Source organism: Luteimonas sp. BLCC-B24 (assembly GCF_028550595.1).
Taxonomy (GTDB): Bacteria; Pseudomonadota; Gammaproteobacteria; order Xanthomonadales; family Xanthomonadaceae; genus Luteimonas.
Map to the genome: position 1 here is coordinate 1 of NZ_JAQQGN010000002.1, position 230,686 is coordinate 230,686.

General features: G+C 69.4%; 193 protein-coding genes, 2 tRNA genes, 3 pseudogenes and 1 riboswitch (1 of these 199 cut by a window edge). Of the genes and pseudogenes, 118 read left to right on the forward strand and 80 right to left on the reverse strand.

Translation table 11 applies throughout. The annotated features are described in order from the left end of the window. Nucleotides 1–814 precede the first annotated feature (814 nt). Both PQS31_RS04360 and PQS31_RS04365 read right to left on the reverse strand, forming a co-directional pair. The gene (locus PQS31_RS04360; protein ID WP_272761455.1) at nt 815–1,687 is read right to left on the reverse strand and encodes a methylglyoxal synthase; all 873 of its coding nucleotides are present in this window, start codon (nt 1,685–1,687) and stop codon (nt 815–817) included. Next, nucleotides 1,687–3,120: a sugar porter family MFS transporter gene (locus tag PQS31_RS04365; RefSeq protein WP_272761456.1), complete on the reverse strand. Its 1,434-nt coding sequence runs from the start codon at nt 3,118–3,120 to the stop codon at nt 1,687–1,689. Before PQS31_RS04365 ends, PQS31_RS04360 begins: the two co-directional genes overlap by 1 nt. A 363-nt stretch (nt 3,121–3,483) precedes the next feature. On the opposite strand from PQS31_RS04365, the gene PQS31_RS04370 reads away from it, so the two are divergent. The 7 genes from PQS31_RS04370 to PQS31_RS04400 all read left to right on the forward strand — a co-directional run bounded on the left by PQS31_RS04370 (nt 3,484) and on the right by PQS31_RS04400 (nt 12,332). Then, the gene (locus tag PQS31_RS04370; protein ID WP_272761457.1) at nt 3,484–5,091 is read left to right on the forward strand and encodes a family 43 glycosylhydrolase; all 1,608 of its coding nucleotides are present in this window, start codon (nt 3,484–3,486) and stop codon (nt 5,089–5,091) included. 83 nt (nt 5,092–5,174) lie between these two features. Further along, entirely contained in the window at nt 5,175–6,218 is a 1,044-nt protein-coding gene (locus PQS31_RS04375; protein ID WP_272761458.1) for a LacI family DNA-binding transcriptional regulator, read from the forward strand. A 300-nt stretch (nt 6,219–6,518) separates the two neighbouring features. Continuing rightward, a complete protein-coding gene (gene kduI / locus PQS31_RS04380) occupies nt 6,519–7,367 on the forward strand; it encodes a 5-dehydro-4-deoxy-D-glucuronate isomerase (protein WP_272761459.1) in 849 nt (282 codons plus the stop codon). A 43-nt stretch (nt 7,368–7,410) separates the two neighbouring features. Next, nucleotides 7,411–8,166 (forward strand): 2-dehydro-3-deoxy-D-gluconate 5-dehydrogenase KduD, encoded by a 756-nt coding sequence (gene kduD / locus PQS31_RS04385; protein ID WP_272761460.1) that lies wholly within the window; start codon nt 7,411–7,413, stop codon nt 8,164–8,166. 111 nt (nt 8,167–8,277) lie between these two features. Further along, a complete protein-coding gene (locus tag PQS31_RS04390) occupies nt 8,278–8,916 on the forward strand; it encodes an RpiB/LacA/LacB family sugar-phosphate isomerase (RefSeq protein ID WP_272761461.1) in 639 nt (212 codons plus the stop codon). Nucleotides 8,917–9,001: 85 nt separating this feature from the next. After that, nucleotides 9,002–10,111, forward strand: coding sequence for a GDSL-type esterase/lipase family protein (locus PQS31_RS04395; protein ID WP_272761462.1), 1,110 nt, complete (start codon nt 9,002–9,004; stop codon nt 10,109–10,111). Between the two features lie 649 nt (nt 10,112–10,760). Then, a complete protein-coding gene (locus PQS31_RS04400; protein WP_272761463.1) occupies nt 10,761–12,332 on the forward strand; it encodes an SDR family oxidoreductase in 1,572 nt (523 codons plus the stop codon). 19 nt (nt 12,333–12,351) lie between these two features. Here the strand turns inward: PQS31_RS04400 and PQS31_RS04405 are convergent, their stop codons facing one another. Further along, nucleotides 12,352–12,594: a hypothetical protein gene (locus PQS31_RS04405; protein ID WP_272761464.1), complete on the reverse strand. Its 243-nt coding sequence runs from the start codon at nt 12,592–12,594 to the stop codon at nt 12,352–12,354. Nucleotides 12,595–12,655: 61 nt separating this feature from the next. On the opposite strand from PQS31_RS04405, the gene PQS31_RS04410 reads away from it, so the two are divergent. Both PQS31_RS04410 and PQS31_RS04415 read left to right on the forward strand, forming a co-directional pair. Continuing rightward, nucleotides 12,656–13,432: an SDR family oxidoreductase gene (locus PQS31_RS04410; RefSeq protein ID WP_272761465.1), complete on the forward strand. Its 777-nt coding sequence runs from the start codon at nt 12,656–12,658 to the stop codon at nt 13,430–13,432. Next, nucleotides 13,422–13,916, forward strand: a complete 495-nt coding sequence (locus PQS31_RS04415) for an isoprenylcysteine carboxylmethyltransferase family protein (RefSeq protein ID WP_272761466.1) — start codon at nt 13,422–13,424, stop codon at nt 13,914–13,916. The genes PQS31_RS04410 and PQS31_RS04415 overlap by 11 nt, the downstream gene beginning before the upstream one ends. A gap of 7 nt (nt 13,917–13,923) precedes the next feature. Here the strand turns inward: PQS31_RS04415 and PQS31_RS04420 are convergent, their stop codons facing one another. The 11 genes from PQS31_RS04420 to PQS31_RS04470 form a co-directional block, all read right to left on the reverse strand. Then, nucleotides 13,924–14,568 carry a hypothetical protein gene (locus PQS31_RS04420; RefSeq protein WP_272761467.1) on the reverse strand — a complete coding sequence of 215 codons (645 nt, stop codon included), beginning with the start codon at nt 14,566–14,568 and terminating at the stop codon, nt 13,924–13,926. Then, nucleotides 14,565–15,209 carry a hypothetical protein gene (locus PQS31_RS04425; protein ID WP_272761468.1) on the reverse strand — a complete coding sequence of 215 codons (645 nt, stop codon included), beginning with the start codon at nt 15,207–15,209 and terminating at the stop codon, nt 14,565–14,567. The genes PQS31_RS04420 and PQS31_RS04425 overlap by 4 nt, the downstream gene beginning before the upstream one ends. Before the next feature lie 77 nt (nt 15,210–15,286). Next, entirely contained in the window at nt 15,287–16,771 is a 1,485-nt protein-coding gene (locus tag PQS31_RS04430; RefSeq protein WP_272761469.1) for an FAD-dependent oxidoreductase, read from the reverse strand. A 181-nt stretch (nt 16,772–16,952) separates the two neighbouring features. Further along, on the reverse strand, nt 16,953–21,413 hold the full coding sequence (gene gltB, locus PQS31_RS04435) for a glutamate synthase large subunit (RefSeq protein ID WP_272762105.1): 4,461 nt from the start codon (nt 21,411–21,413) through the stop codon (nt 16,953–16,955). A gap of 275 nt (nt 21,414–21,688) precedes the next feature. Next, the gene (locus tag PQS31_RS04440; RefSeq protein WP_272761470.1) at nt 21,689–22,255 is read right to left on the reverse strand and encodes a Sua5/YciO/YrdC/YwlC family protein; all 567 of its coding nucleotides are present in this window, start codon (nt 22,253–22,255) and stop codon (nt 21,689–21,691) included. A 10-nt stretch (nt 22,256–22,265) separates the two neighbouring features. Then, nucleotides 22,266–24,833: a DNA topoisomerase I gene (locus PQS31_RS04445; protein WP_272761471.1), complete on the reverse strand. Its 2,568-nt coding sequence runs from the start codon at nt 24,831–24,833 to the stop codon at nt 22,266–22,268. A 151-nt stretch (nt 24,834–24,984) separates the two neighbouring features. Next, nucleotides 24,985–25,959 (reverse strand): RDD family protein, encoded by a 975-nt coding sequence (locus PQS31_RS04450; RefSeq protein ID WP_272761472.1) that lies wholly within the window; start codon nt 25,957–25,959, stop codon nt 24,985–24,987. Between the two features lie 41 nt (nt 25,960–26,000). Then, nucleotides 26,001–26,705 carry a GYF domain-containing protein gene (locus PQS31_RS04455; protein ID WP_272761473.1) on the reverse strand — a complete coding sequence of 235 codons (705 nt, stop codon included), beginning with the start codon at nt 26,703–26,705 and terminating at the stop codon, nt 26,001–26,003. A gap of 162 nt (nt 26,706–26,867) precedes the next feature. Then, entirely contained in the window at nt 26,868–27,341 is a 474-nt protein-coding gene (locus tag PQS31_RS04460) for a DUF494 family protein (RefSeq protein WP_272761474.1), read from the reverse strand. A 32-nt stretch (nt 27,342–27,373) separates the two neighbouring features. Then, nucleotides 27,374–28,519: a DNA-processing protein DprA gene (gene dprA / locus PQS31_RS04465; RefSeq protein ID WP_272761475.1), complete on the reverse strand. Its 1,146-nt coding sequence runs from the start codon at nt 28,517–28,519 to the stop codon at nt 27,374–27,376. A gap of 160 nt (nt 28,520–28,679) precedes the next feature. Next, nucleotides 28,680–29,837 carry a LysM domain-containing protein gene (locus tag PQS31_RS04470; RefSeq protein WP_272761476.1) on the reverse strand — a complete coding sequence of 386 codons (1,158 nt, stop codon included), beginning with the start codon at nt 29,835–29,837 and terminating at the stop codon, nt 28,680–28,682. A gap of 134 nt (nt 29,838–29,971) precedes the next feature. Here PQS31_RS04470 and def point away from each other — a divergent pair, with 134 nt between their 5' ends. The 4 genes from def to PQS31_RS04490 all read left to right on the forward strand — a co-directional run bounded on the left by def (nt 29,972) and on the right by PQS31_RS04490 (nt 33,716). Continuing rightward, nucleotides 29,972–30,487: a peptide deformylase gene (gene def / locus PQS31_RS04475; protein WP_272761477.1), complete on the forward strand. Its 516-nt coding sequence runs from the start codon at nt 29,972–29,974 to the stop codon at nt 30,485–30,487. A 138-nt stretch (nt 30,488–30,625) separates the two neighbouring features. Further along, a complete protein-coding gene (gene fmt / locus PQS31_RS04480) occupies nt 30,626–31,552 on the forward strand; it encodes a methionyl-tRNA formyltransferase (RefSeq protein WP_272761478.1) in 927 nt (308 codons plus the stop codon). A 1-nt stretch (nt 31,553) separates the two neighbouring features. Next, nucleotides 31,554–32,849, forward strand: coding sequence for a 16S rRNA (cytosine(967)-C(5))-methyltransferase RsmB (gene rsmB, locus PQS31_RS04485; protein WP_272761479.1), 1,296 nt, complete (start codon nt 31,554–31,556; stop codon nt 32,847–32,849). Between the two features lie 33 nt (nt 32,850–32,882). Further along, complete coding sequence (locus PQS31_RS04490; RefSeq protein ID WP_272761480.1) at nt 32,883–33,716, forward strand: glycosyltransferase family 2 protein; 834 nt, start codon at nt 32,883–32,885, stop codon at nt 33,714–33,716. A 207-nt stretch (nt 33,717–33,923) separates the two neighbouring features. On the opposite strand, the gene PQS31_RS04495 is transcribed toward PQS31_RS04490, so the two are convergent. Beyond that, the gene (locus tag PQS31_RS04495; protein WP_272761481.1) at nt 33,924–34,688 is read right to left on the reverse strand and encodes a glycosyltransferase family 2 protein; all 765 of its coding nucleotides are present in this window, start codon (nt 34,686–34,688) and stop codon (nt 33,924–33,926) included. Between the two features lie 96 nt (nt 34,689–34,784). Between PQS31_RS04495 and PQS31_RS04500 the strand changes: the two genes are divergently transcribed. Then, the gene (locus tag PQS31_RS04500) at nt 34,785–35,717 is read left to right on the forward strand and encodes a glycosyltransferase family 2 protein (RefSeq protein ID WP_272761482.1); all 933 of its coding nucleotides are present in this window, start codon (nt 34,785–34,787) and stop codon (nt 35,715–35,717) included. Here PQS31_RS04500 and PQS31_RS04505 read toward each other — a convergent pair. The 6 genes from PQS31_RS04505 to PQS31_RS04530 form a co-directional block, all read right to left on the reverse strand. Beyond that, nucleotides 35,714–36,961 (reverse strand): PepSY-associated TM helix domain-containing protein, encoded by a 1,248-nt coding sequence (locus PQS31_RS04505; protein WP_272761483.1) that lies wholly within the window; start codon nt 36,959–36,961, stop codon nt 35,714–35,716. The genes PQS31_RS04500 and PQS31_RS04505 overlap by 4 nt on opposite strands. Nucleotides 36,962–36,969: 8 nt before the next feature. After that, nucleotides 36,970–39,099 (reverse strand): TonB-dependent receptor, encoded by a 2,130-nt coding sequence (locus PQS31_RS04510; protein WP_272761484.1) that lies wholly within the window; start codon nt 39,097–39,099, stop codon nt 36,970–36,972. 71 nt (nt 39,100–39,170) lie between these two features. Then, a complete protein-coding gene (locus PQS31_RS04515; RefSeq protein ID WP_272761485.1) occupies nt 39,171–40,712 on the reverse strand; it encodes a PH domain-containing protein in 1,542 nt (513 codons plus the stop codon). Further along, nucleotides 40,699–41,280 carry a PH domain-containing protein gene (locus tag PQS31_RS04520; protein WP_272761486.1) on the reverse strand — a complete coding sequence of 194 codons (582 nt, stop codon included), beginning with the start codon at nt 41,278–41,280 and terminating at the stop codon, nt 40,699–40,701. Before PQS31_RS04520 ends, PQS31_RS04515 begins: the two co-directional genes overlap by 14 nt. Before the next feature lie 10 nt (nt 41,281–41,290). Beyond that, nucleotides 41,291–42,211 carry a lauroyl acyltransferase gene (locus tag PQS31_RS04525; RefSeq protein WP_272761487.1) on the reverse strand — a complete coding sequence of 307 codons (921 nt, stop codon included), beginning with the start codon at nt 42,209–42,211 and terminating at the stop codon, nt 41,291–41,293. Nucleotides 42,212–43,148: 937 nt separating this feature from the next. Continuing rightward, nucleotides 43,149–44,015: an outer membrane protein assembly factor BamD gene (locus PQS31_RS04530; RefSeq protein ID WP_272761488.1), complete on the reverse strand. Its 867-nt coding sequence runs from the start codon at nt 44,013–44,015 to the stop codon at nt 43,149–43,151. Nucleotides 44,016–44,103: 88 nt separating this feature from the next. Here PQS31_RS04530 and rluD point away from each other — a divergent pair, with 88 nt between their 5' ends. Both rluD and pgeF read left to right on the forward strand, forming a co-directional pair. Next, on the forward strand, nt 44,104–45,093 hold the full coding sequence (gene rluD / locus PQS31_RS04535; RefSeq protein ID WP_272761489.1) for a 23S rRNA pseudouridine(1911/1915/1917) synthase RluD: 990 nt from the start codon (nt 44,104–44,106) through the stop codon (nt 45,091–45,093). After that, the gene (gene pgeF / locus PQS31_RS04540) at nt 45,090–45,869 is read left to right on the forward strand and encodes a peptidoglycan editing factor PgeF (RefSeq protein ID WP_272761490.1); all 780 of its coding nucleotides are present in this window, start codon (nt 45,090–45,092) and stop codon (nt 45,867–45,869) included. The genes rluD and pgeF overlap by 4 nt, the downstream gene beginning before the upstream one ends. 28 nt (nt 45,870–45,897) lie before the next feature. Here the strand turns inward: pgeF and PQS31_RS04545 are convergent, their stop codons facing one another. After that, complete coding sequence (locus PQS31_RS04545) at nt 45,898–48,339, reverse strand: TonB-dependent receptor (protein WP_272761492.1); 2,442 nt, start codon at nt 48,337–48,339, stop codon at nt 45,898–45,900. A gap of 206 nt (nt 48,340–48,545) precedes the next feature. Here PQS31_RS04545 and PQS31_RS04550 point away from each other — a divergent pair, with 206 nt between their 5' ends. The 5 genes from PQS31_RS04550 to gloA all read left to right on the forward strand — a co-directional run bounded on the left by PQS31_RS04550 (nt 48,546) and on the right by gloA (nt 54,217). After that, nucleotides 48,546–49,022: a DUF3574 domain-containing protein gene (locus tag PQS31_RS04550; RefSeq protein ID WP_272761493.1), complete on the forward strand. Its 477-nt coding sequence runs from the start codon at nt 48,546–48,548 to the stop codon at nt 49,020–49,022. Between the two features lie 36 nt (nt 49,023–49,058). Next, nucleotides 49,059–51,329, forward strand: a complete 2,271-nt coding sequence (locus PQS31_RS04555; RefSeq protein WP_272761494.1) for a TonB-dependent receptor — start codon at nt 49,059–49,061, stop codon at nt 51,327–51,329. An 86-nt stretch (nt 51,330–51,415) separates the two neighbouring features. Then, entirely contained in the window at nt 51,416–53,017 is a 1,602-nt protein-coding gene (locus tag PQS31_RS04560) for a hypothetical protein (protein WP_272761495.1), read from the forward strand. 54 nt (nt 53,018–53,071) lie between these two features. Further along, nucleotides 53,072–53,629, forward strand: a complete 558-nt coding sequence (locus PQS31_RS04565) for a DUF4166 domain-containing protein (RefSeq protein ID WP_272761496.1) — start codon at nt 53,072–53,074, stop codon at nt 53,627–53,629. Between the two features lie 57 nt (nt 53,630–53,686). Beyond that, nucleotides 53,687–54,217: a lactoylglutathione lyase gene (gene gloA / locus PQS31_RS04570; protein WP_272761497.1), complete on the forward strand. Its 531-nt coding sequence runs from the start codon at nt 53,687–53,689 to the stop codon at nt 54,215–54,217. A 45-nt stretch (nt 54,218–54,262) separates the two neighbouring features. Here the strand turns inward: gloA and otsA are convergent, their stop codons facing one another. From otsA to otsB, 3 genes are read right to left on the reverse strand one after another with little or no spacing between them, the layout of a single operon-like run. Then, nucleotides 54,263–55,636, reverse strand: coding sequence for an alpha,alpha-trehalose-phosphate synthase (UDP-forming) (gene otsA, locus PQS31_RS04575; protein WP_272761498.1), 1,374 nt, complete (start codon nt 55,634–55,636; stop codon nt 54,263–54,265). Beyond that, nucleotides 55,633–57,423 (reverse strand): glycoside hydrolase family 15 protein, encoded by a 1,791-nt coding sequence (locus PQS31_RS04580; protein WP_272761499.1) that lies wholly within the window; start codon nt 57,421–57,423, stop codon nt 55,633–55,635. The genes otsA and PQS31_RS04580 overlap by 4 nt, the downstream gene beginning before the upstream one ends. Continuing rightward, on the reverse strand, nt 57,420–58,205 hold the full coding sequence (otsB, locus tag PQS31_RS04585; protein ID WP_272762106.1) for a trehalose-phosphatase: 786 nt from the start codon (nt 58,203–58,205) through the stop codon (nt 57,420–57,422). Before otsB ends, PQS31_RS04580 begins: the two co-directional genes overlap by 4 nt. A gap of 67 nt (nt 58,206–58,272) precedes the next feature. Between otsB and PQS31_RS04590 the strand changes: the two genes are divergently transcribed. Beyond that, on the forward strand, nt 58,273–58,704 hold the full coding sequence (locus PQS31_RS04590) for a thiol-disulfide oxidoreductase DCC family protein (RefSeq protein WP_272761500.1): 432 nt from the start codon (nt 58,273–58,275) through the stop codon (nt 58,702–58,704). Nucleotides 58,705–58,782: 78 nt separating this feature from the next. Beyond that, complete coding sequence (locus PQS31_RS04595) at nt 58,783–61,566, forward strand: PAS domain-containing protein (RefSeq protein ID WP_272761501.1); 2,784 nt, start codon at nt 58,783–58,785, stop codon at nt 61,564–61,566. A gap of 28 nt (nt 61,567–61,594) precedes the next feature. Here the strand turns inward: PQS31_RS04595 and PQS31_RS04600 are convergent, their stop codons facing one another. Next, nucleotides 61,595–62,308: a glutathione S-transferase gene (locus PQS31_RS04600; protein ID WP_272761502.1), complete on the reverse strand. Its 714-nt coding sequence runs from the start codon at nt 62,306–62,308 to the stop codon at nt 61,595–61,597. A 176-nt stretch (nt 62,309–62,484) separates the two neighbouring features. On the opposite strand from PQS31_RS04600, the gene clpB reads away from it, so the two are divergent. The 3 genes from clpB (at nt 62,485) to PQS31_RS04615 (ending at nt 67,169) form a co-directional block, all read left to right on the forward strand. Further along, nucleotides 62,485–65,082 (forward strand): ATP-dependent chaperone ClpB, encoded by a 2,598-nt coding sequence (gene clpB / locus PQS31_RS04605; protein WP_272761503.1) that lies wholly within the window; start codon nt 62,485–62,487, stop codon nt 65,080–65,082. A gap of 236 nt (nt 65,083–65,318) precedes the next feature. Then, on the forward strand, nt 65,319–66,218 hold the full coding sequence (locus PQS31_RS04610; RefSeq protein WP_272761504.1) for a TIGR01777 family oxidoreductase: 900 nt from the start codon (nt 65,319–65,321) through the stop codon (nt 66,216–66,218). Between the two features lie 81 nt (nt 66,219–66,299). Further along, the gene (locus PQS31_RS04615) at nt 66,300–67,169 is read left to right on the forward strand and encodes a GyrI-like domain-containing protein (RefSeq protein WP_272761505.1); all 870 of its coding nucleotides are present in this window, start codon (nt 66,300–66,302) and stop codon (nt 67,167–67,169) included. Between the two features lie 10 nt (nt 67,170–67,179). Here the strand turns inward: PQS31_RS04615 and PQS31_RS04620 are convergent, their stop codons facing one another. The 4 genes from PQS31_RS04620 to PQS31_RS04635 all read right to left on the reverse strand — a co-directional run bounded on the left by PQS31_RS04620 (nt 67,180) and on the right by PQS31_RS04635 (nt 75,116). Further along, on the reverse strand, nt 67,180–67,935 hold the full coding sequence (locus PQS31_RS04620; protein WP_272761506.1) for an NAD-dependent protein deacylase: 756 nt from the start codon (nt 67,933–67,935) through the stop codon (nt 67,180–67,182). 2 nt (nt 67,936–67,937) lie between these two features. After that, nucleotides 67,938–69,668, reverse strand: a complete 1,731-nt coding sequence (ybaL, locus tag PQS31_RS04625; RefSeq protein ID WP_272762107.1) for a YbaL family putative K(+) efflux transporter — start codon at nt 69,666–69,668, stop codon at nt 67,938–67,940. A gap of 470 nt (nt 69,669–70,138) precedes the next feature. Continuing rightward, nucleotides 70,139–72,541: a TonB-dependent receptor gene (locus PQS31_RS04630; protein ID WP_272761507.1), complete on the reverse strand. Its 2,403-nt coding sequence runs from the start codon at nt 72,539–72,541 to the stop codon at nt 70,139–70,141. A 175-nt stretch (nt 72,542–72,716) separates the two neighbouring features. Beyond that, nucleotides 72,717–75,116 carry a TonB-dependent receptor gene (locus PQS31_RS04635; RefSeq protein ID WP_272761508.1) on the reverse strand — a complete coding sequence of 800 codons (2,400 nt, stop codon included), beginning with the start codon at nt 75,114–75,116 and terminating at the stop codon, nt 72,717–72,719. A gap of 185 nt (nt 75,117–75,301) precedes the next feature. On the opposite strand from PQS31_RS04635, the gene PQS31_RS04640 reads away from it, so the two are divergent. Next, nucleotides 75,302–77,248, forward strand: a complete 1,947-nt coding sequence (locus PQS31_RS04640) for an ABC-F family ATP-binding cassette domain-containing protein (protein WP_272761509.1) — start codon at nt 75,302–75,304, stop codon at nt 77,246–77,248. 185 nt (nt 77,249–77,433) lie between these two features. Continuing rightward, the gene (locus PQS31_RS04645) at nt 77,434–78,126 is read left to right on the forward strand and encodes a hypothetical protein (protein ID WP_272761510.1); all 693 of its coding nucleotides are present in this window, start codon (nt 77,434–77,436) and stop codon (nt 78,124–78,126) included. A gap of 21 nt (nt 78,127–78,147) precedes the next feature. On the opposite strand, the gene PQS31_RS04650 is transcribed toward PQS31_RS04645, so the two are convergent. Next, complete coding sequence (locus PQS31_RS04650) at nt 78,148–79,029, reverse strand: LysR substrate-binding domain-containing protein (RefSeq protein WP_272761511.1); 882 nt, start codon at nt 79,027–79,029, stop codon at nt 78,148–78,150. Nucleotides 79,030–79,040: 11 nt separating this feature from the next. On the opposite strand from PQS31_RS04650, the gene bla reads away from it, so the two are divergent. The 4 genes from bla to PQS31_RS04670 all read left to right on the forward strand — a co-directional run bounded on the left by bla (nt 79,041) and on the right by PQS31_RS04670 (nt 83,461). Continuing rightward, a complete protein-coding gene (bla, locus tag PQS31_RS04655; protein ID WP_272761512.1) occupies nt 79,041–80,069 on the forward strand; it encodes a class A beta-lactamase in 1,029 nt (342 codons plus the stop codon). Nucleotides 80,070–80,571: 502 nt separating this feature from the next. After that, a complete protein-coding gene (locus tag PQS31_RS04660) occupies nt 80,572–80,910 on the forward strand; it encodes a zinc ribbon domain-containing protein (RefSeq protein ID WP_272761513.1) in 339 nt (112 codons plus the stop codon). A gap of 109 nt (nt 80,911–81,019) precedes the next feature. Then, nucleotides 81,020–82,795 (forward strand): aspartate--tRNA ligase, encoded by a 1,776-nt coding sequence (gene aspS / locus PQS31_RS04665; RefSeq protein WP_272761514.1) that lies wholly within the window; start codon nt 81,020–81,022, stop codon nt 82,793–82,795. 117 nt (nt 82,796–82,912) lie between these two features. Further along, the gene (locus PQS31_RS04670; protein WP_272761515.1) at nt 82,913–83,461 is read left to right on the forward strand and encodes a GNAT family N-acetyltransferase; all 549 of its coding nucleotides are present in this window, start codon (nt 82,913–82,915) and stop codon (nt 83,459–83,461) included. Between the two features lie 66 nt (nt 83,462–83,527). Here the strand turns inward: PQS31_RS04670 and PQS31_RS04675 are convergent, their stop codons facing one another. Then, nucleotides 83,528–84,469, reverse strand: coding sequence for an alpha/beta hydrolase (locus tag PQS31_RS04675; protein ID WP_272761516.1), 942 nt, complete (start codon nt 84,467–84,469; stop codon nt 83,528–83,530). A 43-nt stretch (nt 84,470–84,512) separates the two neighbouring features. Then, nucleotides 84,513–84,941, reverse strand: coding sequence for an organic hydroperoxide resistance protein (locus PQS31_RS04680; protein ID WP_272761517.1), 429 nt, complete (start codon nt 84,939–84,941; stop codon nt 84,513–84,515). A 104-nt stretch (nt 84,942–85,045) separates the two neighbouring features. On the opposite strand from PQS31_RS04680, the gene PQS31_RS04685 reads away from it, so the two are divergent. The 13 genes from PQS31_RS04685 to PQS31_RS04745 all read left to right on the forward strand — a co-directional run bounded on the left by PQS31_RS04685 (nt 85,046) and on the right by PQS31_RS04745 (nt 99,922). Beyond that, entirely contained in the window at nt 85,046–85,885 is an 840-nt protein-coding gene (locus PQS31_RS04685) for an AraC family transcriptional regulator (RefSeq protein ID WP_272761518.1), read from the forward strand. Beyond that, nucleotides 85,882–86,538 (forward strand): alpha/beta fold hydrolase, encoded by a 657-nt coding sequence (locus PQS31_RS04690; RefSeq protein ID WP_272761519.1) that lies wholly within the window; start codon nt 85,882–85,884, stop codon nt 86,536–86,538. The genes PQS31_RS04685 and PQS31_RS04690 overlap by 4 nt, the downstream gene beginning before the upstream one ends. A gap of 34 nt (nt 86,539–86,572) precedes the next feature. Continuing rightward, entirely contained in the window at nt 86,573–87,289 is a 717-nt protein-coding gene (locus PQS31_RS04695; protein WP_272761520.1) for a YebC/PmpR family DNA-binding transcriptional regulator, read from the forward strand. Between the two features lie 19 nt (nt 87,290–87,308). Beyond that, nucleotides 87,309–87,644 carry a hypothetical protein gene (locus tag PQS31_RS04700; RefSeq protein ID WP_272761521.1) on the forward strand — a complete coding sequence of 112 codons (336 nt, stop codon included), beginning with the start codon at nt 87,309–87,311 and terminating at the stop codon, nt 87,642–87,644. Further along, nucleotides 87,641–88,162, forward strand: a complete 522-nt coding sequence (ruvC, locus tag PQS31_RS04705; RefSeq protein ID WP_272761522.1) for a crossover junction endodeoxyribonuclease RuvC — start codon at nt 87,641–87,643, stop codon at nt 88,160–88,162. The genes PQS31_RS04700 and ruvC overlap by 4 nt, the downstream gene beginning before the upstream one ends. Before the next feature lie 118 nt (nt 88,163–88,280). Further along, nucleotides 88,281–88,871, forward strand: coding sequence for a Holliday junction branch migration protein RuvA (gene ruvA / locus PQS31_RS04710; protein WP_272761523.1), 591 nt, complete (start codon nt 88,281–88,283; stop codon nt 88,869–88,871). A gap of 111 nt (nt 88,872–88,982) precedes the next feature. Then, nucleotides 88,983–90,821 carry a potassium transporter Kup gene (locus tag PQS31_RS04715; protein WP_272762108.1) on the forward strand — a complete coding sequence of 613 codons (1,839 nt, stop codon included), beginning with the start codon at nt 88,983–88,985 and terminating at the stop codon, nt 90,819–90,821. A gap of 405 nt (nt 90,822–91,226) precedes the next feature. Continuing rightward, nucleotides 91,227–91,925 (forward strand): TorF family putative porin, encoded by a 699-nt coding sequence (locus tag PQS31_RS04720; protein WP_272761524.1) that lies wholly within the window; start codon nt 91,227–91,229, stop codon nt 91,923–91,925. Between the two features lie 48 nt (nt 91,926–91,973). Next, complete coding sequence (kdpA, locus tag PQS31_RS04725) at nt 91,974–93,683, forward strand: potassium-transporting ATPase subunit KdpA (protein ID WP_272761525.1); 1,710 nt, start codon at nt 91,974–91,976, stop codon at nt 93,681–93,683. A 13-nt stretch (nt 93,684–93,696) separates the two neighbouring features. Continuing rightward, entirely contained in the window at nt 93,697–95,730 is a 2,034-nt protein-coding gene (gene kdpB / locus PQS31_RS04730) for a potassium-transporting ATPase subunit KdpB (RefSeq protein ID WP_272761526.1), read from the forward strand. A gap of 10 nt (nt 95,731–95,740) precedes the next feature. Further along, complete coding sequence (kdpC, locus tag PQS31_RS04735) at nt 95,741–96,382, forward strand: potassium-transporting ATPase subunit KdpC (RefSeq protein ID WP_272761527.1); 642 nt, start codon at nt 95,741–95,743, stop codon at nt 96,380–96,382. Between the two features lie 151 nt (nt 96,383–96,533). Continuing rightward, entirely contained in the window at nt 96,534–99,227 is a 2,694-nt protein-coding gene (locus PQS31_RS04740) for a sensor histidine kinase KdpD (protein ID WP_272761528.1), read from the forward strand. Beyond that, nucleotides 99,224–99,922 (forward strand): response regulator, encoded by a 699-nt coding sequence (locus tag PQS31_RS04745; protein ID WP_272761529.1) that lies wholly within the window; start codon nt 99,224–99,226, stop codon nt 99,920–99,922. Before PQS31_RS04740 ends, PQS31_RS04745 begins: the two co-directional genes overlap by 4 nt. 19 nt (nt 99,923–99,941) lie before the next feature. Here PQS31_RS04745 and PQS31_RS04750 read toward each other — a convergent pair whose 3' ends face one another. Beyond that, entirely contained in the window at nt 99,942–100,607 is a 666-nt protein-coding gene (locus tag PQS31_RS04750; RefSeq protein ID WP_272761530.1) for a TrkA family potassium uptake protein, read from the reverse strand. Then, nucleotides 100,600–101,934, reverse strand: coding sequence for a potassium transporter TrkG (locus PQS31_RS04755; RefSeq protein WP_272761531.1), 1,335 nt, complete (start codon nt 101,932–101,934; stop codon nt 100,600–100,602). Before PQS31_RS04755 ends, PQS31_RS04750 begins: the two co-directional genes overlap by 8 nt. Before the next feature lie 154 nt (nt 101,935–102,088). On the opposite strand from PQS31_RS04755, the gene PQS31_RS04760 reads away from it, so the two are divergent. From PQS31_RS04760 to PQS31_RS04825, 14 genes are all read left to right on the forward strand, one after another. Continuing rightward, nucleotides 102,089–103,372: a diguanylate cyclase gene (locus PQS31_RS04760; RefSeq protein ID WP_272762109.1), complete on the forward strand. Its 1,284-nt coding sequence runs from the start codon at nt 102,089–102,091 to the stop codon at nt 103,370–103,372. A 125-nt stretch (nt 103,373–103,497) separates the two neighbouring features. After that, entirely contained in the window at nt 103,498–104,502 is a 1,005-nt protein-coding gene (locus tag PQS31_RS04765; RefSeq protein ID WP_272761532.1) for an LLM class flavin-dependent oxidoreductase, read from the forward strand. Between the two features lie 103 nt (nt 104,503–104,605). Then, nucleotides 104,606–105,640 (forward strand): Holliday junction branch migration DNA helicase RuvB, encoded by a 1,035-nt coding sequence (ruvB, locus tag PQS31_RS04770; protein WP_272761534.1) that lies wholly within the window; start codon nt 104,606–104,608, stop codon nt 105,638–105,640. Between the two features lie 45 nt (nt 105,641–105,685). Next, the gene (gene ybgC / locus PQS31_RS04775; RefSeq protein WP_272762110.1) at nt 105,686–106,135 is read left to right on the forward strand and encodes a tol-pal system-associated acyl-CoA thioesterase; all 450 of its coding nucleotides are present in this window, start codon (nt 105,686–105,688) and stop codon (nt 106,133–106,135) included. A gap of 6 nt (nt 106,136–106,141) precedes the next feature. After that, nucleotides 106,142–106,939: a protein TolQ gene (gene tolQ / locus PQS31_RS04780; RefSeq protein ID WP_272761535.1), complete on the forward strand. Its 798-nt coding sequence runs from the start codon at nt 106,142–106,144 to the stop codon at nt 106,937–106,939. A gap of 54 nt (nt 106,940–106,993) precedes the next feature. Then, nucleotides 106,994–107,431 carry a biopolymer transporter ExbD gene (locus tag PQS31_RS04785; protein ID WP_272761536.1) on the forward strand — a complete coding sequence of 146 codons (438 nt, stop codon included), beginning with the start codon at nt 106,994–106,996 and terminating at the stop codon, nt 107,429–107,431. Beyond that, on the forward strand, nt 107,432–108,418 hold the full coding sequence (locus tag PQS31_RS04790) for a cell envelope integrity protein TolA (protein WP_272761537.1): 987 nt from the start codon (nt 107,432–107,434) through the stop codon (nt 108,416–108,418). A gap of 327 nt (nt 108,419–108,745) precedes the next feature. Continuing rightward, entirely contained in the window at nt 108,746–110,068 is a 1,323-nt protein-coding gene (gene tolB, locus PQS31_RS04795) for a Tol-Pal system beta propeller repeat protein TolB (protein WP_272761538.1), read from the forward strand. 69 nt (nt 110,069–110,137) lie between these two features. Continuing rightward, nucleotides 110,138–110,650: a peptidoglycan-associated lipoprotein Pal gene (gene pal, locus PQS31_RS04800; protein ID WP_272761539.1), complete on the forward strand. Its 513-nt coding sequence runs from the start codon at nt 110,138–110,140 to the stop codon at nt 110,648–110,650. Between the two features lie 8 nt (nt 110,651–110,658). After that, complete coding sequence (gene ybgF / locus PQS31_RS04805; RefSeq protein ID WP_272762111.1) at nt 110,659–111,474, forward strand: tol-pal system protein YbgF; 816 nt, start codon at nt 110,659–110,661, stop codon at nt 111,472–111,474. Nucleotides 111,475–111,486: 12 nt separating this feature from the next. Next, complete coding sequence (gene queE / locus PQS31_RS04810) at nt 111,487–112,170, forward strand: 7-carboxy-7-deazaguanine synthase QueE (RefSeq protein WP_272761540.1); 684 nt, start codon at nt 111,487–111,489, stop codon at nt 112,168–112,170. A gap of 112 nt (nt 112,171–112,282) precedes the next feature. Further along, a complete protein-coding gene (gene queC / locus PQS31_RS04815; RefSeq protein ID WP_272761541.1) occupies nt 112,283–112,963 on the forward strand; it encodes a 7-cyano-7-deazaguanine synthase QueC in 681 nt (226 codons plus the stop codon). A gap of 128 nt (nt 112,964–113,091) precedes the next feature. Then, nucleotides 113,092–113,265, forward strand: a complete 174-nt coding sequence (locus tag PQS31_RS04820) for a hypothetical protein (RefSeq protein ID WP_272761542.1) — start codon at nt 113,092–113,094, stop codon at nt 113,263–113,265. Between the two features lie 258 nt (nt 113,266–113,523). Next, a tRNA-Lys gene (locus PQS31_RS04825) sits at nt 113,524–113,599 on the forward strand. Between the two features lie 184 nt (nt 113,600–113,783). Here the strand turns inward: PQS31_RS04825 and PQS31_RS04830 are convergent. Both PQS31_RS04830 and recQ read right to left on the reverse strand, forming a co-directional pair. After that, entirely contained in the window at nt 113,784–113,984 is a 201-nt protein-coding gene (locus tag PQS31_RS04830; protein WP_272761543.1) for a hypothetical protein, read from the reverse strand. A gap of 110 nt (nt 113,985–114,094) precedes the next feature. Continuing rightward, nucleotides 114,095–115,939: a DNA helicase RecQ gene (gene recQ, locus PQS31_RS04835; RefSeq protein ID WP_272761544.1), complete on the reverse strand. Its 1,845-nt coding sequence runs from the start codon at nt 115,937–115,939 to the stop codon at nt 114,095–114,097. Between the two features lie 103 nt (nt 115,940–116,042). Between recQ and PQS31_RS04840 the strand changes: the two genes are divergently transcribed. Together PQS31_RS04840 and tkt are read left to right on the forward strand one after the other, a co-directional pair. Continuing rightward, entirely contained in the window at nt 116,043–117,371 is a 1,329-nt protein-coding gene (locus PQS31_RS04840) for a dicarboxylate/amino acid:cation symporter (protein WP_272761545.1), read from the forward strand. Nucleotides 117,372–117,451: 80 nt separating this feature from the next. Further along, nucleotides 117,452–119,440, forward strand: a complete 1,989-nt coding sequence (tkt, locus tag PQS31_RS04845) for a transketolase (protein WP_272761546.1) — start codon at nt 117,452–117,454, stop codon at nt 119,438–119,440. A gap of 202 nt (nt 119,441–119,642) precedes the next feature. Here the strand turns inward: tkt and PQS31_RS04850 are convergent, their stop codons facing one another. From PQS31_RS04850 to PQS31_RS04915, 14 genes and pseudogenes are all read right to left on the reverse strand, one after another. Further along, nucleotides 119,643–119,960 (reverse strand): BolA family protein, encoded by a 318-nt coding sequence (locus PQS31_RS04850; RefSeq protein ID WP_272761547.1) that lies wholly within the window; start codon nt 119,958–119,960, stop codon nt 119,643–119,645. Between the two features lie 76 nt (nt 119,961–120,036). Then, a complete protein-coding gene (locus tag PQS31_RS04855) occupies nt 120,037–122,025 on the reverse strand; it encodes an acetyl-CoA hydrolase/transferase C-terminal domain-containing protein (RefSeq protein WP_272761548.1) in 1,989 nt (662 codons plus the stop codon). A gap of 9 nt (nt 122,026–122,034) precedes the next feature. Next, nucleotides 122,035–123,054, reverse strand: coding sequence for a cation transporter (locus tag PQS31_RS04860; RefSeq protein ID WP_272761549.1), 1,020 nt, complete (start codon nt 123,052–123,054; stop codon nt 122,035–122,037). After that, nucleotides 123,051–123,509 (reverse strand): ABC transporter substrate-binding protein, encoded by a 459-nt coding sequence (locus PQS31_RS04865; protein ID WP_272761550.1) that lies wholly within the window; start codon nt 123,507–123,509, stop codon nt 123,051–123,053. The genes PQS31_RS04860 and PQS31_RS04865 overlap by 4 nt, the downstream gene beginning before the upstream one ends. A 55-nt stretch (nt 123,510–123,564) precedes the next feature. Beyond that, nucleotides 123,565–124,113, reverse strand: coding sequence for a flavin reductase family protein (locus PQS31_RS04870; protein WP_272761551.1), 549 nt, complete (start codon nt 124,111–124,113; stop codon nt 123,565–123,567). Nucleotides 124,114–124,180: 67 nt separating this feature from the next. After that, nucleotides 124,181–124,801 (reverse strand): molybdenum ABC transporter ATP-binding protein, encoded by a 621-nt coding sequence (gene modC, locus PQS31_RS04875; protein WP_272761552.1) that lies wholly within the window; start codon nt 124,799–124,801, stop codon nt 124,181–124,183. Beyond that, nucleotides 124,798–125,493 (reverse strand): molybdate ABC transporter permease subunit, encoded by a 696-nt coding sequence (gene modB, locus PQS31_RS04880; protein WP_272762112.1) that lies wholly within the window; start codon nt 125,491–125,493, stop codon nt 124,798–124,800. Before modB ends, modC begins: the two co-directional genes overlap by 4 nt. Before the next feature lie 99 nt (nt 125,494–125,592). Then, nucleotides 125,593–126,342: pseudogene (modA, locus tag PQS31_RS04885) on the reverse strand (molybdate ABC transporter substrate-binding protein); the annotation flags it as partial. Nucleotides 126,343–126,385: 43 nt separating this feature from the next. Beyond that, nucleotides 126,386–126,892, reverse strand: a complete 507-nt coding sequence (locus PQS31_RS04890) for a hypothetical protein (protein WP_272761553.1) — start codon at nt 126,890–126,892, stop codon at nt 126,386–126,388. A gap of 227 nt (nt 126,893–127,119) precedes the next feature. Continuing rightward, nucleotides 127,120–127,923, reverse strand: coding sequence for a S1/P1 nuclease (locus PQS31_RS04895; protein WP_272761554.1), 804 nt, complete (start codon nt 127,921–127,923; stop codon nt 127,120–127,122). Nucleotides 127,924–128,510: 587 nt separating this feature from the next. Then, nucleotides 128,511–128,690, reverse strand: a pseudogene (locus PQS31_RS04900) (hypothetical protein); the annotation flags it as partial. Between the two features lie 3 nt (nt 128,691–128,693). Further along, a complete protein-coding gene (locus PQS31_RS04905) occupies nt 128,694–129,725 on the reverse strand; it encodes a hypothetical protein (protein ID WP_272761555.1) in 1,032 nt (343 codons plus the stop codon). A gap of 372 nt (nt 129,726–130,097) precedes the next feature. Continuing rightward, nucleotides 130,098–131,762: pseudogene (locus PQS31_RS04910) on the reverse strand (type IV secretory system conjugative DNA transfer family protein); the annotation flags it as partial. 61 nt (nt 131,763–131,823) lie between these two features. Beyond that, complete coding sequence (locus PQS31_RS04915) at nt 131,824–132,390, reverse strand: hypothetical protein (protein WP_272761556.1); 567 nt, start codon at nt 132,388–132,390, stop codon at nt 131,824–131,826. 714 nt (nt 132,391–133,104) lie between these two features. Between PQS31_RS04915 and PQS31_RS04920 the strand changes: the two genes are divergently transcribed. The 15 genes from PQS31_RS04920 (at nt 133,105) to PQS31_RS04990 (ending at nt 148,973) form a co-directional block, all read left to right on the forward strand. After that, nucleotides 133,105–133,449, forward strand: a complete 345-nt coding sequence (locus PQS31_RS04920) for a hypothetical protein (protein ID WP_272761557.1) — start codon at nt 133,105–133,107, stop codon at nt 133,447–133,449. A 12-nt stretch (nt 133,450–133,461) separates the two neighbouring features. Then, on the forward strand, nt 133,462–134,364 hold the full coding sequence (locus PQS31_RS04925; protein ID WP_272761558.1) for a type IV secretion system protein: 903 nt from the start codon (nt 133,462–133,464) through the stop codon (nt 134,362–134,364). A 23-nt stretch (nt 134,365–134,387) separates the two neighbouring features. Next, nucleotides 134,388–135,134, forward strand: coding sequence for a TrbG/VirB9 family P-type conjugative transfer protein (locus PQS31_RS04930; RefSeq protein WP_272761559.1), 747 nt, complete (start codon nt 134,388–134,390; stop codon nt 135,132–135,134). After that, complete coding sequence (locus PQS31_RS04935) at nt 135,131–136,342, forward strand: TrbI/VirB10 family protein (RefSeq protein ID WP_272761560.1); 1,212 nt, start codon at nt 135,131–135,133, stop codon at nt 136,340–136,342. Before PQS31_RS04930 ends, PQS31_RS04935 begins: the two co-directional genes overlap by 4 nt. A 14-nt stretch (nt 136,343–136,356) precedes the next feature. After that, nucleotides 136,357–137,391, forward strand: a complete 1,035-nt coding sequence (gene virB11 / locus PQS31_RS04940; RefSeq protein ID WP_272762113.1) for a P-type DNA transfer ATPase VirB11 — start codon at nt 136,357–136,359, stop codon at nt 137,389–137,391. Between the two features lie 88 nt (nt 137,392–137,479). Continuing rightward, nucleotides 137,480–138,307, forward strand: a complete 828-nt coding sequence (locus tag PQS31_RS04945; protein ID WP_272762114.1) for a lytic transglycosylase domain-containing protein — start codon at nt 137,480–137,482, stop codon at nt 138,305–138,307. Nucleotides 138,308–138,383: 76 nt separating this feature from the next. After that, nucleotides 138,384–138,755 carry a TrbC/VirB2 family protein gene (locus PQS31_RS04950; RefSeq protein WP_272761561.1) on the forward strand — a complete coding sequence of 124 codons (372 nt, stop codon included), beginning with the start codon at nt 138,384–138,386 and terminating at the stop codon, nt 138,753–138,755. Further along, the gene (locus PQS31_RS04955) at nt 138,748–139,062 is read left to right on the forward strand and encodes a VirB3 family type IV secretion system protein (RefSeq protein ID WP_272761562.1); all 315 of its coding nucleotides are present in this window, start codon (nt 138,748–138,750) and stop codon (nt 139,060–139,062) included. The genes PQS31_RS04950 and PQS31_RS04955 overlap by 8 nt, the downstream gene beginning before the upstream one ends. A 4-nt stretch (nt 139,063–139,066) precedes the next feature. Next, a complete protein-coding gene (locus PQS31_RS04960; protein ID WP_272761563.1) occupies nt 139,067–141,535 on the forward strand; it encodes a VirB4 family type IV secretion/conjugal transfer ATPase in 2,469 nt (822 codons plus the stop codon). Between the two features lie 50 nt (nt 141,536–141,585). Beyond that, entirely contained in the window at nt 141,586–142,311 is a 726-nt protein-coding gene (locus PQS31_RS04965; protein WP_272761564.1) for a hypothetical protein, read from the forward strand. A 14-nt stretch (nt 142,312–142,325) separates the two neighbouring features. Then, nucleotides 142,326–143,345 carry a type IV secretion system protein gene (locus PQS31_RS04970; RefSeq protein WP_272761565.1) on the forward strand — a complete coding sequence of 340 codons (1,020 nt, stop codon included), beginning with the start codon at nt 142,326–142,328 and terminating at the stop codon, nt 143,343–143,345. 586 nt (nt 143,346–143,931) lie between these two features. After that, nucleotides 143,932–144,633 carry a hypothetical protein gene (locus PQS31_RS04975; protein WP_272761566.1) on the forward strand — a complete coding sequence of 234 codons (702 nt, stop codon included), beginning with the start codon at nt 143,932–143,934 and terminating at the stop codon, nt 144,631–144,633. Continuing rightward, a complete protein-coding gene (locus PQS31_RS04980) occupies nt 144,630–145,862 on the forward strand; it encodes a lipase (RefSeq protein WP_272761567.1) in 1,233 nt (410 codons plus the stop codon). The genes PQS31_RS04975 and PQS31_RS04980 overlap by 4 nt, the downstream gene beginning before the upstream one ends. Nucleotides 145,863–145,916: 54 nt before the next feature. After that, nucleotides 145,917–146,804 carry a hypothetical protein gene (locus PQS31_RS04985; RefSeq protein ID WP_272761568.1) on the forward strand — a complete coding sequence of 296 codons (888 nt, stop codon included), beginning with the start codon at nt 145,917–145,919 and terminating at the stop codon, nt 146,802–146,804. 93 nt (nt 146,805–146,897) lie between these two features. Then, the gene (locus PQS31_RS04990) at nt 146,898–148,973 is read left to right on the forward strand and encodes a peptidoglycan-binding protein (protein WP_272761569.1); all 2,076 of its coding nucleotides are present in this window, start codon (nt 146,898–146,900) and stop codon (nt 148,971–148,973) included. A gap of 711 nt (nt 148,974–149,684) precedes the next feature. Here the strand turns inward: PQS31_RS04990 and PQS31_RS04995 are convergent. Continuing rightward, complete coding sequence (locus PQS31_RS04995; protein ID WP_272761570.1) at nt 149,685–150,302, reverse strand: OmpW family outer membrane protein; 618 nt, start codon at nt 150,300–150,302, stop codon at nt 149,685–149,687. A 219-nt stretch (nt 150,303–150,521) separates the two neighbouring features. Between PQS31_RS04995 and gap the strand changes: the two genes are divergently transcribed. After that, nucleotides 150,522–151,526, forward strand: coding sequence for a type I glyceraldehyde-3-phosphate dehydrogenase (gene gap / locus PQS31_RS05000; protein ID WP_272761571.1), 1,005 nt, complete (start codon nt 150,522–150,524; stop codon nt 151,524–151,526). A gap of 97 nt (nt 151,527–151,623) precedes the next feature. On the opposite strand, the gene PQS31_RS05005 is transcribed toward gap, so the two are convergent. Next, nucleotides 151,624–152,268 carry a hypothetical protein gene (locus tag PQS31_RS05005; RefSeq protein ID WP_272761572.1) on the reverse strand — a complete coding sequence of 215 codons (645 nt, stop codon included), beginning with the start codon at nt 152,266–152,268 and terminating at the stop codon, nt 151,624–151,626. Nucleotides 152,269–152,587: 319 nt separating this feature from the next. Here PQS31_RS05005 and PQS31_RS05010 point away from each other — a divergent pair, with 319 nt between their 5' ends. From PQS31_RS05010 to PQS31_RS05035, 6 genes are all read left to right on the forward strand, one after another. Further along, a complete protein-coding gene (locus PQS31_RS05010) occupies nt 152,588–155,308 on the forward strand; it encodes a DUF2339 domain-containing protein (protein ID WP_272761573.1) in 2,721 nt (906 codons plus the stop codon). Beyond that, a complete protein-coding gene (locus PQS31_RS05015) occupies nt 155,305–156,669 on the forward strand; it encodes a DUF3999 family protein (RefSeq protein ID WP_272761574.1) in 1,365 nt (454 codons plus the stop codon). Before PQS31_RS05010 ends, PQS31_RS05015 begins: the two co-directional genes overlap by 4 nt. Nucleotides 156,670–156,976: 307 nt before the next feature. Beyond that, entirely contained in the window at nt 156,977–158,152 is a 1,176-nt protein-coding gene (locus PQS31_RS05020; RefSeq protein ID WP_272761575.1) for a phosphoglycerate kinase, read from the forward strand. Then, the gene (locus PQS31_RS05025; protein WP_272761576.1) at nt 158,149–158,790 is read left to right on the forward strand and encodes an HAD hydrolase-like protein; all 642 of its coding nucleotides are present in this window, start codon (nt 158,149–158,151) and stop codon (nt 158,788–158,790) included. Before PQS31_RS05020 ends, PQS31_RS05025 begins: the two co-directional genes overlap by 4 nt. A gap of 308 nt (nt 158,791–159,098) precedes the next feature. Further along, a complete protein-coding gene (pyk, locus tag PQS31_RS05030) occupies nt 159,099–160,589 on the forward strand; it encodes a pyruvate kinase (RefSeq protein ID WP_272761577.1) in 1,491 nt (496 codons plus the stop codon). A gap of 665 nt (nt 160,590–161,254) precedes the next feature. Further along, on the forward strand, nt 161,255–162,259 hold the full coding sequence (locus PQS31_RS05035; RefSeq protein ID WP_272761578.1) for a class I fructose-bisphosphate aldolase: 1,005 nt from the start codon (nt 161,255–161,257) through the stop codon (nt 162,257–162,259). Nucleotides 162,260–162,355: 96 nt separating this feature from the next. Here the strand turns inward: PQS31_RS05035 and PQS31_RS05040 are convergent, their stop codons facing one another. Beyond that, the gene (locus tag PQS31_RS05040; RefSeq protein WP_272761579.1) at nt 162,356–162,868 is read right to left on the reverse strand and encodes an O-acetyl-ADP-ribose deacetylase; all 513 of its coding nucleotides are present in this window, start codon (nt 162,866–162,868) and stop codon (nt 162,356–162,358) included. 106 nt (nt 162,869–162,974) lie between these two features. Between PQS31_RS05040 and PQS31_RS05045 the strand changes: the two genes are divergently transcribed. Continuing rightward, nucleotides 162,975–163,457 (forward strand): hypothetical protein, encoded by a 483-nt coding sequence (locus tag PQS31_RS05045; RefSeq protein ID WP_272761580.1) that lies wholly within the window; start codon nt 162,975–162,977, stop codon nt 163,455–163,457. 102 nt (nt 163,458–163,559) lie between these two features. Here the strand turns inward: PQS31_RS05045 and cysK are convergent, their stop codons facing one another. Next, nucleotides 163,560–164,519, reverse strand: a complete 960-nt coding sequence (cysK, locus tag PQS31_RS05050) for a cysteine synthase A (RefSeq protein ID WP_272761581.1) — start codon at nt 164,517–164,519, stop codon at nt 163,560–163,562. Nucleotides 164,520–164,692: 173 nt separating this feature from the next. On the opposite strand from cysK, the gene PQS31_RS05055 reads away from it, so the two are divergent. From PQS31_RS05055 to PQS31_RS05080, 6 genes are all read left to right on the forward strand, one after another. Further along, entirely contained in the window at nt 164,693–165,814 is a 1,122-nt protein-coding gene (locus PQS31_RS05055) for an efflux RND transporter periplasmic adaptor subunit (RefSeq protein ID WP_272761582.1), read from the forward strand. Beyond that, nucleotides 165,811–168,945, forward strand: coding sequence for an efflux RND transporter permease subunit (locus PQS31_RS05060; RefSeq protein WP_272761583.1), 3,135 nt, complete (start codon nt 165,811–165,813; stop codon nt 168,943–168,945). The genes PQS31_RS05055 and PQS31_RS05060 overlap by 4 nt, the downstream gene beginning before the upstream one ends. After that, complete coding sequence (locus PQS31_RS05065; protein ID WP_272761584.1) at nt 168,938–169,480, forward strand: GNAT family protein; 543 nt, start codon at nt 168,938–168,940, stop codon at nt 169,478–169,480. The genes PQS31_RS05060 and PQS31_RS05065 overlap by 8 nt, the downstream gene beginning before the upstream one ends. A gap of 80 nt (nt 169,481–169,560) precedes the next feature. Then, nucleotides 169,561–170,997, forward strand: a complete 1,437-nt coding sequence (locus PQS31_RS05070) for an alanine/glycine:cation symporter family protein (RefSeq protein WP_272761585.1) — start codon at nt 169,561–169,563, stop codon at nt 170,995–170,997. Beyond that, on the forward strand, nt 170,994–171,857 hold the full coding sequence (locus PQS31_RS05075; RefSeq protein WP_272761586.1) for a TrmH family RNA methyltransferase: 864 nt from the start codon (nt 170,994–170,996) through the stop codon (nt 171,855–171,857). The genes PQS31_RS05070 and PQS31_RS05075 overlap by 4 nt, the downstream gene beginning before the upstream one ends. Beyond that, nucleotides 171,845–172,663, forward strand: coding sequence for a class I SAM-dependent methyltransferase (locus tag PQS31_RS05080; protein ID WP_272761587.1), 819 nt, complete (start codon nt 171,845–171,847; stop codon nt 172,661–172,663). Before PQS31_RS05075 ends, PQS31_RS05080 begins: the two co-directional genes overlap by 13 nt. 132 nt (nt 172,664–172,795) lie before the next feature. On the opposite strand, the gene PQS31_RS05085 is transcribed toward PQS31_RS05080, so the two are convergent. From PQS31_RS05085 to PQS31_RS05100, 4 genes are all read right to left on the reverse strand, one after another. After that, on the reverse strand, nt 172,796–174,226 hold the full coding sequence (locus tag PQS31_RS05085) for a M28 family peptidase (protein ID WP_272761588.1): 1,431 nt from the start codon (nt 174,224–174,226) through the stop codon (nt 172,796–172,798). A 91-nt stretch (nt 174,227–174,317) separates the two neighbouring features. Continuing rightward, entirely contained in the window at nt 174,318–174,758 is a 441-nt protein-coding gene (gene mscL, locus PQS31_RS05090; protein ID WP_272761589.1) for a large-conductance mechanosensitive channel protein MscL, read from the reverse strand. Nucleotides 174,759–174,792: 34 nt separating this feature from the next. Next, nucleotides 174,793–175,518 (reverse strand): fumarylacetoacetate hydrolase family protein, encoded by a 726-nt coding sequence (locus tag PQS31_RS05095; protein WP_272761590.1) that lies wholly within the window; start codon nt 175,516–175,518, stop codon nt 174,793–174,795. 78 nt (nt 175,519–175,596) lie between these two features. After that, nucleotides 175,597–175,896, reverse strand: coding sequence for a hypothetical protein (locus PQS31_RS05100; RefSeq protein ID WP_272761591.1), 300 nt, complete (start codon nt 175,894–175,896; stop codon nt 175,597–175,599). 76 nt (nt 175,897–175,972) lie between these two features. Between PQS31_RS05100 and PQS31_RS05105 the strand changes: the two genes are divergently transcribed. Beyond that, on the forward strand, nt 175,973–176,365 hold the full coding sequence (locus PQS31_RS05105; protein ID WP_272761592.1) for a Rieske (2Fe-2S) protein: 393 nt from the start codon (nt 175,973–175,975) through the stop codon (nt 176,363–176,365). Here PQS31_RS05105 and PQS31_RS05110 read toward each other — a convergent pair. From PQS31_RS05110 to thiS, 4 genes are all read right to left on the reverse strand, one after another. Beyond that, nucleotides 176,349–178,196: an SLC13 family permease gene (locus PQS31_RS05110; RefSeq protein WP_272761593.1), complete on the reverse strand. Its 1,848-nt coding sequence runs from the start codon at nt 178,194–178,196 to the stop codon at nt 176,349–176,351. The genes PQS31_RS05105 and PQS31_RS05110 overlap by 17 nt on opposite strands. A gap of 130 nt (nt 178,197–178,326) precedes the next feature. Next, a complete protein-coding gene (gene trmB, locus PQS31_RS05115) occupies nt 178,327–179,067 on the reverse strand; it encodes a tRNA (guanosine(46)-N7)-methyltransferase TrmB (protein ID WP_272761594.1) in 741 nt (246 codons plus the stop codon). Nucleotides 179,068–179,077: 10 nt separating this feature from the next. Next, a complete protein-coding gene (locus tag PQS31_RS05120; RefSeq protein ID WP_272761595.1) occupies nt 179,078–179,875 on the reverse strand; it encodes a thiazole synthase in 798 nt (265 codons plus the stop codon). A gap of 218 nt (nt 179,876–180,093) precedes the next feature. Beyond that, nucleotides 180,094–180,294 (reverse strand): sulfur carrier protein ThiS, encoded by a 201-nt coding sequence (gene thiS / locus PQS31_RS05125; protein WP_272761596.1) that lies wholly within the window; start codon nt 180,292–180,294, stop codon nt 180,094–180,096. Between the two features lie 165 nt (nt 180,295–180,459). On the opposite strand from thiS, the gene PQS31_RS05130 reads away from it, so the two are divergent. The 5 genes from PQS31_RS05130 (at nt 180,460) to PQS31_RS05150 (ending at nt 185,736) form a co-directional block, all read left to right on the forward strand. Further along, nucleotides 180,460–182,313 carry an autotransporter domain-containing protein gene (locus PQS31_RS05130; protein WP_272761597.1) on the forward strand — a complete coding sequence of 618 codons (1,854 nt, stop codon included), beginning with the start codon at nt 180,460–180,462 and terminating at the stop codon, nt 182,311–182,313. A gap of 75 nt (nt 182,314–182,388) precedes the next feature. After that, a tRNA-Gly gene (locus tag PQS31_RS05135) sits at nt 182,389–182,462 on the forward strand. Between the two features lie 89 nt (nt 182,463–182,551). Further along, the gene (rimK, locus tag PQS31_RS05140; RefSeq protein ID WP_272761598.1) at nt 182,552–183,472 is read left to right on the forward strand and encodes a 30S ribosomal protein S6--L-glutamate ligase; all 921 of its coding nucleotides are present in this window, start codon (nt 182,552–182,554) and stop codon (nt 183,470–183,472) included. A 253-nt stretch (nt 183,473–183,725) separates the two neighbouring features. After that, the gene (locus PQS31_RS05145; protein ID WP_096208369.1) at nt 183,726–184,409 is read left to right on the forward strand and encodes a response regulator transcription factor; all 684 of its coding nucleotides are present in this window, start codon (nt 183,726–183,728) and stop codon (nt 184,407–184,409) included. Next, nucleotides 184,396–185,736: a HAMP domain-containing sensor histidine kinase gene (locus PQS31_RS05150; RefSeq protein WP_272761599.1), complete on the forward strand. Its 1,341-nt coding sequence runs from the start codon at nt 184,396–184,398 to the stop codon at nt 185,734–185,736. Before PQS31_RS05145 ends, PQS31_RS05150 begins: the two co-directional genes overlap by 14 nt. 240 nt (nt 185,737–185,976) lie before the next feature. Here the strand turns inward: PQS31_RS05150 and PQS31_RS05155 are convergent, their stop codons facing one another. Together PQS31_RS05155 and metF are read right to left on the reverse strand one after the other, a co-directional pair. Further along, nucleotides 185,977–186,555, reverse strand: coding sequence for a hypothetical protein (locus PQS31_RS05155; RefSeq protein ID WP_272761600.1), 579 nt, complete (start codon nt 186,553–186,555; stop codon nt 185,977–185,979). A 53-nt stretch (nt 186,556–186,608) separates the two neighbouring features. Continuing rightward, nucleotides 186,609–187,433, reverse strand: a complete 825-nt coding sequence (gene metF / locus PQS31_RS05160; protein WP_272761601.1) for a methylenetetrahydrofolate reductase [NAD(P)H] — start codon at nt 187,431–187,433, stop codon at nt 186,609–186,611. Between the two features lie 565 nt (nt 187,434–187,998). Between metF and PQS31_RS05165 the strand changes: the two genes are divergently transcribed. Beyond that, nucleotides 187,999–188,556: a DUF3228 family protein gene (locus tag PQS31_RS05165; RefSeq protein WP_272761602.1), complete on the forward strand. Its 558-nt coding sequence runs from the start codon at nt 187,999–188,001 to the stop codon at nt 188,554–188,556. Nucleotides 188,557–188,630: 74 nt separating this feature from the next. On the opposite strand, the gene PQS31_RS05170 is transcribed toward PQS31_RS05165, so the two are convergent. Both PQS31_RS05170 and PQS31_RS05175 read right to left on the reverse strand, forming a co-directional pair. Further along, a complete protein-coding gene (locus PQS31_RS05170) occupies nt 188,631–189,200 on the reverse strand; it encodes a hypothetical protein (RefSeq protein ID WP_272761603.1) in 570 nt (189 codons plus the stop codon). Further along, a complete protein-coding gene (locus PQS31_RS05175; RefSeq protein ID WP_272761604.1) occupies nt 189,197–189,694 on the reverse strand; it encodes an RNA polymerase sigma factor in 498 nt (165 codons plus the stop codon). Before PQS31_RS05175 ends, PQS31_RS05170 begins: the two co-directional genes overlap by 4 nt. Before the next feature lie 141 nt (nt 189,695–189,835). Between PQS31_RS05175 and PQS31_RS05180 the strand changes: the two genes are divergently transcribed. Together PQS31_RS05180 and PQS31_RS05185 are read left to right on the forward strand one after the other, a co-directional pair. Beyond that, nucleotides 189,836–191,275: an amidohydrolase family protein gene (locus PQS31_RS05180; protein WP_272761605.1), complete on the forward strand. Its 1,440-nt coding sequence runs from the start codon at nt 189,836–189,838 to the stop codon at nt 191,273–191,275. Next, a complete protein-coding gene (locus PQS31_RS05185) occupies nt 191,272–191,529 on the forward strand; it encodes a hypothetical protein (RefSeq protein ID WP_272761606.1) in 258 nt (85 codons plus the stop codon). The genes PQS31_RS05180 and PQS31_RS05185 overlap by 4 nt, the downstream gene beginning before the upstream one ends. 59 nt (nt 191,530–191,588) lie before the next feature. On the opposite strand, the gene ahcY is transcribed toward PQS31_RS05185, so the two are convergent. Continuing rightward, complete coding sequence (gene ahcY, locus PQS31_RS05190; protein ID WP_272761607.1) at nt 191,589–193,037, reverse strand: adenosylhomocysteinase; 1,449 nt, start codon at nt 193,035–193,037, stop codon at nt 191,589–191,591. 35 nt (nt 193,038–193,072) lie between these two features. Next, nucleotides 193,073–193,173, reverse strand: a riboswitch (S-adenosyl-L-homocysteine riboswitch). 232 nt (nt 193,174–193,405) lie between these two features. On the opposite strand from ahcY, the gene PQS31_RS05195 reads away from it, so the two are divergent. Further along, nucleotides 193,406–195,904, forward strand: coding sequence for a prolyl oligopeptidase family serine peptidase (locus PQS31_RS05195; protein ID WP_272761608.1), 2,499 nt, complete (start codon nt 193,406–193,408; stop codon nt 195,902–195,904). Between the two features lie 297 nt (nt 195,905–196,201). Here PQS31_RS05195 and PQS31_RS05200 read toward each other — a convergent pair whose 3' ends face one another. From PQS31_RS05200 to metK, 4 genes are all read right to left on the reverse strand, one after another. Next, entirely contained in the window at nt 196,202–196,933 is a 732-nt protein-coding gene (locus tag PQS31_RS05200) for a peptidase (protein ID WP_272761609.1), read from the reverse strand. 70 nt (nt 196,934–197,003) lie between these two features. Next, nucleotides 197,004–198,011, reverse strand: coding sequence for an alpha-E domain-containing protein (locus PQS31_RS05205; RefSeq protein WP_272761610.1), 1,008 nt, complete (start codon nt 198,009–198,011; stop codon nt 197,004–197,006). 3 nt (nt 198,012–198,014) lie between these two features. After that, entirely contained in the window at nt 198,015–199,427 is a 1,413-nt protein-coding gene (locus PQS31_RS05210; protein ID WP_272761611.1) for a circularly permuted type 2 ATP-grasp protein, read from the reverse strand. 190 nt (nt 199,428–199,617) lie between these two features. Further along, nucleotides 199,618–200,829, reverse strand: a complete 1,212-nt coding sequence (gene metK, locus PQS31_RS05215; RefSeq protein ID WP_272761612.1) for a methionine adenosyltransferase — start codon at nt 200,827–200,829, stop codon at nt 199,618–199,620. Nucleotides 200,830–200,980: 151 nt separating this feature from the next. Between metK and PQS31_RS05220 the strand changes: the two genes are divergently transcribed. Together PQS31_RS05220 and PQS31_RS05225 are read left to right on the forward strand one after the other, a co-directional pair. Beyond that, a complete protein-coding gene (locus tag PQS31_RS05220) occupies nt 200,981–201,670 on the forward strand; it encodes a YecA family protein (protein WP_272761613.1) in 690 nt (229 codons plus the stop codon). A gap of 171 nt (nt 201,671–201,841) precedes the next feature. Beyond that, complete coding sequence (locus tag PQS31_RS05225) at nt 201,842–202,891, forward strand: metal-dependent hydrolase (protein WP_272761614.1); 1,050 nt, start codon at nt 201,842–201,844, stop codon at nt 202,889–202,891. An 18-nt stretch (nt 202,892–202,909) separates the two neighbouring features. Here PQS31_RS05225 and dusB read toward each other — a convergent pair whose 3' ends face one another. The 3 genes from dusB to PQS31_RS05240 are packed head-to-tail and all read right to left on the reverse strand — an operon-like array spanning nt 202,910 to nt 206,274. After that, nucleotides 202,910–203,905, reverse strand: coding sequence for a tRNA dihydrouridine synthase DusB (gene dusB / locus PQS31_RS05230; protein ID WP_272762115.1), 996 nt, complete (start codon nt 203,903–203,905; stop codon nt 202,910–202,912). Between the two features lie 54 nt (nt 203,906–203,959). Further along, a complete protein-coding gene (locus tag PQS31_RS05235; RefSeq protein WP_272761615.1) occupies nt 203,960–204,922 on the reverse strand; it encodes a ribokinase in 963 nt (320 codons plus the stop codon). A gap of 53 nt (nt 204,923–204,975) precedes the next feature. Beyond that, on the reverse strand, nt 204,976–206,274 hold the full coding sequence (locus tag PQS31_RS05240) for a nucleoside transporter C-terminal domain-containing protein (protein ID WP_272761616.1): 1,299 nt from the start codon (nt 206,272–206,274) through the stop codon (nt 204,976–204,978). A 190-nt stretch (nt 206,275–206,464) separates the two neighbouring features. Here PQS31_RS05240 and PQS31_RS05245 point away from each other — a divergent pair, with 190 nt between their 5' ends. From PQS31_RS05245 to PQS31_RS05285, 9 genes are all read left to right on the forward strand, one after another. After that, on the forward strand, nt 206,465–207,445 hold the full coding sequence (locus tag PQS31_RS05245) for an aldo/keto reductase (RefSeq protein WP_272761617.1): 981 nt from the start codon (nt 206,465–206,467) through the stop codon (nt 207,443–207,445). 154 nt (nt 207,446–207,599) lie between these two features. After that, nucleotides 207,600–207,728, forward strand: coding sequence for a hemin uptake protein HemP (locus tag PQS31_RS05250; protein WP_272762116.1), 129 nt, complete (start codon nt 207,600–207,602; stop codon nt 207,726–207,728). 140 nt (nt 207,729–207,868) lie between these two features. Continuing rightward, nucleotides 207,869–210,100, forward strand: coding sequence for a TonB-dependent hemoglobin/transferrin/lactoferrin family receptor (locus tag PQS31_RS05255; RefSeq protein WP_272761618.1), 2,232 nt, complete (start codon nt 207,869–207,871; stop codon nt 210,098–210,100). A gap of 194 nt (nt 210,101–210,294) precedes the next feature. After that, complete coding sequence (locus PQS31_RS05260) at nt 210,295–211,236, forward strand: DUF6607 family protein (protein WP_272761619.1); 942 nt, start codon at nt 210,295–210,297, stop codon at nt 211,234–211,236. Between the two features lie 88 nt (nt 211,237–211,324). Next, nucleotides 211,325–212,293 carry an SPFH domain-containing protein gene (locus PQS31_RS05265; RefSeq protein WP_272761620.1) on the forward strand — a complete coding sequence of 323 codons (969 nt, stop codon included), beginning with the start codon at nt 211,325–211,327 and terminating at the stop codon, nt 212,291–212,293. A gap of 10 nt (nt 212,294–212,303) precedes the next feature. Next, nucleotides 212,304–212,735, forward strand: a complete 432-nt coding sequence (locus tag PQS31_RS05270) for an NfeD family protein (RefSeq protein ID WP_272762118.1) — start codon at nt 212,304–212,306, stop codon at nt 212,733–212,735. Nucleotides 212,736–212,820: 85 nt separating this feature from the next. Next, nucleotides 212,821–213,918 (forward strand): glycine cleavage system aminomethyltransferase GcvT, encoded by a 1,098-nt coding sequence (gcvT, locus tag PQS31_RS05275; RefSeq protein ID WP_272761621.1) that lies wholly within the window; start codon nt 212,821–212,823, stop codon nt 213,916–213,918. A 70-nt stretch (nt 213,919–213,988) separates the two neighbouring features. Continuing rightward, nucleotides 213,989–214,384: a glycine cleavage system protein GcvH gene (gene gcvH, locus PQS31_RS05280; RefSeq protein ID WP_272761622.1), complete on the forward strand. Its 396-nt coding sequence runs from the start codon at nt 213,989–213,991 to the stop codon at nt 214,382–214,384. A gap of 858 nt (nt 214,385–215,242) precedes the next feature. Next, entirely contained in the window at nt 215,243–215,734 is a 492-nt protein-coding gene (locus PQS31_RS05285; RefSeq protein ID WP_272761623.1) for a hypothetical protein, read from the forward strand. Between the two features lie 109 nt (nt 215,735–215,843). Here the strand turns inward: PQS31_RS05285 and PQS31_RS05290 are convergent, their stop codons facing one another. Further along, nucleotides 215,844–217,283, reverse strand: coding sequence for a serine hydrolase domain-containing protein (locus tag PQS31_RS05290; protein ID WP_336314325.1), 1,440 nt, complete (start codon nt 217,281–217,283; stop codon nt 215,844–215,846). An 84-nt stretch (nt 217,284–217,367) separates the two neighbouring features. Between PQS31_RS05290 and PQS31_RS05295 the strand changes: the two genes are divergently transcribed. Continuing rightward, nucleotides 217,368–217,970: a LemA family protein gene (locus PQS31_RS05295; protein WP_272761624.1), complete on the forward strand. Its 603-nt coding sequence runs from the start codon at nt 217,368–217,370 to the stop codon at nt 217,968–217,970. A 115-nt stretch (nt 217,971–218,085) separates the two neighbouring features. After that, nucleotides 218,086–219,978, forward strand: coding sequence for a M48 family metallopeptidase (locus tag PQS31_RS05300; RefSeq protein ID WP_272761625.1), 1,893 nt, complete (start codon nt 218,086–218,088; stop codon nt 219,976–219,978). Nucleotides 219,979–220,001: 23 nt separating this feature from the next. Here the strand turns inward: PQS31_RS05300 and PQS31_RS05305 are convergent, their stop codons facing one another. Continuing rightward, on the reverse strand, nt 220,002–221,609 hold the full coding sequence (locus PQS31_RS05305) for a choline dehydrogenase (RefSeq protein WP_272761626.1): 1,608 nt from the start codon (nt 221,607–221,609) through the stop codon (nt 220,002–220,004). Nucleotides 221,610–221,717: 108 nt separating this feature from the next. Here PQS31_RS05305 and PQS31_RS05310 point away from each other — a divergent pair, with 108 nt between their 5' ends. Further along, nucleotides 221,718–223,091 carry an MFS transporter gene (locus PQS31_RS05310; protein ID WP_272761627.1) on the forward strand — a complete coding sequence of 458 codons (1,374 nt, stop codon included), beginning with the start codon at nt 221,718–221,720 and terminating at the stop codon, nt 223,089–223,091. Nucleotides 223,092–223,097: 6 nt separating this feature from the next. Here PQS31_RS05310 and PQS31_RS05315 read toward each other — a convergent pair whose 3' ends face one another. From PQS31_RS05315 to PQS31_RS05325, 3 genes are all read right to left on the reverse strand, one after another. Further along, entirely contained in the window at nt 223,098–223,496 is a 399-nt protein-coding gene (locus tag PQS31_RS05315; RefSeq protein ID WP_272762119.1) for a hypothetical protein, read from the reverse strand. Nucleotides 223,497–223,506: 10 nt separating this feature from the next. Further along, nucleotides 223,507–223,986, reverse strand: coding sequence for a hotdog fold domain-containing protein (locus PQS31_RS05320; protein WP_272761628.1), 480 nt, complete (start codon nt 223,984–223,986; stop codon nt 223,507–223,509). Between the two features lie 87 nt (nt 223,987–224,073). Further along, entirely contained in the window at nt 224,074–226,551 is a 2,478-nt protein-coding gene (locus PQS31_RS05325; protein ID WP_272761629.1) for an acyl-CoA dehydrogenase, read from the reverse strand. A 224-nt stretch (nt 226,552–226,775) separates the two neighbouring features. Between PQS31_RS05325 and PQS31_RS05330 the strand changes: the two genes are divergently transcribed. From PQS31_RS05330 to PQS31_RS05345, 4 genes are all read left to right on the forward strand, one after another. Continuing rightward, nucleotides 226,776–227,363 carry a TetR/AcrR family transcriptional regulator gene (locus tag PQS31_RS05330; protein WP_272762120.1) on the forward strand — a complete coding sequence of 196 codons (588 nt, stop codon included), beginning with the start codon at nt 226,776–226,778 and terminating at the stop codon, nt 227,361–227,363. Nucleotides 227,364–227,522: 159 nt separating this feature from the next. After that, nucleotides 227,523–228,260, forward strand: coding sequence for a helix-turn-helix transcriptional regulator (locus PQS31_RS05335; RefSeq protein WP_272761630.1), 738 nt, complete (start codon nt 227,523–227,525; stop codon nt 228,258–228,260). 83 nt (nt 228,261–228,343) lie between these two features. After that, a complete protein-coding gene (locus PQS31_RS05340) occupies nt 228,344–230,125 on the forward strand; it encodes a phosphoenolpyruvate carboxykinase (GTP) (RefSeq protein ID WP_272761631.1) in 1,782 nt (593 codons plus the stop codon). 117 nt (nt 230,126–230,242) lie between these two features. Then, nucleotides 230,243–230,686 carry the 5' end (the start) of an aspartyl/asparaginyl beta-hydroxylase domain-containing protein gene (locus PQS31_RS05345; RefSeq protein ID WP_272761632.1) on the forward strand. It continues 831 nt past the right edge of the window, so only the first 444 of its 1,275 coding nucleotides appear in the window; its start codon is at nt 230,243–230,245; its stop codon lies off the right edge, out of view.

Consider the following 230,686-nt stretch of genomic DNA (forward strand, 5'->3'; position numbering starts at 1 on the left):
CGCCAGCGCATCGGCGCTGTCGTGCTTACTTTTGACAAGACAAAAGTAAGCCGCGCGAACAGCGCGGAAGCTCTGTTGTTCGCGAATCATTGGAATCGGGCGCCAGTGGGTGAACGAAGCGAAGCAAGGCCAGTGCGCGGCTTTCGCCCGCTTGCGCGTGCGAGTTTCTTTTTGAGGGACCAAAAAGGAACCAAAAAGTCCCTTCGCCGGGCGCGGGCCGACGCGGCTGCGCCGCGCCGGTCCCCTCCGCTCCTCGCCTGACGCGGCACGGCGCCCAAACTCGCTTCGCTCAGACATGGGCGCCTCTACGGCCGCGTCAGACTCCGGTGCTCGGCTCGCTAAACGGCTCGAAATGTCAAACGCTGAAAGCCAAAGCCAAAGCCAAAGCCAAAGCCAAAGCCAAAGCCAAAGCCAGAGCCAGAGCGGAAGCCGCAGGCGAGAGGAAAGCACAGCCAGCGTCGGCCTGGAGCAGAACACTGGAGCGGGTCCGAATCCGGCGCCATGGAAACAGTCTGAAAAGATGGGGTGCAGGCTGCCTGCTCGCTCGCGTTAAGCGTGATCCTGGCCGGAGCTGTTCGCGCGCGAGCGCGCTCCTACGGGAATTCCGGTGGGGCTGGATGCGTAGGAGCGCGCTTGCGCGCGAGGGCGTTCCCGTGTGCGCCGACGCCTGCAGAGCGATGTCGCCGGACGTCCATCGCGCGCGCGCGCGTGCCTATACGGGGTATCGGGATGACCGGATGCGGGAGCGGGCGTGCGCGCGGAGGCCGGCCGGACGCAGCGCCCGTGACCCGCGGCCTCCGCGCCCCGTGCAGGTTCAGGGCATCGCCGCGCGGCGCGCGGCCGCCTGCGCCCACCGCTCCGCCACCGCGGGCGAGGTCAGGCAGGCCACGGTGTCGGTCACGGTGGTGACCGCGCGCTCCAGCAGCTGGATGTCGGCCTCGTGCTGCCGCGCGACGTGCGGATCCTCGAAAAACACCGCGCGCTGGCAGCGGCCGTCGAGCACGCGGTCGGCGATCTGCGCGTCGCCGCCGAGCGGGCCGCTCTGGAAGCGCTGCGCCCAGGGCTGGTCCTGCGGCCAGCCGCGGCGCCAGGCGAGTTCGTTGAGGCGCTGGCCGGTGGTGCCGGTGGCGATGCGTGCGCCGAAGCGCGAGAGCAGCTCGAAGTGGCGGTCGGCGAATTCGAGCATCTGTGGCTTCATCGCGTCGTGCGCGATCAGTGCCAGCGTCTGCGCTTCGAAGGCGTGCAACGCGTCGGCGCCGGCATCGGGCGCGAACCCGGCGTGGATGCGCTCGCTTTCCACCCAGTCGCGGGCCGAGGCCACCGTGGACAGGAACGGCTTGCCCTGGATCACGCACTGGCGCTTCAGCGCCACCGCCTCGGGAAAGATCGACGACGGGTCGACCGGGTCGATCAGATAGACCGCACCGTCGAGCGTGCGGCCCTCGCCGAGCCCGACGACCTCGGCGACGAGCTTCATCAGGCCGCCCTCGCGCCCGTAGGGATAGCGCACCAGGCCGGGATAGCCGTCGAACGCGCGGTGACGGACGATCGCGTCATACGTGCGCCCGACCGCATGCAGGCCGATGCCGAGCTCGCGCAGGCCCGCGCCGCTGGCGCGCAGCCAGCGGAACAGGGCCGCATCGGCGCTCGCGTGGTGCCGGCGGTTGGCCGCGAGCCCGAGGCGCATCAGCCTTCCATCTGCTCGAGTTCGCGGCCGCGCGTTTCGTGCACGTAGCGCAGCACGAACACCACCGACAGCGCGGCGGCGGCCGCATACAGCCCGTAGGCGCCGGCGAGGCCGATGCCGGCCAGCAGCATGGGGAAGGTCCACGTGATCAGGAAGTTCGCGCCCCACTGGAACAGACCGGCGACCGCGAGGCCCGAGCCGCGGATCTGGTTGGGGAACATCTCGCCGAGCATCACCCACATCACCGGGCCCCAGGACGCGTTGAAGAAGATCACGTAGAGATTGGCCGCCACCAGCGCCAGCACGCCCATCGAATCCGACAGCAGCAGGCGGCCGTCGTCGCCGAGCGTGCCGGTAGCGAACGCCGCGGTCACCGCCGCCAGCGTGACCGCCATGCCGGCCGAGCCGATCCACAGCAGCGGCTTGCGGCCGATGCGGTCCACCAGCAGCAGCGACACGATGCAGGCGCCGATGCTCAGCGCACCCGACAGCACGTTGATCAGCAGCGCGTCGTTCTCCGAGAAGCCGACCGCCTGCCACAGCACCGCGCCGTAGTAGAACACCACATTGATGCCGACCAGTTGCTGGAACACCGCCAGGCCGATGCCGACCCAGACGATCGGGCGCACGCGTCCGGTGACCTTGGACACCAGGTCCGAGAACTTCGGCCGGTGCTGGTCGGCGGCCAGCGAATCGCGGATCTCGTCCAGCTTGCGGCGTCCGGCGACATCGCCGTACAGGCGCACCAGCACGCGCTCGGCCTGGGCCAGGCGACCGCGTGCCACCAGAAAGCGCGGGCTCTCGGGAATCGCGAACAGCGCGACGAGGAACAGCGCCGCCGGCGCGATCTCGATCCAGAACATCCAGCGCCAGGCCTGGTAACCGCCCCAGAATTCCGCGGTCGAGCCACCCGCCACGCGGGCCAGCAGGTAATTGCTGAGAAACGCCGCGAACAGGCCGCCGATGATCGCGATCTGCTGCACCGTCGCCAGCCGGCCACGGTAGCGCGCCGAGGAGACCTCGCTGATGTAGGCCGGCGACATCACGCTGGCCGCGCCGACGGCCAGGCCGCCGACGATGCGGTAGAGCACGAACTCCAGCGAACCGTTCGCCACGCCCGACCCCCAGGCCGAGACCAGGAACAGCACGGCCGCCACGATCAACAGGCTGCGCCGGCCGAACACGTCGGCCAGCCGGCCGGCGAAGAATGCGCCCACGGCGCAGCCCAGCAGCATCGAGGCGACGTTGAACCCGGTGCCGACCGAGTCCGAATTGAAGGCGCGTTGCAGGCCGTCGACGGTCCCGTTGATGACGCCCGAATCGAAGCCGAACAGGAAGCCGCCGATCGTCGCCACGCAACTGATGAGGATGATCAAGCCGGTGTTTTCGCCGCGCGGCGCGCCCGCCGCGCCTTCGCTGGTGCTGTTGCCCATGTGCTGTGGTTCCCGATGCGTTCGCGGCGAAGCGCCGCCCTCCCATGCCGTTCCGCGACTGCGGTCACGACCCCGTGCCCGTGCGCTGTACACCGGTGGACGGACGCATCGTGCCTCGCGTCGCCGTTGCTGCGCAGGAGCACCGAGCGTAGCGCAGCGCTGCGCCGCGTGCTTGCTGCATCTGCGATGCGTTCGGCGTCGGACCCGGCGATGCCGCGGGCTGCGATCCTGCGCGCTGCCCGTGCGCCGACCGCGACTGCTGCGTTGCAGAATGCCCGCGCGCCCGGGCTTTGCTACGGTCCATGACCAGCGGTGTCATCGGCATCAGCCAGCCGCCTGTCTGTGTCCCCATCGGAGTTCCGTATGACGTCTGCCCGTCCGACGCTCGCCGCCGCGCTGTGCGCGGCGCTTCTGGCCACGGCCGCCTTCGCCGCTGCGGCGCAGACCCCGAGCGCGGCCTCCGAAGCCTGGGCGCGCGGCATCGAGCATCAGCGCAAGGCCGATCTGGGTGACGGCACGTTCCTCAATCCGGTCTTCGCCGGTGACCGTCCGGATCCGTCGGTGCTCAAGGACGGGGACGACTATTACCTCACCCAGTCCTCGTTCGATGCCTATCCGGGCCTTCCGGTCTGGCATTCGCGCGATCTGGTGAACTGGCAGCCGCTGGGTCATGCGATCACGAAGAACGTGGGTTCGATCTGGGCGCCGGACATCGTCAAGCACGAAGGCCGTTACTACATCTATTTCCCCGCCCGCCAGGGCGGCACCGAAGGCAGCACCCGCAGCAACTTCGTCGTCTGGGCCGACGACATCCGCGGCCCCTGGAGCGAGCCGATCGACATCGGGCTGCCGGGCCACATCGATCCGGGTCACGCGGTGGGCGAGGACGGCAAGCGGTACCTGTTCCTCAGCGCCGGTGACTACGTGCAACTGGCCGACGACGGCCTGAGCGTGGTCGGTGAGATCCGGCACGTCTACGACGGCTGGCGCTACCCGGAAGACTGGGATGTCGAGGCCTACGCCCAGGAAGGGCCCAAGATCAATTTCCGCGACGGCTGGTATTACATGACCACCGCCGTGGGCGGCACCGCCGGTCCGCCGACCGGCCACATGGTGATCACCGCGCGCTCGCGTTCCATCCACGGCCCGTGGGAGAACTCGCCGCACAACCCGATCGTGCGGACGGTCAGCCGCGACGAGCCGTGGTGGTCGCGCGGCCACGCCACGATCGTCGAAGGCGTCGACGACCGCTGGTGGATGATCTACCACGGCTACGAGAACGGGTACTGGACGCTCGGGCGGCAGGCGCTGCTCGAGCCGATCGAGTGGACCGACGACGGCTGGTACGTCGCCAGGGGCGGGGACCTGGGACAGCCCCTGGCGATGCCGGCGGGCGAGTCGGTCGGCGAGCACGGCATGGCGCTGTCGGACAGCTTCGACGGCGACGCGCTGGGCCACCAGTGGTCATTCTTCAACCCGGCCCAGGACGAATACGCGCGGCTGTCCTTCGGCGGCGGTGCGATGACCCTGCGCGGCAAGGGCACGTCACCGCGCGACAGCTCGCCGCTCACCGCGATCGCGGGCGACAAGGCCTACCAGTTCGAGGTCGAGATGGAGATCGCGCCCGGCGCGCAGGGCGGGGCGCTGCTGTTCTACAGCGACCGGCTCTATGCGGGCGTCGGCAGCAACGGCGACCGGTTCGTGATGCACCGCTACGGACTGGAACGGCCGACCACCCTGCCGCCCGGGCCGGGCGGACGCCTGTGGCTGCGGGTCACCAACAACCGCCACATCGTCACCCTCCATACCAGCCGCGACGGCCGGGCCTGGGAAAAGTACCCGGTGCAGATGGAAGTCTCGGGCTACCACCACAACGTGGCCGGCGGCTTTCTGGCGCTGAAACCCGCGATCTACGCCGCGGGCGAGGGCGACGTGCGCTTCCACAATTTCCGCTACCGCGCACTGGACTGAGCGCGGCACGCAGGCCGGCCGTCCGGTGCGGTGCCGGTCTTCGCCTATCATGGACACCGCACGACAACGGTCCGGGGACCCGAATGCCCGCAAAGAGCAAGATTCCGAAGCCGGGCGAACCCGCGCGCGCGGCCACGATCAACGACATCGCGCGTCTGGCCGGCGTGTCGAAGAAGACCGTGTCGCGGATCATCAACAATTCGCCGCTGGTGCGTCAGGACACGCGCGAGAAGGTCGAGACCCTGATGCGCGAGGTGGGCTACGTGCCCGATCCGCTGGCGCGTGGACTGGCGTTCCGCCGCTCCTTCCTGATCGGCATGGTCTACGACAATCCGACCGCGCAGTTCATCGTCAACATGCAGTACGGCGCGCTCGACACGCTGCGCGGCTCCGGTTTCGAGCTGGTGGTGCATCCCTGCGACAGCCGCAGCCCGAACTACATCGACGGCGTGCGCCGCTTCGTGCAGCAGCAGAAGCTGCACGGCGTGATGCTGGTGCCGCGCGTGTCCGAGGACCAGGCCCTGGCCGACATGCTGGCCGAGATCGACGTGCGCTACCTGCGCATCGCGGCCGTGTCCATGGACACGCCCGAGCGCATGGTCGTCACCCACGACCACGACGGCGCGGCCGAAGTGGCCGATTACCTGCAGTCCCTCGGACATACCGACATCGCGATGATCACCGGCCCCAGCGACTACCGCTCGTCGATCGAGCGTTCGCAGGGCTTCATCGGCGCGCTCGAGCGCCGCGGCATCGAATTGCCGAAGGCGCGCGTGGTCGAGGCCGGCTACACCTTCGAATCCGGCGTGGCCGCGGCCGAGACCCTGCTCGGCGCGAAGAAGCGCCCGACGGCGATCTTCTGCGGCAACGACGAGATGGCGGCCGGCGTCTATCGCGTGGCGATGCGTGCCGGTATCAGCATTCCACGCCAGCTCTCGGTGGTGGGCTACGACGACAGTCCCCTGGCGTCGCGGCTCTGGCCGCCGTTGACTTCGGTGCGCCGCGACACCCGCGACACCGGGCGCATTTCGGCCGCGATGCTGCTGCAGCCCGAGGGGACGCCGCGCCCGCTCGCCAGCGTGCGCCCGCATCTGATCGTGCGCGATTCCTGCCAGCCTCCCGGCTGACCGGGGCGGCGGCGCGTGGAGCGCCGCCGGGCGTACCGTCCCGAGGCGCAGGCGGAGGGCGTGCACCGACCAGGGCCCGCGCGTGTTCCGCCGCATCGCACAACACCGTGCCGGCCGACGCATGCCCGGTTCGCGTTGCCCCGCGTGCGGACGCGTGCCCGGGACTCGAACGCGCCCATGACCGCATGGCGCCGTCGCGCGGACATCGCCGCATTTGCGGCGGCGCGGTATGACACCGGTTACCGAAAGGCCTAGAATCACGCTTCCGCCTGGAGCAGCGCGTCCGCCTCGGAGTCCGCCATGTACCAGAAGACCTACTACGCCACCCACCCCGGGGTGATGCAGGGCATCTCCAACGACGCCCTGCGCGATCTGTATCTGCTCGACGGCCTGTTCGTCGACGATGCGCTGCGCCTGAGCTATACGCATTACGAGCGCCTGGTTGTCGGCGGCGCCGCGCCGGTGGCCAGTGCGGTGTCGCTTCCGGTGCAGGCTGAACCCGCGTCCGCGGCCGGACGCCCGTTTCTCGAGCGGCGCGAGCTGGGCATCGTCAACGTCGGCACCGGTGCCGGCACGGTGACCGTCGACGGCACCGTCCATGCGCTCGCGCCGAAGGACGGCCTGTACGTGGCGATGGGCAGCGCCGAGGTCGTGTTCGCCTCCGACGACGCGGCCGCGCCGGCGACGTTCTATCTGGTCTCGACGCCGGCGCACGCGCGCTTCGAGACCACGAAGATCTCGATCGCCGACGCGGTGCCGCTCGAACGCGGCGCGCTCGAAACCAGCAACGCCCGCGCCATCTACCAGTACATCGTGCCGGCGACCTGCCGCTCCTCGCAGTTGCTGCTGGGGCTGACCGTCCTCGAACCGGGTAGCGTCTGGAACACGATGCCGCCGCACCTGCACGACCGCCGCAGCGAGGTCTATTTCTACTTCGGCCTCGGCGATGCGGACCGCGTGTACCACTTCATGGGCGAGCCCGATGCGCAGCGCCACATCGTGGTGCGGAACAACGAAGCCGTCGTCTCGCCGCCCTGGTCGATCCACATGGGCGCCGGCACGTCCCACTACGCCTTCATCTGGGCAATGGGCGGCGAGAACCTCGATTACACCGACATGCAGGTGCTGGACATCTGCCAGCTCAAGTAACGGCCGCACCGGCCACCCCACGCATCGCAACAGGAGCAATGCAATGACGAATCCGTTCAGCCTCAAGGGCAAGGTCGCGCTGGTGACCGGTGCCAACACCGGCCTGGGGCAGGGCATCGCGCTGGCGCTGGCGGAAGCCGGCGCCGACATCGCCGCCGCCGGCATCCAGGCCCCCACCGACACCCAGGCCAAGGTGGAAGCGCTGGGCCGCCGTTTCGTCGCGATCGAGGCCAACCTGATCAGCGTCGAGCCGATCGAGCGCGTGGTGAAGGAGACGCTCGACGGTCTCGGCGGTTTCGACATCCTGGTCAACAACGCCGGGCTGATCCGCCGCGCGGATGCGGTGGATTTCAGCGAGAAGGACTGGGACGACGTGATGAACGTCAACATCAAGTCCGCGTTCTTCATGTCGCAGGCGGCCGGCCGGCATTTCATCGCCCAGGGCGGCGGCAAGATCATCAACATCGCCTCGATGCTCTCGTTCCAGGGCGGCATCCGTGTGCCGTCGTACACCGCCAGCAAGTCCGGCATCGCCGGCATCACCCGCCTGCTGGCCAACGAATGGGCCAGCAAGGGCGTCAACATCAACGCCATCGCGCCGGGCTACATGGCCACCGACAACACCGCGCAGCTGCGTGCCGATGCGGACCGCAACAAGGCCATTCTCGACCGCATTCCGGCCGCGCGCTGGGGCGAGCCGTCGGATCTGGGCGGCACCGCGGTGTTCCTCGCCAGCCGCGCGTCGGACTACGTCAACGGCGCGGTGATCCCGGTCGACGGCGGCTGGCTGGCGCGTTGATCGCCCGTCGTTCCATCGCCTGAAGCGCCTCCGGGCGCGACCACGCGCGCAGGCACGCACCCCATGCCCGCGGGCGCATCCATCGTTTCCAATCGAACCAAGAGAGTCGTCATGAAAATCGCACTGATGCAGGAATTCAGCCAGGCCGCCAAGAACCCGGTGGTGCTGGAGCAGCTCGAGACCGTCGCCGCCGAGCGCGGCCATACCGTCTACAACGTCGGCATGGACGGCGACAACGACCATCGCCTGACCTACATCCACCTCGGCATCTGCGCTGCGCTGCTGCTCAACTCGAAGGCGGTCGATTTCGTCGTCGCCGGTTGTGGCACGGGCCAGGGCGCGATGATGTCGCTCAACGCCTGGCCGGGCGTGTACTGCGGCTACTGCATCGAGCCGACCGACGCCTTCCTGTTCGCGCAGGTCAACAACGGCAACGCGCTGGCCCTGCCGTTCGCCAAGGGCTACGGCTGGGGCGCGGAAATCAACATCCGCTACATCTTCGAGAAAGCGTTCGACGGCGAGCGCGGCCAGGGCTACCCGGCCGAGCGCAAGGAATCGCAGATGACCAACGCCGGCATCCTGGCCGACGTCAAGAAGGGCGCATCGAAGGACTTCGTCGAAGGCCTCAAGGCGATCGACCAGGAGCTGGTGAAGCAGGCCGTCGGCGGCGAGCGCTTCCAGAAGGCGTTCTTCGACAACGCCCAGGACGAGGCCATCGTCGCCTACGTCAAGCGCGTGCTGGGCAAGTAAGCCCGGCGCGAACCGTTGCACGACGCAGGTCGCCGCCGGGTGCGGCGACCTGCGGTGTCCACCCGGATTCCGGCGGAGCGCCCGCATGAAGCACCATCTGTTGTCGCTGCTGCTCCTGGGTGTCGCGGGTATTGCATCCGCGGCGTCGTCGGCGCCGCATCGCATCTTCATCGCCGGCGATTCCACCGCCGCGACCTACGGCGCCGAGCGCGCACCACAGGCCGGCTGGGGCCAGAAGTTTCCGGACTGGACCGCCGAGGGCTGGGAGGTCCGCAACCACGCCGCGGGCGGGCGCAGCACGCGCAGCTTCATCGACGAAGGCCGGCTCGACGCGATCGCCCGCGAGATCCGCGCGGGCGACGTGCTGCTGATCCAGTTCGGCCACAACGACGCCAAGCGCGAGGACGCCACGCGCTATGCCGATCCGGCCACCGACTATCCGCGCTTTCTCCAGCGCTACATCGAAGTCGCGCGCGCAAGCGGCGCCACGCCGATCCTGATCACCCCGGTCGCCCGGCTGCTCTACGACTTCCGTTCACTGGTCGACACGCACGGGCGCTACACGCTGGCGATGCAGGACCTGGCGACACGCGAGGGCGTCGCGCTGATCGATCTCGACGCGCTGTCCAGCGACTGGATCCGCGCGCATGGCGAAGACGGAGCCAAGGCCTATTTCATGTTCACCCAGGGCAAGGCCGACGGCACCCATTTCAGCGACGCCGGCGCCAACGCCGTGGCCTGCCTGGTCGCGGCCGGCTGGCGCGAGATCGATGCCGCGGCGCCTGTGGCACCCGTGACGGCGGGCGAATGCAATGCCCTGCCTGCGCCGGCGGCAGCCCCCGTGTCGCCGTCGGTGGTCGTGCAGGAGCGCGACATCGCGATCGAACAGCCGGGCCCGCACGCGGGTCTGGGCACGACGACGGCCTATCCGTTCTTCGCCGACGCCACCGGCTTCGACCTGGTCTTCCGCAAGCGCGCGTTCCACCGCGGCGCGACCATCGGTGACCACGTCAACGACAAGGACGAGATCTATTACGTGCTCTCCGGCCGCGGCCGGCTGACCCTGAACGACACCGTGCGCGAGGTCGGCCCGGGCGACGCCATCCTCACCCGCAGCGGCGACCGCCATGCGCTGGCGCAGATCGGCGACGAGGACTTGGTGATCTTCATCGTGTATCGGCCGGTGGCGCGCTAGGGCCACTTCCGGCGAACCGCGTTTTGCGTTCTGCCGAAGCCTTAGGCTTCCAGACGCACGCCGGATCTTCGAAGTCGTCGTTGCCGCGGAGGCGGCGCTTGTGCCGGACGAACCTCCGGTCATCCCGGGACGCTGCTCCCGGCGCAGCCGAGGTCCGTGGACCCCGGCTACGCAGGGATGACGGCGGTGGCCCGGCGCGTCCTGAAAGCGCCCTTCGTTTTCGACGCGTTCCACGCCTGCGTCCGGCTGCACCGCGCGCTGGATCGCGGCGAGCGCCGGGATGAGGAGCGGCGTCCTCGCCATCGGCGCTTCTCGAAATCTTCCAGGCATCCGTCGTCTCCGCGCGATTCAACAGCCGGGGGGGGCGCGCCGAGCGGCCCATCCCGCCCATCGGGGGCCTGCAACCCGTGGGCGTCGGTGTGCCCGGCCGTTGTCCACAAGCCCCCCGATGGCACGGCCCCCGCCGATCGGCGAAAATGCCCCGGTCGCGGATTCCTCCGATCCCGGCATGGTCACGCACCGGGCGCCCCCGCGCCGGTATCGCGACCGCCCCACGCCCGCGACGGCCGACCCGCCGATGCACCGCACGCTTCCCGCACGACACCGGCGCCCCGCGTCCGAGGTGTCGCGCACGCCCACGGACACGCTCTTGAATTCGACCTCCGCACCGCCCCCGGCCTCCGACGCCGACGACGCCCTGCTGCAGCGCGCACGCATCGCGCTCGAACTGCTCGAGGCGATCCGCGACGACCGCAGCGTGCTCGACGGCCTGCCGGAGGACGAGCGCATCCGCCTGCTGCAGGCCGTCGCTCTCGTCCACCATCCCGAGCCGCGCGCGCGCCGCAAGCAGGCCAAGCAGGCGCTGCGCGAGGCCAACCGCGAGAAGGCGCGGCGCACCGAGGCCCTGCTCGACCAGACCGGTATCCGCGTACTGCGCAGCAAACCGGTGTTCACCACGCCGAACTACTTCCCGCCGCAGCCGCCCGGCCAGCACGATCCGCGCAATGCCGCCCCCGAGGCGCCGCGCTTCGCGGAATCACCGGAGCTGCTGCACTGCTACGTCTGCAAGCAGAAGTACACGCAGATCCATCACTTCTACGACCAGCTGTGCCCGACATGCGCGGACTTCAATTTCCGCAAGCGCACCGAGACCGCCGATCTCAGCGGCCGCGTCGCGCTGCTGACCGGCGGCCGGGTCAAGATCGGCTACCAGGCCGGTCTGAAGCTGCTGCGCGCGGGGTGCGCGCTGATCGTCACCACGCGCTTCCCGCGCGATTCCGCGCAGCGCTACGCGCAGGAGCCGGACTTCGCCGACTGGGGCCACCGGCTGGAGGTCTTCGGCCTCGATCTGCGTCACACGCCGAGCGTCGAAGCGTTCTGCGCCGAGCTCGTCGCCACGCGCGACCGGCTCGACTTCATCGTCAACAACGCCTGCCAGACCGTGCGTCGGCCGCCCGCGTTCTACGCGCACATGATGGCCGGTGAAACCGCCGCCCTGCACACGCTGCCCGAGCACGTGCGCAAGCTCGTCGGCGGCTACGAGGGCCTGCGCGCGGCCGATCTGCTGCCCGGCGGCAGCCAGTCGCTGGTCGAGCGCAGCGCGGGCCGCGCCGGTCTGGCGCGCGCCGCGGAACTGTCGCAGGTGCCGTTGCTCGCCGATGAACTGGTCGGCCAGGCGCATCTGTTTCCCGAAGGCCGGGTCGACAAGGACCTGCAGCAGGTGGATCTGCGCGGCCGCAACTCGTGGCGCCTGCAGATGGACGAGGTGCCGGCGGTCGAACTGCTGGAGACGCAGCTGGTCAACGCGGTGGCCCCGTTCATCATCAATGCGCGCCTGAAGACGCTGATGACGCGGACGTCGGAGCGCGACAAGCACATCGTCAACGTCTCTGCGGTCGAGGGGCAGTTCTACCGCAACTTCAAGACCACCAAACACCCGCACACCAACATGGCCAAGGCCGCGCTGAACATGATGACGCGCACCTCCGCCGCCGATTACCACGGCGACGGCATCCACATGAACGCGGTCGACACCGGCTGGGTGACCGACGAGGATCCGGTGGAGATCGCCGCGCGCAAGATCGTCGAGGAGCGCTTCCATCCGCCGCTCGACATCGTCGACGGCGCGGCGCGCATCGTCGATCCGATCATCGACGGCATCAACACCGGCACCCATGTCTGGGGCCAGTTCCTCAAGGACTACGCACCGACGGACTGGTGAGCCGCCGCGCCGGCGCGTCTCAGCCGCCGGCGTCCTCGATCGCCCGGCGCTGGCGCGCGGCGTTGTCGTCCAGCGTGCGCTGGGCGTCGCGCGCGGTGTCGAGCGGTTCGCGGATCGCGTCGCGCAGCTGCGTCGATTGCGGCTCCACGGGTTTTTCGGTCGGTGCATCCGGCGGCGGCGTGCACGCGGCGCCGGCGAACAGCACGAACGCGGCCGCCGCACACGCGCGGCGGACACGCGGCAACAGGCGGGGCAGGGGCATGAGGCACTCCAGCGGACAGGCTCGGCGCTATCCTAACGCCGACGTAATCCGGGGAAATTCGATGGATCCGAACCGCTGGCGCCTGGACGGGCAACTGGCACTGGTGACCGGCGGCAGTGCCGGGATCGGTCGCGCGATCGCGCGTGAGCTGCTGGGTTTCGGCGCCACCGTGCTGATCGTCGGCCGCAATGGCGATGCGCTCGAGGCGACCCGCGACGAACTGCTCGACGAGCGCCCGGACGGCGACGTGCGCGCGCTGATCGCCGACGTCGTCGACGAGGACCAGCGCCGGGAGATCCTCGACTGGGTCGAGGACCAGGGCGACGGATTGAACATCCTGGTCAACAACGCCGGCGGCAACGCCCAGCGCGCCGCGACCGACTACACCGAGGACGAGTGGCGCGAGATCTTCGAGGTCAACGTCTTCAGCGCGTTCGAACTCACCCGGTACGCACATCCGCTGCTGGCCCAGCATGCGACCTCCAGCGTGGTCAACGTCGGCAGCGTCTCGGGCCTGACCCACGTGCGCACCGGGGCCGCCTACGGCATGAGCAAGGCCGCGCTGCACCAGATGACCCGCAATCTCGCGGTCGAGTGGGCCGAGGACGGCGTGCGCGTCAACGCGGTCGCGCCCTGGTACATCCGCACCCGCCGCACGTCCGAGCCGCTGGCCGATCCCGACTATCTCGACGAGGTGCTGCTGCGCACGCCGATGGGGCGGATCGGCGAGCCTGAAGACGTCGCAGCCGCGGTCGCGTTCCTGTGCCTGCCCGCGGCGGCCTACATCACCGGCGAATGCATCGCCGTCGACGGCGGGTTCCTGCGCCATGGTTTCTGACGCCGCCTCGGCCGCGCCGCGCGCGCCGTTCCTGGTCCGCAGCACGTCGCCGGTGCAGTGCGTGCTCGCCTTTCTCGTCGGCGCCGGCCTGCAGCACGCGCTCGGCCTGCCGTTGCCGGCCGAGACGGTGCGCCCGGCCCTGCAGCTCGTGGGCACGGTGCTGGCCAATACGTCGCTGGTGCTGGCGCTGTGCTCGTTCGCGCTGTTCGTGCGCCGGCGCACCACGATCATCCCTGCGCACACGCCGGCGCGGCTGATCCTCGCCGGTCCGTTCCGGCTGACCCGCAATCCGATCTACGTCAGCCAGGTGATGGCGTACGTAGGGCTGGCGCTGATGCTCGATCTGCCGTGGGCGCTGGTGCTGTTGCCGCTGCCGGTGCTGGCGCTGCAGTACGCGATCATCCCGTTCGAGGAAGCGCGGCTGCAGGCACGCTTCGGCGCCGAGTACACCGCCTACATGCGCGCGGTGCGGCGCTGGCTCTGAGCGGCAGTCAGGGCGCGCAGGCGCTGTCCTGCAACTGCGTGAACAGGCGTTCGTACTCGATGCGCGCGGATTCGCGTGCGCCGTCGTCGCCGAAGCGCCAGCGGAATTCGGCCTCGCGCACGCGCGCGTCCCAGCTGCGGCACAGGTCCCCGTCCGGCACCGGCGTGCAGACATCCTCGTGGCGCTCGCAGGCCTGGCCCGCGCCCAGGCCCGGCACGCCGCCGATGCCGACGGTCTGCAGCGGACGGCAGCGCGCCGGCGGCGTGTCGTCCTCGCGCCAGTAGGTGCTGTTGTCGTACACCCGGCAGCTGTAGAGCGCGGGCGGCGGCGGTTTGGGCCCAGCGTCGCGCTGGGTGTCCGCCTTCGCGACGGTCGCCGCGGGCAGGCTCGAGATCAGGGGCACGGCCGGCGCGCGCGCGGGCGCGGCGGGCGCCGGCACGAAGGCCGGCAGCGGCGCGGCGATGTCGATGACCCGGCGCTGCTGCTGGTGGCCGGCGGCGCACGGCGTGCCGTTCTGGAACGTCACCTCGCCGTCGGGCGCGGTGCAGCGGTAGATCACCGTTGGCTCCGTGCGCGCCGGCAGCGGCGCGGCGAGCAGGGCCGTCAGGGTGAGTGCAAGCCCGAGCGCCGTCGGGGGCCATGCCCGGATCATCGCCGGCAGTCCTGGGCCAGGCGCGCATCGATCGCGCGCTCCTCGCGGCTCAGTTCGGCGCGCTCGGTGGGCTGCGCGTTGAAGAACCGCTGGCGGATCGCCTCCCGGCGCTCGGTGATCAGGCGGCAGACCTCGGCCTGCGGCATCGGCCGGCACTCGTCCCGCACCCAGGTGCCCGCTCCGCCATAGCCGACCGCGGCCCGTGGAGGCCGGCCCCCACCGCCGTAGTCGGGCGGGCGACCGGTGTGCGGCGGGCGCCCGCGGGGCGGGCCGTAGCCCAGCGTCCACAACGGGACCCAGCGCGGATTGCCTTCCGAGGAATCGCTGGTGTAGCTGCTGCCGTCCGGCCGGATGCAGCGGTACATCGGTTGTGGCGCATTGACCACGATGATCTGCGGGGCGGGCGGAGGGACAGCCGCCGGCGGTGGCGGCGCCGGACGCTCGATCGGGGTGCCGTCGACGGGGCGCAGCATGGTGCGCACTTCCTGGCGCTGGCCACCGTCGCAGGGCGAATCCCGCAGCGCGACCCGGCCGCGCTCGTCGGTGCAACGGTAGACACGGACATCGTCCTGGGCCTGCGCGCCGGCCGCGAGTGCCGGTACGAGCATCAGGGCGAGGGCGGAAATCGTGAGCAGGCGCATGCCGCCATCATGCAATGGCTGGCCGGCCGAGGGAAATCCGGCCCGCGCCCGCGAACGGTCGGTTCAGGCGGTGCGGTTCAGGCCGCGTCGAGCGCGGAGCCGCGTGTCGCGTCGGCGCGGCGCAGCATCCGCGCGATGCTGGCCGCCGCGTCGCGGCCTTCCTGCACCGCGGTCACCACCAGGTCCGCGCCGCGCACCGCATCCCCGCCGGCGAACACCTTCGGATGCGCGGTCTGGTAGGGCAGGCGGCGTTCCCCGCCGACCCGGATGCGCCCGTTGCCCTGCTCGGCGACGTCGTGCGCGGCCAGCCAGTCCGGCAGCACCGGCGAAAAGCCGAAGGCGATGATCACCACGTCCGCGTCGATCCGCGATTCGCTGCCCTCGACGGGCTCGGCGCGCTGGCGGCCGTTCGCGTCGGGCGGGCCGAGCCGCGTCTGCGCGACGCGCACGCCCGCGACACGGCCCGTCGCATCGGACTCGATCGCCAGCGGCTGGCGGTTGAACAGGAAGCGCACGCCTTCCTCGCGTGCATTGCCGACCTCACGTGCCGAGCCCGGCATGTTGGCCTCGTCGCGGCGGTAGGCGCACGTCACGCTGGCCGCGCCCAGGCGCACGGCCGAGCGGACGCAGTCCATGCCGGTGTCGCCGCCGCCGAGCACGACGACGTGCCGCCCCTCGAGCGCCGGCAACGCCAGTGTGGTTTCCCAGCCGGCGATCGGCCGGCCCCAGGTGTCGCCGCCGGTGACGATGCGGCCGTTGTGCACGAGGAACGGCAGGGCGGGCAGCACACCCGGCAGGTCCTGGCCGGGCAGGCCGCCGTCGGTGTAGCGATAGGCGCCGGTGCCGACGAACACGGCGTCGAACTCGGCCAGCAGCGCGGCGAGTTCGACGTCGCGGCCGACCTCGACGCCGAGCCGGAACTCCACACCCATGCCTTCGAGCACCGCGCGGCGCGTGGCGATCACCGACTTGTCGAGCTTGAAGCTGGGAATGCCGAACTGCAGCAGCCCGCCGATCTGTTCGTAGCGGTCGAACACCACGGCGCCGATCCCGGCGCGCACCAGGCGGTCCGCGCACGCGAGACCGGCCGGTCCGGCGCCGATCACCGCCACGCGCTGCCCCGTCGGCACGACCTTGGACAGGTCGGGCCGCCAGCCCTGGGCGAAGGCGGTGTCGACGATGTACTTCTCGACCGCACCGATGGTCACCGCACCGAAGCCGTCGTCGAGCGTGCACGCGCCTTCGCACAGCCGGTCCTGCGGGCACACGCGGCCGCACATCTCGGGCAGCGGGTTGGTCTCGTGACACAGGGCCGCGGCCTCGAGCAGGCGGCCCTCCTGCACCAGCTTCAGCCAGTTCGGAATGTAGTTGTGCACCGGGCACTTGGCTTCGCAATACGGATTGCCGCAGTCGAGACAGCGGTCCGCCTGGCGCGCCGCCTCGCGGTCCTCGAAGCGGCCGTAGAGTTCGTTCCAGTCGCCGTTGGTGCGCAGCGCGAGCGGCACCTTGCCCGGCATCGCGCGTGGCTCGTTGAGGAAGCGGAAGACGTCGCGTTTGGTCATGAGCCGTGATTCGTGATCAGGGAGCGGTGATTCGTAATTGGTGATTCGTGATTCGAAAACGCAGTTGTGCCTCCACTGGCCGCGTGTTGCGCGGCGCGAATCGGCGAACACCGGGAGATCGGAAAGCCTGCGACAGACCGCTGTTCCGAATCACCAGTCACGAATCCACCAATCACCGCTTTCACGCCGCCCGCCTCAGATCCTCGGCCAGCGCTTCCAGGCTCGCGGCCTTGGGCTTGACCAGCCAGAACTTGCCGACGAAATCGCGGAACTCGTCGAGCAGGCGGGCGCTCCAGGCGCTGCCGGTGAGACGGGCATGGGTCTCGATCAGATCGCGCAGGTGCGAGCGGTAGTTGTCGAAGGCCTCGGGCGTGACGCGCAGGATGTCGATGAGCTCGTGGTTGTAGCGGTCGACGAAATCACGGTCGAGATCGAGCACGTAGGCGATGCCGCCGGTGAAGCCGGCGCCGAAATTCAGGCCGATGCGGCCCAGCACCGCGACCGCGCCGCCGGTCATGTACTCGCAGCAGTGATCGCCCGCGCCTTCGACGACCGCGACCGCGCCCGAGTTGCGCACGCCGAAGCGCTCGCCCGCGCGGCCGGCGGCGTAGAGCTCGCCGCCGGTGGCGCCGTAGAGACAGGTGTTGCCGAGGATCGGCGTCTCGCGCGATTCGAACACGCTGCCGGCGGGTGGACGCAGCACGATGCGGCCTCCGGCCATGCCCTTGCCGACATAATCGTTGGCGTCGCCTTCGAGATCGATGTGCAGGCCGCCGGCGTTGAATGCGCCGAGGCTCTGGCCGGCGGTGCCGCGCAGGTTCAGGGTGACCGGCCGGTCACTCATGCCGGTATTGCCGTGCTGCCGTGCGATCAGGCCCGACAGGCGCGTGCCGATGCTGCGGTCGGTGTTGCGGATGTCGAAGTCGAACGTGCCGCCTTCGCCGCGTTCGATCGCCTTCGACACGCGCGCCTCCAGTGCCGCGGCCAGGCCATCGGGCGGCGCCTGCAGCGCCGGCGCACCGCACCAGGCCAGCGGCTTGTCCGGGTCGCGGCGCAGCAGCATGGCCAGATCGACGTCGACCGCGTCGCGGGTGTGGCGCAGGTGCTGTTCGAGCAGATCGGTGCGGCCGGTGATCTCGCCGAGCGAACGCACGCCGAGCGCGGCCAGATGTTCGCGCACGTCCTCGGCGACGTTGCGGAAGAAGGTCTCCACGCGCTCGGGCAGACCCGTGTAGTGGTTCGCGCGCAGGCGCTCGTCCTGCGTGGCCACGCCGGTGGCGCAGTTGTTGAGATGGCAGATGCGCAGGTACTTGCAGCCCAGCGCGATCATCGGCGCGGTGCCGAAGCCGAAGGTGTCGGCGCCGAGCATCGCCGCCTTGATGACGTCCAGGCCGGTCTTCAGGCCGCCGTCGGTCTGCAGCAGCACCTGACCGCGCATGTCGTTGTACTGCAGCGCCTGGCGCGCTTCCGACAGGCCGAGTTCCCACGGCGCACCGGCGTAGCGGATCGACCCGAGCGGGCTGGCGCCGGTGCCGCCGTCGTGGCCCGAGATCGTGATCAGGTCGGCGCCGGCCTTGACCACGCCGGCGGCGATCGTGCCGACGCCCGCATGGCTGACCAGCTTCACCGAGATCAACGCCTCGGGATTGACCTGGCGCAGGTCGAAGATCAGCTGCGCCAGATCCTCGATCGAATAGATGTCGTGGTGCGGCGGCGGCGAGATCAGGCCGATGCCGGGCTTGGCATAGCGCAGGCGCGCGATCAGCGGATTGACCTTGCTGCCGGGCAGCTGGCCGCCTTCGCCGGGCTTGGCGCCCTGCGCGATCTTGATCTGCAGGACTTCGGCGTTGATCAGGTACTCGGGCGTCACGCCGAAACGACCCGAGGCGATCTGCTTGATCTTGCTGCGGCGCTCGCTGCCGTAGCGCTCGGGATCCTCGCCGCCTTCGCCGGAATTGCTGCGGCCGCCCAGACGGTTCATCGCGATCGCCAGCGCCTCGTGCGCCTCGGGCGACAGCGCGCCGAGGCTCATCGCGGCGGAGTCGAAACGGCGCACGATCGCCGCCACCGGTTCCACCTCGTCGAGTGGAACCGGCACCGCGGCGGCCTTCGGACGCAGCAGATCACGCAGCGCGGCCGGCGGGCGGGCATCGACGAACTCCGAGTAGCGCTTCCAGTCGCTGCGCTCGCCGGTCAGCACCGCGCGCTGCAGCGAGGTCACCACGTCCGGATTGAACTGGTGGTACTCGCCGCCGTGCACGTAGTGCAGCAGGCCGCCGGGCTCGGGCAGGGCGGTGTCGTCCCAGCCCTGCTCGGCGAGATGGCGGGCGTCGGCCTCGAGCCGCGCGAAGCCGGCGCCGCCGATGCGCGACGGCGTCGCTTCGAAGCACAGGTCGACGACTTCCGGCGCGAGACCGACGATCTCGAACAGCTGCGCGCCGCGATAGCTGGCGATGCTGCCGATGCCCATCTTGGACATGATCTTCAGCAGCCCCTTGCGGATGCCGCGGCGGTAGCTGCGGCCGAGCTGCAGATGCTCGTTGCCGACCTTGGTCGCGAGCACGCCGCGGCGCCCCAGCGCGTGCAGGGTCTGGAATGCGAGATACGGATACACGGCGGTGGCGCCGAAGCCGATCAGGCACGCGAAGTGATGCGGATCGCGCGCGGTGCCGGTTTCGATCAGCAGGTTCACGTCGCAGCGCAGGCCCGCGCGCACCAGATGCAGGTGGATCGCGCCGGTCGCCAGCAGCGCGTGCACGGGCACCATGCCGCGCTTGGGGTAGCGGTCGCTGAGCAGCAGGATTTCGACGCCCGCACGCGTCGCCGCCTCGGCCTCGGCGCAGAGGCGGCGCAGCGCACCTTCGAGGGTTTCGGTCTCGGCGTCGAAGTACAGATGCAGCAGGCGGTTGGCATCGGCGAAGCGCGGCAGCGCCAGCAACTGCCGCAGCTTGCGCTGCGAGAGCACCGGCGAGTTCAGCAGCACGTGGTGCACGTTGTCCGCGCAGTCGAGAAAGATGTTGCCCTCGCGGCCGATCTGCGTGGACAGCGTCATGACCGCGCCTTCGCGCAGCGGATCGATCGGCGGATTGGTGACCTGGGCGAAGGCCTGGCGGAAGCAGTCGTAGAGCGGCCGCACGCGCTGGCTGATCGCCGCCATCGGCACATCGTCGCCCATCGAACCGATGCCCTCCTGCTCGGTCTCGGCCAGTGGCCGCAGCACCGATTCCTGTTCCTCGCGGGTGAGCTGGAACAGCTTCTGGAACGCGAGCAGGGTATCGGGCGCGAAGGGCTCGGCAGCGAGCGCGGGATCGATCAGTTCGGTGTGCAGATAGCTCATGCCGCGCTTGAGCCACTGCTTGTACGGCGCGCGCGCGCGGTTGACCGCATCGATCGCGTCGTTGTCGAGCAGGGTGCCTGTGGTCAGATCGATCGCGATCATCTCGCCGGGGCCGAGCTTGCCCTTGGCCTGGACGCGCTCGGGCGCGATGTCCCAGATGCCCGTCTCCGAGGCGATGACGAACACGCCGTCGCGCGACAGCGTCCAGCGCGCCGGGCGCAGGCCGTTGCGGTCGAGCGTGCACGCGGCATGGCGGCCGTCGCACATCACCACGCCGGCCGGCCCGTCCCACGGCTCGGAATTGATCGCGTAGTACTCGTAGAACGCGGCGAGGTCGGCGTCCTTGTATTCCAGCGACTGCGTGGCCGGCGGCATCAGGATGCGCATCGCCTGCAGCAGGTCCATGCCACCGAGCAGCATCCACTCGAGCATGTTGTCGAGCGTCTGCGAGTCCGAGCCGTGCATGGTCACGGTTTCGTCGAACTCGGAGATGTCCAGCTTGGGCGACGCCCACACGCCGCGGCGTGCCTGGGCCCAGCGCCGGTTGCCCTCGATGCTGTTGATCTCGCCGTTGTGCGCCAGGCGCCGGAACGGATGCGCCAGTGTCCAGCGCGGCAGCGTGTTGGTCGAGAACCGCTGGTGGAAGACCACGGTCTTGGCCGCGAGATCGTCGCGGGCGAGGTCAGGGAACAGCTGGGTCAGGTGCCCCGGCAGCACCATGCCCTTGTAGCCGAGCAGGCCGGGGGTGAGGCCGACGACGTAGAACGCCGCGTGTGCGCGCAGATCGACCTCGGCGCGGCGCCGGGCCAGGTACAGCGCGCGTTCGAACGCCGGGACGTCGTCGCCGTCGGCGGTGACGAAGACCTGTTCGATGCGGGGCATCGAGCTGCGCGCCAGCGCGCCCAGCGCCGCATCGTCGGTCGGCACCTCGCGCCAGCCGGCGACATGGACGTCGACGTCCCGCAGCCGCGCGGAGAGGGCCGCGCGGCACTGCGCTGCGGCCTCGGCGTCGTGCGGCAGGAACACCATGCCCGCCGCGCGTCGCGCGCCGACGAACTCGAATCCGGCCTCGGCGGCCAGGGTGTCGACGAAGGCATCGGCCGCGTACAGCAGCACGCCGCAGCCGTCGCCCGAGAGGCCGTCGGCCGCGATGCCACCACGATGCGCCATGCGCGACAGCGCCTGCAACGCGCCGTCGACGATGCGGCGCGAGGCGTCGCCGCCGATCGTCGAAATGAGCCCGAAGCCGCAGGCGTCGCGTTCATCAGCGGGGTCGTAGAGGCCCCGATCCGGGTGTTCCCGCATCGTCGTCATCGCAATCCGTCGAGAGCTGCATGGCTGGCGCGGGGATCGGAGCGCCAAGGTCCTTGCATCGCGACAACGCATCCACGCCGGCCTTCGACTAGAGCATAGTTTGTGCAGTGCGACAACCCGGTTTTTGAAGGGATTTCAGTTGCGTCTGCAACCGCATGCGGCGAGCGCGGAGCGCCGGCCGGTCGCACGCATGCACGCGCCGGCACCGGGCACGGGATGGCCTGGAAACCGCGCGCCCGCCGGGCAGACAGTCGACGCCGGACGGCCTACGCCCGCAACAGCGCGCCGCTCAGCGCATCGCGGATCGTCGACGGTCCCGTGCGGCCGCCGGTCCGGCCGTCGAGGACACCGTCGACGCGCGCAAGCAGGCGCGGGTCGAGTGCATCGCGCTCGGCGACCGCAGGTTCTCCGGTGAGGTTCGCGCTGGTCGAGACCAGTGCGCCGCCGAACGCCGCACACAGCGCCACGACGTCGGCATGCGCACTCAGCCGCACCGCGACGCGGGTGTGCGCGCCCGTGATCCACGCCGGTACGTCCGCGCGTGCGGGGACGATCCAGGTGTTGGGACCCGGCCAGCTGCCGGTCACGCGCGCACGCGCAGGCGCGGGCAGACACGCCCAGTCGATGATCGGATCGAGCTGCGCGAGCGTGCCGGCGATCAGGATCACGCCCTTGTCGACCGGGCGTTGCTTGATGTCGAGCAGGCGGAGCACCGCGTCGCGGTCGAAGGGATCGCAACCCAGACCCCACACGCCCTCGGTGGGATAGGCGATCACGCCGCCGCGCCCGAGCAGCGCGGCGGCGGTGATCGCGTCGAGCACCGGTGCGCTCAAGGCCGGCGCCTCAGAACGGTGCGTCGTCCGTGGCGGACGCATCGCGGCCTGCCTTGACCACGCGCTTCTTGCCCGGCGTGACTTTGGCGGCGGTCAACAGCGGCTTCGCCGGCTCGGCGGCGGGCGCGACGGCGTTCTTGGCGACCTTCTTCGTCGCCTTCTTCGCGGTCTTCTTGGCCGCCTTCTTGGCCGGGGCCTTCTTGGCGGCCACCTTCTTCGCGGCGGGTTCCTTCTTCGCCGCGACCTTCTTGGCCGCCGCCTTCTTCGCGCCGAAGCCCTTGCGCACCGGCTTGCCGGTTTCCTCGAGCAGCTTGGTCACCTCCTCGAACGTCAGCGACGCCGGCTCGCGATCCTTCGGGATCTTGCCGTTGAGCTTGCCGTCGCTGATGTACGGGCCGAAACGCCCGTTGAGCACCTGGATGTCGCTGTCCGGGAATTCCTTGATGATCCGGTTGCGCGCGATCTCTTCCTTCTCCTCGATCAGGAATACCGCGCGCGCGAGATCGATCGTGTACGGATCGTCCTCCTTCTTCAGCGAGGCGTACGTGCTGCCGCGCTTGGCGAACGGGCCGAAGCGGCCGATGCCGACGCTGACGTCCTCGCCCTTGTCGGTGCCGAGCGCGCGCGGCATCAGGAACAGTTCCAGCGCCTGCTCCAGGGTGATCGTGTGCATGCTCTGGCCCGGCCGCAGCGAGGCGAACTTGGGCTTGTCCTCGGCGTCCTCGGCGGTGCTGCCGATTGCCGCGTACGGTCCGAACCGGCCGAGGCGCACGCTGACCGGCTTGCCGGTCTTGGGGTCGGTGCCGAGCTCGCGCGCACCGGTGGCCTCGTTGCGGTCCACCGACTCGGACTTGTCGTCGACGAGTTCCTTGAACGGACCCCAGAACTTCTCCATCAGCGGAATCCAGTCCTCCTCGCCGCGGCTGACCGCATCGAGGTCGTCCTCGAGCTTGGCGGTGAAGTCGTAATCGACGTACCGCGTGAAGTGGCTGGAGAGGAACTTCGACACCGCGCGGCCGACGTCGCTCGGGCGGAAGCTGCGGCCTTCCATCTCGACGTACTTGCGGAACAGCAGGGTCTGGATGATCGAGGCGTAGGTCGACGGGCGGCCGATGCCGTATTCCTCGAGCGCCTTCACCAGCGCCGCTTCGGTGAAGCGCGGCGGCGGCTGGGTGAAGTGCTGCTCGGCGATGATGCGGTCCAGCGGCACGCGGTCGCCGGGCTTCATCTGCGGCAGCTTGCGGCCCTCGTCCTCGTCGTCCTTGCCCTTGCTGTCCTTGCCTTCCTCGTACACGGCCAGAAAGCCCGGCACGACGACGGTGGTACCGCTGGCGCGGAAGCTGTGCTCGCTGCCGGCGGCCAGATCCACGGAGACCGTATTGAGCGTGGCCGGGATCATCTGCGAGGCGACGGCGCGCTTCCAGATCAGCTCGTACAGGCGGCGCTCGTCGTCGCTGAGGAAGCGCGCGACCTGCGCGGGCGTGCGCAGCGCGGAGGTGGGGCGCACGGCTTCGTGCGCTTCCTGCGCGTTCTTGGACTTGGTGGTATAGACGTTGGGCTGGTCCGGCAGCGAGGACGTGCCGTAGTCGCGCGCGATGACGTCGCGGATCTCGCCCAGCGCATCCTGCGACAGGCTCACCGAGTCGGTACGCATGTAGGTGATCAGGCCGACCGTGCCTTCGTCGCCGATCGCCACGCCCTCGTAGAGCTTCTGCGCGACCTGCATGGTCTTGCGCGTGGTGAAGCCGAGCTTGCGCGCGCCTTCCTGCTGCAGCGTGGACGTGGTGAACGGCGCGGCCGGGCGGCGCTTGCGCTCCTTGGCGCCGACGTCGGTGACGTGCAGCGCGCCCTGGGCGGCGGCCTGGATGCGCGCACGCGCGGCCTCGGCGGTATCGCCGTCGGTGACGGTGAACTGTTCGAACTTCTGCCCGTCGAGCTTGGTCAGGCGGGCGCTGAACGGCTGCGAGGGATGGGCGAGGGCGGCCTCGATCGACCAGTACTCGCGCGCGACGAAGGCTTCGATCTCTTCCTCGCGCTCGACGATCATGCGCAGCGCCGGCGACTGCACGCGACCGGCCGACAGGCCGCGCTGCACCTTGCGCCAGAGCACCGGCGAGAGGTTGAAGCCGACCAGGTAGTCCAGTGCGCGGCGCGCCTGCTGGGCGTCGACCAGATCGCCGGCGATCGAACGCGGCTTCTGCATCGCCTCCTTGATCGCCCGCGGGGTGATCTCGGTGAACACCACGCGCTGCAGGTCACGGCCTTCGAGCAGGCCGCGTTCCTTGAGGATTTCGGCGATGTGCCAGCTGATCGCCTCGCCTTCGCGGTCCGGGTCGGTCGCCAGATAGATGCCGGAGGCGGCCTTGGCGGCCTTGGCGATCGCTTCGACGTGTTTCTCGTTCTTCTCGATCAGGTCGTAGCGCATCGCGAAGCCGTGCGCAGGATCCACCGCGCCCTCCTTCGGAATCAGGTCGCGGACGTGGCCGTAGGACGCGAGCACCTGAAAATCGGCACCGAGGTACTTGTTGATCGTCTTCGCCTTGGCGGGCGACTCGACGATGAGGAGGTTCTTGGCCATGGCGGGCGAGGTCCCGGGGTGCGCCGAGGACCGGCGCGCCCGTCAATAAGGTGAAGATGACGACGCCCGGGGACAGGCCCCGGGCGGTCGGTTGCTTTTATAGTGGAATCACGGGCGGCGCAACGTGTCAAGCAACACCCGCGGCCGCGGTTCAGCGCGAGACCGCCCAGCCGACGAGCGCCAGCACGAACAGCACGCCGAGCGCCAGCAGTACGCCGGTGATCGCCAGCACCACCACGGTCACCGTGCCCAGCTCGCGGCGCTGCAGCTCCGGCGTGGCGGTGAAGGCCCATTTGTCGACCACGAGCGTGTCGCAGATCATGTCGTGCAAGGCCTGCTTGCGATCGGTGAACGCGGCCATCAGGAAGCCGATACCGAGGATCAGGCCGCTGAGGATCGTCGCGACATAGCGGCCGATCGCACGCGCCAGCGAAATGCGCTCGCCGTTCAGGCGGACCACCTTGATGCCCACGGCCATCTTGCCCGGCGTGGCCATCGAGTGCGAGGCGTGGAACCAGGCGTAGTAGGCGGCCGTGAGCACGATCGACAGCAGGTTCGCCGCCAGCTGGATGACCACCAGGGTCATCTCGCTGAAGGCCCCGCTCACCGCCAGCAGGCCGCCGATCACGCCGCCCACCAGGCCGACGACCAGCGTGCCCGCCACGCCGACGATCAGGCTGTCGATGACGTAGGCCGCCACGCGCTTCAGAAACCCGGCGTAGACGACGTCGCCGCCGTGGACCACGCGATCGGGACGCTCGACCGGCGCGACCGGCGGCGCATAGGGCGAGCTCGCCGCGTGGCCGAAGACCGGCGCGGGGGCGGCGTCGCGTTCGGTCAGCGGGCGCCAGGAATCGGCGCCCTCGGACGCTGGGGCGGCCTCGTCGACCGGCGGGACGGCGGGTTCGGCCGGTTCCAGCGACCACGCCTCCGGGGGCGGCACGGCCGGGCCGGCGGCCTCCAGCTCGTGGGCGAGCTCACGCAAGGGACGCCAGTCGACCAGGCCATCGCGCCATACCAGGGAGGTGTCCTGGATCTGCCCGGCGCGGTACAGGCGCAGCAGCGTGTCGGACGGGACGGGCCCCTGTCGGGCGTTGAAGGCGTCGGCGTAGTACCAGTCGGTCATCGGGAGGATCCGGTTGCGGAAATCGGTCGGGGCGCGGCGTGTCAGTGCCGGCAGTACGCGGGGATCAGGCGTTCGGGCGCGTCGCCCCGGCAGCGCCAACCGCCCTGGTCGATGATCGACAGGGCCAGACGGGTGCCGTCGATGCGCGCATCGCCGAGGTCGCCGAAACGCAGATGGACGACGCAGTCGCCGGCCACGGGATCGCGGGCCACGCGGGCCGAAGCGATCGCGGGGTCGGCACGGAGTGCGGCGAGGGCCGCGGCGACGTCGCCGGCAGACCTGCCGCCAACATCGTGCGGCGCATCGTCGGGCGTGGGGCAGTGGCCCTCCGCCACCGACTGCGCCACCGCGGCCTTCAGCGGCTCGGCCGCCGCCAGCGCCACGGCGATCCGGCTGCGCAGGGTGTAGTCGTTGTAGGCCGGGATGGCGATCGCCGCCAGGACCGCGAGCAGCGGCACCGCCACGACCGCCAGACCGGCGAGGACGATCACCGCAACCCAGGCGCCGTGCAGGCCGCGGCGCGCGGGAGGCAGGGCCGGGCTGCCGGGCAACGGCGGCGGCGCGCCTGCGACTGCGATGCCGAGTCCGGCGGCCACCGCGGCGAACGGGCGCCAGTCGCCCAGGCCCTCGCGCCACACGGGCGTGTCGGCGCGGACCACACCCTGCTGATGCGCACGCACCAGCGCATCGCGCGAAAGCGGGCCGTGCCGATGCGGCCCGGCGGCGTAGTACCACGACTGTGTCATCGGATGTCCTGTCCTGCCGATCCGTCCTCGGCCGTGCATGCGGTTGAGCGGATGCGCGGCGGCCCCTGCCATTCATCCTAGCGGTTCGGAGGGGAAACGACGCACGCCGCGCAACAAAAAGGCGCCGTCGAGGCGCCTGTTCGTTCGCGGTGTCCGGGCGGCTCAGTGCACCGGCTCGGGCTCGTCGATGAACATCTGGGTTTCCATCCACGCATAGGCCGCCTCGCTGCCGGGCTGGTTGAACAGCACCATCAGCACCACCCATTTCAGGTCGTCGAGGTCCAGCTCGTCCTGGTCGAGCGCCATCGCGCGGTCGAGCACCAGCTCGCGCTGGTCGCCGTCCAGCACGCCGTGCTGCTCGAGAAACAGCAGGAACCCCCGGCATTCGACATCCAGACGGTCGAGTTCCGGGCCGGCGTAGATCCGGGTCGGGCCGTCGGCGCGCACGGCGGGCAGGGCGGGACGCTGGTCGGCCAGTGCATCCAGCCAGTCGAACGCCTTGCTGACCTCGGCGGGGCTGAAACCGGCCTGGAGCAGGCCGCTCTGGAGCGAATCCCGGTCGCGCGCGAGATCCGCATCCTCGGTGAAATAGTGTTCGAACAGGTAGAGCAGGACATCCAGGATGCTTTCTTTCATTTCCCCCGGCCTGCGCCCTCGGGCGCGGTGTGTCAGGACTTGCGGCAATACCGACCGTGTGCGGTTTCGACACGTCCATCCAGCTCCATGACCAGCAGCATGGCCGACACACGGGCCACCGTCAATCCGCTACGGGCCACGAGGTCGTCCATACTGCTTGGGTCGAAAGCCAGGGCGTTCCACAACCGGTTGTAGTCGGGGTCGGGGGCTGCGGCGGGCTGGGGGCTGGGGGAATCGGGCGTGCCGGCGTCCTGGATGGGGGCGCCGAGGCGGGTGCGCAAGGCGCCGGCCAGCGATGCCGCGAGCGGGCCCAGGGCGGCGGTCACCTCCTCGGGCGCCTCCACCAGCTGGGCGCCCTCGCGCAGCAGCCGGTGGCAGCCCCGGGCCATCGGGTTGTGGATGGATCCCGGGATGGCGAAGACCTCGCGGCCCGATTCGGCAGCCAGGCGTGCGGTGATCAGCGCGCCCGAGCGATACGCGGCCTCGACCACGAGGGTGCCCAGCGTCAGGCCGGCGACGATGCGATTCCGGCTGGGAAACTGCTCGCGCCGGGCCGGCGTGCCGGGCGGGTACTCGCTGACCACGGCGCCCTCGGCCGCCAGCCGGCCGTGCAGGCGGGTGTTGCTGCGCGGGTAGGGGATGTCGATGCCGCTGCCCAGGACCGCGACCGTGGCGCCGCCGATGCCGAGCGTGGCCTCGTGTGCGGCCGCATCGATGCCGCTGGCCAGGCCGCTGACGACGGCCAGGCCGTTCGAGGCGAAGTGCCGGGCGAACTGGGATGCGTTGTCGCGGCCGCCGGCCGTCGGCGCCCGGCTGCCGACGATGGCGATGCCGGGCTGCCAGAGCAGCAGCGGATCGCCCTCGACGAACAGCGCCAGCGGCGGACTGGGCGCGCGACGCAGCAGGTCGGGATAGTCCGGGTCGTGCCAGCCGATCAGGTGACGCCGCGGCCCGGCTTCGAGCCAGTGCCGGCTGCGGTCGACGGCCGCGTCCGGTGCGCGCAGGGCGGCGCACTGGGCGTCGTCGAGGCCGGCGGCGCGCCAGGTCGCAGGACCCGCGTCCAGGGCCGCCTGCGGGCTGCGGGTGGTCTCCAGCAGGCCGCGGCGCGGGCCGGCGGCACCGCCGGCGTGGATCAAAGTCAGCAGGGCGCGGTGGGTGGCATCGGATCGGTCGGGCATCCGGCGAGGCTAGGGAGCGCGCACGCGGCCGGACAGTCGGCGTCGCGACTCCGGCCGCGTAGGAATAGCCCGGCGACCGGCGCGGGCCGCAGACGAAAACGGCGCCCGAGGGCGCCGTTGTGTTCGAAGGTCCCGCGTGCGCGACGTCGCCGCGCGTCCCTCAGTACGGGGCGTCCGGATGCTTGAGGCGGTAGCCGGTCTGCACCGGCTTGGTGCCTTCCATGACCAGCGCGTAGCTGACGAAGTCGAAGGTCAGGAACACCATCGCGTGCGCGGCGTACTCGTCGGGCATGCGCTCGCGGCGGCTGCCGGCGTTCGGCGCATCGGTGATCCGCGAGGTGTTCGGATGACGCACGCGGTCGACGACGTGCGGGCCTTCGCGCCACACCGAGAACACCGTGCCGTTGTCGACACCGTTCTGGTGACCGGCCGAGATCGCGATGACGTCGCGCGGACCGCCGGTGATCAGGGCGTCGGCCACCGCCAGCACCTGCGGGTCGGCCGCGATCGCGTCGGCGCTCGGCGGATGCGGGAAGAACTGCAGGTCGTAGGGCTGCGGGTTCACCGGCACCAGGCGGTCGCCCGGACGGGCTTCGAAGCCGTCGTTGTCGAGCGTCAGCGTGGTCATCGCGCTGTCCGGCGTCGGGCCGCGCACCACCGTGGCCACGCCCATCTGCACCATTTCGTAGCCGAGGAACGCGTCCTGGCCCCGCAGGCGCGGCGTCACCTGGCCCCAGAGGTGGCTTTCACCGGGAATGCGCTTGCCGCGGAAATCGAGGTCACGCGAGCGACGGGCGCCGTAGAACTCGGTCGCCGCGCGCTGCACCGCATAGCGCTCGCCCGGCTGGGCGGCCTCGAGGCCGGTGACGTAGATGTCGCGGTCGACACTGCCGCGCAGGCGCGTGTCCTCGGCCGACACCACGTACGGCAGCTGCTCGAAATCGAACACCACGCGGCGGTTCTTCAGGAACGGCTCGATGTCCGACAGCGAGATCGCGTTGATCGGCGCCTCGGTCGGCGCGCGCGGGCCGGGCTGCATGGTCACACGATTGAGATAGGCCAGGCTGATGACGTCGCCCGGATAGATCAGATGCGGATTCGCGATCTGCGGATTGGCCTGCCAGATCTCGGGCCACAGCCAGGGCCGGTCGAGGAACCGCCCGGCGATCCCCCACAGCGTGTCCCCGCGGACGACGACGTAGGTCTCGGGATGGTCGCCGCGCATCTGTTGCGCGGCCGCGTATGTGGTGACGGTCAGCAGCGCGACGGCGCAAACCGTGCGAAGCGACCTTGAAAGGCGCTGAAGCCTGCCGGCCATCCTGTTGCTCCCCTTAGAGTTTTCCCCGTGCAGCGGCGCAATATAGCCTGAAACCCTCGCGCCGACGCAAGTACGCGGCACGCTACAATGCCGCCCCGCCTTCACGGCTGTGACCGCTTTCGCTGTTCGACGCCATGTCCCTGCTTCCGATTCTCGAATATCCCGACGCCGCCCTGCGCAGGACCGCGGCCCCGGTCGCCGCCGAACGCTTCGCCGATCCCGCGTTCCAGCGCCTGCTCGACGACATGTTCCAGACCATGTACGAGGCCCCCGGGATCGGCCTGGCGTCCACCCAGGTGGACGTGTTCGAGCGCTTCATGGTGATCGACGTCAGCGAGACCCGCGACCAGCCGCTGGTGTTCGTCAACCCGACGATCCGCGAGCGCTCGGCCGACCTGCGGGTGCACACCGAAGGCTGCCTGTCGATTCCGGGCGTCTTCGCCGATGTGACCCGCGCCGACGGCATCGTCGTCGAGGCCTTCGACCGGCACGGCGCCCGGTTCGAACTGAGCGTCGACGGCCTGCTGGCGACCTGCGTGCAGCACGAGCTGGACCACCTCGACGGCAAGCTGTTCATCGACTACCTCTCGCCGCTCAAGCGCGACCGCGCGCTGAAGAAGCTCGAGAAGTTGAGGAAGAACCGGGAGTAGGCGGCCGGGATTCGGGATTCGGGATTGGGGATTCGAAACGGCGGTGCTGGTGCCCGGATCCACGGCTCGCATCCGGACCCCTCCGCTCGCCTCGGCCCGCTCTCTCGAATCCCCAATCCCGAATCCCGAATCCCCACCATGAGAATCGTCTTCGCCGGCACGCCCGAGTTCGCCGTGCCCTCGCTGCTGGCTGCCGATGCGCGCAACGAGGTGGTCGCGGTCTACACCCAGCCCGATCGACCCGCCGGCCGCGGCCGCGCACTGACCGCCTCGCCGGTCAAGCAGGCCGCGCTGGAACGCGGCCTCGCGGTACGTCAGCCCGAAACGCTGAAAGGGGCCGACGTGCAGGATGCGTTGCGTGCGCTGGCGCCGGACCTGATGGTCGTCGTCGCCTACGGGCTGCTGTTGCCGCAGGCGGTGCTCGACATCCCGACGTTCGGCTGCTGGAACGTCCACGCCTCGCTGCTGCCGCGCTGGCGCGGCGCGGCGCCGATCCAGCGCGCCATCCAGGCCGGTGATACCCAGACCGGCGTCTGCCTGATGCAGATGGAGAAAGGGCTCGACACCGGTCCGGTGCTGCTGCGCGAGGCCACGCCGATCACGGCGACGGATACCGGCGGCACGCTGCACGACCGCCTCGCCGGCATGGGTGCACAGGTGCTGGCCGACGGTCTGGGCCTGCTGCGCGCCGGCATGCGTCCGCTGGCCGAGCCCCAGGACGAGGCCGGCGCCACCTATGCGCGCAAGCTGGAGAAGGCCGAAGCGCGTCTGGACTGGTCGCGGCCGGCGCGCGAACTGGCCGATACGGTGCGCGCGTTCGACCCCTGGCCCGTGGCCGAGGCCGAGGTCGCCGGCGAGCGGCTGCGCATCCATGCCGCGAGCCCCCTGGCGCTGGCGCACGGACAGGCCCCGGGCACGGTGCTGTTCGCCGGGCGCAACGGGATCGACGTCGCCTGTGGCGACGGCGCACTGCGGCTGCAGCGCGTGCAGCGCGCCGGCGGCCGGGCGATCGACGTCGCCGACTACCTCAACGCGCGCAGCGATCTGCGCAGCGCGGGCGCCTGACGTGGATCACGGCGCACAGGCCCGGCTGGTCGCCGCACGCGTCATCGACGCGGTGCTGCATCACGGGCGCTCGCTGAAGGCCGAACTCGCAGCCGCGCTGGCCGGCATCGGCGACGTGCGCGACCGCGCCCTGGTCGAGGCGATGGCGTTCGCCGCGATCCGGCACCACGGCCGCTATGCCGCCGCGCTGTCGCGCTGGATGCCGCGGCCGCCCGGCGCGCGCGATGCGCCGTTGCGCGCGCTGCTCTACGCCGGCTTCGCCCAGCTCGATCCGATGGGCCTGCCGGCGCACGCCGCGCTCAACGCCACCGTGGACGCGGCGCGTCTGCTCGGCCGCGCACACCAGGCCAATCTGGTGAACGCGCTGCTGCGGCGGGCGCAGAAGGACGGCCTGCCGTCCGGATCCGCCGAGGCCGCGTGGCCGGCGTGGCTGCTCGCCGAAGTGCGCGCCGACTGGCCCCGCGATGCCGACGCCATCCTCACCGCCAGCGCCGCCGCGGCGCCGCAGTGGCTGCGGGTCAACGCGCGGCGCGGCACACGCGATGCCTATTACACGCGACTGGTCCAGGCCGGCCTGCAGGCCGAGGTGCCGGACGCCATGCCCGAGGCCTTGCGCCTCGCCGCACCGGTGCCGGTGGATGCGCTGCCGGGCTTCGCCGACGGTGACGTGTCGATCCAGGACGGCGCCGCGCAACGCGTGGCCGACGCCCTGCGGCCCGCGTCCGGCGCGCGCGTGCTCGACGCCTGCGCCGCGCCGGGTGGCAAGAGCGCGCATCTGCTGGAACGCGATCCCGCGCGGCGCCTGCTGGCGATCGACATCGCCGCGCCGCGTGTCGCGCGCATCGAGCAGACCTTCGCGCGCCTGGGCATCGGCGCGCAGGCCCGGGTGCGCACCGCCGACGCGCTCGATCTCGCGCGCTGGTGGGACGGCGCGCCGTTCGATGCCGTGCTGCTGGACGCGCCGTGCTCGGCCACCGGGATCGTGCGCCGCCAGCCCGACGTGCTGCTGCACCGCCGGCCGAAGGATCTCGATGCGCTGGTCGCACTGCAGGCGCAGTTGCTCGATGCGCTGGCGACGGTGCTCGCACCCGGCGGCGTGCTGCTGTATGCCACGTGTTCGATCCTGCGGCGTGAGAACGCCGCGCAGGTGGAGGCCTTCCTCGCGCGCCATCCTGCGTTCGCGCTCGAACCGCTCGATGCCCGCTTCGGCCGTGACACCGGCGCCGGTCACCAGCGCCTGCCGGGCGAGGACGGCATGGACGGCTTTTTCTACGCCCGCCTGGTCCGCGCGCGATAGGGGCGCCCCGCGGGCGCGGGTAGAATCACGACCATGTCGACGCCCGCCGCCAGCCTGATCATCAGCGCCTACAACAACGCCGACTGGCTGCAGCGGTGCCTGTGGGGCTATGCGCATCAGGACCGCACCGACTTCGAGGTCATCGTGACCGATGACGGGTCGGGCCCGGCCCTGGCCGCACTGCTCGAGCGCATGGCGGCGTCGTTGCCGTTCCCGGTGCGCCACGTCTGGCACGAGGATGCGGGCTTCCGCAAATGCACCATCCTCAACCGGGGCATCGAACAGGCGCGCAGCGACTATCTGATTTTCTCCGACGGCGACTGCGTGCCGCGCGCGGATTTCGTCAGCCAGCATCTGCGCCTGCGCGAGCCCGGGCGGTATCTGGGGGGCGGCTATTGCAAGCTGCCGATGGACGTCAGCCTGAAGATCGACGAGGACGTCATCGCGCGCGGCCTGCACACCGATCTCGACTGGCTCAAGGCCCAGGGCCTGCCGCGCAAGAAGCGCTCATTGAAACTCTGGGCGCGCCCGGGCTGGCGCGAGCGCCTGCTCAATGCGACGACGCCGACACCGCCGCGCTGGGCCGGCAACAACGCCTCGGGCTGGAAGGCCGACCTCGTGCGTGTCAACGGCTTCGACGAGCGCATGAGTTACGGCGGCGAGGATCTCGAACTCGGCGAGCGGCTCGCCAATGCCGGCGTCACCGGCAAGCAGATCCGGTTCTCGGCGGTGTGCATCCATCTCGATCACGCGCGTGGCTATGTGAAGCCCGAGATGAAGGCCGCCAACCAGGCTATACGCGATGCGGTGAAGGCCGGACGCCTGACCTGGACCGAGTACGGACTGGTGCACGGGCCGAGGGCCTGAGGGCGAGCCAAGGGGCAGCGCGCGCGTGCGCATGATGTGGCGTCGGGGAGGCCCTTCGCGCGCACGCGCGCTCCTGCGGTGTGCGCGCGCAGATCGCGCAGGTCGTTCCGCGCGGCGTTTGCGTCGTCGGCCGGTCGACGGGGCGGGGCCAGCTGACGCACAGCGCGCGGTCTGGGCTCCTACGGATGCCTCGAGCAGGCTGATCGCTCAGGACATCGCGCGCAGGCGACGGTATTTTTCCAGCACGTAAACGGCCTGCGCCCTGTGGAAGCGCCAGCCGGGCGCGCCGTCGAGCAACGCGCCGCGCAGCAGGTACTGCTTGAGCAGATAGGCGGCCGCGTGCAGCGGGCCGTCGAGCGCGTTGGCACGTTTGCCCGCGTCGCGCCGCTGCTCGGCCCACAGCGCGGCGTACTTCGACAGCTTGGCCACGTGTTCGGCATGGCTGCGCGAGGTGTCGTGCTCGAAGTCGGCGTCGAGCGTCGCGATCGTTTTGCCTGCGAGATCCGGCCGTTCGTGCACCTGCGACGGCAGGTAGCGCCAGCCGGCGCGGACCAGCCGCTCCATCGGCTCGCCCCCGCGCAGGCGATGGCCGAGGAACCAGTTGCGGCGGGTCAGCAGCCAGGCGTCGGCGGTCTCGACGCGGCCCTGTGCGAACAGGGCGCGGATCTTGGTCTCGGTGCCCGGCGCCAGCCATTCGTCGGCGTCGAGCAGCAGCAGCCACGCGTGCGCAGCCAGCGTATTGGCGAAGGTCTTCTGCGCCGCGTAGCCCAGCCAGTCCTGGTGCACGACGCGCGCGCCGTGGGCGGTGGCGACCGCGACGGTGTCGTCGGTCGAGCCGGAATCCACGACGATGATCTCCGCGCACAGGCCGCGCATCGAATCGAGGCAGCGGCCGATGCGGTCACCCTCGTTCTTCGTGATGACGACGCCGGAGATCGGCAGCGGGGCGGTGGCGGGTGCGGGCGTCGACATGCCGCGATTGTCGCCGATCGCGCGCGTGGCGTCCGGGCACGGCGGGACGCGTTGTTATGATGCCGGCGCCGCATGCGCGGCGTCGCCCCGATGTCCATGACCGCGTCCGTCCGCCCCACCGTCAGCGTGCTCGTCTCGAGCTACAACTACGCCGCGTTCGTCGTCGAGGCGATCGAGTCGGTGCTCGCGCAGACCGAGCCGGCGCTGGAGATCATCATCGTCGACGACGGCTCGCGCGACGGCTCGCCCGAACTGCTGCGCCGCCACTACGGCGACCATCCGCGGATCACGCTGATCGAGCAGGCCAACGGCGGCCAGCTGCAGGCCTGGATCACCGGATTCGCGCAGGCGCGCGGCGATATCGTCGCGTTGCTCGATTCCGACGACCGCTGGAACCCCGACTACCTGCAGCGCATCGTCGACGTCTACGCCGCGCGGCCCGAGGTCGATTTCGTCTACACGAACATGCAGCTGTTCGGCGATCTCGACAAACCCATGTTCAAGCCCGGCCCGGATCGCGACCTGGGCCTGTCGATCCTGCTCAACGCCTACTACCACCGCTTCCAGGGCGCGGCGACCTCGGCGCTGAGCCTGCGCAGCGCGCTGATGGCGCGCCTGCTGGCCCTGCCGCCGGAGCGCGCCGCCGACTGGCTGTCGCGTCCGGACGACTGCATCGTCTACGGCGCCGACATCCTCGGTGCGCACAAGGTGTATCTGTCCGACCCCCTGGTCGGTCACCGCGAACACGGCAGCAACGCGCTCAAGTCCTTCGGGCCGTCGCCGCTGCGCGTGTACCGGCACGTCGTCGGCAGCGAACGCATGCTGGAGTTCTATCGCCGGCAGGCGGGCATCACGCCGCGCTGGCTGCGCATGGCCAAGGCCGAGTTCCGTACCAAGCCGGCACCCACGTTCTGGGAGCTGCGCGCCTACAGCTGGCTGCTGTTCCAGGCCCCGATGCCGCTCACCAAGCGCATCGAGCACTGGGTCGGCATGCTGTCGCACTACCTGAAGGCCGCGCGCGCGCGTTAGGCGGCCCGCAGCGCGGCGGCGAGCAGCCACGCCCATACGCCCAACAGCGCGATCCACACCCAGCGCCAGCGCGCCATGCCCGCCCACACCTGGCGCCAAGGGCGCTGCACAGGCGTGTGACCCTGGCGGCGCGCGAGCGAGCGCAGCGCATCGGAGACGCGCAGGCCGTAGAGATGGACGCCGGTGACGCACAGCGTGGTCAGCAGCACGCCCGATACGCACCACAGCCAGCGCACCGGCCAGCCGCCGAAGGTGCCGAAGTGCAGAGGATCGGCCATTTCGGAAATGCGCTGGTGCGGCCCCATGTCACGGCCGTCGCGCTGCCCGGTGAAGCCATCGCGGTCGAGGTCGACGCCGACCGCGTTGGCGCGGTCGCGCACCAGCCAGGCCTCGGCCTGGCCGTCGATCCGCAAGCTGCGTGCGCTGACCTCGTGCAGGCCACGGACCTGCAACCCGGGCCAGTGCCGTGCGAGCGCCGCCACCGCGCGATCGATCGCGGCCGCATCGGCGGGGGCGTCGGGTACGTCCGCCGCAGGCAGTTCGATCTTCGCCGCGGGCGCGGCATCGCCGCCCAGCGATTCCACCAGATACCAGCCGCCGGTCAGCGCGATCAGGGCGATGAACCACAGGCTCCAGACACCCGCCAGCCGGTGCACGTCGCCCCACAGCCGGCGCGGGCGGTCGGGGCGTGGCCAGGTCAGGAAGCCGCGCCACCAGCGCTTGTAGATGTACAGACTGCTGATCAGGCTGAGCAGCAACGGCAGCGCCAGTGCCGAGACGAGGGGCACGCCGATCTCGAGCGGCAGCATCAGATGGCGATGGGTATTGCGCAGGATGCGCTGGGCATTGAACCAGGTCGTGTCGCCGGTCACCCGGCCGCTGTAGGGGTCCACCCAGACGAAGCGGCGCGTGCCGTCAGGCAGGCGCATCACCGCACGCGCGGCGAAACGCGAGGCATGCGCGGCCGACACCGATTCCAGCCGCCACTGCGGATAGGCGCGCTGCACGGCCGCGATCATTTCGCCCCAGCTCGCGCGCTGCGCGGTGGGCGTCACCCGCGCTTCGGGAAACGCCAGCCAGTCGATCTCCTGCGACACCGTCGCCAGCGTGCCGGTCAGACAGACGAACGTCATGAAGAGCGACAGCTTCAGGCCGATCCAGCTGTGCAGGTCGAACCACAGGCGACGCCGAGCGCCGTCAGTCGAGGGCGCGCCGGGCGCGCGCGCGGGCAGGGCGGCGGACACGGCGGCGGTCAGAACGTGTACGCGGCCTGCAGGTACACCCGCCGCGGCTCGCCCGGGAAGTGCCCGTTACGCGCGATGAAGCCGCTGGCCGCATAGACCCGGTCGAAGACGTTCTTGACGTTGGCCTGGAATTTCCAGTGCCGCCAATGCGTCTGCCAGCTCAGGTCGAACACGGCGTAGGGCTTCACCCGCTGGCCGTCGAGGCTGACGCGCTCGCCGATGTAGTCGAGGCCGACACCGAGTGCCGAGGCCAGTGCCGGAATGTCGTGCCGCGACCACAGGCCCAGCGCGTGGCGCGGCGCGTTGGCGAAGCGGTCGCCGGACGCGTTGACGATGCCGTTGGTGCCGGCGTCGATCACCCGCGCGTCGTTCCAGGCGTAGGCGAGGTTGAGCACCCAGTGTTCGGTGACGTCGGCCAGCAGATCGATTTCCAGTCCATCGCTGCGCACCAGGCCCAGCGGCGCCAGCTGGTTGACCCCGTCCACCACCGCGCCGGTCGCCTGCACGATGTTGCTGCGTTCGATGCGATACAACGCGGTGCCGAGGCTCATGCGTCCGTCGGCGAGTTCGGTCTTCAGGCCGGCTTCCCACTGCCGGCTGCGCTCGGCGTCGAAGGGGCCGCCGGCGGCCGGGTCCTGGCTGGCCGTGGCCTGGGGGAGGAAGCCGCTGGCGACGTTGGCGTAGGCGTTGACGCCTTCGGCGAGCGCATAGGTGCTGCCCAGCCGCCAGCTGAGATCGTGCCCGTCGACCGTGCGGCCGGTCACGCGGTCCTCGTCCTCGAACGCGTCCCAGCGCAGGCCGGCGAGCACGCGCCAGCGCGGCGTCAGCACGAGCTCGTCCTGCACGTAGCCGCCGTAGCGCAGCCCGCGCGTGCGCGTGGTCCGCCACGGCAGCCCGTCGAGACCGTAGTCGAACCAGCCGCTGCGCCCGTAGACCGGCGCGACGAGATCGATGCCCGGCACCGGACCCGCCCCGCGGGCGAGGTCGGCGCTGTTGGCGGTCTGCGCGGCGAAGTCGGCATCCAGTCGATAGCCGTCGGCGCCGATCAGCAGCGTGTGTTCGACCGCGCCGGTGGCGAAGCGCCAGACCGCATTGCCCGCGACGGTCAGGCCGGTGTTGTCGCGGATCTGGTTGCGCAACTGCCGGGTCATCCATTCGGCGGTGCCGTCGCGATCGCGGTCGATCAGCCCCATCGGCTCGTGATAGACCTGATGCTCGCTGTTCTCGAACGCGCGCGCGGCGAGGTCGACGTCCAGGTGCGCGGAAGGCGAACTCCGGTACTGCACCAGCGCGACGCGGGCGTCCATGTCGAGGAAGTCGGTGGCCTCGTTGTGATTCCAGCGCCGGTCGGTGAGGAACGTGCCGGCGTCGTTCACCGGCACGCCGCGCAGGCGATTGCCGCCGAGGTTCTGGGTGATGTCGGTGACCTGCAGGATGAGTTCGCCGGTCTGTCCGACATCGAAGGCCAGCGAGGCATCGCCGATCCGGCTCTCGCTGTCGGCGTTCCAGCGCACGCCGGCATCGCCGTCGGCGTGCAGCCCGAGGCGGTAGTGCACGCCCGGGGCGAGCGGGCCGGTGGCCTCGAACGCGCCGGCCGCATGGTCGGCGTTACCGGTCGCCAGTTCGATCCGGCGCCGTGCCTGACGCTGCGGCTTGCGGGTGACGTAATTGATGATGCCGCCGGGTTCGCCGCCGCCGTACAGCGCGCCGGCCGGACCCTTGAGCACCTCGACCCGGTCGATGTTGAACAGCTGGGGCACCGAAAAGCCGGCATAGGGGTCGCCGCGCAACCCGTCGTAAAGCACGTTTTCCTGGCGAAAGCCACGCAACGTGACGCCGGCATAGCTGAAGACGCTGATGCCGCTGATGCTGCGGTAGAGGTCGGCGACGTCCTGGGCGGCCTGGTCGTCGATCAGCTCGCGCGGCAGCACCTGCACCGACTGCGGAACCTGCGACAGCGGCGTGTCGGTCCGCGTGCCCACTGCGGCGTCGTCGCGGCGGTACAGGCTCTGCGCGCGGCCGACCACGTGCAGGGTGTCGAGTTCGGTCGGCGCGGGCGCGTCCTGCGCGGCGGCGGTGAAGGCCGGCAGGCAGAGCGTGGCGGCGATGGCGAGACAGACGGCGGTGCGGACGGGCATTGCGGGCAACCGGGACAGGATGCCGCGCATGATAATCAATCTCATTCACGAGCGCAGCGCTCAGCCTCGCATCACCACCTCAGCGGCCGTCGCGCGATCGCGGCCGCCAACTGCGCATGGATCCGCGCGGCGTCGTCGACCGGCAGGTAACGCAGGCGCAGCGGCGGGGCCAGCGCGCCCGCGCCGGCGGTGTCCAGCCACACCGAGGCCATGCCGAAGCCGCGGTCCAGCGGCGAGCGGCGCAGTTCCACCGCCTGCAGCTTGCCGATCTCGGCCACCCGCCAGTGCCGGCTCCACCAGCCCTCGCGCACGGCCACCAGCGCGTCGTCCACCGCGTAGCCGGCGCGCGCGGCATGGCGGCGGGCGACGAATGCCGACCACGGCAGCCACAGCAGGCCCAGCGCCCCCCACCACTGGAAGAACCACGCCAGCACACCGCACAGCAGCGCGGTCAGCACCACATCGCCCAGGAGCAGCCGCAGCCAGGCACGCGCATGCAACGGGCGCCACTCGGCAGGCGGCCAGGCCGGCAGGGCAGCGACGTCGCGCAGGATCGCGTCGCAGGTCACGGGGGGCGCGATCGGGGCCAGCGCATCCAGGCCGCGCTGCCCGTTCGCATTGCCCTGGCCGTCGCCGGCGCGTGCGCTGGCGGTGTCGATCTCCAGCGTGCGCCGCGCGAACAGCCGATGCAGCAGGCTTTCGCGCAGCGTCCAGGCCTGGATGCGCCGTCGCGGCACGCTGCTGCGCGACCGGCTCAGCAGGCCGCGTTCCACGGTCAGCCGGCGGCCCTGCCGTTGCAGGCGGAAGCCGTGATAGCGGACCACCGCGAGCACGACGGAAAACGCGCGAATCAGGGCCAGCGCGACGGCGACGAAGGCCGCGAGCACCAGCCCCTTGGCGAGCCAGGTCGTGGCGAAGCCGCTCGCATAGCCGAAAGCCTCGCGGCCACCCTCGACCAGCCAGCGGCCCATCGTGCGCTCGGGCAGGACCTGGAACGACAGCGCCACGGCGCCGGCGACCACGATCATGCCGCGGTTGGAGATCAGCCCCAGCTTCACGACCTCGATCGTCGACAGCGCCAGCAACGTGGTGCCGGCCGGGGCCACGGGCGCCGCGCCGTCGGCGGCGGCCGGCGTCGGCTCGCTGCTGCGATCGCGGATCAACTGTTCCAGCGCCAGCGCCTCGGGCAGCCGGAGCACGCGCATCTCGGCTTCGGGCTTGGTGCCGCCGGCTGATTCCAACCGCACTTCGGCCACGCCGATCAGCCGGTGCAGCAGCGACTGGTGGATCGCCACGTTGTGGATGCGCGAGTACGGAATCTGCCGCACGCTGCGCTCGAGCAGGCCGCTGCGCACGACCAGGCGGTCGTCGGCGATGCGATAGCGGAACGTCAGGTACTGCCAGATCGACACCGCCACCAGCGCGCCGACGCCGAGCATCGGCAACCACCACGGATACCCATCGTCGCGCCGGCCCCCGGCGAACAGCAGCACCGCCAGCGGCACGATGAACTGGCGCAGGTTCTGCAGCAGCACGAACAGCCAGGAGCCTGGATGCAGCCGACGCTCGGCCTCCGCCGGCAGCAGCGCGGGCGTCGCGTCAGGCGTCGTCATGGGCGTCGTCGCGGGCGGCGCGCGCGGCCAGCGCATCACGCAGGCGTTCGGCCTCGGCGTGGTCGAGACCGCTGACCGACACCGCGCTGTTCCGCGTGCCTGCCGTGTGCACGATCAGCGTGGACAGACCGAAGGCGCGCTCGAGCGGGCCACGGCGGATGTCGAGATGCTGCACGCGCGACCCGGGCACGCGGGTGTCGCTGCGCCACATGTGGCCGCGACGGATGCCGAAACCGTCGTCGTCGAGCCGCCAGCGTGTACGCAGCCAGCGGCGGCGCGCGATCCACACCGTCCACGCCGGAATCAGCACCAGCGCGGTGCCGGCGGCCGCGAACGCCAGCGGCGTGCGCCCGCTGGCGAGCACGCCGATGCCGAGCGCGATCGTCAGCGGCACCAGGGTGCCGATCAGGGTCGACAGCGTGGCCGCCGTGCGTGCGCGCACCGGCAACGGTTGCCAGACGTCGGTTTCCACCTGCGGCGCGTCGGGCTGCAGCTCCGCTGCGGGCCGTGGCGGCAGCGGTGGAGGCAGGGGCGGCGTGCCCATGTCGGCGGCATCGGATCCGGTCATCGGCGCGAACTCATCGGCGGCGTTCCAGGTCGAGGTAGGGGTTGTCGTCGCCGGAGCCCGACGGCCGCGCCTTGTAGCGCTTGTAGGTCCACTGGTACTGCGCGGGATCGCGACGCGCGATGTGTTCGACGCCGGCGTTGAGCGCCGCGGCGGCGCGCTGCGGATCGGCGTCGGCGATGCCCGCGGGTGCGGCTTCGATGCGCAATGCGAAATCCGGCCCGTCGCCGATGCGCTCGCACCAGGCGAACAGCACCTCGGCGCCGGTGCGCTCGGCCAGGCGCGAAACCAGGGTCATCGTCAGCGCCGGCAGGCCGAAGAACGGCGCGAACACGCCGTCGCCGGCCTTGGGCTGCTGGTCGGGGAGGATGCCGACGACACCGCCGTCCTTGAGCGTCTTCCACAACTGGCGCACGGCCGGCCCTTCCGCCCGGACCTGGCGCACGCGGTCGGGGCCGCCGGCGCGGGCGAGGCGCAGAAAGGCCTCGCCGACCTTCGAATCGGGCGCCCGGTAGAGAATCGAGATCGGCGTGCGCGCAGCCAGCCACTGGTTGAGCAGTTCCCAGTTGCCGTGATGCGGCGCGACGACGATCAGCCCGCGACCCGAGGCCAGGGCCGCATCGAACAGGCCGACGCCGTGCTGCTCGCGGATCAGTCGCAGGTTGCGCGCATGCGGGCGCGTCCACAGGCGCAGCGTTTCCAGCGTCTGCAGCGCGGTCATGCGCAGGATCGCGCGCTGCAATGCGGCGCGTTCGTCGGGCGAGAGTTCGGGATAGGCGAGCTCGAGATTGCGCAGCGCGACGCGGCTTTCGCGACTGCCGGTGACGCGCCCGAGGGCGGCGACCGCCGAGGCGATCGCGCGCTGCACCGGGGCGGGCAATGCGCCGACGAGCGTTGCCAGCAGATAAAGGAGGCGAGCGACGAGGTCCTGCATGCGGGGAAGTCTATAGGGGCGTCGCGTGGGTGGGGATGCGGTCGGGATCACGATGGCGCTGCCCGGCGCCGGGACGGGTGCTCGGTTCTTGTTGCGCTGCAGTTGCCATTGCTCGGCTTCGGCTCGGCTCGGCTTGGCTTCGGCTTGGCTTCGGCTTGGCTTCGGCTTTGCCGTTGCGTTGCCTTTGCCTTTTGCTTTGGCTTTGGCTTTGGCTTTGGCTTCCAGCGTTTGACGTTCGAGCCGTAAAGCGAGCCGAGCATCGCAGGGCAGCGGGGTCGAAGAGCAGCCCATGTTTGAGCGCAGCGAGTTTGGGCTGCGGGCCCCGCTGCCCGAGAAGCGCAGGGGCCCGCCGCGGCTGTATCGCGGCGGATCGCGTCCGGCGAAGGGACTTTTTGGTTCCTTTTTGGTCCTTCAAAAAGGAACTCGCACGCGTCGCGGGCGAAAGCCGTGCACTTGCATTGCTTCGCTTCGTTCACCCGCTGGCGCCCGATTCCAGTGATTCGCGAACAACAGAGCTTCCGCGCTGTTCGCGCGGCTTACTTTTGTCTTGTCAAAAGTAAGCAAAACCGCCATCGCCGGACGCGAGCCGACGCGGCTGCGCCGCGCCGGTCCCCTGTGCTCCTCGCCTGACGCGGCACGCAGCCCAAACTCGCTTCGCTCAAACATGGGCTGCTCTTCGGCCACGTCAGGCTCCGGTGCTCGGCTCGCTTTACGGCTCGACACGTCAAACGCTGAAAGCCACAGCCACAGCCACAGCCACAGCCACAGCCACAGCCAGGGGCAGAGGCAAGGCCAAGCCAAAGTCAATCAACGGCCGGACACGCGGCTGGTAAAAGCTTCGACGCGCACGCGTGGCAGCCACGGCGCAAGCGGTCCAAACCCCATACAGCAGAACGCCGCCCGAAGGCGGCGTCCCGGAAGCTCGTCAACCAGACCCTCAGTCGCGCGCGGTGTCGATCGCGGTGCGCTCGGTGGCGAAGGGGTTCAGGCGGCGGATCTTCCACGGCTCGTTCGGCCAGTTGCCGCTGAGGAACGGGTGACCCGGCTCGTTCTGCTGCAACACCCGGCGTGCATCCGCGGCCAGCGCCTCGTTGCCGAGACCGTCGTAGGCCGCCGCGAGCAGGGCGACCGCGTCGTTCTGGTATTCGCTCTGCGGATAGGTCTCGAGCAGATAGGTCGCGCGCTGCGCGGCGGCGACGTTGGCACCGCGGCGCAGGTAGTACAGGCCGGTTTCGATCTCGTGGCGGGCGAAGGTGTTGCGCAGCGACACCATGCGCTGGCGCGCATCGGCGGCGTAGCGGCTGTTCGGATAGCGGTCGACGACCGTGTTGAAATCGGCGTAGGCCTGGTTCGGCGAGGCCAGGTCGCGGCGGCTGCTGTCCAAGCTCCACACCCGCTGCAGGAACACCGTGTCGCGGTTGGCGTTGGTCAACCCGCGCAGGTAATACATGTACGGGATGTGGCGGTGCGTCGGGTAGGTCCGGATGAAGCGGTCGATGGCCGAGACCGCTTCCTCGTTGTTGCCCATCTTGTACTGCGCGTACGCGGTCTCGATCAGGGCCTGCTCGGTGTACGGACCGTAGGGATACTGGGCGACGAGACGGCGGAAGGTGTTGGCGGCGTTGTTCCAGTTGCCGCGGCGCATCGACTGGTGCCCCCGGTCGTAGAGCTCGCTGACCGGCACGCCTTCATTCGCGTCGTCGCGGGTGTTGCCGCGCGAGCAGCCGGTCGCGACCAGCGCCGCCAGCACCACGAGAATCAGGCCACGGGCCAGGCGGAACGACGTTACGGAGCGTGGGGTCATGAGGACATTGGGCGTCTGGGCACGAAGGGCGGATAATACCAGTCCGGGCCCGCGGCCCGGCGCCCCACGCCTGAACCCGAGCCGTCCAATGCCCGATACACCGCTCCACACCGACGACGCCCGCACCGCCACGGTGCCGGACGCGTCCGCCGGCCGCCGGTTCGACGCCGTCCTCGCCGAGCTGTTTCCGCAGTTCTCGCGGTCCCGGCTCACCACGTGGATCAAGGCCGGCGAGGTGCTGCTGGATGGCGCCGTGCCGCGTCCGCGCGATCCGGTGATGGGCGGTGAGCGGGTCGAGCTGAACGTCGTGCTCGACACCCAGACCGAGGCCGAGCCGCAGGACATCCCGCTGTCGGTGCTGTACGAGGACGACCAGGTGATCGTCGTCGACAAGCCCGCCGGGCTGGTGGTGCATCCCGGCGCCGGCAATCCCGACGGCACCCTGGTCAACGCGCTGCTGTTCCGCGACGCGTCGCTGTCGACCCTGCCGCGCGCGGGCATCGTGCACCGGCTGGACAAGGACACGTCCGGCGTCATGGTCGTGGCGCGCACGCTCGAGGCACACAACGCGCTGGTCGAGCAGCTGTCCGCGCGCGATGTGCACAGGCAGTACCTCGCGGTCGTGGTCGGCGCGCTGGTCTCCGGCGGCACGGCCGATGCGCCGATCGACCGCCATCCGCGCGATCGTCTGCGCATGGCCGTGCGCGACGACGGCCGCGACGCGGTCACCCATTACCGCCTGCGCGAGCGCTTCCGCGCGCACACCGCGCTGGAGTGCCGGCTCGAGACCGGGCGCACGCACCAGATCCGCGTGCACATGGCGCACCTGCGCCATCCGATCCTCGGCGATCCGATGTACGGCGGCGCGCTCAAGCTGCCCAAGGGCGCATCCGAGGCGACCGCCGCCATGCTGCGTGGCTTCCGCCGCCAGGCCCTGCATGCCGAGACGCTGGAGTTCCGCCATCCCACCAGCGGCGAGGCGATCCGCTGCAGCGCCCCGCTGCCCGACGACATGCAGGCGCTGCTGAAGGTGCTGCGCGCCGACGTCGCCGAACACGCCGAGTCGGGGCGCCGGTGAACGCCCTGCTGCACGCCGGCTGGCCTGCGCCGCGCGGTGTGCACGCGCTGACCACGCTGCGTCACGGCGCCGGCGTGTCCGAGGCGCCGTTCGACCGCTTCAATCTCGGCAACCACAGGTCCGCGGCCGGGGACGACCCCGGCGCGGTCGCCCGCAACCGCGCGTTGCTGGTCACGCTGGCGGCCCTGCCCAGTCCGCCGGTGTGGCTGCGCCAGGTGCACGGTGTCGATGTCGCACGGGTCACTGCGCCCGCGCAGCCGGGCCCGGCGGCGTCGGTGGAGGGCGAGGCCGATGCCGCGGTCACTCGCGTGCCCGGGGTCGTGCTCGCGATCCAGACCGCCGACTGTCTGCCGGTGGTGTTCGCCGCGGCCGACGGCAGCGAGGTGGCCGGCGCGCATGCGGGGTGGCGTGGACTCGCGGCCGGCGTGCTCGAAGCGACGCTCGCGGCGATGCACAGCCCACCCGGGCGCCTCGTCGTCTGGCTGGGGCCGGCGGCCGGCCCCGGCGCCTACGAAGTCGGTGCCGAGGTCCGCGAGGCCTTCGTGGACCAGGACGCCGACACCGCCACCGCCTTCCTGCCCACGCGCCCGGAGCACTGGACCATGGATCTCTATGCGCTGGCGCGGCTGCGCCTGATCGCGGCCGGTGTGCCGGGCGACGCGATCCACGGCGGCGACCATTGCACGATCTCCGAGCCCGAGCTGTTCTTCTCGCACCGGCGCGACCAGCGCACGGGCCGCATGGCCACCCTGGTCTGGATGGACCCCGCGCCCTGAGCCCACGGCGGTCCGTGCACGCGTCGCGTCAGAAGCTGTAGCGCAGCCGGGTGTAGTAGTACGCGCCGCTGCTGCCGATGCCCGACAGCACGTCGTAGGGCAGATTGCCGAAGTAGAAGATGTCGTCGTTCGAGCGATCCGCGTACGCGTCGGTCAGGTTCTGCCCCCCGATCGCGAGCGCCCACCTCTCGCCGAGCCGCACCTCGGCTTCCGCGTCGAGCTGCCATTTGGCGCCGTAGACCTGCTCGGGTTCGAAGCCGCCGCCGAAGTTGAAGACGCGCCGGGTGCTGCCATGGCGCGTGACTCGCGCGAGCAGATTCCAACGGTCGTCGTTCCAGTGAGCGCTGAAGGCCGAACGCGTGCGCGGCGCGGCATCGGTCAGCGTGTTGCGCTCTTCGACACCGAACAGCACCGCATCCGGCACGACGGCGGTCAGCTGCGCGGGCGTGGCGACGACGCGTTTGATCTCGGTCTCGGCGTAGCTCCAGGTGCCGGTGAGCAGCAGTTGGCCGCCGGCCAGCGGATGACGCCAGTTGGCGACCGCTTCGGCGCCGCGCGTCTGCGTATCGGCGGCATTGGTGAAGACGCTCACGCTCTCCACGCCGGGCACGCCGAACGCGCTGTCGATGTAGGCGGTCAGCGCATCGCTGGTGATCGCTTCCGACAGCGCGACACGGTCGTCGATGTCGATCTGGAACAGGTCCAGCGAGACGTCGAACTTTTCGCCGATGCGGCTGGTGAAGCCGAGGCTCGCGTTGATCGACTGCTCGGGCGTGAGGTCGGTCGCGCCGAGCGCGCGGGCGATCGGGTTGTTGACCGAGAGCAGACGGCTCTGGATCAGCTGGCCGGCCGCGTTGTAGCCGGTGCCGGTGGACTCGAAGCCGATCTGGCCGAGCGACGGTGCACGGAAATTCTTCGACAGCGCGCCGCGCAGCGCGAACGCGGGCGCGAATGCGTAGCGCGCGGCGAGCTTGCCGGTGACTTCGCCGCCGAAGTCGCTGTAGCGCTCGTAACGCACGGCGGCGTCCGTGCTGAGCGCGTCGCCGAAACCGCTCGACACGCTGGCGTAGACGCTGGCGACATCGCGGTCGAGATCGGCCGCGTCCTGGGGCGTGAGGCCACCGCCGGCCTGCGAACCCGTCGGGCGACCGGTGAACGGGCCGGCCGCGTAGCTCGCCGGATCGCCGGCGCCGGTCTCGTACGTCTCGACGCGGAACTCCACGCCGGCGGCGACGGTGTGCAGGGTGTCGCCCTGGGCGAACAGGCGGCTGACGTCGACGTTGGCCAGCGTCTGGTCGAACGCGTAGTCGCCGGTCTTGAAGCGGGTCGGGCTCGACGGGCCGAGCGAGGCGTTGATCGAATCGCGCAGGCGATAGGTGAATGCATTGCGGCCGTGATTGAGGCTGGCATCGACATCCCAGTCGCCCCACTGCGTGCGCACACCGGCCACGCCGGCGACGTCGAGGTTTTCGCCGATCGACACCGGGCGGAAGCCGTCCGGATACACCTCCGGCCAGTTCGCCTCGCCATCGGGGTAGCGGAAGTAGTTCGCGCCTTCGGTGTCGCGCTGGGCGTAGGTACCGAAGGCGTAGAACGTCGTGGTGGTGCCGAGGGCGATCTCGGTATTGAGCCAGCCGTTGATGTCCCGGGCCGCGCCGTTGCCGAGCTGGTAGTTGCGCCGGCCCTGCAGTTCCAGATTGCGCGGCGTCCGGTCCCACGGCGGGATCTGGTCGAAACCGGCGCGGTTGGTCGGCGAGAGTGCCTTGTATTCCAGCCCCACGCGCAGGAAACCGGCGTCGCCGAGCGCGGTACCGACCTTCGCCGCGAACGACGCGCTCTGGCCGTCGGTCAGCGTGCGGTCGATGGGCTCGAGCTTCGTGTGATGCGCGCCGTAGCTCGCCTCGAACGCGCCGCCGTCGCCGGCATCGTCGAGGATGATGTTGATCACGCCGGCGACGGCATCGGCGCCGTACTGCGCGCCCGCGCCGTCGCGCAGCACTTCGATGCGCTTGATCGCGCTGAGCGGAATCGCGTTGAAGTCGACCGGCGTGTTGCCGCGGCCGACCTTGGACCCCGTGGTCACCAGCGCCGAGACGTGGCGGCGCTTGCCGTTGACCAGCACCAGCACCTGGTCGGGCGAGAGGCCACGCAGCTGCGCGGCGCGGATGTGGTCGGCGCCGCCCGAGTTCGACTGGCGCGGGATGTTGAACGAGGGCAGCAGCGCCTGCAGCGCACTGCCGAGTTCGCCGTTGACCGCGCCGGCGCGGCGCAGGTCCTCCGCGTCCAGCACGTCGACCGGCGAGGTCGATTCGAGCACCGTGCGATCGACCGCGCGGGTGCCGGTGACGATCACCGCATCCAGCCGCGTCGCGCCGTCGGTTTCGCGTGTCTGGGCCGCGGCCGGCAGCGCGACCACGCAGGCGATGGCGAAGGCGAGCGGATTGAGCGGACGGACGGCGGGGATGGGCATGCGGACTCCTGGAGCAGGGAAAGAGCGTCGCGCGCGGCACCCGAGATGGCCCGCGGCCCGGCAGCGGTGGCCGTGGCACGGGCGCGCCTCATTGGGCCGAAGTCGATTCGATGCGTCCATCCGCATAAAGCGATACAGTGTTGCGGCACCGCAACAATTTGCCGGCGCTGCCCGCCTACGATGGCGCGCCCGGTCGGAGATCGACGATGGCCCATCCGCATTCCCGTGCACGCCAGCGCGCCGGTGACCTGCTGCTGGTGGCGGCCCTGGCCGGCTGCACCACGACGCCGGCGCCGGCGCCGGTGACGGCCGCCTATCACGGCGATCCGGCGCGGCCCGCGCAGGGCGAGGGCTGGCTGCGCACCGAACTGTATTTCGCGACCGGCCGCTGGGAGGCCGGCGAGGCCGAGCGCGCTGCCGACGAGGCACGCTGGCTGGCCTTCCTCGACCGCGAGGTCACCCCGCGCTTTCCGCACGGGCTCAGCGTGATCGACGTCTACGGCCAGTGGCTGCCCGACGGCGCCGCCACGCCCACCCGTCTGCGCTCCAAGGAACTGGTGGTGCTGCACGCCGATACCGCCGAGGCCGCGGCGGCGATCGAGGCCATCCGCACGGCCTGGAAACGCGACACCGGGCACCTGTCGGTGCTGCGTTCGCAGTTGAGCACGCGCGTTTCGTTCTGACCGTCTTTCCGTCTTCCATTGCCCGAGGGGTTCGCCATGTCGCTTCCGTCCATCCGCCCGACGCCGTCCATCCGCCGCACGCGGCTCGCGGTCGCGCTTGCAGGTGCCTTGCCGCTGGCGGCCTTCGCGCAGGACGCCGGCACCCGTGGCGGCGACGCCTCGGCCGCGACGCTGGATGCGGTGCAGGTCACCGCGCAGCGCCGGGTGGAGAACATCCAGGACGTGCCGGTGTCGATCACCACGCTCGATGCCGAGAAGCTGGGCGTGCTCGGCAGCGGCGGCACCGACATCCGGTTTCTCAGCGGCCGCGTGCCCAGCCTCAACATCGAATCGAGCTACGGCCGCGCGTTTCCGCGCTTCTACATCCGTGGCCTCGGCAATACAGATTTCGATCTCAACGCCTCGCAGCCGGTCTCGCTGATCTACGACGACGTGGTGCTGGAGAACCCGCTGCTGAAGGGCTTTCCGGTGTTCGACATCGCCGGCGTCGAAGTGCTGCGCGGCCCGCAGGGCACGCTGTTCGGCCGCAACACGCCGGCCGGCGTGGTGAAGTTCGATTCGGTGCGCCCGAGCCAGGACTTCGAGGGCTACGGCAAGCTGGCCTACGGCAGCGACAACATGTGGAACTTCGAAGGCGCCGTCGGCGGCGCGCTGACCGAGCGCTGGTCGGCGCGCGTGTCGGCGCTGTACCAGCGCCGTGACGATTCGGTGCGCAACACCCTGGCCGGTGCACCCAACGACGGCTTCGAGGGCTATGACGAAGCCGCTGCGCGCGTGCAGTTCCTCTACGAGGGCGACGGCTTCGAAGGCCTGTTCAACCTGCACCGCCGCGATCTCAACGGCACGGCGCGCCTGTTCCGCGCCAACATCATCGAACCCGGCAGCAACCGCTTCGTGCCCGGCTTCGATCGGGATGCGGTCTCGCTCGACGGCGTCAATTTCTCGGATCTGGAGACCTGGGGTGGCAGTGCACGCCTGCGCTGGGATTTCGGCCCGTACAGCCTGTACTCGATCACCGGTTACGAGACGCTGGAATCCTTGAACCGCGGCGACATCGACGGTGGCTTCGGCGCGGCGTTCCTGCCGGTGTCGGGCCCGGGCTTCATCCCGTTCTCGGCCGAATCGGCCGACGGCATTCCCGACCACAAACAGATCACCCAGGAAGTGCGCCTCGAATCCAATCTCGACGGCCCCTTCGACTGGCAGGCCGGCGCGTTCTGGTTCCGCGAGGAACTTACCGTCGACAGCCTCAACTACGATTCGCTCGCGCCCGGCAATCCGCAGACCGGCCACGCCGTGCAGGAGCAGCGCAATACCGCCTGGGCCCTGTTCGCGTCCGGCGAGTACGCCGCGAGCGACCGTCTCAAGCTGCGCGGCGGCCTGCGCTACACGCAGGACAGGAAGGATTTTTCCGCCAGCGTGCTGCAGGCGGTGCCGTTCGGCACGCCGGTCGGCGGCCCGTTCTTCGAGACCACCGATGTCGACGACATCAGCTGGGATGCCAGCGCGGTCTACGAACTCGATGACGACGTCAACATCTACGGCCGCGTCGCCAAGGGCTTCCGTGCGCCGTCGATCCAGGGCCGGCTCGCCTTCGGCGGCATCTCGGTCGCCGATTCGGAAGAAGTGATCTCCTACGAGGTCGGGATCAAGGCCGACCTGTGGGACCGCCGTGGCCGCATCGGCTTCAACCTGTTCCGCTACAACGTCGACGGCCAGCAGCTGATCGCCGTCGGCGGCGCGACCAACCAGGCGATCCTGCTCAATGCCGACAGGTCGATCGGGCAGGGCGCCGAACTCGACCTGCAGGCCTGGCTGACCGACACGCTGCTGGTGACCTGGGGCACGAGCTACAACGACACCGAGATCCGCGACCCGAACCTCGCGGTCGCGGTCTGCGGGGGCGGGTGCACGGTCACCAATCCGACCGTCGACATCGACGGCGCGACGTTCGCCCGCGTCGACGGCAACCCGCTGCCGCAGGCGCCGAAGTGGATCCACAACCTCACCGCGCGCTGGGCCACGCCGGTCGGCGACGACGCCGAGCTCTACGTCTACACCGACTGGGCGTATCGCGGCCAGGTCAATTTCTTCCTGTACGAATCGCCGGAGTTCCGCGGCCGCTCCACGCTGGAAGGCGGCCTGCGCGTGGGCACGAACTGGAACCAGGGCAACTACGACCTCGCCGTGTTCGGGCGCAACATCACCGACAGCACGCGCATCGTCGGCGGCATCGACTTCAACAACCTCACCGGCTTCGTCAACGAGCCGCGGACCTGGGGGGTGGAGTTCACGGCGCGGTTCTGAGGTGCCGGACGCGCGCGCGCCAGTCCCGTCATTCCGGCGTGCGCCGGGATGACGGCATCGATGTTCGACCGTGATCTGGGAATCCGATGTCCACCGCCGCACCCCCTACGCATCGCCCCCGCTGGTTCGTCGCCGGCGACATCAACGGGTTCTTCGGCCTCGTCGTCGACAACCTGTCGATCCTCGGCTTCATCGCCGCGGCGCTGGTCGGGCTCTTCGGCGTGCCGGCCGACATCGTGTTCGGGCGCATGTTCCCGGGCACCGCCTTCGGTGTGCTGGTCGGCAACCTGATGTACACGTGGATGGCGCGCCGCCTCGCGCAGCGCACCGGCCGCGACGACGTCACCGCGATGCCGCTCGGGCTCGACGCGCCGACCAGCATCGGCATGGCGCTGCTGGTGCTGGGGCCTGCGTTCGTCGCGTTCCGCCAGCAGGGCCTGGACGCGAATGCAGCCGGCATCGCGACCTGGCAGCTCGGCATGGCCGCGCTGGTGGTGATGGGCGCGCTGAAGCTCGTGCTGTCCTTCGCCGGCGACTGGATCACCCGCGTCGTGCCGCGTGCGGCGCTGCTGGGTTCGATCGGCGGCGCGGCGCTGATGCTGCTCGGCTTTCTGCCGTTGATCGAGACGCTGCGCTCGCCGGTCGCCGGGTTCGCGACGCTCGGCCTGCTGCTGTACGTGCTGGTCGCGCGCGGTCCGGTGCCGTTCCGGCTGCCGGGTGTGCCGTTCGCCTTGCTCGTCGGCCTCGCGCTGTACTACGGGCTCGGTCTCGCCGGCCTGGCGCCGGGTTTCGCACTGCCGGAGGCGAACTGGCCCGCCCCCGCGTTGCCGTGGCCGAATCTCGGCTTCATCGGCGGCCTGCCGTCGACACTGCCGTATCTCTCACTGCTGCTGCCGTTCGGCCTGCTGATGGTGGTGGGCGGCATCAACGTCAGCGAGAGCGCACGCGCGGCCGGTGACGACTACCGCACGCGCGACGTGCTGCTGGTCGAGGCGGTATCGACCCTGGTCGCCGGCGTCTGTGGCGGCGTCGCGCAGACCACGCCCTACATCGGTCAGCCGGCCTACAAGCACATGGGCGCGCGCACCGGCTACACCCTGCTGACGGGCCTGTTCATCGGCATCGGCGGCATGCTCGGCCTCGTCTCGGGCCTGGTGCAGTGGCTACCGGTCGCGGTGCTGGCGCCGATCATCGTCTTCGTCGGCATCGACATCACCGTGCAGGCCTTCCACAGCACGAAGCGCGAACACGCGATCGCGGTGTCGCTGGCCTTCCTGCCGGCCATCGCCTACCTGCTCAACATCAAGTTCGGCAATCCGGCGTGGATCGATCCCGAGCGCATGGCCGCGTTGTATGCCCAGCTCGATGCCGGTCACGGCCTGCCGGAAATGGCGACGATCGTCGTGCTCGGCAATGGCTTCATCATCACCGCGATGCTGTGGGCGACCGCGCTGGTCGCACTGGTCGACCGGCGCCCCGGGATCGCGGTGGCGACGCTGCTGGCCGCCGCGGTGGCGACGCTGTTCGGCGTGATCCACTCGGTGCATCCGGCCGGCGCGCTGGTGCTGCCGTGGCAGCTCGAAGGCCTGCGCCAGGCGATCGCGTTCAGCTTCGCGGCCGCCTATGCCGTGCTCGCCGGTCTGGTGGCCCTGCTGGCCCTGCAACGCCGGCCGGCGCCGGCGGACTGATCGCACCGGGCGGACAGGCGCTATCCTGCGCCGCCCGATCCGACCTGCCGTGCGATGACGCCGACCCTCTACCAGACCCTGCTCGGCGCCGCGTTCTTCCGCCTGCCCGATGGGCTGCGTGCGCTGCACGGCGTACACGGCACCGCGCGCTATGCCGGCGAGGTCACCGTGGTGCGCGGCACGGGACTGCTGGCCCGGCTGTGCGCGCGCCTGGCCGGCATGCCGCGCGCGATGACCGGGGCGCCGATCACCGTCGATTTCGCCAGCGGGCCGAAAGGCGAGGTGTGGTCACGGGTGTTCGGCAGCCCGCCGAAGGCGTCGCGCCTGCGCTCGCGGCTGTCGCAGCGTGATGGCCAGCTGCGCGAACGCATCGGGCCGGTGCACTTCCGGTTCGTGCTGCACACCTGGGACGGCACGATCTTCTGGAACGTCGCCGGCGCGCGGCTGCTCGGCGTGCTGCCGCTGCCGGCCGCGCTGTTCCGCGACGTCCGCTGCAGTGAGCGCGAGGTCGACGGCCGCTACGTCTTCGACGTGGAGGCCGCGCTGCCGCTGGCGGGCCATGTGGTGCGCTATCACGGCTGGCTGCGGCCCGAGGGCGCCGACGCCGCGTGACCGCGGCCTTGCGCCGGCATCGCCGATAATGGTCGGCCCTTCCCATGGAGTCCCGCCATGACCGCACAGACCCGCGCCGACCTCGCCCGCGTGCCGGGCGTCGCCCCGCGCGATGCCGCGACCCGCGACTTCGTCTTCAATCACACGATGCTGCGGATCAAGGATCCGGTGGCCTCGCTGGATTTCTACACCCGCGTGCTCGGCTTCACCCTGGTGCGCAAGGTGGATTTCGAGCAGGCGAAGTTCTCGCTGTTCTTCCTGGTGCTGGTGGACGAGGCCGGCGACATTCCCGACGCCGACGAGGCCCGTCGCGAGTGGCTGGCCCGGCAGCGCGGCGTGCTGGAGCTGACCCACAACCACGGCACCGAGTCGCAGGATGGCCCGGTCTACCACGACGGCAATTCCGATCCGCGCGGCTTCGGGCACATCTGCGTCAGCGTGCCCGACGTGCAGGCGGCGTGCGCGCGCTTCGAAGCGCTGGGTGTGCCGTTCCAGAAGCGCCTCAGCGACGGCAGCATGAAATCGCTGGCCTTCATCAAGGACCCGGACGGCTACTGGGTAGAGATCATCCAGCCCACCGCGCTCTGATCGCGCGCCCGCGACGGCGTATCGCCGTCGTCGGGCGCCGGGGGCCTAGCGTTCCACGGCGCCGAGCGTCTGCAGGAAGTCCCGGCGCCAGGCATGGATGTCGTAGTCGCAGATGCGCGCCATCATCGACTGCCAGCGATCGCGGCGTTCCTCGACCGGCATCTTCACCGCGGTGGCGATCGCATCGGCGACCCCGTCGCTGTCGAACGGGTTGATCAGCAGGGCACCGTCGAGTTCGCGCGCGGCGCCGGCGAAGATCGACAGCACCAGCGCGCCCGGCTGCTCCGGGTCCTGCGCGGCGACGAACTCCTTGGCCACGAGGTTCATCCCGTCCCGCAGCGGGGTCACCAGGCCAATGCGGGACATCCGGTAGAAGCCGGTCAGCGTGGCGTGGGGATAGGTGCGATTGACGTAGCGCACCGGTGTCCACTCCGGGTCTGCGTGGCCGCCGTTGATGTGTCCGGCGTACTGCTCGAGTTCGCGGCGCAGCGCGCGGTAGCTCGCGACGCCGCCGCGCGAGACCGGCGCGATCTGCAGATAGGTGACGCGGCCGTGCTGGTCGTCGTGCCGCTCGAGGAAGCGCTCGAAGGCGCGGAAGCGTTCGGGCAGGCCTTTCGAATAGTCCAGCCGGTCGACGCCGATCGCCAGCGCGCGTCCGTTGAGACTTGCCTGCAGCCGCTTGACCGCGGGAATGCGCACCGCATTCTGCGCCAGTCTGGCGAGGCCGCCGGCGTCGATGCCGATCGGGAACGCGCTGGCCCGGAACCGTCGGCCGTCCTGCTCGCGCAGCTCGCCGCGTCCGGCCACCTGGCCGCCCCGGAACAGACGGATGTAGTCCTGGAACCGCTCCAGGTCACGCTCGGTCTGGAAGCCGACGAGGTCGTAGGCCGACAGGGCGCCGAAGGTTTTCTCGTGATGCGGCAGCCCGGCGATGATGTCGGCCGAGGGAAACGGCACGTGCAGGAAGAACCCCAGCCGCGCGCGCACGCCGCGCCGGCGCAGTTCCTGCGCCAGCGGCAGCAGGTGATAGTCGTGGATCCAGACGATGTCCTCGTCGCGGATCTCCTTGGCCAGCTTCTCGGCGAACAGCGCATTGACGCCGCGATAGGCGGCCTGGGTCATCGCGTTGTAGTCGACCAGGTCGAGCCGGAAATGCAGCAGCGGCCACAGCGTGCGGTTCGCGAAGCCGTTGTAGTAGCCCTCGTAATCCTCGCGCGAGAGGTCGATGGTGACGTAGTCGATGCCGTTGGACGTGGTGCGATGCAGTTCACCCGAATGCCCGCGCGCGACCTTGCCGCTCCAGCCGAACCACAGGCCACCGGACTCCTTGAGCGCGGCGTCGAGCGCCGTGGCCAGGCCGCCGTTCTGGTTCGAGTCCGGCAGCGCGACCCGGTTGGACACGACGACCAGGCGGCTCATGCGGCCTCCTGCCAGGAGCGCGAGAGCCGCATCGCGGCCATGATCAGGCCGACATGCGAATAGGTCTGCGGAAAGTTGCCCCAAGCCTCGCCGGTCTCGAACTCGAGGTCTTCCGACAGCAGGCCGAGATGGTTGCGGCGCGAGAGCAGGGTTTCGAACAGCGTCCGCGCCTCGTGCTCGCGGCCGATCGACGCCAGCGCATCGATGTACCAGAAGGTGCAGATCGTGAAGCTGGTCTCGGGAGCGCCGAAGTCGTCCGGAGTGACGTAGCGGAACAGGCCGTCGCCGTGGCGCAGCGTGCGCCCGATCGCCTCGACGGTGCCGACGAAGCGCGGATCATCCGGTGCGACGAAACCCAGATCGGCGAGCAGCAGCAGCGAGGCGTCGAGCCGGTCGCCGCCGAAGGCATCGGCGAATGTCCCCAGATCGGTGTTCCAGGCCTCCTCCATGATGCGGGCGCGCATGGCGCCGGCGCGTTCGCGCCAGAACGTCGCGCGGTCGTCCAGCCCGAGCTGCGCGGCGATCTTGCCCAGCCGGTCGCAGGCGGCCCAGCACATCACCGCGGAGTAGGTGTGCACATGGGCCTTGCCGCGGAACTCCCACAGGCCCGCGTCGGGCTGGTCGTAGAGTTTCCAGGCGAGCTCGCCGAGCGGCTCGAGCTTGCGGAACGTGGCCTCGTCGCCGCGATGCTCGAGCCGGCGGTCGAAGAACAGCTGGGTCGAGGCCAGCACCACGCTGCCGTAGGTGTCGTGCTGGCGCTGCACGTAGGCGAGATTGCCGCGGCGCACCGGGCCCATGCCGCGGTACCCGGCCAGCGCCGGCATCGTCTCCTCGGTGAGCTCGTGTTCGAACGCGATGCCGTAGAGCGGCTGCATGTCGCCGTCGTCGCTGACCGTGAGGTTGAAGATGTAGCGGATGTACTCCTCCATCGTGCGCGTGGCGCCGAGGCGGTTGAGCGCGCGTACGACGAAGGCCGAATCGCGCACCCAGCAGTAGCGGTAGTCCCAGTTGCGCTCGGTGTCGGCGGCTTCCGGGATCGATGTCGTCATCGCCGCGATGATGCCGCCGCTCTCCTCGTACTGGCAGAGTTTCAGCGTGATCGCGCTGCGGATCACCGCCTCCTGGAAATCCAGCGGAATCGAGAGATAGCGCACCCACTCGCGCCAGTAGCTGGTGGTGCGGTGCAGGCCGTCGCGGACGAACTCGGCCAGCGGCTGGGTCAGGGTTTCGTCGGGACCGAGGATGAAATGCAGGTCGCGGTCGACGACGAAGGGCAGGCCCTCGCGCAGCAGGCGGATCGGCATGTCGGTGGTCGCGCGGAGGGTGAAGTCCGGCAGCACGAAGCGGATGTGGTTGCTGCCCCAGGTGCTGTCGGGCGCGCGTGCGCCCCAGTCGGCCAGCGGGCGCAGCAGCACGCGGATGCGCGGGCTGCCCGAGAGGAGGCGGATGCGTCGCATCAGCATCACCGGGCGGTAGAAGCGGTCGTGCTGGCGCCAGCGCGGCGCGAAGTCGGTGATCTCGATCGATGCGCCGTGCCGATCGGCCAGCACGGTGCGCAGGATGGCGGTGTTCTCGATGTAACTCTGCTCGCTGCGTTCGAAGTCCTCGAGTTCGATCGACCAGTCGCCGTGCCCCTCGTGCGGGGACAGCAGCGCGCAGAAGGCCGGATCGCCGTCGAAGGCCGGCAGGCAGGACCACACCAGCCGGGCGCGCGCGTCGAACAGCGCACCGAAGGTGCCGTTGCCGACGAGGCCGAGATCGAGGCTGGGAGCGAGCGGTGGGGTCATCGGGCGGTCTCCGGAAGTGAGGGGTCGGCCGGCACGCCGAGCCAGCGGTGCACGGCGGCGGGCGAGTCGAGATGGAAGCGCGCGGCGCTGCCGGTGCGATCACCGACCAGGATGCTGATGCCGCCGTGCGCTTCGACGGCCGCGAAACCGGGCTCGTCGGTCAGATCGTCGCCGGCGAACACCGGCACCCGGCCGGCGAACGGCGCTTCCTCGAGAAAGGCCAGGATGGCGCTGCCCTTGTCGGCATGCCGCGGACGCAGCTCGATGACGTGGTCGCCGGGCTGCAACTGGTACTCCGGCAGGCCGGTCAGCGCACCCGCCGCAAAGGCGCGCAGCGCGGCGCCGGTCGCGGCCTTGCTCGCGTCCGGCGCCATGCGCCAGTGCAGGCCGAGTGCGAGGCCCTTGTCCTCGACCAGCGCGCCCGGGTGGTCCTGGGCCAGTCGCACCGCGGCATCGCGCACGCGCGCGAGACCGGGCGGAACGTCGCGCGTCCCCAAGGCCTGGCCGGCGCGTCGACGCTCGACGCCGTGCAGACCGGCCGCGGTGAAGATCGCCGGCGCGAACAACTGGTCGAGCGTCGCCACGCTGCGGCCACTGACCAGGGCCAGCGCACCGCCCAGCTGCGCCTGCAGCGCGAGCAGGCGTTCGACCAGCGCCGGCGGCACGTGGACGGCATCGGGACGCGGAGCGAACGGCAGCAGACAGCCGTCGACATCGAGGAACAGCGCGGCGTTGTCCGGCAGGGCCGGGGGCGGCGGAAGCGCGGCGACGGACGCGGGCAACGTGGGGTGGTCGGGTTCCGGTGTTTGGCGCATTGCAGCATGATGGTCGCGTACCGGGAAAACCCATGTGAATCCGACTGCGCCCGCTCCGCCCCGCGTGACTGCCGACGGCCCGATCGTCGTCTTCGACGGCGTGTGCGCGCTGTGCAACGGCTGGGTGCGGTTCCTGCTGCGCCGCGACCGGCGTGCCGGCTTCCGCTTCGCGGCGATGCAGGATGCGGTCGGACGCGAGCTGCTGCGCGCGCACGGCCTCGACCCCGACGATCCGGTGTCCTTCCTGCTGGTCGACGGCGCGGCGGCCTGGCACGACAGCGCGGCCGTGATCGAAGTGCTGCGCAGGCTCGGCGGCGGATGGCGGCTCGCGGCGGGCCTGCGGATCGTGCCCCGCCGGCTGCGCGACGCCGGCTATCGCGCGCTCGCGCGCTCGCGCTACCGCGTGTTCGGGCGACGGGCCACCTGCATGGTGCCGCCGCCCGGCACCGCCCACCGCTTTCTTTGATGGCGGGCACATACACATGCTGCTGCGGGGCGCAGTGTGAGAATGTGGGCCACGCGCCCGGGCCACTGCGAGATCTCCTTGAATCCATCGGACACCACTGCGCGCGCCCTCGAGCGCGACACCGAGCGCATGCAGCTGGCACGCGATGCCGGCGCCATCGTCGGCACCTGGTTCTGGGACGTCGCCCATGACCGCCTGACGGTGGACGAGGCGCTGGCGGTCGCGTTCGGCCTCGACCCGGCCGCGGCGCGCGATCCGCTTCCGCTCGAGCGGGTGCTGACGTCGGTGCACCCCGATGATGTCGCGGGATTGAAGGCGGCGATCACCGAGGCGATCGGCCGCGGCGGCCGCTACGCGCACGAGTACCGGACCCGGGGCATGGACGGTGCCTACCGCTGGATCGAGGCGATCGGCCGCGTCGACCTGGATGCGGACGGGCACGCACGGGACTTCTCGGGCGTGCTGATCGACGTCGACGAACGCCGCCAGCTGGCCCACGAGCGCGACCAGGCGCAGACGCTGCTGCGTTCCTTCGTCGACGCGGCGCCGGGCGTGGTCTACGCCAAGGACCGTCAGGGCCGGCTGCTGATCGGCAACCGGGCCACGAGCGAACTGATCGGCCGGCCGCCGGAGGCCTACATCGGCCGCACCGATGCCGAAGTCCTGGGCGATCCCGCCCAGGCGGCCGCGGTGATGGCGACGGACGCACGCATCATGGCCAGCGGCCGGGCCGAGCAGATCGAGGAGGTCGTGGATTTTCCGGATGGACGCCGGGCGTGGTGGCTGTCGACCAAGGCGCCGCTGCGCGACGCCGACGGTCGGGTGGTCGGTCTGGTCGGCACGTCGCTCGACATCACCGACCGCAAGCTGGCCGAGGCCCGCCATCTCGAATTCGAGGAGCGCTATCGTCTCGCCGCCCGCGCGACCAACGATGCGATCTGGGACTGGCGCATCGCCGACGGCCAGGTGATCTGGAGCGAGGCCGTGACCACGCTGTTCGGCCATGCCGTGACCGAGACCGATGCGCAATGGTGGCTGGATCGGGTCCATCCCGATGATCGCGCCCGTGTCGATGCGGGCATCCATGCGGTGATCAACAGCGCCGGGACGGCCTGGACCGCCGAGTACCGCTTCCGCCGTGCCGACGGCGACTATGCGGTCGTGCTCGATCGCGGCACCGTGCTGCGCGGCAGCGAGGGCGAGCCGGTGCGCATGATCGGCGCGATGCTCGACCTCACGGCCAGCAAGGCGGCCGAGGCCGCGCTGGCGCGGAGCGAGGAGCGCCTGCGTCTGGCGACCGACGCCGGCGACATGGGGTTCTGGGACGTCGACCCGGTGCACGACACCCTGATCTGGTCCTCGCGCACACGCGCGATGTTCGGCGTGTTCGGGGACGGGGACGTCACCCTGCGCGACTTCTACGACGGCCTCCATCCGCAGGACCGGGGCGCCACGGCCGCGGCCTTCGATGCCGCGATCGATCCCGACCGGCGCGCGTTCTACGATGTGGAATACCGCACCATCGGCAGGGACGACGGCGTCGTCCGCTGGGTGGCCGCCAAGGGCCGCGGCCTGTTCGAGGGCGAGCGCTGTGTGCGCGTGCTGGGCGTGACCATCGACGTCACCGAGCGCAAGCGCGACGACGCGCGTCTGAAGGAACTCAACGAACAGCTCGAGAGCCGGGTGCTGGCGGAAGTGGCCGAGCGCACGCGCGTCGAGGACGCGCTGCGCCAGAGCCAGAAGATGGAGGCGGTGGGCCAGCTGACCGGCGGCATCGCCCACGATTTCAACAACATGCTGGCCACGGTGATCGGCCCCCTGGACCTGCTGGCCAAGCGTCTGGGGGATGCCGATCCGCGCGCCAAGCGCTACGTCGACATGGCCATCGACGGCGCCACCCGGGCCGCGCGACTCACCCAGCGTCTGCTGGCGTTCTCGCGGCAGCAGCCGCTGCAGCCGGTCACGGTCGAGGCCAATCGCCTGGTCGAGGGCATGTCCGATCTGCTGGTGCACGCACTCGGCGCCAGCGTGCGGCTGGAGATCGTGCTGGCGGACGATGCCGGGTGGATCCACGTCGACGCCAACCAACTGGAGAACGTGATTCTCAACCTCGCCGTCAACGCGCGCGACGCGATGCCGGGCGGCGGCCGTCTGACGCTGCGCACGTCGCGCACCGGCCACGACCCGGCGGCCGAGACCGACGTGCCGCCGGGCGAGCACGTCCTGATCGCCGTGACCGATACCGGCAGCGGCATGTCGCCGGACGTGCTGGCCCGGGCGTTCGATCCGTTCTACACCACCAAGGGCGTCGGCAAGGGCACGGGGCTCGGCCTGTCGCAGGTCTACGGCTTCGTGCGCCAGTCGTCGGGCCACGTGCGGATGCGCTCCGAGCCCGGGCAGGGCACGGTCGTCTCGCTCTACCTGCCGGTGCACCCGGCACCGTCCGATCCGGCCGTGGCGACCGAGGCCGCGCCCGAGACGGCGCGGGGACAGGGCGAGTGCATTCTCGTCGTCGACGACGAACCCGGGGTGCGCCGCTTCTCCGTCGAGGCGCTGCGCGAACTGGGCTATACCGTACTCGACGCCGACGGCGCCGCCGGCGCGCTGGAGCGGCTCGATGCGCATCCCGAGATCGCGCTGCTGTTCACCGACGTGGTGATGCCCGAAGTCAACGGCCCCCAGCTCGCCGAGGCCGCACTGCGGCGCCGGCCGGATCTGAAAGTGCTCTTCGCCACCGGCAACAGCCGCAATACCCTGGTCCGCGACGGGGTGCTCGAACCCGGCGTCCAGCTGATCGGCAAGCCGTTCACCGTCGACGCGTTGGGCACACGCGTGCGCGCGGTGCTCGCCGCCGAGGCCTGAGCACCGCGGCGGCGGCCGACACCGGCCTTCAGTCGCCGGCGGGGCCGTCGAGTTCGGGGTAATGACGGAAGATGCCCTGGGTGTTGAACGCCAGCCGGCGATCGGAGTCCAGATAGGCCGCGATGCCGGGCCGGTCGGCCACACGGCGCTCCAGGGCACGGAGCCGGGCCAGTCGCGGCGCCAGCGCGGCCATCGCGCGCGGATAGGCGTAGTCCAGCCCGCGTATCAGCTGGAACAGGGACAGATCCACATACGAATGCCGGCCCAGCGCATGGCCGGCGCCGGTGGCGAGCACGTCCTCGAAATAGCCCAGGAACTTCGGCAGACGCTGCGCGCGCAGGTCGGCCGCGCGGCGCGCCGCCGCGTCCTGCTGGGCCTCGTAGTACTCGGCGCTGGCGATCGGATGGTGGCTGTCGTGGATCTCGGTCACCAGGTCGGCGATCGTGAGCTGCAGCTGCAGGGCCTGCAGGCGCGCCGCCTCGTCCGCGGGCACGAGATCGAGCTCCGGCCCCAGGGCGTGGAGGATGTTGGCGACCTGGGCGATCACCCGCGTGCCGGTCACCAGGAACGGCGGCGCGAACGGGCGCGGACCGTCGCGCTCGCCGTCGAGAAACGGCTGCAGGGCGGCGTCGCCTTCGACGCGCGCGACATCGACATAGGCGGCGCCGGCGTCCTCGAGCGCCAGCCGCACGAACTCGCCGCGTCCCTGGATGCCGGTCCAGTAGTAGAGCCGGTAGGTCATGGTGCACTCCGGGCGGAAGACGCCCGCAACGCTAGGCCCGTGACCGCGAGCCCGGGGTGAGGGCGGCGGCAGGATTCCGTCAAAACCGGGCCCGCACCGCTTGCAACACGCCGTCTCGACCGCATGTTGCGGACATTGCCGGCACCGCCGGCCCCAACGTTCCGAGGAGTTCCGCCATGCGGATGGACAAGCTCACTTCGCGCTTCCAGCAGGCCCTGAGCGACGCGCAGTCGCTGGCGGTCGGGCGCGACCACAACGTCATCGAGCCGGCGCACCTGCTGCTGGCGCTGCTCGACCAGCAGGGCGGCGGCACGCGGCCGCTGCTCGGCCAGGCCGGCGTCAACGTGCCGGTGCTGCGCGAGCGGCTGGCCGAGGCGCTCGAGCGCATGCCCAAGGTCACCGGCCAGGCCGGCCAGCTGTCGGTCGGCAACGATCTCTCGCGCCTGCTCAACGTCACCGACAAGCTCGCCCAGCAGCGCGGCGATGCCTTCATCGCTTCCGAGCTGTTCGTGCTCGCCGCGCTCGACGACACCGGAGACGCCGGCAAGGCGCTGAAGGCGGCCGGCGCCGACAAGGCGCGGCTGGAGGCCGCGATCGCCAAGGTGCGCGGCGGCGAGAGCGTGAAGGACGAGAACGCCGAGGACGCGCGCCAGGCGCTGGAGAAGTACACGATCGACCTCACCGCGCGCGCCGAAAGCGGCAAGCTCGATCCGGTGGTCGGCCGCGACGAGGAAATCCGGCGCACGGTGCAGGTGCTGCAGCGGCGCACGAAGAACAATCCGGTGCTGATCGGCGAGCCGGGCGTGGGCAAGACCGCCATCGTCGAAGGCCTGGCCCAGCGCATCGTGAACAACGAAGTGCCCGAGGGCCTGCGCGGTAAGCGCGTGCTGTCGCTCGACATGGGCGCGCTGATCGCCGGTGCGAAGTACCGCGGCGAGTTCGAGGAGCGCCTGAAGGGCGTGCTCAACGACCTGGCCAAGAACGAGGGCCAGATCATCCTCTTCATCGACGAGCTGCACACGATGGTCGGTGCCGGCAAGGCCGACGGCGCGATGGACGCGGGCAACATGCTCAAGCCCGCGCTCGCCCGCGGCGAGCTGCACTGCATCGGTGCGACCACGCTCGACGAGTACCGCAAGTACGTCGAGAAGGACGCTGCGCTGGAGCGTCGCTTCCAGAAGGTGTTCGTGGGCGAACCCAGCGTCGAGGACACCATCGCCATCCTGCGTGGCCTGAAGGAGCGCTACGCGGTGCACCACGGCGTGGAGATCACCGACCCGGCGATCGTCGCCGCGGCCACGCTGTCGAACCGCTACATCGCCGACCGCCAGCTGCCCGACAAGGCCATCGACCTGATGGACGAGGCGGCGTCGCGCATCCGCATGGAGATCGATTCCAAGCCGGAAGAACTGGACCGCAAGGAGCGCCGGCTGATCCAGCTCAAGATCCAGCGCGAGGCGCTCAAGAAGGAAAAGGACGCCGAGTCGAAGCAGCGCCTGGCCGATCTGGAAGCCGAGATCGGCACGCTGGAGCGCGAATACAACGATCTCGAGGAAGTGTGGAAGGCCGAGAAGGCCACCGTGCAGGGCGCGACGAAGATCAAGGAGCAGATCGAGGCGGCCAAGCTCGACCTCGAATCGGCCCAGCGTACGCAGGACTACGCGCGCATGAGCGAGATCCAGTACGGCCGCCTGCCGGAACTCGAGAAGCAGCTCAAGGCGGCGCAGGAAGCCGAGACCACCGGCTTCACCCTGCTGCAGGACAAGGTCACCGCCGAGGAGATCGCCCAGGTGGTCGCGCGCTGGACCGGCATTCCGGTCAGCAAGATGCTCGAGGGCGAGCGAGAGAAGCTGCTGGCGATGGAGTCGCAGCTGCACACGCGCGTGATCGGTCAGGACGAGGCGATCAAGGTCGTGTCCGATTCGGTGCGCCGCTCGCGCGCCGGCCTGTCCGATCCCGACCGGCCGACCGGCTCGTTCCTGTTCCTCGGCCCGACCGGCGTCGGCAAGACCGAACTGTGCAAGGCCCTGGCCGAGTTCCTGTTCGACAGCCAGGACGCGATGGTGCGCATCGACATGAGCGAGTTCATGGAGAAGCACTCGGTCGCGCGCCTGATCGGTGCGCCGCCGGGCTACGTCGGCTACGAGGAAGGCGGCTATCTGACCGAAGCCGTGCGCCGTCGTCCCTACAGCGTGATCCTGCTCGACGAGGTGGAGAAGGCGCATCCGGACGTCTTCAACATCCTGCTGCAGGTGCTCGACGACGGCCGCCTGACCGACGGCCAGGGCCGCACGGTCGACTTCCGCAACGTGGTCATCGTGATGACCTCCAACCTCGGCTCGCACCAGATCCAGGAGATGAGCGAGCGCGGCACCGATGCCGACAGCCCGGAGGGCTATACGCAGCTCAAGGCGGCGGTGATGGCGGTGGTGCAGTCGCATTTCCGGCCGGAGTTCATCAACCGGCTCGACGACATCGTGGTGTTCCACCCGCTGCAGAAGGCGCAGATCCGCGAGATCGCGAAGATCCAGATGCGCGGGCTGGAAAAGCGGCTGGCCGAACGCGGCCTGCGTATCGAAGTGTCCGAGAAGGCCTTCGACCTGCTCGGCAACGTCGGCTTCGACCCGGTCTACGGCGCACGCCCGCTCAAGCGCGCGATCCAGCAGCAGTTGGAGAACCCGCTGGCCTCGCGCATCCTCGCCGGCGAGTTCGCCAGCGGCGACACGATCGTCGTCGACGCGGCGGGCGGCGAGCTGGGATTCGCCAAGCGCTGATCGGGCGTCCTCCGCCGCGCCGGCCCGCCCGGCGCCGGCGGGGGGCGACGACGACGGGATGTGGCACGGCCTGCGGTGCCGGGTTCCTGAGGGGACGCGCGGGCCGCGTCGCCCGAGGGGACCACGGGTGCGACACCAAGCGCGCGGCGCGCGCCCGCTCGAAGCCGGCGTCGTGACGCGCTCGTACTGCGGTGTCTGAAAGCATGCAGGCTTCGGGTGGAACCCACGGGGGCGCGATGCACATCCTCATCACCGGCGGCAGTGGCTTTCTCGGCGGCGCGCTGACCGAACGTCTGCGCCGCGAGGGCGCCGACGTCACCTGGTTGTCGCGCCGCGGTTCGACGCCGGCGCCCGAGGGTGTGGAGGTCCGCACCTACAGCCAGTTGTGGGCCGACGACCGCTTCGACGCGGTGATCAATCTGGCCGGCGCCGGCATCGCCGACCGCCGCTGGAGCGACGCACGCCGGCAACAGCTGCGCGACAGCCGCCTGATACCGACCCGGGTGGTCACCGACTGGATCCGCTCCGCGCGGGTGCCGCCCAGGGTGCTGCTCAGCGGCTCGGCGATCGGCTGGTACGGCGCGCAGGGCGATGTGCCGCTGGACGAGACCAGCGCGCCGCGCGACGAATTCCAGCATCGCCTGTGCGCGGACTGGGAGCAGGCGGCGTGCGTGGTCGAGGACCGCGTGCCCGTGGTGCGGCTGCGCACCGGCGTGGTGCTGCACCCCGCCGGCGGCATGCTGCAGCGCCTGCGGCTGCCGTTCGCTCTCGGACTCGGCGCGCGCCTCGGCGACGGCCGCCAGGTGCTGAGCTGGATCGCGCGTGAGGACTGGGTCGCGGCCACACTGTCGCTGCTGCACGCGCATCTCGACGGCCATGCGAACGCGCCGACCGGCGCCTTCAACCTCACCGCCCCCGAGCCCGTCGACAACGCGCGCTTCACCCGGGCTCTGGCCGACGCGCTGCGCCGCCCGGCGCTGCTCGCCGCTCCCGCGCGCGTTCTGGCGCTGGGCCTGGGCGACATGGCCACGCTGCTGGTCGACGGCCAGCGCGTGCTGCCCGCGCGGCTGCAGGCGCGTGACTTCGCCTTCACCTGGCCGACGCTGGAGCCGTACCTGGACGACGTACTGCGCTGAGCGACGACTGCGCAGGATCGGGTACGACGGCCGCAGGGAGCGGCGGGATACTGCGCTCGACCCCGCCGAGCGCCGCCCGCCATGAAAGCCGACACCCGGACCCGCCTCGCCCCCCGTATCGCCGCCGTGGCCGGGCTGTTGCAGGACAGCGTTGCCGAGGGCGCCGCGCTGCCACCGCTCGAAACCCTGGCGCGCCGGGCCTGCCTGTCGCCGTTCCACTTCCATCGGGTCTGGCGTGCGATGACCGGTGAACCCCTGGGGCGGACGGTGACCCGGCTGAGGCTGTCGCGCGCGCTGCAGCTGCTCGCCGCGGGCGAGACCGTCACCCGCGCCGCGCTGGCCGTGGGCTACGCCAGTCCCCAGGCGCTGGCGCGCACGTTCCGGCAGACGCTCGACATCACGCCCGCGGCGTTACGTGGACAGTCCGCGCGCGCGACCGCGTTGCTGGACCGCCTGCAACCGCCGTCGCGTCCGGCATGCGAGCCGCTGCGGGTGGAGCGGGTCGAGGTCGCGCCGTTCGAGGTCGTGGCGCTGCGGGCGCGTGGGGCGTTCGACGATCTCGATGCGGCCTTCGGGCGCCTCGTCGGCTGGGCCGAAGCGGCGGGTGCGGGCGACGGCATCGAAGCGTTGATCGGTCTGCCGCTGGGGGATCACCGCGATCTGCCGCCGCATGCGCTGCGATTCGAGGCGGCGCTGCGCGTGCCGGTCCCTGGGGCCGTACCGCGCCCCTTGCGCCGGCTGACGATCGGCGGCGGCCGCTATGCCCGCGTACGCCACGTGGGCGCGTATTCGGGGCTGGAAGACACGACCGACCGCCTGCTGGCGCAGTGGTGGCCCGGCAGCGGCGAGCGCCTGCGCGACGCGCCGCTGCACTATCACTTCCTCGACGATCCCGAGCAGGTGGCCGACGCCGATCTGCGTGCCGACATCCTGTTGCCGCTGGACGACTGAAACAGCGTGCTCAGGGCGCGAGGAGGCTGCGCGGATCGCCCGGCGTCCGCCGCAGTCGCACCCGCAGGCGAGCCATGCCCGCGCTCGCGACGAGGGGCCAGTGCGCGGTGGCCTGCAGCGACAGCGGCGTCGGCTGCGGATTGATCTCCAGCACCGGAACGCCGGCGTCCAGTGCGCGCGCCGGCAGGCCGGCGGCCGGCCAGACCAGCGACGAGGTGCCGACGACGATCAGCAGATCGCAGGCGTCGATCGCGGTTTCGGCCGCGGTCCAGGCAGCGGTCGGCAGCGCTTCGCCGAACCAGACGACATCCGGACGGAACGCGGCGCCGCAGGCGGCGCAGACCGGCGGCGGTTCGCGTGTGCCCCCGTCCGGCGGCGCCGGCGCTGCGAGAATCGGATCCGGTGCCACGCGTGCGCCGCACGCGATGCAGCGCGAGGCCAGCAGACGGCCGTGCAGGTGGACGACGTCGCGCGCGCCGCCGCGCTCGTGCAGATCGTCGACGTTCTGGGTCACCACGGTCACCGCATGGCCGTCGTCGACGAGCGCGGCCACGTCGCGGTGCGCGGCATTGGGTGCGGCCGCGGCGACCATCGCCGCGCGCCAGCGGTACCAGCCCCAGACGAGCGCGGGTTCGGCGCGGAACGCCGCTTCGGTCGCCAGCCGCTCGGCATCGAAACGCGCCCAGAGCCCGGTCAGCGCGTCGCGGAACGTCGGGATGCCGCTTTCGGCCGAAATGCCGGCGCCGCTGAGTACGACGAGTCGCATCGTCAGGCGGGGCGCGCGGCCTCGAGCGGTGCGGATTCCGCGCGCACCGGGCGGAACGGCGGTGTCGACATCACCATCTCGGCCAGCGAATACGCCAGTTCGCGCTCGGCCAGCACCGTGCCGTCGGCGCCGTGCTCGAGCAGATGACGCACCTCGCCGTCGCTGTGCGCACGCGCGAGGACGGTCAGCGCCGGGTTGATCGCCTTCATGCGTTCGATCGCCTCGCCGGCTTCCAGCGCCTGCGGAATCGCGAAGATCGCCAGCGCCGCGCGCTCGGGCGCGGTGTCGAGCATCACCGGTTCGGACGCGATGTTGCCGCGCACGACCACCAGGCCGCGCTCGCGGCCGCGCCGCACCAGTTCGTTGTCGTCCTCCACCACCACCAGCGGCACGCCGCGCGCATGCAGCAGCTCGGCGAGCTGCCGGCCCACGCGGCCGTAGCCGACGAGAATCGCATGGTCGCGCATGGCCTCGGGCACCACGTGCTCGGGCGGCAGCGGCGCCGCGTGTTCCGCCGCGGCGGCGCGCGCGGCGAGTTCCTGACGGGCCTGCCAGCGGTCGAGCCAGGCGAACAGCAGCGGGTTGACGACGATCGACAGCAGCGCGCCGGCCAGCACCAGGTCACGGCCGGTTTCCGGCAGCAACTGCAGTGCGACGCCGAGGCCGACGAGAATGAAGGAGAACTCGCCGATCTGGGCCAGGCTCATCGAGATGGTCAGCGCGGTCGAGCGTGGATGCTTGAACAGCCGCACGATCCAGTACGCGGCGATCGACTTGCCGACGGTGATGATCAGGAACGTCGCCAGCACCTGCCACGGGTGCTCGACGACGATCATCGGGTTGAACAGCATGCCCACCGAGACGAAGAACAGCACCGCGAACGCATCGCGCAGGGGCAGCGAATCGTTCGCCGCCTCGTGACTGAACTCCGACTCGTTGAGCACCATGCCGGCGAAGAACGCGCCGAGCGCGAACGACACGCCGAACAGCGTCGATGCACCGAAGGCCACGCCCAGCGCGATCGCCAGCACCGACAGTGTGAACAGCTCGCGCTGCCCGGTGCCGGCGATGCGTTCGAGCACCCAGGGAATCACCCGCCGGCCGACCAGCAGCATCACCGCGACGAAGGCGGTGACCTTGATCAGCGTCCAGAGAATCATCAGCACGATCGCACCGCTGCCCGGACCGGCGTTCTCGCCGCGGCTGTCCTGGATGGCGGCGAGCACTGGCAGCAGCACCAGCGCCAGCACCATCACCAGGTCTTCGACGATCAGCCAGCCGACGGCGATCTTGCCGCGGCGGGTGTCCAGCAGCCGGCGTTCCTCCATCGCGCGCAGCAGCACCACGGTACTGGCGACCGACAGCGCGAGACCGAACACGAAGCCGCTGACCATCGGCCAGCCCATCAGCCAGGCCAGGATCCAGCCGAGCACCGTGGCCACGGCGATCTGCGCGAGCGCGCCGGGGATGGCGATGGACTTCACGTCCATCAGATCCTTGACCGAGAAGTGCAGGCCCACGCCGAACATCAGCAGCATCACGCCGATCTCGGCGAGCTGGTTGGCGAGATCCTGGTCGGCGACGAAGCCGGGCGTGAACGGGCCGACCAGGATGCCGGCGATCAGATAACCGACCAGCGGCGACATCCGCAGGCGGTTGGCGAGCGCGCCGAACACGAACGCCGTCACCAGGCCGACGGCGACGATATTGATCAGGTCGGTGTTGTGCGGCATCGGGGGCATGGCGCCGGAACTGGTCGTGCAGTGTCGCCGACGCGTCGCGACAGGGGCAAGCCGCAGGCGCGCGCGTTCTGCGTCGAACGGTCGCAATGGCGAGCGGAACGGACGGGAATGGTCGCGAATGTGCCGGTCGACGGTCCCGGTGTCGCATCGAAGCCGCGTGTCAGGGCGTCGCACATGTGCACGGCCTGGCATCCCGCGACTTCGCTCGCAATGTGTCCGGCCGCGCAGCGAACGTCGATCGATGGCCGCGCGCGGCCGGGCCGGCGAGGGCGGCCCGGCGCAGGTTCCGCCGCCCCGGCACGACGCCCCGCGCATGCGGGCGCACACCGGAACGGGCGCCGCTGCCCGCGCGGCATCGACGCGTTTGGATCCGTTGCCGCGCCGTGCTCCGAATGCGCCAGCGCCCGGGACGACGATGCCCCGGCAGGCCGGGGCATCGAAGCGCGGTCAGCGGGCGCCGATCACCAGGTGTAGGCGATCTTCGCGTAGGCGAACGCACCGCCGAAGCCGAACGGCGAGAGGTTGCTGTAGGGGAACTGGCCGTTGGTCGAGTTGCCGAAGATGTTCTCGTCCGGATACGCGTTGAGCACGTTGTCCGCGCCCAGCGTCAGCGCCCAATGGTCGCCCGGCTTGAACGTCGCCGACACGTCCACCAGCCACTTCGCGCCGTATTCCTGGTCGAGTGCCGCGTTGTTGGGCGTGGTGCGCACGCTGCCGTAACGCGTGGTCGCCAGCGCGAATGCCCAGTCGTCCACGTTCCAGGTGCCCGACAGCAGCAGCTTGTTGCGCGGGAAGCCGTCCTCGATGCGACCGATCTCGACGCGATCGATGCGTTCGAGGTTGAGCCCGTTCTGGGTCAGCGCGGCGGGGTTCGGCGCGATGCGGGTGATCTCGGTCCTGGTGTGGTTGTAGCCGGCGGTCAGATCCACGCTGCTGGCGGCGAGATCCCAGCGGTAGCTGCCGACGACGTCGATGCCGCGGGTGCGGGTGTCGATGGCGTTGGTGAAGTAGCGACCCCCGGTGATGCCGAAGATGCCCTGCGATTCGAGCAGGCGACGCACGGCGTCACCGGTGAGGTTGGACGACAGCGCGATACGGTCGTCGACGTCGATCTGGTAGGCGTCGACGGTGATGTAGAGCGCGTCGGCCGGCTGCAGCACCAGGCCCAGGCTGTAGGACAGCGATTCCTCGGGCCGCAGCGCCTCGGCGCCGAACGCCTGCGCGACCGGGCTGCTGGCGGGGAACGTGCGGATCTCGAACGGCGTGGTGATGCCGGGCAGGAACGTCGTGCTGACGGTCTGGAAATACTGCTGCGCCAGCGACGAGGCGCGGAACCCGCTCGACACCGTGCCGCGCAACGCGACCGCGTCGCTGAACGCGTAGCGTGCCGAGAGCTTGCCCGAGACCTGGCTGCCGAAGTCGTCGTAGTCCTCGTAGCGCGCGGCGGCGCCGGCCGAGAACGTTTCGGTGAGGTCCGCTTCCAGGCCGGCGTAGACGGCATAGCTGTCGCGGTCGTAGGCCCCGGCGACGTTGGGCGCGAAGCCGCCGAACCCCTGCGCGCCGGCCGCCGCGCCGGGCACGCCGAGGCCCGCATTGGCGTACGAGCCGAACTCGCCCGGCGACTGGTTCCACTTCTCGTTGCGCGCCTCCACGCCGAACGACAGCGTGGCCGGATACGCCAGGCCGAGTTCCAGCGGACGGCTGACGTCGAGATTGACGATGTTCTGCGTGGTCTCCAGCGCGCCGTCGTAGAACGAGGTCGGCGAGCTCGCGCCCAGGCTCGCGTTGAGCGTGTTGCGCGTATAGAACTCGAGGTGGTTGTAGCCGTAGTTGTAGCTCAGGTCCCAGTTCCAGTCGCCGGCGAAGCCCTTGAGGCCGGCGACCAGCGAGCGGTCCTTGGAGATGTTGTTGATCTCCGGCAGGAAGCCGTCGGGATAGAGGCTGCGGATGTTCTGCGTGGTGTTGCCCGGTGCGCGGAAGAACGCGAACGAGGTGATGTCGCGATTGCTCGCGGTACCGAAGCCGTAGAGGCGCAGGCGCTCGGTCAGGGCGAAGTCGGTGTTGAAGCCGACGGCGCCGAAGTCGACCTCCGGTTCGCCGATCACGAAGGCCTTCTGGCCGAGCGCGGGCTGGGTGGGGCCGGGCGTGCCGGCGAATGGACGCGCGCGGTTGGTCTCCGCCTGCTGGCCGAGCTGCGCCGACAGGTGCAGGAAGCCTCGGTCGTCGCCGAGCGACAGCCCGGTGTCGCCCGCGATCTGGGTCTGCTTGCCGTCGCCGGCCGAATACTGGCCCGCACTCAGCGACAGGCTGCCGCCCTGCGACGCGCCCTTGAGCACCACGTTGACCACGCCCGCGATGGCATCGGAGCCGTATTGCGCCGAGGCGCCGTCGCGCAGCACTTCGACGCGTTCGATCGCCGACACCGGGATCGTGTTGAGGTCCACGGGCGCCGAACCGCGGCCGATCGTGCCGTTGAGGTTGAGCAGCGAGGACGTATGGCGGCGCTTGCCGTTGACCAGCACCAGCACCTGGTCGGGTGCGAGCCCGCGCAGCTGCGCCGGGCGGATCGCCGAGGTGCCGTCGGTCAGGGCCGGACGCGGAAAGTTCAGCGAGGGCAGGGCGCGCGCGAGCGCCGTGGCCAGTTCGGTGGTGCCGGTGGCGGTCAGCGCCTCGGACGTGATGATGTCGATCGGCGATTGCGACTCCGCCACGGTGCGGTCCGCCACCCGCGTACCGGTGACGATCAGGGTGTCGAGCGTGGAGGTGCGCGCCTGCGCATCGCCGGGGGCCTGCTGGGCGACGGCGGCGGTCGGAACGGCCAGGGCCGCGACGACGGCGAGGCTGAGACGGTGGGAACGGAGCATCGGGGGCGACCTGTTGTTGGAAACGTAGGCCGCGGATTGGAGCGTGTTGTCCTGAAATCGTCAATGATCATAAAAACGCGATTCGATCGTTCCCGATTTGGAACAAACAAGCGGAGTACGGACACGACGACGCCCCGGCAGCCGGGGCGTCGACGTCCGCCGGACCGGCCGGCGCCTACCAGCGGTAGGCGACATTCGCGTAGACGAAGGCGCCGTTGAACCCGAACGGCGAACTGCCGCTCCACGGCAGCTGGCCGCCGGTCGAGTTGGCGAACAGCACCTCGTCCGGATACTGGTCGAGCACGTTGTCGCCGCCGACGGTGAACGTCCACTTCTCGAGCGAATACGAGAGCGCGAGATCGAGCGTCCAGGCCGCATCGAAGGTCTGGTCGAGCGCGGCGGTGCTGCCACGCACGGTGAACTCGCCGTAGCGTGTGGCATTGGCCGTCGCCTCGAACCCGCCGACGGTCCAGGTGCCGCCGATCAGCACCTTGTCCCGCGGCGCGCCGACCTCGAACCGGCCGCGTTCCACCCGGTCGAAACGCACGGCGGCCGGGTCGATCGCGGCCAGCGTGGCGGGATTGTCGGCCACCCGGTCGATCGTGGTCTTGTTGTAGTTGTAGCCCAGGGTCAGGTCGAGCTGGCTGTTCGCCAGCGCCCAGCCGTAAGTGCCGACGAGGTCCACGCCGCGGGTGGTGGTGTCGATGGCATTGGTGAAGTAGCGGCCGCCGCCGACACCGGCGAATCCGTTCGCCTGCAGATAGTTGCGCACCGGCGCCGAGGTCAGATTGGCCGACAGCGAAATGCGGTCGTCGACCTCGATGCGGTAGGCGTCGACGGTGACGTAGAGGTTCTCCACCGGCTGCAGCACCAGGCCCAGGCTGTAGTTGGTCGACTCCTCCGGGCGCAGCGGCTCGGCGCCGAGCGCGATCGCGGCCGGGTTGGTCACGCGGAAGGTCACGATGTCGAACGGCAGCGTGCCCTGGGGCGTGGCGATGAAGTTCGTCGCGGTCGACTGGAAGTACTGCTGCTGCAGCGAGGGCGCGCGGAAGCCGGTCGAGGCGGTCGCGCGCAGGGCGATGGCATCGGTGAATTCGTAGCGGCCGGAGATCTTGAAGTTGCTGGTGTCGCCGAAATCGCTGAAGTCTTCGTAGCGCCCGGCCACGCCCAGCGACAGCCGGTCGGTCAGATCGGCCTCCAGGCCCGCATAGAACGACAGCGCGTTGCGGTCGAAATCACCGCCGTCGCCGGGACGGAAGCCCGAAAACACCTGCGCGCCCGGCAGTGGCGTGGTCTGGCCCGGGGCCACCACGCCGCCATTGGCATACGACAGCGGCTCGCCGGCCGACTGGATGAAGCGGTCGCCGCGCCATTCGGCGCCGTAGGACCAGGTCACCGGATACGCGAGGCCCCAGTCCAGCGCCTTGCTGAAATCCAGGTTCAGCACGTGCTGCCGCACCTCCAGCGCACCGGCGTAGAACTGCGTCGGCGAGCTCGGCCCCAGGCTCCGGTTGAGCGTGTTGAGGATGTCGAACGTCATCTCGCTGTCGCCGTAGGTGTAGCTGAAATCCACCGCGGTGCCGCCTGCGGTCTCGGCCTTCAGGCCGGCGGTGACGTGATGGTCGGTGGTGACGTTGTTGATCTGCGGCAGGAAGCCGTCGGGATAGATCGACGGAATGTTGCGCGGATCGCCTGCGGGGCGGAAAAAGCCGTTGGAGAGCGAATCGCGTCGGGTGTAGAGGCCGGTGCTGTAGAACTGCAGGGCGTCGTTGACCGGCAACTCGGCGTTGAAGGTCACCGAGCCGTGGTCGACTTCGGGATCGCCCTGGCGCTGCACGACGCGGCCGAGCGGTGCGGTGGTCGGGCCCGGCGTGCCGATGAAGGGCCGCGCGCGGTTGGTCTGGTCCTGGTGCGCGCCCTGCGCCGACAGATGCACGAAGCCGTCGTTGCCGACGCCGAAGCCGGCATCGGCCAGCAGCTGGTATTGCGCGCCGTCGCCGGCGCTGTACTGGCCGTAGCGCGCGGACACCCCGCCGGTGCCGGCCCGCCCCTTGAGCACGATGTTGATCACGCCGGCGATCGCGTCCGAGCCGTACTGGGCCGACGCGCCGTCGCGCAGCACCTCGACGCGTTCGATTGCCGAGATCGGAATGGTGTTGAGATCCACCGGCGACGAGCTGCGGCCCTGCGAGCCGTTGACGTTGACCAGCGCGCCGGAGTGATAGCGCTTGCCGTTGACGAGCACCAGCACGTGGTCCGGTGACAGGCCGCGGATCTGCGCCGGGCGCACGGCGTCGGTGCCGTCGTTGATCGCCGGGCGCGGGAAGTTCAGCGACGGCAACGCGCGCGACAGCGCCGTCGCCAGTTCCGGCGTGCCGGTGGCGGTCAGTGTTTCGGGGGTGAGGATGTCGATCGGCGACTGCGATTCGGCCACGGTGCGGTCGGCGACCCGGGTGCCGGTGACGATCAGCGTGTCGAGCGTGGTGGCGCGGGCCGGTGCGGCGTCCTGGGCGAGGGTGACGCCGGCGGGTGCCAGAGCGACGAGAAGGGCGACGGCGAGGGGACTGCGGAACATGCACGGACCTCCGGAAGGTGGGAGCGGCGAACGCCGGGCGGCGTTTTACGATCCATTAACACCCGGTGTTGCGCTGCGCAAATGTTTCATTCGTCACCGTCGGGCGGCGCCGATCCCCCGCGTCCGCACGCGGTGGCCGGCGCGCCCACCGGCCCCGGCGGGCGGCCTCCGGTAGAATTGCGCCCATGATCTCTTTCAAGAATTTCGCCCTTCGGCGCGGCGAACGCCTGCTGCTGTCCGAGATGGACCTCGCCCTGCACGCCGGCTGGCGCACCGGCGTCGTCGGCCGCAACGGCACCGGCAAGTCCTCGCTGTTCGCGGCCGTGCGCGGCGAGGTGGAGGCCGACAAGGGCGATCTCGATCTGCCCAACCGCGTGCGCGTGGCCAGCATCGCCCAGGAGCTGCCGTCGCTGCCCGATCCGGCGATCGACTTCGTGCTCGGCGGCGATGCCGCCGTGGCCGCGGTGCTCAAGGCCGAGGCCGACGCGCTGGCCGCCGAAGACTGGGAGGCCGTCGCCGAGGTGCACCTGCGCATGGCCGAAGTCGGCGCCTACGACGCCGGTGCGCGCGCGGGCAAGCTGTTGCACGGCCTGGGCTTTCCCGCCGAGACCCACCAGCGCGCGGTCGCCACGTTTTCCGGCGGCTGGCGCGTGCGCCTGAACCTGGCGCGCGCGCTGATGACGCCGAGCGACCTGCTGCTGCTCGACGAGCCCACCAACCATCTCGATCTCGACGCGGTGCTGTGGCTTGAACAGTGGCTGCTGAAGTACCCCGGCACGCTGCTGCTGATCTCGCACGATCGCGAGTTCCTCGACAACGTCTGCACCCATACCCTGCACCTGCACGGCGGCAAGGCCAAGCTCTATACCGGCGACTACACCGCCTTCGAGCGCCAGCGCTCGGAACAGTTGCGGCTGCAGCAGATCACGCACGAGAAAACCCAGGCCGAACGCGCGCACCTGCAGAAGTTCATCGACCGCTTCAAGGCCAGCGCGGCCAAGGCCAAGCAGGCGCAGTCGCGGGTCAAGCGCCTGGCCAAGATGGCCGATACCGAGGCCGTGCGCGCAGAGCGCGAGGTGCGGATCGATTTCCCGCAGCCGGTCAAGCTGCCGCACGCGCTGCTGCGGATCAATCATGGGCGTTGCGGCTATGCCGCGACGGCCCGGGATTCGGGAGTCGGGAGTCGGGAGTCGGACGCGCACGGCGCGTCTTCGAATCCCCAATCCCCCATCCCCAATCACGAAATCACCATCCTCGACAACGTCGGCTTCGGCCTCGAGGCCGGCGACCGCATCGGCCTGCTCGGCCCCAACGGCGCCGGCAAGTCGACCCTGGTCAAGACCCTGGTGGGCGACCTGCCGCTGCTCGCCGGCGAACGCTACGCGCATCCGGACCTGCGCATCGGCTACTTCGCCCAGCACACGGTGGAATCGCTGGTCGCCGGCACGTCGCCGATCGACCATCTGCGCGAGCTCTCGCCGAACGTGGCTACCCAGGCCTTCCGCGACTTCCTCGGCAAGTGGAGCTTCCCGGGCGACCGCGCGTTCGAGAGCATCGACGGCTTCTCCGGCGGCGAACGTGCGCGCCTGGCGCTGGCCCTGATCGCCTGGCTGCAGCCCAACGTGCTGCTGCTCGACGAGCCGACCAACCATCTCGATCTCGAGATGCGCGAGGCGCTGGCCGAAGCGCTGAGCGACTTCCCCGGCGCGATCGTGCTGGTCTCGCACGACCGGCATCTGATCGGCCTGGTCAGCGACACCTTCTGGCGTGTCGCCGACGGCGCGGTGATCCCCTTCGACGGCGATCTCGACGAGTACGCCGCGTGGCTGCGCGCGCGCGGCAATGCCGGCGAACTGCGCACGCCGACCGCCACGCCGGCCGCGGCCGCGCCGCCGCCTGCGGCCGAGCCGGCCAGGCCGAAGGCCAAGGCCAATCCGCACAAGCTGCAGAAGGCCGAGGCGCGGGTGGCGGAACTCGAACAGTCGCTGTCGGACATCGAGGCGGCGCTGGCCGATCCCTCGACCTACAGCGATGCCGCCAAGGCCGCCGAACTGGGCCAGCGCCAGGCCGCGCTGCGCGCGGCGCTGGAGCAGGCCGAGGGCGATCTGCTGGCGCTCTACGACGCCGCCTGAAGCGGAGCGGCGCGCGCATCGCGGCGCATCGCCGGGTCCGGGTCCGGAGCGTGCCGCGTACCGGACCGCGCACCGCGCGCCGCGCGCGGATCTCCGTCGGCGCGGCGGCGCCCGGCACCGTGGAGTCACAGGGCGACGCGGTCCGCGGATTTGCGCCATCCGGCAACGCCCGGTACTTTGCGGGCATGACCATTCCACGCCTGATCCCTGTTCTCGCCGCCGCGCTCGCGCTCGCCGCCTGCGGCGCCGACGAGCCCGCCGCCCCTGCCGGCCCGGCCCCGGCCAACCCCACCGCCGATGCCGCCGCTGCGGCGGCCGCGGCCGATGCGGCGCGCGAACGCGTGCCCGCCGACGAATTCCTCGCCGCGATCGCACGCCATTGCGGCGAAGCGTTCGCCGGCCGCATCGTCGCCAACGAGCCGGCACCGGCCGCCGACGCGCCGCCCGATCCCTTCGAGGGCAAGGAACTGGTGATGCACGTGCGCGGCTGCAGCAACAAGGAAGAGGAGCTGCGCATTCCGTTCCATGTCGGCGACGACCATTCCCGCACCTGGATCCTCACCCGCACCGAATCCGGCCTGCGTCTGAAGCACGACCATCGCCTCCCCGACGGCAGCGACGATCCGGTGACGATGTACGGCGGCGACACCCAGAACGCCGGCACCGCCCAGCGCCAGGAATTCCCGGTCGATGCCGAGTCGATCGCGATGTTCGAGCGCGAGGGCCTGTCCGCGTCGGTCACCAACACCTGGGCCATGGAGATCGACCCGGGCCAGCGTTTCGTCTACGAGCTCAGCCGGCCCGGCGGGCGCAAGTTCCAGGTCGAGTTCGACCTGACCCGCACGGTGGCCGCGCCGCCGACGCCCTGGGGCTACTGATCCCGATGACGCCGGCGCCGCTCAGCGGCCCGGCGTCAGTGCGCCCTGTGCCTGCAGCCAGAGGCGCAGCTGTTTGACAGGCTCGCGCTCGCGGCGCGAGCGCAGCCGGGTCAGCCAGTAGCGGCCCAGCTCGATGCCGATGTCGAAGGGCTGCAGCAGCCGGCCTTCGCGCAGGTCCCGCTCGAACATCGCCAGTGGCACCAGCGCGACCCCCGCACCGGCAGCGGCGGCGCCGGCCAGGGCGAGCGACGAGTCGAACACCGTCCCGCGCGCTTCGACGCCGCGCACCCCGGCCGCCTCGCACCAGCGCGGCCATTCGTCCTCGCGGTAGGAGCGCAGCAGCGGCAGCCTCGCCAGGTCCTGCGGCGTGCGCAGGCGATGCGCGATCGACGGCGCGCAGACCGGTGCGAACCGCGTGTCCGCGATCGGTGTGCAGTGCAGGCCCTGCCAGTCGCCGTCGCCGAAGCGAATCACCGCATCCAGGCCTTCGCTGGCCTGGTCGATGCGGTTGTTGTGCGTGGACAGCCGCAGTTCGATGCCGGGGTGGGCGGCCTCGAACTTCGGCAGACGCGGCAGCAGCCAGCCGTTGACGAAGGTGCCCACCGCGCCCAGCGTCACCACGTCGCGGCGCGCAGTGGAACTGGCGCGGTTGACCGCGGCCGCGATCCGGTCGAAGGCCTCGTTGAGCACCGGATACAGCGCGATGGCCTCGTCGCTCAGGGCCACGCCGCGCGGCAGTCGATGGAACAGGCGGATGCCCAGCGTCGCTTCGAGCCCCCGGATCTGATGGCTCAGCGCGGCCTGGCTGACATGCAGCTCCAGCGCGGCGCGTGTCAGGTTCTGGTGGCGCGCGGCTGCCTCGAAGGCGCGCAGGGCGTTGAGCGGCAGGTGCGGTCGGGCCATGTGGAGCAGGTGTGAGCCGGATCGATGGATGGCTGCACGTTAGCGCATCGCCACGCGGGCATCCGGAGCCGGACATGAGATTTCCTGTGGGCTCACCCCCGATAAACGCGCTGGTCGCACGGGTCGCCTCCCGACAGACTGCGGCCCTCATCCGATCGGAGACCGTGCATATGCCAGGACGACGCAGTTTTCTGAAAGCCGCTGGGGGCGCTGCCCTGCTGATGGGCGCGGCACCATTGCTGGCGAAGCGTGCCGGCGGACCGGGATCACGGATCGACAACGCGCCGGACATCGCGGCGCTGGAGGCGGCTTCCGGTGGACGCCTGGGCGTGCACCTGCTGCACCCGGCGCGCGGCCCGGTGATGACCCACCGCGAGGACGAGGCCTTCCCGACTGCGAGCACGATCAAGTTCGCCCTGAGCGCGGCGGTGCTGGCCCGGGCCGACGCTGGCGCGCTGTCGCTCGACGACCGCATTCCTGTCCGCGCCGAAGACGTGCGCGCCGGCGCGCCCGTGACCGGTCGGCATGCCGGCAAGGACATGACCGTGCGGGACATCTGCCGCGGCTGCATGGTCTGGAGCGACAACCCGGGCGTGGACCTGCTGCTGCCCTTGGTGGGTGGCGAAGCGGGGTTCGAAGCGTTTCTGCGCCAGCACGGTGACGCGGACACCGTGCCCCGCGGCATCCGCGCCGGTGCCAGCACCACGACGCCGCGGGCGATGACGCACAACCTGCGCCGCTTCGTGCTGGAAGACGGCGCGCTGTCCCGGTCCTCACGTCTGCAACTGGCCGACTGGCTGATCGAGAACCGCACCGGTGATGCCCGGATCCGGGCGGGTATGCCGGCCGGCTGGCGGGTGGGCGACAAGACCGGCGGTATGCAGAACGTCAGCAACGACATCGCCGTGCTCTGGCCTCTGACAGGCGGCGCCCCCTGGCTGCTGGCGCTGTATCTGCGCGAGTCGCCGCTGGAGGCGTCAGATCGTGACGCGGTGCTGCGTCGGGCGACCGAACTGGCGGCGGTGCATCTGCGGGGCTGATATCGGTCTGCATCTTGGAAGCGGAACGTGTGCACGGGCAATGCGTGACGCCCGCCTTCCGCCTTCCGCTGTCCGCGGGGCTGCGGGCGGTTCGCTTGCGCGGCATGCCGCGCGAACCGATCGAACGACCGGCGCTTCGCGCCGGTCCGGACCGGTTGGGATGGCAACCGCCAGACGTCGGAACGTCGTTGCAAACGGGCTGCTCCTTAAGGGGCACGTCGGGGTTTGTCGATCGTGCTCGGACGCTTTGTCCCCACCCAACCCTCCCCCGCAGCGCGGGGGGAGGACGTCGAGCGGCTGCGGCAGCTTCGGGAACGCGCGTGGGTCAAGGCGTCTGCAGCGCGGAGGCGTGCCTGTGGCAGATCGTTCCGGCGATGCGGTCACGGTCTGCCCGCCACCGGGCGAAAAATCCCGCACAATCGCGCACCGGCTGGCTTGAACCGGCCCGCGGCGTCCGCATCTGGACGCTCCGCACTCTCCAGCAAACTTCCAGTACACCGCCATGCCGATCTATGCCTTCCAGTGCGCCGAATGCGGCCACAGTTTCGACCGCCTGCAGAAGATGTCCGACCCCGATCCGGAGAGCTGTCCGGCCTGCGGTGCGGCCGCGGTCAAGCGTCAGCTCACCGCGCCGGCGTTCCGCCTGGCCGGCAGCGGCTGGTACGAGACCGACTTCAAGAAGGACGGCGACAAGAAGCGCAACCTGGTCGATGGCGGTGGCGACGCCAAGCCCGCCGGCGACAAGCCGGCCGCCGATGCGCCGGCCAAGTCCGAGGCCAAGCCCGCCGCCGAGGCCAGGCCGGCGGCGAAGCCCGCGCCCAAGCCCGCCGCGGCGGACTGAAGCGGCCGCGCCGCGCGGAGCGCGGCGACGCCTTAAACTAGCGGGCTTCCATCGAGCACGTAGCGCCCGCGCGGCGTAGCGTGCGCCCGCGTTCCCGTCCGGAGTTCCCATGCGTACCCATTTCTGCGGCCTGATCGACGAATCGCTGATCGGCCAGACCGTCACCCTGTGCGGCTGGGCCGACGTTGCCCGCGATCTCGGCGGCGTCTGCTTCATCGATCTGCGCGACCACGAGGGCATCGTGCAGGTGGTCGCCGAGCCGTCGGATGCGGCGGGAAACGCGGACGTCATTGCGACCGCGGTCAAGGTGGGCTACGAGGATGCGCTGCGCATCACCGGCGTCGTGCGCGCCCGGCATTCGGTCAACGCGAAGATCCGCACCGGCCAGGTCGAGATCGTCGCCACGCAGATCGAAGTGCTCAACAAGGCCGAGCCGCTGCCGTTCCACCACCACGAGAATCCGGGCGAAGAGACGCGCCTGAAGTACCGCTATCTCGACCTGCGTCACCCCGAGATGCAGCGCCGCATGCGTACGCGCACCAAGCTGGTCAGCGCGCTGCGCCACTGGCTCGACGCCAAGGGTTTCCAGGACATCGAGACGCCGATCCTGACCAAGGCGACGCCGGAAGGCGCGCGCGACTTCCTGGTGCCGGCGCGCATGCATCCGGGCGAGTTCTACGCGTTGCCGCAGTCGCCGCAGCTGTTCAAGCAGATCCTGATGATGGCGGGCTTCGACCGCTACTACCAGATCGCACGCTGCTTCCGCGACGAGGCGCTGCGCGCCGATCGCCAGCTCGAATTCACCCAGCTCGACATGGAGTTCGCGTGGGTGTCCGAGCGCGACGTGCAGGACATGGTCGAGGCGATGATCCGTGACGTGTTCCGCGATGTGGCGGGCGTCGAACTCGCCGCCGAATTCCCGCGCATGACCTACGCCGAGGCGATGCGTCGCTACGGTTCCGACAAGCCGGACCTGCGCATCGCGCTGGAGCTGGTCGATGTGGCCGAGCTGGTCAAGGACAGCGGCTTCGCGGTGTTCACCGGCCCGGCCAACGAGGCCGGTGGCCGCGTTGCTGCGCTGCGTATTCCGGGCGGCGCGAGTCTGAGCCGCAAGCAGATCGACGAATACGCCGCGCATGCCGGCAAGTACGGCGCGAAGGGTCTGGCCTACATCAAGATCGCCGAGAACGGCGAGGTGTCGTCGCCGATCCAGAAGTTCTTCGACGAGGCCGCGTTCGCCGCGCTCGTCGCGCACGTGGGCGCCGGCAACGGCGATCTCGTGTTCTTCGGCGCCGGCAAGTACTCGACCGTCAGCGACTTCATGGGCGCGGTGCGCCTGAAAGCCGGCAAGGACTTCGATCTGGTCGCCGACGGCTGGGCGCCGCTGTGGGTCACCGACTTCCCGATGTTCGAATGGGACGACGAGGCGCAGCGTTACGTCGCCCTGCATCACCCCTTCACCGCGCCGTCGGTCGATGACGAGGCCGACCTGCGTGCCAACGCCGCGACGGCCGTATCGCGCGGTTACGACATGGTGCTCAACGGCAACGAGATCGGCGGCGGTTCGATCCGTATCCACCGCGCGTCGATGCAGTCGGCGGTGTTCGACCTGCTGGGCATCGGCGCCGAGGAAGCGCAGGCCAAGTTCGGCTTCCTGCTCGACGCGCTGAAGTACGGCGCGCCGCCGCACGGCGGCATCGCGTTCGGCATCGACCGCATCGCCGCGCTGATGGCCGGCACCGAGTCGATCCGCGACGTCATCGCCTTCCCGAAGACCACCGGTGCGCAGTGCCTGATGACCGATGCGCCGTCGCCGATCGCGGATGCGCAGCTGGCGGAAGTGCACATCCAGGTGCGTCCGCGGGCCTCGTCTGCTGCGCAGTGAGTCCCCCACGATTCCGCCGAGCGGAATCGCGGGCGCCGTCGCCGTGCTCCAGCTCCCCCGCGGCTGTCGCCGCGCCCCCCTCGACGCGAGGGGGCCTCCACGTCGGAAGGTTCTCGCATGATCGAGCAATCCGTTGACGCAGCGTCCAGGACGACGGCGACGCTCCGCCGCGCCACCGTCGACGACGCGCAGACGCTGTCGGCGCTGGCCGCGCGCACGTTCACCGAGACCTTTGGCCATCTGTATCCGCCGGAGGACCTCGCGGCGTTCCTCGCCGATGCCTACGCGGTGGACAAGCAGCGCACGATCCTCGCGCATCCCGACTACGCGGTCTGGTTGCTGGAACACGATGGCCTCGCGGTGGGACACGCGGCGGCCGGTCCGTGCGGCCTGCCGCATGCCGACGTCGCGCCGGGCGATGGCGAGATCAAGCGCCTGTATCTGCTGCGGGAGCACCAGGGCGGCGGCACCGGCACGCGGATGATGGACGCGATCCTGGCCTGGCTGCTGCAGGGCGGCCCACGCACGGTGTGGGTCGGCGCGTGGTCGGAGAATCTCGGCGCGCAACGCTTCTATGCGCGCCACGGCTTCGAGAAGGTGGGCGAGTACATCTTCCCGGTCGGCACGATCAACGATCTGGAATTCATCCTGCGACGACCGGCCTGATCGGCCGTCGGTGCACACGGCCGACCGGCCGCGCGATGGCGGCCGGTCGGGTGATGCCGGTCCTGCTTACTTGCGCAGGAAGTCCAGCAGGTCCTGGTTGACGCGGTCCTTGTGGGTGTCGGTCAGCCCGTGCGGCGCGCCGGGGTAGACCCGCAGCTCCGCACCCGGGATCAGCGCGGCCGACGCCCGGCCGGAGGCGTCGATCGGCACGATCTGGTCGACGTCGCCGTGGATCACGAGCGTCGGGATGTCGAAGCGCTCGAGATCCTCGCGGAAGTCGGTGGCCGAGAACGCCGCGATCGAGTCGTAGGTGTTCTTGTGGCCGCCCTGCATGCCCTGCGCCCACCAGCTGTCGATCAGGCCTTGCGACACCTCGGCGCCGGGGCGGTTGAAGCCGTAGAAGGGCCCGCTGGGGATGTCCCGGTAGAGCTGGGCGCGGTTGGCGAGCTGCGCGGCGCGGATGCCGTCGAATACCGCGATCGGCAGGCCGCCGGGGTTGTCGGGCGTCTGCAGCATCAGCGGCGGCACGGCACTGACCAGCACCGCCTTCTTCACCCGGCCGGTGCCGTGACGGCCGATGTAGCGCGCGACCTCGCCGCCGCCGGTGGAGAAGCCGACCAGGGTGACGTCGTGCAGGTCCAGCGCGGTGATCACCGCGGCGAGGTCGTCGGCGTAGTGGTCCATGTCGTTGCCGTCCCAGGGCTGGCTGGAGCGGCCGTGGCCGCGACGGTCATGGGCGACGACGCGATAGCCCTGTCCGGCGAGGAACAGCATCTGCGATTCCCAGCTGTCCGAGTTCAGCGGCCAGCCGTGGCTGAAGGTGACGACCGGGCCGGTCTTCGGGCCCCAGTCCTTGACGTAGAGACGCACGCCGTCGGCGGTGACGACATGGGTGCCGTCGACGGTGGCCGCGGCGATCCGGGCCGGGTCGACCGGCGGCGCGGCGTGCGCGACGTGGAGGGCGGTGGCCAGCAGGCTGGCGGCGACGGTACGGGTGAAGGTGTTCATGGCGGGTCCTCGCATGTGGGGTGACGTGGGTGGGGCAGGTGGCTCAGTCGGCGATGGCCAGCGTCACGTCGATGTTTCCGCGCGTGGCGTTGGAATAGGGGCAGACCGCATGGGCCTGCTCGATCAGGCGTTGCAGCAGGTCGCGGTCGATGCCGGGGGCGGCGATGGTCAGCGCGGCCTCGATGCCGAACCCGCTGGGGATGGGGCCGATGCCGACCGTCGCGGTGACGGTGGTGGTCGGCGGCAGCGCGACCTTCTGCTTGCCGGCCACGAACTTCAGCGCGCCGAGGAAACAGGCCGAATAGCCGGCGGCGAACAGCTGCTCGGGGTTGGTGCCGGGACCACCGGCGCCGCCGAGTTCGCGCGGCGTGGACAGGGCGACGTCGAGCACGTGGTCGGAGGAACGGGCACGGCCGTCACGGCCGCCGGTGGCGGTGGCCGACGCGGTGTAGAGGATGTTCTCGATGGACATGGAATTCCTGGTGGGCGGGCGGGGTGCCCGGTGAGCGCACTTTGCGCGTCGTCGGGACACCTTGGGTGATGTAAAGTCCTGGAAAATTGATCTGGAGTCCTGATGTGGCCGATCGCCTCGCAGCGCTGATGACCCATTTCCCGATGAACGCGCGGGTGTTCAACGCCGGTGCGCTGTGCGGCATCAACACCCTCGACAGCGACGGCGTCCACGGTCAGCTGCACCTGGTGCGCAGCGGCGCGGTCGAGGTGCACTACGGGAGCACCACGCTGCCGGTCACCGGACCCGGCCTGCTGCTGTTCGCGCGGCCCACCGCGCATCGCTTCGTCACCGACCCCGATCGCGGCGCGGACATGGTCTGCGCGCATCTCGGCTTCGAGGGCGGTGCCGACAATCCGCTCGCCGCGGCGCTGCCCGATCTGGTCCACCTGCCGCTGGACGAGATCGCCGGCGCCGGGCCGGTACTCGCGCTGCTGTTCGAAGAAGCCTTCGACCAGCGCTGCGGGCGGCTGGCCCTGATCGAGCGCCTGTTCGAGGTGGTGATGATCCAGGTGCTGCGGCAGTTGATGGAGCGGGGCGAGGTGCAGGCCGGCCTGCTGTCGGGGCTGTCGCATCCGCGCCTGCGCAATGCGCTGGTGGCGATGCACGAGGCGCCGGCGGACGCGTGGACGCTGGAGTCGCTGGCGCAGGCGGCCGGCATGTCGCGCAGCGCGTTCGCGAGCGCGTTCGTCGACGTGGTCGGCATGACGCCGGGGCAGTACCTGCAGGACTGGCGCGTGCGTCTGGCCAAGCAGGCGCTGCGCCGCGGTCGGCCGCTGAAGGTGATCGCCGACGAGGTCGGCTACGGAAGCGAAGCCGCGTTGTCGCGCGCGTTCAAGGCGCACAGCGGCCTGTCGCCGCGGGCCTGGCGCCGGGCGGGCGTGGCGAGCGAGGCCGTCGCATGAGGCCGGCGCCGACGCGCGTGCTGCTGCTGCACGGCTTGTGGATGGTGGGCCTGACGATGCGGCGCTTCGCGCGCGGGCTCGCCGCGGCGGGCTTCGAGCCGGTGGTGCTGGGCTATCCGAGCATCGCCGGTGGGCCGGATGCCGCCGTGCAGCGGGTGGTGGACGCACTCGAGGACGGCCCGGCGCACGTGGTCGGACACAGCCTCGGCGGTCTCTCCGCGCTGCGCGCGGCCGCCCGGGCCCCGGCGCTGCCGCTGGGGCGGATCGTCTGTCTCGGCTCGCCGGTCTGCGGCAGCGGGGCGGCGCACGCGCTGGCCCGCGTGCCCTTGTCGCGGTTCTATTTCGGGCGCAGCGCCGGAATCCTCCATTGCGGCTGCATGGACTGGCCTGCCGGGGTGCAGGTGGGCATGGTCGCCGGCTGCGTGCCGCGGGGTCTCGGCGCGCTGCTGGCGCGCTTCGACGGCCCGCACGACGGGACGGTGGCGGTGGCCGAGACCCGCGCCCCGGCGCTGGCGGACCACATCGTCGTCGATGCCAGCCACAGCGGCCTGCTGCTGTCGCCGGCCGCGATCCGGCAGACGGTGGCGTTCCTGCAGGACGGGCACTTCGACCACGCCGCCGATCCGCACGGTGGCGGCCGGCGCTTCGGGTAAAATCGCCGCTTTCCAGCGCCTGCAGACGAGCACCATGGGACGAGGACCTTCGATCGAAGCCCGCAAGAACGCGACCGACGCCAAGCGCGGCAAGATCTTCACCAAGATCATCCGCGAGATCGGCGTGGCGGCGCGCGCCGGCGGCGGGGATCCGGCCAACAATCCGCGCCTGCGCGCGGCGATCGACAAGGGCATGGCCCAGAACATGTCCAAGGACGTGGTCGAGCGCGCGATCAAGAAGGCCACCGGCGAACTGGAAGGCGTGGAGTACGAGGAGATCCGCTACGAGGGCTACGCGCCCGGCGGCGTCGCGGTGATCGTCGACACCCTCACCGACAACCGCGTGCGCACCGTGGCCGAAGTCCGCCACGCATTCGGCAAGTGCGGCGGCAACATGGGCACCGAGGGCTCGGTGGCCTTCATGTTCAAGCGCCTGGGCGTGCTGAGTTTCGAAGGGGCCGACGAGGATGCGGTGACCGAGGCCGCGATCGAAGCCGGCGCCGACGATGTGGTGGTGTATCCCGAAGACGGCGCGATCGACGTGATCACCTCGGTCGAGGCCTTCGAGCCGGTGCGCGACGCGATGGTCGCGGCCGGGCTTGCTCCCGGCCATGCCGAGGTCACCTTCCGCGCCGACAACGACATCGCCGTCGACGGCGAGACCGCCGAGCAGGTGCGCAAGATGCTCGATCTGCTCGAGGATCTCGACGACGTGCAGGCGGTCTACTCCAACGCGCAGTTCGGGGCCTGACGGGCCGCGCCTGCCGCCGATGCGCACGTTCCTGCTCTGGCTGGGCTGGGCCTCGGTGGTCGGCAGCATCGGCGATGGCCTGATCGCCGCGCTGGCACTGGTCGTGGCCGGCAACGCGGGATGGGCCCTGCCCGGGCCGTCGGTCGAGGCGCTGCTGGCCGGTCATCTGCCGGCGCTGGTCTGGGTGAAGTCGGTCGCTGTGTGGACGATGCCCGGTGGACTCGTCGCCTGGTTGTTCGCGCTGCCGGCGCTGGTCTATTTCCCGGCGCGGATCGTGATGAGCGCGCTGATCGGCTGGGCGGCCTTCGTCGCCGCACGGCGCCTCGCGCCGCGCCCGCCGCAGGCGGTGGCATGACCCGCATCCTCGGCATCGACCCCGGTTCGCAGCGCACCGGGGTCGGCATCATCGACGTCGACGCGGCGGGCAAGGTCACCCACGTGTTCCATGCGCCGCTGGTGCTAGTGACGGCGGGTGAATTCCCCGCGCGGCTGCGTCGGTTGCTGGACGGGCTGACGGCCTTGATCGTGGAGCATCGGCCGGACGAGGTGGCGATCGAAAAGGTGTTCATGGCGCGCAACCCCGATTCGGCGCTCAAACTCGGCCAGGCGCGCGGCGCGGCGATCGGTGCGGTGGTGCTGCGCGACCTGCCGGTCAGCGAATACGCCGCCAGCGAGATCAAGCTGGCGGTGGTCGGCCGCGGCGGCGCGGAGAAGGTGCAGATCCAGCACATGGTCGGGCTGATGCTCGGACTGACCGGCAAGCTGCAGGCCGACGCGGCCGATGCGCTGGCGGTGGCGATCACGCACGCGCACGTGCGCGCGACCGCGGCGCGCCTCGGCGTCGACGTGAAGCAGGCCTGGGGGCGCAAATGAGCGGCGAACGTTCCGCCGTCCTGCAGGCGAGAACGCCGGCGCGGCGCCGGGCGCGTCGAAGCGGCCATCTTCGCGGCACCATGACGGCGCATGCAGTCGTCGCACTCGGATATTTCCCATGATCGGTCGTCTCCGCGGCACCCTCATCCATAAAGCCCCGCCCTGGCTGGTGGTCGACGTGAACGGCGTCGGCTACGAGCTCGAGGCGCCGATGAGCACGTTCTACGACCTGCCCGAACTCGGCCGCGAGGTGGCGCTATTCACCCACTACGCGCAGAAGGAGGACAGCGTGTCGCTGTACGGCTTCCTGCACGAGTCCGAGCGGCGGTTGTTCCGTGACGTGCAGAAGGTCACCGGCATCGGCGCGAAGATCGCGCTCGCGGTGCTGTCGGGCGTCAGCGTCGACGCGTTCGCACGCCTGGTGCAGACCGCCGACGTGACCGCGCTGACCAAGATTCCCGGCATCGGCAAGAAGACCGCCGAGCGCATGGTGGTGGAGCTGCGCGATCGCGCCGCCGATCTGGGCGGCGCGGGCGGCGCGGTGCACGGTGCGCCGGTCGCCGCCGATCCGCTGTCGGAGGCCACGATCGCGCTGCAGCAGCTGGGCTACAAGCCGGCCGAGGCACAGAAGATGGCCAAGGCCGCCGCGGGGGAGGGCGACACGCCCGAAACCATCATCCGAAAAGCGCTACAGTCCGCGCTTCGCTGACCGCCCCCTCCCTGTCGGCCGGGTTCCACCGTCATGTCCCACAGCAGTTCACCCGTGAAGGGCGCGCGTCCCGTCGCGTCCAGCCACGGCCAGATCGGCCTCGCCGGGCTGATGGTCGGCGCCATCGGTGTCGTCTTCGGCGACATCGGCACCAGCCCGCTGTACACGCTGCGCGAGGCGTTCTCGCCGCACTACGGCCTGGTGGCCGACCACGACACCGTGCTCGGCGTGCTGTCGATGATCTTCTGGTCGCTGATGCTGGTGGTCACGCTGAAGTACGTGACCATCATCCTGCGCGCCGACAACGACGGCGAGGGCGGCATCATGGCGCTGATGGCGCTGGCCCAGCGCAGCCTCGGCAAACGCGGCCGCTCGGCCTATCTGGTCGGCATCCTCGGCGTGTTCGGCGCATCGCTGTTCTTCAGTGACGGGGTGATCACGCCGGCCATCTCGGTGCTGTCGGCGATCGAGGGCCTGGAGGTGATATCGCCGGCCCTGCATCCCTGGATCATTCCGCTGACGGTGCTGGTGCTCGGCGTGCTGTTCGCCACCCAGCGCTTCGGCACCGCGAAGGTGGGGCGCATCTTCGGGCCGATCACCGTGCTGTGGTTCCTCTCGCTCGCGGTGCTGGGCGTGGTCAACATCCTGCACGAGCCCGAGGTGCTGCAGGCGATCAATCCGTGGTGGGCGGCGCAGTTCTTCGTCAACCACAGCTGGGGCGGTGTCTTCATCCTCGGCGCCGTCGTGCTGGCGGTGACCGGCGGCGAGGCGATCTACACCGACATGGGCCACTTCGGCGCCAAGCCCATCCGCTACGCCTGGTATTTTTTCGTGCTGCCGTCGTTGATGCTCAACTATCTGGGGCAGGGCGCGCTGGTGCTCGAGGACCCGGCGGCGATCCAGAACCCGTTCTACATCGGCGTGCCCGAATGGGGCCGCTGGCCGATGATCGTGCTGGCCACCGCGGCGACGGTGATCGCCTCGCAGGCCGTCATCACCGGCGGTTTTTCGGTGGCGCGGCAGGCGATGCAGCTGGGTTACATCCCGCGCATGCGCGTGCGCCACACCTCCAGCGACACCATCGGCCAGATCTACATCCCCGCGATCAACTGGGCGATGGCGATCGTGGTCATCGCCCTGGTGCTGACGTTCCAGACCTCGTCGAACCTCGCCGCGGCCTACGGCATCTCGGTGTCGATGACGATGCTGATCGACACCCTGCTGCTGGCCATCGTGGCGCGCGCGCTGTGGCCGCACTGGCGGCGCTGGGTGCTGCCGCTGTGCGGCGTGTTCCTGGTGATCGACATCGCGTTCGTGATCGCCAACGGCGCCAAGGTGCTGCAGGGCGCGTGGTTCCCGCTGGTGCTGGGCATCACGCTGTTCACCCTGCTGCGCACGTGGCGGCGCGGCCGCCAGCTGCTGCACGAAGAAGTGCAGCAGCACGGCATCCGCATCGAGAGCTTCATTCCCGGGCTGATGCTCGCGCCGCCGGTGCGCGTGCCGGGCACGGCGGTGTTCCTGACCAGTGATCGCGGCATCGTGCCGCACGCGCTGATGCACAACCTCAAGCACAACAAGGTGCTGCACGAGCGCAACGTGTTCCTCACCGTCGAGACGCTGACCGTGCCCTATGCGCACCGTCGGCTGAAGATCGAGCAGATCGGCGAGGGCTTCCATCGCATCGTGGTGCGCTTCGGCTTCATGGAAACGCCCGACGTGCCGCTGGCGCTGATGCAGTGCAGCGACATCGACGACAGCGTGTGCATCGATCCGATGGACACCACCTACTTCACCAGTCGCGAGACCGTCGTCGCCGCGGCGCGCCCCGGCATGGCGCTGTGGCGCGAGCGCCTGTTCGCGCTGCTGCACCGCAATGCGGCGCCGGCGTCGGGCTTCTTCCGCATCCCCGGCAACCGCATCGTCGAACTGGGCACGCACGTCGAGATCTGAGCGGCGCGCCTGCTGCTGCGCCGCGCAGGAGAGCGGCCGCGCGCATGACCCCCAGCGGCGCGGGCGCGCGACTCGCCGCGCTGCGCTGCGCTGGGGTGCGCGGTGTCGCAGAAGCCGGTCGATCGCGCAGTACAGGCCACCGCTGCCGAGCAGCACGACGGCGATGTACAGCAGATCCTTGAATACGGAATGCATGGCGGAACCGCAGAGTGGGAACGGCGGTGCACGTTACGCGCGGCGTCTGCGCGGCGCTGCAAATTCGCCATAAATTCTTTCGCTGTGCCGGGTACCGGCCGTGGTTTTACGCCGAATTTATGCCGGCCCCGCGCACGACGATAGAGACTTTACGGGCCGGCGCCCAACACTTGCCGGATGGCTGTTTCGCCCTCCATCCGGACCCGCATCATGCGTCATCCCGCACCCCGTTCCAGCGCCGCACGCGGCGGTCTCACCCTGCTCGCGATGCTCGCCTTGACCCCCTGCGCCGCGCAGGTCTCGGGCACCGCCGCCCTCACCAGTGATTACGTCTGGCGCGGCACGTCGCAAACCCTCGAGGATCCCGCGGCCCAGGCCGGTCTGCGGGTCGATCATCGCACCGGACTGTATGCCTCGGCCTGGGGTTCGAACGTCCGCTTCGCGCCCGACGGGGGACCTGCCAGCGAATTCGATCTGGCCGTCGGCTGGGGCGGCGCGGTCGCGCCGGACTGGGCGCTCGAGGTCGGGGCAATGCGCTACCTGTATCCGGGCGCCGGAGAGCTGGACTGGACCGAGGTGTCGGCCGGGATGCGCTGGCGCGAGACGGTCGCGCTCACCGTGGGCTGGTCCGACGATGCGCTCGCCGGCGGCGCCGAAGGCACCTATGTCGCGCTCGGCCTGAGCCGCGCCGTGGGCGAGACCCTGCGCATCGAGGCTTCGATCGCGCGCTATCTGCTGGATGCGTCGGTCGCCGAGTCCTACACGCATGGCGCACTCGGTGTGGTCTGGGCCTTCAGGCCGCCCTTCGCGCTGCGCGCCACGCTGCACGCCACCGACGCGGCGGCGCGGCGCAATGTTCCCGGCGCGGCCGGTACCCGGCCCGAGATCGCAATCCATGCCGACTTCTAGGCACTGCGAGCGCGTGCGCCTGCCCTCACTGGACGGAGTCCCGACGTCATGACTGAAGTTCTACTCGTGTTCGCGCTGGCGATCGCGCTGGGCTGGCCACTGGGCCGCTACCTGGCGGCGGTGATGCGCGGCGCGCCGATGCGCGGCGATCGTGCATTCGGCTGGATCGAACGCCCGCTGTACCGCCTGCTCGGCACCGATCCGCAGCGCGGCATGAGCTGGCGCGGCTATGCCGGCGCGTTCCTGCTCAGCAACGCCGTGCTCGGTGCACTGGTGTGGGGCGTCCTGGTCACCCAGGCCTGGCTGCCGCTCAACCCAAACGGCGCGCCGAACATGTCGTGGGACCTCGCGCTGCATACCGCGGTCTCGTTTCTCACCAACACCAACCAGCAGCATTATTCCGGTCAGGCGCAGCTGTCGTATCTGGCGCACATGGTCGGCATCGTCGCGTTGCAGGTGGTGACGCCGATGATGGGGCTCGCGCTCGTGGTCGCGACCCTGCGCGGGCTGACCGGCGGCCGCAACGCCGTGGCGCGACGTGTGCCGGTGCAGGCCGCGCGCGTGGTCGATGTCGGCAACTACTGGGCCGACGTCGTGCGGGCCACGTTGCGCGTGCTGCTGCCGCTGTGTCTGCTGTGGTCGGTGCTGCTGACCAGCCAGGGCGTGCCGGCCACGCTCGCCGGCGGCCCCGTGGTCACGCCGGTGGATGCGTCCGCGGGCATGGCGACCCAGAAGATTCCGCTCGGGCCGGTGGCGCCGATGGTCGCGGTCAAGCAGCTCGGCACCAACGGCGGCGGCTGGTACGGGCCCAACAGTGCGGTGCCGCTGGAAAACCCGACGCCGCTGTCGAACCTGCTGGAAAGCCTGGCGCTCGTGCTGCTGCCGGTCGCGGTGGTGTTCATGGTCGGTCCGCTGACCGGGCGCCGCGGATTCACCGCGCTGGTGTGCGGTTCGATGCTGGCGATGTCGGTGGCATCGGCCGGATTCGCGGTGTGGTCGGAAAGCGCCTCGTCGACCTCGACCGACAGCGCGCTGATGGAGGGCAAGGAAACGCGCTTCGGCCCCGCGCCGTCGGCGTTGTGGGCGGCGCTGACGACGCAGACCTCCAACGGCTCGGTCAATGCCATGCACGATTCGCTCGCGCCGCTGACCGGCCTGGTCGCGCTCGGCAACATGCTGGTCAACGGCATCTGGGGCGGCATCGGCAGCGGCCTGCAGCAATGGCTGGTCTATCTGCTGCTGGCGGTGTTCCTGGCCGGGCTGATGACCGGGCGCACGCCGGAACTCTTCGGCCGCAAGATCGAGGCGCCGGAGGTGAAGCTGCTGGCGGCGCTGGTGCTGCTGCAGCCGCTGGTGCTGCTGGGCACGACCGCAGTGACGCTGGCCGTCCCCGGGCTGGCGGGCACCTCCAATCCGGGCGTCCATGCGATCAGCCAGGTGTTCTACGAGTACACCTCGGCCTTCGCCAACAACGGCTCCGGCTTCGAGGGCTTGGCCGACGACAGCGTGTGGTGGAACGTGACCTGCGCGGCCTTGCTGGCGCTGGGGCGCTATCCGGCGCTGGTGCTGCCGCTGCTGATCGCCGCGATGCTCGCGTGCAAGCGTCAGGCCCCGGAGGGCGCGGGAACGTTGCGCATCGAAACCCCCACCTTCGGCGTCACGCTGATCGCCGTCATCGGGATCCTGACCCTGCTCCAGTTCATGCCCGTTCTCGTGCTCGGCCCCGTCGCCGACCACCTGAGCCTGATCGCGCGTTGAGGACGACATCCGGATGAGCACTTCCAATGAGAGCGCGCGCGCCGGCAACGGCGACGCGCGGGCCGGGCTGCTGCCCGTGCTGGCTGACGCCGTGGCCAAGCTGGCGCCCCAGCACATCGTCCGCACTCCGGTGATGGCCTTGGTGTGGCTGGGGACGCTGGTCACCGCCGGCGCCACGCTGGCGGGCCTCGCCACGCCCGGCTTCGGCGGGACGGTCACCGGCGTATTGCTGCTGACCGTGCTGTTCGGCACCTTTGCCGAGGCCATCGCCGAGTCGCGCGGGCGTGGCCAGGCGGCGTCGCTGCGGCGGGCGCGCAAGGACCTGATGGCCCGCCGCCTGCAGCCCGATGGCGGCGAGACCACGGTGCCGGCCGCCGAACTGCGGCCCGGCGACCGCGTGGTCGTCGACGCGGGCCAGCTGGTACCGGCCGACGGCGAGATCGTCGAAGGCCTGGCCACGATCAACGAGGCCGCGGTCACCGGCGAATCGGCGCCGGTGCTGCGTGAGGCCGGGACCGACCGCTCGGGCGTGATCGGCGGCACCAAGGTGTTGTCGGACCGCATCGTCGTGCGCATCAGCGTCGAGCCCGGGCACAGCTTTCTCGACCGGATGATCGCGCTGGTCGAAGGCTCGAGCCGGCAGAAGACGCCCAACGAGATCGCGCTGGGCATCCTGCTGGTGGCGATGACGCTGACCTTCGCGATCGTCGTGGCCACGCTGCCGTTCATCGCCGGCGCCGTCGGCGTGGCGATCAACCCGGTGCTGCTGGTCGCGCTGCTGGTCTGCCTGATCCCGACGACCATTGGCGGCCTGCTGCCGGCGATCGGCATCGCGGGCATGAACCGCGCGCTGAAGGCCAACGTGCTGGCGAAATCCGGCAAGGCGGTGGAGGTGGCGGGCGACATCGACGTGCTGCTGCTCGACAAGACCGGCACGATCACCCACGGCGACCGCCAGGCCACCGCGTTCCATGCGCTGGCCGGAGTGGACCCGGCCCGGTTGCGCGATGCGTCGATGCTCGCCTCGCTGGCCGATCCGACGCCCGAGGGCAAGTCCATCGTGCGCCTGGCGCGCGCGCAGGGCGCCGCGCCGCAGGATCCGGACACCGCCCGCTTCGTCGCATTCTCGGCGCAGACCCGGATGTCGGGCGTCGACCTCGCGGGCGGGCGGGTGATCCGCAAGGGCGCACGGGATGCGATCGCCGCGCACGTGGCGGCGCGCGGCGGCCACTACACCGCCGAGCTCGATGCCCGGGTGGACAGCGTCGCGCGCAAGGGCGCCACGCCGCTGGTGGTCAGTGAGGGCGCGCACGTGCTCGGCGTCATCGAGCTCTCGGACGTCATCAAGCACGGCATCCGCGAGAAGTTCGCGCAGATGCGTGCGATGGGCATCCGCACGGTGATGATCACCGGCGACAACCCGCTGACCGCCGCGGCGATCGCGGCCGAGGCCGGCGTCGACGACTACATCGCCGAGGCGCGGCCCGAGGACAAGCTCGCGCGCATCCGCGCCGAGCAGGCCGACGGCCGTCTGGTGGCGATGGTCGGCGACGGCACCAACGACGCCCCCGCGCTCGCCCAGGCCGACATCGGCCTGGCGATGAACTCCGGCACCCAGGCCGCGAAGGAGGCCGGCAACATGGTCGATCTGGATTCGGATCCGGCCAAGCTGCTGGCAGTGGTGGAGATCGGCAAGCAGCAGCTGATCACCCGCGGCGCGCTGACCACGTTCTCTCTGGCCAACGACGTCTCCAAGTACTTCGCGATCCTGCCGGCGCTGTTCGCGGCGGCGATCCCGTCGATGGCGGCGTTGAACGTGATGGGGCTGGCGAGCCCGACCAGCGCGGTGCTGTCGGCGCTGATCTTCAACGCCGCGATCATCCCGCTGCTGATCCCGCTGGCGCTGCGCGGGGTGCGCTTCGTGCCGTCGGGCGCGACGCAACTGCTGCGCACCAACATGCTGGTCTACGGCGTCGGCGGCGTGCTGCTGCCGTTCGCCGCGATCAAGCTCATCGATCTCGCCCTGGCGGCGATGTTCCATGTCTGAGGACTCTGTGATGACGACGTTCCCGATTGATCCCGCCCCTGCAGCGCAGCCGGTCGACGACGGCGGCCTGCTGCGCGGCGCGCTGGGCCTCGCGCTCGTGGCGATGGCAGGCGCCGGTGTGGTGTACCCGATGCTGGGTGTGGGCCTGGGCCAGTTGCTGTTCGCACACGGCGCCAACGGCAGCCTGATCGAGCGTGACGGCCGGGTACTCGGCTCGTCGCTGGTGGCCCAGCCGTTCGCGGCCGACGGCTATGTCCAGCCCCGACCGTCGGCCGCGGACTACGACGTGATGGCCGTGTCGGGCAGCAACGAAGCACGTTCCAACCCCGAGTTGCGTGCGCGCATCGACGCGGCCCGCGCCACCGTCGCGCAACGTGAGCGGGTGTCGCCCGACGCGGTGCCCGGCGATCTGCTCACGCAATCGGGCGGCGGCATCGATCCGCACATCAGTCCCGAGGCCGCAGCCATCCAGATCGCACGGGTGGCGTCCGCGCGCGGGCTCGACGCCGCCGTCGTCCGGGCCGAGGTCGAGGCCCATGTCGAGCCCCGCCAGTTCGGCGTGCTGGGCCAGCCGCGGGTCAACGTATTGCAACTGAACCTCGCACTCGACGCCCTCGGCGCCGGACGAGGCGACGCGGTGCGCGGCCGGTGAGCCGGTCGACGGCCGCTGCGTCGATGCGGCGGCGTGCATCACGGGCCCGGCGTCGGCCCCGGTCTCACGGGAACGTCGAGCGCAATGGTCTAATCCGCGCTTCGATTCCGCCCCGGTGCAGTCACGCAGCCGGGCTTCGCACCGGACCGACATGACGGCTGAGCAGACGGACAAGGCGGATGCGCTGATGGGCGGGCTTCGGCGCGCCTCGGCCGGCCGGCTGACGGTGTTTCTGGGCGCGGCGCCCGGCGTGGGCAAGACCTACGCCATGCTCACCCGCGCCCGCGAGCTGCAGCGGCAGGGCCTGGACGTGGTGATCGGCATCGTCGAGACCCACGGCCGCGCCGAGACCCAGGCGCTGCTCGAGGGGCTGCCGGTGCTGCCACGCCGGCAGACGGCCTACCAGGGCAGGACGCTCGAGGACATGGATCTCGACGCACTGCTCGCGCGCCGGCCGGCGATCGCACTGGTCGACGAGCTCGCCCATCGCAACGTGCCGGGCAGTCGTCACGAGCGCCGCTGGCAGGACGTGGAGGAGCTGCTGGATGCCGGGATCGACGTCTACACCACGGTCAACGTCCAGCATCTGGAGAGCCTCAACGACATCGTCCACCAGATCACCGGCGTGCGTGTGCGCGAGACGGTGCCCGATGCGCTGCTCGAGCGCCTGCGCGACATCCGCCTGGTCGACCTGCCGGCGCGCGAACTGATCGAGCGCCTGGGCGCGGGCAAGGTCTACCTGCCCGATCAGGCCGCGCAGGCGCTGCAGGCGTTCTTCTCGCCCGCCAACCTGACCGCGCTGCGCGAACTGGCGATGCAGACGGTGGCCGATCATGTCGACGCGGATCTGCGCGAAACCCGGGCCGCGAGCGGTCTCGGCGGCCTCGCGCTGCAGCGCCACGTGCTGGTGGCGATCGACGGGCGCGGCGCGTCGGAGTATCTGGTGCGCGCGGCGGCGCGCATCGCCGAACGGCGCGGTGCCCCGTGGTCGGCGGTGACCGTGGAGACGGGGCGCGCGGCCGCGGCGGCCGAGCAGCGGCGTCCGGCCGAACAGGCCCGCCAGCTGGAGATCGATCGCGCGTTCGCACTGGCGCGACGGCTGGGCGGTGGCAGCGAGACGCTGCACGGCAGCGATGTCGTGCAGGCGCTGCTGGATGCCGCTGCCGCGCGTGGCGCACGGGCCATCGTGCTCGGCCGCACCCGCGAGCGCCCGCTGGCGCGCAGCGTCAACCGCACCTTGACCCAGCAACTGCTGCAGCGCGGCGCGCGGTACGAATTGACGATCGTCGCCACGCCGCAGGCGCGGCAGCGCGCGCGTCGCCTGCCGGAGATGGCTGGGCTGGGGCGCGACGGCCGGGAACCGGTGCTGGCGGTCCTGGCCGCGGCCGGGGCCACGGCCGCCGCCGCGCTGGGCGAGCGCCTGCTCGGCCTGCAGGACGTGTCGATGGTGTTCCTGGTGGCGGTGCTGCTGCTCGCCTCGCGCACGCGCATGGCCACGGCGGTGATCGCGGCGGTGCTGTGTTTCCTGGCCTACAACTTCTTCTTCATCGAGCCGCGGCACACGTTCTTCATCGCGGCCCATCGCGGTGTGGTGACCGTGGTGCTGTTCCTCGTCGCCGCGCTGGTCGTCGGGCGGCTGGCTTCGCGCCAGCGCATGCAGGTGCTGGCCCTGCGCGCGGCCAACGGGCATGCGACGGCGTTGCAGCAGCTGGGACGCGCACTGTCGAGCGCGGCCGATCGGGGCGAGGTGATCGCCTCCGGCGCGTCGGTCCTGCACGACACGCTGGGCACGGACGTGTGGATGCGCATCGACGGGCGCATCGGGCCGGCCAACAGCCCGGTCGCGCCCGACGACAAGGCGCTGGCCGCGGCGGACTGGTGCGAGCGCCACGGCCAGCCCTGCGGACGGTTCACCGATACGCTCGCCGCGTCGGAGTGGTGGTTCCTGCCGGTGCTGACCGAGCGCGGCACGCTCGGCGTGGTCGGCCTGCGCTTCGGGCGCGAGGTCGCGCATCTGCCGTTCGAACAACGGCGCCTGGCCGAAGCGATGGTCGACGACATCGCCCAGGCCGCGGTGCGCGCCGGCCTGGTGGCCGAACTCGAAACCGCGCGGGTGAGCGGCGAGACCGAGCGTCTGCGCTCGGCCCTGCTGTCGTCGGTCTCGCACGATCTGCGCTCGCCCTTGTCGTCGATGATCGGGGCGGCCGACAGCCTGCAACGCTACGCCGCCGCGATGTCCGCCGACGACCGGCGGACGTTGCTGGACACGATCCGTCTGGAAGGCGAACGCCTGGACCGCTACATCCAGAACCTGCTCGACATGACCCGGCTCGGCCAGCCGGGCGGGCTGACGCTCACGCGCGACTGGATCGGCGCTGACGAGCTGGTGGGCTCGGCCGCGCGGCGCCTGCAGCGCTACATGCCCGAGGCGCGGATCGAGACCCGCATCGACCCCGAACTGCCGGCGCTGTACGTGCATCCTGCGCTGGTGGAGCAGGCGATCTTCAACGTCGTGGAAAACGCCGCCAAGTTCTCGCCGCCGGACACGCCCGTGCGCGTCCACGCCGTACGCCTCGACGAGGCGCGCATGCGCATCGACGTCGCCGACGCCGGCCCGGGTATTCCCGAGGACGAGCGGCGCCGCATCTTCGACATGTTCTACAGCGTCGAACGCGGTGACCGCGGGGGGCAGGGCACGGGCCTGGGCCTGGCCATCGTCCAGGGCATCGTCGGCGCGCACATGGGCGCGGTGGAGGCCGTGCCGGGCCCCGACGGCAGGGGCACCGTCGTCCGCATCGAGCTGCCGCTGTGGGATCCGCACATCACCGGAGCGACAGTGCCATGAGCGAGGGGGCGACCGTGCTGGTCATCGATGACGAGCCGCAGATCCGCAAGTTCGTCGACATCAGCCTGCGCGCGCAGGGCTACCGCACCCTGCTCGCCGCCACCGGCACCGAGGGACTGGCGTTGCTGGCGAGCCGCGGCGCGAATCTGGTGGTGCTGGATCTCGGGTTGCCGGATCTCGACGGGCGCGCGGTGCTGACGGAACTGCGCGGCTGGTCCGCGGTGCCGGTGATCGTGCTGACCGTGCGTGCGGACGAGAGCGGCAAGGTCGCGCTGCTCGATGCGGGCGCCAACGATTACATGACCAAGCCGTTCGGCATCGAGGAGCTGATGGCGCGGATCCGTGTCTGCCTGCGCGCCGCGCCCGCGGCCGGCGCCCCGGTCTACGACGACGGCCGGCTGTGCGTGGACCTGGCCGCGCATGCGGTGACCCTGGACGGCGCATCGCTGGCGCTGAGCCGCAAGGAATTCGCGCTGCTGGCCCAGCTGGTGCGCCAGCCGGGACGGGTGCTCACCCAGTCGCAACTGCTGCGTGAGATCTGGGGCCCCACCCATGTCGAGGACGCGCACTATCTGCGCATCCTCGTCGGCAAGCTGCGGCACAAGCTCGGCGACGACGCCGCGGCGCCGCGCTACATCGTCACCGAGCCCGGCGTCGGCCTGCGCTTCATCGGCCACGAGGCGGGCACGCGCTGATCGCGCACGCCGATCGCACTCAGGCCAGCGCGGCGAAGGTTTCCACGCGCGTCGTCGGGCCCGAGACGATCAGGATGTCGCCGGCCTCGACGATGGTGTCGGCGCGTGCGTAGGTGAAATCGGCGCGGCCCCGCTTGAGGCCGACGACGGTGATGCCGTAGCGCGTGCGTAGTGCCGACTCGCTCAGTGTCTTGCCGTGTGCCTCGCGCGGGGCCCGGGTCTTGACGATGGCGAAGCCGTCGTCGAATTCGATGAAGTCGATCATCCGCCCGGTGACCAGGTGCGCGACCCGTTCGCCCATCGCGGCCTCGGGATACACCACGTGGTGCGCGCCGGTGCGTTCGAGAATGCGGCCGTGCTTGGCGCTGGTGGCCTTGGCCCAGATGTCCGGTACGCCGAGTTCCTCGAGCGCCAGCACGGTCAGCACGCTGGCCTCGATGTCGCTGCCGATGCCGACGACGGCGCGCTGGAATTCGGCGACGCCCAGGGCGCGCAGCGCCTCGGTGCTGGTGCCGTCGGCCTGGGCGACGTGGGTGAAGGCGTCGGCGCAGCGCTGGACGGTGTCCGGGTTTTCGTCGATGCCGAGCACGTCGTGGCCGAGGCGGACCAGCGACCCGGCCACGGCCATGCCGAAACGGCCCAGGCCGAGCACGACGACGCTGTTGGCGGAAGGATGTCTAGCCAACGATGGGGCGCTCCTCTGGATAGCGGAAAGGGCGGGGCCGGGTATGCAGGGCCAACGCGGTGGCGACGGTGATGGTGCCCACGCGGCCGACGAACATCAGCACGATCAGCACGCCCTGCGCCGGTTCGGACAGCGCGGCGGTGATGCCGGTGGACAGGCCGACGGTGGCGAAGGCCGAGATCGCCTCGAACATCACCACCTCCAGCGGCAGCGCGGTCAGCGCCATCAGCGCCAGCGTGGCGACGGCCAGCACGGTCACCGCCAGCAGCACGATGGTCAGCGCCTGGCGCTGGGTTTCATGGCTGATCCGGCGCTGGAACACGGTGGTGTCGCGGTGGCCGCGGATTTCCGCCCAGACCACGAAGCCGAGCAGGAAGAACGTGGTCAGCTTGATGCCGCCCGCCGTGCCGGCGCTGCCGCCGCCGATGAACATCAGCACGTAATGCACGGCCAGGGATTCGCTGCGCATCGCGCCGACGTCGAGCGTATTGAAACCGGCAGTGCGCGCGGTGACCGAATGGAACAGCATCGCCAGCGCCTTGCCGCCGCCGTCGAGCGGTCCCGCGGTGCCGGGGTTGTGCCATTCGAACAGCGCCAGCATCCCCATGCCGCCAGCGATGAGCACCGCGGTGCCGAGCAGGGTGATGCGGGTGTGGATCGACCAGCGCGCCCACGCCAGCGGACGCTGGCGCAGTTCGTACAGCACCGGGAAGCCGAGCCCGCCGAGCACGATCGCGAGCATGATCGGCCCGAGGATCCACGGGTCCGCGACGAAGCCCATCAGGCTGTCGGAATAGGTCGAAAAACCGGCATTGTTGAACGCCGAGACCGAGTGGAAGAGCCCGTTCCACAGCGCGGTGGTCACGGGCTCGCCATAGCCGTGGTGCAGGCGCAGCGCCAGCGCACCCGCGGTGAGCGCCTCGACGCAGAGCGTGGTGATCAGCACGAGCTTGAGCACCCCGGTCACGTCGCCCAGCCCCAGGCTGTGGGTCTCGGCCTGGGCGATCAGTCGGGTACGCAGACCGAGCCGGCCGGCCACCATCAGGCCGAGCAGGGTGGCGCCGGTCATGATCCCGAACCCGCCGACCTGGAACAGCCCCAGGATCACCCACTGGCCGAAGGCCGACCAGTACAGCGGCGTGTCCTCGACGACCAGCCCGGTCACGCAGACCGCGGACGTCGAGGTGAACAGCGCGGTCATGAACGGCGCCGCGCCGTCGCCGGCCCGCGCACCCGGCAGCATCAGCAGGACCGTGCCGATGCAGATCACCGCAAGGAAGGCCAGGGGCACGATGCGGGCGGGATGCTGGATACCGGTGCGCGGCAACGCGCGGCTCCTGGGCGGAAAGCGCGGCATTCTCGCACGCGACCGGCCCGGGCAGGCGGCCCCGCGTGCGGTCCTCGTCCGGCCGATTCAAGTCCCGGCGTCCGCCGCCGCTAACTGGGTTCAATGCCGTCGAAGCGCGCAGGCCCGCATGACCATGCTCCAGCCGATCGTCCCGAGTTCGCCCTTGCCGCAGCGCGTGCTGCTGGTGGAGAACTCGCGCGCTTACGTGCAGGCGGTGGCCGGTGCGATCGAACAGCAGCTCGAGCTGCCGGTCATGGTGGCCTCCACCCTGGCCGAGGCCCGGGCCCTGCTCGATCGGCACGACGACTGGTTTCTCGCGCTGACCGGCCTGGTGCTCGCCGACGGCCAGCGCGACGCCGTGGTGGACTGCTTCCTCGAGCGCGGCCTGCCCACGGTCGTCGTGACCGGCGTCTACGACGAAGTGCTGCGCGACCGCATGCTGCGCCGGCGGGTCATCGATTTCGTGCTCAAGAGCACGCCGGGCAGCCTCGACTACATCGTCTGGCTGGTGAAGCGGCTGGAACGCAACCGGCGCATCTCCGCGCTGGTGGTCGACGATTCGCCGTCCGCGCGCCTGCACACCTCCGGCCTGCTGGAAACCTACGGCTACCGCGTCGTGCAGGCCGCCGACGGCGCCGCGGCGCTGCATGCGCTGGAGCGCGATCCGACGATCCGCCTGGCGATGATCGACCAGGAAATGCCGGGCATGCAGGGCGTCGAGCTGACCCGGCGCCTGCGCGCCCTGCGCGCACGCGACCGGGTGGCAGTGATCGGGGTATCGGGAAGCGGCGATGCCGATCTCGTCGCGCGCTTTCTCAAGAGCGGCGCCAACGATTTCCTGCGCAAGCCCTATTCGCGCGAGGAGTTCTTTTGCCGGGTGTCGCAGAACGTCGACCAGCTCGAGCTGATCGGCAGCCTGCAGGACCTGGCCACGCGCGACTTCCTCACCGGGTTGCCCAACCGGCGCCATTTCCTCGAACAGGCCGAGCGCCTGGTGCCGCAGCTGCAGGCCGCGACGCGTCCGCTGGCGATGGCCATTCTCGACATCGACCACTTCAAGCGCATCAACGACGGCTGGGGACACGAGGCCGGCGACCACGCGCTGCGCGGGGTCGCGGCGGCGCTGTCGGCGCATGCGCGCCCGCAGGACCATGTCGCCCGGTTCGGCGGCGAGGAGTTCTGTCTGCTGGTGCCGGATCTCGACGACGGCGCGCTGGACGACTATTTCGACGGTCTGCGCCAGCGGATCGAGAATCTCGACGTGCACACCCCGGGCGGCGATCTGCGCATGACCGTGAGCATCGGCGTGCGCACGGCGGAGGGCGCCGACGATCTGCACTGTCTGCTCGCCGATGCGGACCGGCGGCTGTATCTCGCCAAGGCCGGCGGCCGCAACCGGGTGGTGGCCGCCGGCTGAGCGGCCCTCGATCGCCGGTCGCCGCCGGGGCGGTACGCACGGCCGGATGAACGGCGCGCGCTGCGACACCGCACGCCCGTGCGCCACGGCGTGGATTTCGCCGGCGCCGCCCCCATCTGACCGGCATGGTCATACAGTCCCCCCGCGTCCCGTATTCCGTCCTCGACCTCGCCCCCGTCACCGAGGGCAGCACGCCGGCCGAGTCGTTCGCCCGCTCCCTCGATCTCGCGCGGCATGCCGAGGCGCTCGGCTACCGCCGCTACTGGCTGGCCGAGCACCACAACATGCCGGGCATCGCCAGCGCGGCCACCGCCGTGCTGATCGGGCATATCGCCGGCGGCACCTCGACGATCCGCGTGGGGTCGGGCGGGGTGATGCTGCCCAACCACGCGCCGCTGCAGGTGGCCGAGCAGTTCGGCACGCTGGCCTCGCTGTATCCGGGACGGATCGACCTCGGCATCGGCCGCGCGCCCGGTACCGATCAGGCCACGACCAAGGCGCTGCGTCGCTACTACGCCGGCGCCGATGCATTTCCGTCCGACGTGATGGAGCTGCTGCGCTATTTCGAACCCGCCCAGCCCGGACAGCCGGTGCAGGCGGTGCCCGGTGCCGGGCTCGACGTGCCGGTGTGGATTCTCGGCTCCAGCCTGTTCGGCGCCGGCCTCGCGGCGACGCTCGGCCTGCCGTACGCGTTCGCCTCGCACTTCGCGCCGGCGGCGATGTCGGAAGCGCTGGCGCTGTACCACCGCGATTTCCGTCCGTCCAGGCACCTGCGCCAGCCGCACGCGATGCTGGCGCTCAACGTGGTCGCGGCCGACACCCGCGCGGAGGCGCAGCGTCTGTTCACCACCCAGCAGCAGAGCTTCGTGCGCCTGCGCCGTGGCACGCCCGGCCTGATTCCGCCGCCGATCGACGACATCGAGGCGTTTTGGACGCCGGCGGAGAAGGCGATGGTGGCCCAGTCGCTGGCGTGTTCGGTGGTCGGGGATGCGGACGACGTGCGTGAGGGCATCGCCGATTTCGTCGCCCGCCATCGGCCGGACGAACTGATGCTGACCGCCAACATCTTCGACCACGACGCCCGCCGGCACAGCTTCGCGCTCGCGGCCGAGGCCATGCGCGCCGCGTAGCCGCAGGCCGGCGCCGGTCGACGGTCGCGCCGGGGCGTCGCCGCACGGACGCCCGCCGGCCGCGTGCCGCCGCAGCGCCGGCACGGCATGCGATCATGCGCGGATGACCGCAGACCGCATCATCGCCGCCGATGCCACCCGCGAGGACGACGCCGTCGAGGCCAGCATCCGCCCGCAACGGCTGGACGACTATCTCGGCCAGCAGCCGGTCCGCGACCAGATGGCGATCTTCATCGAGGCCGCGAAGCAGCGCCGCGAAGCGCTCGATCACGTGCTGATCTTCGGGCCGCCGGGCCTGGGCAAGACCACGCTGAGCCACGTGATCGCCAATGAACTCGGCGTGGCGCTGCGCGTGACCTCGGGGCCGGTGATCGAGAAGGCCGGCGATCTGGCCGCGCTGCTGACCAACCTGCAGCCGCACGACGTGCTCTTCATCGACGAGATCCATCGCCTGTCGCCGGTGGTGGAGGAAGTGCTGTACCCGGCGATGGAGGATTTCCAGCTCGACATCATGATCGGCGAGGGTCCGGCGGCCCGCTCGATCAAGATCGACCTGCCGCCCTTCACCCTGATCGGCGCGACCACGCGCGCGGGCCTGCTGACGGCGCCGCTGCGCGACCGCTTCGGCATCGTGCAGCGGCTGGAGTTCTACAGCGCCGAGGAACTCACCCGCATCGTGCGCCGCTCGGCGCAGATCCTCGGCATGGCCTGCGAGGGCGACGGCGCGGCCGAGATCGCGACGCGTTCGCGCGGCACGCCGCGCATCGCCAACCGCCTGCTGCGGCGCGTGCGCGACTATGCCCAGGTCAAGGCCGGCGGACGTATCGACCGCGAGGTCGCCAACGCCGCGATGCAGATGCTCAAGGTCGACCCGGAAGGCTTCGACGAGCTCGACCGGCGCCTGCTGCATCTGATCATCGAGAATTTCGACGGGGGTCCGGTCGGTGTCGAGTCGATGGCCGCAGCGTTGAGCGAGGAGCGCGGCACGCTCGAGGACGTCATCGAGCCCTACCTGATCCAGCAGGGCTTTCTGGTGCGCACCGCCCGCGGACGCATGGCGACGCTCAAGGCCTGGCGCCATCTCGGACTCGAGCCGCGCCGGGCGCCCGATCCGGCAGTGCCCGGCACCCTGTTCTGACATCCGCGGCCGGGCATCGGCCACGACATCCCCGACGAGGAGTGCCTGGTGAGCGCTTGCGAATCCCGACCCGGCAGTTTGCCGCTATTCAGTTGGCCGACACGCGTGTACTGGGAAGATACCGACGCTGGTGGCGTCGTCTATCACGCGCAGTACGTGGCGTTCATGGAGCGCGCACGCAGCGAGTGGTTACGTGCCCACGGACACGGTCAGGCCACGCTGCGCGATCTGCACGGTACGGTGTTCGCGGTGCGTGCGATGCGGATTGACTTCCGCGCGCCCGCCCGCCTGGACGACGCCCTGCAGGTCAGCGTGGTCCTGCGCCAGTGCCGACGCGCCAGCGCGGTGTTCGCGCAGGAGATCCGCCGCGGCGGCGACCTTCTGGTCGATGCCGAGGTCCGCGTGGCGGCATTGTCGGCAGCCGATTTCCGGCCGCAGGCGATTCCCGATGCGCTGTTTGCCCAACTCAAGTCACTCGAAACGTCAGCGGAGTAACCCTGGATGAGCCCAATGCCCGTGCTGTTGCAGTCTGCCGCCCAGGTGCAGGCCCTGCCGGAGGAATCCGCCGCGGCCGCCACCGAACTCGCGTCCACCGGCGGCGCGGCGGCGGCGGTGGCACCGCTTCCGACCGATCTGAGCATTCTCGATCTGATCCTGCACGCGTCGATTCCGGTGCAGATCGTGATGCTGCTGCTGCTGTTCGCGTCGATCTCGTCGTGGGTGATCATCTTCCGCAAGAAGCGCATGCTCGACCGCGCCGAAAAGGAAGCCGACCGGTTCGAGGAGCGGTTCTGGTCCGGCGCCGAGGTCGGCAAGCTCTATGCGTCGGCCACCGAGCGCAACCGTGAGATCGAAGGACTCGAGGCGATCTTCGAGGCCGGCTACCGCGAATACTCGCGCCAGCGTCAGCGCCGCGGCATCGACAGCCGCACCCAGCTCGAAGGCGCGCAGCGCGGCATGCGCGTGGCCGGCTCGCGCGAGCTCGACGGGCTCGAGCGCAATCTCGAATACCTCGCCAACGTCGGCTCGATCGCCCCGTACGTGGGCCTGCTCGGCACCGTGTGGGGCATCATGATCTCCTTCCACGGCCTGGCCAACGTCAAGGAAGCGACGATCGCCACCGTCGCGCCCGGCATCTCCGAGGCGCTGATCGCCACCGCGATGGGCCTGTTCGCGGCGATCCCCGCGGTCTGGGCCTACAACCGGTTCGCGACCAAGGTCGAGCGCATCGCGTCGCGCTACGAGGCCTTCTCCGACGAGTTCTCCTCGATTCTCGAGCGCCAGAGCGGCACCGACTGAAGCCCCGCGGCGCGCTGCCGCGCCGCCGGACCGTCCACGTACCCGGATTCCGCCATGTCGTCGATCTCCCTTCGCCGCTCCAAGCGGCGCAAGCTCAAGAACGAAATCAACGTCGTGCCCTATATCGACGTGATGCTGGTGCTGCTGATCATCTTCATGGTCACCACGCCGCTGATGAACCTGGGCACCGACATCAATCTGCCCGACTCGCGTGCGATGTCGCTCGGTTCGCCGCAGGACCCGGTCGTGGTCAGCGTCTATCCCGACGGGGCGCTGGCGCTGATGGTCGAGCAGCAGAACACCTCGGTCACCCGCGAGGACCTGGTGGCGCGCCTGCGCGGCATCCACACCCAGAACCCCGAGGCCACCATCCTCGTGCGCGGTGATGGCGCGGCCAGCTACCAGCTGATCATGAACGCCATCGACTCGATCAACGAGGCCGGCATCACCCGCGTCAGCCTGATCAGCCGCCCCGCGGAGGGCGCGAACTGAATGCGTGAGTCGCCGGCCGACAACACGATCGCGATCGGGCTCTCGCTCCTGGTCCATGTGCTGCTGTTCGGGCTGATCCTGCTCGGCGCGCTGTGGAATGCGTCCTCGCGTCCGGAATCGGCGGCGGGCTCTCCGGTCTCGGCCGACATCATCGATCCCAATGCGCTCAGTGCCGCGGACCGGCGCGCCCTGGCCACGCGGCCCGAGCCGCTACCCGATCCCGCACCCGAACCGACGCCGGAGCCGGTCGTCGAGCCTGCGCCGCGGCCGCTGCCCGAGCCGGTCGACGAGCCCGCGCCATCGCCGCCGCAGCCGCTGCCCGAGCCGCGTCCCGAAGATGCCGTCGCGCCGCGCCAGCCGCAGCTGCAGGAAGTGGTGCCCAGGCCCGACACCGAATCCCAGGCCGCCGTGCGCCGGGATGCGCTGGCCGCCGAGCAACGCGAGCGCGAGCAGGAAGAGAAGCGCCGTCAGGCCCAGGTGGAACTCGCCGAGCAGCAGAAGCAGCAGGAGGCCGAGGAAAAGCGCCGGCTCGCCCGTCAGGAACTGGAGCGGATCCGCGCCGAGCGCGAGCGCACCGAGCGCCAGGCCCGTCAGGCCGAGGAACGCCTGAAGCAGATCGCCGATCGCGAGGCCCGTCAGGCCTCGGAACGCGCCGCTGCGGCCGCCTCCAGCGCCAGCCCGCCGCCCGGGCGTCCCGACGGCGACAGCGGCCTGGCCGCGAAGTACGCCGCCGCCATCCAGGAGGCCGTGCGCCGCAACTGGCGTCGCCCGGACAACATTCCGCTGGGCCAGGTCTGCCGGATGTACATCACCCAGCTGCCGGGCGGCGAGGTCATCAGCGTCGAGTTCGACCCCTCGTGTCCGTACGACGCCCAGGGTCGCCGGTCGGTCGAGGCGGCGGTGCGTGCCGCCGAGCCCTTGCCCTATGCCGGCTTCGAGCCGGTGTTCAATCGCCGCCTCAATTTCAACTTCCGCGCCCAGGACTGAGGCCGCCCGCTGACACGCGGCGGGCAGCGTGATCAACCGGCCCGGTCGCGCCGATCAGGGCTTGACGAGAACACCGCCGGGCGCTGCGCGCGGTGCCTGCGGCGCGGCGATCGCTACGCGCCTTGCGGCGACGGGCGGCGCAGGAGGCATTCGCCGGATGGCACGTCGGATGGTCCGCGTCCGGAGTCGGGCCGCGCGACGGCGTGTCCGGCGCGTCACACCACCACGTTCACCCGGGTGCCGCGATGATTGCGCTCTGATTCATCCAGACCCCCGGCGCAGCGGCCAAGCTTCCCGGGTTCACTTTCTTCCCTTTCCGGTAGCCCGATGAAACCCATTCTGATCCGATGCCTGATGGCCCTGGTCGCGCTGAGCCTGCCCATGCTCGCCAGTGCGCAGCAGCAGGGCCTGGAGATCGACATCACCGGCGGCAGTGCCCAGGCGATGCCGATCGCGGTGGTGCCCATGCCCTACCAGGGCAGCGCGGGCGCGCCCGACACCGACGTGGCGGCCGTGATTCGCGCAGATCTCGACCGCTCCGGCCAGTTCCGTACGCTGCCCGAGCGCGACATCGTCGAGCGTCCCACGCGCGGAAGCGAGGTGCAGTACCCGACGTGGCGGGCGCTGCGCCAGGATTTCCTCGTCGTCGGCCGCGTGGTCGATGCCGGCGGCGGCAGCTACCGGGTCGAGTACGAACTGTTCGACGTCGCGAGGCAGGAGCGGATGCTCGGCCTGGCGATGACCGCACGGCCCAACGCGATGCGCGACGTGGCGCATCAGATGGCCGATGCGATCTACGAGAAGATCACCGGCGTGCGCGGCGCGTTCTGGACCCGCATCGCCTACATCACCCAGACCGGCGTCGGCCCGAGCGCGCGTTACGCGCTGGTGGTCGCCGATTCCGACGGCCACAACCCGCAGACCGTGGTGCGCTCCAACGAGCCGCTGATGTCGCCGGCCTGGAGCCCGGACGGGCGCCGGGTCGCCTACGTCAGCTTCGAGCGCGGCAATTCGGCGATCTACATCCAGGACATCGGCAGTGGCGGCCGCGAGCTGGTTTCGAGCTTCCGCGGCATCAACGGCGCCCCGGCGTTCTCGCCCGACGGCCGCCGACTGGCGCTGTCGCTGTCGCGCAGCGGCAATCCCGAGATCTACGTGATGGACCTCGGCAGCAAGGCACTCACCCAGCTCACCAACCACTTCGCCATCGACACCTCGCCCGCCTGGGCGCCGGACGGCGGCAGCGTATATTTCATCTCCGACCGCGGTGGTCGTCCGCAGGTCTATCAGGTGCCGAGCAGCGGCGGCAGCGCCACGCGCGTGACCTTCGAAGGCACCTACAATGCCGATCCCACCGTCTCGTTCGACGGCAAGAAAATCGCCGTGGCGCAGGGATCGGGCAACGTGTACCGTATCGCACTGCTGGATCGCAGTTTGGGGTCGCCCCGCTGGTCCACGCTGTCGCCCGGGTCGCTCGACGAATCGCCGAGTTTCGCCCCGAACGCCGGCATGGTCCTGTACGCGGCGCGTGAGGGGAGGCGAGGCGTGTTGTACTCGGTGTCTTCGGATGGCCGGGTGCGGCAGCGCCTCATTCTCGCCGAAGGTGACGTCCGCGAGCCGGCATGGGGCCCGTATCGGGAACAGCGCTGACGCTGCCTGCACGTGCCTATAACAATACTCATTGCCCCCTGTTGACAGACTAGACCAAGGACCGACGAGATGAAGACGACCACCCGTGTGATGCTGGCAGCGCTGCTGTGCACCGCCGCCGTCGCGTGTTCCAAGAAGGTGAGGGAAGAGGCGCCGGTGGATACCGGCCCGTCGACCGGCACCGTTGCCCCGACCGCCCCGACCGCGGGTGCCTACGGCCCCAACGATCTGGATAGCGATGCCTGCCTGCGCCAGCGCGTGGTCTACTTCGACCTGGACCAGGACACCCTGCGTCCGGAATTCCAGTCGATCATGGCCTGCCACGCCAAGTACCTGCGTGACCGCAGCTCGGCCCGCATCTCGCTGGAAGGCCACGCCGACGAGCGCGGCAGCCGTGAGTACAACCAGGGTCTGGGCGAGCGTCGTGGCAATGGCGTGTCCTCGGCACTGCAGGCCAACGGTGGTTCGGCCGGCCAGCTGGCCGTCGTGAGCTACGGCGAAGAGCGTCCGGTCTGCACCGAGTCGAACGAGGATTGCTGGGCTCGCAATCGTCGCGTCGAGATCATCTACACCGCTCGCTGATGCAGTCGATGCGTCACTGGCTGGTGATTCCAGTTGCGTTCGCGGCGGCCCTCGTGGCCGCCGCGCCCGCGTTCGCGCAGCGGGCCAGTCTCGCCGACCGCGTGACCGCGCTCGAAGCGCGCTCGAACGACACCAGCGCCAACATGGACCTGCTCAACCAGGTCACCCAGTTGCGGCAGGAAATCCTGGCCCTGCGTTCGCAGGTCGAGGATCTGCAGCAGCAGAACGAGCAACTCAAGTCCAGCAACCGCAGCCAGTACCTCGACATCGACGGGCGTCTGAATCGCTTGGAAGGTGGCGGCGGCACCGGGGGCGGCGGTGGCATGGAGTTGCCGGAAATCGGACGGAGTGCCGTCGAATCCGCACCCCGCCCAGCGCCGCCCACCGAGCGGCCGCCGACCGTGCACGGCACGCCCGGCCTGATTGCCGGCGTTGCCGACGAGCGCGCCGCCTATGACCAGGCGTTCGACGCCCTGCGCAACGGCAACTACGCCGAATCCGCCCGGCGCTTCCAGGCGTTTCTCGATCGGCATCCGCAGGGCAGCTACGCGCCGAACGCGCTGTACTGGCTAGGCGAAAGCTATTACGTCACCCAGAATTACCCGCTGGCGGAAGAACAGTTCCGCGCGCTGCTGCAGCGCTATCCCACCAGCGACAAGGCGCCCGGCGCACTGCTGAAGATCGGCCTGTCGCAGTACGGACAGCGCGACCTCGACGCCGCCGAGGCGACGCTGACGCGGGTGGGCGCGCAGTATCCGGGCACCGATGCGGCCCGCACTGCCGCCGACCGGCTGCGCGCCATCCAGCTGTCGCGGCTGCGCTGACGCCGCCTCCCCATGACCGCCGTCGTGTCCGATGCGGTCGCCGCATCCGCCGCGACCGACCGTCTCAAGCTCACCGAAATCTTCCTTTCGCTGCAGGGCGAAGCGCGCGATGCCGGCTGGCCGACGGTCTTCGTGCGGCTGACCGGATGTCCGCTGCGCTGCACCTACTGCGACACCGCCTACGCGTTCCACGGTGGCGCGTGGTGGTCGATGGACGACATCCTGGCCGAGGTTGCCAAGCACGGTGTGCGCCACGTCTGTGTCACCGGCGGTGAGCCGCTCGCGCAGAAGCGCTGTGTCGGCCTGCTGCAGCGGTTGTGCGATGCGGGCTACCAGGTCTCGCTGGAAACCTCGGGTGCGATCGACATCGCCGCCGTCGACCTGCGCGTGAGTCGCGTGCTCGACATCAAGACCCCGGGCTCCAACGAGGCGCACCGCAACCTCTGGGACAACCTGGCGCTGCTGACCGCGCACGACCAGATCAAGCTCGTGATCTGTTCGCGTGCCGACTACGAGTGGGCGCGGGATCTGGTCCTGGACAAAGGACTGCACCGTATCTGCGATGTCCTGTTCTCGCCCAGCAAGGGTGAGATCGCCGCGCGTGATCTCGCCGACTGGATCGTGGCCGACCGCCTGCCCGTGAAGTTCCAGATGCAGCTGCACAAGCTGCTGTGGAACGACGAACCCGGGCGTTGAGCATCGGCATCTCCGTCCGGGGTCGGGTTCCGGGGTCGAACGCGCGGCATTCCGGTCTCTGATGCATCAGCGTTTCCACGAATCACGAATCACGAATCACGAATCCACGATCATGAAAAAAGCCGTCGTCCTGTTGTCCGGAGGCATGGACTCCGCTGCCGTCGTCGCGATGGCCCGCGAGCAGGGTTTCGCCGTGTATGCGCTGAGCGTGCGCTACGGCCAACGGCATACGTCCGAATTGCTGGCGGCCGAACGCGTCGCCGCGGCGCTCGGCGTGGCCGCGCACAAGACCGTGGATGTCGACCTGCGCGCGTTCGGCGGCTCCGCGCTGACCGACGACATCGAGGTGCCCGAGGCGGGCGGGGCCGGCATTCCGTCGACCTATGTGCCGGCCCGCAACACCATCATGCTGTCGCTCGCGCTCGGCTGGGCGGAGGTGCTGGGCGCGTCGGACATCTTCTGCGGGGTCAACGCCGTGGACTATTCCGGCTATCCGGATTGCCGGCCGGAGTTCATCGAGGCCTTCGAGCGCCTCGCCAATCTGGCGACCAAGGCCGGCGTCGAGGGCGCGGGTCTGCGCATCCACGCGCCGTTGCAGCACCTGGGCAAGGGCGACATCGTGCGCGAGGGCGTGCGCCTCGGCGTCGATTTCGGCCTCACCGTGTCCTGCTACCGGGCCGACGCCGAGGGACGGGCATGCGGGCATTGCGACGCCTGCCGGCTGCGCGCGGACGGCTTCGCCGCCGCGGGCGTGGCTGATCCCACGCGCTATGTCGCGACGCAGGGCGCCTGAGTCCGACACGCGCACGCACACGCGTCTGCGCGTGCCCGCCGTGCCCGGTCTGGCGTGACGGGCCAGCTCCCGACGACGCCGTCACGCGTGGCGACGTTAGGGTGAGGCCTCCCTTTGGACGATCCCTCATGGCCCTGACCGACGACCAGCTACGCATCCTGCGCGACATCGAGCGCACCACGCCGATCTCCGACACCGACACCGACTGGGCCGTGCATGCCGGCTATGCCGCCCTGGCCGAGGACGGCGATATCGATCTCACCCAGAGCGGGCGCGAGGCGCTGGCTGCCGACGACCGCTGACATCGCGTGCGGCGCGCGAACTGCCCCACCGGAGTGCGCGCTCGCGATGACGTCCCTGCGTGACCGGGCCGAGACGCAGGTACGCGCGGCCGGGCGCCGGCAGTCCGTGTGATCGGAGCGCGCGACGCGCGCGCCCGAAATCGATACAATGCCAACCCCTCGCGGTTCGCTCGTCGGGCCCGGGACGCGGCGCCCACGCCGCAGGCCTCCGCGATCGGTGCGTAACGCGCCGCCGCATGCACGGGGGCATCCAGTTTCGGGTCGTTAGCTCAGTCGGTAGAGCATCGGACTTTTAATCCGCTGGTCGATGGTTCGAATCCATCACGACCCACCATCCGCAGCAGTCAGGGCGAGTTCGCGGGCGCCGGTTCGTGCCGCCTTGGCTGCCGAGATCGGGCACAGTCGTCGGGGCACTCCGGTTGCGGCAGGACTGCGCACCCGGTTGTGAAACCGGCCAGGCGAGCCAGCTTTTCAACGCCACGGTTGGAGTGCATCCACGCCACACGCGCGTCGAATCCTCAGACGATTCGATACTCCAGCCCCGCCTCGTCGATGAAGACGTGCGCTTCGTGCGGGTGGCCGCGCAGGGTGCCGGGCAGTACGGCGTCGGGGGTTTCCAGTTCCCAGCGGTCGTTGCGGAAGAAGAGGGTGCCGACGACCGGGTCGCGGCGGGTGTCGCGCTCGCCATCGGGCCGGAAGATGGCATAGGTGTTCTGCATGGACGTGTCCTCTCGGGCGGTGGTCGCGGCCACGATAGGAGGCGGTGGCGTGTCGGCGACGTCATGACGGGACGCCGCCACGGACGCGGACTGCACGGCAGGCCCCCGGCTCAGTCGGCGTCGAGCACCGTTTCCAGCACCGCGTCGCCGTAGCGCTCGAGCTTGCCGGCGCCCACGCCGCCGATGCCGCCGAGCTGGCCGTGGCTGATCGGGCGCTGGCGGGCGATCTCGCGCAGCGTGGCGTCGTGGAAGATCACGTAGGCCGGCACATTCTGCTCGCGCGCCAGGCGGCCACGCAGTGCGCGCAGGGCCTCGAACAGCGGCCGGTCGGCCGGTGCGAGGTCGATGTCGGCGCCGGTTGCCGCGCGGGTGGTGCGCGCGCGCTCCTTGCTGTTCGTCGGCTTGCGCAGCATCACCTGCGTAGTGCCCTTGAGCACGCCGCGACTGGCTTCGGTCAGGCGCAGGCCGCCGTAGCCCTCGGCGTCGACGTCGAGCAGCCCCTGGGCGACGAGCTGGCGCAGCACGCTCTTCCACACGCGCGCATCGACATCCGTGCCGACACCGTAGGTGCTGAGCTGGTTGTGGCCGAACTGGCGGATACGCTCGCTGTCGCTGCCGCGCAGGATGTCGATGATGTGGGCGGCGCCGAAGCGCTGGCCGCTGCGGTAGACGCAGCTCAGCGCCTTCTGCGCGGGCACGGTGGCGTCCCAGGCGTCGGGCGGCTCGAGGCAGTTGTCGCAATTGCCGCAGGGCTGGCCCGCGCCCTTGGCGGCGTAGTCCTCGCCGAAGTTCGCCAGCAGCACCTGGCGCCGGCAGCGCATGGTTTCGCAATAGCCGACCAGCGCGTCGAGCTTGCGGTGCTCGAGCCGCTTGCGCTCGTCGCCCGATTCGCTCTGTTCGATCATCTGCCGCAGCAGCACCAGGTCGCCCAGGCCGTAGCACATCCACGCGTCGGCGGGCTCGCCGTCGCGGCCGGCGCGTCCGGTTTCCTGGTAGTAGCCCTCGATGGATTTCGGCAGGTCGGTGTGCGCGACGAAACGCACGTCCGGCTTGTCGATGCCCATGCCGAAGGCGATCGTCGCGACCACCACCACGCCCTCGCTGCGCAGGAAACGGCGCTGGTTGGCGGCGCGCAGATCGGCATCCATGCCGGCGTGATAGGGAATGGCGTCGATGCCCTGACCGGCCAGGTACTCGGCTGTCTCCTCGACCTTGCGCCGCGACAGGCAATAGACGATGCCGGCTTCGCCCCGGTGCCCCTGCACGAAGTCGAGCAGCTGGCGCTTGGCGTTCTCCTTCTGCACCACGGTGTAGCGGATGTTGGGCCGGTCGAAGGAGCTGACGAAGCGACGCGCATCCTCCAGCTGCAGGCGCTCTGCGATCTCGCGCTGGGTGGGCGGGTCGGCGGTGGCCGTGAGTGCGATGCGCGGCACCTCGGGCCAGCGCTCGTGCAGGATCGTCAGCTCGCGGTATTCGCGGCGGAAGTCGTGGCCCCACTGCGAGACGCAATGCGCCTCGTCGATGGCGAACAGGGCGAGCGGGGCGCGGTCGAGCAGCGACAGGAAGCGCGGCGTGAGCAGGCGCTCGGGTGCGACGTAGAGCAGGTCGAGTTCGCCGGCCAGCAGTTCGCGTTCCACCCGCTGCGCGGTCTCGCCGTCCAGCGTGGAATTGAGGAAGGCCGCGCGCACGCCGAGCTGCAGCAGCGCGTCCACCTGGTCCTGCATCAGCGCGATCAGCGGCGAGACCACGATGGCCACGCCGTCGCGCAGCAGCGCCGGCACCTGGTAGCACATCGACTTGCCGCCGCCCGTGGGCATGAGCACGAGCGCGTCGTGGCCGGCGGCCACATGGTCGACGATGGCGGCCTGTTCGCCGCGGAAGGCGGCATGGCCGAACACGCGCTGCAGGGTGGCGAGCGCGTCGCCGGACGTGCCGGCAGGGGAAAGCGAGGACATGCGCCAAGGATACCGGCTGGGGCCCGGCTCCGGCGCCGCATCGGGCCGTCAGGCGAGCCCCGGGGCTTTGCTAAGCTGCCGGCCTTCTGCACAGGACCTCCCGATGACACCGAATTCCGGCTCCGGCGGCATGGCGCTGCACACCAAGATGCTCATCGGGTTCGTCATCGGTACGGTCGCGGGTCTCGCGGCCAATTTCTACGGCGGCGACGCCGGCTGGCTGGATGGGCTGGTGACCTATGTCGCCGATCCCGTGGGCCAGCTGTTCCTGCGCCTGCTGTTCATGCTGGTGATTCCGCTGGTGTTCTCGGCGTTGATCCTAGGCGTGGTCGAGATCGGCGATCCGGGCTCGCTGGGCCGCATCGGCATCAAGACGCTGCTGTGGATCCTGGTGGTCACCACGATGGCGGTGACGATCGGCCTGATCGCGGTGAACCTGTTCCAGCCCGGGCGCGGCATCGATCCGGCGGTCGCGCAGACCCTGCTCGAGGCCTCGAGCGACCGCGCGGCCGAGATCGCCGGTGCGCGCGAGGGGGTCTCGGGCCTCCAGGTCCTGCTCAACATCGTGCCGCGCAATCCGGTGGACGCCGCCGCGCGCGGGGACCTGATCGCGGTGATGTTCTTCGCGCTGATGTTCGGCATCGCGGCCACCGTGCTGCGCACGCCGGGCACGCGCAACTTCGTCGCCGCGGTGCAGGGCATCTACGACATCTGCCTGAAGCTGATCGGCTGGGTGATCGCGCTGGCCCCGTACGCCGTGGCCGCGCTGCTGTTCTCGATCACCGCGCGCCTGGGCGTGGACGTGCTGGTGCAGCTGGCGCGGTTCGTCGGCACGGTGATCGCGGCGCTCGGCTTTCACTTCCTGGTGGTGATTCCGATCCTGCTGTGGGTGTTCGGGCGCATGAGCCCGCTGGCGTTCTTCCGCGGCGCGCAACCGGCCCTGCTCACGGCGTTCTCCACGTCGTCGTCCAGTGCCACGCTGCCGACCACGCTGAAGGTCACCGAGGAAAACCTCGGCGTGCCGCGCCGGGTGGCGCGCTTTGTCTGCACGCTCGGTGCCACCGCCAATATGAACGGCACGGCGCTGTTCGAGGGCATCACGGTGCTGTTTCTGGCGCAGTTCTTCGGCGTCGAACTGGGCATGGGCCAACAGATCCTGATCCTGCTGCTGTGCATCCTCGGCGGTGTGGGCGCGGCGGGCGTGCCGGGCGGCTCGCTGCCGGTGATCGCGATGATCCTGGCGATGTTCGGCATTCCGCCCGAAGGCATCGGCCTGATCCTCGGCGTGGACCGCCTGCTCGACATGTGCCGCACCGTGGTCAACATCGGCGGCGACATGGCCGGTTCGGTGGTGATCGGACGGTCGGAGCCGGCCGACGTGCCGGGAACCGAACTCGACGACCTCGCACCGTCGGAGCCGCGCACGCTCTAGGCGCAGCCGCCACCGGGCAGCGCGGTGGCAGGCGTGGGACAATGGCGGACTCCCGTCCGCTGCCGCCCGTCCACGAGCCCATGACCACGCCGACCCGCCGCGAACTCGCCAACGCCATCCGTTTCCTCGCCATCGACGCCGTCGATGCCGCCAAGTCCGGCCATCCCGGCATGCCGATGGGCATGGCCGACATTGCCGAAGTGCTGTGGAACGACCACCTCAGCCACAACCCGGCGAATCCGCAGTGGGTCAACCGCGACCGCTTCGTGCTGTCGAACGGCCACGGCTCGATGCTGCATTACGCGCTGCTGCACCTCTCGGGCTACGACCTCCCGCTGGAGGAGCTAAAGAACTTCCGCCAGCTGCACAGCAGGACCGCCGGTCACCCCGAGCGGCATGAAACCCCGGGCGTTGAGACCACGACCGGCCCGCTGGGTCAGGGCTTCGCCAACGCGGTCGGCTTCGCGCTCGCCGAGCGCCTGCTCGCGCAGCGCTTCAACCGTCCGGACTTCGCGATCGTCGACCACCGCACCTGGGTGTTCATGGGCGACGGCTGCCTGATGGAAGGCATTTCGCACGAGGCCGCGTCGCTGGCCGGCACGCTCGGCCTGGGCAAGCTGGTGGCGTTCTGGGACGACAACCGCATCTCGATCGACGGCAACACCGAAGGCTGGTTCACCGACGACACCCCGGCGCGCTTCGAGGCCTACGGCTGGCGCGTGGTGCGCGACGTCGACGGCCACGATGCCGACGCGGTCGCGCGCGCGATCGCCGATGCCACCGCGCAAGACGACAAGCCGGTGCTGGTGTGCTGCCGCACGACGATCGGCTTCGGTTCCCCCAACCGCGCCGGCAAGGAGTCCTCGCACGGCGCGCCGCTGGGCAAGGACGAATCCGATGCCACGCGCGCCGCGCTCGGCTGGGCGCACGGGCCGTTCGAGGTGCCGCAGGCGCTGCGCGACGGCTGGCATGCGGTCGAGGCGGGTCAGGCGCGCGAGGCCGAGTGGAACCGGCTGTTCGAGGCCTACACGGCGGCGTATCCGGAGCTGGCCGCCGAGTTCCTGCGTCGCTCGAAGGGCGAGCTGCCGGCCGGCTTCGAGGCCGAGGCGGATGCGTTCATCGCCAAGCTGCAGGAAGACGGCCCGACCATCGCCTCGCGCAAGGCCTCGCAGATGTCGATCGAAGCCTTCGCGCCGCTGCTGCCGGAAGTCGTCGGCGGCTCGGCCGACCTCGCGCATTCCAACCTCACCCTGTGGAAGGGCAGCACGTCCGCGGCCAGCACCGATGCCAACGCGAACTACGTGTATTACGGCGTGCGCGAGTTCGGAATGAGCGCGATCGCCAACGGCCTCGCGCTGCACGGCGGCTTCATTCCCTTCGACGCGACCTTCCTGGTGTTCAGCGATTACGCCCGCAATGCGGTGCGCATGAGCGCGCTGATCCCGGCGCACGCGATCCACGTCTACACCCACGACTCCATCGGCCTCGGCGAAGACGGCCCGACCCACCAGCCGGTCGAGCACCTGGCGTCCTTGCGCTACATCCCGAACAACGACGTGTGGCGCCCCTGCGATGCGGTGGAGTCGGCGGTGGCGTGGAAGTCGGCGATCACGCGCAAGGACGGCCCGAGCTGCCTGGTGTTCTCGCGCCAGAACCTGACCCACCAGCCGCGCGACGCGGCGCAGGTCGCCGACATCGCGCGCGGCGGCTACGTGCTGAAGGATTCGGTCGGCACGCCGGAGATCATCCTGATCGCGACCGGGTCCGAGGTCGGCCTGGCGACGCAGGCGGCCGAGCAGCTGGGCGACGGCGTGCGCGTGGTGTCGATGCCCTCGACCGACGTCTTCGACCGCCAGGACGCCGCATACCGCGAATCGGTACTGCCCGACGCGGTGCGCAAGCGCGTGGCGATCGAAGCCGGCGTCACCGGCTTCTGGCGCGCCTATGTGGGGCTGGACGGCGCCGTCATCGGCATCGACAGCTTCGGCGCCTCGGCGCCGGCCGACAAGCTGTACGCGCATTTCGGCATCACGGTCGCGGCGATCGTCGAAGCGGCAAAGGCGCTCTGACCGGCGCGTTCGGCTGGTTCGAGGCGTGAACGAAAAAGCCCGCGACAGCGGGCTTTTTCGTGGGCGGACCAACATTAACTCGAACCCGTGTCGTCCCCTTCAACGGGACGCCCCGGGCGGGTCGCGTGCAGGAGCGCCCTTGCGCGCAAAGAAGAGCATCTGCAGGAATGCCCATCGCGCGCGCGCGCGCCTGCGGGGAATGTCAGGCCTTGGGCAGATCGTGTTTGCTGCCACCCCGGCAATGTGGCGAATCCGGCACCTGCACTTCGGCGGCCCATTCCTCGGGCGTGAACGTGTGCAAGGCCAATGCATGGATCTGCTGCATCTGCGCACCGAGCGCGCGGTACACCGCCTGGTGCCGCTGCAGCGCACGCTTGCCGTCGAACGCCGCGCTGACCACCACCGCCTTGTAATGCGTCTCCAGCCCGCGGCTGTGCATGTGGCTCTCGTCCTCGACATCGAGGTGCGTGGGCTGCAGCGCGGCGAGGGCCTCGCGAAGCTGGTCGGCGCGGGTGGTCATGATCGGGTCCTGCACGGGTGTCTTTGACTGAGATGGAGGCGCACCGCGCCATCGCAAGCGGTCGCGGCCAGGCCGCTCATGCGGCGGATGTCGGTGCGATCACGTCGCCGGTCGCGCCGTCACGCGCGGTGCGGCGCAGGCCGAGCGACACCAGCCGCGCCATCAGGTGCTCGCCGAGGCCACTCGGGGCCTGCAACTGCATGCGCGCGAGCGCCGGCGTGTCGTCGCCGATGCCCGCACGCAGTGCCTCGAACACCGTCGCCAGCTTGCCGCGACGGGTCGCGGTCTGCGTGCGCAACCACGCCAGTGCGCGCAGCAGCCGCTGTTCGACGACATCGAAATCGCTGCCCAGCGGGTAGTCCGGCAGGGTGCCGTCACGCCGCAACGGGGCGAGCGCATCGCGCAGCTGCTGCGGCGTGTTGCGCGCCCAGGCGCCGGGGGCGACGAAGCGGAGATCGAGCTTGCGCGCATCGCGCGCGCGGGCCAGCAATTCGGCCTGTGAGGCCGCGTCGGCGATGCGCGCCATCGCGATCACGCAGTCCTCGTCGGTCGCGCCGCGGATGTCGGCGATGCCGTACTCGGTGATGTAGAGGTCGCGCAGATGGCGCGGAATGGTCGTGTGACCGTAGTGCCAGCGGATGTTGGATTCAGGCCCGTCCGCCGTCGGTCGCGTCGCGCGCAGCATCAGCACCGAGCGGGCGTCGGGCAGGGCATGGCCCATCGCGACGAAGTTGTACTGCCCGCCCACACCCGAGACCACGCGGCCGTCGTCCAGGCCGTCCGACACCGCCGCGCCGAGCGCGGTCGCCATCATGCAGCTGTTGAAGAAGCGCGCATCGCGGCGCTGCAGGCGTTCCAGCCCCTCGTCGAGGCCGAAGAGTTCATTGACCTCGCCGACGCGCTTCATGCCGATACCGCGCCGCGTGTCGGGATCGAGGTCGCGCAGCCAGGCATAGAAATCCGGCGAGCCGAGATAGAACGCGCCGTGCAGGAACTCGCCGTCGCGCTCGATCAGCTCGTCGTCCAGCGCGCTGGTGGTGCCGGCGTTCGCGCGTCGCATCAGCGCGGCCTTGTCGACGACCCTGCGCCGGATCACGCCGACCTCGACCAGCCGCTTGAAGCCCTCGTTGATCATCTCGCTGCAGCCGTAGAGGCCCACGGCGAAGGGATCGAGCCCGCCGCTGGCAACGACCGCCGGATGCGCCGCGATGCCGGGGTCGAGTGCGTGCAGCACACGCCGGTAGGCGGCGTTGTCGGTATGGCGCAGGGCCAGCGCGTGGCACAGGGCGTCGGCGAGTGCGCCGATGCCGATCTGCAGCGTGCCGCCATCGCGCACCAGGGCGCTGGCGTAGAAACCGATCGCATAGTCGGCATCGGACACCGGCTGGCGCGGCAGGCCGAACAGCTTCGGGTGGGGCGGGGGCGGCATGACCAGCACATCGAAGAACGCCGTATCCACCGCGGCAGCGCCGCCCAGCCACGGCAGTTCGGGATCGACCTCGCCGATCACCAGCGGCCTGGGACGACCGGCGGCGGCCAGCGCGTCGATCACGTCGAAGGTCAGGTCGGTATTGGACGACAGCGAGAAGCGCGTGCCGTCCTCGTTGGCGGCGACCTTCTGCACCAGCACGTTGACGCCGCGGTCGGCCAGCGCCCGCGCCACGTGGGTGTAGTTGAGGCTGGCATAGCGGCGCTGGGCCTGGCGCGAGCCGAGCATCGCCCCCGACTGCATGTAGAACTCCTCGACCGCGATGTGCGCGGGCAGCGCGTCGCGGCGCATCGCGTCGACGTACTTCAGGCGCACGAAGTCCTCGCCGAAATGGCGCTGCGCGAAGGGGCCGATGAAGCGGCCTTCGAGATCGCTGCCGCCCGTGGGCGGATCCAGCGACAGCGCGGTGTAGAGCGTCATCGGCCGCGCGGCGTCGGCAACCGCGGCGTCGTACAGCGCGTTGAGCAGGCGGTGCGGCTTGCCGATACCGAGCGGCGCGCCGACGTGCAGCGGGCCCGCGACGTGGCCGCGGATGTGCGCGGCCGCCGCGTGGAGGTCATCGAAGGGAACAGTCATGCGGAAAGCCTAACTGCGTGCGTCGCGGCTGTCGTCCCGGGGCACCGGGCGGGGTTGAGCGCGTCCGCGTGCATCCGTGTCCGACGGCTCGGGCATCACCGCGACCGCGTCGATCCGCCAGTGCACCGCGCGCGCGGCATCGCGCACGGTCTGGACCTGGGCGGCACCGAGGCGGCCGTCGGCCGTGGCCACGTGGATGACGCCCGACAGGCGCAGGCCCTCCTCGTGGAAGCGCACACGGCAGGCGGTCACGCCGTCGAGTGCACCCACCGCCTCGGCCACCCGCGCGGGCAGACGATCGACATCGCGCCGGTCCACCTGCTGCGGCCGGGCATCGTGCATGTCGCGCACCGCGTTGCGCAGGTTGCGCACGCCGTCGCGAAGCACCTCGACCGAGATGAACATCGCGGCCGCCGCATCGGCCCACCACAGGCCGAAGCCGATGCCGATGACGCCTGCAATGCCCGCCAGCGCGGTCATCCAGTCGGCCTTGTTCATGTCGGCGTCGGCGTGCAGCGGCTTGGAATCCAGGCGCCGTGCCAGCCGCAGCTTCAGCCGGCCCAGGATCACCGGCGGCACGCAGGAGACGGCCAGGGCCGCGATCATCACCCAGCCCTGCCACAGCACGGTGTCGCCGATCGCCACGGTACCGACGACCGGGTGCGTGCGGGTCAACAGCACATGCAGCGAATCGAGCACCAGCAGCGCGCCCACCGTGGTCAGGGCCACCGCCGAGGCGAGGAAGGTGATGTCGAACGCGCGCTCGCGTCCGTTGATGTAGGTGCGGTCGACGCCGCGCGCGCGGAAGTGCAGCGCGATGAGAAACGCGGCAGGCGGCAGCAGGCTCAGCACGTCCTCGATCAGCGCCGTCAGCATGGCCTGCGAGCCGCCCATGGCCGCGTACATCATCACCGTGATCGCGCCGAGCAGGCCGAGCGACCACCAGCACAACCGCGCCGCGCGGCGCAGTTCCTCGAGCTGCGCGGGCCCGAGCGGCCGCGGCGTGCGCTCGGCGATCTCGTCGCTCACGGCGCGTCCCGGCGCGTGGCGTCCAGATGCCGGTCGACCTCGAGCTGCCAGGCATTCTCGCCCGGCGGCAGGGCGAGCCGCCGCTCGGCGATGTGCCCGCGCGCGTCGCGTACGTGGTACGGGCGCGACCAGCTGACGTCGGTCCAGGGCGAGTCCTCGCCGTGGCCGCCGACCACCATGTGCAGACGGTGGTCCACCAGCGCCTGCATCAGCCGCTCGTGTCCGTCGATGACCCAGTCGATGGGCAGATCACGCGTCGCGGCGAAGGCTTCGATCCGCGTGATCTCGCTGCCGTGCGGCGGGCCGTCGGGTTCGACCACCACGAACGGTGGATCGTGGCTCACGCCCACCCGCATGGCATCGCGCGCCCGCGCGCTGCTGTCGTGGGTGTCGCGGGGGTACGGCCCGCAGCCCGCGAGCACGACGAGGACGACACACAACCAGGCACGGATCATGGCGCGGTTATCCGCTGCGCCGGGTGGAGACCGCGTGGATGCCGGCGCCCCGCGCTCAGTCGAGCATGTCAGGGCGGAACAGGCGCCGGCGCGAAACGGTGGCGCCGGACACCATGAACTGCCCGTCGCCGCGGTAGTGCACAGTGCGCGGCCACCGCGGGCGTGACGCGACGTGCGCGGCGACCACGCGCCAGACGAACAGCGGATAGTCGGCGGTGATGCGGGTTTCGTGCAGGCGACATTCGAAGCGCGCATGGCACTCGCCGATCCCGGGCGCGTCGACCTCGCTGCCGGCCACCGGCGTCAGGCCGAAGCGCTCGAACTTGTCGCCGTCGTCGCTGCTGCAGTTGCCGATGCCCACCACGGTGTCGAGCAGGGCTTCGGTGGGCAGGTTGATCACGCATTCGCGGCTGCGACGGGCCAGCGCGTGGCTGCGGTTGGCCGACCAGATGTAGGTGCCGACGAGGTCGTAGCCCAGCATCATGTGCCAGCCGAGGGTCATGATGCCGCGCTCGTTCCTGTGTGCCGTGGACAGCAGCACGACGGGACCGGGTTCGAGATAGCGGCGCGTGTGCGCGACGGGAACGGCGCGGGTGCGGGGCATGCGCAGCCTCCGGCGATGTGACGGCCCCCGATTAGTGCAAGCGCAGGGTGAACGCGCCGTCACCCGCTCAGTCGAGCACGTGCACCTCGTCGGCGATGCGACGGACATCGTCGAGCGTGTGGCTGACGTAGAGCATCGGCATCGCCAGGTCGTCGCGCACGCGCTGCAGATAGGGGATCAGCTCCTCGCGCCTGGCTTGGTCGAGGGCCGACAGCGGTTCGTCGAGCAGCAAGAGGGCAGGTTGCGACAGCAGCGCGCGACCGATCGCAACACGTTGCGCCTCGCCGCCGGAGAGATTGGCCGGGCGGCGCGCCAGCAACGGCGCGATGCCGAGCAGTTCGACCACCTGGTCGAAGGCGAACGCCTGCACCTCGCGCCGCGCATGGCGCCCGTAGCCGAGGTTGCGGCGCACGTCGAGATGCGGGAACAGGCGCGCGTCCTGGAAGACGTAACCGATGCGGCGCCGGTGCGCGGGCAGGTCGATCCGGCGCGCATCGTCGAACAGCACGCGATCGTCGACGACGATGCGCCCCGCGCGCGGTCGCAGCAGGCCGGCGATCGCATTGAGCACGCTGGTCTTGCCGGCCCCCGACGGGCCCGCCAATGCGACCACGCGCGCGCTGGATTCGATCCGCACGCTGCGCGCGAAACGGCCGCGCTCGAGGCGGATGTCGATGCCGAGCGTCACGGCACGCGCTCCTCGCCGCGCTGGCGGCGCACCAACCATTCCGACGCGAGCAGCGCCGCGAACGAGATCGCCACCGCCACCGCCGCCAGCCGCCAGATGCCCGCTTCGCCGCCCGGCACCTGCATCAGCCCGTAGATCGCCGACGACATGGTGCGGGTTTCGTCCGGAATGCTGGAGACGAAGGTGATCGTGGCCCCGAACTCGCCCAGCGCCTTGGCGAAGGCCAGCACCACGCCGGCCACCAGGCCCGGCCACGCCAGTGGCAGGGTGACCGTGAAGAACACGCGCAGCGGGCCCGCGCCGAGCGTCGCCGCGGCCTCTTCCAGGCGCCGGTCGACCTGTTCGATCGACAGCCGCACCGTGCGCACCAGCAACGGGAAGCCCATGATCGCGCTCGCCAGTGCCGCGCCCGTCCAGCGGAACGCGAAGCTGATGCCGAACGCCGCGTCGAGCCACGCGCCGACCGGCCCGTTGCCCCCGAGCAGCACCAGCAGCGCGTAGCCGACCACCACCGGCGGCAGCACCAGCGGCAGGTGCACCAGCGCATCGAGCAGCGCCTTGCCCGGAAAACGGCGACGCGCCAGCAGCCAGGCGACGGCGATGCCGGCCGGCAGGCTGCACAGCGCGGCGGCGACGGCGACTTTCAGGCTGAGCCGGATGGCCGACAGCTCTTCGGCGCGAAAGCCCCACACCGTGGTTGCGTCCGCCGCGTGGCCGGTGCTGGCATCACCCGCCGACCGCTGCGCGGCGGCGGGAGACGCCGCCGGACGCGCGGCGACCAGCGGCGCCAGGCCGTGGCCGCGGAAGATCGCGGCGGCCGTCCCGCCTTCGAGCCACTGCAGAAACGCATCGGCCTGCTGCGGCTGGCGACTGGCGCGCAGCCGCGCCACCGGATAGACGATCGGCGGGTGGCTGCCGGGCGGAAACGTCGCCAGCACCCGCACCCGCGGCTCGGCGTGCGCATCGCTGGCGTAGACCACGCCGAGCGGCGCTTCACCGCGTGCGACCAGCGCCAGGGCCGCGCGCACACTGTCGGATTCGGCCACATGCGGGACGATCGCCGACCACTGCCCCAGGGCTTCGAACGCGGCCTTCGCGTACTTTCCCGCCGGCACGCTGTCGGTCATCGCCAGTGACAGCCGGCCCTGGGCGCCGAGCAGGGGCCGCAGGTCGCGCTGCGCGTGGAGCGCGAACGGCTCCGCATCGCTCGACGCGGGCGCCACCAGCACCAGCGTGTTGCCGAGCAGGTCGCGCCGGGTGGCGGGCGCGAGCAGGTCGCGCGCCTGCAGCCAATCCATCCAGGCCTGGTCGGCCGATATGAAGACGTCGGCCGGGGCGCGCTGTCCGATCTGCCGCGCCAGCGCCGAACTCGCCGCATACGACACCTGCACCGCCCGGCCCGTCTCGCGGTGGTACTGCACCGCGGCCGCATCCATCGATTCCTTGAGGCTGGCGGCAGCAAACACCGAAACGGGCGACGCCGCCCGCGCGAGCACCGGCAGCAGGGCCAGCGCCAGCAACAGGCCGATGCCGGCGCCGATGCGGAGGCGGTGGTGGCACCGGGTCACGGCACAGCGCCCCGCATCACGGCGCGGCGACGACGGTGATCGCGTCGATCCGATACAGGCTGCGGGCCGGCCGGGTATCGCCCACGACCAGCAGGCGCAACGGGCCGTCGTCGTCGAGCGGCGCGCCGTCGCAGCGGTCGAGCAGATAGACCGGGCGATTGCCGAGCGTGGGGTCGAGTTCGCCGAGCGAGAACACGACCCGATCGCCAGTGCGGGCCGTGACCAGGACGTAGCGATCCAGATGCACGGCGTCCAGCGGCGCGTCGGGCATCGCGCCGCTGGCCTGCAGCAGCGCGGACAGCGCCACGCCCTCGCACTGCAGGGTCCGGCCGTCCCCCGGCGCCGGTACCGGGTGCCGCTGCAGCGTGGCCCGCGAGGGCGCATCGAGCGGCACGCTGATCGGCGAGGGCGCGCGGCCGGGTACGGACGCCCGCTGGTGGCCCGCAGGATCGTAGGCGCAGGCGGTATCCGCCAGCAGGCTCATCGCCAGGGCGGCGGCAATCGAGACGACAGCAGCGCGCATCGGCGTGTCCGCACTATTTCGGGGGCTTCGAGCATAGCCACGCCCCGTCGACGCAACAACGATGCAGCGCCGACGCGGCGGTCCAGCCGCGGTTACGGCGACCTCACAAGACCAGGCGGCGGCGCACGTGGTGTGCGGGCGTCGTCGGACGCGGATGTCGCGCCACCCTCGTCCGCAACACCGCGACCGGCCGAGGGCTGCGCGCCAAGGGTGACCGCGGGTGGCGATCAGCGCCCGAGCGTTGCGTTCAACAGCGCGCCCAGACGGGCGCCGGCATCGCGGAGCTGTTGTTCGACCTGCGGAAGATGCGCCTGCACGTACGCCTCGTCGATCCTCGCGCGCGGCGGATACACGCCCGGCGAGACCGCGATGCGGCACGAGGCCTGCACCCAGGCGACGGCCGGCACCGGCAGAACGGGCGTGCGCTCGCGCGTCGGCGCGCGCTGCTGAAGGCGCGCCAGCCAGGCGTCGCCGGACAGCCGTGCGCTGTTGAGCATCCCGCTGTCCCAGAACGAATGCAGATTCGTGCCACGGCCGCGGAAGTTGATCTGGTGTGTGTTGCCGCCCCGGTCGTGCCCGTATCCGGCATGCATGGGCTGGTGCGCGTCACCGACGAAATGCACGACGAACTTCAGTGCCTGCGCCCGCTCGGCGCGGGGACGGCTGCGGTCGGCGAGAATCGCGGTCTGCGTCTTCAGGGCTTCCACCACGCAGTCGCCGTTGGGACAGTCGCGACGCGCGCTGTAGCGGCAGTTGGACTCGCCGATGTTGACGTAATGCCACTTCGCCGAGCGGCGCCCGAGATCGGGATCGGACTCGCGCAGTTCGTCGGCCCATGACGCCACGCCCGCGAGCGTGGGGTCCGGTTCACCGGCCAGCAGCCGGTCCACCTCTGCACGTGCGGCAGGCGTGAGGTCGGCGTCCGCCAGTTGCGCGACCAGACGATGTCCGGCCTTGCCCCAGGCGAAGGCGGAAGACGGAAGAGCCAAGACGGCCAGCAGGCCGCCGCAGAAGAGGATTCGACGCAGCATGCGCGGAGTTTAACCACCTGGAGGCGCGGCGGCCGGATGCGCCCGCGCTTCTGTGCATCGGACGCACGATCTTGTACGGACGGGGCCTTCGGCTGTGCCGATTCGGGCGGTTTCACGCGAAGATGCGTGCGCGAGACGCCCGGCTGCCGCTCGGACAGCACTGCCGCCCGTTCCGCGATGCTCGTCCGCGCGTGCAGGACACCGTCGATCGGCACGACTGCGTCGTGCGCCCGCAGCGCCAACGGCGCGACCGGCACGCTCGGCGCAGCCCCCTTTGACGTAGCTGTCCAAGTAGTCGCGGATCTTTTCGCTCAGCACCGGGTCGGTGACGCGTTCGTTGAGCGCGATTTCTCTGTCGGGCCCCATTGCCGTCAGTTCCTGGGCAGCGTGCTCATCCCGCAAGCGACCGGCATTGATCATCAGTCCGGTGACACATGCCGGCCCACTGGTGGCGTTTCTGCCGAGATAGTGGAGGTAAATGCGCCCTCCAACGGAAAACCCTCTCTCCGGCTGTGGTCGCCGGAAGCCCCAAACCCTTCTGAGGCCACCTTCGATGTACCACCGGGCCGGGTCGCCAGCGCCGCGGACTGCGCATAGGCGTTGGCGACCTGTCCGGGCACGTTGTCGTTTCGGACGACGCCAAGCGCAAGGAGGCCGTAGCCATCGTTGCCTGGCTTCTGCGCGAGGTAATTCCAGTAGAGCTCGCGATTGCCGTTCTCGGCGTAAAAGCTGAGGATCTCAACGTCCTTGTTGTTCAAGCCGCTCACGCGCTATCTCTTTTGCTCAAGAACCGGTTGGGCGAAAGATCGCTTCGATGCGCTGTTCAATCCGGCGCCAGTCCGGCAAAACGCCCGCGCGTAGCTCATCTCGACAACGATCCCAAGCGTCGGCAGCGCGAATTGGTGGTCGCAGGCAGCTCTGCGCTGCACCGCGGGATCATCCTCGACGACCGGACCCTCGATCACTAGCCCGTCCGGGAGCTCCCGGTTGTCGCACTTGATGACGCTGAGGGGGTCGCCGCCCGGTCCGCGCCAGATGCACCAGTCCTTTGAGAGCTGCACCGTGTTCTCGCGGCTGTGCACCCGCGCGTTGCCCGGATGACGATTACGCAGGTAGCGCTCGACCGCATCCAGATCCGCGTAGTAGGGAACAAGTCCGTCGTGCACAGCGTCGCCTTGCAGCCGCATCGCGAGATTCTCGAGCGGATTGGCACGCTGCGCCGGGCTCTCTGGGTCGAGTGGGAGCAAGGTGCGCTGCATGGCTGCCGGGACCGTGATGCGCTCGGGATCCAGATACCGAGCAGTGATCGAGATCGCCCGCATGGAGGCGTCTTTGTCGTTTGCGAAGTTGAAGCCTTGAGGTAGTGGCTCCAAGCAGGGCCATTGAATGCTGAGGTTAACGACGGCCTCAGTGGGCGCTGCGCTCGGCGCGTTCTGGAAGTAGAAGAAGTTGCGACGGAGGGAAAAGGTGTTGGGTCCAAGCCGGAAAGACACAGGCTGCGCGCTGGCCTGGCGCGCCTGGTGCTCGGAATCGATCGCAATGTTCTGATCGGCAATGAGGCGGTCGACGATCTGCTCGACGGCCACGTCTTCTCGCGCAAGCGCTTGGATCTGCTCGGCGGAAAGCGTGATGGGCGGACAACGATGCTCGGCGCCAACATGCTGCTGCTCGGGCTCGATCGTTTGTATGGTCAGTCTCCCGGATTCAGTCTGCGCTGCGGCGCAGGCAACAAGAAGCGCGCACGGCGCTGCCAAGGCCCCGGTGGCAAAGGCACACGATCGCAGTAGACGGTAGACAGTCATCGCCGAGTCGCGCTCTCACCGCCGATATCAGCAGCCCTAAGCGCAGCATCCGCCAGAAAACTCGGGAGAAAAGGGGAGCATGAAATCGGTGCGTTGCGATGCTTGCGCGCCGAATTCGGCGCGTCGCCCAGCTTTAGTGAGTTTTCAAGGAATGCCTGAAGATCAAGCGGCGCGTTTTCATAGGCCGCTCCCAGGGGCCGACGTGCTTGCATGGGGCGTAGCGTAATGGGCCGGCCCGCCCTCCGAAGCCATCGCGTTATCGGAGCGAGCAGAGTCCTGGGCCGGGTTTGGCGAGGTACCGGCTGCGAGCATGGCGAGCGTGGACGCAGAGACCGCCCCGCCGCTTGCTGACAGTCGCCTCTCGTGCGCGTTCAGACGCAGCTCCTTGACTTCGACTGCTGGCAGCAGCCGTTTGGTGAAATAGCTGTCCTTGTAGTAGCGGATCTTCTTGCAGAGCACCGGGTGCGCGAGTCCCTCGTAGAGCACGATTTCCTTCTCGGGCCCCATTGCCTTCAGTTCCTGCGGCAGCATCAGTGCCCGCTTCTCCAGGATCTCGTTATCCGACACCGAGCGCCCCTGTCCGTGTGAACGGGTACGCGCGCGGCGGCGCACGGTGGTGTAACCCAGCATCTCCGAATAGTCATTCGCGTCCTGCTGCTCGCGCGGCGCGTAGATGATCTGGAGGGCATGGTTGGTGATGATCGTGCGCGAGAGTTCCTTGCCGTAGACCGCGTCCAGCTGGGCCATCGACTGGATGATCGGCAGCAGGCGCATGTTGTATCCGGCCATGTACGCGACAGCCTTGGCGATGATGTCGACCCGGCCGATCGAGGTGAACTCGTCCATCAGTAACAGGCATTGGTGTTTGAGCGTCTTGTCGTTCTGCGGCAGCACCTTGGTGTTGACGTTGATCAGCTGGCTGAAGAACAGATTCACGATCAGCCGGCTCTCGGCCAGCTTGTTGGGCTGGATGCCGACGTAGATGGTCATGCGCTTGCGGCGCACGTCGTCGAGGCGGAAGTCGTCGCCACTGGTCGCGGCGTCAAGAACAGGGTTGAGAAACGCGTTGAGTGGTTCGCGAAAGGTGCCGATGATCGAGGCGAAGGTGACGTCGGCCTGGGAGAGCAGACCCGCGAACGCCGTTCGCGCCTGCGCACTCAGGAAGTGTGCTTCGGAGAGCTTCTGGATGTAGGGTTTGAGTTCCGTGCCATCGCCTGAGGCAAGGCGCAGAACTTCACCAAGCGTCGGCGGGGGCGCCACCGGGATCGCTTCTGCTTGCTCGAAGAGATAAAGCGTGAAGCCGAGGAAGGCGTTGCGCGCCTGACTCGTCCAGAACTTGTCCTTGTCGTCTCCGTCCGGATAGAGCATGGCTGCAATGGCTTGCAGGTCCGAGACGCGAAACGACGGATCGGTGGATACGTAGGTCAGCGGGTTCCAGCGATGCGAACGCCGATCCTCTGCGAAAGGATTGAACAGATAGATCTCGTGACCGATCGAGCGGCGCCAGCCCGAGGTCAGGTCGAAGTTCTCCTGCTTGATGTCCAAGACGACGGCCGACTCTTTGTAGTCGAGCAGGTTGGGAATCACGACGCCAACGCCCTTGCCTGATCGTGTGGGAGCCGCAAGGATCACGAACTGCTGGCCTGCCAAGCGAAGCAGCTTTCCGTTCTGCTGGCCGACCACGATGCCGTCGTCTTTCTGCTTCAAGAAGCCCGTAGTGGCAAGATCCAGCATGCCCGCGAAGCGTGCTCGGCCATGGATGTTCCGATCACTGCGAAGCTTGTAAAGCATCACCATCAAGGACGCCCACACCAGGAGCATCGGGCCTGTACCGAGCCCGCCACCCAGCCAGATGCGCCAGGCGTAGGGTTGTACTTGCGGATGATTGATGTTCTTGACGTACTGGACGTAGGTGCCGATCCACAGGAGGCCGGTGTCCAGTCCGAGGAATATCAGCGTGAGATAGCCAGAGAGATACGCAGCTGCAACGCCAAGCAGCAGGGTGAGCACAAGCGCCGTAACGATTCGATAGTTCAAGGCGATTCCTTCGACTGGGAGCACTGGAAGCGATCCGTGGACAGCGACGCGGGCGCGCGGATCAGGGCGCAGCAGGCCCGCGCGGGGCTGACGCGTCGACCAGGATGTAGTCGTCATTTTTTGTCCAACGTGCTTGGCCCTCCGCAAGCTTGATGCAGGGCGTGCCGTCGCAGGATGTAATCGCCACATGCGCGAGCGCTTCTAGAACCTGCGCGTCGACGTTCGCCCGCTCGGCGCGCTTCAGATTGTTGGATGCCACATAGGCGGTCGCGCCGATGGTGCAAAACGATGCGATCGCCAGAGCGCCAAGCGTCCCGAGACCGAGCATGCGCATGCGTCCCGAGACCATTGCCCGCTCACGCTGGAGCTGCTCTGCAATCGTGCGCAGGCGATCACCCGATTGGCCGACGGCTGCAACCGCTTCGGAAATCTCCGGGACCAGCGCTTCTCTGACTGCGGCTCGGGCGGCATGCACCAGTTCCTGCTTGCCGGCTACAACTCGCTGCGACACGTCGTCGGCTACTCGGCGAAGGTCGGCGGCCGCCGACTGCTGCGCCGCGGCGGCTTTGTCGCATTGCTGGGTCAAATGGCCCGCAAGTAGTGCCGCATTCGAAACAAAATCTTCCATCGTGGATCTATCCACACCATGCCTTCCTTGCAAGTGTCTCCCCGGCGTCAGCGCATACTGCCAGACACTTGGCAGCTCCGTTGAAAAATCGGCGAATATGAATAGGTTATCTCGACTCTGCGCTTTGGGGCCGTCAAATCTGCGCAGATCGTTGTCGCGATAAATAGCGGGCCGCTAACGTGTCTTCCGTCACATTGGGCGCGTAAGAAGATTTTTCTGACACGCCATTGCAAGAAATAGCGGCGTCAGATGAGGCGCGGAATCACCTATTAATTTTCTCCTGGAATACAGGTGCTTCAAATGCTTGACGCTTTGTCGGTCGCACAGATAAGGTCCGGCGCAGGGGTTTCGGCACGTCCGCTCGTTTCGACGTCGCGGAGCTAAGGAGTTTTACTGAGAGGGAGTTCTGAAGGGGCGATTTGGAAGGCGCAGGCGTGTTCACACTTTCGGAATTCTCGTGTGAACGACAGTGCCGCATTAATTCTGAATCGGTTTTCTATGTGAACACAGTCGACAGAGGTCTGCGCAGGTCGCCGTAAAAGCGCTGCGAAAGATTCGTGGCTGCGTTCTTTGCCGATGGTGGATTGCGTGAGCCGTACTGGAATGGTTCGAGGGCGCGTGCGCCTGGCGGTCGTTGTCGCTGTCTTGTCTTTGGCCGGGTGCGCAACGCCCGCTGCCCCGGATCCCCGCGGAAAGTGGTTGCCGGTCAATCGCATGGCCGATGCGCCACAGGCCATTCCGCTCAACCACGTCTACGTCTTCCAGGCCAATCCCGTGGACGGCACCTTGAAGTCGATGTTGACACGCTGGGCGCGTGATCAGCGGATGACGCTGTCGTATCTGCACCCGAACGACTACACACTGTATGGGCCCGTTGGCAGCATCCGCACACCGAGCCTCGTGGAGGCCGCCACGGCCTTGACGAATGCCTATGAAACGCAAAACCTCGCGGTCGTCGTGGATCGTTCCACGATCGTGGTAAGCCTCACCACGAGGCGCGACGATTCTGTCTCGCTACCGCGGGGTGTCGAGACGTCTTCCGCTGGCGCCGGTCAGTAAGGGGCGCCGCGGATGTTTGGCAGGAAACACACGGACACCCCGGCGGTCGAACGCGCGGTCGCGCAGGGCGTGAGCTTTGAACTGACGCTTGCAGAGCGCGCTAGACGGAGCGAAAAGCGGGCCTGGCTCGTAGCCTGGAGTGCCGTGCTCATGTCGCTCATCCTTGCGGGTGGCTACTTGCTGTTTCTCCCCCTCAAAGAGAAAGTTCCGTATCTCGTGATGGCAGATCCCTATACGGGGACGGCATCGGTCGCCAGATTGGTCGGCGACTTCGAGAACCGGGACGTGACGGCGAGCGAAGCCATCAACAAGAGCAACGTCGCGACCTTCATTCTCGCGCGCGAGTCCTACGACTCGGGGCTGATCGGTCAACGCAACTGGCGCACGACTCTTTCGATGGCGGGCCCCGGGGTAGCGCCGGCCTATGTGTCGCTTCACTCCGAAGGAAATCCCGAGCGTCCATTTCGCGTGTACGGCCCGACCAAGGCGCTGCATGTCCGCATCCTCAGCATTGTGTTGATCGGCGGCGGCGAGGGGCGTCGGCCCACCGGTGCGACCGTCCGGTTCCAGCGCAACGTCTACGACAAAGGGCGCGGTCGCTCGGATCCGCTGGACAACAAGATCGCCACGATGGAGTTCACCTACAACCAGGAGCTGAGGCTCAGCGACGAGGACCGGCTGCTCAATCCGCTTGGATTTCGGGTTACGAACTACCGCGTCGACAACGATTTTGCCCCGGCAGCCGCTTCGCCGGGCGTCGCTGACATCGCGTCAGCGATGCAGTCACAGCCGCTCGAGACGCCCGTGGACCCCGGCGCGGCATTCATGGGGCAACAGGTTGTACCCGAAACATCACTGCCGGCGATGCCTGCCGAGCAAATGGAAGGCGCAGGCGCGCATGGGGAGATGGAGTGATGGGGCGTGTGATCCACCTATGTTTGAAGCTGGGATTCGCCGCGTGGATCGTGGTCCTGGCCGCACCCGGCAACGCGCAGGTGGTGGAGGAGTATGCATACGAGGCCGACAAGGTCTATCAAGTGCGTACCGGCCTCGGCATCACAACGCAGATCGAGCTCAGTCCTCACGAAGAGATTCTCGATTACAGCTCGGGTTTCAGTGGTGGCTGGGATATCAGCCGTCGCGACAACGTGTTTTACCTCAAGCCGAAGAACGTCGATGTCGATACGAATCTTCTGATCCGCACCGCAGCGCACTCCTACATCTTCGAGCTCAAGGTCGTGGCGACCAACTGGCGCGCGCTTGAGCAGGCGAAGGCGTCCGGCGTGCAGTACAAAGTGCGCTTTGTCTACCCGGCCGATACGGAATTCGCAGCTGAAGGGACGTCGGAAGCGGAATCGGTGGCCGAGCTGAGCACGGCCATCGAGCCTACGCGGGACTATTACTTCGCGTACGACTACTCGTATCACAAGCGCCAGCCGACCTGGCTTGTGCCCTCGACGGTCTATGACGACCGGCGCTTCACCTACATCCGCATGGGCGACCGCTCGCGTTTCCCGAGCGGGAATTTTCCGGCCGTCTTCGCGCGCGACAGCCAGAACGGAGAGGAATTCATCGTCAACTCGACGGTCGAGGGCGACACCATCGTCGTGCACGGCACGTACGCCTTCCTCGTCGTCCGCCATGGAAGCAATGCAATCGGCCTGCGCAGGAGACCGGAACTGTGAGCCAAATTCCGCCTCAAGAGCACGATGCTCACGACACTCCGCATCCCCAGGCACCCAACCCTTACGCGCGCCGTGAGTATCCGGACGAGGCCGCGCTGGATGGGGACACACCCTACCTGAGAGCGGACGATGTACAGCGCCTCAATCGAAAGGCACTCGTGTTCCTGGCTGCGATCGTGATGGCGTTGATCGCAATCGCCGCGTGGCTGATCTTCGGCGGCTCGCCGGATGACGAGGTCCGGCCGCGGCGCACTGCAGTCGAGCAGGTAGTGATCCCGGCAGCGCCGCGCGACCTCCCTGAGCTCCCTCCCGAGCGCTCGATGGCGCAGGCGCCGCCGCCCGTAGACGAGCTGCCGCCGCTTCCGGTAATCCAGGACACGCGGCCCGCCCAGGCACCGAGCATGCCGAGCATCGATTCGATTCGCAGCCAGATGCCATCTCTCCTGGAGCGGCGCATGGATGATGCGAACGGTGCCGGCCTCCCTGGCGGAGGGGCTCCTGAGGGTGCTCAGCAACACGGAATGAGTCCACAGGAGTACGCGGCCATGTTGACCGGGCCGGGGCAGCAGACTTCTGTCCGTTCGGGACCGGCAGAGGGCCCCACCAGTGCCCAGCCGCTGTACAGGCCCGACACACTGCTGCTCCGCGGCACCTATATCCGCTGTGTGCTCCAGTCGCGAATCGTGTCCGACTATCCGGGTTACACCTCGTGCATCGTCACGGAACCGGTTTATTCGGTGAATGGAAAACGTCTTCTTCTGCCGCGCGGCTCGAAGGTGCAGGGGAGTTACGGGCGCGACGAGCTTATCGGCGAGCGGGTCAACGTGGCCTGGGATCGCGTGACGACGCCAAATGGCCTGGACATCAACATGACGAGCCCGGGCGTGGACGTCCTGGGATCCGCGGGCCATCCCGGCCACTACACCGCGCACTGGGGTCAACGCATCACGTCGGCGGTGTTGATCAGCATTCTCAGTGACGCGTTCAAGTATGCCGCGGCAGAGAACGGACCGCCCACGACATCGGTCGTCAACGGCGCTCTTGTGCAGAACCCCTACGAAAGCTCAACGGCGCGGACGATGGAGCGATTGGCCAACATGGCGCTGGACCGGAACATGAGCCGACCGCCCACCGTCACCATCAACCAAGGCACCGTCGTCGCGATCTACGTGTCCCGCGACGTTGACTTCTCGTCCGTGATCCGGTGATCGACGCCAAGCAGATGAATGCCGAGACCGCTGTCCTCGCCCGGGTGTCCAACGAGTTCCTCGACTATCAGTACGAGATCCTCGGCATTGGCGAGCATATGCAGTCAGCGGAGGTCACCGAAATCTGCATCAATCGGCCTGGTGAGCTCTACTTGGAGACACGCTCGGGCTGGAACCGCGTCGAAGTGCCGTCACTGACGTTTGAGCGCGCGCGCCAGTTCTGCACCGCAGTCGTCAACGAGAGCAACACCGGCCAGCGCATCACCGATGCTGACCCGATGGTGTCGCTGACGTTTCCAACAGGCCAGCGTGCGCAGTTCGTGATCCCGCCCGCCTGCGACGCGGGAAAGGTATCGATCACGATCCGCCTGCCGGCGAGGTTCGGAAAAACGCTCGAAGAGTATGCGCGGGATGGATTTTTTGACGACGTCGTCGAGCAAGAGCACACCATCAGCGACTATGACCAGGAGCTCCTGGAGCTTCGGCGTCAGCGCAACTATGCCGCGTTCTTCCAGAAGGCTGTTCAGTATCACAAGAACATCGTGGTCTCTGGCGCCACCGGCAGCGGCAAAACGACGTTCATGAAGTCGCTCGTGAACCACATCTCTCAGCATGAGCGACTGGTCACGATCGAGGACGCTCGCGAGCTCTTCCTGACCCAACCCAACGTCGTGCACTTGCTCTATTCCAAGGGTGGACAAAGTGCGAGCAACATTTCGGCGAAGACCTGCATGGAGGCCTGTCTGCGTATGAAGCCCGATCGCATCATCCTGGCGGAGCTCCGGGGCGACGAGTCGTTTTATTTCATTCGCAACTGTGCATCGGGCCACCCTGGCTCGATCACGAGCTGCCATGCCGGCAGCACGTCGCAGACCTGGGATCAGCTCGCGCTGATGGTCAAGGCGTCGGCAGAAGGCGCGGGGCTGGAGTTCGAGGTAATCAAGCGTCTCTTAAAGCTCACAATCGACATCGTGGTGCACATCAAGGCACACGCGGGGCGCCGCTTCATCACGGGGATCGATTTCGATCCCACGCGGGGGCTCGCATGAGCGCCTGGCACTGCAGTGCGTCTGGCGTTTCTTGCACGGCGCTCGCGCTCCGCGGCCCTATGGGGGAGAGGTGGTAATGCTGCCTGGGATCGAGATGATGGCCTGCGCGGATCTTGCGGTTCCGGCCGAGGTGATGCACCACGTCGCCAAAGTGGAGTCGTCGTTCAACCCGTTCGCGATCGGTGTTGTGGGCGGGCGCCTCGCGCGTCAACCGCGGAGCCTTGGGGAGGCGCTGTCGACTGCACGCATGCTCGAGCAGGAGGGCTACAACTTCTCGCTCGGTATCGCGCAGGTCAACCGCTACAACCTCGACAAGCAGGGACTCGACAGCTACGAGAAGGCGTTTGATATCTGCCCCAATGTGCAGGCCGGCTCGCGGATCCTCGCCGAGTGCTACGGGCGCTCCGGCCAGGACTGGGGAAGGGCGTTTAGTTGCTACTACTCCGGCAACTTCACCACGGGCTTTCGTCATGGCTACGTCCAGAAGGTCGTGGCGTCTTGGCAGGGCGCGGTCGCGAGTGGGGCGCAGGCGGCTGCAATTCCTGTGATCCGGTCTCAGCCCACGGCGCCGCGCCCGGCGCGCGCCGCAGCCGTGAGCGCCGTGGAGAGCTTGATCGCACGACGCGTCGCCGAAGCTGCTGCATCGAGCCGTGGCGGAGATGCGATCCAGAACGCGCCTGGCCTGCAGCCCGCGCCTCCGGGCGCGGTCACCGCCGCTGCCACCGCGGCCGTGCGGCGCGACGGCGCGGCTGCGGGCGCTTCACCAACGAACGATGACGGCCCGGTGGTCGTGCAGCTGGTAGGAGCGCCTCGGCCCCCGCCGGCCCCACAGGGTGTCCAGGCCCCGTCGCCGCCTTCTCAAACTGTGGGCGCGTCGCAGAGCGCCCCACCACGAGACTCGGCATTCGTCTTCTGATTCACGCTTTATCTGGCCAACGGAACTGGCCGCGCATCACCCAATACATCTCAACTCAACCAGAAAGGGTCACCTCATGAAGAACGCAACCTCCGGCAGCCACGCGCAGCGCAGCCGCGCTTTCGCAATTGCAGTCTGCGCTTCGCTCGCGACGATGCCGATGATCGCGATGGCCCAGGACGTCACTGGCGCGAGTAATACGGTCACCACCTTCTTCACCAACGTTACGGCGCTCCTCAACATCGCGTCGATCGCGATCGTGACCATCGCTGTGATCTTTGCGGGCTATCAGATTGCGTTCAATCACAAGCGGATCGGCGACGTCGCGCCCGTTCTGATCGGTGGATTCCTGATCGGTGCCGCGGCGCAGATTGCACGCATGTTGCTGCCCGCTGACGTGATGGCGGCAGGCATCGTCGTCGTCGACAACCTGATGCGTTATGCATAAAAACGCGCTCTTTCGCGGTTGCACGCGCCCGGCGATGTTCCTTGGGGTGCCGTACATGCCCTTTGCGATCGCTGCCGGCGCGTGCCTGCTGCTCACGTTCTACATCGACATGTTCTTCCTACTTCTTCTGCCGATCGTTGTGATGATCATGCGGCAAATGGCCAAGCGCGACGAAATGGTCTTTCGTCTGATCGGCCTACGATGGCAGTTCCGGGCCAAGGTCAGAAACATCAAGCATCACAACGGCATGTGGGTATTCACGCCGAACAGCTACCGCAAGACGTTCATGTCGCCCACAAGGGAGTAGCACCATGCCTGCGCCTGACACTTCCATCTCCGAGTTCATCCCGATCTCAGCGCACGTGAGCCCGCATGTTGTCAAAACGACAGGCGGAGACTTCCTGATCACGTGGCGGCTCGACGGTCTGCCGTTCGTGGGGCGAGAAGAGTGGGAGCTCGAGCACAGGCATAACACCTTCAATCGAATGCTCCAGACGCTTCGGGCGCCCGACTTCGTCAACGTCGCATTCTGGGTGCACGACATCCGGCGTCGCGGCCGAATTGAGGTGGAAAGCCAGTTCGATCAGGCGTTCAATCAGCGATTGTCTGATGAGTACTTCGAGCGCTTATCGTCGCAGAAGATCATGCAGAACGAGCTCTACCTGACGATGATCTACCGGCCGATCGTGACCGGTAAGAAATTTGTCGAAAAGTCAGCAGACGTGGTACGCCTTGCCGCGGAACAAGAGCAAATGGTGGGCAAGACCATCGAGCTCGCCGGCAACGTGGAGGCTGTCCTGAAAGACTACGCGCCCGTGCGCCTGGGTCTGTATGAGGCCGACAACGGCGTTGTGTTCTCCGAGACGCTCGGCTTTTTCGGCTATCTCATCAACCGGATCGAGGAGCCTGTCCCGGTGCTCCGCGCGCCGGTCTATGAATATCTGCCGGTGTCGCGCCATATGTTCTCCGCGAAGTCCGGCGACTTCGTGGTCAGTGCGCCCGGCGGGACGAACCACTTTGGTGCAATCCTCAACATCAAGGAATTCACGGACGCGACGTATCCGGGAATTCTGAACAACCTCAAGTATCTGGACTTCGAATACGTCATCACGCATTCGTTCAGTCCGATGGGGCGGCAGGACGCCTTGAAGATTCTCGATCGCACCAAGGGAATGATGATCTCGTCCGGGGACAAGGCCGTCAGCCAAGTGATCGAGATGGATCATGCCATGGACCAAGTGGCCTCGGGCAACTTTGTCCTCGGTGAGTACCATTTCATGATGGCGCTCTATGCGGATGATCAGAAGCTGCTCTCCCAGAACATCGCCACCACTCGTGCCGAACTCTCGAACGCAGGCTTTGTATCCGTCAAGGAGGACCTCGCGGTCTGCTCGGCGTTCTATTCCCAGCTTCCCGGAAACTGGAGATTCCGCACGCGCCTCGCCAATGTCAGCTCCCTGAACTTCCTGGGGCTCTCGCCGCTCCACAACTTCGCGACCGGCAAGAAGGACAACAACCCGTGGGGCCAGTGCCTGACCGTGCTCCAGACCACGAATGGGCAGCCTTACTACTTCAATTTTCACGCAACGCACCCGGCTGAAAACTCATTGGGTGAGAAGGCGATCGGCAATACCATGGTGATCGGCAAGTCCGGCACCGGCAAAACCGCACTGATCAACTTTCTGCTCAGTCAGGTCCAGAAGTACGATCCTGCGCCAACCATCTTCTTCTTCGACAAGGATCGCGGCGCGGAGATCTTCGTGCGCGCGTGCGGCGGCAACTATCTTGCGCTCGATAACGGGCAGCCCACCGGCTTCAATCCGTTTCAGTGCGAACACACAGATGCCAATGTGCAATTTCTCGGAAACCTCATCAAGGTCCTCGCGGGTAAGGCAAGCTACACGGCACGCGAAGATGAGGACATCTTCCGCGCCGTGGAGAGCATGCTCGACATGCCCAAGCACCTGCGGTCGATGACGAACTTCCAGAAGAGCCTGCCGAACATGGGCGACGACGGTCTCTTCGCGCGTCTCCGCAAATGGACCGCCGGCAATACACTTGGCTGGGTGTTTGACAACCCGGTCGACATCATCGACCTGGACCGCGCGAACATCATCGGGTTTGACTACACCGACGTCATCGACAACGCCGAAGTGCGCGTGCCGGTGATCAACTACCTCTTGCACCGCCTGGAAGACCTGATCGATGGGCGCCCGCTCATCTACGTGATGGATGAGTTCTGGAAGATCCTCGACGGCGGCGGAGCGCTCAAAGACTTCGCGAAGAACAAGCAGAAGACGATCCGTAAACAAAACGGCCTCGGGATCTTTGCAACGCAGAGTCCGGAGGACGCGCTCGCGAGCGACATCTCGGCCGCACTGATCGAGCAGACCGCGACGCTCATCCTGCTCCCGAACCCGAATGCCTCGCGCGCGGACTACATGGAGGGCTTGAAGCTCACGGAAGCGGAGTTCGAGGTCGTGGCGAATCTCGACGAGCGCTCACGCTCGTTCCTGGTCAAGCAGGGGCACGGATCGACCGTGTGCCAGCTCAACCTCCGCGGTATGGACGACGCGCTTGCCGTGATCTCGGTAAGTACAGACAACATCGAAGTGATGGACCGGATCGTTTGGGAAGCCTCCGGGCGACTTGGTGTGGATCGCTCGGAGCTCACGCCCGAGCAATGGCTGGACGCGTTCTATGAGCACCGGAAGGGGTCGGGGCGCGCGGCCAGGGGGCAGGCGGACCGCGGCGGCGCTCGGCGCGCTGCTGCTGGCTGATGCCGCGCCCGAACGCAGGCCTACAGGACTAAGACATCGGAGACCGACACATGGCATCGAATACACGACGCGGCCCAGGTTTTGCCGCCGCATGGACCAAGACGTTCGGCACGGCGCCTGATCTACCCAAGGCAAACGGCGGTTTGGCCATTGCGCTGGCGGTCGTTGCCCTACTCGGAACCGGAGCGGCAGCGGCGGCTTGGCAGGTGAACGACCGTGTGACGCAAGAGCGCATTGGTAACAATGGGACGGTGACGGGGCAGCTCAACGACCTCAAGACCGACCTCAACCGAAAACTTCAGATCGCTCCGAGAAGTGGTTCGACACCGGAGATGGTGGCCGCGCCGACAGGGGACGAAGCGCTCAACGAGACGCAGCCAAGCACGACATCGGTCGGAATCGATAAGCTGTGCACTGCAAGTACAAGCACGCCGCTGGGTCAGCAGCAGCGGCAGCTCTGCCGCGATCTCGCGAACACCGAGCTGGCCCAGTATCGGTTCTCGATGCGCATGTTCGAGCGCGCCAGTGAGAACTACGAGCGGTTGAAACAGCTGGATGATCACCGCCGCAGCCTCTCCGCCAACGACTATGCGAACGTCCAATACAACACGAACGAGATCTTGGCGCTCACTGCGCTGATGGACAACGATCGGGATCGCTACAACACCTACATGGCGGCTTACGATGCTCGCATCGCTCACATTAGGAATTCCCAGGCCGCGCTGACCCGTAATGCTCTGAAGGGCGGCGGCGGCCTGAGTCTGCCTTCGTTCTAAGAGGCGCCGCCCCTATGAGTTTCGACCCGAGTAGCTTTATCTCCTGGGCGTTTTTCGCCTTCATATTTGACCTCGTCAACGGGCTGATCGAGTCGTTCCAGAGTGCGCTGCTCGGGCGTACGACCCGTTTCGTCAGCGGGATCGTCTTTACGTTGCTCGTGTTCTGGGTGCTCATCCAGGGCTTCATGGTCGTCACGGGCCGAAGCCGTGAGAACCTGATGGGGCTGGTGGTCGGCTCGCTGCGCGCATTTCTGATCGTTATCGCAGCCACGTCAATGTCGTTCTTCGGAAACAACTTGACGACACTGATGACGGATGATCTTCCCCAGGCCATCCATCAAGTGATTTCGGGCAACGATGACGACGTCGAAGACGCGATCGACAGAAATCTCACCACGATGGGGCTGATCTTCGCGATGATCGACGCATTGCCGCAAGGTGATAGCGACTCGAACAGCGCCGATCAGCGAAACGTGACGGCCATGACCGGCATCGGTATTGCGGGCCCCTCGGTGATTGGCGGCGCGATGCTTCTACTCTACAAGATCGCCCTTGTCCTGTTCGTCGGGTTTGGGCCGCTTTTCATATTGGCGCTACTGTTCGAGCAGACCCAGGATCTGTTCAAGCGATGGCTGCTGTATGGGGTCGGCACAATGTTCGCGATGGCGGTTCTGGCCGTGATGGTCTCAATTGCGACCAAGGTTGTCGCAGTCTCGGCAGCCGCGATGCTCGCGGCCTATACGATTTCCACGATGGTAGGACCCGACATCCCCGGCTTTGGCGGCGGCCTGAATTCTGCGGCTGTCCAGCAAGGTGGTGTTGGCTTGATCATGTCCGTGCTGATGGTGATGGCGCCGCCCATGGCTGCGATGTTCTTCAACGGAACTCTCGGTCAGTTCGCTGCCAATTCGAGCTTCGGGGCTTTGGGGCGTAACTCTACCGGCGGTCGGTCCGACCTCGAGCAGCCGGTTACTTCGGACTATTTGGATCGCAAGGCAGCGGACCGTGGGGGCGTGCGGCCTCCAGGCAGTTGACTAGACTAAATTGACTATCATGTGGCGTTGGGAGATCTAGATGAGAACTATGTTGCTCGCTATGTCGGTTTTTGGATTAGCAGCCTGCGTAACTGCTCACGCGCAGTCGAGCTTGCCGCCTAGCAATCCAAACTCGCCCCAATACAACTCTGTCTATTTGCCGTCCCAGGGCCTCGGCGATACAAGGCCAAATCGACCGAATAGGTGGGGTGCGTTCGCTGGAAGCGAATCAGATGGTGCATCGGGCGTGGGCCTCGACAAACGAAGTCAATCGTCTGCGGAGAGCGCCGCGATGGCACAGTGCAGAAGTAGCGGAGGCGCAAACTGTGAAGTGTTCTTCGTTTTTCTCAACCAGTGCGGCGCAGTTGCTTCCACAGCTACAAACAGCACTTGGGCGCGAGGGCCGACACTTGCGGATGTCCGAGACCAGGCGATGACTGGGTGTAAGTCCAGGGAATGCTCAATTGTTTTTGAACATTGTCTGTAGGGCAGGGCGCATTTCTTTGCCGGCAAGGGAATCGCGCTTTGCGGCACTCGATCGCTTCCGGAAGTTGTCGACGCAAGAGTTCTCTCGGGATGGATAATTGTGAAATCAGTTCTCTTCATCACGCTAAGGCACTGCCGGCTGACCGCAGGGCTTGTGACTTGCGTGTTGGTTTTGTCCGCCTCGGCTTGCAGCGGACCTAAAAAGGATGCCGATATGAGCGCGACTAACGATACGAATCACGACAGTCTGCTGCCTGAAGACGGGGCGCCGCTGCGTAATCTCAATCCCGCTCCGCGAGATGCTTACGACATACGCGTGGTGTTGAGGGGCGCGCCGGGTCCGTTCGCTGAAATCGACGCAGCCGCCCAGTACGACGTGACAAACGCCGGAGAGTGCGGAGAGCCGCAGCCTTTGTCTGGCGCGGTGCCGCGGATTTCCACGACCGAGAAGGTTGCTCTGACGCGTGTGTCGGATACTGAGTTCGTTGGCCGAGTGTTCATGGATCAAGTTCTGGATGAGGACTACTATGGGAGAGGCGTGTGCCACTGGAAGTTCGTTGAGACGCGCGTGAGCATGCGCGAATCCAGCGATCCGATGGCGACGTGGTTTGTCGCGGCGATTGATGCTGAGGAAATTGTCCGGCGCGCTTCGGCAGCAACCTTCTTCTCATCAGTGCACTATCCGAAGGCTGAGATCGACAACTATGCCAACTTTGGCCATGAGTCGCTCGATCACGTGGACGCCAAGGACAGAGGCGAGTTCTTCGAGGTCGAGCTGTCGGCAATGGAAGCCAACCAATGACTGTTCCCTCTCAGCACTATGCTGGCCTCGCCAACGATAGCTATGAGGATCGCAGGGTCGGCGTGCGTAGCCCGCCTTACAATGAGTATGTAACGGTCGAGGGCGTGGATTATCGGGTGCGGGAGTATGTCGACAACGCCCGCACCGGCTATCAAGGCACCGTCTATCAGCGCGTGGACACGGGTGAGATTGTGGTCGCGCATAGAGGCACGGAGCAGATATGGAAGGACGGGGTTGTAGCCGACGGATCAATGGTCGCGAACCGGACCAACCCCCAGGCCGGCGACGCGGTTGAGCTCACGCGGCGGGCGCTCGCATATGCGAGGCAAGAAGGGCGCGAGTCGGGACAGCGCGCACCAGAAGTCACCGTGACTGGCCATTCCCTTGGCGGAACCTTGGCACAGGTCTCGGCGCACCACTTCGATTTACGCGGCGAGACCTTCAACGCTTACAGCGCGGCGAGTCTGGATCGCCGCATTCCCGAAGGCGGGAATCGTGTGCTCAACCATGTAATGGCAGCCGATGCAGTGAGCGCTGCAAGCCCGCACTACGGACAGGTCAGGATCTACGCCACTGAGCGGGAAATGACCGTGCTTCGCCAGTCGGGCTACCACGAGCACCGCGGGCGCGACTTCATCACGCCTGACTTCCCGCTCACGGCAGCTGGCCGTTCGGCCAGCTCGCACAGCATGCACAATTTCTTGCCCATCGATGGGGATGGCAGGCCGGATCGCTCCATTCTCGACGACCTGCACGCACGCACGCGCGCGAAGGAGAACGAGCGTTCCATCGAGAGCTTCAGGCACGATATCGAGGCGCGCCGTGTCGGGATGACCGTGATTTCGCGCGGCGCCGGCGGGCTCATTCGCGATGGTGTCGATGCAATTCGAGGCCCACTCCCAGCTGGTGAGCCCGCGAGGCGAGAGGAAGAACAGTCCCTGCGAGGACGAGATGGCCGCCGGGCGTCTCTCGACGAAGTTGGCGATCGAGGCGACGTGCAGCTCGCCCGGAATGAAAGCACGACGCAGCAGGACTACGTATCGCGCCTTCTGGACGCCGCGAAGAGCGGAAATTCCGAGAGCATTCGCACTTCGACACGGGATCTTCAATCCTCGCCCGTTGGCCAGGCATGGCAGCAGCGAGCGGATCAAGAAGCGCAGCAGTTGACGCAGCGGAACGCTGCTCAGCAGAGCAGTCCTGCCCAGCAGGAGGCGGCACGCCAGGCTTGATAGGACGGCCTCAGGGCCGATTGGGGCGGGCGAGGCTCTTTAAGGAGAGGGCTTTTGAAGCAATCGATCATGTGCGGGTTGATCAGTGGCGCGCTTGCTATCTCGGGCTGCGCGCAGGGGGGCGACGCGAGCGGAGCTTCATCAGCGCCGAGCATCCAGGCCGCGCCTGAGGATGTTTCTGAGAAGGACGACAGCATGACCGGTTTGAAACCGCCGTCCCCCGACAGCGTGCTTTACTTCGTCTATCAGCGTGATGGCGACGGCGCCCACAGCTTTCAGGTTGAAGGCGGCGCCACCGTTGGATATTGGTATGGCTATGCGTTCGATCTCGAGGGCGAGCACTACTTCACAGGCTTTACGTCCCGCTCCGCCGGCACGGAGGGTGCCGAAGCGGACACCACGACGATGGAGGAGGGGCGCGTAGCGATCGGGCAGGTTACGCTCGTCCAAAAGGTTGAGAGCGGCCAGGCAGGTTGGTCCCAGATCGCGACGGATGGCTTCGTCGGCGAGTTCGGCCGCCTCGATCAGCCGGAAATGGTGGATGAGTCGCGCCGCGCGGTCTCCCGCGAGCTGGGGGGTGGGCGATTGATCCTCGGCGTGCCCACCCGGCTCTTCGAAGACGGCGTTGCGATGTCCAATTACGCCTTGTTCCTGTTCAACAAGAACGGGTTGCCGCAGACGCCGTTTCGGGTCTGGACGTATGTGGGCACTGTCCAGGCCGGAAGCGACAATGCTGAGGCTTGCGAAGGAGGCGTGATGACCTGCGCTGCCAGCACGGGCGAGCTTCAGTTTGAGCCGTCTGCTGGGGAGAGCCTTCCGCGCATCCACATCGTTCAGTCTGGCGAGACTATTGCCGGTCCGGGCCGATCTCGTCCCCTCGGTCCGGAAGATGCGCTAGTCTTCGAGTTCGACGCGAATACAGGGCGCTATCAAGCGCGCTGACCTATTTCGAGTTGACCGCTCTGCACAAGACTCAAGGATTGGGTCCGGTTGACGTCCTGCGGCCCGCCGCGGCCGCACTTCACCTGAGAGCCAATGATGGCCGGTCCAAGCGACAGAGCAGTAGTTCTCGACATCATCGAACGCGAGGCCGCTGAGAGCGGTATTCCGCGCGATGATTTTTTGCGGTTCGCTTACATCGAGACAGGCGGCCAATTCAACGCCGATGCCTACAACCGCACGAGCGGCGCGAAGGGTCTCTTTCAATTCATGCCGAGCACTGCGGCCGAGTTCGGTTTGACGGGCCGTGAATTCGACGCGGCTGCCAATACCGACGCCGCGGCCACGCTCTACGCGCGTAACCGAGCGCAGATCACCAACCGGTCCGCGGACACGGGCCACGCGTTCTTGTCGGGCGCTGATCGCCCGAATGGCCTTGATATGTATCTCGCTCATCAGCAGGGCGGAGGCGGATACGCATCCATACAGCGTGCGATCGCGACCGGCGCGTTCTCGCGGCCGGACACACGCGCCAATATCTTGGGCAATCTCGATCAGGCCGAGTTCTCACGTGTCACCGGCCATCCACGGGCTTCGATTGCGGGTCTGAGTGATCGCGACCTCGCAAACGCCTTCACGGAGTACTGGGCGGCCAAGTACGCCGCGATCGAGATCCCGGAGCGAGGCATTGTTGCGACGGCTCCGCTCCCAGGCGCGCGGGCGCAGGCGAACCCGCTGGCTGATGGCGTGCTCGAGCGTGGTGAGCGTGGCGAGGACGTCAGAGCCATGCAGCAGGCGCTCAACGAGCTCGGCTTTCGCGATGCTCACGGCGGCAGGCTGGAAACCGGCAGCGGCATCTATGGGCAGCGCACGCTTGAAGCAGTACGCAGCTTCCAGCTCGCCAATTCGCTCGAGCAGACCGGCAAGGCCGACCAGGCAACGCGTGAAGCGATCACTGTGCAGCTTTCGCGTCCCGAGGCCGAGCGCGCCGTTGCGCCACCTGCGCAGGCGCGCGCGCAGGGCGCGGTGTGGCCAGCGCCTGGCAACATGCGCATCAATGAGGCTGACAAGCCGCGTGAGGGACGGGGCGAGTTCGGCACGCCGCGCAGTAGCGGGGCGCCCCACGGTGGCATCGATATCGAAGGCAACGTAGGCGACCCGATCGTGGCGTTTGCCGGCGGTCGTGTCAGCGTCGCGCCGAACAACGGCGCTGCCGGCAATACCGTACGCATCCAGCACGACGACGGGTCGATGACCAGGTACTTCCATCTGGACCAATTCATGGTGCGTGATGGGCAGCGCGTCGAGGCGGGACAGCAGATCGCTACGATGGGTCGCACCGGGAATACGCCCGCGCAAGGCGATACGCATCTTCACTTCGAACTTCTGCGTGACGGCCGGCGCATTGATCCGCTTTCCGTCTTCGGCTCTGGCGAGCGTCACGCCGACGAGAACAGATTGGAACCGCCTCGCCGGGGTAGCGAACCGCTGCGCATGGGCTCGTCCGGTGCGGAGGTCGTCGCGCTGCAGGAGCGGCTCAACGGGCTGGGATACCGCGGCGGCGACGGGGCGACGCTCGAGACTCGCAGCGGTGTGTTCGGGCCGCAAACCGACCATGCGTTGCGCGCGTTTCAAGCGGAGCGCGGCATCGAAGTCGATGGCATCTTCGGCGAGCAGTCGCAGCGGGCGATGTCTGTTGCAACACGGTCACAGCACGGAAGCGCCCATCTGTCGCTGGGAGATAGCGGGCGGGACGTCGGCGGACTGCAGGAGCATCTGAACGCACTCGGCGTAAAAGGGGCTGCGGGCCGCCCGTTGCGAGTGGATGAGATCTTCGGCGAGTCGACGCGTGAGGCGGTGCTGAATTTCCAGCGTCAGCAGGGAATCAGGCCTGATGGCATCGCGGGTCCGGAGACGTTCGCCAAGCTGGATGAGTTGACCCGAGGACGTTCTGTCTCGGGTGCGGAGCCGTCGTTCGCATCGAAATCCTCCGAGTCCCGGTCCTCGTTTGTCGACCGCATGCTGTCGGCTGCCAAGGCGGGCGATGTGGAGGGGCTCCGGCGCGTCATCGAAAGTGCGTCCTCCAGCGAGCCGGGCGAGCAATGGAAGACAACATGGGGCAAGGAACTCGATCCCGACGCCACAAAAGCGAACTCTGATCTTCAGCGCTGACCAAGCAGCTTTTGTTTGCGCTGCATAGAGTGGCCGGTCGGCACCACGGCGGTGCCGTGCGCGGAGCGACGGCTCGCGATCCTGATACTTCAAGTCGGGCTGTCTGCAGATATCGATCAAAGGGGTATTCCATGGTTCGGATGGCATTTCTCGCGTGTGTATGCGTGCTGCTCTCGGTCTCGTCCGCCTGGGCACAGCGCGGGGAGCAGGGGCTTATGTGGAGGGACGGCGATCCGTTCGTATTCTGTCGATACGGTCTCGACCAGACGCCGAAGGCATGGTTTCCGATTCCCAACTACGCGACCACGCCCCCTGCGATTACTCCGGGGTACTGTCCGTTTCCGATGCAGGTGTGTCCCTACCCGCTTTCATATCTGAAGGGCTGGAGCATCACGGAAATCCAGGCGTACTTTGTTTATCTGAGGATCTGCCCGCAGGCGGAGGACTCGGGCCCTTGGGACGGCCCGGGCGACGGCACCACGGTGCCGAACAAGCACTGAGTCGACGAGCGCGCCAAGGCCCTGTTCACGCGCCAGAGCGATGCTCCTGTACGCAGAGTTGCGAGGAACTCCGTGTCCGGCACACGCCGCGACGCGTCACGTTTCACTGCGCTGCAGATGAGCTGCGCGCGGGCGATCGGGCCGTCAAAACCGTCGGACGGGGAGCGTGGTTCCGATCTCCCCTCGTCCGGTCTCCCCGTACGCGCTTCCCTCAAAAGCCACGCACGTATGCCGCGCCGTACACCAAGGGATCAATCCGTGCGGTCCCGAGCTTCACGCCATCCAGCCTGACGTCGCTCTCGATATCCATCCACCGCGCATCCAGGCGGAGCTTGCCGCGGCCGGCGCGGATGTCGATGCCTGCATGCAGCGCCAGGCCCCACGAATCGCCGAGCGCCAGCTTCGAACCTGCCAGCGCGCCTCGGGTGTCTTCTTCGAAGAACGTCGTGTAGTTGAGTCCTGCGCCGACAAAGGGCGCCACGCGTGCCTCCGGCGTAAAGTGGTACTGCAGGCTCAACGTCGGCGGCAGGTGCCTCGTGCTGCCGATGCGGCCGAGGCCGGCGATGTCGAGGTCGTGGCGGAACGGGGTGGCGGCCAGGAGCTCGATGCCGACGCGGTCGCGCAGGAAGTACTCGACGGCGATGGTGGGGCGGAGGCTGCCGCCGATGGACAACGGCAATGTGCCGTCGGCGAGGCGGCCGTTGTCGGACTTCGGGTCGACCTGGTGCGCACCGAGGGCGATGGTCCAGTCACCGGCCGACTGGGCGGCGGCCGGCAGGGCGGGCGCCAGGCAGGCGCAGGCGATCAGGGAAAGGGCGTAGGCGCGCATCGTTCTGTCCGGGTGTCGGGGAGGCCTGCAGTCTTGCGGCCGGCACTGCCGCGCGCCTTGATCGGGATCATTGCGCGCGTCGCGCGCGGGTGGCAGGCGGCCCCGCTGCGGTGCGGCTGCTAGACTGTGTCGCGCAGTCCGGGCTGGCGCCGACGCGCCGCGCGGCCGCGTTTCTTTCCCAATCACGCCGCGTGCGCGCGGCTGCAGGAGTCCGGATTCATGGCGATCAAGGTTGGCATCAACGGCTTCGGCCGCATCGGCCGCAACGTGCTGCGCTCGGCGGTGGAGAACTTCGACGGCGACATCGAGATCGTGGCGATCAACGATCTGCTCGAGCCGGACTATCTGGCCTACATGCTGTCCTACGACTCGGTGCACGGCCGCTTCAAGGGCGAGGTCTCGGTCGACGGCAACACGCTGATCGTCAACGGCAAGACGATCCGCCTGACCCAGGAGCGCGACCCGGCCAACCTGAAATGGGACGAGGTGGGCGCCGAGGTGGTCATCGAGTCGACCGGCCTGTTCCTGACCAAGGACACCGCGCAGAAGCACATCGATGCGGGCGCGAAGAAGGTGATCCTGTCGGCGCCGTCCAAGGACGACACGCCGATGTTCGTCTTCGGCGTCAATGACGGCACCTACGCCGGCGAGGCCATCATTTCCAACGCGTCGTGCACCACCAACTGCCTGGCGCCGATCGCCAAGGTCCTGCACGACAAGTGGGGCATCAAGCGCGGCCTGATGACCACCGTGCACGCGGCCACCGCCACGCAGAAGACCGTCGACGGCCCGAGCAACAAGGACTGGCGCGGCGGCCGCGGGATTCTCGAGAACATCATTCCCTCCAGCACCGGCGCGGCGAAGGCCGTGGGTGTGGTGATTCCGGAGCTCAACAAGAAGCTGACCGGCATGAGCTTCCGCGTGCCGACGTCGGACGTGTCGGTGGTCGATCTGGTGGTCGAACTCGACACGCCGGCCAGCTACGAAGAGATCTGCGCCGAGATGAAGGCGCAGAGCCAGGGCGCGCTGAAGGGCGTGCTGGGCTACACCGAGGACAAAGTGGTCGCCACCGATTTCCGCGGCGAGACCTGCACCTCGGTGTTCGACGCCGAAGCCGGCATCGCGCTCGACCCGACCTTCGTCAAGCTGGTGAGCTGGTACGACAACGAGTGGGGCTACTCCAACAAGTGCCTGGAAATGGTGCGCGTGGTGGCGGCGAAGTAAACGCGGCGATCCCGGTTGTCTCCGAAGCCCCGCTCAAGCGGGGCTTCGTGTTTCCGGCGCTGGCCGGTGGGGTGCGCCGGGCCCATCGCGGGCGATTTCAACGGGCTGGTCTCTCCGGCGCCATGGCGTAGCGGCTAATCGCGCAGAGCGAAAAGTAGAGCGCGCCTGCCAGGACGATCCACCACGGTTGAGCCCAGGGGCTGTCGGGCGAGAGGTGGTCGAAGACATCCAGCGGGAGAGTGAGCTGGCGCATCACGTCGTCGGTGAAGCCGCCGCGTGGGATGGTTGCCGAAAAATGGTCGGCGATGGAGACGACAATCAGGAGCACGCCGAGGTGGATTGCGAGCTTGAGGCCTTCGATCGCCCAGGTGCTGTCCCGACGGGTCGTCATGTAGATCAGGCCTTTGCCGATCAGCATCGCGAGTATGGACACCAGAAGCAGGCCGCTCGGCAGCGCCTGGAACGCCTTGATCGCGAACAGGCAGATGCAGGAGAGCGCGGCGCAGAGGCATGCGGCGACCTTGAGTCTGTCGTGCCAGGGGGCTTTCACATGCAGCATGAAGACGCCCGACAGCGCGAGCAGGGCGGGAAGTTCCAGAGCGATGAGCACGATGGCGGAGAACACACTCGCCCCGCCCGCCGTCATCGGCGACAGCCAGACAAGGATGAAGAACAGCGCGGTGGTCGCGTCCGGGAACGCAGCGAGTAATCGATGTGGCACAAGAGGCTTGGTGGCGTGCATGTGTTGCTATGGAAGCAGACGGTGGCGAACGTCACCTGTGCGCACGCAAATGTGGACCCGTTTGCGGGCCCGGCCGGGTGGCGACGGCGCGCCCCAGAGCGCCCTTGCAAGGTGGCCTGTGTCGAACTGGTCAACTGGCCCGACAGCAAGTGAGGTTACTCCAGCGAGGGCCTGGAGGTGAGGCGCGTGGTGGCATCTAAGTAAGCCGCCAGTCGCTTTTTGCAGGACCCGAAAGCCCCGCCCGTTCGGGGCTTCTTGTTTTCGCTGCGGCGCTGCGTAAGGTGGCCGGCAGCGCGCCGCCCGGCGCGGTGGGGGTGACATGGAAGAACTCGTCGTGCTGATCGGACTGGCGCTGTTGACGGTGCCCGTTCTGCTGATCGTCGCGCTGGTCATGCTGCTGGGCCTGCGCCGGCGGGTGTCCGATCTCGAGGATCTCAGTGAGCGGCTGCGTGCGGAGATCGCCCGCGGTACGACGGCGGGCGCTGTGCCTCCTGCGCCAGCCCGCGAGACGCCGGCAGTCTCCGTGCCCGGCACCCTCGCAGCGTCTGCGCCCGCGTCGCCGCCTTCGGATGGCGGACCGACGGGCCCGGCGCCCGCGTCGCCTGCGCCGTCCGCCGGACCACCGCCATTGCCGCCTGCGCCGCCGCGCGAGCCCTGGCGCGATGCGGATCCCGTGCGTCCCGCGCCATCGCCGCATCCCGAGGCCGTGCCTGCAGCGCCTGCGGGGCCGAATGCGTTCGAGCGCGGCCTGCGGCTGGTCCGCCAGTGGTTCACCTCCGGCAACGTGCCGGTGAAGATCGGCATGCTGGTGCTGTTCGCCGGTGTCGCCGCGCTGCTCAAGTACGCCAGCGACGAGGGTTTGCTGCAGGTGCCGGTGTCGGTGCGCCTGGCCGCCGTGTCGGTGGCCGCGGTGGCAGGCCTGGTGTTCGGCTGGATGCGCCGGGACAGCCATCGCACGTTCGCGCTCAGCCTGCAGGGCGGGATGATCGGCATCCTGCTGCTGGTGGTGTTTGCCGCGTCGCGGATGTTCGGACTCGTGCCGATGGCGTTCGCGTTCGCCGCGAGCGTGGCGCTGGTGTTCGGCGCCGGTGCGCTGGCGGTGTTGCAGGGTGCGATGGCGCTGGCGGTGTTCGCCGTACTGGCGGGCTTCCTCGCCCCGATCTGGCTCTCGACCGGGGGCGGCAACCACGTCGCGCTGTTCGGCTATTACGCGGTGCTCAACGTGGCGATCGTCACCATCGCCTGGTTCCGCGCCTGGCGTCTGCTCAACCTGCTGGGCTTCGTGTTCACCTTCGGCATCGGCACGCTCTGGGGCGTCCTCGATTACGCGGCCACCGACTACGCATCCGCGCAGGCGTTCCTTGCGTTGTTCTTCGCGCTCTATCTGGCGGTGCCGCTGCTGCATGCACGCCGCCGGCCGATGGGACGCCGCGATCTGATCGACGGCTGCCTGGTGTTCGGCATGCCGTTGATCGCGTTCTCGCTGCAGTCGGGTCTGTTGCGCGACGACACGACCGCACTGGCGCTCTGTGCGCTGGGTCTCGCGGCGGTGTATGCCGGTCTGTCGTGGTGGCTGCGTCGCGGCGGGCGCTTCGAGGTGCTGCAGCACGCGTACGCACTGCTGGCCGCGGGCTTCGCCACGCTGGCCGTGCCGCTGGCGCTGTCGGCGCAGGCCACGGCCAGCGTATTCGCGCTGGAGGGAGCCGCGCTGGTCTGGCTGGGCCTGCGCCAGCAGCGGCGTCTGCCGCGCTGGTCGGGCATTGCGCTGCAGGGCGCGGCGGTGGTCGCGTACGCGTTCGCCGCGGGCAATACCACCGTGACCGAAACGCCGTTCGCGCACGGCCTGTTCGTCGGCGCGATGCTCTTCGTCGTCGCCGGGCTCGCGATCGCGTGGTCGTATTCGCGTGCGGGGGCGTCCGTGCCCGCGCGGCTGGCGTATCTCTGGGCGATGGTCTGGTGGCTCGGCGCCTGGACGCTGGAGCTGCAGCGCGTGTTGCCGGGGCGCGATGTCCCCGATGCGCTGCTGGTTCTGGCGGCGGTTACGGGCTGGCTGGCCGCCGAACGCAGCCGGCGCGTGTTCGATCCGCTGCTGGCCGGCACGGCCTGTGTCGCGTTGGCGGCAGCGCTGCCGTTGGCCTTCCTGCAGGCCGAGGCACATCAGCAGCCCTTCGCGGGCAACGGCCTGTGGGCGTGGCTGGTCTTCGCCGCATTCGGTGTGCGCAGCCTGCTGTGCCTGCGCGTCGGCGACAGCGGATTCGCCCGCGCCGCACAGTTCGTCTGGTGGCTGCTGTGGCCGTTCGCGGCGTCGCTGCTGCTGGTGCACCTGTCCGAACGGATGGAGGGCGGCGACGGCTGGTCGCTGGTCGCGGCTGTGGCGCCGTGGCTGGCGATCACCGCGGTGGCGTTGCTGCGCTGGTCGTGGCTCACGCATCCGCTGGGGGCGACCTTCGACACGATGCGCGCGGCGTTCCACACCGTGTGTTGCGCGCTGCTGGCCCTCTGGTGGCTGCTGGCGCTCGGCAACGCAGGCAATGCCGCGCCGCTGCCGTGGATCGCGCTGTTCAATCCGCTCGATCTCGCACAGGCGGCGGTGCTGTTGCTGATCGCGCGCTGGCTCTGGCGTGACGATGCGCCGTTCGATGCGCACGCCCGTGTGCCGCTGCTGTCGGCCGGCGCGTTCCTGCTGGTCACCGTGATCACGCTGCGCGGCGCGCATCACTGGGGCGGCGTGCCGTGGAGCAGCGCACTCGCGGGCAGCAGCCTCGCGCAGACCAGCCTCACGGTCGTCTGGAGTGTGCTCGGTGTGCTGGGCTGGGTGATCGGTTCGCGCCGCGGCCAGCGGCTGCTATGGCTGGCCGGTGCGGCGCTGATGGCCATCGTGCTGGCCAAGCTGGTGCTGGTGGACCGCAGCCACCTCGGCAATCTGTGGGGCATCGGCTCGTTCATCGCCTACGGCCTGCTGTGCACGGTCGTCGGCTTCTTCGCGCCGGCGCCGCCGCGCGCTTCGACCCTCGAACCGGCGCAGGAGACCGGCCCATGACGCGGATCACGAGATGCACGACCGTCCTCGCCGCCGGCCTGTGGTGCGGCGGCGCGGCGGCAGCCGGCAGCGATGAGGCGTTCGTCGCGCAATGGCCGCTGACCCTGTCCTCCGCCGATGCCGGTGCCTACCGGGTCGAACTCGACGAGGCGGTGTACGCGACCACGGTGTCGCCCACGCTGCGCGATCTGGTCGTGGTCAATGGTGCGGGCCGACAGGTGCCTGCACTGCTGCAGCCCGCCGACGCGCCCGAGGCGCGGCGCACCACGCTCAGCCTGCCCTGGTTCCCGCTTCCGGCCACCGCGGCGCGTGCGGGCGGCGATATCGCCGCGATCAGCGAGCTCGATCCCGACGGCCGCCTGCGCCGCATCCAGTGGCAACCCGCGCCGGGCGATGCGCCGCCGGCCGCGTTGCTGGCGGATGCCAGCGCATCGGACGCGCCGCTGCAGGCGCTGGTACTGGGCTGGGAGGCGGCGGAGGTGCCGTTCGAGCGTACGGTGCGGGTGGAGGTGTCCGACGATCTGCGCGCATGGCGCCCGACGGCGGCAGCCGGTCGGCTGCTCGACCTGCAGCGTGGCGATGCACGGCTGGTCGAGCGCCGGATCGTGTTCGATCGTCCCGTCCGCGCCCGCTACCTGCGGCTCACGCCCGGCGCCGGAGCTGGCCCGATGCCGGCGATCGTGTCGATCACCGGCGAATCGCCCGCGCTGGCGGAGGCGCCGGCGCTGGCGTGGCGCGCGCTCGAACCCGTGGCGCCTGCCGATGCCGAAGGCGGGCTGATGTTCCATCTGGATGCGCGGTTGCCGGTGACGCACGTGGACATCGCGCTCGACGGCAATGCGACCGCGCGTTGGACGCTCGCGGTGCGCGACGGCGACGACGCGCCGTGGCGCACGGTCGCCAGTGACTGGCTGGTGTATCGGGTCGGCACCGGCACCGACGCCCGCACACCACCACGCCCGCTCGATGCCACGGTGCGCGCGCGTCAGTGGCGCCTGGTGCCCGATACGCCCGGTGCCGGCGGCGCGCCCGCACTCCGGCTCGGCTACCGGCTGGAGCAGCTGGTGTTCGTCGCCGAAGGTGCACCGCCGTTCGTGCTGCGTGCGGGGAGTGCACGCGCCGTTCGCGTCGATGCGGCCGTCGCGCCGCTGCTGGCCGATCTGGAGGCGCGCGATGGCGGCGGTTGGCGCCCCGCGGTCGCGAGCCTCGGCGCACGCACGGAACTGGCCGGCGCTGCCGCACTCGACGACACCCGCCCACGCGACTGGGGCACCTGGCTGCTGTGGACGATGCTGCTGCTCGGGGTGCTGCTGGTCGGGGGCTTCGCACTGAGCCTGCTCAGGGCGCCGAAGCCGCGTTGATCGACGCGACCCGTGCGGTTCACCGCACCCCCGCGCCTCGTCCGCGGGTTCGGCCGGGTTTGCCTGGTCACGTGCCCAGCGCGGACAATGGACCGGCGACGCACCGTGTTCTCCGTTCGGATACGGCGAATCCAGACCCCATGACCATCGTCCGCATGACCGACCCCGACCGCTCCGGCAAGCGCGTGCTGATCCGGCAGGGCGAGCTGGTCTGAGCGGACCGCCTTCCGGCGGTCCGCGCGGCGAGCGGCCGGCCACGGAGGGCATGGCCCACATCCTTCCGCTCATTCAAGAGAATCCAGACCCCATGACCATCGTCCGCATGACCGACCTCGACCTCTCCGGCAAGCGCGTGCTGATCCGGCAGGACCTCAACGTGCCTGTCGACGGCGGCAAGGTTACCTCCGACCAGCGCATCACCGCATCGCTGCCGACCTTGAAGTACGCGCTGGAGAAGGGCGCGGCGGTGATGGTGACCTCGCATCTGGGCCGCCCCAAGGAGGGCAGCTGGAGCGAGGCGGATTCGCTGGCGCCGGTGGCCGCGCGCCTGTCGGAACTGCTCGGCATCGAGGTGCCGCTGGTGCGCGACTGGGTCGACGGCGTCGAGGTCGCGCCGGGGCAGCTGGTGCTGCTGGAGAACTGCCGCATGAACGTCGGCGAGAAGGACGACGACGACGCGTTGTCGAAGCAGTACGCCGCGCTGTGCGATGTCTTCGTCATGGATGCCTTCGGCACGGCGCACCGCGCGCAGGCGTCGACGCACGGCGTGATCCGCTTCGCGAAGGTCGCGGCCGGCGGCCCGCTGCTGATGGCCGAGCTCGATGCGCTGGCCAGGGCGCTCGATGCGCCGGCGCGGCCGCTGCTGGCGATCGTCGCCGGCAGCAAGGTGTCGACCAAGCTCGAACTGCTCTCGTCACTGGTGGGCAAGGTCGACCAGCTCATCGTCGGCGGCGGTATCGCCAACACCTTCATCGCCGCGCTCGGTCACGACGTTGGAAAGTCACTGGTCGAGACCGATCTGCTCGATACCGCGAAGCAGATCATGGCCGACGCCAGGGCGCGCGGCGCCGAGATTCCGGTGCCGACCGACGTCGTCGTTGCGCCCGCGTTCGCGGCTGATGCACCGGCGACGGTCAAGGCCGTCGACGCGGTCGGCGCCGACGACATGATCCTCGACATCGGCCCGGACACCGCCAAGCGCTACGCCGCGATGATCGAAAGTGCGGGCACCGTGGTCTGGAACGGCCCGGTCGGTGTGTTCGAGTTCGACGCCTTCGGCACGGGCACCGAGGCGCTGGCGCGCGCGGTCGCGGCCTCGAAGGCGTTTTCGATCGCCGGCGGCGGCGACACGCTGGCCGCGGTCGACAAGTACGGCATCGCCGACGACGTGTCCTACATCTCCACCGGCGGCGGCGCGTTCCTGGAGTTTCTCGAAGGCAAGACGCTGCCGGCGGTCGCGGCACTCGACGCGCGCGGCGCGTGACCGACGCGCTGTTCTTCGATCTCGACGGCACGCTGATCGATTCGGAGGCGGGCATCCTCGGCGGCATCGCCCATACGCTCGAACGGATGGGGCATCCGCCGCTGGACCGCGCACAGCTGCTGCCGTGGATCGGCCCGCCGCTGCGTGACAGCTTCGAGACGCTGTTCGAGGGTGACGGCCACCGCGCCGAGCAGGCGGTCACGCTCTATCGCCAGCGGTACGACGCGGGCGGCTGGCGCGAGCACAGCGTCTATCCGGGCATCCCCGAGCTGATCGGCGCTCTGCGGACGGCAGGGCGCCGGCTCGCGGTCGTGACCTCGAAGAACGAGGGTTTCGCACGGCGCATTCTTCGATCGCTGCCGTTCGGCGCGGCGTTCGAAACCGTGGTCGGCGCCAGCGACGACGGCGCGCGTCGCTACAAGCGGGAGCTGATCGCGGAGGCGTTGTCGCGGCTGGACCTGCCGGCCTCGGGCGCGACGATGATCGGCGACCGGCGCATGGACATCGAGGGTGCACGCCAGCACGGGATGCGCTCGATCGGCGTGCTCTGGGGCTTCGGCAGCGCGGACGAACTGCGCGCGGCCGGGGCCGGTCGGCTCGTGGCGTCGACGGACGCGCTGTTGAACGCGCTGCGTTGAGGCGGCGGCCAGCGCGGCACGTGGTGCGGCGCAGTGCCGGTGGACGGGGCTCGGGGCTGTCCGGCCACCAACAGGCGCGTTGAACCCGGAGCGCACCGGGGTTCGGGCGCCACGCGGTGTGCGAGACGCGGCACCTCCGGTCCCGGAACGGGCCCGCGGCCGCCCGCCGCCGGACCCGTGCAATACGGGGCCGGATACTCCGGGCCGTGTTTTCCAGTAATGTCGGAGCGCGCGCCGGGGAGCGCGTAGACCTGCGCCTGCTGCCGCGCAACATGCCTTTGACTACCGGTGGACACTACACTCGGCCCATGACCACGACTGACCTTCCTCCCGTTCCGGCGCATCGCCGCCGCACCCGCATCCTCGCCACCCTGGGGCCTGCAACCGACGCCCCGGGCGTGCTCGACGCCCTGATCGCCGCCGGCGTCAATGCGGTCCGCCTCAATTTCTCGCACGGCGATCCCGCCTCGCAAAAGGCGCGCGCCGACGCCGTGCGCGAAGCGGCCGACCGCGCCGGTGTCGAAGTCGGCATCCTCGCCGACCTGCCGGGGCCGAAGATCCGCATCGAGAAGTTCGCCGACGGCAAGGTGCAGCTGCGTGCCGGCGCCCGCTTCGATCTGGTGGCCGATCCCGACGCGCCGCCCGGCACCGTCGACGAGGTCGGCGTGAGTTATCTCGGCCTGCCCGGGGACGTCGAAGCGGGCGACGTGCTGCTGCTCGACGACGGCCTGATGCAGCTGCAGGTCACCGCGGTCGAAGGCGCGCGCATCGTCACCCGCGTCCTCAACGACGGCGTGCTGTCGAACCGCAAGGGACTGAACAAGCAGGGCGGTGGCCTGTCGCTCGGCGCGCTGACCGACCACGACCGGCAGCTGATCCAGGTGGCCGCCGACATCGGCGTGGATTTCATCGCGGTGTCGTTCTGCCGCAACGCCGCCGACATGGAAGAGGCCCGGTCGATCGCGCGTGCCCACGGCAGTGATGCCGCGCTGGTGTCGAAGATCGAGCGCACCGAGGCGATCGAGAATCTGGCCGAGATCATCGATGCCAGCGATGTGGTGATGGTGGCGCGTGGCGATCTCGGTGTGGAGATCGGCGATGCCGAGCTGCCCGGCCTGCAGAAGAAGATCATCCGCGAGTCGCTGGCCCGCAACAAGGTGGTGATCACCGCGACCCAGATGCTGCAGTCGATGGTGGAAAGCCCGATGCCGACGCGCGCCGAGGTGCTCGATGTGGCCAACTCGGTCATCGACGGCACCGACGCGGTGATGCTGTCGGCCGAAACGGCGGCCGGCGCGTACCCGGTGCGCGCGGTCGAGGCGATGGCGCGCATCTGCGTCGGTGCCGAGCGCCAGTTCGCCCACGACACCGATTTCGAAAAGGCGCAGCGCAATCTGGAACGCGCCGACCATGCGATCGCGATGGCCGCGATGTTCCTGTCCGAGCACGTCGGTGTGGGCGCGATCGTCGCGATGACCGAATCCGGCGGCACCGCGCGCTATCTGTCGCGCTTTCGCGGCGGCGCGCTCGTGTATGCGTTCTCGCGCCACGCGGATGCGCGCCGACGCATGTCGCTGATGCGTGACGTGTTCCCGTTCGACTACGACAGCCGCGGACAGACTCCGCGCGAAGCGGCGCGCGGCAGCATCCGCCTGCTGGTCGAAGCCGGCTTGCTCGGCCCGGGGGAGCGCGTGGTGTTCACCAGTGGCGAGCACATGGAAACCCATGGCGCCACGAACACGCTGCGTCTGCTGCAGGTGGGTCAGGACGGCCGCGCCGAGGGGCTGGGCGAACTCTGACCGCGCGCCGGTCCGCCGGAAGCCCGCGCTGATCGAGCACCACGCCGAACCCGGGATGGCGGAGCATGTCGATCTCGCCGCTGGCGGCGAGACGGATGCTGCGGATGCAGGTGGCCTCGCCGGCGAGGCCACCGCGACGCGAGGCGCGATCGGGCCGCTCGGCCCGGGCCGCGGCCTCCGCGATGCGTGCCTGATCGAACTGCCCGCCGGCGTCCTCGCTGTGTGGGTCGGCGACCGCGTGCGGCATCGCGTGCAGGTGCGGCGTCGCCTGGATCACCGGCGCGTTCCGGTCAGGCAAGTGCGATCGGCCCCTGTGCCTGCGGGCCGGTCTCGCCGGGCCCACGGTCGCAACGCAGACCGTGGCTCTGCTGCAACGTCGCCATCGTGGTCGGCGCGCGCGTCCTGTCCGGCCTGCTGCCGGGGGCAGGTCTTGGCATCGGTCATCCGCGGCGCGGCGATCGTGATCCGCAACGGAAGGGCGTATCGGGCGATTCGCACGGGCGCTCCGGTGGCGCCCGCAGGATGTGACGCCCGGATGCCGGGAATCCCGAGCGTCGACCGTCATCGGCGCGGCGGACGCGCGGTCGTCGGGTGTCGCCCATCGGGCTGCGAGAAGGCCCCGGGCTATAATCGCGCCCCTCCCGTCGCGACCCCGGAACCCCGTCATGAGCATCGAACAGCTTGCCGAAACCGCCCAGGCCATGGTGGCGAAGGGCAAGGGCATCATCGCCATCGACGAGTCGACGGGCACGATCGGCAAGCGCTTCGAACAGGTGGGCATCGCGAACAACGAAGAGAACCGCCGCGCCTACCGCGAGCTGCTGCTGACCACGCCGAAGCTCTCCGAGCACATCAGCGGCGCGATCCTGTTCGACGAAACCCTGCGCCAGTCGACCAAGGCCGGCGTGCCGTTCGCGAAGTACCTCACCCAGAACGGCATCCTCCCGGGCATCAAGGTCGACAAGGGCACGCACGCGCTGGCGGGCTTTCCGGGCGAGCTGGTGACCGAAGGTCTCGACGGCCTGCGCGCGCGGCTCGAGGAGTATTACAAGCTCGGCGCGCGCTTCGCCAAATGGCGCGCGGTGATCACCATCGGTGAGGACATGCCGTCGGGCACCTGCATCGACGTCAACGCGCATGCCCTCGCACGCTACGCCGCGCTGTGCCAGGAGCAGGGGCTGGTGCCGATGGTCGAGCCGGAAGTGCTGCTCGACGGCGACCACGACATCCAGACCGCGTACGAAGTCACCGAGGTGGTGCTGCGCGGCGTGTTCGATGCCCTCTACAGCCAGAACGTCATGCTCGAGGGCACGATCCTCAAGGCCTCGATGGTGCTGCCGGGCAGGGACTGCGAGGAAGAGGCCGACGTGGAGGAAGTCGCCGAGGCCACGCTGATGTGCCTGAAGTCGTCGGTGCCGGCGATCCTGCCGGGCATCGTGTTCCTCTCCGGCGGCCAGAGCGACGACGAGGCGACGGCGCATCTGGATGCGATGAACCGGATGGGGCCGAATCCGTGGCCGCTGTCGTTCTCCTACGGCCGCGCGATGCAGTCGGCCGCGCTCAAGCTGTGGTCGCAGGACATCGCCAACAACGTCGCCAAGGCCCAGGCCACCGTGCACGCACGCGCCCGGGCCAACGGGCTGGCGGCCCTGGGCAAGTGGGAAGGCTGATCGCGTCCGCCGCCGACCCGGCATGACCGACGCCGGCTTCGCGCCGGCGTCGTCCGTCACGGACGATGCGCGCAGGTTGCGCGCGCGTGGAACGGTTCAGTGCTCGAGTGCGGCGATGTAACGCGCCCGCATCGCCTCGTCGTGGCAACAGAACACGACGTCCAGCCCGGCATCCGCGGCGCGGACCGTGGTCACCGCGATCCGGACCGCCGCGTCCGCGGGATAGCCGTAGACGCCGCAGCTGATGGCCGGAAACGCGATCGAGCGCGCATCCACGCGGCGCGCGAGCGCCAGACTGGCCTGGTAACATGCGGCCAGCAGCGCCGCCTCGCCCGCGCGGCCACCGCGCCAGATCGGTCCCACGGTATGGATCACGTGACGCGCCGGCAGTGCGAAGCCCGGCGTGATCCGCGCCTCGCCGGTCGGGCAGCGCACCCCGGGCGCGACTTCGGGCACGCGGCGGCAGGCGTCTAGCAGTTCCGGTCCTGCGGCGCGGTGGATCGCGCCGTCCACGCCGCCGCCACCCAGCAGCGACGGATTCGCGGCGTTGACGACGACGTCCACCTCGCAGCGGGTGATGTCGCAGTGCCGGGCGTGAAGCGAAGCCATGGCCGGAGTCTGGAACGGGCGGCGTGGTGGCGGTGCGAGCGGACCACCGTCCCGTCACCGGGGGCGGTGCAGACTCGTCCCTCGTCCAGACCACGTGGAGTTCCCGATGTCCGCTGTGACCCATGCCGGCCGCGTGCACGCACCGCTCGCCGTCCATGACGCGCTGCGGCGCGGCCAGCCCGACGAAGCGGTGTCGCTGCTGCGCGGGGCCAACCCGGGCCTCGGACGCGACGACGCCCGGCGCGCGGTCCAGCGCCTCGCCGCCAATCCGTCGGATCCGCTCGACCCTGACGACCCGTTCCATCCGGCCGGCAGCGACGTGTCCACGGCCAGCGATACGCTGCCGAGCGCGGTGGCGGCCAAGATCGCGACCGGCAACACCCTCGACGCCGCGCGCCGCCTGCGCGATGCCAAGCCGGGCCTGAGCGACGCCGAGGCGCGCGAGGCGGTGGCCCGGCATTGCTCCCCGTTGCTGCGCGAGGCGCGTGAGGAGACCGTGGTGGAGGGCGACAGTCGCCGTTACGGCTGGCTGGCCTGGGTGGCCGCGCTGGTGATCGTCGGCGGCGGGCTGGCGATCTGGCTGGGCTGAGGCGTCGGCCCGCACATCCAGACGCGCGCGCTCACGCGAGAGGGCTGCCAGGCAACCCGTCGTGCGCGCTCCTATGGAAGATCGATGCCGGCGGTCAGGCGGTCAGGGCAGACCGGCCAGCCACTCGTCGTCCGAGCCTTCGTTGATATCGGCCAGCAGCGGCGTGGAGAAATAGCGTTCGCCGGTGTCGGGCAGCATCGCCAGGATCACGTCGCCCTCGCGGGCCGTCTTCGCGACCTCCAGTGCGGCGGCCACGGTGCCGCCCGCGGAAATGCCGACGAACAGGCCTTCGTCCGTCGCCAGGCGGCGGGCGGTCTCGATCGAGGTCCCATCCTCGATCGACAGCACCTGCGCGGCGATGTCGCGGTTGAGCACTTCGGGCACGAAGTCCGGCGTCCAGCCCTGCACCTTGTGCGGGGACCAGTCCTTGCCCTGCAGCAGCGCGGCCCCCGCCGGTTCGCAAGCCGTGATCCTGACCTCGGGCCGCGCCACCTTCAGCACCTCGCCCACACCGGTCAAGGTGCCGCCGGTGCCCCAGCCGGTGACGAAGTGATCGAGGCGGTGTCCGGCGAAATCGCGCAGGATCTCGGCCGCGGTCGTATTGCGGTGGTAGGCGGGATTGGCCGGGTTGGCGAACTGGCTGGCGAGAAACCAGCCATGCGCGTCCGCGAGTTCCTTCGCGCGGCGGACCATGCCGCTGCCGCGCTCGCCTGCGGGGGTGAGGATCACCTTGGCGCCGTAGGCGCGCATGAGTTTGCGGCGTTCGATCGAGAAGGTCTCGACCATCGTCGCCACGAACTTGTAGCCCCGCGCGGCGCAGACCATCGCCAGCGCGATGCCGGTGTTGCCGGACGTGGCCTCGACCACGGTGTCGCCCGGCTTGAGCAGGCCACGGGCCTCGGCGTCGAGGATGATCGCCAGTGCCAGCCGGTCCTTGACCGAGCCCCCGGGGTTGAAGGATTCGACCTTGGCGTAGAGTGCGACGTGCGGCGGGGCGATGCGATGCAGACGGACGATCGGCGTACGGCCGACGGTGTCGAGGATGCTGTCGTACAGGGCCATCGGAAAAGCCTCGGCGTGGGCGCGTGGCGCGGCAGACCAGACTGGGCCAGAACGCACGGCCGTGCCAGCGGTTGACGTGGAACGCTGTTTTTTCGCCACCATCTCTTGGCACGGTCGGCGTCACGTGGCGACGGGTAAGATCGGGCGGTTTTCCCGCTCGCGCAGGCCGTCCCTTGCTTCAGCATTCCCCGAATCCCCGTTCGCTGTCCTGGCGTGCATCCACTCTCGTCCTGGCGTTGGCGCTGACGGCCTGCGGTGGCGCAGCCCAGGAATCCCGTCCGCGCGGTGAAGGCGGCGCCGCGGTGCCGGTCACCACCACGACCGTCGCGCCGCGCCAGTGGAACGACACCGTGGCCGCGCTGGGCACGGTGAATGCGCGCGAATCGATCACCGTGACCGCCAAGGTCAGCGAGATCGTGCAGCGGGTGCACTTCGACAGCGGTGACGAGGTCGCGGCCGGCGCAGTGCTGGTCACCCTGTCGGGCAACCAGCAGCAGGCATCGCTCCGGGCCGCCGAGGCGGCCGCCAACGAGGCCGAGCAGCAGTACCGGCGCGGCGTGGAACTGGTCGACCAGCAGCTCATCGCACGCGCATCCGTCGATACCCTGCGCGCCACCCGCGACGCGGCCCGCGCCAATGTGGCCGAGACCCGCGCCGACATCGGCGATCGCACGATCCGCGCGCCGTTCGCCGGCGTGCTGGGCATCCGCCAGGTCAGCACGGGCGCCCTGGTCACCCCGGGCACGCCGATCGCCACGCTCGACGACATCGGTGCGGTCTATGTCGACTTCCCCGTGCCGGAGACCCGGCTGTCTGTGGTCGCGCCGGGCCAGCGCGTCTTCGGGCGCAGCGCCGCGTATCCGGCGGTCGACTTCGAGGGCGTGGTGCAGACCGTCGACGCGCGCGTGGACCCCGACACCCGCGCCGTCACCGTGCGCGCGACCTTCGGCAATCCCGACCGCCAGCTGCGCCCGGGCATGCTGATGCAGGTGCGCCTGGAACAGCGCTCGCGCGAGGCGCTGATGATTCCCGAGATCGCGGTGATCCAGGTGGGCCGTGACACCTTCGTCTACCGCGTGCGCGAGGACGAGACGGTGGAACAGGCGCCGGTGGTGATCGGCGTGCGCGACAGCGGCCTGGCGGAAATCGTCGAGGGACTCGAACCGGGCACGCGCATCGTGGTCGACGGCACGGGCAAGCTGCGCCCGGGCATGCGCATCGCGGAAGGGTCGGTGCAGGAAGCGAAGTCGCAGCCGGCCGACGACGTCGGCGCCGCGGGAGGGGCCGCGCAATGAAGATGTCCGACGTCGCCATCAAGCGGCCGGTGTTCGCGGTCGTCATCAGCCTGCTGCTGGTGGTCCTCGGCATCATGTCCTTCAGCCGGCTGACGCTGCGCGAGCTGCCGAACATCGACCCGCCGATCGTCTCGGTCGACGTCACCTATCCCGGTGCCTCGGCGGCCGTGGTCGAAACCCGGATCACCCAGATCCTCGAGGATGCGCTGGCCGGTATCGAGGGCATCCGCACGATCGAATCGCGCAGCCGCAACGGCCGCTCCGACGTCACCATCGAGTTCAACCTCACCCGCGACATCGAGGCCGCCGCCAACGACGTGCGCGACGCGATCAGCCGCGTGGCCGACCGCATGCCGATCGAGGCCGATCCGCCGGAGATCTCCAAGGTCGAGGCCGACGCCGACGCGATCATGTGGCTCAACCTGCGCTCGAGCACGATGAACACGCTCGAGCTGACCGATTACACCGATCGCTACATCCTCGATCGCCTGTCCTCGCTCGACGGCGTGGCCCGCGTGCAGCTCAGTGGCGGCCAGCGCTACGCGATGCGCATCTGGTTGGACCGTGATGCGATGACCGCGCGCCGGGTCACTGCCACCGATGTCGAATCCGCATTGCGCGCCGAGAACGTCGAGCTGCCCGCCGGCCGGATCGAGTCGGCCACCCGTGATTTCACCCTGCGCGTGGAGCGCGGCTACCGCGAGCCCGAGCAGTTCGCGCAGATCCCGGTGCGCCGCGGCGACGACGGCTATGTGGTGCGCCTGGGCGACGTCGCCACCATCGAGCTGGGCTCGGCCGAGCGGCGCTCGTACATGCGCAGCAACTCGGTGCCCAACGTCGGCCTCGGCATCGTGCGCACCTCGACCGCCAACGCGCTCGACGTCGCCCGCGCGGCGCGGGCCGAGGCCGAACGCATCCAGGGCACGTTGCCCGAGGGCACCGAGATCTTCGTCGCCGCGGACAATACGGTGTTCATCGATGCCGCGATCACCCGCGTCTACTGGACGCTGTTCGAGGCGATGGCGCTGGTGTTCGTGGTCATCTGGCTGTTCCTCGGCAGCCTGCGCGCGGCGATCATCCCCGCCGTGACCGCCCCCGTCTGTCTGGTGGCCGCGTTCACCGCGCTGTACGCCTTCGGGTTCTCGATCAACCTGCTGACCCTGCTCGCCCTGGTGCTGTGTATCGGCCTGGTGGTGGACGACGCGATCATCGTGCTGGAGAACGTGCAGCGCCGCGCCGATCTGGGCGAGCCGCCGATCGTCGCTGCCCGGCGCGGCACGGCCCAGGTGGCGTTCGCGGTCATCGCGACGACCGCGGTACTGGTGGCGGTGTTCCTGCCGGTGGGCTTCATGGAAGGCAACTCCGGACGCCTGTTCCGCGAGCTGTCGGTCACGCTGGCCGGCGCGGTGGCGCTGTCGGCGTTCATCGCCCTGACCTTGACGCCGATGATGTGCTCCAAGCTCGTGCGTCGTCACGAGACGCCGCGGGGCTTCAATGCGTGGACGGCGCGGCACCTCGACGCCCTGAGCGCGCGCTACGGCGGCCGCATCGGTGCCCTGGTGGGCATGAAGCCGGGCCGCCTGATCGTGCTGATGGCGATCGCGATCGGCGTCTGCCTGACCGCGGCGCTGCTGCTGTTCTGGCGCGTGCCCAGCGAGCTGTCGCCGGCCGAGGACCGCGGCCGCTTCTTCGTCGGTGTCGACGGGCCGGAAGGCGCGGGGTACGACTACACCGTGGCCCAGATGCAGCAGGTCGAGCAGATCTTCGCCCGCTACGTCGGCGACGACCAGCCGATCCAGCGCGCCAACTCGCGCGTGCCGCGCGGCTGGGGCGGCAGCGAGGACATGCACACCGGCCAGGTGATCGTGTTCCTGCAGGACTGGCGCGATCGCGACGTGCCCACCAGCCAGGTGGTGGAAAGCCTGCGCGCGGAGTTCGCCACGCTGCCCGGGGTGCAGGTGCGCGCCAACGTGCCCGGCGGCCTGGTCAGCAGCCGCGGCCAGCGTTACCAGCTGGTGCTCGGCGGTCCGGACTACGCGGAGATCGCGCAGTGGCGCGACCGCATGCTCGCGCGCATGCGCGAGAACCCGGGCATCCAGGATCCGGATTCCGATTACAAGGAAACCCGCCCGCAGATGCGCGTGGACATCGACCGCGCCCGGGCCTCGGATCTCGGCGTGTCGGTGCAGGAGATCGGCCGCACCCTGGAAACCATGATGGGCTCGCGCCAGGTCACCACCTTCGTCGACAGCGGCGAGGAATACGACGTGCTGCTGCAGGCCGGGCGCGAGCGGCGCATGTCGCCGTCGGACCTGCAGGACACCTTCGTCCGCGGCCGTGACGGTGCACTGGTGCCGCTGTCGAACCTGGTGACGCTGAGCGAGGTGGCCGAGCCGGGCAGCTTCAACCGCTTCAACCGCCTGCGCGCGATCACCATCGCCGCCGGCCTGGCGCCGGGCTACACGATGAGCGAGGCGCTGGAGTGGACCCGCCAGGTCGCGGCCGAGGAGTTGCCCGACTACGCCCAGATCGACTGGAAGGGCGAGAGCCGGGAGTTCCAGGAAGCCGGCGGCGCGGTGCTGCTGACCTTCACGATGGCCCTGCTGATCGTCTATCTGGTGCTGGCGGCACAGTTCGAGAGCTTCATCCACCCGCTGTCGATCATGCTGACCGTGCCGCTCGCGGTGCTCGGCGCGCTGCTGGGCCTGTGGGCGACGGGAGGCACGCTGAACCTCTTCAGCCAGATCGGCATCGTCATGCTGATCGGTCTTGCCGCGAAGAACGGCATCCTGATCGTCGAATTCGCCAACCAGCTCCGTGACGACGGGCGCGACGTGCGCGATGCGATCACCGAGGCAGCGAAGGTGCGCCTGCGTCCGATCCTGATGACGGCGGCGGCCACCATCGTCGGTGCCGTGCCACTGGTGGTCGCCGGCGGCCCGGGCTCGGCCAGCCGCGCGACGATCGGCGTGGTGATCATCTTCGGCGTCGCGTTCTCCACGCTGCTGTCGCTGTTCGTCGTGCCGGCGTTCTACGCGCTGCTGGCGCCGTTCACGCGCTCGCCGGAGGCACTGGCGCAGGAGCTCGAGCGGCTGGAGGCCGAGACACCCTCCGTCGGCGGCCATGCCTGATTCCGCGCGCTGGGACGGCGTGCGTATCGACGGCGACGGCTTCGTGCTGCGTCGCTGGTGCGCCGGCGATCTCGACGCACTCCTGCGCCATGCGGACGATCCGATGATCGTCCGTGGCCTCAGCGACCGGTTCCCGCATCCCTATACCCGCGCCGACGGCGAGGCGTTTCTCGCCGGACGCGTCGTGGATCTCGACGCGCCGGTACTTGCGATCGAGATCGACGGCGAGGCCTGCGGCAGCATCGGCGTGCGTCACGCAGCGGGCGGCGAGCGGGCGCAATCGGCCGAACCCGGCTACTGGCTGGGCCGGGCGCACTGGAACCGGGGCCTCATGCGCCGCGTCGCCGCGGTCTATGTCCCCTGGGTGATGCAGGCGCTGTCGCTCACGCGCCTGCAGGCGACGGTGCTCGACACCAATCCGGCCTCCGCACGTGTCCTGGCCGTCAACGGCTTCGTCGAGGAAGGCCGGCTGCGGCAGGCGATCCGCAAGCCCGACGGCCTGCACGATCTGCGCGTGTTCGGCCTGCTGCGCTGAGGCGCGTTTCGCGATTGGGCGCGCTTGGGTGAGAATCCGGGACAGCGGCGTCGACGTCGCATCCAACCGGGGAGTTCTGCGTGGAAACCTTCGTCAACACCCTCAACAGCTACGTGTGGAGCCCGCCGCTGGTCTGGTTGTGCCTCGGCGCCGGCCTGTATTTCTCGATCCGCACGCGCTTCGTGCAGATCCGCCAGGTGGGGGAGATGGTCCGGCTGATGCTCGCGGGCGGCAAATCCGAGGCCGGCGTGTCCTCGTTCCAGGCGCTGGCGATGTCGCTGTCGGGCCGTGTCGGCATCGGCAACATCGCCGGTGTGGCGACCGCGATCGCATTCGGTGGGCCGGGCGCGGTGTTCTGGATGTGGGTGATGGCCTTCCTCGGCGCATCGACGGCCTATATCGAATCGACGCTCGCGCAGATCTACAAGGAGAAGGACGACAACGGCCGTTATCGCGGTGGCCCGGCCTACTTCATCGAAAAGGCCATGGGCCAGCGCTGGTATGCATGGATCTTCGCGGTCGTGACCATCGTCGCGGCCGGCTTCCTGCTGCCCGGCGTGCAGGCCAACGGCATCGCATCGGCGGCGCAGAACGCCTGGGGCATGGCGCCGGCGGTCACCGCGGCGATCGTGGTGATCGGCCTGGGCTTCATCATCTTCGGCGGCGTGAAGCGCATCGCGCGCTTCGCCGAGGTCGTGGTGCCGTTCATGGCGCTGGCCTACATGCTGATCGCGCTGGTGATCATGCTGCTCAATGCGAACGCGCTGCCGGAGATGTTCGGCCTGATCCTGCGCAGCGCGTTCGGCCTCGAAGCCGGCATCGGCGCGGCGCTCGGCCTGGCGATCGAATGGGGCGTCAAGCGCGGCATCTATTCCAACGAAGCCGGGCAGGGCACCGGCCCCCATCACGCGGCGGCGGCCGAGGTCTCGCATCCGGCCAAGCAGGGCCTGGTGCAGGCGTTCTCGGTCTACGTCGACACCCTGCTGGTGTGCTCGGCGACGGCCTTCATGATTCTTTCCACCGGCATGTACAACGTCATCTCGCCGGCCGGAGATCTGCTCCATGAGGCCTTGCCGGGCATCGCGGTCGGCCCCGGCTTCGCCCAGGCGGCGGTGGAGTCCGTGCTGCCGGGCTGGGGCGCGAGCTTCGTGGCCCTGGCGCTGTTCTTCTTCGCGTTCACCACGATCATCGCCTACTACTACATGGCCGAGACCAACATCGCCTACATCAACCGTCGCGTGCATCGTCCGTGGCTGGTCTATGCGCTGCGCTTCGTCCTGCTGGCGGCGGTGACCTTCGGCTGCATCCGCACTGCGGAGATGGCGTGGACGCTCGGCGACATCGGCGTCGGCCTGATGGCCTGGCTCAACATCGTGGCGATCCTGATCCTGCAGAAGCCTGCGCTGGTGTCGCTGCGCGACTACGAGGCGCAGCAGAAGCTCGGGCTCGATCCGGTGTTCGATCCCGACAAGCTCGGTATCCGCAATGCGGAGCTGTGGCGGACGATCAATCGATGAGCCGGTCTCCGTACGGATCGCGCGGCGGCAGCCGGGATGCGCCGCGTGACACGCCCTGGAGTCGCCGTGCCACGCCTGCGCCGGCGGCCGCGGTCACGGCCGATGCCGTCGCGGCGCCCGACGAAAGTGGTTCGCGCGAACTGCGCCTCTACGGCCGCAATGCCGTCGACGCGGTGTTCGCGCGTCGCCCCGAAGCGATCCGCAAGGTTTATCTGCTGGAGGCGCGCATTCCGCAGCTGCAGCCGCTGCTGAAGTGGTGCGCCGCCAACCGCGTCGGCTACCGCGTCGTCGCCGAAGAGGATCTGCGCAAGCTCGCGGCGAGCTCGCATCACGAAGGCATCGTCGCCGACGTACTGCGGGAGACGCCGCAGTCGCTGGGCGCCTGGTTGCAGGGCTTGCCCGAGGGCCCCGCGTGCGCGCTGTGGCTCGACGGCGTGGGCAATCCGCACAACCTCGGCGCGATCCTGCGCTCGGCGGCGCACTTCGGGGTGTCCGCCGTGCTGCTGCCCAAGACCTCGCCGCTGGCGCTATCGGGCGCGGCGGCACGCGTGGCCGAAGGCGGCGCGGAAGCGGTGCCGTTCGTGCGTCTGGGACGGGACGACAACGCGTTGGCGCAGCTGCGCAGCGCCGGCTTCGCGCTCGCGGCCACGGTCGTGCGCGGCGGCGACGACCTGTTCGCGGCCCGCCTGCCCGAGCGGCTGGTCTACGTGCTCGGTGCAGAGGGCGAGGGCATGGACGCCGATCTGGCCCGGGCCTGTGACCTGCGGCTCGGCATTCCCGGCAGCGGCCGCGTCGAAAGCCTCAACGTGTCGGCTGCGACAGCCGTGCTGCTGGCGCAGTGGGCGGCATGCCGGCGCTAGACTCTGGCTGGGCGACGGCGGAAGCGTGGCAATGCGATGCCCACCATGTCCTGAGCGAGAACCAGTCGCCGGCGCCGGGCGCATCGCTGGCGGGCATCTGTGATGCCTGCGGACTGGCGGACGGCTTCCAGCCGGTTCAGCATCCGGCCGACATTCGGGAGGGCCTGCATTGCAAGGCGTGCGGCTGCATGGCGCGCCAGCGCGCCGTCGCCCGCGTTCTCAACGAGATTCTCGATGGAGTCCCGTCGCCCGACATCTATCTGACCGAACAGGCGAGCCCACTCTATGTCGCGCTCCGTCGCCGGTTTCCGGCGACCGTCGGCACGGAGTACATCAGTCGTCGTTGGCGCCGCCTGAGGCTGATGTCGTGGCTCTGGCGGCACGGTGTCTTCCAGCGGATTCGCCATGGCGACGTGACGCGTCTCGGCGATGCGGATGCGTCGCTGGATGCGGTAGCGAGCTTGGACGTTCTCGAACATGTCCCTGATGCGACCGCCGCATTCCGTGAACTGGCGCGCGTGCTTAGGCCTGGCGGCTGCCTCGTTGCAACAGTTCCTTTCTATCAGGATGCCCAGGTGAGCACGCGAGTCGCGTCACTGGATGCGGCTGGCAACGTCGTCTTTCACGGCGCGCCGGAATACCACGGCGATCCGCTGGGCGGAGGCGTCGTATGCTTTCACCACTTCGGATGGGATCTACCCGAGACGCTTACCGGCGCCGGGTTTTCCTCTGCGCGCCTCCGGTACGTACGTGATCCCGAGCGGGGACTGCCGCACGGGATCTGGGTGATCGTTGCGCGGCGATAAACACCGGTCATCGGCTCGCCGAGTCGACTCGAAGACATGTTCGGCGCGAGTGCAAGGCTCGGGATGCTCGCGAGCGCGCCCCCGACCTGGCCAACCACGCGCTGCACGCGCGTCGGCCGGGGAACACCGGCGTCAGTGCGCCGGTGCGTCGTCGCTCTTGGGCCCGCTGCCGAAGCCGCCTTCGGACTCCGCCGCCAGCCACGCGAACACCGCATAGGCGGCGGTGTTCTGCGCGACCGCATCCGGATCCACCTTGTCGAGCGTGTCGTCGGCGTTGTGGTGCAGGTCGAAGTAGTCGGTGCCGTCCTGACCCAGCCAGCCCCAGGCGCCGCCCTTGGCCGCGAGCGGCGAGATGTCGGGACCCGGGCTGCCCTTGTCCTCGAGGTAGTCGATGCCGAGCGGACGCAGCACCTCGGCGATCGCATCGCTGGTCGCGCGTTCGCCGGCCGGCGCGCTGGTGTTGAAGCCGTAGATGCGGCCGGCGCCGAAGTCGCTTTCCGCGCCGATCACGTGGCGCGCGATCACATCTGCGCCGCCGTGCGTTTTGGCGTAGGCGCGTGCGCCGATCAGACCCTGCTCCTCGTTGGCGAACGCGACCACGCGCACGGTGCGCCGGGGGCGCTGCGGCAGCTGCGCGATCAGATGGCCCGCCGCCATCGTGATGCCGACACCCGAGGCATCGTCGACCGCGCCGGTACCCAGATCCCAGGAATCCAGGTGCCCGGCGATCAGCACGATCTCCTCCGGACGTTCGCGTCCGGTGACCTCGGCGATCACGTTCTGCGAGGTGTACTCGCCGTTCCAGCCGACATCCAGTGCGAGGTGCACGTCGACCGCGCCCAGCCGCAGCAGGCGCGTCAGCTGGTCGGCATCGGGCAGCGACAGCGCGGCGGCGGGAATCGGCGTGACGTCGGCGTCGAAACGGGTGATGCCGGTGTTGGCCACGCGATGCGGGCTGGTGCCGATCGAGCGCATCAGATAGCCCGCCGCGCCCTTGCGCGCCGCGATCGACGGCCCGCGGCTGCGCACCGGACCTGCCGCGCCGTACCCGCTGCCGTCGCGCGTACGCGCCATCGGCACGTCCACGAACACGAGCTTGCCGCGCAGCGTCGTTGGATCCGCGGCTTCGAGTGCCGCCAGGCTGTCGAAGCGGACGAGACCGGCGGTGACGTCGCCGGCCGGACTGCCGCCGAGTGCGGTGATCACGAGCGGCTGCGCATGGGGCCCGACCACGGCCGCACGCTCGCTGCGCCGCTCCCATTTCGGAAACGCCACCGGCTCGGTCCAGACCTTGTCGTACCCCAGCGCGGCGAATCGTGCCTTGGCCCATTCGACCGCACGCGCATCGGCCTCGCTGCCGGGCAGGCGCGGACCGATCTCGGTGGTCAGCGATTCGATCAGCGCGTAGGCGGTGGCATCACCCAGCGCGCGTTCGCGCAGCTGCGCCGCCGTGTCGAGCGACGCTTGCGGCAGCACGTCACGCGCGGACAGCGGCGCGGCAGCGAGCAGCGCGCCCGCCAACAGTGCGCCGACGAGGGGCTTGAGGATCAGGGCAGAACGCATGCGTGCTCTCCGGAGATGGAAACGAAACGGGCCGCAGGCATTGTCGCCTGCCGCCCGCCCGGATGCGATGTGCGTGCCGCGCCCGGCGGCGTCAGCCCGCCGGCGTACCCGGGGCCTTGAGCGAATCGCGGATCTCGCGCAGCAGTTTCACTTCCTCGCTCGGCTCGGCCGGCTTCTGCGGCTCGGGCGCCTCGGCCTGCTTGCGCTTGAGCCGGTTGATGAACTTGACCGCGAGGAAGATCGCGAACGCGACGATGGTGAACTGGATGATGGTGTTGATGAAGATGCCGTAGCCGATCGTCACCGCCGGGATCTCGTCGCCGGTCGCGGCGTCGATCGTCGCTTCGCGCAGCGTGATCGCGAGTTCGGTGAAGTCGACGTTGCCGATCAGCAGGCCGATCGGCGGCATGATGATCTGGTCCACCAGCGCCGTGACGATCTTGCCGAACGAGGCGCCGATGACCACGCCGACGGCGAGATCGATGACGTTGCCGCGGACCGCGAATTCCTTGAATTCGGAAAGAATGCCCATGGTGTCTCCTGCGCGGGTATGGAAGCGCGGGGGACTATAGCGACGGCGAAGTGATCTTGCAGTGCAGCGCCAGCACGTCGTCGAGGCGCGCCTCGCAGATGTCGCCGGGCTGCAGCGCGGCCACGCCGGCGGGCGTGCCCATGAAGACCAGATCGCCGGCGCGCAGCGCGAACAGCTTGGACAGTTCGTGCAGGATTTCGGGCACGTCCCAGATCATCTGGTCGAGCGATGCCGTCTGGCGCAACGCGCCGTTGACCTGCAGCGACAAGGTGCGGCCGCCCAGCGCGCCGATCCCGGCGGCCGGGACGAGCGGGCCGATCGGTGCCGAGGCGTCGAAGCCCTTGGCGATGTCCCACGGCAGGCCCTTGGCCTTGGCGGCGGCCTGCAGATCGCGGCGTGTGAGGTCGAGGCCCACGGCATAGCCGTAGACGAGCGCCGATGCGGCGTCGACGGACACGTCGCCCGCCGGCGCATCCCGCCCGATCGCGACGACCAGCTCCACCTCGTGGTGCAGGTCGCGCGTGGCTGTGGGATAGGGCACTTCGCCCGTGGTCACGATGGCGTCGGCCGGCTTGGCGAAGAACACCGGCGTGCCGCGATCGGCTTTCGACGCAGGGGCATCAGCGCCCATTTCGCGGGCGTGGTCGGCGAAATTGCGGCCGACGCAATAGATGCGGCGCACCGGAAACGTGCCGCCGCCCTGGACAGGTACACGGGCGGGGGCGGCGACGGGCACGACGTCGTCGGAGGATCCGGTCATCACTGGCCTCGGCGCGAGCGCGCCAATCGGGTGGGGAAGAGCACGACGACCGGCGTCGCCGGTGTCGACGCATGCGCCTCAGCGCAGCACGGGCTGGTCGCGATCGCGTACCACGCGGTACTCGGCATCGACGAAGCGGGCGTCGACCGCGCGCGGATCGCGTCCACGGCGCACCAGCAGGCGGCGTGCGACACCGAACAGGATCATCGCCGCACCGATGAACAGTCCCGCGACCAGCAGCACCGCGAGCAGCGCCACGCCGGTCAGCCCCAGCAGCACGCGCAGCACCGGATGGCGCGGCTTGCGCGGCGCGAACATCGCGCGCACACCGGAGGCGTCGAAACGGGCATGGAGATCGCGGAAGAAGGGATTGGACATCGTCGGGTCTAGGCTCGTGACACAATCGGCGCCGTGCCGGGCGAGCAGTATCGGCCGAGCCTCGATCGGAGTTGTAATGTCTTCGTTAAGTTCCCGTGAGGGCCTGACCCGAGTCGCGATCGACACACTCGAGGACGGGAGCTGCGTCGAGGTCGAAGCGCGGGTCGATGGCGAAGCGGAATCGGTCGTGCTCCATCGCGACGGCGACGCTGTGCGCGCCTGGCTCAATCTCTGTCCGCATGCCGGCCGCCGGCTCGACTGGGCGCCCGGCCGCTTCCTGCGCTCCAAGGCCGGGGATCTGGTCTGTGCCGCGCACGGCGCCAGCTTCTCGCTGGCGGACGGCCAGTGCATCGCCGGCCCGTGCCGCGGTGAATCGCTGCGTGCGGTGGAAGTCTCGGTGGTGGACGGCGAGATCGTCCTCGGTGATCCGGCGGCCGACGCGGCCGCACCGGTCAGAACAGCAGATTGACCATCAGCACGATGATCGCGGTGTAGATCAGCGAGATCGGCAGGCCGATCCGCCACAGCTCCTTCGCCTTGTAGCCGGCCGGGCCGATGATCATCGACATCACCGGGTTCGACTGGGTGACGAAGTTGTTCGACGCGGCCAGCGCGGTGATCAGTGCGAATGCAGTGGGATTGCCACCGGCCGCCAGCGCGAGGTTGATCGCCAGCGGCACCACGACGATCGTCGCGCCGACGTGGCTGATCACCATCGAAAACGCGGCAGTCAGCAGGGCCACCGCGAGCTCCAGTACCCACACCGGCAACCCGGACGGCAGGCGCTCGATCGTATGGCCGGCCACCCACGCCGCCGCGCCGCTGGAATCCATCGCCCAGCCGAGCGGAATCAGGCAGGCCATCAGGAACACGGTCTTCCAGTTGATCGCGCTGTAGGCCTCGTCCATCTTCAGCACGCCGAACACCAGCATGCCGGCGACGCCGGTCATCAGCGCGACCGAGGTCGGCACGCGCGACGACAGCGCGATCAGCATCGTGACCGCGAAGATCGACATCGCGATCTTGAACTTGTGCGGGCGCTGCTCGCCCTTGGGATAGTCGGTGACGATCAGGAAATCGAGCGACTTCGCAGTCCTGGCCAGGTCCTGCCAGATGCTGTGCAGCACCAGCATGTCGCCGGCGCGCAGCGGCATCTTGCGCACGTTCTCGCGCAGCACCTGCTTGTCGCGGTTGATCGCCAGCAGGCGCACGCCGTACTTCTTGCCGAGACTGAGCTCGGCGGCGGACTTGCCGATGAACTTCGACGTCGGCGGGATCACCGCCTCGGCGATGCCGGCGCGGCTGGGATTGAACAGGTCGCCGAAATGGCGCAACCGCGTGCTCATGCGCAGGAATTGGTTCTGCGCGAAGTCGGCCACCTGCTGGCGCGGCCCCATCACGCCGAGCACGCTGCCCACCCAGATGCGGCTGTCGGCGGGCGGCGCGAGCCGCGACTCGTTCTCCGACTTCAGCGCCAGCAGCATCGGCGCATGGTGGATGGCTTCGGCCTCGGCGAAGGTCATGCCGACCAGCGGGCTGTCGGCGGTGACCGTGAGCTCGTAGAGATCGCCTTCGATACCGTAGGCACTGGCGAAGTAGCTCTGCGTCCGCGCCGGCGTCACGTTGCCTTCCGCACTGCTCGCCGGCTCGGACAGCGCGCGGTTGCCGCGGAAGTGGAAGTAGGCCAGGCCGGCGACGAGCAGGGTGAGGCCGATCGGCAGCGGCGCGAACATGTTCAACGACTCCAGCGTCGCCGCGCCGGAGGGCAGGTTCGCGTTGGCTGCGGTGAGCAGATCGTTGAGCAGGATCAGTGGCGAGCTGCCGACCATCGTCAGCGTGCCGCCCATGACGATCGCCACGCACACCGGCAGCAGGATCTGCGCCAGGCGCAGTCCCGAGCGCGAGGCCAGGCGCGCCGCGACCGGCATGTACAGCGCCATCACCGACGGGTTCTGCATCACCGAGGAATTCAGACCGGCGGTGGCGGAGGTGAGCAGCAGCAGGTGATCCTCGCGTCCCTTCGAACGGCGCAGCAGCCAGCCCGCCAGGCGGTTGAGGGCGCCGGTCCGGTCGAGGCCCATGCCGAGAATCATCGTCGCGATGACGCTGATCACGGCGTTCGACGAGAAGCCGTTGAAGACGTCTTCGGGCGCGACCAGGCCGGTCAGCCCGAGCAGGACCAGCACCACCAGCGCCACCAGGTCGGCCCGCACGCGCTGGAACACGAACAGCACCATCGTGAGCCCGACCAGGCCCAGGACGATCTTCATGTCGGTGGTCAGCGCGAGCGCGGTGTCCATCAGGGCCGGAATACGGGATTCGGGAGTCGGGAGTCGGCAAGCCGCCGCCACAGTACGGGCGAGGCCCGCCTACAGGATGAGCGGTGCGATGCGAGCGAGCAGCCGGGCGCCTGTTCCAATCCCGAATCCCCTATCCCGAATCCCGGTCATAGATCAGATCCCAGACCCCGTGTCCGAGCTTCTGGCCGCGGGTTTCGAAGTGGGTCTGCGGCCGCCAGGCGGGGCGTGGCACGTGGCCACGGGCGCCGGCGCGATTGCGCAGGCCGGGCGTGGCGTCGAGCACGTCCCACATCTGCTCGGCGTAGTCGGCCCAGTCGGTGGCCAGATGCAGGCGGCCGCCGGCGCCGAGCTTGCGCACCAGCAGTGCGGCGAACTCCGGCTGCACCAGACGCCGCTTGTTGTGGCGCTTCTTGTGCCAGGGGTCCGGGAAGTAGATGCGGATCTCGTCGAGCGCGCCGTCGGCGATCTCGTGGCTCAGGACCTCGACCGCGTCGTGGTGATAGACCCGCACGTTGCGCGCGCCGTCGGCCGTAAGCGCGTTGAGCACCCGGCCCACGCCCGGCGCGTGCACCTCGATGCCGATGTGGTCGCGCGCCGGATCCTGCGCGGCCGAGAAGCGCAGGGCCTCGCCGTTGCCGAAGCCGATCTCGACGATCCGCGGCGCCTGGCGCCCGAACACGACATCGAAATCCCGCGGCGCACCGGTGTAGTCGAGGCCGAGCTGCGGCCACGCCGCATCGAACGCGCGCTGCTGCGCCGGCGTGAACCGCCCCTGGCGCAGCACGAAGCTGCGTACCTCGCGCCGCCCCGCGGTGACGGTGAACGGCTTGGCCGGCGCCTTGGCCCCGCTGCTGGAGAACGGATCGGTCATGCCGGACGCGTCAGCCCACCAGGCCGTCGACGGGCGACGACGCGCTGGCGAAGCGCTTGCGCGGAATGCGACCGGCGAGGAACGCTTCGCGTCCGGCTTCGACGGCCTTGCGCATCGCGCTGGCCATCAGCACCGGATTGCGCGCACCGGCGATCGCGGTGTTCATCAGCACGCCGTCGCAGCCCAGCTCCATCGCGATCGCGGCATCGGACGCGGTGCCGACGCCGGCGTCGACGATGATCGGCACCTTGGCGTTCTCGATGATCTCGATCAGGTTGTACTTGTTCTGGATCCCGAGGCCCGAGCCGATCGGCGCGGCCAGCGGCATCACCGCCGCGCAGCCGATCTCCTCGAGGCGCTTGGCCAGGATCGGATCGTCCGAGGTGTAGACCATGACCTGGAAGCCGTCCTTGACCAGCTGCTCGGCGGCCTTGAGCGTCTGCACCACGTCGGGGAACAGCGTGCGCGCATCGCCCAGCACTTCGAGCTTGGTCAGGGCATGGCCGTCCAGCAGCTCGCGCGCGAGGCGGCAGGTGCGCACCGCGTCTTCGGCGGTGTAGCAGCCGGCGGTGTTGGGCAGGATCGTGTAGCGGTCCGGCGGCAGCACGTCGAGCAGGTTGGGCTCGCCCGGGGTCTGTCCGATGTTGGTGCGGCGGATCGCCACAGTGACGATCTGCGCACCTGCGGCCTCGGTGGCCTGGCGGGTTTCGTCGAGATCCTTGAACTTGCCGGTGCCGGTCAGCAGGCGGGAGGTATAGGTCGTACCGGCAATCACGAGGCCGGTGTCTGCGGGGGATGCGGTGTTCATCGCGGGATTATCGCCGAAGCGGGTGGGCGATGCGTCGTCGGACGCGGGCGTGGCCATCCGCGGCCCTGCATGGAACGCGGGCGTGCGGTCGCCGCGGCATGGAAGACGGCGTGGGTCCGTGCTCCGCCGGCATCTGCGCCGTGCGGACGCTGCTGGGCCGGTCAGCCGGCCCGGCCTGGCCCGCGCCGCGATCCGGACGTACGGGGACGACGGCCGGCTCAGCCGCCGCCGAGCGCGTGGACGACCTCCACGCGATCCCCGTCCGCGAGGACGTGGTCGGCGTGCTGGCTGCGCGACACGATCGCGCCGTTGACCTCGACCGCGACCCGGCGCCCGGCCAGCCCCTGCGCGGCCAGCAGGGCGGTGACGGTGGTGCCGGGGGGGATGGTCAGCGTGTCGCCGTTGAGTTGGATGTCCATGCGGTGATTGTCTCCGCTGCGGGCCCGGCATGCACGCGATGCCGCAGTGCGGCGTGCCGCTGCAGCCAAGGGCGTGGGAGCATTCCGCAATGCGGTCCCGTACGGGACTGCGGACGCGGGCTTTCCTATGATCGCCCGCCCTCACGACACCCGGAGAAACCAGCAATGCCGTCCAGGCCCCTTCGTGCCGCCCTCGCCGTCGCGCTCGCCGCAGCCGCCACCGCTCCCGCATTCGCCGACGACACCTTTTCGCGCACCGTCTTCTTCGGTGACAGCCTGACCGACTCAGGCTATTTCCGTCCCGTCATCGTGCGCACGATCGGCCCCTCGGGCGCGATCCTCGGCCGCTTCACCACCAACCCGAACCTGGTCTGGTCCGAGCGCGTCGCCGATCGTTACGGCACCCGCGCCGATGCCAACGGCAACGGCCAGACCGGCGACAACTACGCCGCGGGCGGCGCACGCGTGGGCGTGGACACCACGGGCGGGCTGGGCCCGATCCCGTCGCTGGTCACCCAGGCCAACCGCTATCTGGCGGCGAACGGTGGCCGCGCCGATCCCAACGCGCTCTACACCGTCTGGGGCGGCGCCAACGATCTCTTCGCCGTGCAGGCGAACCCGGCCCAGGCCCAGCAGATCATCGGCGCGGCGGTGACCGCCCAGGTCGGGCTGGTGGGGACGCTGCAGGGCGCCGGGGCCCGCTATGTGCTGGTGCCCTCGATTCCCGACATCGGCCTGACCCCGGGCTCGCGCGCCGGCGGTGCGGTGGGCATGGCCCAGGGCACGGCGCTCGCCAACACCTACAACACCGCGCTCTACGCCGGCCTGGCCGGGCAGAACCTGCGGGTGATTCCGGTCGACACCTTCCACTTCCTGCAGGAGGTCGTGGCCAATCCGTCGCTCTACGGTTTCGCCAACGTGACCTCGCCGGCCTGCCGCATGCAGCCGGCACCGGCGGGAGACTCCTCGCTGTTCTGCAACCCCAACTCGTTCGTCACGCCTTCGGCCGCCGATACCTATCTGTTCGCCGACGGCGTGCATCCGGCCAGCCGTGCACACGAGATGATCGCCGACCTCGCGATCGCGATGATCGACGGTCCGCAGCAGATCGCGGTGCTGCCGCAGTCGGCGACGGTGACCGGCCGCGCCCGCGCCGACCGCATCAACAACCGTCTGAGCCTGGCACCGGCGCGCAGCGAGGGCCGCAGCTGGTGGGCCGACGTGCGCGCCGACATGCAGCGCTACGACAACGGCGACGCCTACGACGGTGTCGGCCCGGCGCTGACGGCGGGGCTGGACTGGACCTCGGGCAACACCACGTTCGGTGGCCTCGTCGGCTACGGCAAGCAGGGCAACGACTGGGGCCTGCGTCGCGGCAGTTGGGACCAGACCGAGGCGACCGTGGGCGGCTTCGTCGGCTGGCGCGCCGACAGCGGCGCCTGGGTCAACGCGCAGCTGAGCTACACCTGGCTCGACTTCGACACCGACCGCACCGTGCAGATCGGCCCGGTGACCCGGGTGCATTCCGGCCAGGCCGACGGCAGCAACGTGACCGCGGCGATCGGCGCCGGCTGGAACTTCGGCACCGGCGCGCTGCAGCACGGTCCGGTGCTGTCGCTGGTTGCGCAGCGCATCGAAGTCGACGGCTTCGCCGAGAGCGATCCGACGGTGTCGAGCTCGCTGGCCTATCCGTCGCAGGACATCGACTCGCTGATCGGCAGCGCCGGCTGGCAGTTCGCCTACGCCGCGAGCGACAGCTTCCGTCCGTATGCGCGGCTCACCATCGACCGCGAGTTCGAGGACGCGCCGACCCAGGCGTTCGCGCAGGCGCAATCGTTGCCGTCGACGCTGCCCTACGCCGTGCCCGCACGTGGTTACGACACCAGCTACGCCACCGCGACGCTGGGCACGCAGACGACGCTGTTCGGCTTCGACGCCAACATCGGCGCCAGCCTCACCGTCGGCCAGAAGGGCGGCAGCCACACCACCGCGTTCGCGACGATCAGCGCCGGTTTCTGACCGTCACCGCGTCCGGCAGCGCCGCCCCGGCGGCGTTGCCAAGGCGCGCGGGGCCGGCATAGACTGGCCGCCTGTGCGGGTGTAGTTCAATGGTAGAACTGCAGCTTCCCAAGCTGCTAGCGTGGGTTCGATTCCCATCACCCGCTCCAATCCGCGTTTGGTTCGAATCGGACGGCGACACCGGTGCACGGGTGTCGCCGTTTTTTCGTTGCGGTGTGTCGCCTGACCCGGTGCGTCGATGAAGCTCGCGATCCTGTCCCGTAACACCAAGCTCTATTCCACTCGCCGGCTGGTCGAGGCGGCGCGGCAGCGCGGGCACACGGTGCGCGTGCTCGATCCGCTGCGCTGCTACATGCGCATCAGCAGCGATGGGTTCGCGATGCGCTACAAGGGCAAGCCGATCGAGGCCTACGATGCGGTGATTCCGCGCTTCGCCGCCTCGGTCACGCGCTACGGCAACGCGGTGCTGCACCAGTTCGAGCAGATGGGCAGCTACGCGCCCAATCCCTCGGCCGCCTTCGCGCGCGCGCGCGACAAGCTGCGTTGCCACCAGCTGCTGGCGGCCGAGGGCATCGGGCTGCCGGTCACGGTGTTCGGCGACAACCCCGACGACACCGACGATCTGCTGGCGATGCTCGGCCCGCCGCCGCACGTGATCAAGCTCAACGAGGGCATGCAGGGTGCCGGCGTGATGCTGACCGAGAAACCGTCGGCCTCGCGCGGCGTGGTGGAAGCGTTGCGCGGGCTGTACGCGAACTTCCTGGTGCAGGAGTTCATCGCCGAGGCGCAAGGCGCCGACCTGCGCTGTTTCGTCGTCGGCGACCGGGTGCTCGGCGCGATGCAGCGTCAGGCGCCCGCCGGCGACTTCCGTTCGAATCTGCATCGGGGCGGGATCGCGACCGCGGTCGAGGCGACGGCGGACGAATGTGCGGTGGCGGTGCGCGCGGCCAAGGTGGTGGGACTCGGAATCGCAGGCGTCGACCTGATCCGCTCCGCGCGCGGGCCGCTGGTCCTCGAGGTCAACGCCTCGCCGGGCCTGGAGGGCATCGAAGCGGCGACGGGACTGGACATCGCCGGGGGCATCGTCGAGCACCTGGCGGCCCACGTGAGGCCGGTAGCCCGGCCGCGCCGGCGCCGACCGGTCTCGAACGGAAACTGAACATTTTGTTTCCGAATTTCAACGCTCCGCGGCGCTAACCTGCACATCCGGAAGACGCACGCACTCTCTCCACCCCGGCTTCGGCCGGGGGCGCGGCGGATGACGGCAATCGGGGCAAACCTCCTTCGGCCCGGACGGATACGTCCGGGTCTTTTTGTATGCGCGGCCGCGACGCCGTTCATGGAAGGATGCGCCGCTGTACCATGTCGCCTCGCCGCGGCGTGCATCCGAATCACCAGAGACCCGACTCCTCATGCACATCCTCGTCATTGAAGACAACCAGGACATCGCCGCCAATCTGGGGGACTACCTCGAAGACCGCGGCCACACCGTCGATTTTGCCGCCGACGGCGTGACCGGCCTGCACCTGGCGGTGGTCCACGATTTCGATGCCATCGTGCTCGACCTCAATCTCCCGGGCATGGACGGCCTCGAGGTGTGCCGCAAGCTGCGCAACGACGCACGCAAGCAGACGCCCGTGCTGATGCTCACCGCGCGCGACAGCCTGGACAACAAGCTGGCCGGTTTCGATTCCGGTGCCGACGACTATCTGGTCAAGCCGTTCGCACTGCAGGAAGTCGAAGTGCGGCTCAACGCGCTGTCGCGGCGTGGCAAGGGCAACCACACCCGCGTGCTCGACGTCGGCGAGCTGGAATACAACCTCGACACGCTGGAAGTGCGCCGCGGCGGCAAGCTGCTGCAGCTCAACCCGACGGCGCTGAAGATCCTGCAGTCGCTGATGGAGGCGTCGCCGGCCGTGGTCACGCGTCAGGAACTGGAAACCCGCGTGTGGGGCGAGGAACTGCCGGATTCGGATTCGCTGCGCGTGCACATCCACGGCCTGCGCGCCGTGGTCGACAAGCCCTTCGACACGCCGTACATCCAGACCCGTCACGGCATCGGTTACCGCATCGCGGTGCCGGATGCGGCGAACTGAGGTCGCGCCGGGCCGCCCGGCCCGCACGCGCGCGCGGCGCTACCGCAGGCGGCTGCGCAGCCGCATCATCCTGTCGTTCCTGCTGCTCGGCCTCGGGCTCACGACGCTGTTCGCCTTCCTCACCCAGGAGGCACGCGATCGCGTCGAGAACACGCTGGTCGAGGATCTGATGAACCGCAACATCGACGAGTACGCGCGGCGCTACTACGTCGATCCGTTGCGCAATCCGGCCGTGCCGCTGGAGCAGATCCGCGCGCGTGTGGTGAAGCGCGAGCGTTTCGAGGAGCTGCGGCGCGACCAGCCCGACTGGTACGAGCTCGGCGACGGCATCCACAACCTCAGCGGCATCGACGAGGACGGCACGCCCTTCATGTACAAGCTCGCGGTGCGCAAGACGCCCGACGAGTGGTTCTTCCTCGCCTACGACATGAGCGAGACCATGCGCGGCGCCACCCAGTTCCAGCGTGCGATCTTCGGCTCGGTGGTGCTGGTGTCGTTGCTGTCGCTGCTGATCGGCTGGTGGTCGGCGTCGCGGGTGATGAGTCCGGTGTCGGCGCTGGCCAATCGGCTGCGCAGCTCGGGCGACTCCTCGACGCCCGAGGCGCTGGCGCCGCATTTCCCCGATGACGAGGTCGGCCAGCTGGCGAGTGCGCTCGACGACTACGCGTTCCGGTTGACCGAGGTGGTCCAGCGCGACCGCGAGTTCAACGCCGACGTCAGCCACGAATTGCGCACGCCGCTGGCGGTGATCAAGGGCGCGGTGGAACTGCTGCTGTCGCGCCCGGATCTCGACGACAAGACCCGCACGCGCCTGCTGCGCATCCAGCGCGCCGAACAGCAGTGCACGGATCTGATCAGCGCGCTGTTGCTACTCTCGCGCAACGAGCGCGGGCACGGCGCCACCGATGTCGGTCGCGTGGTCGAACAGCTGTTCGACGCGCACCGGCCGCAACTCGTCGGCAAGCCGCTGGAGTTGCGTCTGGAGGGCGACGGACCGCTGGTCGTGGATGCCCCGGAATCCGCGGTGACCGTGGCGCTGGGCAACCTCGTCGGCAATGCGATCAAGTACACCCAGGCGGGCGAGGTGGTCGTGCGGCTCGGCGATCGCAGTGTCGAAGTGGCCGACAGCGGCCCCGGGCTCAGCGCCGAGGACGCCGCGCGCCTGTTCGAGCGCGGCTACCGCGGCACTCACGCCGAACATTCGCAGGGCGGCGGCATCGGCCTGTCGATCGTGCGCCGGCTCTGCGCCCTGTACGGCTGGCAGGTGCGCGTGGTGCCGGGCGCGGTGCGAGGCGTGGTCGCGACGTTGTCGTTCCGGCCGGGCTGACGCCGGCGCGCGGCCAACGCGTCGACCGGTGCGCGATGCCGGGCAGCCGGGCGCGTCCGCAGCTCCGACACCGCGATGCGCGCCGGTGTGCGATGCGCGCCAAGCGCCGTGCGGACGACGTCTGCGGGCGAAGTCGCGGCCCGCGGCGGCGGATTCGCGCAACGGCCGGGGCTTCTCCCGACCGCGCCGCCAGCGCCTTGCGGCGCGCGTGTCTGCAGCCGTGGCGAACGGGCCGTCCGCTCAGAGGCTTACCCACCAGCACCCGAGGTGCCGGTGCAGGGAGAACACCGTCTGCCGCGTGCCGCTGCCGCCGGGCCCGGCCTGGTCGACACGCAGCGAGGTCGGCGGACGCTCGGGCGCGGCGGTCTGGCTGTCGCGCGCGCTCGTCCAGCTGGCAAACGGCAGCGTCGACGCGGCGGTGACCGGCGGCGCGGGCCGCTGCGCGGTGATGTCGAGCAGGGGTTGCTGGGCGATCGCATCGAGACGGTCCAGCACCTGATACCCGCTGCGCTGGCTCATGCCGCGCCAGTGGTACAGGGTGACCAGGCGGTTGGTGTCGCCGCTGTGGATGGCGTGGCTCATTTCCTGGATCAGGCCGCGCAGCTGGCGCTGGCAGCCGCCGCGATAGGCGGGGGCCTGGCCGCGTGGGCGCTCGGCCAGCGAATTCGACGCGCCGACCGCGCTGCAGGCGCGATCGGTGTAGACGGTACCGCCGTCGGGACCGACGCAGCGGCGCACCTGCGCCTGGGCGGACATCGGCACTGCCGCCGCGCCGGCGAGCAGTGCGGAAAGCAGGAACCAGGTCGGAAGGCGCGACATCGCCGCAGCCTAGCCGGTGACGCGGATGCCGACCAGCCGGCGCCGCACCGTGTTCAGCCCAGACGGGCGAGCACGGTCTGCGTGGGCCGGGCGAGATTGAGCGTGTAGAAGTGCAGCGCCGGCGCGCCGCCCGCGATCAGGCGTTCGCACAGGCCGGCCACGATGTCGGCCCCGAGTTCGCGGATGGCGTCCGCATCGTCGCCGTGGGCGGTCATCTGCCGCTGCATCCAGCGCGGAATCTCGGCGCCGCAGGCGTCGGAGAACCGGCGCAGCTGGCTGAAATTCGAGACCGGCATGATGCCGGGGATGATCGGGATGTCGATCCCGGCCCGGCGCGCGCTGTCGACGAAGTGGAAGTAGGCGTCGGCGTTGTAGAAATACTGGGTGATGGCCGCATCCGCGCCGGCGTCGACCTTGGTCTTGAAGTGGCGCAGGTCCGCGCGGGCATCGTCGGCCTGGGGGTGGATCTCCGGATAGCAGCCCACCTCGATGCGGAACCGGTCCCCGAACTCGCTCCGGATGAAGGCGACCAGCTCGGACGCATAACGCAGATCGCCGGGATGCCCCATGCCCGACGGCAGATCGCCGCGCAGTGCCACGATCCGCGTGCAGCCGATGGCGCGGTAGAGCTTGAGCAGTTCGCGGATCTCCTCCCGGCTGCCACCCACGCAGGACAGGTGCGGCACCGCATCGAAGCCGTGGTGCTGCTTGAGGCGGCGCACGGTCTCGGGGGTGTGACTGAGCGTCGAACCGCCGGCACCGAAGGTACAGGAGACGTATTCGGGCGCGTGCGCGGCGAGCTTCTTCGCCGTGCGGTCCAGCTGGATGCGCTGGTCCTCGGTCTTGGGCGGGTAGAACTCGAAGCTGAGCGGAAGCATGCGCGGCCTGCGGCGACGGACTGCGGCCGATTGTATCGCTTGATCGCGATGGATGTGTGGGTGTCGGGAGTGCGCCGGATGTGCAGTCGCGAGGCGGCCGTGCGCAGCGCGCCACGCGCCCGACGGCGCTGCGCCATCGCTTCCGGTCCCGAGAATTCAGGGGGGAAACTCCTCGAGACCCCGGCGGCTCGTCGCGCCGTGGGCACGGGCGCGCTGCGGGCGCGCCGTCGGGCTGCTCGCGGGCCGGCCGCCCGCTGTTCGACACGCGGGCCGCACGAGCCGGCCGCGGAGCGGGTCGACAGGGGTGCCCGGTACCGCGTCGTCGGCGCCACGCGCGGGCATCGCGCCATCGTCCCGGCGTGCGGCCGCATGCTCGACACCACGTGGGCTGCCCCACCGCCGCGACGGCATGAGCACAGCCGCCGACGATGGCCGTCGGGTGGTGCGCACGGGGCGCGGTTCGTCCGGCGCATGCCTCGCACGGGGATCGGCGCGCGGCGCCGGCTCCGCGCGCGTATACCGAACGGCTTCGCGCTACGCTGTCGCGCCCGCAGACGACCGTCCGATGTCCATCGTCCTCACGCCGTTCGCCCGCCCGCGCCTGTTTCCGCGCACGCCGCGCGGCAACACCATCCAGGACATCACGCCCGAGCAGTTCGAGGCGCATCTCAACAGCGAGACACCGCATGCGGTACTCGACGGCTACGCGCCGTTCTGCAAGCTGCACGTGCACCGCAACTGGACCTCGACGCGGTGTCTCACCGTGCCCATCACCGAGGCCAACCGGCATTTGCTGCGCTCGGGCTACGAGGCCCGCAACAGCGCGGAGCTGCCGGTGCTGGTGCGCTGGTTCGAAGGCGTGGAGCCGCCCCGCGCCGAATACCTCGTGGTGATTCTCTACAGCGCCGCGCAGCTGGCAAAGGAAGGCGCCCCGATCGACGCCGACTGGGGCGTCGTGGGCTGCATCTACACCGCCGAGCCGGACGAGATCCCGATGGCCCCGATCACGATGCTGCGCAACGCGCTGGGCGTGGAGGAGGGCGGCTCCGGTGTCCCGCTCGACCGGGAGGCCTACCGGCGCAGTGTGGACTTCTGGGAGCGCAACGCGAACTGGCGGCCCTAGCGCGCGGTCGACCGCGCCTGGTCGGGTGCCCGGTGCGTTCCGACCCCCGGGATCGCGCGTGATCCCGGGTGCGCTCAGCGCGGGCCGGCGAGCCGGCGCATCGCGCGGTATTCGGTGCGGTAGCGGCGGCGACGGGCGCGCGCGATCGCCCAGGTCAGCGCCGCGCAGCCGACCGCATAGAGCAGCAGACGCCCGGCGGCGGATTGCCACGGGCCGGCATCGAGCGCGGTGGCGGCGGCCAGCGCGAGCAGGGCGTAAGCCAGCAGCGCCGCGGCGGTGAGACGTGCGATGCGCAGTTCGCGCAGGCCGGCGCGCAGTTGCGACAGACGCACCTGCGCGTAGGTGGCGCCGTCCAGCGCCGCGGCGTCCGCACGTGGCCGCGGCGCGCGCAGCAGCAACCACCAGACCACCGGCATGTAGACGGCGAAGAACGGCATCACCAGCCAGTACGCAGGCGTGAGCGCGGCGCCTGCCAGCGGCCGCAGCAGGATCACCACCGCGGCCAGGGTGACCGCGATCTCCAGTGCGCGCCGCAGCCGGTGCAAGCGCTGGTGGCGGCGTACGCGCCGCACCAGGGCCGCGGAGTCGGTGGTCGGCTGCGTGGCCTGCCACGCACTCCGCATCAGATCGTCGAAATCGGTCACGGCGTGGTCTCCTCGCGGGCTTGCAGGGTCTTGAGCTGGTGCCGGGCGCGGTGCAGGCGCACACCGACGTTTTCGATCGAGAGGCCGAGAAGCTCGGCGATCTCGCCGTAGTCGAAACCTTCGAGCTGCAGCATCAGCGGCTGCCGCAGTGGCAGCGGCAGGGTGCCGAGTGCCTCGAACAGCCATTCGCTGCGTGCGCGGTCGGCGTCGGCCACCGTCGTCGGGTCGGCGGTGTCGTGTCCCTCCAGATCCAGGGGGACAGGGGGCGGGCTGCGGGTCGCCGAGCGCACGTGGCTGGCGCCCAGGTTGTGCGCGACGCGCAGCGCGAACGGCAGCAGGCGGTCGTGGTCGCGCAGGGTCGGCAATGCCTGCCAGACCGCCAGCAACACGTCCTGCATCAGTTCGTCGCGCAGGGCGGGGTTGAGTTCATAGCCGCATACCGCGCGCCAGAGCTGGGGGTGGAGCGATTGGACCTGGGACCAGGATGGCGGCATGGGATCGGGCGGATGGATGTGTCGAGACGACAGTCGTCGCCGGGTACGGATTTCTTACACCGGCATCGCGATCCCGGGACGGCGTAAGAAATGTGCCACCCCCGACGACTGAACCGGGTACACCCACCCCAGGAGTTGTCGATGCATCCTCTCATTCCATGGTCCCTCGCCGGTCTGCTGACTTGCGTGGCCGTGCTGCCCGCGCAGGCCGCGGCGGGCGCGCTCGCGCTCGACGGCGTTCGCGTGGTCGATGTCGAGCGCGGGCGGAGCGGCACGCCGCGCTGCGTGCGGATCGAGAACGGCCGCATCGCCGCGATCACCCGGCCGGGCGCCCGCGCATGCAGGCGCGACGCCGAGGTGGTGCCGCTGGCGGGCCGCTATCTCATGCCCGGCCTGATCGACATGCATGCCCATCTGTCGCTCGGGCCGCTGGTCGTGCGCCAGGACGGCGATGCGATCGTCATGGAAGCACTGCCCGACGACGCCATCGCCGAGCACAACGCCGCGCGCCTGGTCGGCTTCGGCGTCACCACGATCCGCAACCCCGCCGGCGATCTCGCGGCTGCGGCGCGCTACGAGACGCGGCGCGCCGCGGGCGCGCTCACCGGGCCCGAAAGTTTCGATGCCGGCCCGGTGCTCAACGATGCCGAGGTGCCCGGGCTGGCCACGGCCGTCGCCACGGCCGACGATGTGCGTCGCGCCGTCGGCGCCCAGGTCGAAGCCGGTGCCGACTGGATCAAGCTCTACACCGGCCTGTCGCCGGAGCTGCTGCAGGCCGGCATCGACGCGGCGCATGCACAGGGCCGCCCCGCGGTGGCGCATCTCGAAGACGTCGCCTGGACCGACGCGCTGGCGATGGGGCTGGATGGCCTGGTGCATCTGATGCCCGTCAGCCCCGATCTGCTGGCGCCCGCCGACGCCGAGGCCTATCGCGCATCGCGTCGCCCGGGCACCTATCCCTTCTTCGAATGGTGGGAGCGCTTCGATCCCGACGGCCCCGAGGCCGATCGCCTGGTCGCGGCGTTCGACCGCCATCGCCCGGTCTTCGACGCCACCCTCGTCGCCTTCCACGCGGCCTTTGTGCAGGACCAGCCGGACAGCGCGTACCTGCAGGATGCCGAACGCTATGCGCATCCCCGCCTGCTGGCGAACTGGCAGACGTTCTTCACCTTCGCGCTGGGCTGGGAGCCCGGGGACTTCGAGCGTGCCCGGGCCGTGTGGCCGAAGATCCAGCGCATGGCGGCACGTCTGTACGCCGGCGCCGCGCGGATGACCCTGGGCACCGACATGAGCAACCCGTGGATCGCGCCGGGCATCAGCCTGCATCGCGAGATCGCGCTGCTGGCCGAGGCGGGCGTGCCGAACGCACGGATCCTGCGCGCCGGCACGGTCGACGCGGCCGATGCACTCGGCGCCGGCGAGCGGCTGGGCCGGATCGCGGTCGACTACGAGGCGGACCTGCTGGTGCTCGACGGCGACCCGCTGGCCGATCTGGCGCGGGCCCGCGATGCGCACGCGCTGGTGCTCGACGGCCGCTATCTCGATCGTGCCGCGCTGGCGGCGCTGCGGGGTGAGGAATGAGCGCGCCCCGGAGCCGGGTGCGCCGGCCGTGGCGCTGGATCGCGCTCGGTGGGGTGGTCTGCCTGCTGGCGTGGATCGCGCTCGCGGTGGGGCTGGCGCTGGGCGTCGATCGCGGTACGCGGCTCGTGCTGGTCACAGCGGCGGCGGTGGCGACCGAAGGCCTGGTGTGGCTGAGCGCGTTCCTGCTGGGGTTGCGCGTGTTCGAAGCGCGGCAGCGCCTGTGGCAAGCGCTGCGCGCCCGCGTCGTGCGCTGAACACATAAAAAAAACGGGCGCCGTGAGGCGCCCGTTTCCTGCGCGGCGACGCGCCGCACTCAGTAGCGGTAGTGATCCGGCTTGAACGGGCCTTCGACCGGCACGCCGAGGTAATCGGCCTGGTCCTTCGTGAGCTTGGTCAGCTTCACGCCGATCTTCTCGAGGTGCAGGCGGGCCACTTCCTCGTCGAGATGCTTGGGCAGGATGTAGACCTTCTTCTCGTACGTGTCCTTCTTCTCCCACAGGTCGATCTGCGCGAGGGTCTGGTTGGCGAACGAGTTCGACATCACGAAGCTCGGATGGCCGGTGGCGCAGCCCAGGTTCACCAGACGGCCGTCGGCCAGCAGGAAGATCGCGTTGCCGTTGCCGAAGACGTACTTGTCGACCTGCGGCTTGATGTTGATCTTCTCGACGCCCTTGAGCGCCTTGAGCGCATCGACCTGGATCTCGTTGTCGAAGTGGCCGATGTTGCAGACGATGGCCTGGTCCTTCATCGCCTGCATGTGCTCGACGGTGATGATGTCCTTGTTGCCGGTCGTGGTGACGTAGATGTCGCCGCGGCCCAGGGTCTCTTCGATCGTGGTGACCTCGTAGCCTTCCATCGCCGCCTGCAGCGCGCAGATGGGGTCGATCTCGGTGACCACGACGCGGGCGCCGTAGGCGCGCAGCGACGCCGCCGAGCCCTTGCCCACGTCGCCGTAGCCGCAGACCACGGCGACCTTGCCGGCCAGCATGACGTCCATCGCGCGCTTGAGGCCATCGGCCAGCGACTCGCGGCAACCGTAGAGGTTGTCGAACTTCGACTTGGTGACCGAGTCGTTGACGTTGATCGCCGGCACCAGCAGCTTGCCGGCCTCGGCGATCTGGTACAGGCGGTGCACGCCGGTGGTGGTTTCTTCGGAGACGCCCTTCCACTCGGCGACCGTGCGGGTCCAGAAGTCCGGACGCTCGCTGCGCACGCGCTTGAGCAGTGCCTTGATGACCTGCTCCTCGTGGCTGCCGCCGGTGCTGTTGACCCAGCTCTCGTCGGCCTGTTCCAGCTCGTAGCCCTTGTGGATCAGCAGGGTGACGTCGCCGCCGTCGTCGACGACGAGTTCGGGGCCGATCAGGCCGCCGTTGCCGTCGGGGAAGCTCAGCGCGTCCAGCGTGCAGTCCCAGTATTCCTCCAGCGTCTCGCCCTTCCATGCGAAGACCGGCGTGCCGCTTGCTGCGATCGCGGCGGCCGCGTGGTCCTGCGTGGAGAAGATGTTGCAGGACGCCCAGCGCACGTCGGCGCCGATGTCCTTGAGCGTCTCGATCAGCACCGCGGTCTGGATCGTCATGTGCAGCGAGCCGGTCACGCGCACGCCCTTGAGCGGCTGGTTCGCGGCGTGCTTCTTGCGGATCGACATCAGGCCCGGCATCTCGTGCTCGGCGATGTCGATCTCCTTGCGGCCCCAGTCGGCGAGGCCGATGTCGGCGATCTTGTAGTCGCCGTCGGTGGAAAACGTCTTCATCTGTGCGTTCATGCTGTGCTCCGTAGTGGAATGCCGATCGGGCATTCGCGTTACGGGCGCCGTTGTCGCAGGAACACCACGCCGAGCCTGGCCGTCCTGACCGCGAATGGACTCCGCGGGCGAACCGGTCGCAGCGCCCCTCGGCGGGGCAGGCGGGCATTCTATCGCAGCCCGGCGCGCGGACGCTGACCGGGGACCGTCCCGCCGACGCCGGCCCGGGCGCGTCCGGACCGCCTGGGGCGAGAAGGTCCGCCGGCGACGCGGCGTGCCGGCCGGGCATGGCCGCGGGCATGACCTCTGGGACGGCGGTGGTCGCGGCACGCGCTGCTAAGGTCGCGGGTCGGGTGCGCAGCGGCGCGCCGTGGTCACGGAGTGGGACGATGCAGGCACGGGAACGACATACGACGACGGCGCGCAGGCGCTGGGGCTGGATCGCATGCGCATTGCTGGTCCCCGGGCTGGCGCTCGCGCAGACCGCACCGCCGGACACCGCGGACAGCGGCTACCGGCTGCCGCCCGCGCCGCTGCAGGCCATCGTCGACGCCCCGCGTGCGCCGCGGCTCCTGCTCGGACCCAAGCGCGATCTGGCCGCGTTCCTGCAGACGCCGGCGCTGCCGGGCATCGCCGACGTCGCCCAGCCTGAACTCAAGCTCGGCGGCATCCGCATCAATCCCGCGACCTATGCGGCCAGCCGGTTCTCGTTCGTCTCCGACCTCTGGCTCGCGCCGGTCGGCGGTGGCGACGACATCCGGATCGCCGGACTGCCGCAGCCGCTGTCGCTGGCCTCGTTCCTGTGGTCGCCGGACCAGCGCCACGTGGCCTTCAGTCACGTGGACGCCGCTGCGGGCCGGGTCGAGCTGTGGCTGATCGACGTCGACGCGCGCCAGGCCCGCCGGCTGACCACGCGGCCGCTCAATGCCGTGATCGGCAACGGCTTCGAGTGGATGCCCGACAGTCGCAGTCTGCTGGTGCGGCTGCGGCCCGACGGGCAGGGCGATGCGCCGCAGTCGCTGACCGTGCCGGATGGCCCGAACGTGCAGGAAACCGCCTCCACCGGCACCGTGCAGCAGCTGCGCACCTTCCAGGACCTGCTGCGCAGCGACCAGGACGCGCGCGTGTTCGCGCACTACATGACCGTGCAGCTGGCGCGCATCACCCTCGACGGCACGGTGACGCCGATCGGACCACCGTCGCTGACCACCAGCGCCAGCCCGTCGCCGGATGGCCGCTACCTCCTGCGCCAGCAGATCGAGCGCCCGTTCTCCTATCTGGTGCCGTACACGCGCTTTCCGCGGCGCATCGACGTGATCGACATCGACGGCCAGGTGCGGCACACCGTCGCCCGGCTGCCGCTGGTCGAAGGCCTGCCGGTGGGCAACGATGCCGTGCCGACCGGCGTGCGGTCGGTCGCCTGGCGCAGCGACGCGCCGGCGACGCTGGTCTGGGTGGAGGCGCAGGACGGCGGCGATCCGGCGCGCGAGGCCGCGGTGCGCGACATCGTCTACATGCAGGCGGCGCCGTTCCAAGCCGCGGCAACGCCGCTGGCCGAACTGTCGATGCGCTATGCCGGCATCCAGTGGGGCACCGGTGACCTCGCCCTGCTCAGCGAATACTGGTGGCGCACGCGCCAGATCCGCGAATGGCGCCTGCGGCCCGACGGCTCGGCCGCTCCGCATCTGGTGCGCGAGGGCTCGTACGAGGACCGCTACGCCGATCCCGGCACGCCGGTCACGATGCCCGACGCCGCCGGCAATCCACGGTTGCTCGTCGCCGGTGACGGCAGCAGCATCTACCGCATCGGCGACGGCGCCTCGGACGAGGGCGATCGTCCGTTCCTCGACCGGCAGGATCTCGCCGACGGTACGACGACGCGGTTGTTCCGCTCGGAGGCCCCGTTCTACGAGGCGCCGGCCGCCGTGCTCGACGCCGACGCCAAGCGCCTGCTGACCACGCGTGAAGCGCCGACCGAACCGGCGAACTACTACGTGCGCGATCTGGGTGCCGGTGCGGCCGAGCCCGTCGCACTGACCCGCTTCGCCCATCCCACGCCGCAGCTGCGCGACGTGCAGAAGGAGCTGGTGCGTTTCAAGCGGAAGGACGGCGTGGACCTCACCGGCACGCTGTACCTGCCGGCCGGCTACGACGCGACGCGCGACGGCCCGCTGCCGATGCTGATGTGGGCGTATCCGGGCGAGTTCAAATCCGCCGATGCGGCCAGCCAGGTCACCGACTCGCCCTATCGCTTCAACGCCGTCGGCTACTGGGGGCCGCAGGCGTTCCTGGCCATGGGCTACGCCGTGTTCGCCGACGTCTCGATGCCGATCATCGGCGAGGGTACGGCCGAGCCCAACGACACCTACATCGAACAGCTGGTGGCCAGTGCCGAAGCCGCGATCGACGAAGTGGTGCGCCGCGGCGTGGCCGACCGCCTGCGTATCGCGATCGGCGGACACTCCTACGGCGCGTTCATGACCGGCAACCTGCTGGCGCATTCGCGCCTGTTCGCCGCTGGCATCGCGCGCAGCGGCGCCTACAACCGCACGCTGACCCCGTTCGGCTTCCAGGCCGAGGAGCGCAATTACTGGCAGGCCCAGGACACGTATCTGAAGATGTCGCCGTTCAACTATGCCGGACAGATCAAGGATCCGATCCTGTTGATCCACGGCGAAGAGGACAACAACTCCGGCACGTTCCCGATGCAGAGCGAGCGCATGTTCGCCGCGATCAAGGGCCTGGGGGGCACCGCGCGCCTGGTGATGCTGCCGCGGGAATCGCATGCCTATCGCGCACGCGAATCGGTGCTGCACATGCTCTACGAAACCAACGCGTGGCTGGAGCGGTATGTGAAGCACCGGCCTGCGGAGGCGGCTGCGCGCTGAGCGCTGAGCGCGGCGTACGGTGACGGCTCTGCGCGCGCCGTCACCGCCGCGGCGCCCGCGCGGCGCAGGGCGGGCCGGCGAACGGCGTGAACCGGGTGCGCCGGCACGCTGGGCGTGCGGTGTGGACGTCGCGGGCGCGGCGGCTCGCGCTGCGGCGGCAGGTCCGGTCCAATGCGACGGCGCGGGCGCCGCGTGCGCGGGATGCTCCGCGGCTGCATCCGATACGCGGCGGCCGCGTCTGGCCGTCAGCCGGGCGACCACCCGCGTGGATCCTGCCGCGGACGCGGCACGTAGGCTTCAGGCCCAGTCGGGTTTGGGCAGCGCCGCAACCGCGCGACGCATGCTGTTGTTCCAGCTGTCACGGATCGCGGCGAGATACGGGTCCTCGTCCTCGTAGCGGCGCTGCACCTCGACCTTGAGGCTGTTGCGGCGATAGACCAGCAGATCGATCGGCGTACCCACCGAGAGGTTGGAGCGGATGGTCGAATCGAACGACACCAGCGTGCACTGGCTGGCCTCGAGCAGGCTGGTCTTCGAGGTGATCACGCGGTCGAGGATCGGCTTGCCGAACTTGATCTCGCCCGTCTGGAAGAACGGCGTCTCGTCGGAGCTTTCGATGAAATTGCCTTCGGAGTAGACCAGGAACAGGCGCGGCGCCTCGCCCTGGATCTGGCCACCGACGATGAACGAGCCCGACGGGTCGATGCCGCTGTCGCGCAGGTAGGCTTCGTCGCGCGCGCGGATCTCACGCATCGCGTCGCCGACGATCTGCGCCACCTGGAACATCGAGCGTGCATTGAGCATGCCCAGGCTGCCGGCCTCGTGCATCGCGCGGTGCTCGAGCAGATTGAGCACGTTCTGGGTCAGCGACAGATTGCCGGCCGACAGGGTGACGATGACGCGCTCGCCGTCTCGGGCGAACACACGCATCTTGCCCGCACGGCGGATATGGTCGACACCGGCATTCGTACGCGAGTCGGAAGCCAGGACGAGTCCCTCGTCGAGGTTCAGCCCGATGCAATAAGTCATGGCGCGGTACAACCCGGTGAACACGAAACCGGCGCCAATTGTGCACGCTGCGCACGGCCGCGCCCACCCGTCATCCGCTGGTCTGCCATTGCGTCTGGCGTGGACCGGTGACCGGAGGCCGCGACGGCGCGGTGGTCATGAACTGCCGATGGATCTCGTTGCCGAGCCGGACCAGGCGCGCCATCGTGTCCTGCAGCCACGGTTCGAGACCGCCGGCGATGATCTCGTCGATGCGCGCGTAGCGCGACTGCGCCGCCAGCGCACCGGCCTGGCGCACCACTTCGAGCGACTCGATGCCCGACAGGGTCTGCAGGATCTGGTGGATCGCGCCGACGCAGGTCTGCAGCGAGCGGGGGTTGTCGCCGTTGAGCAGCATCAGCGCGATCACCCCGGCCGGACTCACCGACTCGCGATAGGTGCGCCGGTAGGTCTCGAAGGCCGACAGCGACTGCAGCAGCGCACTCCACTGGAAGTACTGGGTGGCATCGCGCGCCTCGCCGCTCTCCGGCAGCTCGGCGTCGCTGCCGATCATGTCGAGCAGGCGGATCGACCAGTCGGCACGTTCGATGAAGGTGCCCATCTGCAGGAAGTGGTAGCCCTCGCCGCGGCCCAGGGTGCCGATGGTGATCCCGCGGAACGAGGCCGAACGTGTCTTCACCCACTCCAGCGTGGTGCTGAGGCCGTCGTGACGCAGGCGCTGGGCGTCGAAGCGGCGGACCTCGAGCCAGGACGCGTTGAGGTCCTCGTACATCTCGCCGGTGATCGCCACGCGCTGCGCGCGGGCGTTCTCGCGCGCGGTGCGGATGCAGTTGAAGATCGAGTTCGGATTCTCCGGCGACAGCAGCAGGTGCTGCACCACGCCTTCCGCATCCAGGGTGCGGCCTTCGGCGATGAAGCTCTCGACGATGCCGAGCGAATCGAGCGCGCGCCGCCACGCCGCCGCCGCGGCCTTGCCGCGGTCCAGGCGCTCGGGCAAGAGCGCGATGCGCTGGGCCATGTCGAGCAGGCGTGCGGTGTTTTCGGCGCGCTCCATGTGGCGCGCCACCCAGTAGAGGTCGTAGGCGGTTCTGCACAGCACGCGTCAGTTCTCCATGACCCAGGTGTCCTTGGTCCCGCCGCCCTGCGACGAGTTGACCACCAGCGAGCCTTCGCGCAGCGCCACGCGCGTGAGGCCGCCGGGCACGACATGGATTCTGCGACCGCTGAGGATGTAGGGACGCAGGTCGATGTGCCGCGGTGCGAGGCCGCTTTCGACGAAGGTGGGGCAGGTGGACAGCGACAGGGTCGGCTGGGCGATGTAGTTGCCGGGATTGGCGAGGATGCGGGCGCGGAACTCCTCGATTTCGGCCCGCGTCGACGCCGGGCCGACCAGCATGCCGTAGCCGCCCGCGCCGTGGACCTCCTTGACCACCAGCTCGGGCAGATGGTCGAGGGTGTGGCGCAGGTCGTCGGGATTGCGCAATTGCCAGGTCGGCACGTTGTGCAGGATCGGCTCTTCGCTGAGGTAGTAGCGGATCATGTCCGGCACGTAGGGATAGACCGACTTGTCGTCACCCACGCCCGTGCCCGGGGCATTGGCCAGGGTGACGTTGCCGGCGCGGTAGGCGCCGAACAGGCCGGGCACGCCGAGCATCGATTCCGGCCGGAACACCGTCGGATCGAGGTAGTCGTCGTTGATCCGGCGGTAGATCACGTGCACACGCTGCGCGCCGCGCGTGGTCTGGGCGTAGACCATGTCGTTCTGCACGAACAGGTCCGCCCCCTCCACCAGTTCCACACCCATCTGCTGGGCCAGGAAGGCGTGCTCGAAATAGGCCGAATTCGCGGCGCCGGGCGTCAGCACCGCGACCACCGGATTGTCGATGCCGCTGGGCGCGCATTCGCGCAGGATGTCGAACAGCGCGTCGGGATAGCGGTCGACCGGCGCGATCTGCTGGCGGGCGAACAGCTCCGGCAACAGGCGCGCCATCATGCGCCGGTTCTCCAGCATGTAGGACACGCCGGAGGCGACGCGCAGGTTGTCCTCCAGCACGTAGTACTCGCCGTCGCCCGCGCGCACCAGGTCGATGCCGGAGACGTGCGAATACACGTTGCCCGCGACCTTCAGGCCCTGCATCTCCTTGCGGTACTCGCTGTTGTCGAGCACCAGTTCGGCCGGAATGCGCCGGTCGCGGAGGATGCGCTGTTCGCCGTAGATGTCGCCGAGAAACAGGTTCAGCGCATGCACCCGCTGACGCAGCCCCGCCTCGAGCATCTTCCATTCCGCGGACGGCACGATGCGCGGCACGATGTCGAAGGGAATCAGGCGCTCGTTGCCCGATTCCTCACCGTAGACGGAGAAGGTGATGCCCACGCGGTGGAACGAGATCTCCGCCTGGCGGCGCTTGTGCGCGACCTCGTCGAACGAGGTCGTTTCGAGCCAGGCATCGAACGCCTCGTAGTGCGGGCGGACGCCGCCGCTGGCGTCGTGCATCTCGTCGTAGCTGGGCGACATCGTGGACAGGCTCCGGGCAGGGATGCGGATCGGTCCCGCATCGCCTGCGCAGCATGGCGACGGCGCGATGCACGGCGCGTGCAGACCGGCGCGGCGCCACGCGATGCCGTGCATTCCCGGTGCCGCCGGGACCCGAACGAAGACGGGCCGCAGAGGCGGCCCGTCCGGAGTGCGGCGATGTCGCCCGCGCTCAGCGCAGCTTGGCGTCGGCGCGCAAGGCGTCGGCGCGGTCGGTCTTCTCCCACGAGAACGCGGTCGCGGTGACCTGCTTGCCCTCGCCGTCGGTGTAGGTGAAGTCCTTCGGCTTGCGGCCGAAGTGGCCATAGGCCGCGGTCGGCTGGTACATCGGGTGGATCAGGTCGAGCATCTGGATGATGCCGTACGGCCGCAGGTCGAAATGCCGGCGGATCAGCTTCTCGATCTTGTCGTCCGGAATCTTGCCGGTGCCGAAGGTCGTCACCGAGATCGACGTCGGCTCGGCCACGCCGATGGCGTACGACACCTGCACCTCGCAGCGGTCGGCGAGGCCCGCGGCGACGACGTTCTTGGCGACGTAGCGCGCGGCGTAGGCGGCCGAGCGGTCGACCTTGGACGGATCCTTGCCCGAGAACGCGCCGCCGCCGTGACGCGCCCAGCCGCCGTAGGTGTCGACGATGATCTTGCGGCCGGTCAGGCCGCAGTCGCCCACGGGCCCGCCGATGATGAACTTGCCGGTCGGGTTGATGTGGAACTTGGTGCCCTTGTGCAGCCACTTGGCCGGCAGCACGGGCTTGATGATCTCCTCGCGAACGGCCTCGATGAGGTCCTTCTGCTTGATGCCCGGGTCGTGCTGGGTCGACAGCACCACCGCGTCGATCGCGGTCGCCTTGCCGTCCTCGTAGCGCAGCGTGACCTGCGACTTCGCGTCCGGGCGCAGCCACGAAAGGGTCGAGTTCTTCTTCTTGCGGATCTGCGCCTGGCGCTCGACGAGGCGGTGCGACAGGTGGATCGCGGCCGGCATGTAGCTGTCGGTCTCGTTGGTCGCATAGCCGAACATCAGGCCCTGGTCGCCCGCGCCCTGTTCTTCCGGCTTCTTGCGATCCACGCCCTGGTTGATGTCGGGCGACTGCTTGCCGATCAGGTTCAGCACGCCGCAGGTCTCGCCGTCGAAGCCGACGTCGGAGCTGTTGTAGCCGATGTCGAGGATCACCTTGCGGGTCAGCGCTTCCAGGTCGATCCAGGCGCTGGTGGTGACTTCGCCCGCCACGATGGCCACACCGGTCTTGACCAGCGTTTCGCAGGCCACGCGTGCGCGCTTGTCCTGCTGCAGGATCGCGTCGAGCACCGCGTCGGAAATCTGGTCGGCGATCTTGTCCGGATGGCCTTCGGAGACCGACTCGGAGGTGAAGAGATAGCTGGACATCAGGCCTATATCCCTATATTCGGATGAAAAGATGGCCGCGGATGATACACGTCGTCGCGGTCGTACGCATCTTGGGCCGCAGGATGTTGCCTGGCGGTTAAGCGGCCGCGTCGTCATTGCGGCGGGACACCCGAGCCTCGACAATCGGGCCATGCCTGCCATGTCCGAACCCGATCTCGACGCGCTCGAAACCCTGCTCGAAACCACCGCCGCGCCGCACGGCGGCATGTCGCTGGAAATGCTCGACGGCTATCTGTCGGCGCTGGTGGTCGGGCCGACGCTGGTGTCGCCCGGTCAGTACATGGAGGCGATCTGGGGTGACGGGCCGCCGCCCGGCGATGCCGACGAGGCGCAGCGGCGCATGGCGCTCGTCGTCGCGCTGTGGAACCACATCGCCTGGCGTGTCGCCCAGCCGGTTCCCGACGAGGCGCCGGACGACGGGGACCCGAATGCGCACGATCCGCTGATGCCGCTGGTGCAGTTTCCGGAAGTCGAGCTGCAGGACCCGCCTGCGTCCGAGTCCCTGCCCGAGGCGCTGGTCGGGTTTCCGGCAGGGGCCGAATGGGCCCAGGGCTTCTTCGCGGGCGTCGCGCTGGCCGATACCGCCTGGGATGCCTGGATCGAAGACGACGAGGCGCTCGCCGAGGATGTCGCGATGCTGTCGCGCCTCGGCCTCTACAGCGAGGACCACGCCCGCGATGTCGGCGTGGACGCCGACGAGGTGCCGGCCTTCGAGGAGCGTCTGGAAATGATCGGCACGATTCCCGAGATCCTCGCCTACTGCAACGACCGCCGGCGCTCGGACAGCGGCCGGCGCGGCGCCGACGTGACCCTGCACTAGCGTGATGCGTCGGCTTCGACGGCCGTTGCCCGCACCGGCGCCGGCGTCCGGGCGCGGCGGGCCTCCGCAACGCCCGGGCGGCGCACGCGGCCGGGCCTCGCGGCGTGCCGCCGGGCCGCACCGGTCGATGGCGCGGCATGTCGGCCGCGCCTGCTCTATCGAGAGAACGCCATGGATTCACTGACCCAGATCGTGCTCGGCGCCTCGGTCGCCGCCGCCGCCGTGCCGGCCGCGCACCGTCGCGCCGCCCTGCTGGCCGGCGCGGCACTCGGCACCTTGCCCGACCTCGACGGCATTCCGGTGGCGTTGATGACCGACGATCCGGTGCTGCGCATGACCCTGCACCGCGGCCTCACCCATTCGCTGCTCGTCCTGCCGCTGGTGGCGGCGGCGATCTGGTGGCTGTTCCGGCGCTTCGGCAACGGGCGCGTCGCCGCGTCGCCGGCGCGCTGGTTCTGGGCCATCCAGCTGGCCCTGGTCACGCATCCGCTGCTCGATGCGTTCACCGTCTACGGCACGCAGCTGCTGTGGCCGTTCACGCCGCCACCGGCGATGTGGTCGAGCGTCTTCATCATCGATCCGCTGTACACGGTATGGCTGCTGATCGGCGTGCTGGTGGCCGCCTGCGCCGGTCCGCGTCTGCTCGGCAAGCGCGCGATCACCGCCGGCCTGGTGCTGAGCACGGCGTATCTGGGCTGGTCGCTGGTCGCCAAGACCCTGGTCGAGCGCGAAGCCGAACGTGCACTGGTCGCGCTGGGCCTCGGCGATGCGCCGCGCTTCTCGGTGCCGATGCCGGCCAACACCCTGCTGTGGCGGGTGGTCGCGATGACCGACGTGGGCTATGTCGAAGGCTTCCGTTCGCTGGTCGCCGATCGTGGTCCGATGCGGTTCAGCGCCTACCGGTCCGATGTCGAGGCGCTGCAGGAGAGCGCGCACCTGCCGGCCGTGCAGCGGCTCGCATGGTTCAACCGCGGCTTCATGGGCGCCGAGGTCATCGACGGCACGCTGCAGCTCAGTGACCTGCGCATGGGCAACGAGCCGGACTATTTCTTCCGGTTCGACGTGGCGCAGCGCGCGGACACCGGCTGGACCTCGATTCCCCCGGTGCAGGCGCCGATGGCGCGGGACATCGGCAATACGTGGAGCGCGACCTGGGCGCGCATCTGGCAGGAGCCGGCGACGCCGGGCCTCGGCACCGGCGAGGCCGTCGGCAGCCCCTGATGCGCCACGCGGCGCGGATCAGGCCGCGAGCGTCGGCCGGAGGTCGCCGGCGATCAATGCATCGAAGTACTCGCGGGTCAGCGCGCGCTGCGCATCGGCGGTTTCGGCGCGATTGACGACACTGCGGAAGGCGGCGTTCTCGGGGCGGTCCTTGGCGTACCAGCCCAGATGCTTGCGCGCGATGCGCACGCCGGAGACTTCGCCGTAGAACGCATGCAACGCGTCGAGATGCCCGAGCAGGATGTCGCGGATCTCTTCGAGCGTCGGCGGCGCCAAGCGGTCGCCGGTCGCGAGGAAGTGCGCGATCTCGCGGAAGATCCACGGCCGGCCCTGCGCGGCGCGGCCGACCATCACCGCATCCACGCCGGTGTGGCGCAGCACGGCCCGCGCCTTCTCCGGCGAGTCGATGTCGCCATTGGCGATCACCGGAATTCCCGATGCGGCCTTGATCGCGGCGATCGTGTCGTATTCGGCGCTGCCGGTGTAGTGCTGGTCGCGGGTGCGCCCGTGCACCGCGAGCGCGGCGATGCCGGCGTCTTCCGCGATGCGCGCGATGGTGGGTGCGTTGCGGTGCCCGGCGCACCAGCCGGTGCGGATCTTCAGCGTCACCGGCACGTCGACGGCGCGCACCACGGCATCAAGGATGCGTGCGACCAGCGCCTCGTCCTGCATCAGCGCCGAGCCGGCCCAGGCATTGCACACCTTCTTGGCCGGGCAGCCCATGTTGATGTCGATGATCTGCGCGCCGTGGTCGACGTTGTAGCGCGCGGCCTCGGCCAGCATCGCCGGTTCGGTGCCGGCGATCTGCACGCCCACGGGCGCCGGCTCGCCGGCGTGGTCCATGCGGCGCCGCGATTTCTCGGTCTGCCAGAAGCGCGGATCACTGATCGTCATCTCCGACATCGCCAGCCCCGCGCCCAGCCGCTTGCACAGCTGGCGGAACGGCTTGTCGGTGACCCCGGCCATCGGGGCCAGCACCACGTTCGGTTCGATGCGATAGGGGCCGATCTGCATGGCGGGCATTGTCGCCGATCCGGCGCACGGGCCGCGCCCCGCGGACACCCGGGTTCAGGCGGCGGCCGCGCTCAGATGCGGCATGGCGGCGGCGGCGCCGACGGCCAGGGTGGACTGCGCGGCGTAGCGGCCGGCGAAACGCACATGCCGTTCGAACGCGGTGCCCGGTGCGCCGGCCAGCGACGCCGCCAGCGCGCCGTTGAAGGCGTCGCCGGCGCCGGTGGTGTCGATGGACTCGACCCGCTCCGCCGCCACCCGGTAGAACGCGGCGGAATCTCCGCGCAGCAGGTCCTCGCGATGCGAGACGAACGCGCCCGCGGCGCCCAGCGTGACCACCACCGTGCCGCGCGGGAGCAGCGTGCGGCACAGGCGGTGCAGCTGCGCATCGGCGGTCCCGACGATGGCGTCGGGTTCGATGCGGTGGCTGGTGTGCCGTTCGAGCAGCGCGGCGAACTCGGTCTCGTTCGGGGTCAGGACGTCGGCGGCGGCCAGCAGCTCGCGCAGGCATTCGGCGTTCGCGGGCGCCGGGTTGAGCATGGTCGTGGTGCCGCCGGCGCGCGCCAGGCGCATCGCCTCGAGCACCGCATCGAGCGGCGATTCCAGCTGCGCCAGCAGGATGCGCGCACCGGCCAGGGCCGGTGCCTGGCGGCCCACCCACGCCGCGCCGAGGTCGCCGTTCGCGCCCGCGCCGATGACGATGGTGTTGTTGCCGGCCGCGTCGACGTAGATGCCGGCCGTACCGGTGGGCTGGGCGCTGTCGTGCACGCGCAGCGTGATGCCGTCGGACGTCGCCAGGGCGCGGGCCTGACGCCCGCCTTCGTCGTCGCCGAGCGCACACAAGAAGGTCGCGTCCGCGCCCGCCCGTGCGGCGGCGACCGCCTGGTTGAAACCCTTGCCCCCGGGCCCGGTGTGGTAGTGGCCGCTCAGCGTCTCGCCGCGGCGGGGCAGGGTGTTGCAGTTCCAGACATGGTCGACGTTGAAGGAGCCGACGACGACGACGTGTTGGGATTCGGTCATGACTTCAGGCAGGAAATAACGCGACGTGCAGAGGCAAGCAATACGCGTGCCGGTCAGCCGCCGACGCCGGAGAGCACGCCGGCAATCGTCGCGGTCATCATCGTGGCGATCGATCCGCCGAGCACCGCACGCAGGCCGAGGCGGGCGAGGTCGGCGCGGCGCTCCGGGGCGATGCCGCCGATGCCGCCGATCTGGATCGCGATCGAGCTGAAATTGGCGAATCCGCACAGCGCATAGGTGGCGATCAGGGCGCCCTGCGGCCCGATCGTCGTACCCGGCACGTTGCCCTGCAGGATCTCGCCGAGCTGGACGTAGGCGACGAACTCGTTCAGCACGACCTTGGTGCCGATGAGGCCGCCGACGGTCGCGGCGTCCTCCCACGGCACGCCGATCAGCCACGCCAGCGGCGCCAGCGCCCAGCCGAGCAGGGCGGACAGGTCGGTGGGACGGCCCAGGACCGACTGCAGGCCGGTGAGTTCGCCCAGCCACACCAGCGGCGCGTTGAGCAGCGCGATCAGCGCGATGAAGGCGAGCAGCATGGCGCCGACGTTGAGCGCCAGCTTCAGACCGTCCGCGGCACCCGCGGCGGCGGCGTCGATGACGTTGGCGGTGGTCTTTTCGACGTTCACCCGCACCGCGCCGAGGGTCAGCGGCGTGGCGGTCTCGGGCACCAGGATCTTGGCGATCACCAGCGTCGCCGGCGCCGCCATGATGCTGGCGGTGATCAGATGCTTGGCGTAGATCGCCTGCTGGACCGGGTCACCCCCGCCGAGCAGCAGCACGTAGGCGCCCAGCACGCCGCCGGCGATGGTCGCCATGCCGCCGACCATGAGGGTCAGCAGTTCCGACCGGGTCATGCCGGCGATGTAGGGCCGCACCACGAGCGGCGCCTCGGTCTGGCCGATGAACGCGTTGGCGCACACCGACAGGGTTTCCGCACCCGATACGCGCATCAGGCGCGTGATCACCCAGGCCATGCCCTGGACGATCTTCTGCATGACGCCGAGGTGGTAGAGCACGCTCATGAAGCTGGCGAAGAAGATGATCGTCGGCAGCACCTGGAACGCGAACACGAAGCCGAACTTTCCGGCGTCGCTGAAGTCGCCGAAGATGAAGCGCGCCCCTTCGGTGGTGAAGCCGAGCAGCTTCACGAATCCGCCCGAGAGCACGTCGAACACGCCGGCGCCCCACGGCGTCAGCAGCACCACGCAGGCGATGACGATCTGCAGCAGCAGGCCGGTGCCGACCAGGCGCCAGTCCACCGCGCGCCGGCTGCTCGAACACAGCCAGGTGATGCCGAGCAGTACGGCGAGACCGAACACGCCGAAACCGGCCCGCAACAGGAATTCCATCGTGGCGTGGCCCCCGGGCCGTCATCGAGTCGCGCAGCCTAGTGCAGCGCGCCGGGCCGGGCAACCATGCTGCACGTGAAGACCGCGTCGTTCAGCGGCGGCGCTGCAGGCGCCCGAATCGCGCCGCGGTGGACGCGTCGATCCGGCCGGGGTGCTTACACTGCCGCGTCCAGTCTCCGCGGATCCACCCATGCATTACCGCCGTCTCGGTCGCTCCGGTCTCCAGCTCTCCGCCCTCGGCTTCGGCGCCTGGGTCACGTTCGGACGCCAGATCGGCCGCAGCCAGGCACGCGAACTGATCGCTGCGGCGTGGGATCACGGCATCACCTTCTTCGACAATGCCGAGGGCTATGCCAACGGCGACGCGGAGCGGGTCATGGGCGACGTCATCGCCGACCTGCGCCTGCCCCGGGACGGCTACTGCGTGTCGAGCAAGGTGTTCTTCGGCGCGGCCGAGGCGCCGGGCCCCACCCAGCGCGGGCTGTCGCGCAAGCACGTGCGCGAAGCCTGCGACGGCGCGCTGACGCGGCTGCGCGTCGATCATCTGGACCTTTATTACTGCCATCGCCCCGACCCCGACACGCCGGTGGAGGAAACCGTGTGGGCGATGGACACGCTGATCCGCCAGGGCAAGGTGCTGTACTGGGGCACGTCCGAGTGGCCCGCGGCCCTGATCCGCGAGGCGGACGCCGTCGCCCGCGCGCACCACCTGCATGGGCCGACGATGGAACAGCCGGAATACAACCTGCTGCAGCGCAGCCGCGTCGAAACCGAGTACGACCCGCTGTACCGCGAGCTGGGGCTGGGCACGACGACGTGGTCGCCGCTGGCGTCGGGTCTGCTGACCGGCAAGTACGCCGCCGGCGTGCCGCAGGACAGCCGCCTCGCCCAGGCGGGCCTCGACTGGTTGCGCGCCCGCGTGCTCGACGGCGACGCGCCGGACGCGACGTCACCGGCGCAGCGTGCGTCGCGCTTCGTCGCACTGGCGGCGGAACTCGGCGTCGCGCCGGCGCCGCTGGCCATCGCCTGGTGTCTGCGCAATCCGCATGTGTCCTCGGTGCTGCTGGGCGCGAGCCGCGTGGCGCAGCTGCTCGAGAATCTCGGAGCGCTGGAACTGGTGGACCGCGTCGACGCGGGCACCTGGGGCCGGATCGAAGCAAGCGTCGGCTGATCGATGTGGTCTTGACTCGGTAATGAGAATCAATATCATTCGAGTCTCGTTCCCGGAGGATCTGCCGATGTTCCATGTGAGCCAGTTGAACGATGTTCCCGGCGCCGCGCACGACGCGGATACACGCGGCCACGCGCACGCCCGGTTCCCGCGGGTGCCCGAGCCGATCGAGCTCGACAGCGAGCGCCTGCTCGGCGGCCAGCGTGAACTGCGCATCCGGCACGGCAACGAGATCTACCGCCTGCGCCATACCCGCAACGACAAGCTGATCCTGACCAAGTAACCCGGCGTCGCGTCGCCGCAGGGGCCGATGGACTCCTGCAGGCGGCGCGATCCGCACCATCGTCCTCTCCCCAGAGGCTGCCCGCCCGCGCCGCTCGTCCGCGCACGCCAGCTCGCCGATGTCCACTTCGCGAGCGTCCCATGCGTCCCAGCCTGCTGTCCGTGTCCCTGGCCCTGTGCCTGTCGCCCACTGCCGTCCTCGCCGCGCCCGATAGCGCGCCGCGCGATCTCGACCGGATCGTCGTCACCGCCACCCGCACCGAGCGGGCGATCGCCGACGTCCCCAATACTGTCGACGTGATCGACCGCGCGCGCATGGACACGCTGTTGGTACGCGACCTCGCCGATCTGTTCCGCTACGAGCCGGGCATCACCGTCGGCCGCAGTGTCGGGCGCTTCGGACTGAACGACATCCGCATCCGCGGCCTCGGTGGCAACCGCGTGCGCATCCAGACCGACGGCATCGCGGTGCCGGACGCGTTCGCGATCGGCAGCTTCTCCAGCGCCAACCGCAACTTCGTCGATCTCGACACGCTCAAGCGCGTCGAGGTGGTGCGCGGGCCGACGAGTGCGCTGTACGGCTCGGACGCGCTCGGTGGCGTGGTGTCCTTCGTCACCAAGGACCCGTCCGACTATCTGGGCGAGGGCAGGGAGGCCCACCTCGGGACCAAGATCGGCGTGACCAGCGCCGACGCGGGGCTGTTCGCCGGTGCGACCGCGGCCTTCGGCGGCGAGCGCTGGTCGGGCCTGGTGGCGGTGAGCCATCGCCAGGGCCGGGAGACCGACAACATGGGCGAGGTCGGCGGCACCGGCAGCGCCCGCACGCAGGCCAATCCGCAGTCCTATGCCGGGCGCAGCGTGCTCGGCAAGGTCGTGTTCGCACCGAGTGCGGCGCAGCGCTTCAAGCTGACGGTCGAAGGCAACGAGGACGATGTCGACACCGACGTGCTGAGCTCGTACGGCCTGCAGGCCCTGACCGGCGCCACCCATACACAGGTGCTGGGCGACGACCACCAGTCGCGCGCGCGCATCACCTTCGGCCACGAGATCGACGGCCTGTCGACGCGCCTGGCCGACAGCGTCGACTGGCAGCTCTATCGGCAGGACAGCCGCACGCGGCAGGACAGCGTGGAGGTGCGCCGTGTGCCGTCGGGTGGCACGCTGATCCGCGACCGTCGCGAGCGCGCGTTCCATTTCGACCAGCGCAGCCACGGCCTGCAGGCGAACGCGCGCAAGACCGTCCAGGCCGGCCGCGTCGATCACGCGATCGCCTACGGTCTCGACATCGAGCGCACCGAAACGAAGCAGAAGCGCGACGGGCGACGCGTCTTCCTCGACACCGGCCTCGTCACCAACGTGATGTTGCCCGACGTGTTCCCGGTGCGTGATTTCCCGATCAGCGACACCACCCGTGCCGCGCTGTACGTGCAGGACGAGATCGCCTTCGCCGATGGCGCGTTCCGTCTGGTGCCGGCCCTGCGCGTGGATCACTACCGGCTCGAGCCCGAGGTCGACACGATCTTCCGTGAGGACAACCCGACCACGCAGGTCGCCGCGCTTCGCGAAACCCGTGTGTCGCCCAAGCTCGGCGTCGTCTGGAAGTTCGGCGATGCCTGGTCGCTGTTCGGCGGCTACGCACGCGGCTTCCGCGCGCCGCCCTACAACGACGTCAATATCGGCTTCACCAATTTCATGTTCGGGTACACGGCGATTCCGAACCCGGATCTGAAGTCGGAGACCAGCGACGGCCTCGAACTCGGCCTGCGCTTCGCCGGCGACGTCGGCTACGCCAGTCTGAGCAGCTACTACACGCAGTACGACAACTTCATCGAGTCGACGCGCTACATCGGCGACGATCCGGTCACCGGACTGATGGTCTACCAGTCGCAGAACGTCGACGACGCGCGCATCCGCGGTGTGGAGTTCAAGGGCGGCCTGTACTTCGACACCTTCGCGCCGGCACTCGAGGGCTGGTCGCTGCAGGGCGCGGCGGCGTGGTCGCGCGGCGAGGACCGGACGACGGGCGAGGCACTCGGCAGTGTCGACCCACTGACCGCGACGCTCGGCGTGGCGTTCGCGCGCGAGACGTGGGGCGCCGAGCTGATCGGCCGTTTCGCCGGACGTCGCGACCGCCTGCCGGCTGCGCCGGCGGGCAGCGCCTACTTCGAAAGTCCCGGTTACGCGTTGCTCGATCTCTACGCGCACTGGCGCTTCGCGCCCGGCACGCGCGTCGACGTCGGCGTGTTCAACCTCGCCGACCGCACGGTCTGGCAGGCGGGACTCGTGCCACTGATCGCGCAGACGAGTGCCGCGCTCGACCGTTACACCGCGCCCGGCCGCAACGTGGCGGTCAGCCTGTCGGTCGATTTCTGAGCATGCAGACCGTACGCGGCGTGTCCGCCGGCGACGCGTCCATGGGGTGCCGCTGGACCACGCGCGCTGCTGCCAAGCGGGATGTGCACGCCCGCCGCCTGCACGAGCCGGCGCGCGGCCATGCCGCGTCAACCACCCGGCCCGACCACGCGATGCCCCGCTCCGACAGTTCCCGACCCCGAGGTACCCCCGAGATGACACTGAACACACTTGCGCCGACGCTGTTCGCGCTGCTCGCCACCGGCGCCGCGGCGGCGGCGCCCGCCACCCGCCCGCCCGACGCCGACCGCATGGCCATTCTCGCCATGCAGGGCGAGTACTCGGTGCGCTTTCTGTTCGACGAAACCGTCGTGCTCGCCCCCGGCTACGTCCGCAAGGCCCCCAAACGCAGCGGCGGCGACGAAGTCGTCATCGTCGTCGAGGACACGCCGACCCGGATCGTGCTGCAGCACCTGCTGCTCGACGTCGGAAGCGGACACGTGATCAAACACTGGCGGCAGGACTGGATGTTCGAGGCGCCGACGCGTTGGGAATTCACGTCCGACCAGACCTGGCGCCAGCGCGAGGTGCCTGCCGACCTGGTGCGAGGCGGCTGGACCCAGTGCGTGTTCGAGGTCAGCGACGCACCGCGTTATTGCGGCAGTGGACGCTGGGTCCATGCCGGGGGCACATCGACGTGGACCTCCGATGCCGGATGGCGCCCCTTGCCGCGCCGGGAATACACCACGCGCCAGGACTACAACGCACTCGCCGCGGTCAATCGCCACACCATCGCACCCGGCGGCTGGACCCACGAGCAGGACAACCGCAAGGATGTCCGCGATGCCACCGGCACCGTGTCGGCCAGCATCGTCCGCGAGACCGGCTTCAACGAGTACGTCAGGACCAATGGGGTCGATTTCACGCCCGCCTACGACTACTGGAGCGCGACCCGCGACTACTGGGCGCGGGTACGCGCGCGCTGGGACGCGCGACTGGCCGCGCCGGGCGGCGTGCACCTCCTGACCGCGGTCGACGGCATGGACTTGATCACGCCGTTGTTCGAGCAGGCGCAGACCGTACGGAACGGCGGCAGTGTGAGCGACGCGCAGATCGACGCGGTCTTCGCGCAGTGGGTGGAGCCCGCGCGCGATTGACCGCCGCGGCGGCGGCGACGGGGCGTAACGGGCGTGCGCCTATACTCGGAATCCGCGGCATCGGCCGTTCGCAGAGAGGAATCGCCCCATGGGAACCGGAGTGTTTCTGGCCATCGTGCTGGCCATCGCCGGCATCATCGTGCTGTTCAAGACCGTGCGCATGGTGCCGCAGGGCTTCGAATGGACGGTCGAGCGTTTCGGCAAGTACACGCACTCGATGACGCCGGGTCTGCACTTCCTGATCCCGATCGTCTACGGCGTCGGACGCAAGATCAACATGATGGAGCAGGTGCTCGACGTGCCCAGCCAGGACGTCATCACCCGCGACAACGCCGTGGTGCGCGTCGACGGGGTGGTGTTCTTCCAGGTCCTCGATGCGGCCAAGGCGGCGTACGAGGTGTCGAATCTCGAGATCGCGACGATCGCGCTGGTGCAGACCAACATCCGCACCGTCATCGGCTCGATGGATCTCGACGAGTCGCTGAGCAACCGCGAGACCATCAACGCCCAGCTGCTCAACGTCGTCGACCAGGCCACCAATCCCTGGGGCATCAAGGTCACCCGCATCGAGATCCGCGACATCCAGCCGCCGCGCGATCTCATCGATTCGATGGCCCGGCAGATGAAGGCCGAGCGTGAGCGGCGCGCGGTGATCCTGGAAGCCGAGGGCCACCGGCAGTCGGCGATCCTGCGCGCCGAGGGTGAAAAGCAGGCGGCGATCCTCGAGGCCGAAGGCGAGCGCGAAGCCGCGTTCCGCGAGGCCGAAGCGCGCGAGCGCCTGGCCGAGGCTGAGGCCAAGGCGACCGAGATGGTGTCCAACGCGATCGCCCAGGGCGACGTGCAGGCGATCAACTATTTCGTCGCGCAGAAGTACGTCGAGGCATTCAAGGAACTGGCGACGGCGCCGAACCAGAAGTTCGTGCTGATGCCGATGGAGTCGAGCGGGCTGATCGGGTCGATCGCGGGCATCGGCGAACTCGCCAGGGAAGCCCTGGGTCACCAGAAGTCGCCGTCCGCGCGGGTGCCTCCGCCGCCGCCGCCGCGCACGGGTCTCTGACATGGACTGGCTGCGCTGGGATGTCGTGGCCTGGGGCGCGCTCGCGCTGCTGCTGATGGCGGCCGAGACCCTCGTGCCGGGCGCGTTCCTGCTGTGGATGGGATTCGCCGCCGCGGCGGTCTTCCTGATCGTGTTGATCGCGCCGGGCCTGCCGGTGCTCGCCCAGGTGGCGCTGTTCGTGGGGCTGAGTTTCGTGGCGATCCTCGTCTATCGCCGCTGGTTCCGCGGGCGCGAACGCGCGAGCGATCATCCCACCTTGAACCGTCGCGCCGCCCAGCACATCGGCCGCGTCGTCACGCTCGAGCAGGCCATCGTCGCAGGACGCGGCCGGGTCAAGCTCGGCGATGCGTTCTGGATCGTCGAAGGCCCGGATCTGGCCGCGGGAACGCCGGTGCGCATCGTCGGCACCGACGGCGTGAATCTGCACGTCGAAGCCGCCTGATCCGGCGCCTCGGCTGTGCACCGCGGCACGAAGCGCCGCGACGAACTGCGATAATGCCGGCTTTCCGCAGACGAGCCGGCTGTCCATGACCCAGAAGACCATCCTCAACGCGGCCCATCGCGCGCTCGGCGCGCGCATGGTCGATTTCGGCGGCTGGGACATGCCGCTCAACTACGGCTCGCAGATCGAGGAACATCATCACGTCCGTCGCGACGCCGGCATGTTCGACGTCAGCCACATGACCGTCGTGGATCTGCGCGGCAGCGGCACCCGCGCATTCCTGCGCCAGCTGGTGGCCAATTCGGTCGACAAGCTCAAGGTGCCCGGCAAGGCGCTCTACACCTGCATGCTCACGCCCGAGGGCGGCATCGTCGACGACCTGATCGTCTATTTCATGGCCGACGACTGGTTCCGGCTGGTGGTCAATGCGGCCACCCGCGAGAAGGACCTCGCGTGGATCCAGAGCCAGGCGGCTGCCTTCGACGTCGAGGTCACCGAGCGCCCCGAGCTCGCGATGATCGCCGTCCAGGGGCCGCAGGCGCGCGGGAAGGCGGCATCGGTGCTGGATGAGGCGGATGCACACACGGTCGGCAAGCTCGGCCGGTTTGCGGCCGCCGCACTCGACGGCACGCCCTTCGGCGCCTTGTTCGTCGCGCGTACGGGCTACACCGGCGAGGACGGCTTCGAGATCGTCGTGCACGAATCGCAGGCCGTCGCGTTGTGGGACGCGCTGCGTGCCGCGGGCGTGGCCCCGGCCGGCCTGGGCGCGCGCGACACCCTGCGCCTCGAAGCGGGCCTGGCCCTGTACGGCCAGGACATGGACGAAACCGTGTCGCCGTTCGAGGCCGCGCTCGGCTGGACGGTGGCGCTCGACGAAGGCCGCGCCTTCAACGGCCGCGCGCTGCTCGAAGCGCACAGCACCGCGGCGCCCCGGCAGATGATCGGTCTGGTGATGGACGACAAGGGCGTGCTGCGTCATGGACAGGGGGTGACCACCGCCAACGGACCGGGGGAAATCCTGTCGGGCACGTTCTCGCCGACGATCGGCAAGGCGATCGCGTTCGCGCGCGTGCCGGCCGGCGATCCCGGCGCGGTGAGTGTCGACATCCGCGGCCGCCAGGTGCCGGTACGCGTGGTCAAGTTTCCCTTCGTCCGCAACGGCCAGCCGGCCGACGGCGTCTGATGCGCGCGCCGCGCGTTCGTCGTTACACTAGCGCCACTTCCCCGACCGCACCTGTTTCCCGGAGCCGACCATGAGCGAAATCCCTGGCGACCTGAAGTTTCTGAAGTCCCACGAATGGGTCCGCATCGAAGGTGACGGCAAGGTCACCGTCGGCATCTCGGACCATGCCCAGGGTCTGCTCGGTGACCTGGTCTACGTCGAGCTGCCCGCGGTCGGCGACACCGTCGAGGCCGGCAACGGCGTCGCGGTCGTCGAGTCGGTGAAGGCCGCGTCCGACGTCTACGCGCCGGTGTCGGGCACGATCACCGCGGTCAATGCCGCGCTGGCCGACAAGCCCGAAACCATCAACGAAGACGCCTACGGCGAGGGCTGGCTGTTCGTGATCGAGATCGACGATCCGGATCAGCTCAACGAGCTGCTGGCGCCCGACGACTACGCCGAACTGCTCGAGGGCGAGGACGACTGAGTTCCTCGCCGACGCGTGGCACGATGCCTGACCGGCGCGCTTCGAAGGAAGCGCGCCGGTTTCGTTTCCGGCTCCGTGCATGTGCGGCGTGCACCACCGTCGGGCATGGCGCACGGTGGTCGTCCGTGCGTCGGGTGCGTCCGTCGCCCGACGCATGGCGTGGTTCGATGCCGATCGCGTGCGAAACCTTCGCGCAATTTCCGCGCAAACCCGTCCTGCAGTTGCAAAAAAACGGCGGCCTCGCGTTCCTTTTATTCACCGCGCGGACGGTCGCGTGATGCGCGCGTCATCGTTGCCGCGATGCGCATGGAGTGCGTCGGCGCGAAGGATGCGCACGATGCCGCATCGTCGAATACCACTTGTTTTTCCCTCTCCCGTCGATGGGCGTGCGGGCGGACGTGCGTGCTCGATGCGCGTGTCGCGTGATCGCCGCCCGCCGCTTCGCGTCCCGCGACGCGCATGTCGCGATCGCGCCGCGAAAAAAAACCGCATCGACCTGTTGACAGTGGAAAAAACCGTGATTAGGTTTCGCGGCAACAGACGTCTGCCGCCAAACGAGTGAGTCCAACCGCGACAACAACGCGCAGTACAAACCGGAACTCCGCCAGGAACATCACACGGTGGATGCGGGCAGCGTCACCGCCGAAGAACTCCGACACCGAATTCGACATCCGCGCCGAACGAGTGGCGCGGATGTTTTCGTATCACCGGGATCGCGTCGTGTGCCCGACGACTCTCCCTCCGAATCCGTTCCGATGCGCGATGCGCGCCGGCGGTTGCATGCGGGTCCGACTCCCGTGTGCTGCTTGAGAACTGGGCCGTTGTACATGCAAGTCCACTGACGAGGAGAGCCATCACATGGCCACGAAGAAAGCTGCGAAGAAAGCCCCCGCCAAAAAGGCGACCAAGAAAGCCGCAAAGAAGTCCACCGCCAAGAAGGTGGTGAGCCGCGTCAAGAAGGCCGTGAAGAAGGTCGCCAAGAAGGTCACGAAGGCGACCAAGCGCCCGACCAAGAAGGCGGCGACGAAGAAGGTCGCCAAGAAGAAGGTCGCGAAGAAGACCGCCAAGAAGGCCGCGACCAAGAAGACCGCGAAGAAGGCAGCGACCAAGAAGACTGCGAAGAAGACGGCCAAGAAGGCCGCCACCAAGAAGTCGACCAAGAAGGCCGCCACCAAGAAGACGGCGAAGAAGGCCACGGCCAAGAAGTCGACCGCCAAGAAGACCGCGAAGAAGGCTGCCACCAAGAAGCCGGCCGCCAAGAAGGCTGCTTCGAAGAAGGCGCCGGCCCGGCGCGCGAAGAAGGCCGCTGCGCCCGTCGTGATTCCGACGACGCCGACGCCGCTGATCTGATCCGCAGCATTTTTGCTCGACCGAAGCTCTTCCTCCGCGTGCCCAGGCGGAGGAGGAGTTTTCTTTGTGGCGACGGAATCCCCGGGCCGGCGAGTGCCGGCTGAAGCCGTCAGTGCGGCGTCGCGGCGGCCCGGTTGGACACGGTGCCGCCGGACTCGCCCGAGGCGGGCGCCGACGGCTGCTGGCGCGCCGCGTGCAGCACTTCGATATTCGGATCGACGTCGAGCCAGCGCTGCGGCGGCAGGCCGATCGCACGATCCAGGATCGTGGGCATGAGGCCGGACGGCAGGCCGCTCTCGCTGTTCCAGAGCACGACGATGCCGAGATCACGCTCCGGCATCACTGCCATCAACCCGCGATACCCCTGCACCGCGCCGCCGTGGAAGACCACGCGATGCCCGGCGTAATCGAACACCCGCCAGCCCAGACCGTAGCCCGCGGCGTTGAGGCGATCGCGCCGCCATGAGGAGTTGCGCATCTCGGGCGGTGTGCCGACGATCGGCGCCTGCAGCGTCGCCAGCAACGGGGCGGGCAGCACGTCGGGCCGGTGACCGGTCTGCGCGATCATCCACTGCGCCATGTCCTGGATGCTGGCATTGACGCCTGCCGCCGGTGCCAGACGGTAATAGGTGGGCTTGGGCATCAGCGACGTCCAGCCGCCGCCGGCGCGCACGTGGGGCTTGGCCCAGCGCGTGCTCGCCTGGATGCCGTCGAGCCCGTAGCTCGCATCGTTCATGCCCAGCGGCTTGAAGATCCGGCGCGAGACCGCTTCGCTGAAGAACTGACCGGACGTCGCGAACACGACGTCGCCGATCAGGCTGAAGGCGACGTTCTGGTAGGCGTAGCAGTTGCCCGGCTGGCAGGTCATCGGGGCAGCGGACAGCCGCTGGACCAGGTCGTGGTAGTCGGCGTTACGCTCGATGTCGCGGTCGTAGGTGTTGCGGCCGAGGCCGACGCGGTGGCTGAGCACGTCGGCCACCGTGAGCTGCTGCGCGGCCAGGGGATCGGAAAACCGCAGCGACGGCATGTAGTCGACGACGTGACTGTCCCAGCGCAGGGCGCCCTCGGACACCAGCATGCCGGTCACGGTGCCGGCGAAGGCCTTGGACAGCGAGGCGAGGCGGAACACCGTGTGCGCGTCCACCGGCTCGGCCGACCTGACATCGGTGATGCCGTAACCGCGGGCGCTGAGGACCTGGCCGTTGTGCACGATCGCCATGGCCAGCCCGGGCACGCGCTGGTTGGCGACGAGATCCTGGGCCATCGCCTCGAACAGACGCACGTCGAAGCCCGCGGCCAGCGGCAGTGCCTGCTTGACCGGCATCAGGGGTTGCGGCTTGACCGCATCCTCGCGGCTGACCACGGCCGGGCGCTCGCTCAAGGGCACGATCGCGTGTGGTTCGACGATGTCGGCGTCGATGTCCTCGCTGTCGACGATCGTGCTCTGCACGCCGGGGCTCTGTGCGGCGGAACCCAGCGCTGCGGGCAGCAGCAATCCGATCAGACCGAGCCGGGCGAGATGCCGGCGCGTCGCGTGTCGGCTTTTCATCAGGCCTGCCCCCTGCGTATGCTCTGGCGGATGGGGGCGATGATAGCGCCTGATTTCCTTTCTGCATGAACAAGGGGAAGTTTGATGGGTAGCTTTCTGATCCTGCTCGTATTTCTCGGAATCGCGATCGCGTTCGCGCTCTGGGCGGTGGGGATCTACAACGGGCTGATCACCGCTCGCAACGCCTTCAAGAACGCGTTCGCGCAGATCGACGTGCAGCTGCAGCGGCGCTTCGATCTGATTCCGAATCTGGTCGAGACGGTCAAGGGCTATATGCGTCACGAGCGCGAGACCCTCGAAGCCGTGACCCAGGCGCGCAGCATGGCGCAGGCCGGTCTGTCGGCGGCCAAGGCCGATCCGGGCGATCCGGCGGCGATGGCCCAGCTGGCGCAGTCGCAGGGCATGCTCAACAGCGCACTCGGGCGTCTGCTGGCCGTGTCGGAGGCGTATCCCGACCTCAAGGCGAACCAGAACATGATGCAGCTCACCGAAGAGCTGACCAGCACCGAGAACCGGGTGGCGTTCGCGCGCCAGGCCTACAACGATTCGGTGATGGCCTACAACAACCGCCGCGAGGTGTTTCCCTCGAGCGTGGTCGCGGGCATGTTCAACTTCAAGGAAGCCGCACTGCTCGACATCCCTGCCGACCGCGCCGAAGTGCGCGAAGCCCCGAAGGTGACGTTCTGAGAGCCGGACACCGGGCAGGCGGCATCCGCGGCGTGCGGGCCGCCGGTGCCGGTGGTGCGCGCGGCGTGTGCGGACGGCACGCGCCAGGTAGCTGCGGCCAGGGTGCGATGCCAGTATGAACTTCTTCGAGCGCCAGGCCCGGGCACGGCGCACCAGTACGCGCCTCGTGGTGCTGTTCGCGCTGGCGGTGCTGGGCATCGTGGTCGCGGTCGATCTCGTGGTGCTGGTGATGATCGGGCCGCAGCCGGGCCCGCTCGTCGCCGCGACGCTGGGCACGATCGCGGTGATCGGCCTGGGCTCGCTGTTCCGCATCGCCTCGCTGGGCGGGGGCGGCGACAAGGTCGCCCAGCAGCTGGGCGGCGTGCCCGTGCCCGAGGACACCACCGATCCGAACCTGCGCCGGCTGCGCAACGTGGTCGAGGAGATGGCGATCGCATCCGGCGTTCCGGTGCCGCGGATCTACGTGCTCGAGCACGAGAACGCGATCAACGCGTTCGCCGCCGGGTACTCGCCGTCCGATGCGGTGGTCGCGGTCACGCGCGGCACGCTCGACCGGCTCAACCGCGACGAGCTGCAGGGCGTGGTCGCGCACGAGTTCAGCCACATCCTCAATGGCGACATGCGCCTCAACATCCGCCTGGTCGGCGTGCTGTTCGGCATCCTGATGATCGGCATCATCGGCCGCAAGATCCTGTGGTACGGCCGCGGCACGCGCAGCAGCGGCGCACTGGCGGTGTTCGGGCTGGCGCTGGTGGCGATCGTCGTCGGCAGCCTCGGCGTGTTCTTCGGTCGCATGATCAAGGCGGGTGTGAGCCGCAGCCGCGAGGTGCTGGCCGATGCGTCCGCGGTGCAGTTCACCCGGCAGACCCAGGGCATCGCCGGCGCGCTGAAGAAGATCGGCGGTCTGGAGTCGGGCTCCCGGTTCGCGCAACGCGAGGATGCCGAAGAGGTCGCACATATGCTGTTCGGCGACGGCATCGGTCTGAGCGGCCTGTTCGCGACCCATCCGCCGCTGCTGCAGCGCATCCAGGCGCTGGAACCCGGTTTCCGGCCCGAGCAGCTCACGCAACTGCAGGCGAGGTGGCTCGCGACGCCGCCCGACGGCCTGCAGGAAGACGTGGCCCTGGGCCTGGTGCCGCCGGGCGAACTGCCACAGGCCGGCAGCGCGCTCTCGGTGACGCCGCCGATGGTCGCCGCGCAGGTGGCGCGGCCGCACGACGACGATTACGCGCGCGCCCACACCCTGGTGGTCTCAGTCGACGATGCGCTGCGCGCGGTGGCCACCCACCGCGATGCGGTGATGCCGCTGGTGCTCGCCCTGCTGTTCGACGCCGACGAGGCCGTCCGCGCCAAGCAGCGGACCGAGATCGTCGGTCGGCTGGGCACGGCCATCGCCACCGAGGCCGATCATCTGCACCGCACGCATCTGTTGACCCTGCATCCGATGCTGCGTCTGCCACTGGCGTCGATGGCGTTTCCCGGGTTGCGCCGACGTGCGCGCGCGGAGATCGGCGCCTTTCTGGACACCGTGCACGCGATGGTGCACGCCGATGATCACGTCTCCCTGTTCGAGTACTGCCTGGGCCGGCTGCTCGAGGTGCAGCTGCGTGAGGCGCTCGACCCCGCGCGGCACGCACGGTTCGGCCGCCGCAAGCCCGGCAACGTGAAGCAGGAGTTCGCGACGCTGCTCTCGGTCGTCGCCTGGGCAGGCAATCCCGGCGACCGCGCCGCGGCCCAGCGTGCCTACCTCGCCGGCATGCAGCGCGTCCTGCCACGCGACCACGTGCCCTACGCGCCGCCCGCGCGGGGCGTCCTCGCGCTCGATGACGTCTGGGAACCCCTCGACGCGCTCGATCCGTTGGCCAAGCAGGTGCTGGTGGAAGCGATCACCGCCGCGATCAGCCATGACGGCCAGGTCAGCGTGGCCGAATCCGAACTGCTGCGCACGCTCTGCGGTGTGCTGCACTGCCCGTTGCCGCCGACGCTGGAGCAACTGCCGCGTCACTGAGCCGCGTGCGCGGCACCGTGTGGTCAGCCGGCGTCGCGGATCAGGTCAGCCGCGCGCTCGGCGATCATCACCACCGGCGCGTTGGTGTTGCCGCCCGGAAGCGTCGGCATGACCGAGGCATCGACTACGCGCAGGCCGTCGACGCCGCGCACCCGCAGCGCGGGGTCGACCACCGCGGCCGTGTCGCGGCCCATGCGGCAGCTGCCGACCGGGTGGTAGACCGATTCCGCCTTGGCGCGGACGAACGCGGCAAGCCCGGCGTCCGACAGATCACTGCGCGGCGGAAACACCGGTGCTCCGCGCACGGCGTCGAAGGCCGGTTGCGCGAGGATGTCGCGTGACACGCGCGCGCATTCGATCATCGTCTTCAGATCGAACCCGTCCGGATCGGTGAGATAGCCGGCGTCGATGCGCGGCGCATCGCCGATGCGGCCGCTCGCGAGCGTGATCCGCCCGCGACTGCGCGGACGCAGCGCGCACGCGTGCAGCGTGTAGCCGTCGCCGGGCAGCCGGTGGCGGCCGTGGTCGTCGAGCATCGCCGGGACGAAATGGAGCTGGATGTCGGCACGGGCGTCCGGCGCGATGCGGGACCGTACGAAGCCGCCGGCCTCGGCGATGTTGCTGGTGCCCGGACCGCGCCGTCCGCGCAGGTAATAATCGAAGGCGACGGCCGCATCGTTGAGCCGGTCGTAGCCGATGCGCCGGGTTGCGCGGTGCAGCGTGCAGATGTCGAGGTGGTCCTGCAGGTTGGCGCCGACCTGCGGCGCGTCGTGCACGACCGGAATCTTCAATCGCCGCAGGGCTTCCGCCGGCCCGACGCCCGAGAGCATCAGCAACTGCGGTGAGTTGATCGCGCCGCCGCACAGCAGCACCTCGCGCAGCGCCGGCTGGTGAAACGCGCCGCGCGGACTCGAATACACCACGCCGCTCGCGCGCCCGCGCTCGAAAGTGATCCGGCTCGCGAGCGCACCGGTCTCGATGGTGAGATTGGGCCGCGCGCGCGTGGCGGCATCCAGGTATGCCACGGCGGTGGAGCAGCGGGCGCCGTCGCGCTGGGTGACCTGGTACAGGCCCACACCCTGTTGCTCGGGACCGTTGAAATCGGCATTCGCCGCATGCCCGGCCTGCACGCCGGCCTCGACGTACAGCCGCGAGAGGGGATTCACGTGGCGTAGGTCGGACACGCTCAGCGGGCCCGTCGCGCCGTGCAGCGCATCCGCTCCGCGCGCGTTGCCCTCGCTGCGCAGGAAGTACGGCAGCACTGCCTGCCAATGCCAGCCGGTGGCTCCCAAGGCAGCCCATTCGTCGTAATCCGCCGGCACGCCGCGGGTGTAGCACATCGCGTTGATCGAACTCGATCCGCCGAGCACGCGGCCGCGCGGCCACCACAGGCGCCGCCCGTCGAGCTCGGCCTGCGGCGTGGTGTCGTAGTTCCAGTTGATCCGGCGCAGGTGCATCAGCTTCGCCAGTCCGGCCGGCATGTGGATGAAGGGGTGCCAGTCGCGCGGGCCGGCTTCGAGCAGCAGCACGCGCACGTGCGGATCCGCACTGAGACGATGGGCGAGCACGCAGCCGGCCGAGCCCGCGCCGACGATGACGTAGTCGTAGACAGGGGCGGGGCGTCGGGACATTCGCGGCCGGGTGCAGTGGATGGAGTGCGCAGAGCATAGGCGCTGGCGGTGACTACGGGCCTGGGCTAACGTGCGCATCGTCTTTTCCGCCCGCGATGCGTGGACCCGATGATCGAGCCAGCCGCCGCCCCGCCGGGCGCGCGCAGCCCTTTCCGAACCGCGCTGGCCGAGTCGCCGCCGCTGTGGTGGGCCCTGCTGTACTTCTTCTGTCTGCTGTGCGGCTACTACGTCCTGCGGCCGGTGCGCGATGCGATGGGGGCCTCGTCGGACATCGCGGCCGTGTTCCCCCCAGCGTTGCTCGACTGGGCCGCGGCCCGCGGTATCGCGCTCGGCGATTTCACCCTGCAGGTGCTGTTTTCCGGCACCTTCGTCGTGATGCTGGTGCTGCAGCCGCTCTACGGCGCACTGGTCTCGCGTTATCCGCGGCGCGTGTTCCTGCCGGCGGTGTATCTGATCTTCATCGTCTGCCTGATCGGGTTCCGCTGGGCGTTCGACACCGACCTGCCCGGACGCGGGGCGTTGTTCTTCATCTGGATCGCGGTCTTCAACCTGTTCGCGGTGACCGTGTTCTGGAGCTTCATGGCCGATGTCTTCGACAACGACCATGCCAAGCGCTACTACGGCTACATCGGTGCCGGAGGAACGCTCGGCGCGTTCCTCGGGCCGTTCATCACGACGGTGTTCGTCGGCCGCATCGGTGTCGCCAACCTGCCGCTGGTGTCGGCCGGATTTCTCGCCGTCTGTCTGCTGTGCATCCTCAAGCTGCGCAGTTGGGCGCGGCGCAACGAGCGTCGGCGCGCGGCGCGCGACGAGCGTGCGATCGGCGGTTCGATCTGGGCGGGCCTGAAGCTGGTCGCACGCGATCCGCTGTTGCGTGGCCTGGCGCTGCTGATGTTCTTCGGTGTCGGCGTCGGCACGCTGCTCTACAACGAGCAGGCCGCGATCGTGCGCCAGTACTACCCGGGTGCCGAAGCGGCCACGCGCTACTACTCGATCATCGACTGGGCCGTGGCGATGGTGACGATCCTGGTGCAACTGCTGCTGACGCGCTGGCTGCTGCGTCGCTACGGCGTGGGCCCCATGCTGCTGCTGCCGGCGATCGCGATCCTGATCGGGTTCTCGCTGCTGTCGGCCTCGCCGTATCCGCTGCTGGTCGCGGTGGTGCAGGTGTTGACGCGGGCCAGCGAGTTTTCGCTGGCCAAGCCGGCGCGCGAGACGCTGTACACGCGGGTGAGCCGCGAGTCCCGGTACAAGGCCAAGGCGGTCATCGACACGGCGGTCTACCGCGGCAGCGACCTCACCTTCGTCTGGCTGCACAAGGCGCTGGCGACGCTGGGGTCGAAAATCGTGTTTCTGGCCGGCATCGGCATCGCGGCGGGCATGCTGCTCGGCGCCTGGCGGGTGGTGCGTGCCGAGCGGCGGTTGCCGGAGCAGCCGGCCGCTGCGCCTTTGCCCGACAGACCGACATCGCGCGCTGGCTAGCGGATGTCAGCCGGCCGCGGAGCCTCGCGTGGCGGCAACGGTGAACAGCAGCGCGCCGACGAGGAACAATCCGCTCAGCGCATGCACCAGTGGGTGCGGCAGTCGCAGCCAAACGCGCTGCAGCACGAGCCGCAGCCACCAGAAGCCGGCCATGCCGGCGAGCACGGCACGCCCCAACAATGTACCGGCCAGTTCGCCGGGCATCGCAAAGCAGAGCAGGGCGATCGCGCCGAACACCCACACCAGCTGCGCATTGGCGATCTGCAGGATCGCGCGGTTGGTGTGCGAGGTCGCCTGCAAGGTGCGCGGCCAGCCGAACAGGCGCCAGAAAGCCAGATGAAACAGTGCGAACGCCGCGCTGTGCGCACCGCAGGCGAAGATCAGCCAGTCGACGTGGTTCGGCATCGACACGCGCTCATCCGCGGGTGCGGCGGCGCGGCGAAATCCACATGTCGATCCGCGCGCGGAACACGGCATCGCCGGCCGTATCGTGGATCACCACGTCCACCGGCAAGGCATAGCCGGCGTCGGCCTCGACCGGCGCGCGTGCCGGCGTGGCGGTGGCACGCATCGTGCCGACGGCCTTCTTCAGATATTCGACGGTCATGCCCTTCGGAATCCAGCGCATCGAGGCGGGAAGGCTGACCTCGGTGGTCAGGCCGCCGATCAACTCGGCCAGATTGCACAACGCGATCGCGTGCACGCTGCCGATGTGGTTGGTGACCGCACGGCGATGGCGCATCGTCGCCTCGCCGTGACCGACGCGCAGCGCAGTGATGCGCGGTGCGATGCTTGAAAAATAGGGCGCCTTGCGACAGACCAGCGCGCCGAACAGCCAGGCGCCACCCGGCCAGCGGGCCAGGCGGTCGCGGAGGTGCAGCAGGGACGTGGGCATCGGCGTCTCCGGGGGCTCGAATCGATGGGCCGGACACGACAACGGCGGGACCGGCCCGCCGTTGTCGTGATCGCGCCGCGGAACGGATCAGGCCGCTTCGCGTGACTGGCCGCGCGTGCCCTCGGGCGCCCGGTAACCGGCCGAGCGCAGCTCCTCGGTGTCGAAATCGTCGACGGTGATGGTGTCGAGCGTGAGCTCGCGCAGTTCCACCAGCAACGTGCGCTCCTCGGCGGTGATGTGGCCCTCGCGCACCGCCTCGTCCAGCTGCGCGTCGTAATCCAGCGCCTGGATGCCCTTGCCCTTGAGCGCCTTGAGGAACTTGCGCTCCACCGGCTCGGCGGCGATGGCCTTGGCCAGATAGCTGTCGATGCGGCCGCCCGGGTTGTTCTCGCAGGGCGTGAGGAACACCCCGTGCGCGAGGCGGGCGCGCGCTTCGTTGGGCGCCATCAGCAGCGCGGCCACGCGACGCGACAGGCGGTCGCCCGGCGCTTCGGCACGACGGCCCCACGGGAAGATCAGCAGCCACATCAGCCAGCCGACCGGACGGATCGGGAAATTGCGCAGCGCCGCCGACAGCGCGAGCTCGATCTTGTGCACGCTGTCGTGGAACGCCCACGCCAGCAGCGGCTGGTCGGCCTGGGGCGCGCCCTCGTCGTGATAGCGCTTGAGCATCGCGCTGGCCATGTAGATGTGGCTGAGCACGTCACCGAGACGGCCGGACAGCGATTCCTTGAACTTCAGCTTGCCGCCCAGCATCAGCATCGACACGTCGGCCATCAGCGCCAGGTTCGCCGAATAGCGGTCGAGCTTGCGGAAATAGCGGCGGGTGTAGTCGTCGCCCGGCGCGCTGCCGAACTTCGCGCCGGTCAGGCCGAACCAGATCGAACGCACCGCGTTGGAGATCGCGAAGCCGATGTGCCCGAACAGGTTGCGGTCGAATTCCTCGAGCCCGCGCTGGGTGTCCGGATCCTGCGCCGCCTTCATCTCCTTCATCACCCACGGATGGCAGAGGATCGCGCCCTGGCCGAAGATCAGCAGGCTGCGGGTCATGATGTTCGCGCCTTCGACGGTGATCGCGATCGGCGCCGCCTGCCAGCTGCGGCCGGCGAAGTTCTTCGGGCCGAGGATGATGCCCTTGCCGCCGATGACGTCCATGACGTCGCTGATGACCTCGCGGCTCATCGAGGTGCAGTGGTATTTGGCGATCGCCGACGGCACCGACGGCACGTCACCGCGGTCGACCGCGGCGGCCGTGGCCTGGGACAGCGCGCTGATCGCATAGGCCTTGCCGCCGATGCGTGCCAGTGCTTCTTCGACACCCTCGAAACGACCGACCGACAGGCCGAACTGCTTGCGGATGCGCGCATATGCGCCGGTGACCACCGCGCCGGCCTTGGCGCCGCCCGAGGCGGTCGAGGGCAGGGTGATCGACCGGCCGACCGCCAGGCACTCGTTGAGCATGTTCCAGCCCTTGCCGGCCATCTCGGCGCCGCCGATCAGCTGACTCATCGGAATGAAGACGCCCTCGCCGTGGATCGGGCCGTTCTGGAACGGCGAGTTCAGCGGGAAGTGGCGACGTCCGATCTCCACGCCCGGCGTGTCGCGCGGCAGCAGCGCGAGCGTGATGCCGATGTCCTGGGTGTCGCCGATCAGGCCGTCGGGGTCGTACATGCGGAAGGCGAGGCCGATCAGCGTCGCCACCGGCGCCAGCGTGATGTAGCGCTTGTCGAAGGTCAGGCGCACACCGAGCACGTTGGCGCCGTTCCACTCGCCCTTGCACACGATGCCGTAGTCGGGAATCGACGTGGCATCCGAACCGGCGAACGGGCCGGTGAGGCCGAAGCACGGAATTTCCTGGCCCACCGCGAGCCGCGGCAGGTAGTAATCCTTCTGCTCGGTGGTGCCGTAATGGTTGAGCAGTTCGGCCGGGCCCAGCGAATTGGGCACGCCGACCGTCGAGCTCACGACGCTCGACACCGACGCCAGCTTCTGGATGACCTTGTGGTGGGCCAGCGCCGAGAAGCCGAGGCCGCCGTAAGCCTTGGGCACGATCATGCCGAAGAACTTGTTCTGCTTGATGTAGTCCCAGATCTCGGGCGTCAGATCGGCGTGGACGTGGGTGATCTCCCAGTCGTTGATCATCGTGCAGAGGGTTTCGACCGGGCCGTCGAGGAAGGCCTGTTCCTCGGCGGTGAGCTGCGGCTTGGGATAGTCGAGCAGCGTCTGCCAGTTCGGATCGCCGGTGAACAGCTCGCCTTCGAAACCGACCGAGCCGGTCTCCAGCGCGATGCGCTCGGTCTGCGACAGCGGAGGCAGCACCTTACGGAAGAACGTCAGCAGCGGGGCGGTGAACAGGGCCTTGCGGATCGGTGCGATCAGCAGCGGAACCGCGATCAACACGACGATCGCCGCAGCGATCATCGTCGCCACGGAATTGGCCCCGAGCAGCCAGCATGCGAGCAGCAGCGTGATGGTGATCGCCGCCCAGTAGGCGAGGCGCAGGCGATGGTAGGCGGCGAACGCGCCGGCGAACAGAAACGCGAGGAAAGGAATCGCGACGCTCATCATGAACTCCGACAGTCGGCAGGAAAACGGAGCGAGGCTCCAGGACATCCGCATCGGCGCCGACAGGTGCGCCGATGCTGACCGTACGGTCGAGTATGGTGACCGCTCGGGATGCTGTCAATCCTGCCTGTGTGGCTGTGTCAGCCTTGTCGATACTGTTGCGGACGCAGGCGTATGGATAGACTGTCGCGATGAGCAGACCCGCCACCAAACTCGCGGCCGCCATGCCGCCGACCGAGGCCCCACCGACCGAACGCCAGGGCCGCCTGAGTGCCGATGACTGGGCCCAGGCCGCGCTCGATCTGATCGCCGAAACCGGTGTGCAGGCCGTCGCGGTGGAGCCGCTGGCCCGGCGCCTCGGGGTGACCAAGGGCAGCTTCTACTGGCATTTCCCCTCGCGCGACGCGCTGCTGCAGGCGGCCCTCGAGCGTTGGGAGAACGTCGAGCAGGAAGCCCTGTTCGGCGCGGTGGAGAAGATGCCCGACCCGCGCGAGCGCCTGCGCGCGCTGTTCCACATGGTTGCGCGCGAATACAAGTCGCATGTGATCTACAGCGCGCTGCTGAAGGCGCAGGACCACGCCACGGTCAATCCGGTGATCGAGCGGGTGTCCCAGCGGCGCCTCGACTACCTGACCGCCTCGTTCCGACAGGCCGGTCTCGGCCGCGAGGACGCGCAGCACCGCGCCCGGCTGACCTATGCGGCGTACGTGGGCTTCCTTCAGCTCAACCTCCAACTGCATCAAACCCGCATGCAGCAGGAGGAGTTCGACGCCTACGTCGAACACCTGGCGCAGACGCTGGTGCCCGCCTGAACGTGCGCGCCGCGCCACGCCTCGCCTGCAGGCGGCGGTTTCGACGCAACCCAGACGCATCGCGACCTCGCTTCCACACCCTGCGCGACGCGCGGTCGCCCGCTCACGGGCACGCTGGAGGCGCCGCCGAGATGTCGTCGCCCCACGCATCGTGACCGCATGAGTCTCTCCGTCGATCTCGTCGATGCCTTGAAGCGGGCGCTGCGGGCGCGGGGCATGACGTATCGCGATCTGGCGCAGCAGCTCGACCTGAGCGAGGCGGCGGTCAAGCGCATGTTCTCGCTGCGCGCGATGACCCTCGTGCGGCTCGAAGCGATCTGCGAGGTACTCGGCCTCGGTCTGCAGGAACTGAGCGGTGATGCCGGACGTGGCCGCCCGTCCCTGGTCCAGCTCGACGCGGCCCAGGAGCAGGCGCTGGTCGACTCGCCGCCGCTGATGCTCGCGATGTTTCTCACGCTCAACCGTTGGCGGCAGGAGGACGTACTGTCGCGCTTTGCGTTCACCGTGCCGGAGTGGACCGGCCTGATGGTGAAGCTGGACCGCCTGGGCATCATCGAGCTGCTGCCGGAGAACCGTGCCCGCATCCTTACCGCCCGCAACTTCCGCTGGCGGCAGGACGGTCCGATGGAGCGTTATTTCCGCACGGTGCTGCTCGGCGATTTTTTCGCCGAGCCGTTTGCGGGCGAGCAGGACACGTTGCTGCTGCTCAGTGGCAGCCTCGGCGCCGACAGCCTGGTCCAGCTGAAGTCGCGCCTGGAGGAGCTGGCGCGCGAGTTCGACGGATTGCTAGCCCGCGACGCCGGACTGGCGGTCGAGGCGCGCACGGGCGTCAGCCTCGTGCTTGCGCAGAAGCCCTGGATGTTGCGCGTGTTCGAGCCCTACTTGCGACACGGCTGACACCGGTGGCTGCCGCAGCGCAGCGCGACTGGTTGCAAATGTGACGATTAGACTCGCCGCTTGCCCCGCGCGCAGGAGTCGCCATGAACGCAGTGCCCTCGACCCCGCCCGCACCGAATACGCGGTGCGCCAGCCTCGACGCGTGGGTGGCCGACGTCGCCGCGCTCACGTGTCCCGATGCGATCCACTGGTGCGACGGCAGCGCAGCCGAGTACGACGCGCTGCTGTCCGGCATGCAGGCCGACGGCACCCTGCTTCCGCTCAATCCGGACACCCATCCCGGCTGCTGGCTGCATCGCTCCGACCCCGATGATGTCGCGCGCGTGGAACATCTGACCTTCGTCTGCACCCGCGACCGTGACGACGCCGGACCGAACAACCACTGGATGGCGCCGGACGAGGCGCACCGGAAAATGGATGCGTTGTTCGAAGGCTGCATGCGCGGCCGGACGATGTACGTGGTGCCGTACTGCATGGGACCGATCGACTCGCCGCTGGCGCGGTGCGGTGTCGAGATCACCGACTCGCCTTACGTCGTCGCCAACATGCGCCTGATGACCCGCATGGGCGCTGCCGCGTTGGCGCGCATCGAACGCGAGAGCGCCGATCGTGACGCTGCCGGCGAGCAGGGCGACGTGTTCGTCCGGGGCCTGCATTCGATCGGCGAGCTCGATCCCGCGCGGCGTTTCATCATGCATTTCCCGGAAGAACTGGCGATCAAATCATTCGGCTCCGGCTACGGCGGGAATGCGCTGCTCGGCAAGAAGTGCCATGCGCTGCGCATCGCATCGTGGCAGGCGCGGCAGGAAGGCTGGCTGGCCGAGCACATGCTGATCGTCGGCATCGAGACGCCACGCGGCGACACCCACTACATCGCGGCGGCGTTCCCGAGCGCCTGCGGCAAGACCAATCTCGCGATGCTGATTCCGCCGGCGGCCTATCGCGAGGCCGGGTGGAAGGTCTGGACGGTCGGGGACGACATCTGCTGGATGCGACCCGGCCCCGACGGCCGACTGTGGGCGATCAATCCGGAGGCCGGGTTCTTCGGCGTGGCACCGGGCACCTCGGTGGCCTCGAACCCCAATGCACTGGCGACCATCCAGCGCGACACCATTTTCACCAACGTTGCCCTGACCGACGACGGCCAGCCCTGGTGGGAGGGTCTCGACGATCGCGTGCCGGCGACCGACTGGCGCGGGCGCCCCTTCGATCCCGCCAACGGACCGGCCGCCCATCCCAATGCGCGGTTCACCGTGTCGGCTGCGCAGTGCCCCTCGTACTCGCCGCGCGCCGAAGACCCGCAGGGCGTACCGATCTCGGCCATCGTCTTCGGCGGCCGCCGAGCGACGACGATGCCGCTGGTTTTCGAAGCGCGGGACTGGACCCACGGCGTCTACGTCGGCGCGACGATGGCCTCTGAGACCACCGCTGCGGCGACGGGGCAGGTCGGGATCGTCCGCCGCGACCCGATGGCGATGAAGCCCTTCTGCGGCTACCACTTCGGCGACTACTTCGCGCACTGGCTGTCCTTCGACCGCCCCGGCGCGCGCCTGCCCAAGGTGTTCCACGTCAACTGGTTCCGCAAGGATGCCGACGGCCGCTTCCTGTGGCCGGGCTTCGGCGAGAACCTGCGGGTGCTGGAATGGATCATCGGGCGGGTGAGGGGCGATGTCTCTGCAGTGGACACGGAGATCGGCCGACTGCCATGCCCGGGCGCGATCGAACGGCCCGCCTCAGTACCCGACGACGCCGCGCTTGCGACCATCCTGTCGTACGACGCGTCCACCTGGTCCACCGAGTGCGCCGAGGCGAGACAGGCGCTGGCGGCTTACCAGACGCGCCTTCCCGCAGGGCTATGGCAGTAAGCTGCCGGGCGGCTGCGCAGCACACGAACGGCACGGCGCTGCCGGCGAGGCGCTGCGGACCGCGCGGCGTTTCGGGAGGCTAGAATCTGGGAATCCGCCCTGCACTGGATCGAACGCGTGACCGACTCCCTGTCTGCACTGGAACGCGCGGCGGGCACGGCGGCGGCGGCCGGCCGCTGGGACGAAGCCGAACGCCTGTGGAGACAGGTGCACGCGCTCGATCGCACCCATGCCCAGGCGTTGCTGAGCCTGGGTGTACATGCGTTCCAGCGCGGCGATGCGAAGGAAGCGCTCGAGCTGCTGGGCGATGCGCGCACGCACGCGCCGTTCAACCCGATGATTCCGCTGACCGTCTCCCGCGTATTCCGCGAGCTCGGCCGTCCCGAGCAGGAGTGGGGGGCGATTATCGATGCATTGGAGATCGACGCTTACTTCCTTCCCGGTCTACTCGCCCGAGGCGAGTTTCTCGAGCGCCAGCGCCGCCCTCGCGTCGCGGCCGCGGTGTTCCGTGATGCACTGAAGGTCGCGCCCGCGGAGCCGCAATGGCCGGCCGCGCTGCGG

Bases quoted from the DNA above. Each gene is read 5' to 3' on its own strand.
- PQS31_RS04920 (WP_272761557.1), top strand. From the start codon at position 133,105: ATGGCCGATGCGCCACAGGCCATTCCGCTCAACCACGTCTACGTCTTC.
- PQS31_RS05065 (WP_272761584.1), top strand. From the start codon at position 168,938: ATGCCTGATTCCGCGCGCTGGGACGGCGTGCGTATCGACGGCGACGGC.
- PQS31_RS04555 (WP_272761494.1), top strand. From the start codon at position 49,059: ATGTCGCTTCCGTCCATCCGCCCGACGCCGTCCATCCGCCGCACGCGG.
- PQS31_RS04490 (WP_272761480.1), top strand. From the start codon at position 32,883: ATGTCGACGCCCGCCGCCAGCCTGATCATCAGCGCCTACAACAACGCC.
- PQS31_RS05310 (WP_272761627.1), top strand. From the start codon at position 221,718: ATGATCGAGCCAGCCGCCGCCCCGCCGGGCGCGCGCAGCCCTTTCCGA.
- PQS31_RS04745 (WP_272761529.1), top strand. From the start codon at position 99,224: ATGAGCGAGGGGGCGACCGTGCTGGTCATCGATGACGAGCCGCAGATC.
- PQS31_RS04630 (WP_272761507.1), bottom strand. From the start codon at position 72,541: ATGCTCCGTTCCCACCGTCTCAGCCTCGCCGTCGTCGCGGCCCTGGCC.
- PQS31_RS04855 (WP_272761548.1), bottom strand. From the start codon at position 122,025: ATGACTGTTCCCTTCGATGACCTCCACGCGGCGGCCGCGCACATCCGC.
- PQS31_RS04995 (WP_272761570.1), bottom strand. From the start codon at position 150,302: ATGCGCGCCTACGCCCTTTCCCTGATCGCCTGCGCCTGCCTGGCGCCC.
- PQS31_RS05180 (WP_272761605.1), top strand. From the start codon at position 189,836: ATGCATCCTCTCATTCCATGGTCCCTCGCCGGTCTGCTGACTTGCGTG.
- PQS31_RS04895 (WP_272761554.1), bottom strand. From the start codon at position 127,923: ATGCTGCGTCGAATCCTCTTCTGCGGCGGCCTGCTGGCCGTCTTGGCT.
- PQS31_RS04635 (WP_272761508.1), bottom strand. From the start codon at position 75,116: ATGTTCCGCAGTCCCCTCGCCGTCGCCCTTCTCGTCGCTCTGGCACCC.
- PQS31_RS04675 (WP_272761516.1), bottom strand. From the start codon at position 84,469: ATGAACACCTTCACCCGTACCGTCGCCGCCAGCCTGCTGGCCACCGCC.
- PQS31_RS04960 (WP_272761563.1), top strand. From the start codon at position 139,067: ATGCCTGCGCCTGACACTTCCATCTCCGAGTTCATCCCGATCTCAGCG.
- PQS31_RS05225 (WP_272761614.1), top strand. From the start codon at position 201,842: ATGGATTCACTGACCCAGATCGTGCTCGGCGCCTCGGTCGCCGCCGCC.
- ruvC (WP_272761522.1), top strand. From the start codon at position 87,641: ATGACCCGCATCCTCGGCATCGACCCCGGTTCGCAGCGCACCGGGGTC.
- PQS31_RS05005 (WP_272761572.1), bottom strand. From the start codon at position 152,268: ATGCACGCCACCAAGCCTCTTGTGCCACATCGATTACTCGCTGCGTTC.
- PQS31_RS04905 (WP_272761555.1), bottom strand. From the start codon at position 129,725: ATGACTGTCTACCGTCTACTGCGATCGTGTGCCTTTGCCACCGGGGCC.
- PQS31_RS04390 (WP_272761461.1), top strand. From the start codon at position 8,278: ATGAAAATCGCACTGATGCAGGAATTCAGCCAGGCCGCCAAGAACCCG.
- PQS31_RS05285 (WP_272761623.1), top strand. From the start codon at position 215,243: ATGGCCACGAAGAAAGCTGCGAAGAAAGCCCCCGCCAAAAAGGCGACC.
- PQS31_RS04445 (WP_272761471.1), bottom strand. From the start codon at position 24,833: ATGGCCAAGAACCTCCTCATCGTCGAGTCGCCCGCCAAGGCGAAGACG.
- trmB (WP_272761594.1), bottom strand. From the start codon at position 179,067: ATGACCGATCCGTTCTCCAGCAGCGGGGCCAAGGCGCCGGCCAAGCCG.
- PQS31_RS04650 (WP_272761511.1), bottom strand. From the start codon at position 79,029: ATGGCCCGACCGCACCTGCCGCTCAACGCCCTGCGCGCCTTCGAGGCA.
- PQS31_RS04830 (WP_272761543.1), bottom strand. From the start codon at position 113,984: ATGCAGAACACCTATGCCATCTTCCGGCCCGATGGCGAGCGCGACACC.
- PQS31_RS04405 (WP_272761464.1), bottom strand. From the start codon at position 12,594: ATGCCCCTGCCCCGCCTGTTGCCGCGTGTCCGCCGCGCGTGTGCGGCG.
- PQS31_RS04515 (WP_272761485.1), bottom strand. From the start codon at position 40,712: ATGACGACGCCTGACGCGACGCCCGCGCTGCTGCCGGCGGAGGCCGAG.
- ruvB (WP_272761534.1), top strand. From the start codon at position 104,606: ATGACCGCAGACCGCATCATCGCCGCCGATGCCACCCGCGAGGACGAC.
- PQS31_RS05265 (WP_272761620.1), top strand. From the start codon at position 211,325: ATGGGAACCGGAGTGTTTCTGGCCATCGTGCTGGCCATCGCCGGCATC.
- gcvH (WP_272761622.1), top strand. From the start codon at position 213,989: ATGAGCGAAATCCCTGGCGACCTGAAGTTTCTGAAGTCCCACGAATGG.
- PQS31_RS04695 (WP_272761520.1), top strand. From the start codon at position 86,573: ATGGGACGAGGACCTTCGATCGAAGCCCGCAAGAACGCGACCGACGCC.
- PQS31_RS04890 (WP_272761553.1), bottom strand. From the start codon at position 126,892: ATGCGCGCTGCTGTCGTCTCGATTGCCGCCGCCCTGGCGATGAGCCTG.
- gltB (WP_272762105.1), bottom strand. From the start codon at position 21,413: ATGCGGGAACACCCGGATCGGGGCCTCTACGACCCCGCTGATGAACGC.
- PQS31_RS05325 (WP_272761629.1), bottom strand. From the start codon at position 226,551: ATGAGCGTCGCGATTCCTTTCCTCGCGTTTCTGTTCGCCGGCGCGTTC.
- PQS31_RS04360 (WP_272761455.1), bottom strand. From the start codon at position 1,687: ATGCGCCTCGGGCTCGCGGCCAACCGCCGGCACCACGCGAGCGCCGAT.
- PQS31_RS04460 (WP_272761474.1), bottom strand. From the start codon at position 27,341: ATGAAAGAAAGCATCCTGGATGTCCTGCTCTACCTGTTCGAACACTAT.
- PQS31_RS05040 (WP_272761579.1), bottom strand. From the start codon at position 162,868: ATGGCTTCGCTTCACGCCCGGCACTGCGACATCACCCGCTGCGAGGTG.
- queE (WP_272761540.1), top strand. From the start codon at position 111,487: ATGACCGCCGTCGTGTCCGATGCGGTCGCCGCATCCGCCGCGACCGAC.
- PQS31_RS04470 (WP_272761476.1), bottom strand. From the start codon at position 29,837: ATGGCCGGCAGGCTTCAGCGCCTTTCAAGGTCGCTTCGCACGGTTTGC.
- PQS31_RS05335 (WP_272761630.1), top strand. From the start codon at position 227,523: ATGAGTCTCTCCGTCGATCTCGTCGATGCCTTGAAGCGGGCGCTGCGG.
- PQS31_RS05105 (WP_272761592.1), top strand. From the start codon at position 175,973: ATGTCTTCGTTAAGTTCCCGTGAGGGCCTGACCCGAGTCGCGATCGAC.
- ahcY (WP_272761607.1), bottom strand. From the start codon at position 193,037: ATGAACGCACAGATGAAGACGTTTTCCACCGACGGCGACTACAAGATC.
- PQS31_RS05315 (WP_272762119.1), bottom strand. From the start codon at position 223,496: ATGCCGAACCACGTCGACTGGCTGATCTTCGCCTGCGGTGCGCACAGC.
- PQS31_RS04965 (WP_272761564.1), top strand. From the start codon at position 141,586: ATGGCATCGAATACACGACGCGGCCCAGGTTTTGCCGCCGCATGGACC.
- PQS31_RS05020 (WP_272761575.1), top strand. From the start codon at position 156,977: ATGACCATCGTCCGCATGACCGACCTCGACCTCTCCGGCAAGCGCGTG.
- PQS31_RS04610 (WP_272761504.1), top strand. From the start codon at position 65,319: ATGCACATCCTCATCACCGGCGGCAGTGGCTTTCTCGGCGGCGCGCTG.
- PQS31_RS04820 (WP_272761542.1), top strand. From the start codon at position 113,092: ATGGCCCTGACCGACGACCAGCTACGCATCCTGCGCGACATCGAGCGC.
- PQS31_RS05075 (WP_272761586.1), top strand. From the start codon at position 170,994: ATGAGCCGGTCTCCGTACGGATCGCGCGGCGGCAGCCGGGATGCGCCG.
- PQS31_RS05260 (WP_272761619.1), top strand. From the start codon at position 210,295: ATGACACTGAACACACTTGCGCCGACGCTGTTCGCGCTGCTCGCCACC.
- PQS31_RS04765 (WP_272761532.1), top strand. From the start codon at position 103,498: ATGGTCATACAGTCCCCCCGCGTCCCGTATTCCGTCCTCGACCTCGCC.
- PQS31_RS05195 (WP_272761608.1), top strand. From the start codon at position 193,406: ATGCAGGCACGGGAACGACATACGACGACGGCGCGCAGGCGCTGGGGC.
- PQS31_RS04760 (WP_272762109.1), top strand. From the start codon at position 102,089: ATGCTCCAGCCGATCGTCCCGAGTTCGCCCTTGCCGCAGCGCGTGCTG.
- PQS31_RS04980 (WP_272761567.1), top strand. From the start codon at position 144,630: ATGACTGTTCCCTCTCAGCACTATGCTGGCCTCGCCAACGATAGCTAT.
- PQS31_RS04565 (WP_272761496.1), top strand. From the start codon at position 53,072: ATGACGCCGACCCTCTACCAGACCCTGCTCGGCGCCGCGTTCTTCCGC.
- PQS31_RS04375 (WP_272761458.1), top strand. From the start codon at position 5,175: ATGCCCGCAAAGAGCAAGATTCCGAAGCCGGGCGAACCCGCGCGCGCG.
- PQS31_RS04495 (WP_272761481.1), bottom strand. From the start codon at position 34,688: ATGTCGACGCCCGCACCCGCCACCGCCCCGCTGCCGATCTCCGGCGTC.
- PQS31_RS04600 (WP_272761502.1), bottom strand. From the start codon at position 62,308: ATGACCTACCGGCTCTACTACTGGACCGGCATCCAGGGACGCGGCGAG.
- rluD (WP_272761489.1), top strand. From the start codon at position 44,104: ATGCCCGATACACCGCTCCACACCGACGACGCCCGCACCGCCACGGTG.
- PQS31_RS04740 (WP_272761528.1), top strand. From the start codon at position 96,534: ATGACGGCTGAGCAGACGGACAAGGCGGATGCGCTGATGGGCGGGCTT.
- PQS31_RS04700 (WP_272761521.1), top strand. From the start codon at position 87,309: ATGCGCACGTTCCTGCTCTGGCTGGGCTGGGCCTCGGTGGTCGGCAGC.
- kdpB (WP_272761526.1), top strand. From the start codon at position 93,697: ATGAGCACTTCCAATGAGAGCGCGCGCGCCGGCAACGGCGACGCGCGG.
- PQS31_RS04915 (WP_272761556.1), bottom strand. From the start codon at position 132,390: ATGGAAGATTTTGTTTCGAATGCGGCACTACTTGCGGGCCATTTGACC.
- PQS31_RS04580 (WP_272761499.1), bottom strand. From the start codon at position 57,423: ATGACCCCACCGCTCGCTCCCAGCCTCGATCTCGGCCTCGTCGGCAAC.
- queC (WP_272761541.1), top strand. From the start codon at position 112,283: ATGAAAAAAGCCGTCGTCCTGTTGTCCGGAGGCATGGACTCCGCTGCC.
- cysK (WP_272761581.1), bottom strand. From the start codon at position 164,519: ATGGCCCTGTACGACAGCATCCTCGACACCGTCGGCCGTACGCCGATC.
- recQ (WP_272761544.1), bottom strand. From the start codon at position 115,939: ATGTCCTCGCTTTCCCCTGCCGGCACGTCCGGCGACGCGCTCGCCACC.
- PQS31_RS05210 (WP_272761611.1), bottom strand. From the start codon at position 199,427: ATGTCGCCCAGCTACGACGAGATGCACGACGCCAGCGGCGGCGTCCGC.
- PQS31_RS04715 (WP_272762108.1), top strand. From the start codon at position 88,983: ATGGTCGGCGCCATCGGTGTCGTCTTCGGCGACATCGGCACCAGCCCG.
- rimK (WP_272761598.1), top strand. From the start codon at position 182,552: ATGAAGCTCGCGATCCTGTCCCGTAACACCAAGCTCTATTCCACTCGC.
- gloA (WP_272761497.1), top strand. From the start codon at position 53,687: ATGACCGCACAGACCCGCGCCGACCTCGCCCGCGTGCCGGGCGTCGCC.
- PQS31_RS04970 (WP_272761565.1), top strand. From the start codon at position 142,326: ATGAGTTTCGACCCGAGTAGCTTTATCTCCTGGGCGTTTTTCGCCTTC.
- ybgF (WP_272762111.1), top strand. From the start codon at position 110,659: ATGCGTCACTGGCTGGTGATTCCAGTTGCGTTCGCGGCGGCCCTCGTG.
- PQS31_RS04670 (WP_272761515.1), top strand. From the start codon at position 82,913: ATGATCGAGCAATCCGTTGACGCAGCGTCCAGGACGACGGCGACGCTC.
- PQS31_RS04420 (WP_272761467.1), bottom strand. From the start codon at position 14,568: ATGATCCGGGCATGGCCCCCGACGGCGCTCGGGCTTGCACTCACCCTG.
- PQS31_RS04785 (WP_272761536.1), top strand. From the start codon at position 106,994: ATGTCGTCGATCTCCCTTCGCCGCTCCAAGCGGCGCAAGCTCAAGAAC.
- PQS31_RS05255 (WP_272761618.1), top strand. From the start codon at position 207,869: ATGCGTCCCAGCCTGCTGTCCGTGTCCCTGGCCCTGTGCCTGTCGCCC.
- PQS31_RS05045 (WP_272761580.1), top strand. From the start codon at position 162,975: ATGTCCGCTGTGACCCATGCCGGCCGCGTGCACGCACCGCTCGCCGTC.
- PQS31_RS04680 (WP_272761517.1), bottom strand. From the start codon at position 84,941: ATGTCCATCGAGAACATCCTCTACACCGCGTCGGCCACCGCCACCGGC.
- aspS (WP_272761514.1), top strand. From the start codon at position 81,020: ATGCGTACCCATTTCTGCGGCCTGATCGACGAATCGCTGATCGGCCAG.
- otsA (WP_272761498.1), bottom strand. From the start codon at position 55,636: ATGAGCCGCCTGGTCGTCGTGTCCAACCGGGTCGCGCTGCCGGACTCG.
- PQS31_RS05175 (WP_272761604.1), bottom strand. From the start codon at position 189,694: ATGCCGCCATCCTGGTCCCAGGTCCAATCGCTCCACCCCCAGCTCTGG.
- PQS31_RS04560 (WP_272761495.1), top strand. From the start codon at position 51,416: ATGTCCACCGCCGCACCCCCTACGCATCGCCCCCGCTGGTTCGTCGCC.
- PQS31_RS04950 (WP_272761561.1), top strand. From the start codon at position 138,384: ATGAAGAACGCAACCTCCGGCAGCCACGCGCAGCGCAGCCGCGCTTTC.
- kduI (WP_272761459.1), top strand. From the start codon at position 6,519: ATGTACCAGAAGACCTACTACGCCACCCACCCCGGGGTGATGCAGGGC.
- kdpC (WP_272761527.1), top strand. From the start codon at position 95,741: ATGACGACGTTCCCGATTGATCCCGCCCCTGCAGCGCAGCCGGTCGAC.
- dusB (WP_272762115.1), bottom strand. From the start codon at position 203,905: ATGCAGATCGGCCCCTATCGCATCGAACCGAACGTGGTGCTGGCCCCG.
- PQS31_RS04425 (WP_272761468.1), bottom strand. From the start codon at position 15,209: ATGCGCCTGCTCACGATTTCCGCCCTCGCCCTGATGCTCGTACCGGCA.
- PQS31_RS04645 (WP_272761510.1), top strand. From the start codon at position 77,434: ATGACCATTCCACGCCTGATCCCTGTTCTCGCCGCCGCGCTCGCGCTC.
- PQS31_RS04430 (WP_272761469.1), bottom strand. From the start codon at position 16,771: ATGACCAAACGCGACGTCTTCCGCTTCCTCAACGAGCCACGCGCGATG.
- gap (WP_272761571.1), top strand. From the start codon at position 150,522: ATGGCGATCAAGGTTGGCATCAACGGCTTCGGCCGCATCGGCCGCAAC.
- PQS31_RS04525 (WP_272761487.1), bottom strand. From the start codon at position 42,211: ATGCAGGACCTCGTCGCTCGCCTCCTTTATCTGCTGGCAACGCTCGTC.
- PQS31_RS05220 (WP_272761613.1), top strand. From the start codon at position 200,981: ATGCCTGCCATGTCCGAACCCGATCTCGACGCGCTCGAAACCCTGCTC.
- PQS31_RS04840 (WP_272761545.1), top strand. From the start codon at position 116,043: ATGACACCGAATTCCGGCTCCGGCGGCATGGCGCTGCACACCAAGATG.
- mscL (WP_272761589.1), bottom strand. From the start codon at position 174,758: ATGGGCATTCTTTCCGAATTCAAGGAATTCGCGGTCCGCGGCAACGTC.
- ybaL (WP_272762107.1), bottom strand. From the start codon at position 69,668: ATGCCGCACAACACCGACCTGATCAATATCGTCGCCGTCGGCCTGGTG.
- def (WP_272761477.1), top strand. From the start codon at position 29,972: ATGTCCCTGCTTCCGATTCTCGAATATCCCGACGCCGCCCTGCGCAGG.
- PQS31_RS05035 (WP_272761578.1), top strand. From the start codon at position 161,255: ATGAGCATCGAACAGCTTGCCGAAACCGCCCAGGCCATGGTGGCGAAG.
- tolQ (WP_272761535.1), top strand. From the start codon at position 106,142: ATGAGCCCAATGCCCGTGCTGTTGCAGTCTGCCGCCCAGGTGCAGGCC.
- PQS31_RS05100 (WP_272761591.1), bottom strand. From the start codon at position 175,896: ATGTCCAATCCCTTCTTCCGCGATCTCCATGCCCGTTTCGACGCCTCC.
- PQS31_RS05155 (WP_272761600.1), bottom strand. From the start codon at position 186,555: ATGTCGCGCCTTCCGACCTGGTTCCTGCTTTCCGCACTGCTCGCCGGC.
- PQS31_RS05095 (WP_272761590.1), bottom strand. From the start codon at position 175,518: ATGACCGGATCCTCCGACGACGTCGTGCCCGTCGCCGCCCCCGCCCGT.
- dprA (WP_272761475.1), bottom strand. From the start codon at position 28,519: ATGCCCGACCGATCCGATGCCACCCACCGCGCCCTGCTGACTTTGATC.
- metK (WP_272761612.1), bottom strand. From the start codon at position 200,829: ATGTCCAGCTATCTCTTCACCTCCGAGTCGGTCTCCGAAGGCCATCCG.
- pal (WP_272761539.1), top strand. From the start codon at position 110,138: ATGAAGACGACCACCCGTGTGATGCTGGCAGCGCTGCTGTGCACCGCC.
- metF (WP_272761601.1), bottom strand. From the start codon at position 187,433: ATGCTTCCGCTCAGCTTCGAGTTCTACCCGCCCAAGACCGAGGACCAG.
- PQS31_RS04410 (WP_272761465.1), top strand. From the start codon at position 12,656: ATGGATCCGAACCGCTGGCGCCTGGACGGGCAACTGGCACTGGTGACC.
- gcvT (WP_272761621.1), top strand. From the start codon at position 212,821: ATGACCCAGAAGACCATCCTCAACGCGGCCCATCGCGCGCTCGGCGCG.
- PQS31_RS04615 (WP_272761505.1), top strand. From the start codon at position 66,300: ATGAAAGCCGACACCCGGACCCGCCTCGCCCCCCGTATCGCCGCCGTG.
- PQS31_RS04990 (WP_272761569.1), top strand. From the start codon at position 146,898: ATGATGGCCGGTCCAAGCGACAGAGCAGTAGTTCTCGACATCATCGAA.
- PQS31_RS05200 (WP_272761609.1), bottom strand. From the start codon at position 196,933: ATGACTTATTGCATCGGGCTGAACCTCGACGAGGGACTCGTCCTGGCT.
- PQS31_RS04450 (WP_272761472.1), bottom strand. From the start codon at position 25,959: ATGACCGACTGGTACTACGCCGACGCCTTCAACGCCCGACAGGGGCCC.
- PQS31_RS05295 (WP_272761624.1), top strand. From the start codon at position 217,368: ATGGGTAGCTTTCTGATCCTGCTCGTATTTCTCGGAATCGCGATCGCG.
- PQS31_RS04545 (WP_272761492.1), bottom strand. From the start codon at position 48,339: ATGCCCATCCCCGCCGTCCGTCCGCTCAATCCGCTCGCCTTCGCCATC.
- PQS31_RS04660 (WP_272761513.1), top strand. From the start codon at position 80,572: ATGCCGATCTATGCCTTCCAGTGCGCCGAATGCGGCCACAGTTTCGAC.
- clpB (WP_272761503.1), top strand. From the start codon at position 62,485: ATGCGGATGGACAAGCTCACTTCGCGCTTCCAGCAGGCCCTGAGCGAC.
- kduD (WP_272761460.1), top strand. From the start codon at position 7,411: ATGACGAATCCGTTCAGCCTCAAGGGCAAGGTCGCGCTGGTGACCGGT.
- virB11 (WP_272762113.1), top strand. From the start codon at position 136,357: ATGAATGCCGAGACCGCTGTCCTCGCCCGGGTGTCCAACGAGTTCCTC.
- PQS31_RS04640 (WP_272761509.1), top strand. From the start codon at position 75,302: ATGATCTCTTTCAAGAATTTCGCCCTTCGGCGCGGCGAACGCCTGCTG.
- PQS31_RS04865 (WP_272761550.1), bottom strand. From the start codon at position 123,509: ATGATCCGTGCCTGGTTGTGTGTCGTCCTCGTCGTGCTCGCGGGCTGC.
- PQS31_RS04550 (WP_272761493.1), top strand. From the start codon at position 48,546: ATGGCCCATCCGCATTCCCGTGCACGCCAGCGCGCCGGTGACCTGCTG.
- PQS31_RS04415 (WP_272761466.1), top strand. From the start codon at position 13,422: ATGGTTTCTGACGCCGCCTCGGCCGCGCCGCGCGCGCCGTTCCTGGTC.
- PQS31_RS05015 (WP_272761574.1), top strand. From the start codon at position 155,305: ATGACGCGGATCACGAGATGCACGACCGTCCTCGCCGCCGGCCTGTGG.
- PQS31_RS04500 (WP_272761482.1), top strand. From the start codon at position 34,785: ATGACCGCGTCCGTCCGCCCCACCGTCAGCGTGCTCGTCTCGAGCTAC.
- PQS31_RS05240 (WP_272761616.1), bottom strand. From the start codon at position 206,274: ATGGAATTCCTGTTGCGGGCCGGTTTCGGCGTGTTCGGTCTCGCCGTA.
- PQS31_RS04530 (WP_272761488.1), bottom strand. From the start codon at position 44,015: ATGACCCCACGCTCCGTAACGTCGTTCCGCCTGGCCCGTGGCCTGATT.
- PQS31_RS04455 (WP_272761473.1), bottom strand. From the start codon at position 26,705: ATGACACAGTCGTGGTACTACGCCGCCGGGCCGCATCGGCACGGCCCG.
- PQS31_RS04720 (WP_272761524.1), top strand. From the start codon at position 91,227: ATGCGTCATCCCGCACCCCGTTCCAGCGCCGCACGCGGCGGTCTCACC.
- PQS31_RS05010 (WP_272761573.1), top strand. From the start codon at position 152,588: ATGGAAGAACTCGTCGTGCTGATCGGACTGGCGCTGTTGACGGTGCCC.
- PQS31_RS04510 (WP_272761484.1), bottom strand. From the start codon at position 39,099: ATGCCCGTCCGCACCGCCGTCTGTCTCGCCATCGCCGCCACGCTCTGC.
- PQS31_RS04870 (WP_272761551.1), bottom strand. From the start codon at position 124,113: ATGCCCCGCACCCGCGCCGTTCCCGTCGCGCACACGCGCCGCTATCTC.
- PQS31_RS04925 (WP_272761558.1), top strand. From the start codon at position 133,462: ATGTTTGGCAGGAAACACACGGACACCCCGGCGGTCGAACGCGCGGTC.
- PQS31_RS04955 (WP_272761562.1), top strand. From the start codon at position 138,748: ATGCATAAAAACGCGCTCTTTCGCGGTTGCACGCGCCCGGCGATGTTC.
- pyk (WP_272761577.1), top strand. From the start codon at position 159,099: ATGACCACGACTGACCTTCCTCCCGTTCCGGCGCATCGCCGCCGCACC.
- PQS31_RS05320 (WP_272761628.1), bottom strand. From the start codon at position 223,986: ATGCCCACGTCCCTGCTGCACCTCCGCGACCGCCTGGCCCGCTGGCCG.
- PQS31_RS05120 (WP_272761595.1), bottom strand. From the start codon at position 179,875: ATGAACACCGCATCCCCCGCAGACACCGGCCTCGTGATTGCCGGTACG.
- PQS31_RS05245 (WP_272761617.1), top strand. From the start codon at position 206,465: ATGCATTACCGCCGTCTCGGTCGCTCCGGTCTCCAGCTCTCCGCCCTC.
- PQS31_RS04395 (WP_272761462.1), top strand. From the start codon at position 9,002: ATGAAGCACCATCTGTTGTCGCTGCTGCTCCTGGGTGTCGCGGGTATT.
- PQS31_RS05305 (WP_272761626.1), bottom strand. From the start codon at position 221,609: ATGTCCCGACGCCCCGCCCCTGTCTACGACTACGTCATCGTCGGCGCG.
- PQS31_RS04370 (WP_272761457.1), top strand. From the start codon at position 3,484: ATGACGTCTGCCCGTCCGACGCTCGCCGCCGCGCTGTGCGCGGCGCTT.
- PQS31_RS05185 (WP_272761606.1), top strand. From the start codon at position 191,272: ATGAGCGCGCCCCGGAGCCGGGTGCGCCGGCCGTGGCGCTGGATCGCG.
- fmt (WP_272761478.1), top strand. From the start codon at position 30,626: ATGAGAATCGTCTTCGCCGGCACGCCCGAGTTCGCCGTGCCCTCGCTG.
- PQS31_RS05340 (WP_272761631.1), top strand. From the start codon at position 228,344: ATGAACGCAGTGCCCTCGACCCCGCCCGCACCGAATACGCGGTGCGCC.
- PQS31_RS05165 (WP_272761602.1), top strand. From the start codon at position 187,999: ATGTCCATCGTCCTCACGCCGTTCGCCCGCCCGCGCCTGTTTCCGCGC.
- PQS31_RS05150 (WP_272761599.1), top strand. From the start codon at position 184,396: ATGCGGCGAACTGAGGTCGCGCCGGGCCGCCCGGCCCGCACGCGCGCG.
- PQS31_RS05145 (WP_096208369.1), top strand. From the start codon at position 183,726: ATGCACATCCTCGTCATTGAAGACAACCAGGACATCGCCGCCAATCTG.
- PQS31_RS05330 (WP_272762120.1), top strand. From the start codon at position 226,776: ATGCCGCCGACCGAGGCCCCACCGACCGAACGCCAGGGCCGCCTGAGT.
- PQS31_RS04850 (WP_272761547.1), bottom strand. From the start codon at position 119,960: ATGACCACCCGCGCCGACCAGCTTCGCGAGGCCCTCGCCGCGCTGCAG.
- PQS31_RS05130 (WP_272761597.1), top strand. From the start codon at position 180,460: ATGCCGTCCAGGCCCCTTCGTGCCGCCCTCGCCGTCGCGCTCGCCGCA.
- tolB (WP_272761538.1), top strand. From the start codon at position 108,746: ATGAAACCCATTCTGATCCGATGCCTGATGGCCCTGGTCGCGCTGAGC.
- PQS31_RS05085 (WP_272761588.1), bottom strand. From the start codon at position 174,226: ATGCGTTCTGCCCTGATCCTCAAGCCCCTCGTCGGCGCACTGTTGGCG.
- PQS31_RS04790 (WP_272761537.1), top strand. From the start codon at position 107,432: ATGCGTGAGTCGCCGGCCGACAACACGATCGCGATCGGGCTCTCGCTC.
- PQS31_RS05080 (WP_272761587.1), top strand. From the start codon at position 171,845: ATGCCGGCGCTAGACTCTGGCTGGGCGACGGCGGAAGCGTGGCAATGC.
- kdpA (WP_272761525.1), top strand. From the start codon at position 91,974: ATGACTGAAGTTCTACTCGTGTTCGCGCTGGCGATCGCGCTGGGCTGG.
- ruvA (WP_272761523.1), top strand. From the start codon at position 88,281: ATGATCGGTCGTCTCCGCGGCACCCTCATCCATAAAGCCCCGCCCTGG.
- PQS31_RS04690 (WP_272761519.1), top strand. From the start codon at position 85,882: ATGAGGCCGGCGCCGACGCGCGTGCTGCTGCTGCACGGCTTGTGGATG.
- PQS31_RS04620 (WP_272761506.1), bottom strand. From the start codon at position 67,935: ATGCGACTCGTCGTACTCAGCGGCGCCGGCATTTCGGCCGAAAGCGGC.
- PQS31_RS05110 (WP_272761593.1), bottom strand. From the start codon at position 178,196: ATGGACACCGCGCTCGCGCTGACCACCGACATGAAGATCGTCCTGGGC.
- PQS31_RS05290 (WP_336314325.1), bottom strand. From the start codon at position 217,283: ATGAAAAGCCGACACGCGACGCGCCGGCATCTCGCCCGGCTCGGTCTG.
- thiS (WP_272761596.1), bottom strand. From the start codon at position 180,294: ATGGACATCCAACTCAACGGCGACACGCTGACCATCCCCCCCGGCACC.
- PQS31_RS04520 (WP_272761486.1), bottom strand. From the start codon at position 41,280: ATGACCGGATCCGATGCCGCCGACATGGGCACGCCGCCCCTGCCTCCA.
- PQS31_RS05235 (WP_272761615.1), bottom strand. From the start codon at position 204,922: ATGACCGAATCCCAACACGTCGTCGTCGTCGGCTCCTTCAACGTCGAC.
- tkt (WP_272761546.1), top strand. From the start codon at position 117,452: ATGACCACGCCGACCCGCCGCGAACTCGCCAACGCCATCCGTTTCCTC.
- PQS31_RS05060 (WP_272761583.1), top strand. From the start codon at position 165,811: ATGAAGATGTCCGACGTCGCCATCAAGCGGCCGGTGTTCGCGGTCGTC.
- PQS31_RS04365 (WP_272761456.1), bottom strand. From the start codon at position 3,120: ATGGGCAACAGCACCAGCGAAGGCGCGGCGGGCGCGCCGCGCGGCGAA.
- PQS31_RS05300 (WP_272761625.1), top strand. From the start codon at position 218,086: ATGAACTTCTTCGAGCGCCAGGCCCGGGCACGGCGCACCAGTACGCGC.